The following is a 223291-nucleotide window of genomic DNA, read 5'->3' on the forward strand; positions in this document are numbered from 1 at the left end:
AGGCTACGAAGGGGAGGCAGAACCCATGTCGGACATACCCAATTTTCCGTCGATCCTCCTGCGCTACGGGCGCAACGGCCGGGCGCTTGACCCGCGCCACGCCGAGGCCGTGCGCGCCTTCGCGGCGTCAGAGGCACTCGATGATCTGCTTGTCTTGTCACATGGCTGGAACAACACCGACCGCGAGGCCATGGCGCTTTACGCCGGTCTTGCCGCGCATCTGGTGTTGCAGATCCCGAGTGTCGGCGGCCTTTCCGGACGCAGGATCGGGCTTCTGGGCGTCATCTGGCCGTCGAAAGCGTTCGCGAAACTTGAACGCAACCCCGCCGCATCAAACGGGGCCGCAAGTGCCGGTGTTCCTGGCGCGGATGACGACGACCTCCAGGCGCTTCTAGAGGAACTCGCCGACGAGGCGTCGCCGGAGGCGCGCGACTGGCTTCAAATTGCAGCCATCGCAGCGCGTTCAGACGAGGCCGCCTTTCCAAAGTTCATGCAGGCGCTTCCCGCCGCCTTGCCAGTCGACGACGTCGCCGAGGGAGCCGACCGGGCGCTCTTTGATCCGCCAGACCCGGAAGCGGCCATTCGGATGAGCGACACCAGCGCCGACACGGCAGAGGCGGACGATTGGGAGCTGGGCGGGGGCGGGGCCGCCGGGGCCTCGGGGCGTGGACTCGCCGGCGCGGTTGGCAATGTCGTGAATCTCGCCACGTTCTACATGATGAAGCGACGCGCCGGGCTGGTCGGAAACCATGGGCTTGCCAAGACGCTGGTCGGGCTGCGGCAGGCGCATCCGGGCCTGAGGCTGCACATGGCCGGGCACAGCTTCGGCGCGCGCCTCGTCACCTACGCGACCCTTGCGCTGAACGGCCATCCAGCCTCCGCGCCCCATAGCCTGTCGCTGCTACAGGCGGCCTTCTCGCATAACAGCTTCTCAGGAAGCTTTCCCGCGCCGCGGGGCGGTTTCTTCCGGGATGTCGTTGCGAAGCCCTGCGTTGAGGGGCCGATCCTCGTCACCCATACCCACAACGATTGGCCGGTGACCGTGGCCTACGCGCTGGCCTCCCGGCTCGCCGGTCAAAACTTTTCGGCCCTTCCGAGCTCCGAACCGAGCCAGTGGGGCGGTCTCGGCTCGAACGGCGCACAGAAGACCGAAGAGGCCGTCGCGAGCGAGTTGCTTCCGCCGGGCGGCCGTTACACGTTGGGCCCGGGACGGGTCTTCAACCTGCGCGCAGACCGCTTCATCAAGGGTCACTCGGACATTCTGAACGATGCCGTCGGGTATGCCATCGCGCATGCCATGGCCGCGAGCTAGCGGGTGCGTTTGCCCATGATGTACCGCTGTACCGCCTCGCTGACCGGCGGGGTCGGCGCAACGTTATCGCCTTCCGTGTAAAGCATGATCAAGTGCGAGCAACCGCGTTAGGGCAATGGCGCCTGCGGAAGCGATAGATTTGGTGCGGGGCGTCGCCGACCTCGGCCAAGACCACTCCGTCGCGGTTGCGATCGTGACTATAGCTTGGTTTGGAATCGACGAAAGCGAATGGGTTCAGTGCTTTTCCAAGTTGGACAGGCGCTTGAAATCTTCAAGCTTGTTCATGACGGTCAAACGGCGGCGTGTTTTGTCTGGAATGCCAATGAGCACTTCGTTGCGATGCTTGGCATGTCGAAGCGGTGGAGCGGATGGCGGTCATAGCCGGTCTCCTCAGCAGTGTGGTTCAACAAGACCACTGTCGAGACCTGAGACCCGGTTATGGCCACCCGCTGCGCGATGTGAGAGCCGCGCGGGTGACGATAAGCCATCGGCAACGCATTTTCCTGACGTGCTACGGCACTGAAATGACCAGCAACACGATGCTGAAATGGCAGGAAGATCGCAAAGTCGGTTGGCATGACATCGCACCGGGCAAGCCCATGCAGAACGGTCTGGTCGCAACCTTCAACAGGCGCATTCGCGAGGCTTGCCTGAATGAACACCTGGTCCCGTCTCTGCGCCATGCCTGCCGCATGATTGCGGCATGGCGCGTCGACGACAATCGCCACCGCCCGCATTCGAGCCTCGGCGGGCTCACATCGGGGGAATATCACCAATGGTCAGAAGAGGACCAAACCCCGAACAGAGCGAACCGATGAACGCGGACTCAACGGGGAACAGGTCAGCGGCAATGCTCGTCCACTTCTAGAACAACGCGTGTGCACGAGATGTCACCAGCGCGTCTATTCTGGCCTCCGCCATGCTGCGTCCCGGCGGTTGTTTGAGCGCAGCAAGAAGCAAGGTTCGACGGGCCGTGTTTCGAAATGTGAAATGACCTCCGATCCTCTAATGGGCTCGGAGCCGTCATTCGATGCAGCATGTGCCAATGTCGGCTCCGCGGACCTGGCAGCATTCGCCGTTGCCGGGACCCATGTCGGTTTTCTTGTTCCTTGCCTTCGATCACCTGACACCGAAGCTGTGCTCGGCCGCCCAAGCCTGATCCATCATGAAATCGACAAACAGATGCGCAAGCCCATCTTTGGGGCTGTTCGCTGGATAGATCGCGTAGACGTCGATCGGTCGTAGTTTTGCCCGCGGCACCAGATGGACCAGACGTCCGGCGCGAATGTCATCGGCAACGAGCGGGTAGGTTTCGATCATGAAGCCCAGCCCCTCATCAACGAACTTCCGGGCCATCGCAAAATTGTTGCAGGTCGCTACGATCCTCGGTGTCCCTTTGGGCGCTGTCCCATCGACCAAAGTCGCGAAATCGATCCATGATATCGGTGGGCTTTGGATCCAGTCCCAATCGGCAAGATCGTCAATCGACTGCGGTTCTGGCCGGCCCTGCACGTAGGACGGCGCGGCGAAGATACAGAACTGAACATTGCCCAGCTTGCATGCCTTGTAGCTGCTGTCGTCCAGGTCCTTGGTGCGACCGCGAATGGCAACATCGATGGTCGAGCCCTCGACAGGAACGGACAGATCATCAAGTTGGATTTTCAGATGCACGTCGGGGTATGTCTGCGCAAAGCGTGTGAAGGCTTCGACATACGGGCTTTGCGCAAACGGCGTCGCAGCCGCAATCGTCAGTGTTCCAGTGGGTTGCTCCGCACGCCGCCGTACAGCGGACAGACCATCGAGGGCGGCAGCGGTCATCCGTTGGCTGGCCGCCAGCAGCTCAAGACCCGCGTCGGTCAGCGACATGCGACGGGTGGATCGGTACAGCAGCGGTGTCCCCAGCTGTTCCTCGAGTTTTGAAATGTGATGGCTGATCACCGAGGGCGATAGGTTCAGCACCTTCGCAGCCTGCCGAAACGATCCAAGCTCAGCCACCGCTTGGAAGATCGCCATGGTCCTGAGCTGATCAATCATTGTTCGACCCGATGAAACTATAAAACCGATAATGCATGTATACCCGCACTAATCCGATCGTGTCATCCTTCAGCAAGCCGACCTGAGGGCCGGCCCAACCCAAGGTTTGAAGGGACACATCATGACCATGCTCGTATCTGTTTGCCGCGTTTCTCACATCCCCGTCGGGGCCGAGCTGGACGACTTCCATAAAGCCCACCGAGAGGTCTTCGGCGATGCCGTGGGCGAAATGACGTTTCTGCGCGACCCGCAGGACGCCAACCAGGCCGCTGTTGTCGGTCAGGTCCACGATCTCGACAAGATGCGCGAGATCAGCCGCACGCCGGCCGGCGATGCCATGATGCGAAAGTTCGGGTTTGTCGAGCAACTCAACTACTTCCTCGAAGAGGCGTAAACCCATGTGGTTCTGGCGCTCGCATTCATTGACCGACAATGAGAAAGCGGTGGTCCAATGCGGGGTTTCGGAACCCGAGATGTCACCTCAGAGTCGGTTCGATCTACGACTTGCGCAATGGACCTACGCGCGACAGCACCCCGGTGGATTTCTGCCCGGCCTCTCTTGATGGCCTTTGGGTGCAATCAATTTGCACGATCTGCAACGTCTTGCCGGTCGTGCATCTTTTGACTCCCCGGTGGACACGAACTTAGACGGTCGTCGAAATAAACGGTCGCATGCGCGGACGACCAAACTCCGGGCAGCATCGTGTACTTTCGGGCTCGACGCTAACCTTTGCTGCACCGATCACCGACGGCAAGGTAGGGCCGCGAGTGACCGAGTGATCCACGTCGGGCTGCCCTCGCTCAGCCCATGTATCAAGTCAGAATTTCGTTTCGGCGTCCGTCGTGCCCTCGGGAATGATCCCGCAACGCCCTCCCCAGCCCAGGGCAGGCCGGGCCGTGACAACGACCTCAAGATCAGCGAGTTTTATAGGCAAACCTCTGGGCAGGTGACCAACATGAGCGACACGATCACGCTTCGGCGCCTAAGTCCCGACGATCTGGAAACGCTTCTCGCGGTTCGGCATGGACTATTCGATAACGCTGTGCTGCCCGAACAGGCCAAGGCGTTTCTGGCCGATCCCCTGCACGAGATCATGCTGGCCTTTGATGGGGCGGAGGCTGTCGGCATGGCAACCGGTAAGATCATGCTGCATCCGGACAAGCAGCCTGCATTCTTTATCGCCGAAGTCGGTGTGCGAGACGAATACCAGCGGCAAGGCATCGCCAAGCGGCTTTTTGACGCGCTGATGCAGCATGCGCGCGACCGGGGCTGCAAGGGCATATGGCTGGCGACGGAGGCCGACAATCTACCTGCCCGGGCGCTCTACCGGTCGCTGGACGCGCGCGAGACCGGCGGAATCGTCGTCTATGACTGGGACGGCGCGATGGACGGGTAAGATGGTTTGGGTCCATTCCGCAACACGGCCCAATCAGTTGAAACGATCTCGTTTCGGCGCAGCGACAGTCGGCAATTCGGAATGCGCCCGAAGAATCCGACAGGCGGGTTGAGAATCCGCAATAGACCGAAAACCCCCATGCACACTCGAGTGTTCGGATCCGAATTTAATCCGAGGGCGCAATGATGACGCGCTTACTCACACGGTCCGACATCCGTGGACACGTCGACGTCAAGCGTATCGTCACCAATCTGCACTCTGATCGAGCTAAGTACGTCCCCGGATCGCAAGATGTAGCTTGTCTCGTCAGGACCGGTCGAAGGCGTCTTGCCGTCGATGGACCTGACCTGCTGTCCCGGCGATATGGCGATGGCCAGTTCCCGACTTGCAGTGCATCCGACCGTCAGGATCCGGCCTCCGGGCAGGTCCCGAAACAAGGCCTCCAACCCGGTCGCCGTCCAGTTCGCGGCGCGGCGCCAATCGTCCTGCACCGAACTTGGCGGAGGCGGGGCAGGCGAGGGGGAGGCGCCGTCATCCGGGCGAGGCTGCGCGGCTGAAGCGGTCGGCGTTTCGGAATTCGTCAGGGCCGCCAGGCGCGCCGGCCCCATGTTCCGGATTGCATCCTCGCAGGCGCTCTCCCCGGCGGCCCAACCGGTCATCGACGGCGCCGCCTCGTCATAGGACTTGCTGTCTGTGTTCGGGTTGTACCGTTCCGGCACACTGCGCCAGAACTGCACCAGTAAGACCGGCTGCCCTTCCGAAGACGGCGTCGCATGGACGATGCAGCTGGCGAGGTGATCGTCGGCGTTCCCCCGGAATGGTGCCTCGAGCGCCATGCCGTTCTGGACAAGCGGCAAGCTCTTGTCGCCTTGCGCCATCTTGGTGCCGCCAGCTCCGGAGAGGGCAACGGACCAGACCGAGAAATCGATCGTCGTCACGAAGGACGGATCGAACCCGCCAGCTTGCCCAGGCCCGTAAAAACCGCCCATGTAGCCCAGATCACTGTAATCGTGGAAATAGTAGATCTTGCCGATCTCGCGTGCGACAGGCGGCGGCAGGCCGCCTTCCTCCGCGACTTGCGGAACCAGCGCTTCGTTGATCTCGACACCCGCCGCCACCGCGGCCCGGAACGCATCGCCGATGGGCAGCACGGCCCCCGCGCCATTGCCGGCCCGCGCCACGATCCCCACGAGCCCGTTCACAGGGTGGGCCACCGGCGCGCCCGCGGTCAGAGCTGTGATCGCGGGATCGCGCAGGATCGCAAGTCCCGCGCTCTGGCCCGAGGGCGCAACGGGTGCGACCGGCATCTCCCAGCCGCCTAAGTCGTTCTGGGTCATGAAAGACAGAGCGTCGCCGCTGGCCGGGTCGTACTGGCTGACCAGCGGCATGCGCGTCATTTGCAAAGCGCCCGCCCTGGCCAACATGTCGTCCGAGCTGACCTGCGCATCGAGCAGGATCAGCATGTCATAACCGGGCAGACCCCTTGTGCGGGTGACCGCGTGACAAGGCCCTTCGGCCCAGATCCGAACGCAAGCCGCGTCGAGATCGCCAACGGAGGAAACAGTCAGGTAGGTCAGGTCGCCAGCCGCACCGCCCGTGACGGTCGCCGTGGCCACGGGCGTGCCCTCTGGCGCCTCGATCATCGCCGCGAAGATGCCCAACTCGTACTCGATTTGCGCCGCGGCAAGGCTCGGGAACAGGGCGCAAAGGAGGGGGAAGACGTATCTCATTTCAGCGGCTCCAGTTTCGAGCCGTTCCAGATCCAGATGACATCGCAGACCTGCGCCGGGCCGCCGCAGGTGGCGCCCTGCGTGGTCGTCTTCAGCGCCTTCACGCCGAAGGCCCGATCCACCAGTTCCGGGTTGACGCCCAGCACCTGCTGGCGGCTTTGCGTTTCGGTAAAGGCGATCTCGATCGTGCAGAGCGCGGCGCCACAAAAGCCGGCGCCGCGGCCCTTGGACCGGTCGTCGCAGGTCACACCACCCCAATCGAGTACGAAATCCGGGATATCGTCCCCATCCAGCCGACCCGTCATCTCGGCCTCGTCGGAGATGGAATAGCCGCCGGCGCACTGGGTCGCGATCAATTGGCCGAAATACACGATGCGGCCCGCCTCGGATGCACCCGTCGCGGCGGTCGCATCGCGCCCGCATCCATCGAGTACCTGGCTGATGGCGCGCGAGGAGCCGCGAAGAGGGACACCCACCTCGGCCTCTCCGGGCACTGCCACCACGGCGCGCGAGCCCGCCCGAAGCGCGGCGATCAACCCGTCCGATGGCGCACCGGTCCAGAGCCCATCTGCCGGCAGGTGCAGACCGGTCACGTAGAACCTTTGGCCGTCGACGATGACCGAAAAGGATTCCTCGCGGTCAGGCCCCGCCTTCGCAGCCGCCCAGCCCTGGGTCCACAGCAACGGCTCCCCCTCGCGACACATGACGGCCAGCGCTCCGAAGCCACGGTCGGTCACACCAAAGGCCGAGACGGTGCCTTCATAGAGTTCGGACCCTGGGCCGACCCGCCATTGCGCCAGTACCGAGTGAGGGGCCAACACGAGAAATATGATCAGAGCAAAAAAACGAGACATAAAATAATCTCCGCAATACCAATAATTCATCCTCGGCGATCGAGTTCATCGGTCAAGAAGATTTCGGTCGCCGTCAACGGGAGTCGGTTTGAACAAAAGTTTCGGTACCCAGCCCGGCGAGATGTCGCTCAGCTTGGATGGAGGCGCATTAATCTACGTTCTAGGATCGAAACGGACCTTGGGCGAGAGGTTCGCGAAGGCTCGCCAAATGCCGTTCGCGATGGCAGGGCCTGTATGGACAGTTAGGGCGTGGGTCGCTATCGGTTAAGCCTTCCCTCCAAATGTGTTCGCGGAAAATGCGGTCTGGCCGAGGCGCTACTGGGCCTTGACGTCTTGGTCGCGGGCTTCGAGAACGGTTTGACCTCGATCGCCGCAGCAAGGACAGGCCGATGAAGTTCCGCTTTCCCATTGTCATCATCGACGAGGACTTCCGGTCCGAGAACACGTCGGGTTTCGGCATCCGCGCACTTGCGCAGGCCTTCGAAAACGAGGGGTTCGAGGTGCTGGGCGCGACGAGCTACGGCGACCTGTCGCAGTTCGCCCAGCAGCAGAGCCGCGCCTCCGCTTTCGTCTTGTCGATCGACGATGAGGAGTTCAGCCCGGGCCCTGATCTCGATCCTGCGGTTCTGAATCTTCGCAGCTTCATCGAGGAAGTCCGGTCGAAAAACGAAGAAGTCCCGATCTACGTCTACGGCGAGACCAAGACCTCGCGACACCTGCCCAACGACGTTCTGCGCGAGCTGCACGGCTTCATCCATGCCTTCGAGGACACGCCCGAATTCGTTGCCCGCCACATCCTCCGGGAAGCGAAAAACTATCTTGAAGGGATCCAGCCGCCGTTCTTCAAGGCACTGCTCGACTACGCCGAGGACGGCTCGTATTCATGGCACTGCCCGGGCCATTCGGGCGGGGTCGCGTTCCTGAAATCCCCGATCGGACAGATGTATCACCAGTTCTACGGTGAGAACATGCTGCGCGCCGATGTCTGCAACTCGGTCGAGGAGCTGGGACAGCTTCTGGATCACAACGGCGCCATCGGTGCATCGGAGCGCAACGCGGCGCGGATCTTCAACGCCGATCATTGCTACTTCGTGACCAACGGGACCTCGACCTCGAACAAGATGGTCTGGCACCACAATGTGGCGCCCGGCGACGTGGTGATCGTGGATCGCAATTGCCACAAGTCGATCCTGCATTCGATCATCATGACAGGCGCGATCCCGGTCTTCCTGAAGCCCACGCGCAACCATTGGGGCATCATCGGTCCGATCCAGCGCTCGGAGTTCGAACCCGAGGCGATCCGAGCCAAGATCCGTGCCAACCCGCTGCTCGAAAATGTCGATCCCGACACGGTAAAGCCGCGCATCCTGTCGCTGACGCAATCGACCTATGACGGGGTTCTCTACAATACCGAGGTGGTGAAGGAACTGCTCGACGGCTATGTCGAGACTTTGCACTTCGACGAGGCCTGGCTGCCCCATGCCGCCTTCCACCCGTTCTACGGAAGCTATCACGCCATGGGGCGCAAGCGGCCGCGCACCAAGCACTCGGTGACCTACGCCACCCAATCGGTGCATAAGCTCCTGGCCGGAATCAGCCAAGCCAGCCACATCCTCGTGCAGGATTCGGAAACGACGAAGCTCGACCGTCACCTCTTCAACGAAGCTTATCTCATGCACACCTCGACGAGCCCGCAATACTCGATCATCGCGAGCTGCGATGTCGCGGCGGCGATGATGGAGCCGCCGGGCGGGACGGCTCTGGTCGAGGAAAGTCTCACCGAGGCGCTCGACTTCCGCCGTGCCATGCGCAAGGTCGACGAGGAATACGGCAACGACTGGTGGTTCCAGGTCTGGGGCCCGGACAGGCTGGCCGAAGACGGCATCGGCCGCGCCGCGGACTGGGAGCTGAAGAAGACCGACCGGGAGGCGGTCGACAGTTCGGGTGAGGATGCGTGGCACGGCTTTGGCGACATGGCGCGCGGCTTCAACATGCTGGACCCGATCAAGGCGACGATCATCACCCCGGGGCTGAACATCGACGGACATTTCGATGAGACGGGGATCCCGGCGTCCATCGTCTCGAAATACCTGGCCGAGCATGGTGTCGTAGTCGAGAAGACGGGTCTATACAGCTTCTTCATCATGTTCACCATCGGCATCACCAAAGGCCGCTGGAACACGCTTCTCGCCGCGCTCCAGCAGTGCAAGGACGATTACGACCGCAACCAGCCGCTCTGGCGGGTGATGCCCGAGTTCTGCGCCAAGCAGCCGCGTTACGAGCATATGGGGCTCAAGGATCTCTGCCAGCACGTCCATACGCTTTATGCGAAATACGACGTGGCGCGGCTGTCGACCGAGATCTATCTCGGCGATCACCGCCCGGCCATGTCGCCCGCCGAGGCGTTTTCACAGATCGCGCGGCGCAACACCGATCGGGTCGCCATCGACGACCTCGAAGGCCGCGTGACCACCAGCCTTGTCACGCCGTATCCACCGGGCATCCCTCTGCTCATACCCGGCGAGGTGTTCAGCGCGGAAATCGTGAAATACCTTCAATTCAACCGCGAATTCGCGCGCGAGTGCCCCGGTTTCGAGACCGATATCCACGGTCTGCTACACGAGCTCGGGGACAATGGCGAGGTCAGGTACTTCGCGGATTGCGTCGCCGAGTGAACGGCGAACCAGCATTTGCGTGGGGACGGACAGCCGCGAGGTCCCCTTCGGCGTGAAAGGCTACTGGAATGGAGACGCGTCTTCGCAATCGGCCCTGGTTTGGTCCGATAGTGCTGCCTCTGGGTCTTCGGAGTATTCAGCGCGAAGGTCCTGTCAGGGCCGAAAGGCGGCTTTTCTGATCTTTGGAAAGGGGCGGGTACCCGCTGTCTGTCGAGCTATTCCGGCAGATCCGCTTCCGCGAGCCCACTTGCATATGCGTTCTGGAACTCCGGGTCTTGCGGAAGTTGCGATCGTCTCAGCGGGCGAAGGTGTTCAGTCTGAAATACAGATCGGTGTCCGTGGCCTCATGGGCGCGCTCCAAATGAAAAATCTCCGCGAAAAGGTGCATCGCGGAATGTGTGGAAATATAAGAGAGAGCCTCAGTGCGGGTGACCTGCTCCCCTGAAAAGTCCTCGCTTTGAGGTTAGCCTGCTCTCCAACTGAGGAGACAGACGATGAAGAAAAGCCGTTTCAGCGAAGCGCAGATCATTGGCATCTTGAAGGAGCACCAGGCGGGCATGAGCGCGCCCGATCTGTGCCGGAAGCATGGGATCAGCGATGCGACGTTCTACAACTGGCGTCGGAAGTATAGCGGCATGGAAGTGGCCGACGCCAAGCGGCTAGACGCCGGACAGGTCGCGCGTCTCGCCCGGGTCCTTCGAAACGTCGAAGAGTTGCCACTGGTCCTTCCCGAAGGGCTTGGGCATCCAGACGGCCTTGTAGGAGCCCGAGCGCGCAAACTGCGCACCGAAATACTGCCCCGCGACGATCCCGCCGTCACTGCGCGGGTTCTTCGACTGGCCCGTCAGCAGCGGCACCCAGGAGCGCCCTTGCATTCCGCGACCATTGGCACCCGCGAGCGTCGCCGGAATGTCCTTGACGTGCATCAGCGCCCCCCGGTTGATCCGGCCGCCCTTCATGCCCTTGTGCCAGACGATCAGCGGCGACCGGATTCCACCCTCGAAGGCCGAGCCCTTGTAGCCGCTGAACGGCGTCGCCGAGACCTGCGCCCAGGGCGCGCCATAGGCCATGTAACTGTAGCTCCGACCCCATGAAGCGAACTGGGTGTCGTAGTTGTTCGGATACCAGGCAGACCCGGAAAGCGCCGGGCGCTGCTTGGCCTGCTGGATCGGGTCGTTGCCCTCGGGCCCGTTGTCCGAGAAGAAGAGGATATAGGTGTTGTCCAGCTGCCCGGACTTCTCGAGATACTTGATCAGCTCGCCGACCTGGAAATCCAGGTACTCGACCATCGAGGCGTAGACCTCCATCCGGCGCGACTGCTGCACCTGCGCCGCACCGAGCAAATCGTCGTAGGACGGGATGTACCAGAGCCTGGGTGCCAGCTGGGCCGAGTTCGAGACGATGCCCAACCGCTTCTGCCGTGCCAGCCGCTGGCGCCGCAGATCGTCCCAGCCCATGTCGTACTTGCCCTTGTACTTCCAGAGCCAGCGCTTCGGTACCTGAAGCGGATCGTGCGGCGCCTGGAAGGCGAGGTAGGCGAAGAAGGGTTGGCCCGACTTGCGGCCCTCGTCGATATAGGACTTGAGCTTGTCGGTGAAGGTCAGCGAGGAGTAGTAGCCGCGGGGAAGTTTTCTCAGGTAGGCGTTGTCCTCGACGAACTCGTTGATCGGGCTGTCCTGGTTTGCGCCCCGCAGGTCGAAGTGGCTTCCGGCTACGTTCAGAAGCGAGAAGCTGCGGTCAAAGCCTCGTGCAGCCGGAATGTGCCTCGGAGAATGGCCAAGGTGCCACTTCCCGGCCATGTAGGTGCGGTATCCGGCCGCCTTCAGCCGCTCGGCGATGGTGGGGACGCGGGTCGACAGGACGCCCTCGTACCCCTCGAGGCCCAATTGGTTGGGCGCGGTCCGTTCGTACATGTTGCCGAGCCCGACGCGGTGATTGTCGATGCCGGTCAAAAGCATCGAGCGCGTGGGCGAGCAGGTGGAGCCGACATAGAACTCGGTGAAGCGCATGCCGTTCTTCGCGAGCCGGTCGAGGTTGGGGGTCCTGATCTCGCCGCCGAACGAGCCGAGGTCCGAGAACCCGAGATCGTCAGCGACGATCACGACGAAATTCGGCTTTTTGCCTTGCGCGAGCGTCGGACCGCAGAGTGCGAGGGCGGAAATGACCGCTACCAGAATTCCGAGCGTCTGCCTGAAGAAAGTGCTGCATCGAATAGAGTGTGCGTGCCCGTCCATGTCGCCCCCGGCCAGCCGAAATCGCCTGCAGGCAGCGTGTGGAAGAAAAGCGAAGCTGACGACGCTGCCTGCACGAATGAACCGATGAATGCACGAACGGCGTTTCATGTTTCCCGACAGGCACGACTACTCGTGCGACACGTCACCTTGAACGAAGGCAAGCACGTCGGCCTGATGGCTGCGCGACACAGGCAGCGACTCGCCATTGGCGAGAACAACCTCCAACTTGCCCGACCGGCGGACGACACGGTCGAGGCCGGGTCTGTTGATCCAATGCGACCGGTGAAGCTGGACACCATCGAGATGGCGACATTGATCCATCGCATCGCTCAAGCGCATCAGCAACAGCTCCGAGCCGGTATCGGTTCGGACCCGGACATAGTGCCGCTCGGAGGAAAGCGCCCAAAGCGTTCCGGAGTTCTCGGGAGAGAGCCGCCTCAGGAATTCCGGCGGGCTCCAGGCATCTGCATGGCGCCGCATCTCATCCCGCGCACCTTCCGGCGCGGGCGTTGGAATTCTTGGGATGCCAGCGGCAGCTGTCTCGATTTTTTCATCCCACCAAGGGTAACTGAGCACCATCCAAAGCATCGAGCCGAGCGAGGCGTGCAGGATGACCGCCGCCGGATAGGTGCTCCGCATCCACGCGATGAAGTCGGCACGCGTCGCTTCGGCTCCACCTTCCAGTGACATAAGCCCGCTGATCCAGATCAGGATCATCGCAAGCGCCGTCGAAGGTATTGCTGCGAGGATGCACCCGATCAGCGACGCCGTCCTGGTCGTGCATCTTCCACCGCAATAGCGCGTGCCGAGCAGCGCTCCGGCAGTTTGCAGTGGCAGGGCAACCGCGATCATGATGGTCGACTGCAGCGCCAAAGTGCGGATGGACGCCAAATCGTCGAAGGCGCCGATGGCCCGCGAAAGTGTCAGGATGAGAAATGCCACGGCAAATACCGTTGCGTGATGCCGCCAGAATTCCTTTTCGTGAAACACAGCCACGCGCCTCACCTTGCTCCGAACAGGTGTCAAAGAACGTGCGATCCGTGGTAACATTTGGCCACCCGCACTGCACGAAATGACACGCTGACTACACGAGCGGTGCTTCATCGGCACCCTGGCGAGCTCAGAACTCAGGCCTCAGGACTCAATGAGATCGGACCAGGTCTCTCTCACGGCACCACTGAAACTCCGCGAAACCGGCAGTTCGGTGCCGTTCTCTAGGATAACCATCAGGCTGCTTCGCGCCGCCTTGACCTTGTCGACCGCATTCCGGCTCACCCAATGCGATCTGTGGATGCGCATACCGAGATCGTTCGGCAGCGAAGCTATGGCCTCCGAGAATGGCATCAGGACAAGATCCTCTCCGGCCTCGGTCCTGACGCGAACGTAGTGTTGCTCCGCAGACAGAGCGAGCAGGCGGCCGCGTTTCTGTACCGGCAACTTCCGCAGGAGGTGTGCCACATCCGCAGACGCTGCCTCTTCGTTTTGCCTGTCTTGTTCTGCAGTCCCGCGTGCTCCCTGCAGATGCTCGACCCACCAGCGGTAGTTCAACAGCATCCAGAACAGCGTTCCCAGAGTGGCGAACAGCAGGAACACGTAGTGCAGCCGTGACGAAACGTTCTGAAAGAACTCCTCCCGGGTTTCGACGATGGCCTCTCCGGTTGGCATCACACCGGCAACCCAACTGATCGTCGGGCTGAGCACCGATGCGGGAATAGCCGCGACGATACATCCGACGATCGCGCAAAGCCAAAGCGGCAACTTTGCGCCGAACATGGACATTGCGGTCGATGCAAAGAGCGTTTGGAAGGGATAGGAAACACCGACCAGGATGACCGAATGGACGAAGGTGTCGAAAGGGTCGCGCTCCTCGCCGACGGTTCCGATCGTACGCGAAGCCGTCAAAATCAGAACTGCCACGGTGCAGACCAATGCACTGTGGAGCCAAAGATTATCGGTCGATTTGCGGAGGTTTCCCACCCTCCCTCCGACGGAGAAATGCACCTGGTGGTCGAATGATGGGATTTATTGTCGCACAAGTTGCACTGCGGCCAAAGCGGGATTGGTTGCCGATCTGGTGCTGTTGGGCTGCGGAAACGTGTTCTCCAACTCCAAGTGAGTCATGGACTTCATTGGAGCGCGGGATAAAAGGGTTGCCGCATTCGGCACTCAAGCAATTTTTGTGACGGTCTTTGTGTCGCCGCACCTCTGCGCTTTGTGCGGCAATGATGCGACCAACGCCCTGGCATTGCGGGGCTGGTTGAGCGGGAAATTTGGATTTGGCTCCGGTTGCGGCGCTATTTGCGATGTAAGATGGGACGGTAAGGGGCTTTCACGCCGCAGCGATCAGAGTGTAGCCGTGCAGTTATCGAAGCAAAATCAATCACCTAGGCAGGCAGTGCCCCATCCCTAACATCTTGCGCTCTGATCAGGTGTGCTATCGGCGGCTTCTGACGAGGCGTCAGCTTTCCCCCTCGGCTGCACTCGCTACCCACCAAAGTCATGCAAGATAAAAGGGCTGGCACGGCCGCCAAGCTGGTGGTTGTCTTGGACCGCCTTTTTTCGTGCCAGCGCAAGACCATCCGTGCCGACCCTCGATGCAAGTCGCTTAATCGCGGCCTTTCCTACAGTGCCAGAGGGCTTTGGTCTCCGATCGAAGCCTCGCGAGCGACCGACGACCCACCGGCAACGCACCAAATCGGCTTCGCCGTGCGCCTTCCTCCCCGCGATGCGACCCTTCTACGCCGCGAAACGCCTTCGGGTGCTGGGTCGCACGCCGCATGCTCCCCTCATGTCGGGGGCAGGACACAGAGCTTCGGGAAGCAACGTACCTCCCGCCACCGCCGCGGGTCCTCCGGGCACGCGGGCGGGGCCCCGCCTAACTGCACCTGCCTCCTTGCGCGAACGTCCCGATCCGGCGACCTGAAACTGGCCCGAGCTCTGGCCCGACAGGCAGCGAGGGAAGATCATGCGCGCGACATCGAAGGCTGACAGCACACCGAAACGGCGGGCGGCGATCTATGCCCGATACTCGACGGACCTGCAGAGCGAACGATCCGCCGAGGACCAGATCGCACTGTGCCGGGACTTCGCCGAACGGGAGGGGCTAGCAGTCACCGATATCTACCGCGACGAGGCACGCTCCGGCGCCTCGGTACTTGTGCGCGACGGCCTACTCGACCTACTCGACGCTGCGCGCCACGGCCGGTTCGAGGTCGTACTGGTCGAGGCGCTCGACCGGCTGTCGCGCGACATGGAAGACCTGGCCGGGCTGCACAAGCGCCTCTCCTTTCTCGAGATCGAAATCCGCGCCGTCCACGAAGGCGTGGCGAGCACCGTGCTTGTCGGCCTGCGCGGCCTAGTCGGACAGCTCTACCGCGAGGAAAATGCCTTGAAGATCCGGCGCGGCATGTCCGGGCGGGCGAAGGAGGGACGCAGTCCGGGTGGCCTCGCTTATGGCTACGAACCCGTGTCGGGCGACATTGGCGCTCGGCGGATTGTCGAAGTGGAGGCCGATGTCGTGCGCCGCATATTCACCGAGTACCTTGCCGGCAAGTCGCCCCGCGAGATCGCCCACCGTCTGAACGCAGACCGTGTTCCGGCGCCAAGGGGCGCGAGATGGAACGCCTCTACCATCAACGGCAACGCCACGCGTGGGAACGGTATCCTGCAAAACCCACTCTACGCCGGGCGGCAGGTGTGGAACCGCGTGCGGATGGTGAAGGACCCAGACACCGGCCGCCTCGTCTCTCGCCCAAATCCGCCCACGGAGTGGGTGGTGACTGAGCTGCCCGATCTGGCCATCGTGACGACCGAAGTCTTCGAGGCGGCCGGAAAGAGGAAGGCGGCGCGCGCCATCGCGGCACCAGGGGACCGGCGCCGTCCGCGCCACCTCCTTTCCGGGCTTCTGCGGTGTGGGGCCTGTGGGGCGGGGATGTCGACAAATGGCAAGGACCGCAGCGGCCGCATCCGCTGCTCGGCGCATAGCGAGAGCGGCTCCTGCCCGAACCCACAGACTTTCTACCTCGATCGGATCGAGATAGCCGTCCTGTCCGGACTGAAGGCCGAACTGCGCCATCCTGAAGTTATGGCCGAATATGTCCGCACCTATCATGAGGAGCGTCGTCGCCTCACGGCAGACGCCATCAAGGGCCGCGCAAGGATCGAGCGGCGCCTGACCGAGATCGAGCGCGCGTTGAAGCGACTTGTCGATGCCATCTGCGACGGCTCGGACGTGATCCAGCAGCTAGAGCCGCAGTTCCTCGCATTGGAGAAAGAACAGGCGAAGCTACGCGCTAAGCTTCAGGAGGCGCCAGAGCCCCCGGAGGTCATCGGCCTGCACCCCGCCACACTGAAACGCTACGAAGGGCAACTCGCGCAACTCCAGGTCGCTCTCGCCAAAGGCATTCGCGCGGGCGACACCGAGACGGCTCAAGCCATGCGTGAGTTGATCGACACCGTGACCGTCTCACGGGATCCGTCACGCAAGGGCGGCGTCGAGGTAGAGATTGCCGGAAGACTGACCCACCTGCTCGGCCCGAAGGCCTTTCCGCAGGGCGTCAGGGCAGTGTGGGGTGCGATGGTAGCGGAGGAGGGACTTGAACCCCCGACACGCGGATTATGATTCCGCTGCTCTAACCAACTGAGCTACTCCGCCAGAGTGGCGGTTGATTAGAAGAGGCCTGCAGGCGGGTCAAGCGGGAATTTCCCGAAACTGCCCGCGACCCCGGGCTCACCTTTCGGGCGCGCCAGGGCACGCGGCCCCGCCGGCCATCCGCGCGACCCACGCTTGCGAAACAAGTGCTGCCCCCCTGGCACGGCCGGACCGAAAATACCTCTCGGGGGAGCGCGAGGGGGCAGACAGCCCCCTCGCTCCATGCGCGGGCCAGTTTTCACATAGAATGGCGATTGGCCCGATCGCCCGTCGCCCCACGGGCCAGCGCGTCAGGCACACCAAGGGTGGCGCGGCGGGCCCGAAGCCCTTACTTCACGATCACCTCGTCCTTCACGAACATGTTCGCCCAGGCGCGATCCACCAGTTCCGGCGTCATCTTGTAGGGCAGCCCCTCGAAGTCGCAGACCGAGATCATCTGGTCGATCAGGAAGACCGGCTGGTAATTCGCGAAGACGTTCTTGATCGTCGGGTACTTGGTCTTGAGCAGGTGCACGAGGCTCTTTTCGCAAAGCTGCATGCGCTTCTTGCGGGCGACGAGGGCGAAGATCTTCAGGAAGTCCTCCTGGCTTGGGCCGTCGATCTTGATCTTGAAGAAGATCCGGCGCAGCGCGGCCTGGTCGAAAATCTCGTTGGGGTGGAAGTTCGTCGAGAAGATCACCAGCGTGTCGAAGGGCACCTCGAACTTCTCGCCCGATTGCAGGGCGAGGATGTCCTTCGATTCCTCGAGCGGCACGATCCACCGGTTCACCAGCTTCTGCGGCGGTTCCGCCTGGCGGCCGAGGTCGTCGACGATGAAGATGCCGCCGGTGGACTTGAGCTGCAGCGGCGCCTGGTAGGTGCGCGCGGTCGGGTTGTAGACGAGATCGAGCATGTCGAGCGACAATTCACCCCCGGTGATCACCGTGGGGCGCTCGCAGAGCACGTACCGCGAATCGTAGAGCACCCGGCGGCGCAGCTGGGTCGGGTCCTCGCGCTGCTCCTCGGCCTCGGAATGCACGATCGGGTCGTAGACGGTGATGACCGAGCCCGCGTATTCGATGGCGCGCGGCACATAGATCTTGTCGCCCATCGCATCGCGGATGCCGTTCGAGATGGAGGATTTACCGTTGCCCGGCGGCCCGTACATCAGGATCGAGCGGCCCGAGGTCACGGCGGGGCCGAGATTGCCCAGAAGCTGCGGCGGCAGGATCAGGTGGCCCATCGCGTTCGACAGCTGCTCGCGGGTGATCTGGATGTTGCGGATCGACTGGCGCTGCACCTGGTCGCGGTAGACCTGCAGGGGCACCGGCATGGCGCCGTAATATTCCGACTGCGCCAGCGCATCCATCGCCCGCGCCTTGCCGCTGTCGGTCAGCTGGTAGCCCATCTCGGAGCTGCCGCCTTCGGAGCGGTTGCCCATCGCCTCGAGCAGGTTCTGCCCGCGCGCGTAATCGATCAGTTCCTGCGTGATCGGCACCGGCAGGCAGACGGCCTTGGCCAGTTCGCTCGCGCTGCCGGTGTTCTTGCGGAAGATCGTCTTGATCACGATGTCACGCATCATCACCATCGACAGCTGCATTTCCTGCAGCCGTTTCGGCGGCGGTGGCGCCATGACGCTCGACGATTGCATGTTCATTGCTCAGCGATCCTTTGCCCGTATCTATCGTGCAAAGATGACCAATTCTTTATGGCGAGAGCTTGGCCGCGGATTGGCGTTTTCGGCGAAATCGCACGGCTGCGGGGCGGCCTTGGCGCCGTCCGTCAGGCGCCGTAGACGGCCCCCATCCCGAGATAGAGCGCGAGGGCCCCGCCAAGCGCCAGACCCATGGGAAACTTGGCGCCCGAATGCCAGCTTGCCCAGTCCGGCGCGAGCCGGGTGAGGGGTGTCGCCCGCGCGGTGCGATGCGCCACGAAGGCTGCCAGAAGCACCGCCGCGAAGAGCAGCATCAGAAGCCGCAGATCGCCCAGATGGATGAACGGCGCGGCGGCGGCGGCGAATTTCGCATCGCCCGCGCCCATCACCCCCGCGGCATTGAGCGCGATGCCCGCGACCAGCACAACGGCGAAATGGGCATAGCGCCAAAGATAGGTCTCGACGGGCAGGGCGATCAGCCCGATGGCGGCGAAGACCGCGAACAGCGCGATCACGGTGGGATTGGTGATCTTCATCCGCGCCATGTCGGTATAGCAGGTATAGAGGCACAGCGGCACCACGAAGGGCAGGAACCACAGCGCGGCCGAGGCGTCGATGGACATGGGCACGGGTCCCTTCGGGCTAGTTCGTGCCTTCGAGCGCGTCGAGGCTCGTGGCGGCCGCTTCGAAATGCTGTGGATGGGTTTCCAGCGCATCGCGCAAAAGAGCCTTGCCGGTCTCGACATCGCCCTTCTTGATCGCCGCCAGCGCCAGCGTGTGCAGCAGCTGGGCACGTTCGATCTGGCTCATCGGGATCACGGGGATGCTGTATTCGCCGCGCGCGGCCCGGGCCAGCATCAGGTTGTTCTTGGCCGTGAACAGCGAGGTGTCCTGCCGGATGGCATCGGTGAAGAGCCGCTCGGCCGCGGAATATTCGCCGCGCGTCAGCTTGGAATATCCCCAATTGTTGAGGATGCCTGCAGGCTGCGTCGTCAGCCCCAGCGCCACCTCGTAGAAGCTGTCGGCGCGTTTCCAGTCCTCGCCGACATCGGCGACCATCGCTTCGAGCTTGTAGCGTTCGAAGGTCTCGTGGGTGGGCGGGATCGCGTCGAGCGTCTCTTCCGCGCGGTCCCACTCGCCCGAGCGGATCAGCGCATCGGCGAAGGCCACCCGGTCCTCGTTCCCGGCCTCGTCGTGATCGACCACGTTGGACCAGGCCGCGACGCCCTCGGGGACGCGCTTGGCGCGGATCAGCGATTTCGCGAGGCCGCGGCGATGTTCGATATTGTCAGGCGCGTCCTTGAGGGCCCGGCGGAAGTAATCCACCGCCTCGTTGGGATCGGCCACGGTCAGCATCACGTCGTTGAGACCCGTGCCGTCGATCGCGTTCACGCCCTGGAAGTTGCGATCCACGATCTCGGCCTCGCTCGCGGTGTCTCCGCAGGCCGACAAAACGAAAACCCCTGCGGTGCAGAGGGCGAAAATCCGGGAATGGCGCATTTGCTGCGTCCTTGTCCTGCTTCTGCCTCGTCACTCGGTCGATATGAGCAGGAAATCCCCCTGACCCCGTCGCACGAGCTTAAATTCTTGTTCTTGTTCCTCAGCATAGACCGTATTTTCGATTTTTGCGAGCGCCAAGCGAAGATTGTCGCGAATTGAGTCGTTTTGGCCATTGTCGAGCGCATAGGCCCGCCGGAAGGTCGCCGCCGCTTCGGCCTCCTTGCCGCGCTCCATCAGCACAACGCCGAGATTGTTCCACATCTCGGGGCTGGCCTCGTCCTCCTCAACTGCCTGGCGCAGCAACCGTTCGGCCTGGTTGAGCCGCCCGAGCGCGAGGTTGGCCGAGCCGAGCCCCGACAGCACGTCGACCGTCAGGCCGATCTCGGCGGCGGCGCGGGTATAGGCCTCGAGCGCCAATTCGGGCTCCTGCGCATCCATCAGGCGATGGCCGACGATGAGCCCGCCCACGCTTTGCCCCTCGGGATCGATCTCGGGGGCGAAAAGCTGGCCTTCGGGAATCTCGGGGCCGCCCGGAGAACAGGCGGCCGCGAGAATGGTGATGATGGCAAGGCATCCCGCGAGGGGCGTGCGCATATGGTCTAGTTCCCACCGGTCATGTTGGTGATGCCGACGACGGAAGGGCCCACGAGGATGATGAGCAGCGGCGGCACCGTGAACATCATTGTGACCAATGTCATCTTGGTGGGCAACTTGTTTGCCTTCTCCTCGGCGCGCATCACGCGCTTGTCGCGCATCTCGGCGGCATAGACCCGGAGCGCGTCGGCGACCGAGGTACCGAAGGTCTGGGACTGGTTCAGAACCGTCACGAAGGAGGACACGTCCTGCACGCCGCAGCGCTCGGACATGTCGTTCAGGACGGTGGATTTGTCCTTGCCCGCCTTCATCTCGTAGCTGACGAGCTGAAACTCGTCGGCGAGGTAGGGGAAGGAGGGGCGCAGTTCCCGCGCGATGCGGACGATGGACTGGTCCATGGACTGGCCTGCCTCGACGCAGACCAGCATCATGTCGAGCGCATCCGGAAAGCCGTCCTGGATCTGCTGCTGGCGTTCGCCCGCGCGCTTGTTGACCCAGTATTTCGGCAGGTAGTAGCCGCCGCCGCCGGGGCCCAGCACGTACATCACCATGTCCTGCGTCGTGGCCGCATCGCCCAGTGCCAGCGTGTAATAGGCGGTGCCGAGCGCGAGGCCCAGAAGACCCAGCGCGAATTGCGCGAAGTAGTAGATGCGCACCGCTTCCTTCGACGCGTAGCCCGCCTGCAGCAGCCGCATCCGGACCGTGCCCAGTTCCTTTTCATCCTGCGGTTCGAGGAATTGCGCGTAGCGGTTGAGCTTGTCGCTTTTCGCCTTCTCGCGGAGGACCTGCTTGGTCTCGGCCTGCTGGCCGCGCTTCTCCATCGCCTTGAGCTTGTCCATCGGGTCCGGCTTCTGCGCCAGCATGATGGGAATGCAGGCCAGCAGGAGCAACAGACCGATCCCGCCCACGAGGATCATCGGGGCGGCGGGACCGAGCAGGTCGGTCATCATGCCATTCAGTGCAGTGATGGTGTCCATGATGGCCCCCTCAGACCTTGATGTTGACGAGCATGCGCATGATGAACAGGTTCAGCGCGAGGAAGATGGCGACGATGAAACACGCCGGGATGAACCACGGGTGGTCGAGCACGTTGTCGTAGTAATCGGGCTTGGTGACCTGGATGAACACCAGCGCCATGACCGGAAAGCCCGACAGGAACTTGCCCGACCATTGCGCCTCGGCGGTGATCGCCTTCACCCGGCGGAAGAGCCGGAAGCGCGCGCGGATCACCTTGGCCAGACCTTCGAGGATCTCGGCGAGGTTGCCGCCCGATTGCTGCTGGATCGACACCGCCACGGCGAGGAAGCGCAAATCCTGCATGTCGAGCCGTTCGGCCATGTGCTTCAGCGCCTCGCCGATATCGCGGCCATAGGCGCTTTCGTCGGCGATCACGCCGAATTCGGTGGCCAGCGGGTCCTGGATTTCCTTCGAGACGATCGAAATCGCCGAGGAGAACGGGTGGCCCACGCGCAAGCTGCGGACCATCAGCTCGACCGCGTCGGGCAGCTGTTCCTCGATCAGCGCGAGACGCTTCTTGGCCTTCGAATTGACCCAGAAGAACACGCCGCCGACGCCGAAGCCGATGCCCATGGCGACGCGAATGGCGAGCCCGGCCTCGGTGGTGATGGTGAGGCCCACGAAGGCCACGACGGACACCCCGACCATCAGCATGATGAGCTGGTTGGGCGTGAACGCGATGGCGGCCTTTTGCGCGCGGTCGGCGAGCATGGAGTAGAGCGGCACGCCCCGGTTCTCCATGTGCTGGTCCATCTCCTTGCGGAGCTTGGCCAGCACCTCGTCGCGGCGCGCGCCCTTGTCGAGCATCTGCAGCCGGCGGTTCACCCGGCTGTTGAGGCTGATCGATTTGCCGAAGGCGACGAGATAGACGCCCTCGACCAGGATCAGCACGCCCGCGAAGATCGCGCCGTAGATGATGAATTCTGCACTCAGCATGGATCAGTCCCCCCGGAACGGTTCGTAGATCGAGGGCGGCAGATCGTAGCCCCACATCTTGAAGCGCTCTGAATAATGGCTGCGCACCCCGGTCGCGGTGAAATGACCGAGGATCTTGTTGTCGGGTGTCAGGCCCACCCGCTGGAAGCGGAAGAGCTCCTGCATGGAGATCACTTCGCCTTCCATGCCGGTGATCTCGGTGATCGAGGTCATCCGGCGCGAGCCGTCCTGCAGGCGCGAGGCCTGCACGATCAGGTTCACGGCCGAGGAGATCTGGCTGCGCATCGCCTTCAGCGGCATGTCGATGCCCGCCATGGCGATCATGTTCTCGAGACGCGCGACACCGTCGCGGGCGGAGTTGGCGTGGATCGTGGTCATCGAGCCGTCATGGCCGGTGTTCATGGCCTGCAGCATGTCGATCACTTCCTCGCCCCGCGTCTCGCCGACGATGATCCGGTCGGGACGCATACGCAGCGCGTTCTTGAGGCAGTCGCGCGGCGTGACCGCGCCCTTGCCCTCGACGTTGGGCGGGCGGCTTTCCATCCGGCCCACATGGGTCTGCTGCAGTTGAAGTTCGGCGGTGTCCTCGATGGTCAGGATCCGTTCGCTGTCGTCGATGAACGACGACAGCGCGTTGAGCGTCGTCGTCTTGCCCGAACCCGTACCGCCCGAGACGATGACGTTGAGGCGCGTGGCCACGGCGGCCTGCAGGTAGACCGCCATCTCTTCGGAGAAGGCACCGAAGGACACCAGGTCGTCGATGCCGAGCTTGTCCTTCTTGAACTTACGAATGGAGACGAGGCTGCCGTCGATGGCAATGGGCGGCACCATCGCGTTGAAACGCGAGCCGTCCTGCAGGCGGGCGTCCACGTAAGGGTTGGATTCATCGACACGCCGGCCCACGGCGGACACGATCTTGTCGATGATGCGCATCAGGTGGCGCTCATCCTTGAAGGTGATGTCCGACAGCGACAGCTTGCCGTTCTGTTCGATGAAGATCTGCTGCGGGCCGTTCACCAGGATATCCGAGACGGTGTCGTCCTTCAGAAGCGCCTCGAGGGGCCCGAGGCCCTTCACCTCGTCGTAGAGCTCCTGGTTGAGCTGCAGGCGTTCCTCGCGGTTCAGGACGATGGATTTTTCCTGCAGGCTCTCGACGGTGATCGCCTGGATCTCGGCGCGCAGATCGGCCTCGCTCGCCTGGTCGAGCGCAGCGAGGTTGAGGTTGTCGAGAAGCACGCGGTGCAGTTCGAGCTTGATCTCGCCCATCCGCTCCTTGCGCTTCTTCTCCTTGTCGCCCGCAACCGGTCGCGCCGCCGTGTTGGGCTGCACCTTGCGCATCGAAACCGGCTTTTCCACCGGTTTCTCGACAGGCTTTTCGGCGGCGGCCGCCGCCGCGGCGGCTGCGGCGGGCGGGGCTGCGGTGGCACCGGATTTCTTGTAACGGGAAAACATCTGCGGGCAGCTCCTTAGGCAGCGGCGGCGTCGGTCTGGCCGATCTCATGCAGCGAGAGGGCGAGTTTGGCGATTTCCTTGCGCAGCGGGTTTTTCGCCGCCTGCAAGGCCAGGGGCAGGCCGTGATCGCAGGCCTGCGCGATCTGCTTGCCGCCATCGGGCAGGAACAGATCCATCTTGATATCGAGGCTTTCGGCCATGCGCTTGGCGCGGCTCTTGCCCTGGAGATCGGTGAATTTCGGCGCCCGGTTCAGCACGAAGCGCAACTTCTCGAAGGGCAGATCCTCCGATTGCAGCGCGCGCTTCAGCCGCAGGGTGTTCTGCGCCGACCGCATGTCGAGTTCGATCATCGCGAAATAGACCTGCGCTGCTTGCAGCACGGTTTCCGACCATTGCGTGATGGCCGAGGGCATATCGACGATGACGTAATCGAAATGCTCGCGCGCGAGCCCGAGCAGCAGGGTGACATCCTCCTGGCTCAGCATGTCGAGCGGCAGCAGGTCCGATGGTGCGGTGAACACCTCGAGCCGGTCCTCGTAGGATTGCAGCGCCTGCGCGAAGGTTTCCTGGTCGAGCTTGCCGATATCGGCGAGGATCTCGATGATCGTCTCCTTTCGGGGCAGGTCGAGATAGGTCGCGACCGAGCCGAATTGCAGACCGAGATCGAGCAGGCAGACCCGCGGCGCCTTGTCCTTGTCCTTGGTGACGTTGGCGAGCTCCCAGGCGAGGTTGACCGCCATGGTGGTCGCACCGACGCCCCCGGCCATGCCCTGAACGGCCAGCAGCACGCCGTCGCCGTCGGAATTCAGCTTGGAGGCGCTGGCGCCGGGTTTCGCGCCCGAATCGGCCACGAGCTGCGGCGCTTGCGGCGCCTTGAGCCGCTCCACCGCCGCGGCAAGCTCGCCCTCGGGCAGCGGGTAGGGTACGAATTCGTCGGCGCCGTTCTTCAGCAGCCGGTGCAGCGTGGCCGGGGTCACATCCTCGGCGATCAGCACCACCTTGACGCCGCGGGCCTTCGCCGCAGCGATGATCGACATCAGCTGATCGGCGTTTTCCTCATCGGTGTCGTCGATGGCAAGTGCAACGAATTCAAGGGTTTCCGCCTCTGTCTGGCCAAGAAAGGCCAGGGCTTCGGCAAAGCCCAGATCCCCCCAGGCTTCGCCGAGAAGGGCTTCCATGTCCTCGATCAGAAGGTCGAAAATCTGCACGTCGCGGCTGATGGTGCAGGCCACAATAGGTGCGGTTTCTGCGAGTGCGTCTGCGTCTGTCCCCGTACTCATAAACTCATCGTCCTTTGCCTGTCTCGGATCGACACGGGGCAGGGACGCAGTTGTCCTGCGCGCGCCCACCTCGTCCGATCACAGGGACCGGCGGGAAAGATGCCCCGACGGTCCTGTCGCTATGATGAGAAGATCGCAGTCAAAGGCGGCAACATTTGGACGAAAAAACCGTAATTGTACGGTAATCGCAGACGGTGCCGGATCAGCCGCCGGTGGGGATCGTGATCCCGCCGCCATCGCCACCGCCGCCGACACTGCTTTCGGGCGCGGCGGACTGGACGTATTCGCGGTAGATAATCTGGGCGTATTTGCCGTCGAGCACGTTCTGATGCGACGTGACGAACCCCGACACCTCGGTCACGGTGCGGCGGTTGCGGCGCTCGCGGCCCTCGGTGACGATCAGCGGCTGCGTTTCGCCGTAGGAAACGACCGCTTCCAGCCGTTCGAGGCTGATGCCCTGCTGCGACAGGAAATGCACCACGGCGCGGGCCCGGGCGAGGCCCAAGCGCTTGTTGTAGGCATCGCTGCCCACGAGGTCGGTATGCCCGTAGACGCGGAAGCGCACTTCGGGGAATTGCCGGATCCAGGCCGCCTGTTCACGCAGCGTGTCGCGCGCGCCCGGGTCGAGCTGGGCCGAATTGAAGGCGAAATTGACGGTGGTCATCACCTCGGAGGCGAAACGCTGGGCCAGATCGAAGGTATAGCGCTTCTCGCCGGACATGACCGCGACATTGTTCGCCGTGGCCATGCCGAAATCGCCGGGATCGAGGATCGAGCCCGCTTCGGGGCGGAACGACGCCTGGCCCGACATGGTCCCCGCCTCGCGGGCGCAGCCCGACAGGACGCCGATCGCGCTGAGGGCCAAGAGGCTGGTTCTGATCGCGTGCGCCGTCATGCCCATTGTCTCAATCCATCACATAACCATAGGAACCGGTGAAGTCCTGCGTGGCAACCTCTCCGGCGGCACCGGAGCGCGGTTTGCGCCGCTCGCCCGCCTGCGTCTTGCCATAGAGGAAGAGGTCCCGCTCGGAGGGCGGGCGGACCTTGTCGGTGGGCAGCGCCAGCGCCTCGCCGCGGGTCGGCGTCACGAGATGCGGCGTCACGATGATGACCAGTTCGGACTGTTCGCGGGTATATTCGGCGCTGCGGAAGAGCGCGCCCAGGATCGGCACGTCGCCGAGCCACGGCACCTGGCCGTTCAGATCGCGGAAATCGTCCTGCAGGAGGCCCGCGATGGCGAAGCTCTCGCCGTCGCGCAGTTCCACGGTCGTGGTCGCTTCGCGGCGGGAAAAGCCGTTGATCCGCACGGTGTTGAGGTCGATGCCCGTGGAGCTGTCGAGCGCGGAGACCGCGGTCTTCAGCTCGAGATTGATGAGATCGCCGTTGATCACCCGAGGGATGAAGTCGAGCTCCACGCCGAAGGGCTTGAATTCGATCGTCACGTTGTCGTTCTGCGCCTGCACCGGGACCGGGTATTCCCCGCCCGCGAGGAACGACGCCTCCTGGCCCGACAGCGCGGTCAGGTTCGGTTCCGCCAGCATGCGCACGAGGCCCTTGGATTCCAGCGCTTCGAGCAGGATGCCCACTTCGAGGCCGCCGGCATCGAAGCCGATCACCGCGCCGCCCTCGGTATCGCCGGTGAAGGCCACCGGATCGCCGAGCGTATTGCCGTCGAGCCAGGTACCGGTTTCCGAGAAGAGCCCGACATCGCCGCCCAGAAGATCGCCGCCGATGGACATGGACGAGCGCAGCGCCTTGGAGACCGAGCGCTGCATCTCGGCGAAGCGGACTTTCAGCATGACCTGCTGGACGCCGCCCACCTGCATCAGGTTCGAGACCCGGTCGGGTGCGTAGCGTTCCGCAAGGCTGAGCGCCTTGTCGAGCGACTGGATCGACGAGAGCGTCCCCGACAGCACGATGCCGTCATTGGCGGTGCGCACCTCGATGGGTTCGCCGGGCAGGATCTGCCGCAGCCGCTCCTTGAATTCGGCGACATCGGCCGCGACGCGCACATCGACATTGGCGATCAGCATGCCCTCGGCATCGAAGATCGACAGCGTCGTGGTGCCGGGCGCCTTGCCCAGAACGTAGATGGAGCGATCCGACAGCGAGGAAATATCCGCGATGGCCGGGTTGGCGATGGACAATTCGGCGAAGGGCACGTCGCTTTCGACGACCAGCGCGCGGTTCATCGCAACGTCGATCTGCGAGCCCACATTGCCCCGCACGACGCGGAGGGTCTGCGCCTCGACAAGCGGAGCCGCCATGGGTGCAAGACCAAGGACGCACCCGATGAGGGACGCCCGCAGAATACCGTCGAATTTCATGTGACCTGCCTTTCCGATCACGCCTCAGGTGCAGATCTTTCGCCTGCATTTGGAAAAACCCTGCGCGAGAATTCGAATTATTGCAAGAATCAATAGCTTCAGGGGCGCAATTGATGTGGGTTACGGGCAACAGCCGTGACAAAAGCGCCGATAAACGACGAAAGGCGCCCACTGGGGGCGCCTTCGGAGGTTGCGTGTTCCGCGATCAGTTCGTGCAGGGGATCGGCATCTCGACGGTCTCGGAGCCGCGGCGCGTCCGGATCGTGCAGACCTCGCGGGCCTTCTGGATCGAGGGCGCCTCCTTCTTCTCGAGCCCGAGCAGCGAGCGCTGGTCGACCTCGATCGCCTCGGCGACGGTGGTGTCGTTGTTGGCCATCAGCGACAGGGTCAGGGCGCCGGTCGACTGCGCCTGGGCCAGCGATGCGATCTGCTGCGGCGTCGCGGCCACGGTCACGGTGCGCGCGATGGTGGCGTTGGTGCCGTCCACGTTGGCGGTCTGGTCGATGGCGATGAGTTCGACGCCGGTCTGGATGAGCTTCGTCACCTCGCCCTGGGGCAGGGACGGATCGCGCGATCCGATGCGGCCGGTCCAGTAGACGTCCACGCGGTCACCGGGGCGCAGGAAGCCCGACACGCCCGAGGCGACGTCGACCTTGATGGCGAAGGCGCGCATGCCGCGCTCAAGGCGCGATGTGAGGCCCGCATCGCCGCCCGGCTCGGAGACCTTGACGCCCATGAACACCTCGTTGGGCTCGATCTGGCGCAGCGCGACGCGCGGCTCCTCGCCCTCGACGAGAATGGGCTCTTCCTCGCTGAAATAGACCTCGGGCAGGGCCGGAACCGGCCAGGGCACGAGTTTCACATCCTCTTCGGTGATCACCTGTCCGTAGGTCAGCGGGTTGGCCGCGACGTAGACCATCGTGGTCTCCACGGATTGCGCCTGCTTGGCGCGCTCTTCCTGCAATGCGGATTCATACGCACCGATATAATTCTGAGCCATGTACACCGCGAAACCGGCCAAGCCGAGTCCGGCGATCAGAACAAGTCCGAACACGAGACGCATGGGGTTACCTCAATTCTTTGCTCGACCGCCGACGGGATTGCTGCGGTCCTCGATCCTGTTTGAAGCCTGACAGGAAACAATGGCGAAAAACGGGACCTGGTGTGACCAGTCTTTGGCGAAAGCCGCGATTGTTCGTTATTCGCCGCCCGGCAATTCGGTGACGCGCTCGCCGACGGCGGTGCCCGCCGCCCGGGCAAGGGTCAGCGATTCCTTCTCGAGAATGCTGTAGGCGATCAGGCACAGGCCGATCATGCCCGCGGTCAGGACGACCCAGTCGACCGTGACGGCCCCGTCTTCGGAGGAAAGGAATCGGGGTAATTTGACTACGACAAACGGCATAGTGCCACTCCAACCTGATGTTCCGGACGCGGTCCGGACAACTCAATGCTCCTGCGCCGTTTTGGCGCCTTCGAGCACACCTCAAGCTATCCATGTGCGCCGGGAACTCTTTGCGTGGCTCCTCTTGCGATTCAGCGTTGGCCGGACATGGAAAGAGCGCGCCAGCAGACTGGCCGGCGCGCCCTCGTGTATTCTGCGGTCAGAAGACTTCCCGCTCAAATCAGACGATCTATTACTCTTTCGCGAAGCCGTCGTTCTCGGTCGCGACAGCGCCGGCTGCGGCGTTGATCAGCGTCTTCGAGTTGGTTTCGATGGTGGAGTAGGCTGCGACTGCGAGGCCCACGACGGCTGCGGTCAGCACGACCCAGTCAACCGTGACAGCGCCGTCTTCGTCGTTGCGGAAGTTCTTGATGAAGTTAAGCATTGGAGTTCTCCGTAAGGTTCAGTTTGCTCTCGTTTCCACCGCGTCAGAGGGTACCGGGGTCTCTCATCTCCCGTCTCCGTTGCGGTATGGCCCTATATAGACGTTGGATTGGGGCACGATTTTGACCGCAATGGATCGATTTCCGCATAGTTCGGCGGATTCCCCGAAAATCGCCTATGTATATGAATATAAACGATATTTAATCAGAAAATTCGAATGAATCGGCGTTAAGGGCACGGTAATTTGTCAAAACGGCCGAGATTGAGACGCCATCTTGGGGATTTTCGCGGCGCGTGCGATGATCCGGACAAAGAACAAAGAAACGAGCAGTCCGATGTCCTTCATGCGACGCTGCGCGCTCTGCGCGGCATTCATGCTTGTGCTGCCCGGCGCCGAGCCGGCCGCCGCCAATCCCGACTTCTCCGCGCGGTTCGTGAAGCCGCCCGCGCCGGGCACGAAGAAACGCGTCACGGTGCAGATCGCGCCGCGCGCCAATCCCGCCGTGATGCCGCCGCCGGAGCGACGGGCCGAAGAGGCCGCACCCGACAGCGACAGCGCCGGGGCGGCGCCGGGCGCGGCGCCCGCGCCCACGGGCCGGTATGGCTGGTTCTGGCAGGCGGTCGCGGCCTCGGGGGATGCAGGCACCGGCCCCGGACGGCTGGAGCCTGCGCTTTCCGCACTGAAGTCCGGGCCCGGGGGCGCGCGGGTCGACGCGCCGCGGGTGCAGACCCTGCAGGACATCGCCGCGCGCTACGGCACGGCGCTGCTGCGCCATTCGGTGGGCACCGAGGTTTCGCCCGCGCTGGCGCTTGCAGTGATGGCGGTGGAATCGGGGGGGCGGGCCGATGCGGTCAGCCGCGTCGGCGCGGAGGGGCTGATGCAGCTCATGCCCGACACCGCCGAGAAGCTGGGCGTCGCCGACAGTTTCGATCCCGATCAGAACATCAAGGGCGGGATCAGCTTCCTGGATGCGCTGATGCAGGCCTATGGCGGCGATCCGGTGCTGGTGCTGGCGGGCTACAATGCCGGGCAGACCGCGGTGGCCGAGGCGGGCGGCGTGCCGCCCTTCGCCGAAACGCGCGATTACGTGCCCAAGGTGCTGGCGGCCTTCGAAGTGGCGCGGGCGCTCTGCAAGACGCCGCCGATGATGATCTCGGATGGCTGCGTGTTCCACGTCTCGCCCGGAAGCTGAACGGCGGTCACATCCGCAGCACCGCGCCCGGGTTCATGATGCCGCGCGGATCGAGGGCCGCCTTGATCGCCCGCATCGCGGCCAGCTTTGCGGGGTCCTGGTAGCGTTCGAGATCCGCGACCTTCAGCCGTCCGATGCCGTGCTCGGCGCTGACCGAGCCCTCCATCTCGTGCACGAGGTCGTGGATCGTGCGCTTGATGGCGTCGCGGTTGTGGTCGTGATCGGCGCGGCTTTCGCCCGGCATGGGGAAGACGTTGTAATGCAGGTTGCCGTCGCCCAGATGGCCGAAGCAGTTCACCCGGAAGGTGCCGATCGTCTTCAGCCGGGCGATGCCTTCGGGGATGAAATCGGGAATGGCCGAGATCGGCACGGAGATATCGTGGCTGGAGATCGCGCCGATATGGCGGTTGGCTTCGGGGATGCGTTCGCGGATCGCCCAGAAATCCTGCCGCTGGCTGTCCGATTGCGCGATGAGCCCGTCCGAGACGAGCCCCGCCTCGAGCGCCTCGGCGAACACGGCCTCGAGCGCCTCGGCGGGATCGAGGCCCTGGGGCAGCCCGACCTCGATCAGCACCGACCAGGCGGGGGCCGTCTCGAAGGGCTGGCGCAGATCCGGGATGGTCTCGGCGAGGAAATCGTAGCCCGTCCCGCTCATCAGCTCGAAGGCGGAGATGCCGTCGCCGAGCCGGCCCCGGGCAAGGGCTAGGAGATCGAGCGCGGCGCGCGGGCTGTCGACCACCAGAAGCGCGGTGCCGGTACGGGCCGGGATGGGGGCCAGTTTCAGAACCGCCGCGGTGATGATCCCGAGCGTGCCCTCGGCGCCAATGAGCAGGTTGCGCAGATCATAGCCGGTATTGTCCTTTCGGAGCCGCCGCAGCCCGTTCCAGATTGTGCCGTCGGGCAGCACCGCCTCGAGCCCGAGGCAGAGATCGCGGGCATTGCCGTAGCGCAGCACGTTCACGCCGCCCGCATTGGTCGCCAGAAGCCCGCCGATCCGGGCCGAGCCTTCGGAGGCGAGCGAGAGCGGGAACAGCCGGTCCGCATCGCGCGCGGCATTCTGCACGTCGAGCAGGATCGCGCCCGCCTCGGCGATGAGCACGTTTTCCTGCGGATGCACGGCGCGGATGGCGTTCATGCGCTCGAGGCTGACGAGAAGCGGGGCCGCGCCGCCTTCGGGGGCGATCTGTCCGCCGACGAGACCGGTGCCGCCGCCATAGGGGACCAGCGGCACGCGGGCGGCATGGGCCTGGGCGACGATCGTCGCGACCTCTTGGGTCGTGCGGGGGAGAGCCACATGGGTGGCCGCCCCCTTCCAGCGGTCGCGCGGCTCTTCGTGGAACCGCGCATCGGCGGGGCGGATCGTGTCGCCCGGAAGCGCCGCGGCGAGCGCGTCGAGAAAGGTTGGATCGGCAGAGGCGAGGGGCACGGGGGCGGTCTCCGGTCGCGGCGGGTCAATCGGGAGATAGCGCGGCGGGTCCGCGCGTGAAAGGGCCCCGATCCGGGGGGCTGATCCGCGGCCCCGATCCGGCGGTCGCATCCGGCCCATGGCCGAATGCGGCATGTCTTGTCATCGGCGCCTTCGGGCGCCGCTTCCGGTGCGCCTTCGGCGGGCATGTGCCCGACGGGTGAGCGAGGGGCGGCACGGCCCGTTCGCGCGCTCCGGCTATTCCGGATCGCGCAGCCAGCGCGGCTCGAGGATGGTGACGGTCGGCCGGTCGGGCAGGGTGGCGAGCGAGACCTCGAGATGGCTCTGCCCGGTGCGTTCCACGGCGAAGCTGGTGGAGATCTCGTCGAGGAAGGCCTCGAGCGCGAAGCCGGAGAACCAGTGCATGGGGATGATGACCCGGCTTTTCAGCCGTTCGAGCACGTTGATCATGTTGGTGCGCGCCATGGTATAGCCGCCATCCACCGGCACCATCACCACGTCGAGCCGCCCGAGGGCCGCGTATTGGGCATCGTTGGGTTCGTGGTGCAGATGGCCCAGATGGCCGATGCAGAGGCCTTCGACCTCGAAGACGAAGATCGAATTTCCGTTATCCTCGCGCCCGCCGAAATCGCTGCGGATATCGGTGGAGACGTTGCGCACCAGCATCTCGCCCAGATCGAGGCGGTGCTCGATCCCCTCGCCGAATTCCCCCCAGCCGGGCAGGACATGCGGGATCGCGGGGTCGGGATTGGCGGTCCAGTGGGTGGAATGGGCGTGGTTCATGGTGACCACATCGGGGATCATCGTGGTGTTGCCGATGAAGCCGGTGAAATCCGTGACCGCGCTGAGCCCGCCCTGGGTCTGGATCAGGAAGGAGGCATGCGCGATGTAGCTGATGCGCACCGAGTAATCGGGCACCGGCGCCTGCCAGCTGGCCTTGTGCAGGTACTCCAGTCCGGGCGCGGCTTCGGCCACGGCGATACAATGGGACGGGCGGCGGTCCTGCGCCGCGGCGGCGAGCGGCGCGAGCGTGAGCAGGAGGACTGTGAGAAGGCGGATCATCGGCGAGGCTCCTTGAGGGTCGCCGAAAGGTAGCGCGGGTGGGGCGGTCCGTCCTCTTCAAAGGCTCGTGAGAATGTGGCGGGGGCGGGAGCGAGGGGCCAGCCCCTCGCGCTCCCCGGAGGTATTTCCGGTCCGGTCGTGACAGGGGCGGTGCGCGCCGCCCCCGCTTGGGACGCGCCGATGGCTCGGGGGCTCAGCGCTCCTTGACGTAGGGCTCCCCGCCTGCCCGCGGCGGGATCGCGCGGCCGACGAAGCCTGCGAGGATCACGACCGTGAGGATATAGGGCAGCGCGTCCATGACCTGGACGGGGATGGTGATCCCGCCGAAGTCGATATTCTGGTAGCGCAGGGCGACCGCCTGCAGGAGGCCGAACAGGAGGCAGGCCATCAGCGCGTACCAGGGCCGCCATTTCGCGAAGATGAGCGCGGCGAGCGCGATGTATCCGCGCCCTGCGGTCATGTCCTTGACGAAGCCCGCCTGCAGGCCGGTCGCGAGATACGAGCCCGCGAGCCCGCAGAGGAGCCCGCAAATCACGATGGCCGCATAGCGCAGGCCGACGACCGAGACGCCCGCCGTGTCCACCGCTTCGGGGGCCTCGCCCACCGCGCGCAGGCGCAGGCCGAAGCGGGTGCGGAAGAGCACCCACCAGGTGGCGGGCACGCAGAGGAGGGCCACGTAGACGAGGATCGAATGGCCGGAGATGAGCTCATAGTAGATCGGGCCCAGCACGGGCACGGCGCGGAGCGTCTCGGCGAAGGGCAGGGTGATCGCCTCCCAGCGGCCCGCGCCCATGAGCGAGGGCGTGCGGCCGCCCTGGCTGAACCAGTCCTGCGCGATGAGCACGGTGAGGCCCGCGGCAAGGAAGTTGAGCGCGACGCCCGAGATGAGCTGGTTGCCGCGGAAGGTGATCGACGCCAGCCCGTGCAGGCCCGAGAGCAGCACCGAGGAGACGATGCCCGCGCCGAGGCCCATCCAGACCGAGCCCGTGAGCGCGGCGATGGCCGCCGAGAAGAAGGCGGCAATGAGCATCTTGCCTTCGAGCCCGATGTCGATCACGCCCGAGCGTTCGGAGAAAAGCCCCGCGAGGCAGGCGAGCAGGAGCGGCGTCGCGAGGCGGACGGTCGAATCGAGGACCTGCAGGAGGGTGGCGAAATCCATCAGGCGCGCTCCTTCCGACCGAAGGCGAGGAACAGCCGCTCGAGCGGCATCCGCACCATGTTGTCGAGCGCGCCGGTAAAGAGGATCACCAGCGCCTGGATCACCACGATCAGCTCGCGCGGGATATTGGTCCAGAGCGCAAGCTCGGCCCCGCCCTGGTAGAGAAAGCCGAAGAGAATGGCGGCGAGGAAGACGCCGATCGGGTGGTTGCGGCCCATTAGCGCCACGGCGATGCCGATGAAGCCCGCGCCTTCGGTGGCGTTCATCACCAGCCGTTCGGCCTCGCCCATCGCCGTGTTGACGGCCATCAGCCCGGCGAGCCCGCCCGAGATCAGCATCGCCACGACGACGATCTTCACGGGGGAGATGCCGGCATAGCGCGCAGCACTCTCGGAGTGGCCGAGCGCGCGGATCTCGTAGCCGAGCCGGGTGCGCCAGATCAGCACCCAGACGGCGAGACAGGCGGCAATGGCGACGAAGAAGGTGACGTTGCCGGGCGCGCCGCGAAAGAGCGGCATCGCCTCGGTGGCGAACATGTCCTGGAAGGTGGGCAGGTGCGTGGCCGCGGGAAAGACCGGCGAGGCCGGGTCCATCTGGCCTGCGGGCTTCAGCAGGTTCACCAGCACGTAGTTCAGAAGCGCCGCGGCGATGAAGTTGAACATGATCGTGGTGATGACGATATGGCTGCCGCGCCTGGCCTGCAGATAGGCCGGGATGAGCGCCCAGAGCGCGCCGAAGGCCGCGGCCCCGAGCGCGGCCCCGACAAGCGCCAGCGACCAGTGCGGCCAGGGGATATAGAGGCAGATGAGCGCCACGCCGAGGCCGCCCACGGTGGCTTGGCCCTCGCCGCCGATATTGAAGAGCTTCGCGTGGAAGGCCACCGAGACCGCGAGGCCGGTGAAGATGAAATTGGTCGCGTAATAGAGCGTGTAGCCCCAGCCCGAGGAGCGCATGAGCGCGCCGTCGACCATCAGCTTGAAGGCCTCGACCGGGCTTTCTCCGATGGCGAGGATCACCAGCGCCGAGAGCAGCGCGGCCAGCAGGAGCGAGAAGAGGGGGACGAGGACCGCGTCGGCCCAGGCGGGCATCTTATCCATGTCGGGGCTGCTTTCGGTTTTCCTTTTCCTCGAGGCGCGCATCGATCGCAGCGATGGCGTTCTCGCCGGGATCCTCGGTCACGCCCGCCATCAGCAGGCCCAGCTCGCGCTGGTCGGTCTGCGACGGGTCGCGTTCGCCCATGATCCGGCCGTCGAACATCACCGCGATGCGGTCCGAGAGCGCGAAGATCTCGTCGAGTTCCACGGAGACGAGGAGGATCGCCTTGCCCGCGTCGCGCAGGCGGATGATTTCCTGGTGGATGAACTCGATCGCGCCGATATCGACGCCGCGCGTGGGCTGGCCGATCAGAAGCACATCGGGGTTCCGCTCGATCTCGCGCGCCAGGACGATCTTCTGCTGGTTGCCGCCTGAAAAATTGGCGGCCTTGAGGTTCGGGTTGGGCGGGCGCACGTCGAAGCGCTCCATCTTGCCGGCGGCCTCGGACTTGATCGCGGCATTGTTCATCAGCGCGCCCGACTGGTTGCCGGGATCGCGGTGATAGCCGAAGACGCTGTTTTCCCACGCGGTATAGGCCATGATGAGACCCTCGCGCTGGCGATCCTCGGGGACGTGGCCGATGCCGGCGACGCGGCGCGCGCGCCCGTCGGAGCCCGGTCCCGACAGGGGCAGGGGCGTGCCGTTGAGGCGCACGTTACCCGTGGCCTCGCGGTAGCCGCCCAGCACTTCCAGCAGTTCGGACTGCCCGTTGCCGGCCACGCCCGCCACGCCAAGGATCTCGCCCGCACGCAGGTCGAAGGAGATGCCGCGCAGCCGTTCCACCCCGTCCGCATCCACGTGACGCAGGTTTTCGACCTCGAGCACGGTCGCGCCCGGCTGCGCGGGTGCCTTGTCGACCTGCAGCAGGACCTTGCGGCCGACCATCAGCTCGGCCAGCTGCTGCGGATCGGTCTCGGCGGTCTTCACGGTGGCGGTCATCTGCCCGCGCCGCATGACCGAGACGGTGTCGGTGATCTCCATGATCTCGCGCAACTTGTGGGTGATCAGGATGATCGTCTTTCCCTCGGCGCGCAGATTGTCGAGGATGCGAAAGAGGTGGTCGGCCTCGGCGGGGGTCAGGACGCCCGTGGGCTCGTCGAGGATCAGGATGTCGGCCTGGCGGTAGAGCGCCTTGAGGATCTCGACGCGCTGCTGGTGGCCCACCGACAGGGTCTCAACGGGTGCGTCGGGATCGACCGAGAGGCCGTATTCCTCGGCAAGCTGCTTCAGCACGCCGCGCGCCTTGGCGAGCGAGGGGCGCAACAGGCGGCCATCCTCGGCCCCGAGGATGACGTTTTCGAGGACGGTGAAATTCTGCACCAGCTTGAAATGCTGGAAGACCATGCCGATTCCCGCGGCGATGGCGGCCTGGCTGTCGGGGATCTCGGTCTTCTTGCCGGCGACGAAGATCTCGCCCGCATCGGCCTTGTAGAAGCCGTAGAGGATCGACATCAGCGTCGACTTGCCCGCGCCGTTCTCGCCGATGATGCCGTGGATCGTGCCGGGCATCACGCGGATCGAGATGTCCTTGTTGGCCTGCACGGGCCCGAATGCCTTGGAGATGCCTTTGAGCTCGATGGCGGGGGCGGTGTCGGTCATGAAGGGCTCCGGCGGGGGCGTCGGTAGAGATCAGGGGCCGCGCGCGGCAGCCCCTGACACAAGGTGTTGCGGATCGGGTGCTGTGCCCGGCCCTGTCGGATCAGAAGGTCAGTGCGGGGCAGCTGTCATCGGAGGTGTAGTCGTGCACCGCCAGATCGCCGGCGATGATCGCGGCCTTGGCTTCCTCGACCGCGGCCTGCATCTCTTCGGAGACGAGGGAGGCGTTGTTCTCGTCCATCGCGTAGCCGACGCCATCCTCGGCGAGGGTCAGCACCTCGACGCCGGTTTCCAGATCCGCACCGGCTTCCATGCTCTCGAAGACCGCCACGTCGACGCGCTTCAGCATCGAGGTCAGAACCGAGCCCGGGTGCAGGTAGTTCTGGTTGCTGTCGACGCCGATGGAGAGGATGCCCTCGTCCTCGGCGGTCTGCAGCACGCCGAGCCCGGTGCCGCCGGCGGCCGCGAAGACCACGTCGGAGCCCTGGGAGATCTGCGCCTTGGTCAGCTCGGAGCCTTTCACCGGGTCGTTCCAGGCGGCGGGCGTCGTGCCGGTCATGTTGGCGATGACGGTCGCGTCGGGGTTCACCGCCTTCACACCCTGGGCATAGCCGCAGGCGAACTTGCGGATGAGCGGAATGTCCATGCCGCCCACGAAGGAGACGGTGCCCGACTCGGAGGCCATCGCGGCCATCATGCCGACGAGGTAGGAGCCCTGATGCTCGGCGAAGAGGATGGACTTGACGTTCGGATGCGCCTCGGGATCGACGTAGCCGTCGATGGTGACGAACTTGGTGTCGGGGTAATCGGCGGCGACGTTGGTGATCGGCGTCGACATCGAGAAACCGGTGGTGACGACCGGGTTGAAGCCGGCTTCGGCGAAGCGGCGCAGCGCCTGTTCGCGCTGGGCTTCGGATTGCAGCTCGATATCGCGGAATTCGCCGCCGGTTTCCTCGGCCCAGCGGGTCGCGCCGTTGAAGGCCGCCTCGTTGAAGCTCTTGTCGAACTTGCCGCCGAGATCGTAGATCAGCGCGGGATCGGCCAGCGCTGCACCGGCGGTCAGCGCCAGCGCCGCGGCGGAGCCTGCGAGGGATTTCATGGTGGTCATCTGGGTCTCCCGTTGTGATGCGCCGCGCGATTGGCCCCGGCGGGCGGCGGCGGCGCTTGGATCGTTGAGATCAGGGGCAAGTAGGCAGAAGGCGCGCAGGGGCGTCAACCGCTTTTCGGGCCCGGGACGGGCCTCTCGCGCGACGTCAGCGCCGATTTTTCGTCAAGTGCCCGCTGCATGACGACGGCGTCGTCCCTGTGCCCATCCACGAGGCGATAATAGCGCGGGCGGCGCCCGATTTCGGCGTATCCCGCGGCCGTGTAGAGGGCCCGCGCCGGGGCATTGGCGGCGGCCACTTCGAGGAAGGCGCGGGTCGCGCCTTCGGACCGGGCGGCGACGTGGAAGGACTGCAGAAGCTGCATTGCCGCGCCCGTGCGCTGCCGCGCGGGATCGGTGGCGAGCGCCAGGATTTCCGCCTCCTCCGGCAGGAGGCGCGCGATCAGCACCGCGCCTTGCGTATGGAACAGCCGCGCGCCCGGCGTCTCGAGCGTCGCCGCGACCTCTTGGGCGGTCCAGGCGCGCTGGTGGCGATAGGCGGCGGCGAGGATCGCCGCGGCCGCGTCGGGGCTCATGGCAGGATCGCGGGTGCCGCGTCGCGCGCCGGGGCCGCATCGGCGGGCCGGATGTAAAGCGGCGCGGGGGCCGCGCCGGGCATGCCGTCCCGCGCGCGCCGTGCGATGTTGCGGGCCAGCGTGGCGGGGTCCGGCGGATATGTCAGCGGCTCGGCAATATCCGACAGGGCCGCGAGGATCGGCGCAGCACCCGGACGGTGGAGGTAGACCTGCTCGCGCGGGGCCGCGACGGCGGGCAGGCTGCCTGGCGCCGGATCGGTCGCCTCGAAGCTGGTGACGCCGATCGCGGGAATATCGAGGGCGAGGGCGAGGCCGCGCGCCGCCGAGACCGCGATGCGGATGCCGGTGAAGTTGCCCGGGCCGGTGCCCACGCCGATCCGCGACAGGTCGGCCCAGCCCGCACCCGCCTGCGCCAGCACCTGCTCGAGCATCGGCATCAGCCGCTCGGCCTGGCCCTGGCGCATCTCCTCGGCGGATATGCCCAGAACCCGGTCGCCGGACAGCAAAGCGGCCGCGCAATGCGCGGCCGATGTGTCGAAGCCCAGGATCAGGCGGTCAGACGCCAACCGGGCGGACCTCCGTCACCTCGGGTATATAGTGCCGCAGCAGGTTCTCGATCCCCATCTTCAACGTGAGGGTCGAGGACGGGCAGCCCGCGCAGGCGCCCTGCATGTGCAGGTAGACGATCCCGCGTTCGAAACCGTGGAAGGTGATGTCGCCGCCATCCTGCGCCACGGCGGGGCGCACGCGGGTGTCGAGCAGTTCCTTGATCTGGCCGACGATCTCGCCGTCCTCGCCGGTATGCTCGGCATGGCCCGATCCGGCCTGCGCGGCATCGTCCTTCATCACCGGCTGGCCGGACTGGAAATGCTCCATGATCGCGCCGAGGATGGCGGGTTTCACATGATCCCAATCGGTGGCGTCGGCCTTGGTGACGGTGACGAAATCATTGCCGAAGAACACGCCCTTGACGCCGTCGACCTCGAACAGGCGGGTGGCGAGGGGGCTGTCACCCGCGCCTTCGGGCGAGGGGAAATCCGCGGTGCCCATCTCGAGCACGGTCTGCCCGGGCAGGAATTTGAGCGTGGCGGGGTTGGGTGTCGATTCGGTCTGGATGAACATCGCGTCGGCTCCTGTCGGATGAAGCCTCTATATGCGGATTGCGCGGGCGCGGGTCAAGGTTTGGAACGATTCTAAGATGGAGGTGATCCGGCGCAATCGGGCGGCGCGCGGCGCGGTTCGGCGCGGTTTGCCGGATCGAATGCGAGGGGAGGTTCGAATGACAGTGCGTCACTTGAGGACTTTTGGCGCGACCGGGATCGCCTTGGTCCTGTCGGTGCAGGCATCCGGCGCGCAGCCGACCATGACGCGCGACGGATTGAACCGCGCGGATCTGACCGGCGTGGAGGGTATGGAGGTCTTGATCTCGCACAGGGAGAACCCGCCGGGCGCCACCCTCCCGCTGGACGTGCATCCCGGCGACGAGCACATGATCGTTGTGGAAGGCGCGAGCTTCGAGACGGTCACCGCAGAGGCCGCGGCCTTTCCCGCGGGCATCTCCCGCAGCTTCGCGCACGGCGTGGTTCTTGGCGGGATCACGGTCACCGGCGATGCGCCGCTTGTCCTGCATAACGTGCACATCGTCGACAAGGGCAAGCCGACGACAGTGCCGGTCGCGGCGGAATAGGGCCCGATCCGGGCCCCAAGGGTCACGCGGCCCGTATCCCGGACGCGTCCGCCTCGCCGAAGGTGAAATGCTCGGTCAGGCTGCGCATGCGCTCGGCGGCCTCGGTCAGCTTGCTGGAGGCCGCCGCGGTCTCCTCGAACATCGCGGCATTGTGCTGGGTGACGTTGTCGAGGCGGGTCACGGCGGTGTTGATCTCTCCGAGACCGTCGGCCTGTTCCTGCGCGGAATTGGCGATCTGCTGCACGCGTTCCGAGATCTCGCTGACCGCGGCGGTCACGCGGTTGAGCACATTCACCGTCTCGCCGACATGGCGCACCCCGTCGGTCACCTGGCGGTCGCTCTTGGAGATGAGGGTGTTGATCTCCTTGGCCGCCTCGGAGGAACGCTGCGCGAGCGCCCGGACTTCGGAGGCGACGACGGCGAAGCCGCGGCCCGCATCGCCCGCGCGGGCGGCCTCGACACCGGCATTCAGGGCCAGCAGGTTGGTCTGGAAGGCGATGTCGTCGATCACGCCGATGATCTTGGAGACCTCGCCGGCCGAATCGCTGATGGCGCGCATAGCCTCGGAAGCCTGCGCAACGACCTTGCCGCTTTCCTCCGCATCGCGCTTGGCATTGGTCGAGGAAGTGGCGGCCTGCGACGCGTTGCGCGCGGTCGACTGCACGAGTTCGGTCAGTTTCTCCATCGCCGCGGCCGTCTCTTCGAGCGTCGCGGCCTGTTGTTCGGTGCGGCGCGACAGCGCATTGGCCGAGCCGCTGATCCCGCTGGCTTCCTGCAACACCTGCGCGGCGTTCACCGCAACCTCGTTGATCGCGGTATCGAGCGCCTCTGTGGCGCGGTTGAAATCGTGGCGCAGCTCCTCGTATTCCGGCGGCAGCGCGTTCAGGATGCGCGCGGTCAGGTCGCCCCTGGAAAGCCGCGTCAGCCCGTCGACCAGCGTGACGACGATCTGTTCCTGTTGCTGGCGGCGCGTCTCCGCCGCCTCGCGCTCGCGGGCATCCCGGGCCTTGCCGGCCTCGTGCAGGGCGATGGTCTGGCGCTTCTCCTCCTCGAGCGCGACGAGCGCCCGTTCCGCGTTGCCTTTCGCCTCGACGGCGAGATTGCGCTGCTTTTCGGCATCGCGCTGGGCCTGTTTTGCCGCGTCGCGGGCGGCCTCGGCGGCCTGCGAGGCGGCGGTCACGGCCTCGACCCCTTCGCTGATTTCGGCGCGCAGGCGGTTCTGCCTCCGGATCGCGAAGCTGAGCGCGGCGGCTTCGACGAGGACCACGACGGCGTGGAACATCGTGCGGGCGAGGTTTTCCAGAAGCTCCGTCCCGGGATAGACGAGGCTTGGCACGGCAATGGAAAAGCCCAGGTGATGCAGGGCAATCGCCGCGGTTCCGGCGAGGATGGTGCGCACGTCGTTCAGCACCACGAGGACCGCGAGCGCCGCGAAGAAGGTCATGTGCGCGTCGATCTGCCAGGGCGTGCCGGACAGCGCCGCCGTCAGGGCAATGCATTGGCCCACGAGCGCCACGCCGGTGAGCGGCTTGGCCGCCTCGATGCCGAGGCGCGTCGCGAGAAAGCCGGCGCAGGCGAACAGCACCGAGATCGCCAGCGGCAGCCAGACCGCGTTTCCCGACAGCCACGCCGCGCCCAGCACGCAGGGGATGATCGCGACAATCGCCAGGTTGAAATACCCGACGATCGACATTTCCTTCGAAGCTTCATCCATTCTCAGACCCTTTTTGCGCCGCAAAGCGCTGCAACCCATTCCGCATCGAGCACCGCCCAGGCCCCCGCTTGCGCCAGCCGCGCGCGAAAGCCGTTGTCGCCCCGCGCCAGCACCGCGAAAGGCGCTTCGACCGGCCCGACAGGGCGCCCCTGCGCCTGCGCGATCACGCGGTCGGGCTGCCAGGCAATGACCAGCATCGGGCGCCCCGGCGCCGCAGGCGGCGCCATTGCAAGGGTCGCGACCGGCCCGGCAAGCAGTGTCGCGAGCAGAAAGAAGGACAGAACGGAGCGATCCATGCGAGACATGGAACCGGCATAGAGCCTTCGGATGAAGCAATGATTAAGCGCCGAAATTCAGTGCGTTATGGTTAATCGCCCGGGCAGCCGCCTCTCCGGACGCGTGAGGCGCGTCCCGGCGCCCTGGCCATGGGTGCCAGCGGCGCCGCTCAGGTGATCGCCTGCAGCTCTTCCTTGGACAGATCGCCCGGCACGATGGTGATCGGGATCGGCAGCGAGCCCGAGTTCTTGGTGAGGTTCGTCACCAGCGGCCCCGGCCCCTTCTTGCCGCTGCCTGCACCGAGGACCAGAACGCCGATCTCCTTGTCGTCGCGCACCTGCGCGATGATCTCGGGCACCGCGTCGCCCTCGCGGATCACCAGTTCGGGATCGACGCCCTGCCGGTCGCGCATCCATTTCGCGAAGACTTCGAAATGCGCCTCGATGCGCTCGCGCGCCTCCTCGCGCATGATGTCGCCGACGCCGATCCAGTGATTGAAATCGTCGGGCGGAATCACCGACAGGATCGTCACGCCGCCACCGGTATTGGCCGCGCGCATCGCCGCGAAGCGCATCGCGTTCAGGCATTCGCGGCTGTCGTCGAGCACGACGAGGAACTTGCGCATGAGGGGCCTCCTATCCGGCCCCGATCATGGCAGCGCGCCCGCGTCGCGGCAAGGTCAGGCGGCGGCGGAGGCGGCCCAGTCCCAGTAGAGGTCCCGCGCGCGGCGGGTGACCGGGCCGACCTGGTAGGAGGTGTCCTCGAAGGCGGTGACCGGCGTGACCTTGTTCAGATTGCCGGTCAGGAAGACCTCGTCGGCCTCCTCGAAATCGCGGAAGGTGAGCACCGTCTCGACCACCTCGACGCCGTCGGCGCGCAGGTTCTCGATATGGCGCGCGCGGGTGATGCCGGCGAGGAACGTGCCGTTGGGCACGGGCGTGAGCACCACGCCGTCGCGCACCATGAAGACGTTGGAGGTCGCCGTTTCGGCCACGTTGCCCATGGCATCGGCCACCAGCGCGTTGGTGAAGCCGCGGGCGTTCACCTCGGCCAGCATGCGCGAATTGTTGGGATAGAGGCAGCCCGCCTTGGCATTGACCACGTTGTCCTCGAGCACCGGACGGCGGAAGCGCGTGCGGCCGAGCGTGACCGTCTCCTCGGGCGCGAGCATGGGAAATTCCTCGAGACAGATCGCGAAGCCGGTCCGGCCTTCCTTGGCGAGGATGGCCGAGGGTTCGCTGTCGATCGACCAGTACATCGGGCGGATATAGACCTGTGCTTCGTCCGGATAGGCGGCGATGCCCTCGCGGGCGATCTCGAGGATCTGGGCGTCGGAATAGGTGGGCGTGATCATCAGCGCATGGGCGGAATGATTGAGCCGGGCGCAATGCCGGTCGAGATCGGGCGCCATCCCGTCGACGAAGCGCGCGCCGTCGAAGACCGTGGAGCCGAGCCACGACCCGTGATCGGCGGCTTTCATGATCGGCATGTCGCCGTCATACCATTCGCCTTCGAAATAGGTGCGGATGTTGCGTCCCACGGCCATGGCGCGTCCCTCGTCCTGAGCTGTCTGCGGCACCGCTCTAACGCGCCGGGACACGCTTGGCCACCCGCCTGGGGCGTCCGGGACGGCTCAGTCCGCCGGCGCCTCGGCCAGCAGCGCCTCGAGGTCGAGCGGGCGGTTGTCCATGGCGAGCGCGCCGCCGGCATCGCGCGGCCAGTCCTCGGGCGCGCGGTCGCGGTAGATCTCGATGCCGTTGCCGTCGGGATCGGAGAAATAGACCGCCTCGGAGACGCCGTGATCGGCCGCGCCCTCGATCTTGACGCCATGGTCCATCGCCCGGCGCAGCGCGGCACCGAGGCTTGCGCGGTCGGGAAACAGGAAGGCGGTGTGAAACAGGCCCGGCGCGCGTTTCGGGGCGGGGGCCGCGCCCTTGCTCGACCAAGTGTTGAGCCCGAGATGGTGGTGATAGCCGCCCGCCGACAGGAACGCGGCCTCCTCGCCGTAATATTGCGTGACCGTGAGGCCGATCACCGCCTCGTAGAAGGCGACGGCGCGCGGCAGGTCCGACACTTTCAGGTGGACATGGCCGATGGTCATCGTGTCGGGCGCCTTGGACATGGGGAAAGCCTCCGCTTGCGTGTCATGTCGGAGGATAGACCTCCGTCGCATTGTGCGGAATTGCCGATTTTCGGACAGGCCCTGTGCGGGCGCTATGCGTGCGCGGCCAGAAGCGGGCGCACGGGGACCTTCGCCCCGAGCCGGGCGCAAAGCAGGTAGAGCCCGCCCACCTTGCGTTGGAGAAACAGTGCATCGACCGGCGGGATCACCGCGAAGTCCCGATCCTCGGCGAAGTGCTGCCCGGCCTCGGCAAAGCGGGTGGCGAGGCCCGCGCGGGCGAAATCGAAGGGCGCGTCGTCCTGCAGGGGGGCGGCGGCGATCTCCATCATGTCGAGGATCTGTTCGCGGTGATGGGCGGCGGTGTCGCCGCGCAGGTAACCCACGGCGATGGCTGCCTCGTGCGTGGCCGCGCGGTCGGCCGAGAGCGTCGCGCGCATCAGATCGCGGAAGATCGCCACGCGGGCCGGTTCGAAACGCCGCACCGCGCCGAAATCGAGAAGCACGATGCGGCCCGTCTCGGCCTGGTAGCGGAAATTGGCGAAGTTCGGGTCGGTCTGCATGGCGCCGAGCGCGAAGAGCTCGCGCAGGGTGAGCGCGATCAGCTTTTCGGCCACGCGGTTGCGGGTTCCGGCATCGGCCTCGGTCAGGCTTTCGATGGGCTGGCTCGGAATGAAATCCATGGCGAGGATATCGCGGGTGGTCAGTGCCTCGGCGAGGCCCGGCACGATGAAATCCGGATCGTCGCCGAGATGCGCGCCGAATTCCGCAAGCGATTGCGCCTCGCGGGTATAATCGGCCTCTTCGTGCAGCTGCAGCCGCGCCTCTTCCAGAAGCGGGCCGAGGTCGAGGCCCTTGGGGAGCATCCCCGACCATTTCAGCAGCCCGCCGAGATTGCGGATGTCGCTGTCGATCGAGGCGCGGATGCCGGGATATTGCACCTTGATCGCCAGCTCGCGGCCGTCTTTCGTGACCGCGCGGTGGACCTGCCCGATCGAGGCGGCGGCGATGGGGCGGACATCGAACTTGCGGAACCGCTTGAGGAAATCCGCGCCCCAATTGTCGCTCAGCACGGTCTTGAGCTGCGCGGGCGGCATGCTATGCGCTTCCGAGCGCAGGCGCGCGAGGATCTGCGCAAGCTCGGGCGGCAGGACCTCGCCCGCCTCCATCGACAGCAGCTGGCCCATTTTCATCGCGGCGCCCCGCATCCGCGACAGCTCCTCGGCGAGGCGGGCGGCATTGGCGGGCGTCATCATCAGCTGGCCGAGCCCGGGCCGGTCGCCGCGCGCATAGGCGCGCATCCCGTCGTGCGCCGCGCGGCCCAGAACGCCGGTGGCGAAACGGCCCATGCGGCCGACGCGCGACAGACGGGAGGACGGGACGGGATAGGCGCGATCTTCGGTCTCGGACATGCGGCGGAAGGTAAGGCCCGAAGGCCGCGCGGCAACCGCGCGGGACGCGAGCGGCCGAGGAGGTCCCGCAGGGGGCCGAGGAGGTGCGCCACCGGCGCAAGCGCCGGGGCGGTGAGCGGGGCAGGGGGGGCTTTTTGCCGGAAAGATAAAGATCGTGCCGCGCTGCGCCCAGGGACGGGCCCGGAGTGCGGAACCGGCTGTTGCGGGAGCTGCGCGCGCGATTACCAGCCAGCCGGAGGGCCGGGTGCTGCGGCGCGTGAGGCGCCCGCCGCCGCGGCGTTCAGCCGACCATGCCGACGATCTCGTAGGTCTTCTTCAGGATCGGCGCGGCGATCTCGCGGGCGCGGGCGGAGCCCTGATGCAGGATCGCGTCGATCTCGTCGGGCTCTTCCATCAGCCGCGCCATCTCGGTCGAGATGGGCGCGAGCTTGGCCACGGCGAGGTCCGACAGCACCGGCTTGAACTCCGAAAATTGCTTCCCGCCCACCTCGGACAGCACCGCGTCGACGCTCATGTCCGCAAGGGCTGCGTAGATGTTGACGAGGTTGCGCGCCTCGGGCCGCTCCTCGAGCCCCTTGGCCTCCGACGGCAGCGCCTCGGGATCGGTGCGGGCCTTGCGAATCTTCGCGGCGATGGTGTCGGCATCGTCGGTCATGTTGATCCGGCTCATGTCCGAGGGGTCGGATTTCGACATCTTCTTCGAGCCGTCGCGCAGGGACATCACGCGCGTCGCAGCACCTTCGATCACGGGCTCGGTGAGCGGGAAGAAATCGACGCCGTAATCGTGGTTGAACTTGGCCGCGATGTCGCGCGTCAGCTCCAGGTGCTGCTTCTGGTCCTCGCCCACGGGCACGTGGGTCGCGTGATAGACGAGGATGTCCGCGGCCATCAGCGCCGGGTAGCCGAAAAGCCCGAGCGAGGCGTTCTCGGCATTCTTGCCTGCCTTGTCCTTGAACTGGGTCATGCGCTTCATCCAGCCCATGCGCGCCACGCAGTTGAAGATCCAGCCGAGCTGGGCGTGTTCGGGCACCTGGGACTGGTTGAAGAGGATGGATTTCCGCGGGTCGATGCCGCTGGCGATGAAGCCCGCGCAAAGCTCGCGCGTGGCGCGGCGCAGCTTCTCGGGGTCCTGCCAGACGGTGATCGCGTGCAGATCGACCATGCAGTAGATCGTCTCGTAGGCTTCTTCCTGCATCTCCACGAAACGCTTGAGCGCGCCGAGGTAATTCCCGAGCGTGAGGCCGCCCGAGGGCTGGATCCCCGAGAAGACGCGCGGGGCGAAGGGGCTGTCGGTCTGGGCCGCGTCGGACAAGGGGTGATGCTCCTGCTGGAAATTGGTGTCGCGGTGGCTTACCGATGGCCCCGAGAGGCGTCAAGAAGAGGGCCCGGGCAATGACAGGCACCGATCACAATGCAAGCCCGTTCAACGCGATCCCGCCGGTCACCACCGCGCTGGTGATCGTCATGGCCGGGGTGGAGCTGATCCTGTCGCTCGGGGCGCGCGGCCTCATGGGCGGGCCGGGCGCCGTGGGCTGGCGCATCCAGACCATCGAGCGCTACGCCTTTTCCGGCGACATCCTGGCCTGGATGGTCGAGACCGGGCGCTTCCCGCCCGAGCATCTCATGCGTTTTCTCACCTATCCCTTCGTGCACGGCACCTTCACCGCGGCGCTTTTCGCCGCCGTGATGATGCTGGCGCTGGGCAAGATCGTGGGCGAGGCGCTGGGCCCGTTGCGGATGCTGGCGATCTTCGTGGTGACCGCCATTGTGGGCGCGGTCGTCTTCGGCCTCTTCGCGGGCCGCGTGCCGCTGATCGGGGCCTTCCCGCCGATCTACGGGCTGATCGGCGCCTTCACCTACCTTCTGTGGCTGCGGCTGGGCCAGATGGGCGAGGCGCAGATCCGGGCCTTCTCGCTCATCGGTGTGCTCTTGGGGCTGCAGCTCGTCTTCGGGCTGCTTTTCGGCGGCGGGCCCTACTGGATCGCTGAGGTCGCGGGCTTCGTCGCGGGGTTCGCGATGGCGATCGTGCTGGTGCCGGGCGGGCTCACGCGGCTCGTGGCGCGGCTGCGCGAGCGCTGAGGCCGGCGCCCGGGCCGGTCGTCAGAACATGTCCGCGGGCAGGATCGGCAGGAAGCGCGAAAAGCGCTGCGCCCGGCCCAGCGGATAGGGCAGCACGAAGCCCGAGCGCTCGGCGGGGGCGCGATCGGCATTGGCCTGTGCCGTTTTGCGCCAGAGTGCCGCGCTGCGGATATCGCCCGTCTCGGCGGCGGCGCCCAGCCATTTCCCGGCCAGCCGCCTGCGCAGATCGTCGATCACGGCCTGGTCGCGGAACAGCACCGACGCCTCGGTATCCCAGCGCAGCGAACGTCCGTTCAGATTGGCCGAGCCCACGAGGCCGAACGCGTCGTCGATCAGCGTGACCTTGGCATGCACGTAGATCGATGCCGCGCCATGCAGATCGGCGCGCTTCGGCTCCTCCGAGGCGGTGCGCTGCGCCGGGGTCACCAGCGCGATCCGGTCGCCGAAGGCGTCCGTCAAATCGGTCAGCGCGCGGGTCTGGAGGGCGTGAGCATGGCGCGCATTCAGGCTGCGGTCGCCGTCATAGAGCACGCGCTCGGGCTCCACCGGCAGCAGCACGATCAGGTTGAGATCGGGCCGGTCCTGCGCCGCGGTGTTCAGCGCCTGCACGAGCGGGGCGTGGCGCAGGAACTGGGTCTCGATATAGATCGTGTCGCGGGCCGCCCCGAAGGCGCGGATCAGCGTCTCCTCGTGTTCGCGGTGATGGTGCCTCGGCCCGAAGGCCAGGGGGCCGCTGCGCGGCGCCGAGACCGTCCGCACCAGCCGCAGATCGGAGGTGCCCTGCGGGCGCGATTCCGCCGCCATCGGCCGCGCATTCGTGCCGAGATCGGCCGCGCCGCCATCGAAGGCCGCGTTCCAGGTCTCGATCAGATGTGCCCGCGCGATGCCGGCGAAGGGGCCGTCCACGGCCATGGAGACATCGTGCCAGGTCTCCTCGCCGGGGCGGTCATGGGCATTGTCGTCCCAGCGGCGTTCGTTCACGTCGAGCCCGCCGATCATGCAGGTCGTGCCGTCGACCACGGCGCATTTCTGGTGGATGGAGACCGGGCGCAGGCGCGGGCGCACCTTCAGCATGGCGCGCTGCACCGGGGTCAGCTTCTCGGGCGGCTCGGCGCGCAGAAGCCGCAGCTTCTCCGCGATCTTCATCCACAGCATCGACCGCCAGAGCCAGCCCACCTCCTGGCCATGGGGCGCGCAGAGCAGCTGCAGGTCGCCCTCGGCGTCGTCGGCGAGCCGCGAGGCGGCGGCCCAGGCGGCGCGGTGCAGGGGCGAGGCGAAGAGCGGGTCGAAATCGGTCAGCACGATCCGCACCCGGACGCCCCGCCGGACCAACTCGGTGATGAGATCGGCCCAGGTCTCGAGGCCCTGTTCGCGCAGTTCGGGTCGCCGCAACGCGGTTTCCGGATCGAAGATGCGGAAGGACAGGAGCACCTCCTCCTCGGCACCGGCGATCATGCGTTCCAGTTCGGGATAGACCTCGGAGGCGGTGATGAGCGGTTTCAGCGTCATGGCTCAGCGGGCCTTGCCGCGCCGGAAAGCATTGACGAAATCGCGCATGCGGAAGGCTCCCAGCATCTGTCCGAACATCCCGTAGGAGAGAATGCCGATCCCGATCAGCGCGGCAAGCGCCAGATACCGCCAGCCCGCCCGTGCGAGATACGGCCCGATCAGCAGCACCGTCAACCAGAGCGTCCCGCCCATCAGCACGGAGGCGCCGATGATGCGCCAGATCCGTCCGCGGAACCGGTCGTCGAGCCGCGCCACCGGCCCCATGCGCCGCACGCCGAGCGCCAGCAGCCAGATCATGCTCCAGGCGGCGAGGGTGGTGGCGATGGCGGGCGCGATCCAGCCGATGAAGGGCGCGAGCCCGATGGCGATGAGCGCGTTCACCACCATCGAGACCAGCGCGTAGCGGAACGGGCTGCGGGTGTCCTCGCGCGCAAAGAACAGCGGCTGCAGCGTCTTCTGCAGGACGAAGGCGGGCAGGCCGAGCCCGTAGATCGCCACGGCCACCGCGATGGCGGCGCTGTCGTCGGGCCCGGTCGCGCCGCGCTCGAACAGCACCGAGACGAGCGGCAGCGGGATCACCACCAGCGCGATCGCCGCGGGGATGGTGAGGGCGAGGGCGTATTCGCTGGCCCGGCTGAACGCCTCGCGCCCGCCCGCATCGTCGCCGGCCTTCAGCCGCCGCGAGAGGTCGGGCAGCAGCACGATGCCGACAGCGATGCCCACGACACCCAAGGGCAGCTGGTAGAGCCGGTCGGCGGCGTAAAGCCAGCCCACCGCCTTGTCGAATTGCGAGGCGACCTGCTGGCCGACCAGAAGGTTGATCTGCATGACCCCGCCCGCAAGGGCCGCGGGCACGGCGATCCGCACCAGCGTCTTCATCTCGTCCGACCAGACCGGGCGGCCGGGCCGCACGCGCAGGCCCGAGCGTTCCGCCGCGACCCAGACCAGCGCAAGCTGCACGACGCCTGCCACGGGCACCGCCCAGACCAGCCACAGCGCCACGTCGCCGCCCAGAAGGTGCCCGGTGAGCATCGCCGCCACGACGAGGATGTTCAGGAAGACCGGCGCGGCGGCTGCGGCGGCGAAATGCCCGCCCGCATTGAGCGCACCCGAGAAGAGCGCCGCGAGCGAGATCAGGAAGATATAGGGAAACACGATGCGCCCGTAGCCCACGGTCAGGTCGAACCGTTCATCGCCCGCAAAGCCCCCCGCCGTGGCATAGACCAGCGCGGGCATGAAGATCATCGCCACCGCGGTCAGAACGAGCAGCACCGTGGCGAGCCCCGACAGCGCGTCGCGCGCAAAGCCCACCGGGTCCTCGTCGGCCTCGAGGCGCTTGGAGAACATCGGCACGAAGGCCGCGTTGAACGCGCCCTCGGCGAAGAAGCGGCGGAACATGTTGGGCAGGCGGAAGGCCGCGACGAAGGCATCGAGCACCGGCCCCGGTCCGATCAGCGCGAGGATCACCACCTCGCGCACGACGCCGAGAACACGGCTGGCCAGCGTCCAGAAGCCCACGGTCATGATGCCGGATAACAGGCGGATCGGTTTCATGGCGCGCGGGGCCTTCTTCTTGCCGGACGGCCCGACCGGGCCCGTGCCAAACCCCTACCGGATCGCCCCGGGCGGTGGAAGGGGCCGCGCCGGAGCACGTGGCGGCAGGGCGCGCCCGGGCGTCATTCGGTGCCGTTCGAGGAAGGCCGCGCGCGGAAGCTCGCAGGCCGGGGCACGGAGACGTCATGTGCCGGCGCCCGCGTGGCAGGTCGCGCGAACGCGGCGCGCGCGTCAGTCCAGCCGGCGCACCAGAAGCTGGTTGCCGCTCGAGCGTTTGGTCTCGAACACCTTCAGATCGGCGATCAGGTCCGACAGCTTGCGCTTGCCATAGGTGCGGGTGTCGAAATCGGGGTTCGACGCGGTGAGGTACTGGCCGAGCTGGCCCAGCGTGTACCATTCGTCGTCCTGTTCGATGGCATCCATGGCCGTGAAGATGAGGTTGCGCGCCTCTTCGAGGTTGCCATGGGCCGGGGTCTCGCGCGCGCCGGACTTGGCGGCCTCCGCCGCGTTGCCGATATTCTCGAGAAAGATGAAGCGCTTGCAGGCCTTGCGGAAGGCATCGGGGGTCTTCTGCATGCCCATCCCGAAGACCTCGAGCCCCTGTTCGCGGATGCGCGAGGCGAGGCGCGTGAAATCGCTGTCCGACGAGACCAGGACGAAGCCGTCGAAACGGCCCGAATGCATGAGATCCATCGCGTCGATCACCAGCGCGATGTCGGAGGCGTTCTTGCCCACGGTGTTGGCGGGCTGGTGATGCGGCACGAGGCCGAACTCCGCCGAGACCTTGGACCAGCCCGACATGTGATGGCTGGAGAAGTCGCCGTAGCAGCGCCGGACCGCGGCCTCGCCGAAGGTGGCGATTTCCTCGAAGAGCGCGCGGGCATATTTCGGAGAGGTGTTGTCCGCGTCGATCAGGACCGCGAGAAGGGTCGTGCGGTCGGCATTGGCCATGGGTCTTGTCCTTCATCGGGAGAGGGTCGGGTTGCGACCGGGCCTTAGCGCATTCGCCGCCCTGCGGTAAGGGGCGATGTCGCCCGTCTTGGTCCGTCGGGGCCCGAGATGCCCGTCGGAGCCCGCGCAAGGCGCGGCGGAGCCGTCCCGGACAGGTGCCGCGGGACAACTCCGCCGCGGTGTCAGAACTGCACCACCGCGCGGATCGACTTGCCCGCATGCATCAGATCGAAGCCCTCGTTGATCTGGTCGAGGGTCAGCACATGGGTGATCATCGGGTCGATCTCGATCTTGCCGTCCATGTACCAGTCGACGATCTTCGGCACGTCGGTGCGGCCCTTGGCGCCGCCGAAGGCGGTGCCTTTCCAGACCCGGCCGGTGACCAGCTGGAAGGGGCGGGTGGAGATCTCGGCACCCGCGGGTGCCACGCCGATGATGATCGACTGGCCCCAGCCGCGATGGGTGCATTCCAGCGCATCGCGCATCACCTGCACGTTGCCGGTCGCGTCGAAGGAATAATCCACCCCGCCGATCTGGTCGAAATCGGTCTTGGTGAGGTTCACGATCTCCTCGACGACCGACCCCGAGATTTCCTTGGGATTAACGAAATGGGTCATGCCGAAATGCTCGGCCATGGCCTTCTTCTCGTTGTTGATGTCGACGCCGATGATCTTGTCCGCGCCCGCGAGCCGCAGGCCCTGGATGACGTTCAGACCGATGCCGCCCAAGCCGAAGACCGCGGCGGTCGAGCCGATCTCGACCTTGGCGGTGTTGATGACCGCGCCGATGCCGGTGGTCACGCCGCAGCCGATATAGCAGATCTTGTCGAAGGGCGCGTCCTCGCGGACCTTGGCGAGCGCGATCTCGGGCAGGACGGTGTGATTGGCGAAGGTCGAGCAGCCCATGTAATGATGGATCGGCGTGCCATCCAGCATCGAGAAGCGCGTCGTGCCGTCGGGCATCTTGCCCTGGCCCTGGGTGGCGCGGATCTTGGTGCAGAGATTGGTCTTGCCCGACAGGCAGGAGGCGCATTCGCGACATTCCGGGGTATAGAGCGGGATGACATGATCGCCGGGCTTCAGGGTGGTGACGCCTTCGCCGATCTCGACGACGACGCCCGCGCCTTCGTGGCCGAGGATCGCCGGGAACAGCCCTTCGGGATCGGCGCCCGAGCGGGTGAACTCGTCGGTGTGGCAGATGCCGGTCGCCTTGATCTCGACCAGAACCTCGCCCGTCTTGGGGCCGTCGAGGTTCACCTCCATCACTTCGAGCGGTTTGCCGGCCTCGAGCGCCACGGCTGCACGGGTTTTCATGTCTGTCCTCCGAATATTTGTTTCGCGCGAGGGTGGCCGAGGGGTCCGCCGGGCGCAATCGCTTTTGCGACGGGATGGCGGATGGACTCGACTCCCGCAGGCGTGCGGACTAGAACAAAAAGAGAACAAACCTGCGCTGCCCGCATGCCCAACCGACGTATCCTCTCCCTCTGGTTTCCGCGCCTCGGGGCCGAACGGCTGATCCGTCAGGATCCGGGCCTCGGCACGGCGCCGTTCGCCACCGTCCGCGACGCGGGCAATGCACAGGTGCTGGGCGCGCTGTCGGCCGCGGCCAGTGCGGCGGGGCTTTATCCCGGCCAGCCCCTGCGCGATGCCCATGCTGCCTGTGCCGATCTGCTGACGCGGCGGGCCAATCCCCACCGCGAGGCGGCGTTCCTGGGCGTGCTGCACCGCTGGGCGGCCAAGTTCTCGCCCTGGGTCGGGCGCAAGGAGCCCGACGCCCTGGTGATTGACCTCACCGGCTGCGCGCATCTCTTCGGGGGCGAGGCGGCGCTCTTGGCGCAGGTGATGCTGGATTGCACCGATCTGGGGCTCAGCGTCTCGCCGGGGATCGCCGACACCTATGGCGCGGCCTGGGCGCTGGCGCGCTACGGGGGGGCGGTGGCGGGATCGCACCGGAGCGGCGACGCCGTCGATCAGGAGGCGCGGGCGACCCGGTCCCGGGCCGGCAAGCGGCGGCATTGGGAACGCGGCGGCGCGGCGCCCGCCCTGCCGCCGGTCTCGACCGCGCTGCCCGAGACAGAAACAGAGGCAGAGACAGGGCAGGGATCGAAGGGCAGGGGGGACGCGGTCACCTCGCATCGGACTGGGCGGAGGACCGGGCAGAGGACCGGGCATCGGACCGGCAGAGAGGACGACGCCGGGCGCGGCGCGGCGGTATATCCCGGAGCGGGGACGGATGCCGGGACGGGCCGGGATGCGCGCATCGCGCCGCCCGGCAAGACCTATGGCGCGCTCTCCGCCCTGCCCATCGCCGCCCTGCGCCTGCCCGGGGAGACCGTCGCGCAGCTCTCGCGGCTCGGATTGCGGCGGATCGGCGACCTGGCGGGGCAGCCGCGGGCGAGCCTCGCGCGGCGCTTCGGCACCGGGCTGGTCTACCGGCTCGACCAGGCGATGGGGGCCGCCCCCGAGCCGATCAGCCCCGCCGCCCCGCCCGAGCGGTTCTCGATCCGGCTGAGTCTGCCCGACCCGATCGGGCTCGAGGCCGATCTGCTGGCGGCCCTCGACCGGATGCTGCCGCCCTTGTGCGACAAGCTGCGCCGCAAGGGGCGCGGCGCGCGGCAACTGCGATTCGAGGCCTATCGCGCCGATGGCTCGATGCAATGGCTGGGCGTGGGGCTGGCGCGCGCCAGCGCCGATCCCGAACGGCTGCGCCCGCTTCTGGCGATGAAGGTGGGCGAGGTCGATGCGGGCTTCGGCATCGACATGCTGCGGCTCGACGTGACCGTGCACGAGCCCGTCCATGCGCGCGACCCGGTGGGCCATGCGGAGGCCGGGCGCGTGGTGGCGGCGCGGCTTTCGGGGCAGACCGCGCTCGACGATCTGATGGGGCGCTTGGGCGCGCGGCTGGGGCTCGAGGCGATCACCCGGCGGCATCCCGCCTCGAGCCACATCCCCGAGAAATCCGCGCTGACGCTGGCCGCCGCCTGGTCGGAGCCCGCGACGGACTGGCCCGCCCCGGCCGCACCGCGCCCGCTGCTGCTGTGGCGGCCCGAACCGGTGCAGGCCACGGACCATCCCGATCCGCCCCGGCGCTTCCGCTGGCGGGGCCGAGACTTCACCGCGACCGGGCTCGAAGGGCCCGAACGGATCGCGCCGGAATGGTGGCTGGAAGAGCCCGACTGGCGCTCGGGTCAGCGCGATTACTGGCAGGTGGAGACCGATCGCGGCGACCGGCTGTGGCTCTATTATGCCTATGGCGGGGCGCTGTCCTCGGGCTGGTTCTGCCATGGAAGCTTCGGCTGACGCGGAAAAATCTTGGCCAAGATTTTTGTTGCCCGAAAGGCGGCCGAAAGCGCGGGCATCGTGCCGGGGCAGGCAGAAAATTAGATAAATTTCTGCCCGCGCCCGATCTACTGCGCCCGCGCGCGTTCGGCCCCCGCCTCGATCGCCGCGCGCAGGCGCCGTTCGATCACCCGCTGTTTCGAGGGCGTGTAGAACTTCAGGCCGAACATGTCCTTCACGTAGAAGCTGTCGACCACCTGTTCGCCGTAGGTCGCGATCACCGCGCTGGCGATGTAGATATTGGATTCCGACAGCGTCCGCGCGAGGTCGTGCAGGAGCCCCGGACGGTCGCGGGTATCGACCTCGATGATCGTGTAGATCTCCGAACCCTCGTTCTCGAAGGTGATCGAGGTCGGCACATTGAAGGCGCGCTCGCGCTTCTTGATCTTGTCGCGGGACTTGATGGCCTCGCGCGCGACGACCTCGCCCTTGAGCGTGCGTTCGATCATCGAGCGCAGCCGCGGCAGGCGGGACGGCTCGTAGGGCGCACCCTCGCCGTCCTGCACCCAGAAGGCCGCGGTGGCGAAGCCGTCCTTCGAGGTATAGGTGCGCGCATCCACGACGTTCGCGCCCACCAGCGCCAGCGCGCCCGCGAGCCGCGCGAAGATGCCGGGATGGTCGGCCAGCGCGAAACAGACGCGCGTGGCGTCGCGATCCTCGTCGGCATGGATGTCGATGCGGATCTCGTCGGTGCCGATATCGCGCAGCAGCTTGGCGAAGACCACATGCGCGGTGACGTGCAGGCCCTGCCAATAGGTTTCGTAATGGCGGCTGGTCTCGGCGCGCAGGTCCTTCTTGTCCCAGTCGGAGAGTTTCTCACGCAGCAGTTTCTTGGCCTCGGCGCCGCGGTTTTCGCGGTTGAGCGCCTCCATCCCGGATTCGAGCGCCCGACGGGTCTGGCGATAGAGCGCGCGCAGCAGCGCGGCCTTCCAGTTGTTCCACGTCCCCGGGCCTACGCCGCGGATGTCGCAGACGGTCAGAACGCAGAGCAGGTCGAGCCGTTCGCGCGTCTGCACCGCCTTGGCGAAGTCGCGCACGGTGCGGGGATCGGCGATGTCGCGCTTCTGCGCCATGTCGGACATCAGCAGGTGATGGCGGATCAACCATTCCACGGTGGCGCATTCGGCCTTCGTGAGCCCCAGCCGCGGCGCCACCCGCCGGGCGATACGGGCGCCCAGCACCGAGTGATCCTCGTCCCGGCCCTTGCCGATATCGTGGAGCAGCAGCGCCACGTAGAGCACGCGGCGGTTCACGCCCTCCTTGAGGATCGTGGAGGCCACGGGCAGTTCTTCGACGAGGTTGCCGTGCTCGATCTCCGACAGGTGCCAGATGCACTGGATAGTGTGTTCGTCGACCGTGTAATGGTGATACATGTTGAACTGCATCATCGCCACGATGGGCTCGAATTCCGGGATGAAGGCCGAAAGCACGCCCAGCTCGTTCATCCGCCGCAGTGCCCGGTCGGGATTGCCGTGTTTCAGCATCAGGTCGAGGAAGATGCGCTGGGCTTCCTTCGAGTTGCGCATCTCGTCGTCGATCAGGTGCAGGTTGGCCTGGATCAGGCGCATCGCGTCGGGATGGATCAGCAGCCCCGTGCGCAGCGCCTCCTCGTAGAGGCGCAGCATGTTCATCTTGTCGGCGAGAAAGTCCGCGTCGTCGGTGATGGCGAGGCGCCCGTTCAGCACCTCGTAGCCGTTCCGGGTCTTGGGCGGACGGTTGAAGATGCGCAGCAGGAGCGGCGCCTCCTTCTTCTGCTCCGCTTCGAGCGCGGTCAGGAAGATGCGGGTCAGATCGCCCACCGCGACGGCGTGCCGGAAATAGGCCTGCATGAAGATCTCGACCCCGCGCCGCCCGCCGCGGTCGACGAAGCCCATGCGCTCGGCGACCTCGACCTGCATGTCGAAGCTCAGCACCTCCATCGCGCGGCCCGCGATCAGGTGCAGATGGCAGCGCACCGCCCAGAGGAAGTTCTCCGCCTCGACGAAGGTGCGGAACTCCTCGGGACGGAACACGCCGCGTCCGACCAGCGTGCCGGCATCGTCGGTCCGGTGGACGTATTTCAGGATCCAGTAGAGCGATTGCAGGTCGCGCAGGCCGCCCTTGCCCTCCTTCACGTTGGGCTCGACCATGTAGCGCTGGCCGCCCTGTTTCTCGTGCCGGGTCTCGCGCTCCTGCAGCTTGGCGTCGACGAATTCCGTCTCGGTGCCCTGAAAGAGTTCCTGCCGCAGCCGCGCTTCCAGTTCCTCGGCGAGCGGGGCATCGCCGGTCACCAGCCGGGATTCGAGCATCGCCGTGCGGATGGTGAAATCGTCCCGCCCGAGCCGCAGGCAATCCTTGATCGTGCGCGAGGCATGGCCGACCTTCAGCTTCAGGTCCCACAGGATGTAGAGCATCGATTCGATGACGCTCTCGGCCCAGGCGGTGATCTTGTAGGGGTTGAGAAACAGCAGGTCGACGTCGGAATAGGGCGCCATCTCGCCACGCCCGTAGCCGCCCACGGCCATCACCGCGATGCGCTGGCCCTCGGTCGGGTTGGGCATCCGGTGCAGTTTCTGCGTCGCCACCTCGAAGGTCAGGCTGACGATCGCATCGGTGATGTAGGTATAGGCGTGGGTGACCGCATGGGCGCGGAACGGGGCCTCCGCAAAGGCCGTCGCGACCGCGTCGCGCCCGGCCGCGCGGGCGTCGCGCAGGATGCGCACGGTCGCCTCGCGGATCTCGCGTTCCTCGGTCGCCTCGCCGATCGCGTCCCACAGGCGATCCCGCACCGCGTCGCGGTCGAGGATCGCCTCGGGGGGAAGGATCAGGTCCGGGGCCGCGCCGGGCGGCCCCGAGCGATCAGAATCCGGCACCACCGAAGGCGCGAGGGGCGGGGTCAAGGATGGTCACCTGTTGATTGCGCACACTTGCCACGGCGAGACCGCGTTCGTTGGTCCCGTCGGGCAGGAACCGGAATACACCGCTCGCCCCCTGGAAGCCAGCGCCCTGGGTCAGGGCCGCGGGTCCGATGGCATCGGCCTTGCCCTGACCGACCAGCGCGCCCACCGCGGCGATGCCGTCGAAGGCCAGCGCGGCCAGCGGATGCGGCGGCGCGCCGTAGGCGGTGGCGTAGCGGCCCTCGAAGGCGGCGATGGCAGAGCGGTCGGGAAGCGCGAAGAAGGCGCCCTCGATGCCGGGCAGCTGGAAGCCGTCGGGCCGTGAATCCCAGCGCGTCAGGCCCATATATTGCGCGCTCTGCGGCGAGATGCCCTGCTCGGGCGCGAGTTGCAGCACGACCGAGAGGCCGCCTTCCCAGCTGTCGGTGAGAAAGAGCGCATCCGCGGTTCCCGCATCGACCAGGGGCTTCACCCGGCCGATCGCACCGGTCAGGCTTTCGGTATTGAGCGCGTAGGCCTCGGCCCCCACGACCTGGGCGCCGTTGCGCGCCGCCGCGGCCTGGATCGCGTTGCGCCCGATCTGGCCCGCGAGGTTGTCCTGGTAGAGCACCGCGATGTCGTCGCGGCCCTGGCGGACACCGTAGCTCACCAGCCGGTTCGCGGTGTTCTGGAAGGTCTGGCCCAGCACGAAGAGGTTGCCGCCCGCGATGGTCGGGTTGTTGGAGAAGCTGAGCACGCTGAGCCCGTCATCGGCCACCGCGATGGCCGCGGCATTGGCGGCCTCGGCATAGAGCGGCCCGATGATGATCGCCGCGCCTTCGTCGGCGGCCTGCTGGGCCACGGCGCTCGCGGTGGCGGGCTGCCCTGCCGTGTCGTAGACCCGCAGATCGACGGTGACGCCGCCCAGGTTCTGCATCGCGAGGCGCGCGGCGTTTTCGAGATCGCGCGGGATGTTGCCCGCATTGGGATCGGAGCGCGGCAGAAGCAGCGCCACGGGCACCGGACGCGAGGCATCCACGCGGGCCCCGCCGCTGCCCGGCAGCGAGGAGGAGATGGCGCCCACGTCGCAGGCGGCCAGCGCGAAGAGGCCCAGGGCGGCACCCGCGAGGCGCAGGCGGCGACGGGCGGTTTTGAATACGGCAAACATCGTGATACGGGGCTCCCTCGGTCCGACTTCTTGGGCGACCGGGCCGAGCCGGCCTGCGACGCCTGTGTGACCGGCAGACAGTAGAACAGCCAGGGGGCGGGTCCAACCATGATATCGGCAAAGAGCAAGGTTTCGCCCGGCCTGACGCTCGTCTCCACCCCGATCGGCAATGCCCGCGACATCACCCTGCGCGCGCTCGACGTGCTGGCTGGCGCCGATATCCTCGCCGCGGAGGACACCCGGGCGCTGCGGCGGCTGCTGGAAATCCACGGAATCGCCCTCGCGGGGCGGCCTTGCCTCTCCTATCACGAACATAACGGCGCCGAGATGCGGCCGCGGCTGCTGGCCGCGCTCGCCGAGGGCAAGACCGTGGCCTATGCCTCCGAGGCGGGCACGCCGATGATTTCCGACCCAGGTTTCGATCTGGCGCGTGCGGCGCGCGAGGCGGGCCACCCGGTCACCGCCGCGCCGGGGGCGGCTGCGGTGATCGCGGCGCTGACGGTGGCGGGGTTGCCGACAGACCGCTTCTTCTTCGCGGGTTTTCTGCCCAACGCGTCGGGCGCCCGCCGCGCGGCGCTGTCGGAATTGCGCGATATTCCGGCCACGCTGGTCTTCTACGAAAGCCCCAAGCGCCTTGGCGCGATGCTCGCTGCCGCGGCCGAGACGCTGGGCGCGGATCGACCGGCCGCAATCTGCCGCGAGCTGACCAAGAAATTCGAGGAGGTGCGGCAGGGCACGCTCGCTGACCTTGCGCAACATTACGACGAGACCCCGGCACGGGGTGAGATCGTGGTGCTTATTTCCCGGGGGGATAAGCCAAAAATTAGCGAATCGGATGTTACAACGGCGCTGGAAGAGGCGCTGCGGACGATGTCGGTGCGCGATGCGGCCGAAGCGGTTGCCGCGATGTTCGGTGTGAAGAAACGGCCGGTTTACCAGCAGGCCATGAAAATGAGCGAGGACAGGCGCGATGGGGATGATTGATCCGGCCGTGGGGCAGATGGCCTATCGCGGCGGGCTTGCCGCAGAAGCGGGGGTCGCCGAGGACTATCTCAGGCGCGGATACCGGCTGGCCGAAACGCGGTGGCGCGGCAAGGCCGGGGAGGTTGATCTGATCCTGCGCGACGCTGAGGCGCTGATCTTCGTCGAAGTGAAGAAAAGCCGCAGTTTCGCCCGGGCGGCGGAACGGGTCTCTCCGCGCCAGATGGCCCGGCTCTGCGCTGCGGCGGAGGAATTCGTGGCCGGGGAACCGCGCGGCGCGCTGACCGAGATGCGCTTCGACGTGGCCTTGCAGAACGCCCATGGCGAGATCCGCATCATCGAGAACGCCTTCGGCGCCTGAGAATGTACGCGGCCCGTGTGGGGCGGGTGTTCCGGGTGGCGGGAGGGGATTGTGCTGGGGTGAGGATGTGCCTGGTCTCTGGCACGGATCGGTTGCTCCTGGGAATGATTGCTTGGTCCGCGGAATGAGTGAGACGTCTCTGGTCTGGGGCGGGCTTTCTTCAGGGCGAGCACCATCCCGGGGGAAGGCGCCGCACAGTCCGGGGGAAGGTGCTGAATCGGTTTCGGGCGCGCGCTGTTCCGGCGCTGGCGCCGCATATTGCCATCCGGGCATCGATCATCCGGCCCTGACGCGAGCATCCCTGCACAGGCGGTTTGCAGCAGGCCGCTCAGCCGCTTGAAGGGTGCCGCGCTGCCCGCCGCCCATCGCACCCGGGCATCCGGCCATTGCCCTCGCCCCCTGCTTGCCGCATCTCTAGGTTCAAATCAGCCTTGCCGAGGAGCGCCCGCATGAAAGTCGCCATCCAGATGGACCCCATCGCGCCCATCAACATCGAGGCGGATTCCACCTTCCGCATCGCCGAGGAAGCGCAGGCGCGCGGCCACAGCCTGTTCTATTACCTGCCCGATGCGCTGGCCTACGAGGAAGGCCGCATCACCGCGCGGGGACGGTCCCTCAAGGTGCAACGCGAGGTCGGCAACCATGCCACGCTGGGCGAGATGGAGAGCGTCGATCTGGCGGATTTCGACGTCGTCTGGTTGCGCCAGGATCCGCCTTTCGACATGCATTACATCACCACGACGCATCTCTTGCAGCGGCTCTCGAAGACGACGCTGGTGGTCAACGATCCCTTCTGGGTGCGGAACTTTCCCGAAAAGCTGCTGGTGCTCGATTTTCCGGACCTGACCCCGCCCACGGCGGTCGCGCGTGATCTGGCGACCCTTAAGGCCTTCCGCGACCGGCATGGCGACATCATCCTCAAGCCGCTTTACGGCAATGGCGGCGCGGGCATCTTCAAGCTCGCCGCCGATGACCGCAACCTCACCTCGCTGCACGAATTGTTCACCGGCTTCTCGCGCGAGCCGCTGATCGTGCAGAAATACCTCCCCGCGGTGAGCAAGGGCGACAAGCGCGTCATCCTCGTCGACGGCGAGCCGGTGGGCGCCATCAACCGGGTGCCCGCGGAGGGCGAGGTGCGCTCCAACATGCATGTGGGCGGACGCCCCGAACAGGTCGCGCTCACCGACCGGGACCGCGAGATCTGCGCGAAGATCGGGCCGCTCTTGCGCGAAAAGGGCCAGATCTTCGTCGGCATCGACGTGATCGGCGACTGGCTGACCGAGATCAACGTGACCTCGCCGACCGGCATCCAGGAACTCGAACGCTTCGACGGGATCAACGTCGCCGCGCAGATCTGGGAGGCGATCGAGGCGCGCCGCGCCTAGTCCTCGCGGCGGCTGACCAGACGGTAGCCCAAGGCCTCGGCCACGTGCGGGCGCTCGACCGCTTCCGCGCCGTCGAGATCGGCGATGGTGCGGGCGACCCGCAGCACGCGGTGGTAGCCGCGCGCCGACAGGCCCATCCGCTCCGCCGCGCGCCCGATGAGGTCGCGGCTTTCGCGATCGAGCGGCGCGATCTCCTCGAGCATCCGGCCCTCTACATCGGCATTGGTGCGGAAGCGTCCACCCGCGCCGTAGCGCGCGCCTTGGCGGGCCCGGGCGGCGGCGACGCGGTCGGCCACGACCAAGGAGCTCTCCCCCGAGGACGGCGCGTCGAGGTCGCGCATCGAGACCGGCGGCACCTCCACGCGCAGGTCGAACCGGTCCATCAGCGGCCCGGAGATACGGCCGAGATACTCCTCGCCGCAGCCCGGCGCGCGGGCACAGGCCCGCGCCGCGTCGGGCAGGTAGCCGCAGCGGCAGGGATTGGCCGCCGCGACCAGCATGAACCGGCAGGGATAGGTCACATGGGCGTTGGCCCGCGCGACCATGACCTCGCCGGTCTCGACGGGCTGGCGCAGCGTTTCGAGAACCGTGCGCGGGAATTCCGGGAATTCGTCCATGAAGAGAACGCCGTTATGCGCGAGGCTGATCTCGCCGGGCGCGGCACGCCGCCCGCCGCCGACGATCGCCGCCATCGAGGCGGTGTGATGCGGTGCGCGGAACGGCCGGGCGCGGGAAATGCCGCCCTCGTCCAGAAGCCCCGCAAGCGAGTGGATCATCGAGGTCTCGAGCGCCTCGACCGGCGAGAGCGGCGGCAAAAGACCCGGCAGCCGGGCCGCCAGCATCGACTTGCCCGATCCGGGCGTGCCGACGAGCATCAGGTGGTGCCGCCCCGCCGCGGCGATCTCCAGCGCCCGTTTCGCGCGTTCCTGTCCCTTCACATCAGCGAGGTCGCGATGGGCTGGGGGCGTCTGCACCTCACCGGCGCGGCACGGCGAAAGCGGCGCCTGCCCGGTGAAATGCTGCAGCAATTGCAGCAGGGAATCCGCGCCGATCACCTGGCAGGCTTCGACCCAGGCCGCCTCGGCACCGCAGGCCCGCGGGCAGACGAGGCCGCGGGCGCCCTCGGCCGCGGCGAGCGCGGCGGGCAGGGCGCCCGCGACCGGAACAAGCGTGCCGTCGAGCGACAATTCCCCGAGCGCGACCGCCCCCGCGACCGCGTCGCGCGGCAGGATTTCCAGCGCCGCGAGCAGGCTCATGGCGATGGCGAGGTCGAAATGCGACCCCTCCTTCGGCAGATCGGCTGGCGACAGGTTCACTGTGATCCGCTTCGACGGCAGCGCGATGGAGAGCGAGGACAGCGCGGTGCGCACCCGTTCGCGCGCCTCCGAGACGGCCTTGTCGGGCAGCCCGACGATGGAAAAGGCCGGCAGGCCCGGCGTGACGGCGCATTGCACCTCCACCATGCGGGCGGAGACGCCTTCGAAGGCGACGGTATAGGCCTCGGCTACCAAGGTGCGATTCTCCCCCGTGACCCTGCAGCCTGCCGCGCGCGTGGTTAGCGAATGGTTAACGCGCGTCGAGCGCGCGAGGGCGGCCCCGGAGCGCGCCATCGCGGCATCGACACCGAAAGACCGACCGGAATTTCCCCGGACTCCGCCGGGGATCCGGCGGCGATCCGCCCGCGCCGCGAAAAAAAATTGCCCGAAGGCCGATACGCCCCATGCGGCTCGGCGCACACCGCCCATCTCTCTGCGTTGCGATGGAAATTCGCGGCCGGTCAGGCACCTAGCGCGGTCGACGATCGTACACATCGCGACGCTTCCGGCCCAGCATGCGGCGGTACACTTGACGATGATTGCGGAAACATCGGGTCTTAACGAATTTTTTGGAAACCGGAAGTGATCTGAGCGCGTTGCCTACCCGTAACAGGTCACACATTCGGATTGACCTGACACATTAATCGGCTGGGGAGTGAATATGGCGCTTGATGCATTCAACGATCAGACTTTGTCGCGGCGGGCAATGAAGGCAGAACTGCTGGACGCCGAAACGGAGCTGAAGCTGGCCTATGCCTGGCGGGACCAACGCTGCGAGGCCTCGCTGCACCGTCTGATCACGGCGTATATGCGCCTCGCGATCTCCATGGCGGCGAAGTTCAAGCGCTATGGCGCGCCGATGAACGACCTGATCCAGGAAGCCGGCCTCGGCCTGATGAAAGCCGCAGAGAAGTTCGATCCCGATCGCGGCGTGCGTTTCTCGACCTACGCGGTCTGGTGGATCAAGGCCTCGGTCCAGGACTACGTGATGCGCAACTGGTCGATGGTGCGCACCGGCTCCACCTCGTCGCAGAAATCTTTGTTCTTCAACATGCGCCGTGTGCAGGCACGGATCGAACGCGAAGCGGCGGCGAACGGCCAGAACCTCGACCGGCACCAGCTGCGCCAGATGATCTCCACCGAGATCGGCGTGCCGCTGCACGATGTCGAGATGATGGAAGGCCGCCTGTCGGGGTCCGATTATTCGCTGAACGCGACGCAGTCCGTCGAGGACGAGGGCCGCGAATGGATCGACGCGCTGGAGGATGACAGCGCTCAGGCCTCCGAACTGGTGGAAGAGAACCACGACAACGCCCAGCTGCGCGAATGGCTCGTCGTCGCCATGCAGCAGCTGAACGACCGCGAGCGGTTCATCGTGCGTGAGCGCAAACTGCGCGAGGATACCCGGACGCTGGAGAGCCTCGGCAACGAGCTGGGCCTGTCCAAGGAGCGCGTGCGCCAGCTCGAGGCGGCGGCGTTCCAGAAGATGCGCAAGACACTGGAGAGCCAGTCGCGCGAGGTGCACGCATTCCTCGCTTGATCGCCCCGGTCGCGGCAGTTCTCGCCTTCATCGCCTCCGCCGCATTTGCGGACGGGGGCGATTTCACATCTGCGGAGATCGTCTTTCTGGGCGAACAGCATGACAACCCGGCGCATCACGCGCGCCAGGCGGAGCTGGTGGCCGAGATCGCGCCGAAAGCGATGGTGTTCGAGATGCTGACCCCGGATCAGGCGGGCCGCATCACGCCCGAGCTGGTCGCCGACGCCGAGGCCATGCGCGCCGAGCTGGGCTGGGACGAAAGCGGCTGGCCCGATTTCGCCATGTATCATCCGATCTTCGCCGCCGCGGCCGAAGCCACGATCTTCGGCGCGGCCATTCCCCGCGACGAGGCGCGGCGCGCCATGGAGACCGGCATCGCCGACGCGTTCGGACGGGGGGCCGCGCGGTTCGGGCTGGACCGCGCCCTGCCGGACGAAATGCAGGCGACGCGGGAAGCGCTGCAGGCCGAGGCGCATTGCGATGCCCTGCCCGAAGAGATGCTGCCGGTGATGGTCGACATCCAGAGGCTACGCGATGCGAGCCTTGCCGAGGCCGCGCTGACCGCGCTGTCGGTGCATGGCGCGCCGGTCGTCGTCATCACCGGCAACGGCCATGCGCGGCCCGATTGGGGGGCGCCCGCGCTGGTGGCTTTGGCCGATGCCGGGGTTTCCATCGCCACGTTCGGACAGGGCGAAGAGGGCGGGCCGCCGCTCGACGGCGGTTTCGATGCGGTCGAGATCGCGCCGCCCGTCGATCGCGGCGATCCCTGCGCCGCCTTTCGCTGATCCGGGCGATTCTGGCCCGGGCACCCCGGCGCGCGCGGCGGGACGGGCCATGGCTTGTGCGCGACCACGCGCCTCTTTAGACCTGAGCGGGGCAGAACGGGCGGACGGCGCATGCTGGGCGGCAAACGCATTCTCTTGATCATCGGCGGCGGCATCGCCGCCTACAAGTCGCTGGACCTGATCCGGCGGCTGCGCGAACGCGGCGCGGCGGTCACGCCGGTGCTGACCAAGGCGGCCGAGCAGTTCGTGACGCCGCTCTCGGTCGCGGCGCTGGCCGGGCAGAACGTTCACCGTGACCTGTTCGATCTTACGCAGGAGGCCGAGATGGGCCACATCCAGCTGTCCCGCGTGGCGGATCTTCTGGTGGTGGCGCCCGCGACGGCGGACCTGATGGCGAAGATGGCGACCGGGCGGGCGGACGATCTGGCCTCGACGCTGCTTCTGGCGACGGACACGCCGGTTTTGATCGCGCCCGCCATGAACGTGCGGATGTGGGATCACCCCGCGACGCAACGCAACCTCGCGACGCTACGCGGCGACGGCGTGGCCGTCTGCGGTCCGAACGAGGGCGACATGGCCTGCGGCGAGTTCGGACCGGGCCGGATGTCGGAACCGCTGGAGATCGTCGACGCCATCGCCGCGCGGCTGGCGGACGGGCCGCTCAAGGGCCGGCGGATCGTCGTCACCTCGGGGCCGACGCACGAGCCCATCGACCCGGTGCGCTACATCGCCAACCGCTCTTCGGGGGCGCAGGGCACGGCCATCGCCCGGGCGCTCGCGGCGCTGGGCGCGGAGGTCGTCTTCGTGACCGGCCCCGCGCAGGTCGCACCGCCCGAGGGCGTGACGGTGCACAAGGTCGAAACCGCGCGCCAGATGCGCGACGCGGCGCTGGCGGCGCTGCCCGCCGATGTTGTGATCTGCGCCGCCGCCGTGGCCGATTGGCGGATGGCCGAGGAAGCCGCCTCGAAGATCAAGAAGACGAGGGACGGCCTGCCGACGCTGAGCTTCGCCGAGAACCCCGACATCCTCGCCGAGATATCGCAGATGGAAACCGGCCGCCCCGCGCTGGTCGTGGGCTTTGCCGCCGAGACCGACGACGTGGAGGCCAATGCCACCGCCAAACGCGCGCGGAAGGGCTGCGACTGGATCGTCGCCAACGACGTCTCGCCCGGGACCGGGATCATGGGGGGCGCGGAGAACGCGGTCACGCTGATCTCGGAGGAAGGGGCCGAGGCCTGGCCGCGAATGACGAAGGATCGCGTCGCACGGCGGATCGCGGAGAAGATCGCGGACGCGCTCCGGGCGGGCTGACGCCCGGTTTTCGCGTATTTGGAAAGAGGCAAGCTGTGGGCGTTTGCGCAATCAAGGTGATGTGGGACATGGGGGCGGACAGGTCCTTGGGTCTGCCCGTCTATGCGAGCGGGGGCGCGGCCGGCGCGGATCTGCGCGCGAATTTCGCCGATCGCGGCGCCGTGACGCTGGCGCCGGGCGCGCGGGCGCTGGTGCCGACGGGGCTGCGGCTCGCGATTCCCGCCGGATACGAGGTGCAGATCCGCCCGCGCTCGGGCCTTGCGCTCAAGCACGGGATCACGCTGCCCAACGCGCCGGGCACAATCGATGCGGACTATCGCGGACCGCTCGGCGTGATCGTGATGAACGCCGGCACCGAGCCCTTCACCATCGCCCATGGCGACCGGATCGCGCAGATGGTTGCCGCGCCGGTCCTGCGGGCCACATTCGCCGTCATGGACCGGCTCGATCCGACGGATCGCGGCACGGGCGGATTTGGATCGACGGGGATCGACTGATGGTGCTGTTTCTGGTGCTCGCCGGGGCGCTTTGGGGGCTCGGGCGCATGATGGGCACGCCGACACAGGCGCGGCTGATCATGATCGGGCTGTTGTACCTGGCGATCCTGGCCGGTCACGTGGTGCTGCCCCAGGGCCATCCGATCCGCGCGGCGACCGGCGATCACGCCGCGCCCTGGCTCGTGCTGGGGGCGATCGGGGTGTTCGTCCTGCTCTACCGGCGGCTGCTGGCCCGGGTGAAGGCACGCGCGGTGGAAAAGGAAGCCGCCGAGGAAGCTGCCGTTGCGGCCGCGCGGCCCAAGGGCACCTTCTCGGGCGCCGAGCTCGAGCGCTACGCGCGCCATATCGTCCTGCGCGAACTGGGCGGGCCGGGGCAGAAAGCGCTGAAAGAGGCGCGGGTGCTGGTCCTCGGGGCGGGCGGTCTGGGCGCGCCCGCGCTGCAATACCTGGCCGCGGCCGGGATCGGCACGATCGGGGTGATCGACGACGACCGGGTGGAGAATGCCAACCTGCAGCGCCAGGTGATCCACCGCGACGCCGATATCGGCCTGCCCAAGGTCTTCTCCGCGCAGGCGGCGATGGAGTCGCAGAACCCGAACGTGACCGTGCGCCCCTATCACCGCCGCCTGACCGGCGAGATCGCGGCGGAGCTGTTCGCCGATTACGACCTCGTGCTCGACGGGACGGACAATTTCGACACGCGCTACCTTGCCAATCGCGTCGCGGCCGCGGCGGGTCTGCCGCTGATCTCGGGCGCGCTCAGCCAGTGGGAGGGCCAGCTGTCGGTTTTCGACCCGGCCCGTGGCGCGCCCTGCTATCAATGCATCTTCCCCGAAGCGCCCGCGCCGGGCCTCGCGCCGTCCTGCGCCGAGGCCGGGGTGCTGGGGCCGCTGCCCGGCGTCGTGGGCGCGATGATGGCGGTCGAGGCGATCAAGCTCGTGTCGGGCGCGGGCGCGGTGCTTCGTGGCGAGATGCTGATCTACGATGCCCTCTGGGGTGAGACCCGCAAGATCGCGCTGAAGCGGCGGGCCGATTGCCCGGTCTGCGGGCAGGGGTAACGGCTGGTCCGAACCCGGCGGGGATTTTGCGGACGTGATGTTGCGCAACGGGAGGGATCCCGTTGTCGCCCTGCGCCTCGGGCGAAGGCCCGGTTCGCGTGGTTGATGCGATACGCCCACGTGCGGAACGGTTACGCCCCGACAATTGCGGACAGGCCTGTTCACGATTGGTGCCGATGCAGGCGGCGATCTCGGTTCCTGCGGGTCGCGGCGGGCGGGATCGGTGCGGCGCTGATCCTCTGGCCGCACTGGGCCGCGTCGCGGGACGATTTTTTCCTGTTCTCGATCCTGCCGAGCCTCAGGGTCTGGCTTGGCCTTGCCTCGGGACTGGCGGGGCTGGGGCTGCCCGCGCTGGCCGTGACACCGGCGCGGGCGCGCGTCCGCTGAGCGCCTGTGCGCCGAACCAAGCCCCGTCGCGAAAAGCGCCGCCCCAGGGCCTGCCGCGATCCAACCCCAGCCGGAAGGCCGGACCGGCAGAGGAGCGAGGCCCGGTTGGATCAGGAGCGCCGCGCCCGCAAGGCCCAGCCAGAGCGCGCCATAGATCCATGGCAGCCACCAGACCGGCAGCGCCCATTGCGCGATGCGCGCAAGCGCCAACAGGAACCCACCCACCCCCGCGATCTGCAGGACGAGACCCGTGGCAGAGGAAGCGGGCAAAAGCAGGATCCAGCCAAGCAATGCCAGCGGGATCGCGATCTGGACGAGTAGGATCGTGAGGGTCATCGGTCCGTCTTGGGGAAAGCGATGTCGGTCACGTCGGCGATGAAGAAGGGGAAATAATCGTCCGTTCCGAAATTGTTGCCCGCCTCCACATGCGTGGGCAGGCGGAAGCCGCCGAAGTCACGGAATTCCGAGAGGTAGCCGCCAAAGGGCTGGAGCCGGTGCACCTTCTCCGGGTTGGCGTTGCTCCAGCGCTGGAAGGCGACGTGAAGCGGCTGGCCATCCTCGGCCACCGTGACCTCCACCGCCTGCTCGAGCCCCGCGTGGCGCATGATCATGCGCGCGGTGTTCTGCGACACCGGCTCCCAGGTCACGTGCGGTCCGGGCAGCACCGCGGCGGGTGTCCAGAACACCGCCTCGGCGACGTAGCGCCCGAACGCCGAGCGCCTGTGATCGGGATCGCCGCCGAACCGGGCGACGGGCGCGCAGCCGAAAAGCCAGAAGCGGGTCCATGACCCGCTGTCCGAACCGGCCATGCGCGTTGTGCCGGTGCCCCCCGACATCGCCCAGACGAAGCCATGCGGCGCGGCCAGCACCTGCGTCGCGCTCATCGGCATGTAGCCGGGCGCGGCCTTGTCGCCCATGCCGAACTGCCCCGTCATCTCCAGCCGGGCCACCGTATGAAGCGGCGTGCCCTCCGCGATCGCGTAGGTGAAGAAGCGGCGCGCGGGTTCGGGCAGATCGGCGACCATCCCGGCGGTGAACGGGGCCGGATCGGCCGGTTGGGTCGCGAGCAATCGCTCCATCTCGGCCCGGTCGGCCCGGCGATCGAGCTGCCGCCAGCCGACGAGCCCGGCCAGACCGGCGCCGATGGCACTGAAGACCGGGATCAGGATCATGCCTTTTGTCCGCCTTTTCAGACTGCAGATCGGTGCATCGGATCGTCACGGGTGGCGTGGTCCCGGAGGGGGTTTCCCATGCCGACGCCCCGAATGTGCGCTTCTGAGGATGCACTAGGGATTTGGGGGCGGATTTCCTTGATCCAGATCAGGTCTGGAACGGTTGGACGCCATGCGGTGAGGGGCGCATGCGGGTATCGCAGGAGATGCAGCTGAGGGGCCGTCCTCGCCGTTGCAATCTTCGGGACCTGCTGGGCCTCCTGCGCCGTCTGGTCGGTCCTGGCCATGCCGGGTTTTTCGCGTGAGCGTTGAAATGGCGCTTTGCCACCTAGGGCCGGCTCGCAATGGCGTTGTGGCACTTCCTCGGCTCTGGCCGTAAGCGTCGCCGATGCGCCTCAAGCCCGCCGTAGCGAGATGCCTGCGTGCTCTCGGAAAGGACCCCAATCGAGTGCCATCGGCGCGCGGGCAAGGGGGCGCTGCCCCCTCTTGGCCTGCGGCCAATTCACCCCCGGCGGTATTTGGAAAGAGGCAAGCGCAAAGGGCGGGGCGCCCCGGTGCCGGCGGGGCGGGCGCGGATGGCTTCGGGGGCAAAGGGGTTCGCGATATTGCCGAAGGGCGGTTGCAGGCTTAGGTAGGCGGCAAAGGAGAGCCGCTTCATGAACAACCCCCTGCTTGAGGATTGGTCGACCCCGTTCGGCCTGCCGCCCTTCGCCGAGATCCGGGATGCGGATTTCGCACCGGCGCTCGAGACCGCGCTGATCGAGCACAATGCCGAGATCGCCGCCATCGCGGAGAACCCCGCGGCGCCGTCCTTCGAGAATACCGTGCTGGCGCTGGAAGGGGCGGGCGCCGCGCTTGACAAGGTGCTCTCGACCTTCTTTTCGGTGGCAGGCGCAGACACGAATCCCAAGCGGCAGGAATTGCAGCGCGAATTCTCGCCGAAGCTCGCCGAGCATTTCGCGGCGATCTATGCGAATGCGGCGCTCTTCGCGCGGATCGAGGCGTTGTGGGAGCGACGTGACGCGCTGGCGCTGAGCGGCGAGGAGGCGCGGCTTCTGATGCTGACGCGGCGCGGCTTCGTGCGCGCCGGGGCGGCCCTGCAGGGGGCGGAGGCCGAGCGGATGCGCGCGATCAAGTCGCGGCTATCGGTTCTGGGCACGGCCTTCACGCAGAACCTGCTGGCCGACGAGGCCGAGTGGCAGATGGGGCTGACCGAAGACGAGCTCGAGGGGCTGCCGGACTGGCTGCGGGCCTCGGCGCGCGCGGCGGGCGAGGAGCGCGGCGCGGAGGGGTCGGTCATCACGCTGTCGCGGTCGCTGATCGTGCCGTTCCTGCAATTCTCGTCCCGGCGCGACCTGCGCGAGCGGGCTTGGCGCGCCTGGGTCGCGCGCGGGGCCAATGGCGGTGAGACCGACAACCGCGCCATCGCGGCGGAAGTGCTGGCGCTGCGCGAGGAACGCGCCAAGCTTCTGGGATACGAGACCTTCGCGGCCTACAAGCTCGAGACCGAGATGGCGGGCGGGCCGGACCGGGTGCGGGAGCTGCTGCACGCGGTCTGGGCCCCGGCCAAGGCGCGGGCGGAGGAAGACGCCGCCGCGCTCGCTGCGCGCATGGCGGCGGACGGGGTGAACGGGCCGCTGCAGCCCTGGGACTGGCGCTATTATTCCGAGGCCCGGCGCCGTGAGGAGCATGACCTCGATGAGGCCGCGCTGAAGCCCTACCTGCAGCTCGACCGGATGATCGAGGCCGCGATGGATTGCGCGCAGCGCCTCTTCCGGCTGGAGTTCAAGCCGCTTGAGGCGGGGCTCTATCATCCCGATTGCCGCGTCTGGGAGGTCACCCGCAACGGCCGCCATTGCGCGGTCTTCGTGGGGGATTACTTCGCGCGGGCCTCGAAACGCTCGGGCGCATGGTGTTCGGCTATGCGGATGCAGGCCAAAGCGCCAGTCCAGAAAACGCCGATCGTCGTCAATGTGTGCAACTTCGCCAAGCCCGCGAAAGGCCAGCCCGCACTTTTGTCCTACGACGATGCGCGCACGCTCTTTCACGAGTTCGGCCATGCGCTGCACCAAATGCTGTCGGACGTGACCTTCGGGTCGATGGCGGGCACCTCGGTGGCGCGCGATTTCGTGGAATTGCCGAGCCAGCTTTACGAGCATTGGCTGGAAGTGCCCGAGGTGCTGCGCGATTTCGCGACCCATGCGGAGACCGGCGCGGCGATGCCGCAGGCGATGCTCGACAAGGTGCTGGAGGCCGCGACCTATGATGCGGGCTTCCAGACGGTGGAATACGTGGCCTCGGCGCTGGTGGATCTCGAGTTTCACGACGCGCCCGCGCCCGCCGATCCGATGGCGCGTCAGGCGGAGATCCTCGAGGGGCTCGGTATGCCCGAGGCCATCGCGATGCGCCATGCGACCCCGCATTTCGCCCATGTCTTCGCGGGTGACGGCTATTCCTCGGGCTATTACAGCTACATGTGGTCCGAGGTGATGGATGCGGATGCCTTCGCGGCCTTTGAGGAGGCGGGCGGCGCCTTCGATCCCGGGATGGCCGACAAGCTGGAGCGGTTCATCCTGTCCAAGGGCGGATCGGCGGAGGCGGACGAACTCTACATCGCCTTCCGCGGCAAGATGCCGGAGGTCGACGCGCTGCTGAAGGGCCGTGGCCTGGTCGCCTAGAAGGGCGCGCGGGTGAGGGTGAAGCCTTCCGCGCTCAGCAATTGAAGCAGCCCGGTTTCGCCGGGCAGATGCGCGGCCCCGGCGGCGACGACCACGGGGCCGCCGTCGTCCAGCGCGGTCAGGATCACCGACATCCAGGCGCGGTTGCGATCCGTCAGAAGCGCGCCCTCGGCCTGGTCCATCGCTTCGGTGACCGCACCGGCGCCCGCCGGGGACAGCTCCGCGGCGAGGGTGGTGGAGAGCACCCAGCTTTCGGCGGTCAGTTCCGCGAAATAGGCTTCGCGCAGGGTGGCGAACAGATCCTCCGCGCTTTCCGCGGGCATGATCGAGGGCAGGATCATCGCCGCCTGTTCCTCGAGCGGCGCGCCCTCGAAGGCCGCGAAAACGCTGCGCGGATCCTCGAGCGCCGCGGTGGGCGTGCCCGCCATGGCCGCCAGCGCCTCGAGCCGGGCATCGAGCCCGTTGGGCGTGCCCATCGCCGCCTGCATGCAGGGCGGCAGGGCGAGGATCAGCGACAGGTACCAGGGCTTCATCTTGGCGGCCATGAAGCCGGGAATGCCGCGCGCGGCGGTGGCTTCCGACAGGGCCTGCCAATCGGCCTCGCTCAAAAGCTCGGGCAGGGTCGTGTCCTGCAGCACGAAGAGCGAGGGATCGGTGGCGAGCTCGGCCATCAGCGCCTCCTGTTCCGCCTTCGTGACCTCGAGCAGGAGCAGCCGGGCGTCGGCGATCACGGGGGCCAGCCGGTCGGTGACGGCATCGAAGCGCGGATCGTCCGCATGCATCGTGCCGACGAGGTGGACCACATCGCCGTCGCGCCGGGCGATCCAGTGATTGCCCTCGGCAAAGGGCATCTGCGCGACCTGTGCGTCGACGGCCGCGCGCATGTCCTCGGTCAGGCCGGGGCGCATGTCGGTCCCGGCGCATTGGGCGCGGGCGGAAGGCGCTGGGCCGAGCCAGATCAGGGCAAGAACGAGGGTGGCGAATACGGCGCGCATGCATCATCTCCGTTGCGGTCTGCGCGAAGGCTAGGCGCCGCTCTTGCGCGGGGCAAGCGCAGGGGCGAGGTTTTGCGCGATGGGACGGGAACGTGATCTCTACCCGCCGGTGAAGCGGCTTCTGGAGGCGCAGGGCTACGTCGTGAAGGGCGAGGTCGGCGCGGCCGACGTGGTCGGCGTGAAGGACGGGGCGCCGCCGGTCATCGTGGAGCTGAAGCGCGCGGTCACGCTGGGCCTGATCCATCAGGCGGTGGCGCGGCTCGCCCTGACCGATCACGTCTATATCGCGGTCGCGCGGCCGACCGGGCCACGGGCCAGGCGCGGGCTCAAGGACAACCTCGCGCTGTGCCGTCGCCTCGGACTGGGCTTCATCACGGTGCGGGAGCGGGACGGCGTCGTGGAGGTGCTGTGCGATCCCGGGACGCCGGCGCCGCGCCGGAACACGCGCGGGGCGAAGCAGCTCCTCCGCGCTTTCGCGCGTCTTCGCGGCGACCCCAATGAGGGCGGCGCCACCCGGCACGGGCTGGTCACCGGCTACCGGCAGGATGCGCTGGCCTGCGCGGCTTACCTGGCGGGTGCCGGGGCGGAGAAGGGCGCGCTGGTCGCCCGCGCGACGGGCGTGCCCGAGGCGACGCGGATCATGCGCGACAACCATTACGGCTGGTTCGAGAAGGTCGAGACGGGCATCTACGCGCTGAGCGCGGAGGGTCGGAAGGGCCTGAAGGATTGGGGCGGTCCCGAAGACGGCTGAGGCACGATCCCGCCCCGGACGCGGCGCGGCGCGGCCCGCTGGCCGGGCCTGCGGCGGGACGTCGCGATTTTTTGCGGACGCGTTGTTGACACCTTCTCGGCACCTCCTTATCTCCGGCTCGTTAGCACTCGGCTACGGTGAGTGCTAACGTGTCTGCCTCAGGGGGGACACAACGGAACAAACTTTGAGCCAAGGAGACTCGAAGATGGCATTCAAACCGCTTCATGACCGCGTTCTGGTCCGTCGCGTCGAGAGCGACGACAAGACCAAGGGCGGCCTCATCATCCCCGAAACCGCCAAGGAAAAGCCTGCCGAAGGTGCCATCGTGGCCTGCGGCGAAGGTGCGCGCAAGGACAGCGGCGAGCTGATCCCGATGGCCGTGAGCGAGGGCGACAAGGTCCTGTTCGGCAAGTGGTCCGGCACCGAAGTGACGATCGACGGTGAAGAGCTGCTGATCATGAAGGAAAGCGACATCCTGGGCGTCATCGCGTAAGCGACGGACCCGGAGCCGCAATTCCTCAACATAATTCAAAGGAGCGAAGATTATGCCTGCTAAGGACGTGAAATTCGATACCGACGCCCGCAACCGGATGCTGAAGGGTGTCAACACCCTCGCCGATGCGGTCAAGGTCACCCTCGGCCCCAAGGGCCGCAACGTGGTTCTGGACAAGTCGTTCGGCGCCCCGCGCATCACCAAGGACGGCGTCTCCGTCGCCAAGGAAATCGAGCTTGAGGACAAGTTCGAGAACATGGGCGCGCAGATGGTGAAGGAAGTCGCTTCCCGCACCAACGACGAAGCCGGCGACGGCACCACCACCGCGACCGTGCTGGCCCAGGCCATCGTCAAGGAAGGCGTCAAGGCCGTTTCCGCCGGTATGAACCCGATGGACCTCAAGCGCGGCATCGACCTCGCCACCTCCAAGGTCGTCGAGCACATCAAGGCCGCCGCCCGCACCGTCGAGAATTCCGACGAGGTCGCACAGGTCGGCACCATCTCCGCCAACGGCGAAGAGTCGATCGGCCGCCAGATCGCGGACGCCATGCAGCGCGTCGGCAACGAGGGTGTCATCACCGTCGAAGAGAACAAGGGCATGGAGACCGAGGTCGAGGTCGTCGAAGGCATGCAGTTCGACCGCGGCTACCTGTCGCCCTACTTCGTGACCAACTCCGAGAAGATGGTCGCCGAGCTCGAGGATTGCATGATCCTCCTGCACGAGAAGAAGCTGTCCTCGCTGCAGCCGCTGGTGCCGCTCCTCGAGCAGGTCATCCAGAGCCAGAAGCCGCTTCTGATCATCGCCGAGGACGTGGAAGGCGAAGCGCTCGCCACGCTCGTCGTGAACAAGCTGCGCGGCGGCCTCAAGATCGCAGCCGTCAAGGCGCCGGGCTTCGGCGACCGCCGCAAGGCCATGCTGCAGGATATCGCGATCCTCACCGGCGGCCAGGTGATCTCGGAAGATCTCGGCATGAAGCTCGAGAACGTCACCATGGACATGCTGGGCTCGGCCAAGAAGGTCGACATCACCAAGGACGAGACCACCATCGTCGACGGTGCCGGCGACAAGGCCGAGATCGAGGCGCGTGTCGGCCAGATCCGCACCCAGATCGAGGAGACCTCCTCGGATTACGACCGTGAGAAGCTGCAGGAGCGTGTGGCCAAGCTCGCGGGCGGCGTCGCCGTCATCCGCGTCGGCGGCATGACCGAGGTCGAGGTGAAAGAGCGCAAGGACCGCGTCGACGACGCGCTGAACGCGACCCGCGCGGCCGTTCAGGAAGGCATCGTGGTCGGCGGCGGCGTCAGCCTCGTGCAGGGCGCGAAGTCGCTCGAAGGCCTGACCGGTGCGAACTCCGACCAGAATGCGGGAATCGCCATCGTGCGCCGCGCGCTGGAGGCACCGCTGCGCCAGATCGCCGAGAATGCGGGCGTCGACGGTTCCGTCGTCGCGGGCAAGATCCGCGAATCGGACGACCTGAAGTTCGGCTACAACGCCCAGACCGACGAATATGGCGACATGTTCAAGTTCGGCGTCATCGACCCCGCGAAGGTCGTGCGCACCGCGCTCGAGGATGCGTCCTCTATCGCCGGTCTGCTGATCACCACCGAGGCCATGGTTGCCGACAAGCCGTCGAAGGACGGCGGCTCCGGTGGCGGCATGCCCGACATGGGCGGCATGGGCGGCATGATGTAATCTGCCGGTCACCGACCGATCTCGGAAAGGGCTCGCTTCGGCGGGCCCTTTTCTTTGCGCGGACGGGATTTCGACGCGAAATCCCGGTCGAAATCCGGCGCGGATTTCGGGTCTGCCGTGCCGGCCGTCGGGCCCGCGCCTGCGGATGGCGCGTCCGCAATCCGGGCCGCGTTCCGCGCCGGAATGCGGGGCGCGCCATTGACGCGGCGCGGCGACCGGGGTCTCTTCCCGGCAAGGAAAGGGGGGTCTGATGGCGGATTTCATGCGCGAGATGCGCGCGGGCGAGGAGGGCGCGGTGGACGCGCTTCTGCGCGCGGCCTTCGGCGGCCCGGACGAGGCGCTGCTGGTCACGGCCCTGCGCAAATCGGGCGATATCGCGGGCGAACAGGTGGTGGCCGAGGGCGGCAGCATCGTCGGTTACCTGGCCCTGTCAGCGATGCCCGCGCCCAAGGGCTGGCTCTGCCTCGCGCCGGTCGCCGTCGCGCCGGATCGCCAGGGCGCCGGCATCGGCCGCCGCATGGTGCGTTTCGTCGCGGGCTGGGCCGAGGCCGCGGGCCAGACGCTGGTCGTTCTGGGTGATCCCACCTTCTACGGACGATGCGGCTTCCGCGCGGCCACTGGCCTGACCTCACCCTTTCCCATCGACCATACGCTGGTGGCCGGCCCCGCGAAGGCCAGGCCCGGCACCGCACTGGTCTATCCGAAGGCCTTCGGGGCAGGGTGATGCGGCTCTTCCTGCTGACCGCGCTCACCATGGTCGCCTTCGCGGCCAATTCCGTCCTCAATCGCATGGCGCTGGTCGGCGGCGAGATGGAGGCGAGCTGGTTCGGCACGATCCGGCTTGCCGCGGGCGCTTGCATGCTGGCCGCGATCTGCCTCATCCGGTCGCGGCATCTGCAATTGCGCGCGCCCCGGCGCTGGGTCGGGGTCGCGTCGCTTCTGGTCTATGTCTACGGGTTCTCGCTGGCCTATGCGGTGCTTGATGCGGGGCTCGGCGCGCTGGTGCTCTTCGGCTTTGTGCAGATCAGCATGTTCGCCGGCAGTCTCCGGGGCGGAGAGCGGCCGCCGCCGCGGCGCTGGGTGGGGGCGGCGCTCGCCTTTTCCGGGCTGGTCTGGCTGCTGGCTCCCGGGGTCGGGGCCGAGATCAGCGTCCCGCACGGCCTGCTGATGGCGGCGGCGGGCATCGGCTGGGGCGTCTATTCGCTGGCGGGCCGCGGCGCGGGCGATCCGGCGATGGGCACGGCGGCGAATTTCATCCTCGCCGCCCCGATCGGCCTTGCGCTGAGCCTTGTCGGCGCACCCGCGCCGGACCTGCCGGCGGCAGGCATCGTGCTGGCGGTGCTGTCGGGCGCGGTCACCTCCGCGCTCGGCTACATCCTTTGGTATTCCATCCTGCCGCGCCTCAGCGCGAGCGTCGCGGCCGTCGCCCAGCTGACCGTGCCGGTCATCGCCCTTGCGGGCGGGATGGTCTTTCTTGGCGAGACGCCGACCCTGACCTTCGCGCTGGCCAGCATTCTTGTCCTCGGCGGCGTCGCCGTGTCGGTTTTGCCGTTTCCGAAGCGCGGCTGAGTGCTTATGTGACGCGCATGCGCTGGATCCTTCTGTCCTGTTTGATGCTGCTCGCCGCGCCGGTGCGGGCCGATTGCGTCGTGCTCTTGCACGGGCTCGCGCGGAGCGAGGCGTCGTTCCTGCCGATGGCGGAAATCCTCGAGCTTGAGGGCTACCGCACCGTGGTCCCGGGCTATCCCTCGACAGAGAAGCGGATCGACACGCTGGTCGAGGAAACGCTGCCCGCCGCCTTCGAGGCCTGCGGCGATCAGACCGTCCACATCGTCAGCCATTCCATGGGCGGCATCCTCGCCCGGGTCTGGCTGGCCGAGAACCGGCCCGCGAAGCTTGGCCGCGTGGTGATGCTGGCGCCGCCCAATCACGGCAGCGAGCTTGTGGACGAGCTCGGTGGGCTTGAACTCTTCGAATGGCTGAACGGGCCCGCGGGCGCACAGCTCGGCACCGGCGCCGAGGATCTGCCCGCGCGCCTGCCGCCAGTGGATTTCGAACTGGGCGTGATCGCCGGGTCGCGATCGCTCAATCCGATCTATTCGGCGCTGATCCCCGGCACCGATGACGGCAAGGTCTCCATTGCCTCGACCCGCGTCGAGGGCATGAAGGAGCACCTGGTCCTGCCCGTCACCCATACCTTCATCATGCAAAGCCCCGAGGTGATGGCCCAGGTCCTGACCTTCCTGCGCGACGGGAAATTCACCCGGATCGGGCAATGGGGCAGCATCCTGCCGCTGGACGAACTGCCCTGCCTCATCGGGATCTGCGATGACTGATCTGCGGCTGAGCGGCGCGCATGTGCTGGATGCGGAGGGCTGGACCGCCCGCGATCTCGCGTGGTCCGGCGGGATCATCGGCGAGGCCGACGCGCCCGCGGTCGACCTTGAGGGCTACCGCGTCCTGCCGGGCATCGTCGATCCCCATGGCGACGGGTTCGAGCGGCACATGGCCCCGCGCCGGGGCGCCCTCCGCGCCGCCGAGGGCGGTGTCGTCGCCACCGCGGCGGAGCTTGCGGCGAACGGCATCACCACCGGGGTGATGGCGCAATTCTGGTCCTGGGAAGGCGGCATGCGCGGCCCGGACTTCGCCGAGCATGTCTTCGACAGCGTCGCCCGGACCCGCGACACGCTGGAAATCGACCTGCGCCTGCAATTGCGGCTGGAGACCCATTACCTCGAGAGTTTTGCCCGCGCCGAGGCGGCCGTGGCGCGCTATGGCATCGATTACGTCGTCTTCAACGACCATCTGCCGCATGACAGGCTGGCCGAGGGACGTCGCCCCCCGCGGCTGACCGGGCAGGCGCTGAAATCCGGGCGCAATCCGGACGCGCATTTCGCGCTGCTGCTGGAACTGCACGGCAACGGGGAAGCGGTCGAGGCGGCGCTGGACGGGCTCGCGGCGCGGCTGCGCGTGGCGGGCGTGCGTCTTGGCAGTCACGACGATGCGGATGCAGAGACCCGGGCGGCCTGGCGCGCGCGCGGCGTGGGGCTGTCGGAATTTCCCGAGACCGAAGCGGCGGCGCTGGCGGCCCGGGCGGCGGGCGAGGGCGTGATCCTCGGCGCGCCCAACGTGGTGCGGGGTGCCAGCCACAAGGGCAATGCATCGGCGGCCGAGCTGATCGCGGCGGGGCTCTGCGATGCGCTGGCCTCGGATTACCATTACCCGGCGCCGCTGGCGGCGGTGCTGCGGCTCGTGGAGACGGGGCTTTGCGACTGGCCGCGCGCCTGGGCGCTGGTCTCCTCGGGGCCCGCACGGCTTCTGGGGCTCGGCGACCGGGGCGATCTGGTGCCGGGGCGTCGCGCGGATCTGGTGATCCTCGACCGGACCGACCGGGTCGTGGCGACAATTGCTGGGGGCCGCGTGGCCTACATGACCGGCGCGGTGACGGAGCGGTTCCTCAGGGCCGGATGATCCGGTTGACGTGGCCCATCTTGCGCCCGGGCTTCACCTCGGCCTTGCCATAGAGATGCAGTGCGAGGTCGCGTTCCTGTGACAGCGCGGGCACGCGGTCCATATCGGCGCCGATCAGGTTCTCCATCACCACGTCCGCATAGCGGCTGCCATCGCCGAGAGGCCAGCCCGCCACCGCGCGGATATGCTGTTCGAACTGGTCGATGGCGCAGCCGTTCTGCGTCCAATGGCCGGAATTGTGCACGCGCGGGGCGATCTCGTTCACGATGAGACCAGCCTTGGTCACGAAAAGCTCCACCCCCATGACGCCCACGTAATCGAGCGCCGTGAGGATGCGGCCCGCCAGGAGCACCGCGTCCTGCCGCTGCGCCGAGGTCAGATCGGCGGGCACTGTGGTGGTGCGCAGGATGCCGCCCTCATGGACGTTCTGGCCGGGATCGAAACAGGCGACCTCGCCGGTGAGGCCGCGCGCGGCGATCACCGACACCTCGTGGGTGAAATCGACGAAGCCCTCGAGGATGGCGGGGGCGCCCGCCATGTCCGCCAGCGCCGCGTCGGCCTCGTCGGGCGTCATGATCCGGGCCTGACCCTTGCCGTCATAGCCGAAGCGCCGGGTCTTCAGGATCGCGGGCGTGCCGATCCTGCCGAGTGCTGCGGCGAGCGCCGCGGCGTTGGGGATATCGGCATAGGGCGCGACGGCGAGGCCAAGATCCGAGAGGAAGTCCTTTTCGGTCAGGCGGTCCTGGCTGACGCGCAGTGCCTCGCGCCCCGGGCGGATCGGACGCAGCGCCGACAGCGTGTCGAGCGCGGATGTGGGGATGTTCTCGAACTCGTAGGTGATGACGTCGACCCCGTGGGCGAAGGCGGTCAGCGCCGCGTCGTCCTCGTAGAGCGCGGTGGTCACACGGTGGGCGACCTGGCCCGCGGGCGGCGCGGCACCAGGCTCGAAGATATGGGTCTTGAAGCCGAGACGGCTCGCCGCGACCGACAGCATCCGGCCAAGCTGGCCGCCGCCGAGAATTCCGATGGTGGCACCTTGCGGCAGGGGCGTGTCGCTCATGTCGGGCCTCGTGCATCTGGAGGAGGAGGGAATGCGTATTTGCCCAAGAGGCAAGACGGTCAGTCGCGCACCGGTTCGTCGGGGATCGAGGCCGAGAGGTCGGCGCGCCACGCGTCGAGACGCTGGGCCAGCGCCGGGTCCTCGTTGGCGAGGATCGCCGCGGCCATCAGCCCGGCATTGGCGGCGCCCGCCGTCCCAATCGCCATGGTCGCCACCGGAAAGCCGCGCGGCATCTGCAGGATGGAATAAAGGCTGTCGACCCCCGAAAGCGCGCGGGTCTGGACCGGCACGCCGATCACCGGCACGCGGGTCTTCGACGCCATCATGCCGGGCAGATGTGCGGCGCCGCCGGCCCCCGCGATGATGACCTTGAGCCCGCGGTCCACGGCGGTCCGGCCGTAATCCCAGAGGCGATCCGGTGTGCGGTGCGCCGAGACGATGCGCGCCTCATAGGGGATGTCGAGGGCCTCCAGCATGGCGGCGGCTTCCTGCATCGTCGGCCAGTCCGACTGGCTGCCCATGATCAGGCCGACTTTCACCGCGCTCGCATCCATCATCTGTCCCTCGCATCTTGCGATGCCGGGTTAGCCCGGCGCGCGGGCTTACGCAATGATGTCGGGAAACAGCCGGTCCTCGATATAGGCGATCATGTCCTTGAGCTGCAGCTTGCGCTTCTTCAGCCGCTGGATGGTCAGGGCGTCCGAGGTCCCGCGATCCTGCAGGGCGCGGATCGCCTCGTCGAGGTCGCGATGCTCGCTTTTCAGGACCTGAAGCTCGACCTTGAGCACCTCGTCGGATTTCATCGAGATGTCGCTGAAGGCGTTCATTGGATATCCCCGGCCAGATTGCTGTGCGCGGCCCAAAAATAGCCAATTTGCGGTGATAGGCCTAGCCCCAATACGCGCGCGGGGCACTTGCAAGCGGCAGAATGTGCTCCCATATTTCGACCGAAGGCCGCCGTAACGGGGCCCGACCTTGACGATCGCTTGCGAAAAGGATGCGTCGATGACGAAGATGACCTTGGGGTCTCATCCCCACATGCTGGGCTTCGAACAGCTCGAGCGCCTTCTGGAACGGACCGCGAAGTCCTCAGAGGGCTATCCGCCCTACAATATCGAACGCACGGCGGACGATGCCTATCGCATCACGCTGGCCGTTGCGGGCTTCGCCGAGGCGGACCTGTCGATCACCGTGGAGGACCGGCAACTCGTGGTGCGCGGCCGCCAGTCCGAGGACGATCACGGGCGGGTCTACCTGCATCGCGGCATCGCCGCGCGGCAATTCCAGCGCAGCTTCGTGCTCGCGGATGGTGTCGAAGTTGGCGAGGCGGTGCTCGAAAACGGGCTCCTGCATGTCGATCTGACCGTCGCGCGGCCCGAGCCGGTGGTTCAAAATATCCAGATCAAACGGGGATGAGCAGATGAATACAGCTTTCGATTTCTCCAAGTTCGAACAAGGCCGCACGGTCTATATCCGGCCCGTGAAGGTGGCCGACCTGCCCGAGGACATGCGCCAGCATGCAGGCGGCAGCGAAGAGCTTTACGCGGTGCACGCCTCCGACGGAGAGCGGCTGGCGCTGGTGAAGGAACGCAACCTCGCCTTCATCCTGGCCCGTCAGAACGACATGAGCCCGGTCACGGTGCACTAAGGCTCCGATCGCGTCGGCGCAGAGCCGTCCCGCGGGGTGCAGCGACAGTTTCGTGGTCGACCGGACCAACGGGCCGTTGCGCGTCGTCTACACCAAGGGGCGCTTCAAGGGGCCGTCATGCCGTTTGCGTTGACGCTGGGGTCGATCCGTCTCTGCACGCGCCATCCTGAAGCACCGACAAAAAAGGCCCCCTGGCTTGGCAGGGGGCCTTCTTCGTTACCGGCGCCGGGGATCAATCCGCGGCGATCAGGCCCATCGATTCGAGCTTCAGCAGCACCTGGTGGGCGCAATTGTCCACGACGGTGCCTTCGGTCTCGACGCGCAGCTCGGGGTCCTTCGGCACGTCATAGGGATCGGAGATCCCGGTGAATTCCTTGATCTTGCCCTCGCGCGCGAGCTTGTAGAGGCCCTTGCGGTCGCGGCGCTCGCATTCCTCGAGCGAGGTTGCCACGTGCACCTCGACGAAGGCGCCGTATTGCTCGATCTCCTCGCGCACCGCGCGGCGGGTGGCCGCATAGGGCGCGATAGGCGCGCAGATGGCGATGCCGCCATTCTTGGTGATCTCGGAGGCGACATAGCCGATGCGGCGGATGTTCAGGTCGCGGTGCTCTTTCGAGAAACCCAGCTCGGAGCTGAGGTTCTTGCGGACGATATCGCCGTCCAGAAGCGTCACCGGACGCCCGCCCATCTCCATCAGCTTGACCATGAGCGCGTTGGCGATGGTCGATTTGCCGGAGCCGGAGAAGCCGGTGAAGAAGACCGTGAAGCCCTGTTCGGAACGCGGCGGCGAGGTACGGCGCAGCTGCTGGACCACCTCGGGGAAGGAGAACCAGTCGGGGATCTCGAGCCCTTCGCGCAGGCGGCGGCGCAGCTCGGTGCCCGAGATATTGAGGATGGTGACGTTGTCCTTGTCCTCGATCTCGTCGATCGCCTCGTACTGGGCGCGCTCCTGCACGTAGACCATGTGTTTGAAATCGACCATCTCGATGCCGATCTCGTCCTGGTGCTGGCGGAACAGGTCCTGCGCGTCATAGGGGCCGTAGAAATCCTCGCCCTGCGAGTTCTTGCCCGGGCCCGCATGGTCGCGGCCGACGATGAAATGCGTGCAGCCGTGATTGGCGCGGATCAGCCCGTGCCACACCGCCTCGCGGGGGCCCGCCATGCGCATGGCGAGGTTCAGAAGGCTCATCGTGGTGGTGGCGTTCGGGTACTTGTCGAGCACCGCCTCGTAGCAGCGCACGCGGGTGAAGTGATCGACATCGCCGGGCTTGGTCATGCCGACGACGGGGTGAATGAGCAGGTTGGCCTGCGCCTCGCGGGCGGCGCGGAAGGTCAGTTCCTGGTGCGCGCGGTGCAGCGGGTTGCGGGTCTGGAAGGCCACGACCTTGCGCCAGCCGAGTTTGCGGAAGCGCGCGCGCAGCTCGTTCGGCGTGTCGCGGGTGGCGCGGAAATCGTAATGGGTGGGGGGCTGGATGCCGGTGACCGGCCCGCCGAGATAGACCTTGCCCGCCTGGTTGTGCAGGTAGTTGACCGCCGGATGCGCGTCGTCATCGGCGCCGAAGACCTTCTCGGCCTCGCGGGCCTTGTTCGGCACCCATTTGTCGCTGACCGTCATGGTGGCGAGGATCACGCCTTCCTGGTCGCGCAGCGCAATGTCCTGGCCCTTCTCGATGGTCTCGGCGAATTCCTCTGAGACATCGAGCGTGATCGGAATGGGCCAGAGCGACCCGTCGGCGAGGCGCATGTTCTCCACGACGCTGTCGTAATCGGCCTCGCTCAGGAAGCCTTTCAGCGGCGAGAAGCCACCGTTCATCAGAAGCTCGAGGTCGCATATCTGGCGCGGGGTCAGGTCCCAGCTGACCAGATCGCCGGCCTCGACCTTCAGCTTCTGGGCGCTGTCATAGGAGACGTAGAGTTCGGGAAGGGGGGCAAGATTGTTCTGCATGAGACTGGTCCTGGTGACGATTGGAACGAATTGGCTGTGAGTGCCGGTCAACTCAGCGTGGAGCGCGTCGAACTCGGCGAACTTGCGCGCGAGGAAGCGGTCCGACAGGCGGGCCTTCTCGGACGCGCCGCGCAGGGTGAGGGAATAGGCGAAGCGCTGCCGCTTGTCGGGGCCGCTGCGCGCGGAGATGCTGACGAGCCCGGCCTCGGTGACCGCGCGGAGATAGGTGTTGAGCCGTCCCAGCGATATCCCGAGCGCCTCCGCGATGGCCCGCTGCGACGCCTCAGGCGCGCGGTCGAGCTGGCGGAGCAGGCGGAAGAGCTGATCCTCGTCCGGCAGGCTCGGTGTTGCGGGCAAAGCGGTCATTTTCGGGACCCGGGTCAAGGTGTGTTCAGCGCTGAACACATTTCACAGGATGCGGTTTCGGAAAACCCCAAATCGGGAGGCGACGCGGGATGTTGCCGATTTGCAGCGTTGCCCCGCGTAGCCGGCGCCGCACTCATCTGCGATGAACGGAGCCAGATCGGCGCGCGCTCAGACCGGACAGGGGTGAACGGCGCCCGGTTGCAGCACACCGCGCCAGGAAAACAGGACCGCGTTGCGGAGGTCGGGTCTGAGGCGGGGCGGGTAGAGGAACCCCGCATGGCCTTCGGCGCGCAGGCGGTCCGCAAGCGTCCAGGTCGGCGGCACGCGCCCTGTCATGCGATCGTGGTCCCAGCGGTGGCGGGTAACGCGATCCGTGATCTCTGGCAGGGATGGGCCGGACCAGAGAAGTTCGACCAGCACGCGCGGGGGATCGTCGGGCCGGCGGTACCGGGTGATCGATGCGCGTGCAGCCTCTGGCGAAAGCCCCGCATAGAGCGCGGGCTGGCCGTCGTGGTGGAACCGACCCTCGGGCGCCTGGACAGCTTCAAGCGCGGCCTCTGCGCGATCCGCGAACAGGATGCGGAAGAGGCGCAGCGGATCACTCCGCCGCGCTGTCGACCGGGGCACCATAGCCCAGGGGTTCGGTCTGGTCCTTGCCCTCGTCGAGGTCCTGTTCGGCGAGCCAGCGCTCGGCCTCGAGCGCGGCCATGCAGCCCATGCCCGCCGAGGTCACGGCCTGGCGGTACTTGTGATCGGTCAGATCGCCCGCGGCGAAGACGCCCGGGATCGAGGTCTCGGTCGAATCGGGCTTGGTCACCACGTAGCCGCCCATATGGGTCTCGAGCACGTCCTTCACCAATTCGTTCGCGGGCGCGTGGCCGATGGCGACGAAGACGCCCTTGGCCGGGATTTCGGTGATCTCGCCGGTCTCCACATGCTTGACGCGCACGCCCTCGACGCCGAGCGGGTTCTCGGTGCCCACGACCTCGTCGAGCTGGTGATGCCAGAGCGTTTCGATCTTGGGGTTCTTGAACAGCCGGTCCTGCAGGATTTTCTCCGCGCGCAACTCGTCGCGGCGGTGGATCAGCGTGACCTTGGAGGCGAAATTGGTCAGGAACAGCGCCTCTTCCACGGCGGTGTTGCCGCCGCCGATCACCACGATCTCCTGCCCGCGATAGAAAAAGCCGTCGCAGGTGGCGCAGGCCGACACGCCGAAGCCCTTGAACTTCTCTTCCGAGGGCAGGCCCAGCCACTTCGCGCGCGCGCCCGTCGCGAGGATCAGCGAATCCGCCAGATAGGTCGTGCCGCTGTCGGAATGGGCCACGAAGGGGCGCTGATCGAAGTCGATCTTCGTGATGATGTCGCCGATGATCTCGGTGCCCATGGCGCGCGCATGGGCCTCCATGCGGACCATGAGGTCGGGGCCCTGCACCTCGGTGTCGCCGGGCCAGTTCTCGACCTCGGTGGTGGTGGTGAGCTGTCCACCGGGCTCGATGCCCTGCACGAGGATCGGCTCCAGCATGGCGCGGCTGGCATAGACGCCGGCAGTGTACCCGGCCGGTCCCGAGCCGATGATGAGAACCTTGGTGTGCTTGGTCTCGGACATGGAAAAGGCCTCCGGCGCGCGCGTTGCTATCTGGGTCACAGCGCATATACGCATCCCGAAGGCCCGGTGCAAACCCCGCGCAGCCCTTCGCGCGACAGGCCTTGCGGCGCTTCCTTTTGCAAGATAATTGCCCGTGCGCGACATAATGTTGCGCTCGACGCGCTTGATGCTATAACAATCCCAAATTCAGCAGGGAGCACGATAATGCCCAGCCACAGGCTCGATCCGATCGACCGCAAAATTCTGGCCGAGTTGCAGGCGGATGGGCGCATGACCAATGTCGAGCTCGCGAAGCGCGTGGGCATCTCCGCGCCGCCCTGTCTGCGCCGGGTCCGCGCGCTGGAGGAGCAGGGCTTTATCCGGGGATATCATGCCGATGTCGATCCCCGGTCGCTGGGCTTCGAGGTGCAGGTCTTCGCCATGGTCGGGTTGCAGAGCCAGGCCGAGGGCGACCTGTCGGCCTTCGAGGCGCGCTGCCGCGACTGGCCGCTCGTGCGCGAATGCCACATGCTGAACGGCGAGGTCGACTTCATCCTGAAATGCGTCTCGCCGGATCTCTCGACCTTCCAGACCTTCCTCACGAGCGAGCTTCTGACCGCGCCCAATGTGGGCAGCGTGAAGACATCGCTGGTGATCCGGGGCGCCAAGGACGAACCGGGCGTGCCCTTCGAGGTGCTCGAGGAACGGCTGTCACGCAGCGCCTGAGCGGCGCTGCCGGACCCGGGTCAGGCGGTCAGGCGCAGAGCCGCTGCGCCGCATCGCGCGAGGTGCGCGGATAGCTCAGCTCACCAAGATCCGACAGGCGGGTGATGTTCGGGAAGAGCGACAGGAACGTCTCCATCCGGTCCGCGCCGAGGCTGCGGCGCAGCCCGGGGCCGGGGTGATAGCTTTCCAGTTCCATACCGCCGATCTTCAGCACGCCGTGGCGGCGCAGGCCGACATGGAACATCTGCACCGATCCGCCGGGCTGGATCGGGATGATCCGTTCGCCATCGGCGAAATCCGCCAGCGGTACGAAGACGGCATCGTGGCCGATCACGGACCGGAAGGCGTCGCGCCGGACGAGCACCCGGGCCGAGGGGCCAAAGATCATGTCGCTTGCGGGGGATTCGAGGCCGAACGCCGCGGCGGTGACGCGGTAAAGCGTGGTGAGGATGCTGTCGCTGTCCTCGACGCGGGGCACGTAATTGGTCGAGCCGATCCAGTGGATGGGTTCCGATCCGTTCGCGGTCTGGATGTAGTCGCCCGGCAGCAGGTCCTCCACCGCGACGGGGCCGCCGACGGTCTGGAACAGCGTGCCGCGCGCGAAGGCGGAGCCCGCCTCCTCGAAGATCGGGTCGGCGGGGGCTGTGCGGGAGATATTGTGAATTGAGAGGTCGGGCAGTAGCGCGGCGGCCTCGTATTTGCGCATGAGCGAGAGAGTGCGCCGAGGCCGCCCAGCCGGACGAGCAAACTGGTCCTGCGGGACCCGAAGTGAGCGTGGTGCGTCGGCGCCCGGGAGCGCCTGGTGGAGACTGGCCATGTGATCACCCCTTACCAGGTTGGTCACATCCGTGCTGGCCCCCACCAACAACGACGAACGGACGGTACAACTTCGTTCCATGCAATAACGCCACAATCGGCCTGCTGGGTCAAAAAAAGAAACGGATTGGAGGCGGTGCGCCGTCCAATCCGTCATGTCGGGGTAGTTTGTTCCCGGTCCGCGATCAGTCCTGCCACATTTGCCGGGCGGGGCGATCCGAATCGGCGGCTCAGGCGCGCTGCTGCATCGCGGGCTTGCCGTCGCGGCGGGCGATCATCGCCGCACGGGCGGCGCCGCGCTGCCAGGGCATCTGGGTCTCGCATTCTTTCGCGGCCTTGAGAACGGACTTGATGAAGCGGCGCTGGGGCTTGGCGGGAAGGGTCATGGTCTGTGTTCCTTTGGGCATCGTGTTTGTCTGCTCGGTATCCTGCGATCCGTTAACCTTAACATCACCGCGTATTGGGGCGGCGATTGGACCGGTTCGGGACAATTTGACGAAAACCGTCTTTTTCGCGCGGGGCCGCGCCCGGGCGGCGATTGTTCGCAAAGCAAGGACAATCCGCGTCCTGCGCCCCGGTTGATGCGGGCAATTGCGACGAAAAAGCGGCGGGTCAGAGGCGGATGGCGGACATCAGGCGTCCGTAATCGGCCTCTTTCGCATGGGTCGCGCGGCGGTAGGAAAAGAACCGGTCGGGATCGGCATAGGTGCAATGCCGCGTCCATTCGGCGCTCACCCCCGCCTGCCGCAGCCGGTGAAGGCCGAAGGCGGGCAGGTCGAAATGCATCCGGTCGCCCGCGCCGCCTGCGAAGAAGCGCACGTATTCGGGATCCTCGGCGACGAAGGCCTCGAGGAAGTCCGGCCCGACCTCGTAATTGCGCTGGCTGATCGTCGGGCCGATCACCGCGCGGATCGCGTCGCGCCGGGCGCCGAGGGCGATCATCGCATCGACCGTCGCTTCCAGCACGCCGGCCAGCGCCCCGCGCCAGCCCGCATGGGCGGCGCCGATCACGCCCGCTTCGGCATCGGCGAAGAGGATCGGCTGGCAATCGGCGGTCAGCACCCCGATCGCCACGCCCGGAGTTGCGCTGACCATGCCGTCGGCGCGCGGCAGCGGGCCGGAAAGTGGGCCTTTGACGGTCACCACCTCGGCGGAATGGCATTGATGGACCGTGGTCACGCCGGTCTCGGGCACCGCCATGGCGGCGGCGACGCGTTCGCGGTTGATGCGCACCATCTCGGATTGATCGGACGACCCGGTTCCGCAATTCAGCCCCGCGAACACCCCCGACGACGCGCCGCCGCGCCGCGAAAAGAAGCCGTGTCGCAGCGGCGAAAGCGTATCAGACGTGATGATATCGAGCGTCATGTGTCCAGTCCGGGCGGAAGCTTGGCCGCGCTATGTACGATTCCCATCACCTTGAAGAGTGAGCCCATTTCATCGGGGTGGGTCAACCGGCGATGCGCGGCGATGTGGCTCTCGAGGGCCGGGCCGGACAACCGGCGGGCCAGCGCCTGGGCGCGGGCGGTGATGCCCAGCCGCTCGAGGAACACGCCCTGCGGGACGGGGGTGCTGGCGCGGGCGGGCCGCGCGGCCCCGGCAAGGGCCGCGAAATCCACATGGGCGGTCAGGTCCGCCGCCCCCGGCGTATCGAGCGGGGACACCTTTTCGTGTCCGTGCACCGCCTGGAACGTATCGCCGAGGCTCGGCCCGTCGCCGTAATCGACCACGAGGCCCGCGCCGCCCCGGGCCTCGATCCGGTGGCCGAGCTCGGCCATCGCGCCTTGGGCGGCATGGCCGATTTCGACCAGATCGCCCTCTTCCGTGTCGTCCATCCGGTGGGCGAGGTCGGGTCGCGCCGCGCGCTCGCCCAGCCCGAAGGTCAGGTCGTCGCCGTCGAGCCCGATCACCCGCTCGCGCCAGCCCGGCCCGTTGCGCAGGAATTGCCGCACCGGCAGCGCGTCGAAGAATTCGTTTGCCACGAAAAACAGCGGCGCCTCGGGCAGATCGCCGATCGCGTTCACCCAGTCGGCAGGATGCGCGCGCAGCGTTTCGCGCTGGCGCAGGCGCAGGGTGGGCGAGGCCTCGACCAGCGTGACGTGCGCCGCGTCGTGAAAGCCCGGCACCGCCGCCGTCGCGCGCAAGAGATCGGCCATGAGGGTGCCGCGCCCGGGGCCGAGCTCGGCCAGAACGAAGTGGGCAGGCGCGCCCTGATCCTGCCAGCTCTGCGCGAGGGCGAGGCCCAAGAGCTCGCCGAACATCTGGCTGATCTCGGGCGCGGTGGTGAAATCCCCGCCCGCGCCCAGCGGATCGCGCGTGGCGTAATAGCCGAAGCGCGGATGGTGCAGGCAATGGGTCATGTATTCCGCGATGGACATCGGGCCCTCGGCGGCGATGCGCATGCGCAGAAGATCGGTGAGGCTCATGCCTGCGCGGTCGCGGGCTGGGGGCGGGCGCGCAGCACCAGCCAGAGCCCGAGCGCGATCATCGGCAGCGACAGGATCTGGCCCATGGTCAACCCGTATCCACCGAAGTGAAGCGCGAGGCCGAGGGGGTTCTCGGCGCTCACGAATTGTGCATCGGGCTGGCGGACGAACTCCACCAAGAAGCGTGCAAGGCCATAACCCGCCGCGAAGAGGCCGGTCGCGCGGCCGGGCGCGCGCAGGGCGCCGCGCCGGAAGGCGAGCCACAACAGGACCGCGCCGAGGAGCAGCCCCTCGAGGGCCGCCTCGTAGAGTTGCGACGGATGGCGCGCGCAGATCTCGCCCACGGGCTGCCCGCAGGCCTGCGCCAGATCGCCCGGGAAGATTACGCCCCAGGGCAGATCGGTCGGGCGGCCCCAAAGCTCGGCATTGATGAAATTCGCGATCCGGCCCAGCAGGAGGCCCGGTGCCGTCGCGATGGCCAGCATGTCGGCGGTGGACAGGACGCTGGCGCCGATCTTGCGGCAATAGAGCAGAAGCGCGCCCGCCACCCCCGCAAGCCCGCCATGGAAGGACATGCCGCCCTGCCAGACGAACAGGATCTCCACGGGGTTCGCGAGATAATAGGCGGGCTGGTAGAACATCACGAAGCCGAGCCGCCCGCCGATTATCACGCCGAGGATGATCCAGGTCAGAAAATCCTCGACCTGCAGCCGGGTCATGGGCGGCGTCGCGGCGGGCCAGAGCGCGGGGCGGTCGATGGCGGCCAGCGCGATGCGCCAGCCGATCAGGATGCCCGCGATATAGGCCAGCGCATACCAGCGCAGCGCGAATTCGAAGCTGCCCAGCGAGATCGAGAAGATCTCGGGCGAGATATCGGGAAAGGGAAGCGCGCCTGTCATGCCGCCCGAGAGGCCATGGCGCGGGCGCAGAGTCAACCTTGAGACATCCGGCCCGCGGCGCCATATAGAAGGCAACCCTGAAGGAGACAGCCATGCAGACCCGCAACAAGGTATTCGACGATCTGAGCCAGCTCATGACCAACGCCATGGGCGTGGCGCAGGGCGCGAAGACCGAGGCCGAGACCGCGATGAAGTCGATGATGGACCGCTGGCTCGCCGATCGCGACTTCGTGACCCGCGAGGAATTCGACGCCGTGCGGGCCATGGCCCAGAAGGCGCGCGAGGAGAACGAGGCGCTGAAGGCCCGGCTCGACGCGATGGAGGAGGGGCAGGGCTGAGCCTGCCCCGACGCTCTTGCCCCCTGACGGTCTGAGCCATTGAGAACCGGCGCGGCCGCCTGAACGGGGCCGCGGGCTCTCGGTCAACCGCCCTCAGACGAACTGTCCGACGATCCGCCCGGCGATCCATGCGGCGCCCGCGGCCACCGATCCGATGCCGAGCGTCTGCGCCCCGGCCCACCACCAGTGCGCGCGGGTGAAGATGCTCTTGAGCGCGCCGATCGCGAAGAACGCGCAGCCGGTGCCGAAGATCGACACCTCCCACGCGGCCTCCAGCCCGACGATGAACGGCAAAAGCGGAATCACCCCGGCGATCACGAAGGCCGCGAAGGTCATCGCGGCGGCGGCGCCCGGATCGACCGGATCGGCGGGCGCGGACGGGCCGCGTCCCCCGGCTTCGTTCTCGGCCTGGGTGCCGGTGAAATTCCCCAGCGCCATGGAGATGCCGTCCGCGATCAGGTTGGCGGTGCCGAGGATCAGGATCACCGACGTCGGCAGCCCCGCGCCCTGAACGCCGGCGACCACGGCAAAGGTGGTCACCGCCCCGTCGAAGCCGCCATAGACCATGTCGCGCAGGTGATACCGGAAAAAGCCGTGCAGACGCGCGTTCCGGGCCTTGTTCAATGTCCCCGGCTGGCCATGTTGCGCGCCTTGGCGGCGTGGGATTGCGCGCAGTCGCGGCATTCGGTGGTGGTCGGGACGGCCAGCAGCCGCTCGGGCGAGATATCGCCGCCGCAGACCCGGCAGATGCCATATTCGCCCGCCTTGATCCGTTCGAGCGCGGCGTCGATGGCGCGGATCTCGCGCAGGCCGACCGCGCCCAGCTTCTCGGCGACATCGCGGTGCTCGGTCTGGATAGCCTGATCCTCCATGTCCCGGTCGAGCACGCGGTCGAGTTCCCGGTCGATCTGCGTGGTGCGGGCCAGAAGCTCGGCCCGCCAGGTCTGCAGGCGTTCGATCTGCGGGGCCCAATCGTGTTGGCCGGTCTGTGTCATGGGATGCCTCCGTTGAAGGGCTAGTTGGGACGCAGACGAGCATAGGTGCGCGGTGGCAGGCTCGGCGTTGATCCACGTCAATCGGCGCTTTTGCGCGGACCGGGATCGCCCGGGGCGGGAAAGCCGCTCAGTCCCCGGCGCCGGGCCCCGCGTCGTATTCCAGCAGATCGCCCGGCTGACAGTCCAGCTCCCGGCAGATCGCCTCCAGCGTATTGAAGCGCACGCCCCGCACCTTGCCCGACCTCAGCAGCGACAGGTTCTGTTCGGAGATGCCGATCCGCGCGGACAGCTCGCGCGAGGTCATCTTCCGCCGCGCCAGCATGACGTCCAGCCGCACGATGATGGGCATCTCAGATCACCTCCCGATGATCTTGCCAAAGCTCCGCGCCGAGCGCGAAGGCATGCGCCATGAAGCTCGCCATGAGGGCCGCGAAGGCGACCGAGATCTGCGGCGTGCCGAAGGCCACGCTCAGGGTCCGTTCGCCCTCGGGCAATCCCCAGGTCGCGGTTGCGGATGCGATGGGCTGGGACACCAGCCCCCAGGCCAGCATGGCCCAGAGCAGGCGGGCCACCCGGCGGGCGCTCCGCGCCGCGGCTGCCGGATTGCCTGCGGCCAGCTGCCCGAACAGCCCGCGCGCGACGATCAGAAGCGCGATCCAGACGCCGACATGGATCGCCACGTGCGCGATCAGCAGCCAGGCCTGCCCATGGGTAAGCGCGACCCCGTCATAGCCGCCCTGCCAGGCGATGCCCCGCGCCATGTCGAGCGGGTTGGCGATGCCCGCCGCCAGCCCGATCAGGGCCAGCGCCACCAGCAGGAAGGTGGCCGCCAGCATCACGCGTTCGAGCCGCCGCGCGGCGGACAGGGTGTCTCGAGCGTCGATCATGTTTTCGCTTTCTTGACGTAATAATTAATGCAAAACATTAAATCATGATATCGAATCATTCAATAGGTGATCCAATGACCAAGGCCTTTTCCCTTCCCCTTCCGGCGCTTCTTGCGCTGGCATTATCGGCGTCGGCCTGTACGACGATGACGCCCGCGGGCCTGATCGCGGCGTCGCGGCTCGATCCGCTCAACACGCCCCCGTCCGAAATCGCCGTTGCCGTCGGTGTGCCCGAAACCCTGCGGCTCGCCGATGGCGACGCGGAATTCCGCATGGCGTTCCGGGGCGGCAGCGCGGCCTCGACGATCCTGCTGGAGGAGGTTGCGGAACTGCGGCTCGCCCCGGCGGGGCAGGCGGAGCCGCAACCGAATGCGACGGACGAGACCGTCTATGTCGCGCGGATCGCGCCCGAAGACACCGCGCGGATCGCCGCCCTGCAAGCGGAGATCCGCACGCTGCGCGAGGCCGGGACGGACGGCGCCGGAACGCTGAACATCCGGGTGGTCGGCGGGTGTTATGTCGGCGCCGCGCCCGCGTCGATCATGGTCAGCACATGGCTTCAGACCGCGCCCGCCGACGGCTTTGTTCCGCTGACCCGCCGGCAGGGCATGGTCCGGGCCCTCGGCGCGCGCGATGCCGCGATGCTGCTGGCGGAGCTTACGCCCTGCGACGCGGACGACTAGGCGGTCATTGCGCCCATGCGCTGGGCTCCGATCGCCGGAGATTGAAAAAATTTCGCCGCGCCTGTCCAATTCCGCGCGGCCCCTGCGTCATGGAGGTGAAAGCACCCGACGCTTTCGCAACCAAGGGGAAGACCGGACCGCGACACCGACGAAAAACCTAAGGGGGCAGCGGCCCCTTGGTGGCGGTGCGGGTCGCGACGGCCGGTGGGAGCCCCGAATCGAACAGGAGACCCTGATGAAGTACACATTTCTGCTCTACTCCGACCCGACCGGCTTTGCCGGGCTGACCGAAGAGGATTGGGCGCGCGAAAAGGAGGTCTACGGCGCCTATATCGGGGCGCTGAAGGCGGCCGGGATCTTCGTCTCGACCGACTGGCTGCAACCGGTCGCGACCGCCACCACGCTCAGCACCCGGGACGGCAAGACCCGGATCGAGGACGGGCCCTTCGCCGAGACCGTGGAGACGCTGGGCGGCTATTTCGTCGTCGATCTGCCCGATCTCGATGCGGCGATCGCCTGGGCCGAAAAATGCCCCGCGGCACAATACGGCAAGGTGGAAATCCGCGCGACCGCCATGGGCGATGGCTGATCTCGGGGCAGGGCCCGCGGCGATCCCGCGGGCCATTGCGGAAGCGCGCGTGGCCCAGGTCGCGCGCGCCAGCTACGGGCGGCTGGTGGGCATCCTGTCGGCCCCGGCGGGCGACATCGCCGGGGCGGAGGACGCGCTGTCCGAGGCGCTGCAGGCGGCGCTTGTCACCTGGCCCGGCTCCGGCGTGCCGGACAATCCCGAGGGCTGGCTTGTGCGCGTGGCGCGCAACCGGATGACCGACGCGCATCGCCGGGCGCTGAAACGCGATCCCCTGCCGGTGGAAGCGCACGCGCTGCCGGTGTCTGGGACCCCCCAAGCCCCGCAAGACGACCCGCGCCTCGCGCTGCTCTTCGTCTGCGCCCATCCCGGCATCGCCGAGGCCGCGCGCGGCCCGCTGATGCTGCAGGCGGTTCTGGGCTTCACCGCGGCGGAGATCGCGCGAGCCTTTGTCGCCTCTCCGGCGGCCATGTCGAAGCTTCTGGTGCGCGCCAAGACGCGGATCAAGGCCAATGCCATGCCCTTCCGGGTGCCCGAAGGGGCGCTCAGGACCGAGCGGCTGCGCGACGTGACCGAGGCGATCTACGGCTGCTACGCGCTGGTCTGGCGCGAGGGGCCGGAGGCGGACGAAATGCAGCGCGAAGCCGTCTTCCTCGCGGACCTGCTGGCCACGGACATGCCCGACGATTCCGAAGTCCTTGGGCTTTCGGCGCTTCTGGCCTTTCTGCATGCGCGCCGGTCCGCGCGGCTTGACGCGGGGCGCTACGTGCCGCTGCCGGACCAGCGGACGGAGCTATGGGATCACGCGCTTATCGCGGCGGCGGAGGCGCGGCTGAGACAGGCCTTCGAGCTTGGCCGTCCCGGGCGGTTCCAGATCGAGGCCGCCATTCAATCCGTCCATGCGGCGCGCGTCCGGACCGGCAAGACCGATCAGACGGCGCTTGCGGCGCTCTATGAGGGGCTCGTCCGCATCGCGCCCACGCTCGGCGCCCAAGTGAGCCGCGCGGCGGTCCTCGGCGCATTGCAGGGCGCGCAGGCCGGTCTGGCGGCGCTCGACATGATCGACGATGCGCGGCTTGCGAGGTTCCAGCCCTACTGGGCGGCCCGCGCCCATCTTCTCGCGCAGGCGGGCGCCGTGACCGAGGCGCGGGAGGCCTATGCCCGGGCCATCGCGCTGACCCACGCGCCGCCCGAGCGCGCCTTCCTCGCCTCGGCGCGCGCCGCTCTCATGCAATCCTGATCCGCACCGCGCGGCATTCTCGAAGGACACAGCCGATGCACGATCTCGCCGCCCGCCGAAGCGCGCTTTCCTTTCTCTGGCTCTCGGTGGCGCTCAACATCGCCTTTGCCGACATCCTCGGGCTCTTCACGCCGGGCGTGCTGGGTCAGGTCATGGACGGCGTGATCGAAGGCGTCGCGCTGTCCGAGCGCCTGATGCTGGTCGCGGCTGTGTTCATCGAGGTGCCCGTCGCGATGATCGTTGCCATGCAGGTGATGCCCCGGCGCGCATGGCGGCCGGTCAATTCTGCCGCCGCCGTCGTGACGGCGCTGTTTGTGCTGGGCGGCGGATCGCTGAAACCCCATTACGTGTTCTTCGCGACCTGCGAAATTCTGGCGCTGTGCGCGATTGTGTGGCTTGTCTGGCGGAGCCCCGCAGCCGAACCGGAACGCATGTGACGCGCAACCTTGGTGCGGGGCGGAACACGGACCGGATCGCGCCCAAGCCCGGCGAATCCCGATACTGAAAAGTCTGGAGATCAGTGGTGAGCCGTGCAGGATTCGAACCTGCGACCCACTGATTAAAAGTCAGTTGCTCTACCAACTGAGCTAACGGCCCACTGGCGCGGTACTTAGAAACAGCGCCTGACAGGGTCAACCCAAAAAATCCGGAAAACCGAAGGGTTGCGCCACGGCCTCTGGAAAGCGGGCGGGCAGGGGCGTATATGCGCGGCCATGATAGAGGCGCATGACAGTTTGGCTTTCATGAAGATGCACGGGCTCGGCAACGACTTCGTCGTGCTGGATGCGCGCGCGCGGGCCATCGAGGTCACGCCGGCCCTCGCGCGGGCGCTGGGGGACCGGCATCGCGGCGTGGGCTTCGACCAGCTCGCGCTCATTGAGGCCCGGGGCACGGGCGATGCGCATCTGACCTTCTACAATGCCGACGGCTCGACCTCGGCGGCCTGCGGCAATGCCACGCGCTGCATCGCCGATTTCCTGATGCGCGAAAGCGGCGCGCTGGCGCTGACGCTGACCACCGATCGCGGCGCCTTGCCGGCGCGGCGGGTCGAGGGCGGCGCGGTGTCGGTGAATATGGGGCCGCCGCAGCTCGATTGGGCCGAGGTGCCGCTGGCCGAAGCCATGGACACGCTGGAACTGCCCATCGAGGGCGCGCCCACCGCGACCGGCATGGGCAATCCGCATTGCACCTTCTTCGTCGAGGATGCCGAGGCCCTTCCGCTCGAGACCTTCGGGCCGCGCTACGAGCATCACCCGCTTTACCCCGAGCGCACCAACGTGCAGGTGGCCCAGATCGTCGGAGAGGATCACATCCGAATGCGTGTCTGGGAACGCGGCGTGGGCGTCACGCTGGCTTCGGGCTCGTCCTCCTGCGCGACCGCGGTGGCGGCGGCGCGGCGCGGCCTGACCGGACGCCGGGTGCGGATCGACCTCGATGGCGGCACGCTCGAGATCGACTGGCGCGAGGACGGCGTCTGGATGACCGGGGGCACCGCGCATGTCTTCGACGGGGTGCTGACACCCGCCTGGCTGGGTCTGAACGCATGACCGCCGCGCCGCCGAAATTCACCACGATGGGGTGCCGCCTCAACGCCTACGAGACCGAGGCGATGAAGCGCATGGCCGAGGATGCGGGCCTGTCGGGCGCGCATGTCATCAATACCTGCGCCGTGACCTCCGAGGCGGTGCGCAAGGCGCGTCAGGAAATCCGCCGCCTGCGCCGCGAGAACCCCGAGGCGCGCATCATCGTCACCGGCTGCGCCGCCCAGACCGAGCCCGAGACCTTCGCCGCGATGGAGGAGGTCGATCAGGTCATCGGCAATTCCGAGAAGATGACCCCCGGCGTCTGGCGCGACATGGCCGCCGATTTCGTGGGCGAGACGGAGCGCGTGCGCGTCAACGACATCATGTCGGTGACCGAGACCGCGACGCATCTCATCGACGGCTTCGGCACCCGCAGCCGCGCCTATGTGCAGGTCCAGAACGGCTGTGATCACCGCTGCACCTTCTGCATCATCCCCTACGGACGCGGCAATTCGCGTTCGGTGCCCGCGGGTGTCGTGGTCGATCAGATCAAGCGGCTGGTGCAGGAAGGCTTCAACGAGGTGGTCCTGACCGGCGTCGATCTGACCTCCTGGGGGGCGGATCTGCCCGCCGGGCCCAAGCTCGGCGATCTGGTCATGCGGATCCTGAAGCTGGTGCCGGATCTGCCGCGGCTACGGATCAGCAGCATCGATTCGATCGAGGTGGACGAAAACCTGATGCAGGCCATCGCCACCGAGAAGCGCCTGATGCCGCATCTGCACCTGTCGCTGCAGCATGGCGACGACCTGATCCTGAAGCGCATGAAGCGGCGGCATCTGCGCGACGACGCGATCCGCTTCTCCGAAGAGGCGCGGAAACTGCGCCCCGAGATGACCTTCGGCGCCGATATCATCGCGGGGTTCCCGACCGAGACCGAGGCGCATTTCGACAATTCGCTGCGGCTGGTGGAGGAATGCGGCCTGACCTGGCTGCATGTCTTTCCCTATTCCCCGCGTCCCGGGACGCCCGCCGCGCGCATGCCGCAGGTCGACGGCCGCGCGATCAAGGACCGGGCCCGCCGCCTGCGGGAAGCCGGTCAGCGCGCGGTGGCACGGCATCTCGCCGCGCAGTCGGGCCGGACCCACAACGTGCTGATGGAGGCCCCCGACATGGGGCGGACGGAGCAGTTCACCGAAGTGCGATTCGCCGTGGCCCGGACCGAGGGGCAGATCGTGCCTGCGACGATCCGCGGCAACGATGGGCAGACGCTGATCGCCTGAGCCATTGCAGCGATCCGCTGCATCCGGCATCAGGGGCGGATGAAACTCGCCACGCAAGCTCTGTTCGTGCACCTGCTGACCGCCACGGGTGCGGTCTTCGCCATGCTGGCTCTCCTCGCCGCGGCGGAGGAGAAATGGTCGATCATGTTCCTCTGGCTCGTCGTGGCCTTCGCGGTGGACGGGATCGACGGCCCGCTCGCGCGGCGCTACCAGGTGTCGGTGAACGCGGCGCGCTTCGACGGCGTGCTGCTGGATCTCATCATCGATTACCTGACTTACGTCTTCATCCCGGCCTTCGCGCTCTTCCAGTCGGGGCTGCTGCCGGGCTGGACGGGATGGTTCGCGATCATCGTCATCACCTACGCCTCGGCGATGTATTTCGCCGACACGCGCATGAAGACCGACGATTACTCGTTCGAGGGCTTTCCGGGCTGCTGGAACATGCTGGTGCTGGTCCTTTTCGCGGTGAAGCCCGCCCTGTGGGTGATCGTGGTGCTGGTGGCGTTGCTGGCGGTGGCGATGTTCCTGCCGCTCAAATTCGTGCACCCGGTGCGCACGGCGCGCTGGCGGGTGCTGACGCTGCCCATCGCGCTGTTCTGGACGGGCTGCGCGGGCTGGGCGGCGTGGTTCGATTTCTATCCCGACAGCTGGGCGATCTGGGGACTCGTGGGAAGCTCGGTCTATCTGCTCGGGGCAGGGATTGCGCAGCAGGTTTTCCTAGCGAAGGGATGAGTGCGGGGCGGGTTTTCCCCGCCCTGATGATCACGACCGCGCGGGGCAGCGGCTGAAGGCCGCCCCCCGGCATAGCGATTTGGTGGCGCCGGGCGCGTCGTGCCTATGACGCGCGGACCTCGGACGACACCGCGCGCCTGTCGGCGGTCCGGATCGCCGTACCGTGGCCCGCCGCTGTGCAGGCGACCGGCTGATCGGGGGCGCCACCCGCCTCAGGCTTTCAAACGATACCCCGTCCGGAACATCCGCCAGGCCACGAGGTTGATCGCCACCGTCGAGACGAGACCGATCGCCAGTCCGAGCGTGGGATCCGCGTCCGAGACCCCGATCATGCCGTAGCGCGCGCCGTCGATGAGGTAGAAGATCGGGTTGAAATAGGTGATCTCGCGCAGGCCCGTGGGCAGCGCCTCGACCGAGTAGAAGGTGCCCGACAGGAACGCCAGCGGGGTGACCACGAAATTGGTGATCGCGGCCATCTGGTCGAACTTGTCGGCGAAGATCGCGGCGACGATGCCGATCCCCGCGAGAAACGCCGCGCCGGTGACGATGAAGACGAGCGCCGTCAGCGGATGCGCGGGCCAGATGCCCAGGATCAGCCCCAGCGCCAGCGCGATCACCACCGCGACGATCAGCCCGCGCGCGATGCCGCCCGCAAGATAGCCCAGCACCATCTCGGCCCCCGAGAGGGGCGGCATCAGCGTGTCGACGATATTGCCCTGCACCTTGGCCACGACGATGGAGGAGGAGGTATTCGCGAAGGCGTTCTGGATCACCGTCATCATCAGGATGCCGGGGGCGATGAAGGTGGTGAAGGGCACGCCCATCACGTCGCCGCGCCGCGGGCCGATCGCGATCGAGAAGATCAGCATGAACAATCCCGCCGTCACCAAGGGCGCCAGCAGGGTCTGGGTCCAGACATTGACGAAGCGCAGAACCTCGCGCTCGGCCAGCGTATAGAGCCCCATCCAGTTGACGCGGCCGAAGCGGCGGGTCCCGTGGGCGGGCGATATCGTGTCGGGCATAAGCTCTCCGGGTTGTTATGTCGGGCGTTGATACTTAGAATAGGGGACGAAGACGAGATGTCAGGCGGCTCTGTCCCAGAGCCGCTTTATTCATTGAGGTGGCCATGTCCTGGACCGACGAACGCGTCGAAACTCTGAAGAAAATGTGGGCCGATGGCCAGTCGGCGAGCCAGATCGCCAAGGAACTGGGCGGCGTCACCCGCAATGCCGTGATCGGCAAGGTGCACAGGCTCGGCCTGTCGAACCGCGCCGGCGCCGAGCCCGCGGAGGCTGCGGCGCCCAAGGCCGAGGCACCGAAGCCCAAGGCCGAACCGAAGGCCGCCAAGCCCGCGCCCGCACCGGCGCCCGAGACCGAGGCGCCCGTGCTCGAGACCAAGTCGGCAAATCCCGGCGCCACCCCGCCGCGTCCCAAGATCATCCCGGCGGGCCAGCCCCTGCCGCCGCAACCCTCGGCCAACGAGATCAGCCCCGAGGCGCTCGCCAAGGTCAACGCGGTCGAGAAGAAGGCCAAGAAGATCACGCTGATGGAGCTGACCGAGCGGACCTGCAAATGGCCGGTGGGCGACCCCGCGACCGAGGATTTCTGGTTCTGCGGCCTGCCGGTGCAACAGGGCAAGCCCTATTGCGAAGCGCATGTGGGCGTGGCGTTTCAGCCGATGTCCTCGCGGCGCGACCGTCGGCGGTAACGTGCCGGACAGGGGCCGCGACCGGGCCGCTCCGGGCGATCGAGTTGAACCCGGACGCGGCGCTGCCATATTGCCCGCATGACCTCGCGTTTCTTGCCTTCCCTGATCTGCGTGGCGCTGCTGGCGCCCGGCGCCGCCTCGGCCCATCCGCATATCTTCATCGACACCGCCTTCGAGCTCCTGCGCGATGCCGAGGGGCGGGCTGTCGCCATTCGGATCGACTGGGCCTATGACGAGTTCTACTCGCTTCTGCTGATCGAGGAGAACGGCCTCGACCGGGACAGCGACGGGCTGCCGGAGCCCGGCCCGCTGGCCGAATATGCCGGACGGGATGTCGATTGGGAGGCCGGTTTCCCGGGCGATTTCGTTCTGGCCGCCGATGGCGTGGCCGTCGCGCTGGAGCGGCCGGTGGATCATGCGGCGCGGTTTGAGGCCGGGCGCATCGTCACCTCGCACACCCGTCCGCTGGCCGAGCCGCTCGATGTCGCTGCGCATCGCGTGACCGCGCAATCCTACGATCCCACCTATTTCGTGGCCTATGACGTGCCGCAGGTGCCGACCGTGTCGGGGCAGCCCGCCTGCGTCTTCACCCGCGAGGCGGCGGATCGCGCCGCGGCTCAGGCGGAATACGGCGACCAGCTGGCCCAGATCGACGCGGGCGACGATCCGTTCGAGGAAATCGAGCTTCCGGATATCGGGGTGATGTTCGCTGACACCTTCGTCCTGTCATGCGCCGCCTCGTCCTGATTTTGCCCGTCGCGCTGGCCGCGGCGCTGGTCTGGGGGCTTGCGACCGGGCAGGACGCGGCGCTGGCGCGCTGGGCCGCCGAGATGCAGCGCGAGTTCCAGAACGCGCTGGCGGGCAATCTGCGCGCCCAACGCAGCGGAACCGCCGGTGCCTTCGCGGCCTTCCTCGCGCTCTGCTTCGGCTACGGCTTCTTTCACGCGCTGGGACCGGGCCACGGCAAGGTGGTGGTCGGCGGTTATGGCGTGGCGCGGCAGGTGCCGGTGCTGCGGCTGTCCCTGATCGCGCTGCTCTCGGCCTTCGCGCAGGCGCTGAGCGCGATCCTGATCGTGCTGGCGGGGCTGTTCCTGCTGAACTGGAGCCGCACGCAGATGACCGACACGGCGACCGACATGATGGTCCCGGTCAGCGGGGCGGCGATCGGACTGGTCGGTCTGTGGCTGGCCTTCCGGGGCGCGCGCGGGGCCTGGCGTAGCTGGCGCCCGCAGGGTGCGGCGGCGGGGCACGATCACGCGGGCTGCGGCCACAGCCACGGCCCGTCCATGTCGGATCTGCGGCGGGCCACGAACCTGCGCGAAGCCGCGGCGCTGATCGTCAGCATCGGCATCCGGCCCTGTTCCGGCGCCATCCTGCTTCTGGTGCTGACCTGGTACATGGGCAATCTCGGCGCGGGCATCCTCGGCACGCTGGCGATGTCGGCGGGCACGGCCGGGCTGACCATCCTCGTCGCGGTGCTGAGCGTGACCGCGCGGGAAAGCACGGCGCTGTCGCTGGGCGAAACCCGCATGGCGCAGGTCGTGGCGCCCGCGCTGGAACTACTGGCCGGAGCGGCGATCATCGCCTTCGGCTGGCAGATGATCGGCTGAGCCTTCGCGGGCGCTGACCACTTCCCCCGGCATCGCCGCTCCGCTATAGCGCGGCCATGGTACAAAATCCGCCCGATCTGCGCCCCGACCTCGCGCGCGCCCGCATCAACGAGACCGCCCGCCCCGGCCAGCCGACCATCGGCATGGTCTCGCTCGGCTGTCCCAAGGCGCTCGTGGACAGCGAACGCATCCTGACGCGGCTCCGGGCCGAGGGCTACGGCATCTCGCCCGATTACCAGGGCGCGGACGCGGTCATCGTGAACACCTGCGGCTTTCTCGATTCGGCCAAGATGGAAAGCCTCGAGGCCATCGGCGAGGCGCTGCGCGAGAACGGGCAGGTGATCGTCACCGGCTGTCTCGGCGCGGAGCCCGATGTCATCACCGGCGCGCATCCGACCGTGCGGGCGGTGACCGGACCACACCAATACGAGCAGGTGCTCGACGCGGTGCATGGCGTCGTGCCGCCGTCGCCGGACCCGTTCGTGGATCTGCTGCCCGCGACGGGCGTGTCGCTCACGCCGCGGCATTACAGCTATCTCAAGATCGCCGAGGGCTGTAACCACAGCTGCAAGTTCTGCATCATCCCGGACATGCGCGGGCGGCTCGTCTCGCGGCCCCATCGCGCGGTGATGCGCGAGGCCGAGAAGCTGGTCGAGGCCGGCGTCCGCGAGCTTCTGGTCATCAGCCAGGACACCTCGGCCTACGGCACCGACTGGAAGGAGCGTGAGGCGAAGTTCCCGATCCTCGATCTCGCGCGCGATCTCGGCAGTCTCGGGGCATGGGTGCGGATGCATTACGTCTACCCTTACCCGCATGTGCGCGAGATGATCCCGCTGATGGCGGAAGGCGGCGTGCTGCCTTATCTCGACATCCCGTTCCAGCATGGGCATCCGGATGTGCTCAAACGCATGGCGCGGCCCGCGGCCTCGTCGCGGACGCTCGACGAGATCGCGGCCTGGCGCGCGGCCTGCCCCGACATCACGCTGCGCTCGACCTTCATCGTGGGCTATCCGGGCGAGACCGAGGCGGAGTTCGAATACCTGCTCGACTGGCTCGAGGAGGCGCAGCTCGACCGGGTGGGGTGTTTCCAGTACGAAAACGTCGCGGGCGCGCGGTCGAACGATCTGCCGGATCACGTCGCCCCCGAGGTCAAGGAGGCGCGCTGGGCGCGGTTCATGGAAAAGGCCCAGGCCATTTCGGAGGCGAAGCTTGCGGCCAAGGTGGGCCGCGAGATGGAGGTCATCGTCGATCTCGTCGAAGACGACGCCGCCACTTGCCGGACCAAGGCCGACGCGCCCGAGATCGACGGCAATCTCTTCATCGACGCGGGCCACGAGGGCCTGAGCCCTGGTGATATCGTCCGCGTCCGCGTGGACGAGGCGGGCGAATACGACCTCTGGGGACAACTTTCGTGAATCGATTCGGAGCGAATCGGCTTTTGTGTTAAGAGGTAGGTGTTTTCATCGGTAACCGGGCGCAAGACGGGATGCGCGCATCGGGATGGACCGGCCTCAGGACCCCTTGGTTCGCTGCCTCGAAAAGCTTGGTCGCCCCTCTCGAAGTCCCGCACGCGCCGCCTTTTCAAATGGACGTTTGAGCACCTTCAGGGCGCCTCCGTAACCGGGGGCGCCTTTTCGCGCGCGGGGGTCTTGTCAATGGCCGGCCCCGGCGGCAGGAGGAGGCATGGCCAAGCTCTATTTCATGTATTCCACGATGAACGCGGGCAAGTCGACGCTGCTGCTGCAGGCCGCGCATAACTACGAGGAGCGGGGCATGTCGGTCCTGCTGCTGACCGCGCATGTGGATGGCCGGGCGGGACCGGGACGGATCGGCAGCCGGATCGGGCTGGGGCGCGATGCGGAGACCTTCGCGCCCGAGGACGATCTTTTCGCGCGGCTCGGGGCGCGGCAGGCGGCGGGGGCGCTGGCATGCGTCTTCGTCGACGAGGCGCAGTTCCTGACCGAGCCCCAGGTTTGGCAATTGGCGCGCGCGGCGGATGACCTCGGTCTGCCGGTGATGTGCTACGGGCTCCGGGTGGATTTCCGGGGCCGGCTCTTTCCGGGCTCGGCCACGCTTCTGGCGCTGGCGGACGATCTGCGGGAGGTGCGCACGATCTGCCATTGCGGGCGCAAGGCGACTATGGTGGTGCGGCAGGATGCGGCGGGCGCGGTCCTGCGCGAGGGCGCGCAAGTGCAGATCGGCGGCAACGAGACCTATCTGAGCCTCTGCCGCCGGCATTGGCGCGAGGCGGTCGGCGCGGAGTGAGACGTGGGGCGCGGCGGAGAAGGCCGGATCGACGGCCTTGGGCCGCCGATCCGGCGAGAGGCCAGCCTCTCGCGCTCTCCGGAGGTATTTTCGGTCCGGCCGTGACAGCGGCGTGGCGCGGCTTACCGGGCGTGGGACACGCGGGGAATGCGCGGGTTCAGGCCCGCTCGACGAGCACCGATCCCACCGAATAGCCCGCCCCGAAGGAGCAGATCACGCCGCGATCGCCGGGGGCGAGATCGCCGGAATGCTTCGCGAAGGCGATGATCGAGCCCGCCGAGGAGGTGTTGGCGTAATCCTGCAGGATGTTCGGCTGTTCCTCGGGCGCCGGCGTGCGGCCCATCACCTTCTTGCCGATGAAATCGTTCATGGTCTTGTTGGCCTGGTGCAGCCAGACCCGCTTGAGATCCTCCGACGCCCAGCCCGCATCGGCCATATGCGCCGCGATATGGGCGGAGACCATGGGCAGCACTTCCTTGAAGACCTTGCGGCCGTTCTGCATGAACTGCATGTCGCGGCGATCCTCCATCGCGTCGCGGGTGCGGCGCAGAAAGCCGTTGTTGTTGCGGATATTGTTGGAGAACTCCGTCGCGCAGCGGGTGGACTGGACGAGGAAATGCGGCCCCGTCGCATCCTCGGCGCGTTCCAGCAGCACCGCGGTCGCCACGTCGCCGAAGATGAAATGGCAATCGCGGTCGCGCCATTCGAGGTGGCCCGAGGTGACTTCGGGCGAGATCACCAGCGCCTTGCGCACCGAGCCCGAGCGGATCATGTCGGCGGCCGCGTGGATGCCGAAGGTCGCCGAGGAACAGGCGACGTTCATGTCGAAGGCGAACCCGCCCGCGCCGAGCGCCTTCTGGATCTCGATGGCGATGGCGGGATAGGCGCGTTCGAAATTCGAGGCCGCGCAGATCACGAGGTCGACCTCCGCGCCGTCGCGCCCGGCCTGCGCCAATGCGGTGCGCGCCGCGTCGAGGCCGATCTCGGCCATCAGCGACAGCTCGTCATCGCTGCGTTCGCGCAGGCGCGGATACATCCGGTCGGGATCGAGCACACCCGCCTTGTCGATCACGTAGCGCTGTTCGATGCCCGAGGCGGACAGGATGAATTCCGAGGAGGAATAGGGCTTGGCCTCCACGTCCCCGGCGGCGATCGCATCGGCATTGGCGGCGTTGAAGCGGTCCGCATGGGCATTGAAGGCCGCGACCAGTTCGTCGTTGGTGACGACCTCATCGGGGGTGAAGACACCGGTGCCGGTGATCGCGGGGTGATGCATGGGAGCCTCCGTTTGCGTGGCGCAGGGCATATTGACTTGGGGTCAGGCCCGCAAGTCCGACGCGGCGTTCAATGCATGCGCGCGCCGTCCGGCACCGGGCGGTCGGGCGCCAGCAGAACGATGGCGCCGTCACCGTCCGCGCAGCCGAGGGTCAGCACCTCGGACATGAAGGGGCCGATCTGGCGGGGGGCGAAATTCACCACCGCCATGACCTGCCGCCCGATCAGCGCCTCGGGCGCGTAATGCTCGGTGATCTGGGCCGAGCTCTTCTTTTCGCCGATCGCGGGGCCGAAATCGATCCAGAGCTTGATCGCGGGTTTGCGGGCCTCGGGGAAGGGCTCGGCGCGGATGATCGTGCCCGCGCGGATGTCGACGCGCAGGAAATCGCCGAAGCTCGCCGCGGTCATTGGCCGAGTTCGCGCGACCGCGCCGCCGCGGCCTTCACCGTGGCGCGCATCAGCGGCGGAAGCCCGGTCTCGTCGTTCATCAGCACATCGAGCCCCGCCTGGGTCGTGCCGTTGGGCGAGGTCACGTTCTCGCGCAGCGTGCCCGGATCGGTGCCGGTCTGCTGGGCCAGCGCCCCGGCGCCCGCAACGGTCGCGCGCGCCAGCGCGAGCGCCAGGTCCGGGGCGAGGCCCTCGGCCTCGCCGGCGGCGGCGAGGCATTCGATCATGTGGAAGACATAGGCCGGGCCCGATCCCGAAACGCCGGTCACCGCATCCATCTGCGCCTCGTCCTCGAGCGTCACCACCTCGCCCACCGCCGAAAGCAGCAGATCGGCCTGCGCGTAGTGATCCTCGGTCGTGTGGGCATTGCCGATGATCGCGGTGATGCCCTGGCCCACCGCGGCGGGCGTGTTGGGCATGGCGCGGATGACCGGCGTCGCCTCGCCCATCAGCGCTTCGTATTTCGCGATGGGCACCCCGGCCGCGACTGACAGGAAGAGCGTGGTGCCGTTGCCCATGCCCTGCAGTCCGGGCAGCGCGTCGTTCATCATCTGCGGCTTGACTGCCACCAGCACGATGGCGGGGCTGTCGGGCAGGGCGGTGTTGAGATGCACGCCCGTGCCCTTGAGCCAGGCCGAGGGCGCGGGGTCCCGCACGGTCACGCTTTCGGGCGGCAATCCGCGATTGAGCCAGCCTTCCAGCATCGCCGAGCCCATCTTGCCGCAGCCCAGCAGGACGAGGCCGCGTTTCGCGATTTCGGTGTCTTTCATGCGCAAGCTCCTCTCATCAGCCGGGGCACGATGGCGGGCCGTCCGGCGCGGCGCAAGCGGTTCCTCGGCCGAACGCCCCGAGCCGGTGCCGGGGCCCGGGATTGTGACAGCCCGTCACAAGGCGGTGACGGCCATGGCGGTTCCGGCGGCGGGTCGCCATCTGACGGGCATCGCAGAGAAATAGAGGAGGAGACATCATGCAGATCAATCGTCGCCGGATCATCGCGTTCGGTGCGGCCCTGCCGGTCGCGGCGCTGGCGGGCGGCCTCGCCACCATGAGCCATGCGCAGAGCCTGGCCCCGGTCTATGCCGAGGGCGGTATTGCCATCGACGGGACCGACCCCGTCGCCTATTTCACCGAAGGCCGCCCCGTGCCGGGCGATCCCGCGATCGCGCTTGATTGGAATGGTGCGACCTGGCGTTTCGCGAGCGTCGCCAATCGCGACGCCTTCGCCGTCGATCCCGAGGCCTATGCCCCGCAATTCGGCGGCTATTGCGCCTGGGCGGTGAGCGAGGGCTACACCGCCTCGACGGTGCCCGAGGCCTGGAGCATCGTCGATGGCAAGCTTTACCTGAATTACTCGCGCCGAATCCAGAAGCGCTGGGAGCGCGACGTGCCGGGCAATATCAGCCGGGGCAACGTCAACTGGCCGACGCTTCTGGGCGCGTCCTGAGGCGCTGGTCGGCGCCGCGTGAAGATGGGGCCCCGGCGCATGGCCGGGGCGCCACATCCGCCGGCGATCAGCCGCCCGGTGCCTTGTAGGATTTCGCGATCCGGCCCGCTTTCTTCTGGATCTCGGTGAATTCCTCCGACGTGTAGGCGCGGATCGTCCTGAGATTGCTGACCGCGCCGCTGGCGCCGGTCACCATCAGACCGGCCATAAGGTCCGCGGCGTCGTCGATGGTGACCTTGATCGAGAAATCCTTGTCGCCCGTCGTCATGTAGAAGCTCTCGAGCTTGCCGCCTGCGGCTTCGACCACCGCCCGCGCCGCGGCCTCGCGGTCGCTCGGGCTGTCGATCATCGCCTTCATGGCGCCAGCCGTGTAGTTCCCGGTCACGATAAATCTCGGCATCACGTCCTCCCCCCGGAGCGCTGATGCGAACCGCCGTCGGACACCGCGCCCGTCAATCCGGCTCACGTGCTCCTGCGGGCACCATATCACGAAACCGTCAAATTGGGGATGCGGTCGTGCCGGGCGCTCTCATGCGTCGCCCGCGACCACGGCGTCGACCTCGATCTCGACCAGCCATTCGGGATTGACGAACCGGGTGACCGCCATGATCGTGTCGACCGGGCGGGCGTCCCGGCAATAGAGCTTGCGGGCCTCGATCGCGGGTCTCCAGTTCTCGATATCGGTCAGGATCACCCGGGTGCGGACGATGTCCTGCAGACCCGATCCGGCCTCGAGCAGCGCCGCCTCGATGATGTCGAAGCAGCGGCGGGTCTGGGCGAAGACGTCGCCGACGCCCACGGTCTTGCGATCCGCATCGACCGGGGCGGTGCCGCCGACGGCGATGACGTTGCCGACCCGCACGGCGCGGCTGAAGCCCACGATGGCCTCCATCGGGTTGCCGTTCGAGATCAATCTCCGTTCATGTGCCATGGCCGTCGCCTCCCTGCCGGATCGGGCACAAGTGTCGCATGAAATGCGTCCCGCGTCCTGCCACGCCCATGAAAAACGCGGCCGCTTGGGAGGAGTGCGGCCGCGCAGGTACTCTGACCGGGCGGGGAGAAGCGCCCGGTCAGGCCGTTCCGTAGGCTTCCGAGATGGCGATCTGCATCGCCTCGGCGGGGGTCTGGCCACCCCAGACCATCAGCTGGAAGGCGGGATAAAGGCGTTCGGAGGCCATGACTGCGGCGCCGATCATCGTGTCGATCTGCTCGGGCACGGCGATCTGGCCGCCCGACAGGACGAGGCCGTACTTGTAGACCATGAGCTTCTGATCGCCCCAATAGGAGAACCCGCCGGCCCAGCATTGATCGTTCGCGCGGTTCAGCCCCTCGTAAAGCGCGGGCAGCCGGTCGTCGGGCGGCTCCATCTCGAAGGTGCAGATCAGCCGGAGCGTCTCGTCGTAGCCCGACCAGGCGAGCGTGATGGAATAGGTGCGCCACTGGCCTTCGACGGCCATGGCAATCTGATCTTCGCCGATCCGGTCGAAATCCCAGTCGTGATGCTCGGCCAGGTGTTCGACGATGTCGATGGGGTGAAGATCTTCGGACAGAAACGCCTCGGACACTGCCATGGGCCACCTCATGTGTTGTAGCGGAGGGGGCTGGCAGCGCCCCCTAGCGCTTGGTGCCTGCTCTAGGAGAGGGAAAGATGTGCCCTGCTCCTACGAGATATGGTGCCTGCGTCCGAGCCGTCCTGTAAAGCGATATTTTCCCGTGGCCGACAATAAGTTGTGGATGATCTCACGGGGCGCTCAAGATGAGGACTGTGGATAAGTGCGCAGCAAGGCCGCCACGCCACCCGCCTGCGCGGCTTTTCGGCGCGGCGCGCACCCGCGGCAAAGGCTGCGGATTGGCTGGCATTCACCGCGCTTCTGCTCTATCTGCCGGGCACGCGCGACCGCGCCAAGTGCAGGAGATCCGATGACCGATTACGAAGCCCCGGGACCCGTCGAAGAAAACTGGCGCGACGCGATCTCGTCCACGGAGGAGATCATCGAGGAGGCGCGCAACGGGCGGATGTTCATCCTCGTCGATCACGAGGACCGCGAGAACGAGGGCGACCTGGTGATCCCGGCGCAGATGGCGACCCCCGATGCGATCAACTTCATGGCCACTCACGGGCGCGGGCTGATCTGCCTGTCGATGACCCGCGAGCGGATCGAGGATCTGGGGCTCGAACTCATGTCCTCGAACAATTCCTCGCGTCACGAGACGGCCTTCACCATCTCGATCGAGGCGCGCGAGGGCGTGACGACCGGCATCTCGGCGGCGGACCGGGCCCGCACCGTGGCGGTGGCCATCGACAGCGCCAAGGGGCCGCAGGATATCGCGACGCCCGGCCATGTGTTTCCGCTGCGCGCCAAGGATGGCGGCGTCCTCGTGCGCGCGGGCCATACCGAGGCGGCGGTCGATATCTCGCGGCTCGCGGGCCTCAATCCGTCGGGCGTGATCTGCGAGATCATGAACGAGGACGGCACCATGTCGCGGCTGCCGGAACTGGTGGCCTTCGGTCAGCGTCACAACATCAAGATCGGCACCATCTCGGACCTGATCGCCTACCGTCGGCGGCACGACAATCTCGTGCGGGTCGAGAAAGAGGAGAGCATCATCTCGGAATTCGGCGGCGAATGGCAGATGCGGGTCTTCGCCGACAGCACCCATGGCGACGAACATATCGCGCTGGTGAAGGGTGACATCACCAGCGACGCGCCCGTTCTGGTGCGGATGCACGCGCTCGATCCGATGCTCGACATCGTGGGCACGGGCCCGGAGCGGCGCGCGGATGAATTCCGCGACGCGATGCGGATCGTCGCCGAAGAGGGGCGCGGCGCCGTCATCCTGCTGCGCGACACCTCGATGAAGCTCGGCAATACGCAGGATGTGAGCCCCTCGACCCTCCGGCAATACGGGCTTGGCGCGCAGATCCTCTCCTCGCTCGGCCTGTCGAAGCTGATCCTCCTGACCAATTCGCCGACGCCCAAGGTCGTGGGCCTCGATGCCTACGGGCTCGAGATCGTCGGCACCCGCAAGATATCGGAGCTTGGCTGATGGCCACGAACGAGACGCATTACACCCTGCCGCGCGGACAGGTCGACAAGCCCACCAAGGTGCTGATCGTCGTGGCGCCCTATTACCGGGACGTGGCCGACCAGCTGATCGCCGGCGCCCGCGCCGAGATCGAGGCCTGGGGCGCCACCCATGAGCTGATTGAGGTGCCCGGCGCGCTGGAAGTGCCCACCGCCATCGGCATGGCCGAGCGGATGTCGGATTTCGACGCCTATGTGGCCTTGGGCTGCGTCATCCGCGGCGAGACCACCCATTACGAGACCGTGTGCAACGACAGCTCGCGCGGGATCACCCTGCTGGGGCTGCAGGGGCTGTGCGTCGGCAACGGCATCCTGACGGTCGAGACCAAGGCGCAGGCGGATGTGCGCGCCGAGGCGGAGGGCCAGAACAAGGGCGGCGGCGCGGCCGCGGCGGCCTTGCATCTTCTGACCCTCGCCCGTAAGTGGGGCGCCTCGCGCAAGGGCGTGGGCTTCGTGCCCCAGCGCGATGAAACGCAACTTGCAGGCGACACCAAGGGTACGCGCGACGCATGACCGCACCTGAGCAAAGCTCCGATCCCAAGCGCGACGCGCGCCAGGCCCGCAAGATGGCCCGGTCGGCGGCGCGGCTCTATGCCGTGCAGGCGCTGTTCCAGATGGAGCATTCGTCCCATTCCGCGGATCGCGTGCGGCAGGAATTCCTGAACTTCCGCTTCGGCGCCGAGATCGAAGAGGGCGAGGAGATGATCGACGGCGATGTCGATCTCTTCCGCAAGATCCTCGACGACGCGGTGAACTGGCAGGCCAAGATCGACCAGATGACCGACCGGGCGCTGGTGGCGAAATGGCCGATCACGCGGATCGACCCCACACTGCGCGCGCTCTTCCGCGCCGCAGGCTCCGAGCTGGTGGCCTCGGACGTGCCGCCGAAGATCGTCATCGTCGAATACGTGGAGATCGCGCGGGATTTCTATCCCGACGGCAAAGAGCCGAAATTCGTCAATGCCGTGCTCGATCACATCGCCCGCGAGGCCAAGCCGGACGCTTTCTGAGGCAGGTTGCCGCGGACCTGCCACGCGGGATTGCCCGACCGCGGCTTCGGGTTACCTTGTTTGCCGGATACGGTGCGACGCAAAGGAAGACCTGCATGCCCAGCCTCGTCAAATTCTACATCCGCCACGCGCTGATCGGTTTCGCGATCTCGGCGGTCTTCGTCGCCGGGCTCATTTGGCAGGACGTGATGGGGCTCGGGCATCTGATGACGCGGAACGCCGACGGCATCCTCGCGGCGGGGATGTTGTGGTTCTTCCTCGGCACGATCTTCGGCGGCGCCCAGACCGGCATCGCGCTTTTCCTGATGCACGAGGACGAGGATCGCGACGACGATGACGACGATCCCCATGGCGGGCAGCGCATCCCGGTGCATGTGCCCGTCGAGGCTCCGCGCCGCCGCCATCTCTGACGCCGCGACGCCGGCGCATATCTCCGACAAAAAGCCCCGGCCGCTTCGCAGCGGACCGGGGCTTTTGTCGAGGCGGCGGGACCACCATAACCGTGTGGTTATCTCATTCCCGAGGACCTGTATATACAGGTGGGCGCCAGGTAATCAGACCAGGGCCTGAACAGAGCCAGCTCCCTCGGAATTGCTTAAGGCCACCGGAATGCAACCGTTCACGAGAAAGGCAGAACCCGCCTACTCCCGGAGCTAAGCCGCCTGAGGGCCGGCGACAAGAGGCGCGGCGCGAAAATCGCTTATGTCGCAGGCTCCGCGATCTCGATCAGGTTCCCGTCCGGATCGCGCAGGTAGATCGAGCGGATCGGCCCGGTCGCACCGGTGCGCGGCACCGGCCCCTCGAACCACGAAAGCCCGGCCTGCCGCAGCGCGTCCATCACCTGCTCGAGCGGCCGGTCGGCGAGAAAGCACAGATCGAGCGCGCCGGGTGCGGGGATCGTCGCATGGGGCATGATTTCCCTTCCCGCGTGGTGGATGTTGATCTTCTGATCGCCGAAATGCAGCGCGCGGCGGCCATCGCCGAACCGCTCCTCCCGGCAGCCGAGCGCGGTGTAGAAGGCGATGCAGGCTTGCGCGTCGCGCGTCGTCAGCACGATATGGTCGATGGCGCGCAGCACGGGCTCACTCCGTCTCGAAGCCGTAGCGGTCGATCTCGTCGGGCAGGAGCACGTAGATCTCGTCGGGCGGCGTGCCGAGCGCGTGCTGCATGACCAGCAGATCGATTCCCATCTCGTCGAGATAGGTCATAACCTCGGCTTGGCCGCGCTGGATATCCTCGACCGCGATGAAGGCGGGCAGGATCGTGGACGTGCCGAAATAATGCTGGTGCACGCCCAGCGACGCGCCGTTCTCCAGCCGCCGGGTGGCGCCGCCCGCGAAAAGATAGGGGCAGGCGGAATAGCAATACTCGCCCGCCAGCATCTCCGTCGCGATGCCGGTGGCGCGCAGGTGCCGCCCGAGGCGCAGCGCTTCGGCCACCGATCCGCCCGGCGATTGCACGACGAGGGCCTCGGGCGCGGGCCGGACCTCTGCCAGCCGGTCCGCGATCCGCTCCGCGTCGCCGGGGGCGATGCCGCCTTCCAGCCGCCACCGGGACCCATCGATTTCAGTCAGGGTCAGCCGCTCGGGCAGGGCGCCGGGATCGCGCACGGGGTTGAGGTCGGGACGCACACGATCCGGATCGAAGGTGCGGCGCTGATCGCCGGGACGCACGGGTTCGGTCAGCGCGGGGGCGGAGGGGCCGAACCCGGGCAGGCGGACGCCTCCCGTGGCCATGTCGCCCGCCACCAGCGCGCCGCCGATCACGAGTTGGAAGGCCAGCACGCCCTTCAGCGCGCGCGAGATGGAGACGCCGCTCAAGACGCGCCCCGCCGGATGGCCGAGACGGGCGGGCTGCCTTCGGCGGGCGTTGGGGCGGCCTCATGCGCGGTGGCGGCGTCGGCATCCGCTTCCACCTCGCGGAAGGCGACCATCGCGGCGCGCAGTTCGGCCAATGTGAGCGTATCGGCCAGCTCGGCACCATCGCGGCCTTCGCGGATGGCGCCCTGCGTCACGGCGAGGATCAGCACCAGCACGCCCGGCAAAAGGTCGATGGCGATGGCGCCCGCCCAGGAGGGCACGAAATTGCGCGCATAGAGGATGACCGCATCGGCGGCGGAAATCGGCGTGTAGGTGACCTCGGAGGCGGGGGTCAGCGCGATCACGCTCTGCGCGGCGCGCTCCAGCGTTTCGGCGCGGCTGGCCAGCACTTCGAGGACCGAGGTGATCGTCGCGGCCTGGTCGCCGCGGTTCTCCTCGGTGCGGCCGTCAAGCTCGGGCAGCACCACCGAGGCGGCCAGATCCTGCGCCGCGCGCTCCACCAGCGTTGCGACGGAGAGCTGGCGCAGCTGGGTGATGAGGCCCTGCAGGTTCACCGCCGCTTCGGAAAATTCCACCGACCGCGCCTCGACCGGGCCGGGCTCCACGGTCAGGGCGCGCATGCGGCTCAGGATGCCGTTGCCCTCGGCGAAGGCCTGCTCCACCCGCGGGGTCTGTTCGGCGATCTGCGTCTCGAGGGCCTGCAATTCGGCGGCCTTCTGGCGCAGAACGCGGAACACCGCGCCGCGCCCGGCAAGGCCGGACAACGTGCCCTGGGCTTCCTGTTCCGACAGGTCCTCGAAGCTTTGCCGCACCCGCGCCACGTCCCGTTCGAGCGCTTGCGCCGACAGCGCGATCTCGTGCGCGCGCTCGAGGCTCGACTGGTAGTCCTGCACGGTCTTGGCGAGGTGCTGTTCGACCGCCGCGGACCCGGCAAGGGCCGCGGCATTCAGCCAGGACGACATCGCCACGATGGCGAGCGACCCGAGCCCCATCGCCCCCAGCAGCCCCGCCCGCGACCGCGCCGAGCGCATCACCGGGAAGAGCCGCAACAGGTAGGACCAGAAGACGAAGATGCCGACCGAGACCGCGACCGAATAGGCGATCGCCGCGAAGACCGACATCGCGCCGTTCTCGTCCAGAAGCGACGAGACGCCGAGATAGGTATAGATGCCCGACGCCACCGCCAGAACGCCGAGCGCGCTGCCCGAGAAGCTTTCGAGCCAGGCCACGTGGCCCTGCAATTCGCGCGCGTGACGGATCCCGCGCTGGTTCGAGGTCGCCGGGGGCGGCGGGTTCTGCGGGCGGTGCTCGGCCATGGGGCGGGGTCCTTGGGGATGATGTGTCGGCGGAACGGTACAGAGGGTTAACGGCCGCCGGAAGGGCTTGGCGAAAAAGTGAGACTTGGCATGTTCATGAATTGTTCGTATTTTGGAGGCATGAGTCTGATCGATCCGTCCAACCTGATGCCCGGCCAGCTTCTGGCGCGCGGGGTCGCGCGTCACCTGACCCACGGGCACGGCTTTTCCTGCATCGAGGAATTCGTGCCGGAGCGCGGACGCCGCGTCGATGTCATGGCGTTGGGCGCCAAAGGCGAGATCTGGGTGGTCGAATGCAAATCCTCCCGCGCCGATTTCATGTCGGACGGGAAATGGCAGGGCTATCTCGACTGGTGCGACCGCTATTTCTGGGCGGTGGATCAGGATTTCCCGACGGACCTGCTGCCCAAGGAGACGGGCCTCATCATCGCCGATGCCTATGACGCGGAGATCGTGCGCATGGCGCCCGAACACAAGCTCGCCGGGGCGCGGCGCAACGTGCTGATCCGCAAGTTCGCGCGCCACGCGGCCCTGCGGCTGCAGGCGCTGCGCGATCCCGAGGCGGGGCTCAGCGCGACTTTCGGGGGCTGATCTTCTGAGCCGCCTGCACCGCGGCGCGGATTTCCTCGGCGATGTCCTCGGCTTCCTCGGGCGAGAAATCCATCGGGATCTCCATGCCATCGGCGGTCACGAACAGACGCACCATGCCCTGATCGGTGGGCCCGATCTGCAGGTTCGCCTCGATGTCGCGTTCGTCGTTGATGCCCATGGTGCAATCCTCGCTGGTGGCGTCGTGCCGCGGTTCGGCCTTGGCATGCGGGGTACGAGGCCCGGAATTGAAAATCAAGGCGGCGTGTGATCCCCTCCGGCACCATGACGATTACGCTGCGTGCCTTCAATGCGGACGACCTCGACTGGCTGAGCGATCTGCATGGCGTGCTTTACGCCGAGGCGGAGGGCTTCGATGCCAGTTTCGGCGTCTTGGTGCGGCGGATCCTGACCGAGTTTCTTGCCGGTCACGACCCGACCTGTGAGCGGGGCTTTGTCGCCGTGGCGCCGGACGGAACGCGGCTGGGCTCGATCTTCTGCGTGCGGCAGGATGCGACGACCGCGAGGCTGCGGCTGTTCCTGCTGAGGCCCGAGATGCGGGGGCAAGGCATCGGGCGCCAGCTTCTGGAGGCTTGTACCGAGTTCGCGCGGGCCTGCGGATATGCGAAAATGACGCTGGCGACCCATGAAAGCCACCGTGCGGCCTGCGCGCTCTATGCCCGGTCGGGATGGTCGCTGCTGTCCTCGAAGGATGTGGTGAGCTTCGGTCAGAAGCTGGTGGAACAGCATTGGGAAAGGCCCCTCTGAGAGGCCAATCGGGGCTTGCAATGCTGCGGACGGGGCGATATTTCCCGCGCCAGTGCCGCCTTAGCTCAGTAGGTTAGAGCGCTAGATTGTGGATCTAGAGGTCCCCCGTTCGAGCCGGGGAGGCGGTACCATTTTCCCCCCGACAGAAATGCGATGCGCGGCACGGGATGCACCGGTTGCGTCAGGCTGGCGTTTTCGGCGCCGGTCCCAGCGAGTCGCGCCAGACGATATGCGTGGGCAGGGCAACGCTTTGCGGGGCCGCGTCGCCGTTGCGCAGCGCCAGCAGCAGCTCTGCCGCGCGGCGGCCCATCTCGCGATGCGGCACATGCACAGTGGTCAGCGAAGGCTGCACGATCTCGGCGATCTCGATATCGTCGAAGCCGGTGATCGACACCGATCCCGGCACGTCGATCCCCATCTTCCGCGCCGCGCCGAGCGCGCCCACCGCCAGCACGTCATTGCCGCAGAGGATCGCCGTCGGGCGCGGGTCGCGGGCCATCAGGCGGGTGAAGGCCTCCGCACCGTTGGGGATGGAATAGGGGGTCTCCTCGACGGCGAGGCTCGCGGGATCGAGGCCGCGTTCGGCCATCGCGTCGCAGATGCCCGCGAAGCGTTCGCGCGCCCGGTCGTTGCCCTCGCGCGCGGCGGTGATCACGCCCAGCCGGTCATGGCCGCGCGCCATCACCTCGTGCGCGAGCGCCTTCATCGCGGCGCGGTTGTCGAAGCCGATCGAGATGCGCGGGGAGGCGGGGTCGTGGACCCAGGCATGCACCACGGGGATTCGCCGCTGTTCGAGGAATGCATAGGATGCCGGCGTGCGGTCATGGCCGATCAGCAGAAGCGCATCGGCGCCGCGCGCCACGAGCTCGCGAATCTGGTCCTCTTCGAGATCGGGCCGGTAGGAGGAGGAGGCGACGAGCAGCGTGACCCCGTTTTGCCCCAGCGCCTCCTGGAAGGCCTGCAGACCCCGCGCGAAGATCGCGTTCTCCATCGTCGGAATGATCGCGCCGAAGGTGTTGGTGCGCTTGGCCGCCAGGGCCCGCGCGCCGAAATTGGGCGCATAGCCCAGCTCCCGCACCGCCGCCATCACCCGCTCGCGGGTCCGCTCCGACACCCGGTCGGGCGCGTTCAGGCACCGCGAGACGGTCGCCGTGGACACATCCGCCGCACGGGCCACGTCCTCCACCGTGGGCGCGGCCGGTGCCTTCTCCTCGCGACGTATCTGCATTTCGCGGCCCCCCCTGACTTCTGCGACCCCTTCTGGCCGACGTGACCCGGGCCGATCCGATCGCCCGATGTTCCTTCGCCGGATTCCTCCCGCGATGGCCAGATTGTTTATAGGGGCGGCGCGGAAAATATCCTGTCCCTACCATGTAAGCGCTTGCCTTGAAAAATGTAAGCGCTTACATTGATCCCGACTCGCTGGTTTCTTTGGGAGGAGAAAACCGTGGCTCTGATCATCTCGGCAATTCTGTTTGGCATTTTCGTCATCGATGTGGGCTTCGGCTCGCTCGGGGGCAGGGCTTTCCTGTCGGATGTCCAGGCAATGATCCTGCTTCTGGCCTCTTCGATCGCCTTCGTGACGGCGATCCTGAGGCGTGAGGCAGAGGCAAAGGCGAAGACCGCAACCAAAACCAAATGAATGCTCAATAGGGAGGAGCTTATGAGACCGACGGAGAACGGATTGGCGTCAGAGGAGCGCCGCAATTTCCTGAAACTGGCCGCCTCGGGCAGTTTCACGGCGGCAGTGGTCGCAGGCGCGGGGGGCATGCTCTGGTCGTCCGAGGCGGTGGCCCAGACCCAGCAGGAAGAGCGCGAGCGCGAGCAGGCCGCCGATCACGTCATGACGCTGGCCACGGCCTACGTCCTCGGCGCGTCGCGCAGCTATCCGATCATGCAGCTCGACCTGAAGGAAAACATCCAGAACGCCACCAACGGCAAGGTCTACGTGAAGCTTGCCCCCGGCGGCCAGCTTGGCGCGGGCGGCGCGCTGGCGCAGGCGGTGCAGACCGGCACGATCCAGTGCGCGCAGCATTCGCTGGCGAACTTCGCGCCCTTCGCGAGCACCGTTGACCTGATCAACCTGCCGTATTTCTGCGGCTCCAACCAGCGCTTCGTGAACCTCGTCAACTCGGATGCCTGGAAGTCCGAAGTGCACCCGAAGATCGAATCCTCCGGCTTCAAGGCGCTGTTCTACGTGGTCATCGACCCGCGCGTCGTCGCAGTGCGCGCCGGTGGTGCGGGCCCGGTGCTGGCGCCGTCCGATCTGGCGGGCGTCAAGTTCCGCGTGCCGGGCTCGGCGATGCTGCAGCAATATTACCGGATGGTCGGCGCCAACCCGACGCCGGTGGCCTGGGGCGAGACGCCCTCGGCGATCAAGCAGGGCGTGGCCGACGCGCTCGATCCCTCGGTGGGCGCGCTTTATGTCTTCGGCTTCTCGGATATCCTGTCCCACGTGACCTTCACGCAGGCGGTGCCGGACAGCCAAGTCTACTCGGTCAACCTCGAATGGTTCAATTCGCTGCCCGCCGACGTGCAGGAAGGCATCGAGTTCGCGGGCGAGATGACCGCGCACCAGAACCTCGCCAAGGTACCCTCGGCGCGGGCCTATGCCATGTCCGAGCTGACCAAGGCGGGCGTCGAGTTCCATACGCTGAGCGACGACCAGCTGGCCGTCTGGCAGGAAGCCGGCGGCTACCAGCGCGAGGAATGGAACGACTTCAAGGTCGAGCTCGCAGGGTCGATGGAGACCTTCGACAGGCTGGCCGAAGCGGCAGGCACGATGGGCCGCTACTACGTTCACGACGCCTGATCCGGCGACGATAGAGGATCGGCGCGCGGGCGCCGATCCCACCCCCTGAATACGTCAGATTGCGACATCATTTAATCCGGCGCGGTTCAGTCCGCCGCCCGGATACGGGAGGATTGCATGCAACGCATACTGGATGCGCTGAACCGGAACGCGGAGCGCTGGGCGCTTCTCGTCTTCTACGTGATGCTGGTCGCCACGATGTTCATCGAGGTGCTGCGGCGCGAAATCCTTTCCTATTCCTCGATCTGGGGTGAGGAGATCGTGCGCTATTCCTTCATCTACCTGGCCTGGATCGGGGCGGCGGCGGCGGTGCGCGAGCGCGGCCATATCCGGATCGACGTGATCCTCGAATATGTCGGGCCGCGGGTGAAGGCGCTGCTCTACATCTTCGGGGACCTGGTGATGTTCGCCGTGGCGGTCGTGGCGGTCATCTATTCCTTCGAGACGGTGCTCGTCTCCGCCAAGTTCGGCTCCGTGACCCACGGTCTGCGCATCAGCCAGGTTTGGTTCCTGCTGGCCGTGCCCATCGGGTTCAGCCTCGTCATCTTCCGCCTCATCCAGTCGTTCCTGCGCGACGTGAGCGATCTTCGGCACGGACGCCCCGTGTTCGAAGGCGACAAATTGTTCGACTGAGGGGAAAGCCAATGCTCTGGAATCAACTGGAAGCCCAAACGGTCGAGCTCGGCTGGGATTTCTACGGCCCCGTGCTACTGTTCGTGGTGCTGGTGGCGCTCGCGGTGCCGGTCTGGGCCGCGATCGGATCGGCGGCGATCCTCATGCTGGTCATCTCGGGCGCGCTGCCCCTGGGCCTCGTGGGCGAGAGCCTCTTTCACGGCATCGACCATTTCGCGCTGACCGCCGTGCCGCTCTTCATCCTGACCGGCGACGTGCTGGTGCGTACCGGGCTGTCGCGGAAGTTCCTCGACGTGGCCGAGGCGCTGACGCAATTCGCCAAGGGCGGGTTCGGATCGGCGACGGTGCTGGTCTGCGGCATGTTCGCGGCGATCTCGGGCTCGGACGCGGCGGGCGCTGCTGCCGTGGGCCGGATGACCATCGCCCGGCTGGTGGAATCGGGGTATCCGCGCCCCTATGCCTGCGCGCTGGTGGCCGCGGGCGCCTGTACCGGCATCCTGATCCCGCCCTCCATCGCCTATATCATCATTGGCCTCGTGCTTGGGATATCCGCCTCGACGCTGTTCCTCGCCGCCGTCATTCCCGGGGTCGCGATCCTGCTGTCGATCCTGGCCACCAACATCATCATGAACCGGCTTTACGGCTGGGAGGGGGGCGGCAATATCGGCTTCGGCGAGTACATGGTGCGGCTGGGCCGCGCGCTGAAATCGGGCTGGTACGCCTTCATCGTGCCCGGGATCATCTTCTACGGCATCTTCTCGGGCCGGCTGACCCCGACCGAGGCCGGCGCCACGGCGGTCGTCGTGACCATCATCATGGGTTTCATCCTTGGCACGCTGAAACTGTCGGATTTCCCGGCGATGCTGGTCAGCTCCGCCAAGGTCAACGGGGTGATCCTGCCGATCATCGCCTTCTCGCTGCCGCTGGCGCAGGCGCTCGCGATCCTCGGCGTGCCGCAGGGCTTCGTCACGGCGGCGACCTCGGTCAGCGACGAGCCCTGGGTGCTGATCCTGATGATGGTCTGCATCCTCATCGCGGCGGGCTGCGTGATGGAGACGACGCCCAATATTGTGATCCTGGCACCCATCCTGAAGCCGCTTGCCGACAATATCGGTATGAACGAGATTCAGTTCTGCATCATGATGATCACTGCCCTCGGCGTGGGCTTCATCACGCCGCCGCTGGGCCTGAACCTCTTCGTGGTCTCCGGCCTCACGGGCGAATCGATCCTCAAGATCGCCTACCGCGCCATCCCATTCGTTCTGTTCATGCTGATCGTGACGCTGTTCATCGCCTACGTCCCGGCGATTTCGACAGCCTTCCTTCCGGACATCTACAAGTAGGATTGATCCAATGCCGAGAGAATATCTCAAGAAAGCCACTTTGCATGCCCGCAGCGACGCAGGTGAGACCCGCGAGATCGTGCGCGGCATTCTCGACGACATCGAAGCCGGCGGAGATGCCGCGGCCCTCGAATACGCTAAGAAGTTCGACAAGTACGAAGGCGAGATCCTCCTGTCGGACGAGGCGATCGCGGCGGCCACGGCGCTGGTGCCCGAGAAGCTGCGCCGCGACATCGATTTCAGCCATGCCAACGTGAAAAAATTCGCCGAGGCCCAGAAAGGCACCGTGCAGGATTTCGAGATCGAGGTCGTGCCGGGCCTGACCGCCGGGCAGAAGGCCATCCCGGTCGACGCGGCGGGCTGCTACGTGCCGGGCGGGCGCTACAGCCACATCGCCTCGGCGATCATGACGGTGACCACGGCGAAGGTCGCGGGCTGCAAGAACATCGTCGCCTGCTCGCCGCCGCGCCCCGATGTGGGTATCGCCCCGGCGATCATCTACGCCGCGCATGTCTGCGGTGCCGACAAGATCCTCGCCATGGGCGGGGTGCAGGGCGTGGCCGCCATGACCTTCGGCCTTTTCGGCCTGCCCAAGGCGAACATCCTGGTGGGTCCGGGCAACCAGTTCGTGGCCGAGGCCAAGCGCATGCTTTTCGGCCGCGTCGGCATCGACATGATCGCGGGACCGACCGACAGCCTGATCCTCGCCGACAAGACCGCCGATCCCGAAGTGGTGGCGGCGGACCTCGTGGGGCAGGCGGAGCATGGCTACAACTCGCCCGTCTGGCTCGTCACCGATCACAAGCCCCTGGCCAAAGAGGTCATGCGCCTCGTGCCGAAACATATCGAGACGCTGCCCGAGGTGAACCGCGACAACGCCACCGCGGCGTGGCGCGACTACGCCGAGGTGATCGTCTGCGCCGACCGCGAGGAGATGGCGGCCTGTTCGGACGATTACGCGCCCGAGCACCTGACTGTGCAGGCCGAGGACCTCGATTGGTGGCTCAACCGCCTCTCCTGCTATGGCTCGCTCTTCCTCGGGGAAGAGACCACCGTGGCCTTCGGCGACAAGGCGGCGGGCACCAACCACGTGCTGCCGACCTCCGGGGCGGCGAGCTATACCGGCGGCCTTTCGGTGCACAAATACATGAAGATCGTGACCTGGCAGCGCGCCACCCGCGAAGGGGCCAAGCCCGTGGCCGAAGCCACCGCGCGGATCGCGCGGCTCGAGGGGATGGAGGGCCATGCGCGCACCGCGGATATCCGTCTGAAGAAGTACTTCCCCGACGAGACCTTCGATCTGACGGCCGATGAATGACGCAGGCGACATAACGGCGCTCTTCAGCGTCGCGGGCCGGGTGGCCTGCGTCACCGGGGCCTCTTCGGGCCTCGGGCGGCGCGCGGCGACGGCGCTGGCCGAGGCGGGGGCCAGGGTCGTGGGCGTCGCGCGGCGGCGCGAGGCGCTGGATGACTGGATGTCCGAGGGGCCGGACCATCGCGCGGCGGTTGCGGCGGATATCGCCGAGCGGGGCGGGCTGGAGACCGTGGTCGCGGAGATCGCGGACCCGTTCGGCCCGCCGGACATCCTGATCAACGCCGCCGGGCTCAACACCCGCGAGGCCGCCGATGACGTGACGGCGGAGGGCTGGGACGCGACGCTTGCCATCAACCTTTCGGCTCCGTTCTTCCTCGCGCAGGCGATGGTGCCCGCGATGAAGGCGAAGGGCTGGGGCCGGATCGTCAATTTCGCCTCGCTGCAAAGCTTCCGCGCCTTTCCGGGCGGGATCGCCTACGGGGCCACGAAGGGCGGCGTCGCGCAGATGACCCGCGCGATGGCCGAGGCCTGGTCGCCCCACGGCATCACCGCCAACGCCATCGGGCCGGGCTTCTTCCCGACGGAACTGACGGCGGCGGTCTTCAACGATGCCGAGCGCGCGGCGCGCAACGCGGCCCAGACCTGCCTCGGGCGCAACGGCGCACCCGAGGACATGGACGGGCCGGTGCTGTTTCTCTGCTCGGACGCGTCGTCATATGTCACCGGGCAGATCCTGATGGTGGACGGAGGGTTCACGGCGAAATGAAAGCGCTCGTCTATACCGCACCCGAAAGCTTCGACTTTCGCGACGTGCCGGACCCGGCGCCCGGCGCGGGCGAGGTGGCGGTCACGGTCGGTGCCGTGGGCATCTGTGGCTCGGACATGCACGCCTATCTCGGGCATGACGACCGCCGGCCCGCGCCGCTGATCCTGGGCCACGAGGTGGCGGGCACCGCGGCGACCGGACAGCGCGTCACGGTCAATCCGCTGGTGACCTGCGGGGAATGCGCGGCGTGCCTGCGCGGTCAGGACAATCTCTGCCCGATGCGGCAGATCATCTCGATGCAGCCGCGCGAGGGCGGTTTCGCCGAGGCCATCGCCATCCCCGAGCGCAATCTTGTGACGGTGCCGGATCACGTCAGCGACGACCAGGCGGCGCTGGCCGAACCCATCGCCTGCGGCTGGCACGCGGCGCGGGTGGCCCGCGCCCATCCCGCGGGTGCGGACGGCGCGCGGGCGCTGGTGATGGGGGGCGGGGCCATCGGCCTCGGCGCGGCCTTGTCGCTGAAGGCCCAAGGCGTCGAGGACGTGACGCTGGTGGAGCTCAACGAGATCCGCCGCGCATATCTGACGGGCCATTGCGGCCAGCGCGCCGTGCCCCCCGACGGGGTGGGCGACGCGCCCTTCGACATTGTCGTCGACGGCGTGGGCTATACCGACACCCGTGCGATGGCCTGCGCCGCCGTGCGGCCTGGCGGGATCATCGTGCATATCGGTCTCGGCAGCAGCGAAGGCGGGCTCGATATCCGCCGCATGACGCTGCAGGAGATCACCTTTACCGGAACCTACACCTACACGGCGCAGGATTTCCGGGATACCGCGCAGGCGATGTTCGAGGGCCGTCTCGGCCCCCTCGACTGGACCGAGACGCGGCCGCTGTCGGAGGGCAAGACCGCCTTCGACGATATCCGGTCCGGGCGCGTCGCCGCCCCGAAAATTTTACTGAAACCAAACGGTTGAGGAGACCTCACATGACCGAAATACCCCATCTTCTGGTGCACGAACACGACGACAACGTGGGCGTCGTCGTCGTCGAGGGGCTGACCGCGGGCACCGACATGCTGTGCTGCGTGACCCATGACAATTCCACCTTCCGCCTGACTGCCGGCGCGGACGTGCCGATCGGGCACAAGATCGCGCTGAAGGACCTCAAGGAGGGCGATACGGCGATCAAGTACGGCGAGGATATCGGCAAGGTCATCGCCGACATTCCGAAGGGCGCGCATGTCCACACCCACAATTGCAAGACCAAGCGCTGGTGATCCGCGCTTTGGCGGCGACGCAGTAGTGACATTACCCTTCGCTCAGGCAGCGCAGCGGTAGCGACAACAAAGGAACAAGTCAGATGGCTTCCAAATATTCCAACATGACGGTCAAGGGTTACCGGCGCGAGAACGGGCGCGTGGGTGTCCGCAACCACGTCGTCATCCTGCCCGTCGACGACATCTCGAACGCCGCCTGCGAGGCGGTGGCGAACAATGTGAAAGGCACGCTGGCGATCCCGCACGCCTATGGGCGTCTGCAATTCGGCGAGGATCTCGAGCTGCATTTCCGCACCATGATCGGCACCGGGTCCAACCCCAACGTCGCCGCCGTGGTGGTGATCGGGATCGAGCCCGGCTGGACCAAGCGCATCGCCGACGGAATCCGCAAGACCGGCAAGCAGGTCGCGGAATTCTCCATCGAGCAGAAGGGCGATTTCGAGACGATCCGCGCGGCCTCCTGGGCGGCCAAGGAATTCGTGCATTGGGCGACCGAGCTGCAGCGCGAGGAATGCTCGATCTCCGAGCTTTGGGTCTCGACGAAGTGCGGAGAGTCGGACACGACGACAGGCCTCGGCTCCTGCCCCACGGTGGGCAACATGTACGACAAGCTTCTGCCCGAAGGCATCACCGGCTTTTTCGGCGAGACCTCCGAGATCACCGGGGCCGAGCATATCTGCCAAAAGCGTGCCATCAACGAAGAGGTGGGCGAGCGCTGGTACAAGATGTGGAAGGCCTATCAGGACGACGTGATCTTCGCGCACCAGACCGACGACCTGTCCGACAGCCAGCCCACCAAGGGCAATATCGAAGGCGGCCTGACCACGATCGAGGAAAAGGCGCTGGGCAACCTCGAGAAGATCGGGCGCACCTCGCAGTTCATCGACATCCTCGAACCCGCCGAGGCCCCGGGGGCCGGCAACGGGCTTTACTTCATGGACAGTTCCTCGGCGGCGGCGGAATGCGTGACGCTGATGGCCGCGGGTGGCGCGGTGATCCACACCTTCCCCACGGGGCAGGGCAACGTGGTGGGCAACCCCATCGTGCCGGTCATCAAGATCACCGCGAACCCGCGCACCGTGCGCACCATGGCAGAGCATGTGGATGTCGACGTTTCCGGCATCCTGCGCCGCGAGATGACCATCGACGAGGCCGGTGACGCGCTGATCGAGATGATCTGCCGGACCGCCAATGGCCGCAACACCGCCGCGGAAGCGCTCGGGCATCGGGAATTCTCGATGACGAAGCTTTATCGCAGCGCGTAAACGCGGTAGCGGGCGGCCTGTCGTGCCGCCCGCGCCGGATATCATGACCGAAGACACAGAAATCATATCCATCGAGGCCGCAATCGCGCTGATCCGCGCGGCCTTCATTGCGTGCGGCGTGCCGGACGCCACCGCGCAATCGGTCGCGACGGCGCTCGTCGCCGCCGAGAGCGAGGGGCAGGTGGGGCACGGCTTCTCGCGGCTGGGCGATTACGCGGCGCAGGCGCGCTCGGGCAAGATTCGCGCCGACGCGGTGCCCGAGGCGCGCGCGACGGGGGCCTCGGCGCTTGTCGTCGATGCCGGGCATGGCTTTGCCTATCCGGCGCTCGATCTCGCCATCGAGCGGGGCAGCGCCATGGCGCAGGAGACCGGATGCGCCGCGATCTCGGTCACCCGGTCGAGCCATTGCGGCGCGCTCTCGGTGCAGGTGGAGCGGCTGGCGCGAAAGGGTCTCATCGGCCTGATGGTCGCCAACGCGCCTGCGGCCATCGCGCCCTGGGGATCGAACAAGGCGGTCTTCGGCACCAATCCCATCGCCTTCGCCGCGCCGCGCGACGGGGCCGATCCGCTGGTGATCGACCTGTCGCTGAGCCGCGTGGCGCGCGGCAAGGTGATGAATGCCCGCAAGACCGGCAAACCCATTCCCGAGGGCTGGGCACTCGACCGCGATGGCCAGCCCACGACCGACCCCGAGGCAGCGCTGGCCGGGACCATGGTGCCCATCGGCGAGGCCAAGGGCACGGCGCTGGCGCTGATGGTCGAGATCCTCTCTGCGGTGCTGGTCGAGGCGACGCTGAGCGCCGAGATGCCTTCCTATTTCACCGCCGACGGCCCGCCGCCCGGATCGGGGCAATTCCTGCTGGCGCTGAGGCCCGGGGATGCAAGCGGCTTCGCCGCGCGGCTCGAGCGGCTTCTGGGCTTCATCACCGGCGCGGAAGGCGCGCGGCTTCCGGGCATGCGCCGGGCGGCTGCGATTGCGGCGGCCAACCGCGACGGGTTGCGCGTGCCGTCGATGTATCTGGGCGCGGCGCGGGACATGGCAGGCGGCAATGGCTGATCCGAACGATACCACGGCAGAGGCCGGCATGATCGCCGGACTGCACGCCAAGGCGCGGCAGGTCTTCCCGGGCCTGCTGGTTGCCGCGATCATCGCGCTGGCCAGCCAGTTCGTGGCCGAGCATTACGGCGCGCCCGCCATGCTGCTGGCGCTGCTATTCGGCGTGGCGCTGAATTTCCTCGGCTCCGAGGCCCGCAGCCGTCCCGGCATCGATTTCGGATCGCGCACGGTGCTGCGGCTCGGCGTCGTGCTTCTGGGCGTGCGCATCAGCGCCGAGATGCTGACCGTGCTGGGCTGGGAGATCATCCTGCTGGTGATGGCGGGCACCGTCGTCACGATCTCGTTCGGGATGCTGGCAGCACCTCTTTTCGGCTTCCGGCACCGCTTTGCCTTCCTGTCGGCGGGCGCCGTGGCGATCTGCGGCGCCTCCGCGGCCATGGCCATCGCGGCGATCCTGCCGCGCGACGAGCGGTCCGAGGAACGGCTGATCTTCACCGTGGTGGGCGTGACGCTCCTGTCGACCGTGGCGATGATCCTCTACCCGATCCTCGCGGAAAGCCTCGGCCTCGACACCCGGACCACGGGCATCTTCATCGGCGCCACGGTGCACGATGTGGCGCAGGTCGTGGGCGCGGGCTTCTCGGTCAGCCAGGAGACGGGCGATGTGGCTACGCTGGTCAAGCTGTTGCGGGTCCTGATGCTCGCCCCGGTCGTGCTTGTGGCGACGCTGGTGATCCGTTCGGCCGTGGGCGCCGAGGAGACCGGCGGCAAGCGCCCGCCGCTGGTGCCGAGCTTCGTTCTGGGCTTCATCGCGCTGGCGACGCTCGGTTCGTTCAGCCTGCTGCCCGCCCCGGTGATCGCGGTCGCCTCGGAGGCCTCGCGCTGGCTCTTGCTGATGGCGATCGGATCGGTCGGCATGAAGACGCTGCCGAAGGACATACTCAACGTGGGCACCTCGGCGGCGGTCTTTCTTGTCGCGCAGACCGTGTTCCTTGCGCTTTTCATCCTGGCCGGCCTGTGGCTGCTGGCCGGATTTTCACCCGTATGACGCCTGAAAGGAGCCTGTCTTGCACCAGCATATCCTCATCCCCGTCGCGCTCGACCACGAGAAGATGATCCCCCGCAAGATCGAGATGGCGCGCCATCTCCTGGCCGAAGGCGGCAGGATCACGCTTTACACGGTGCTCGAGAACGTGCCGGGCTTCGTCGCGGAATTCGTCGACATGAAGCCCGAGAACCACCTGCGCGCGCAGATCACCAAGAAACTGGAAGAAAGCCATGACGGCGGGTCGGACATCACCTGCGTCGTGGAAACCGGCAAGGCGGGTGTGAAGATCGCACAATATGCCGAGGCCCATGCCGTCGATCTGATCATCGTCGCCTCGCACAGCCCCGGCCTGCAGGAATATTTCCTCGGCTCGACCGCCTCGCGGGTGGCGCGGCGCGCGCCCTGTTCGGTCTACATCATGCGCTAGCGCCGGGGCGCTATTCTGCTGTCCTGAGGGTCGCGCTCTGGCGCAGCGTGCCGCCTTTGTCGAAGACCAGCACGCGGTCCTGATCGGTCACCACGATGATGCGATCCGGCAAAGTGGTCACCGAAAGCGCGGTGGCGCCGGCGGGCAGCTCCAGCCTGTCCGGCAGCGCGAGCGGCGGCGCTTCGCGGAAGCGGATGACAAACAGCGCGATGATGACTAGAAGGCCCGCGATCATCGTCGTCGTCAGCGTCGTGACGAGTATCTTCAGAAACCGGACATCGCCGCCCGGCACCGGATCGGGTTGAGAGGGGCCATCCATGAGCGTCACCACCTATCGTTTCGCGATCGGGCCGAACCCGCCCTCCCGGCTTGATAAGGCGCTGGCGCGCGATGTGCCAGAGAGCGCGTCGCTGTCACGCACCCGGCTTGCGGCCCTGATGGGGGCGGGGGCGGTGCGGATCGACGGCGCGGTCGCCGCGGATCCGAAGGCCAAGGTGGCCGAAGGCGCCGCGGTCGAAATCGACGTGGCCGTGGCCGCTGAGGTCGATATCCGGCCCGAGGCAATCCCGCTCGATATCCTTTATGAGGATGACGACCTCATCGTGGTGAACAAGCCCGCGGGCATGGTCGTGCATCCCGCGCCGGGCACGCCCGGCGGTACGCTGGTCAATGCGCTGCTGCACCATTTCGGCGACGACCTTTCCGGCATCGGCGGCGAGAAGCGGCCGGGAATCGTGCACCGGATCGACAAGGACACGACCGGGCTCCTGGTGGTGGCGAAATCTGACCGCGCGCATCACGGGCTCGCAAAACAGTTCGAGGCCCATTCGGTAGAGCGGCGCTATCTCGCGCTTTGCTACGGCGTGCCCGACACCGGCGATCCGCGCCTGCGCGGCCTGCGCGGGGTCTCGTTTGAGCCCGGTGCGGTGCTGAAGATCACCACCGGGCTCGCGCGCCACAAGACCGACCGGCAGCGGCAGGCGGTCTATTTCGACGGGCAGGGCCGGCACGCGATCACCAGCGCCCGGCTGCTGGAGACATTCGGCACGCCGCCGGCGCTGGCGCTGGTAGAATGCCGCCTCGAAACCGGGCGCACGCATCAGATTCGCGTGCACATGGCGCATGCGGGATTCGGGCTCGTAGGCGATCCGGTCTATGGCGGGCGGCGCAAGATCAGCCCCAAGGCGGTGTCGGAGCGGGCCCTGGAGGCGGTGAACAACTTTCCGCGCCAGGCGCTGCATGCGGCGACGCTGGGCTTCGATCACCCGGTCAGCAAGGAACACATGTCCTTCGAAGCGCCCTTGCCCGAGGACATGAATGCACTTCTGGATGCGCTTTCTGTGCGCTGAAACACAGAGCACATGCGCTTGAGATCGCTGAAACAGGGACCCGAAGCGTCCCTGCTTGCGTTAATAAGATAACAAGACTTGGACTTTACGACGCTTGAAACCCCCAAGACTTCATCCCATATGGATGTTAAGTTGGTAAACATTGGAGGGATGGGAATGAGCAACTACGCAAATCTCCCGGCACCGTCACCCGAAGCGGGGCTGAGCCGGTATCTGCAGGAAATCCGGAAATTCCCGCTCCTGGAGCCGGAAGAAGAATACATGCTGGCCAAGCGCTGGGTCGAGAACGAGGATACTGAGGCCGCGCATCGCATGGTCACCTCGCATCTGCGGCTCGCCGCCAAGATCGCCATGGGCTACCGCGGTTACGGCCTGCCGCAGGCCGAAGTCATCTCCGAGGCCAATGTAGGCCTGATGCAGGCCGTCAAACGCTTCGACCCCGAGAAGGGCTTCCGCCTCGCGACCTACGCGATGTGGTGGATCCGCGCCGCGATCCAGGAATATATTCTGCGGTCCTGGAGCCTGGTGAAGCTGGGCACCACCTCGGCGCAGAAGAAGCTGTTCTTCAATCTCCGCAAGGCCAAGAGCCGGATCGGTGCGCTGGAAGACGGCGACCTGCGGCCCGAGCACGTGCAGCGCATCGCCACCGATCTCGGCGTGACCGAGGACGAGGTGATCTCGATGAACCGGCGCATGTCGGGCGGCGACGCCTCGCTGAACGCGCAGGTCGGTCAGGCCGATGAAGGTGCGATGCAATGGCAGGACTGGCTCGAGGATGAAGATGCGGATCAGGCCGGCGATTACGAGGCCAAGGACGAGCTCGACACGCGCCGCGCGCTGCTGACCGAAGCGATGGATGTGCTGAACGACCGCGAGAAGGACATCCTCGTGAAGCGGCGCCTTGCGGAGAAGCCGATGACACTGGAAGACCTGAGCGGCGAATACGATGTCAGCCGCGAACGGATCCGCCAGATTGAGGTGCGCGCCTTCGAGAAGCTGCAGAAGCGGATGACGGAGCTGGCCAAGGCGCAGGGCATTCTGCCCGCGGCCTGAGACCGCCGCTGCAATCGGAAAGACGAAAGCCGCCGGGGCGCCCGGCGGCTTTTTTCGTGTCTCGGGCGTGCGTTACGCCTCACGCACGATCATCACCGAGCAATCCGCGTGTTCGGCGACAGCACCTCCGTTGGACGACCAGAAGTAATCGGCGATGCTGGGCTTGTGGGAGGCCATGATGACCAGATCGGCGCCGATCACGCCCACCGCCTTCAGCAGCGCGTGATCCAGATCGACCGCCTGGTCATGCAGCACGAGCGCGTGCGAGCTGGCCTCGTAGGCGTTCTGCCGTCCCTGGGTTTCCGCGAAATCGGCCAGTTTCTGGCGGAACTCGTCAGGGGTATGGGCAATCGCGCCGGGCAGGGCGGTGGTTGCGGAGACGAAGGTGACCTTGGCGCCGTAATGACGCGCCGCGTCGGCGGTCACCTCCAGCGCGCGCTTCAGCGTGTCGATATGCGCGAGGTCCACGGGGGCCATGATGTGATTGAACATAAAGGGTCTCCTTGTTTTCGGCGCCGCCGGGCGAAGGGGGCGCGGGGCGGATGCCGGAAGACGCTACGGGTGCGCGCGCCGCGAAACATTGTTCCATGTCAAAGCGGTGATCGCGATTGCGGTGCGCCGCGTCCCCGCGCACTCTGTCGCGACAAGGCAAGGAGACCAGCATGGACGAGCACGTGAGATGGGGCATTCTGGGCGCGGCGAAATTCGCCCGTGAGCATATGGGGCCCGCGCTTCACGCCGCGCGCGGCGGCGCGGTCACGGCACTGGCCACCTCGTCCGAGACAAAGGCGCGCCCCTTCGCCGATTTCGCTCCGGGGCTGCGCGTCCATGACAGCTACGAGGCGCTTCTGGCCGATCCCGGCATCGACGCGGTCTACATCCCGCTGCCCAATGCGCTTCACGTGGAGTGGACGCTGCAGGCGCTCGATGCGGGCAAGCACGTCTTGTGCGAAAAGCCGCTGGCGATGCGGGCAGAGGAGTTCGACGCGGTGATCGCCAAGCGCGATGCGACCGGTCTGCTGGCCGCCGAGGCCTACATGATCGTGCATCATCCGCAATGGCAGCGGGCCAAGGCGCTTTACGAAGAGGGGGCGATCGGTGCGCTGCGCGAGGTGACGGCGCAGTTCTCGTTCTTCAACGACGATGCGGGCAATATCCGCAACCAGTCCGACATGGGCGGCGGTGCGCTGCCCGATATCGGGGTCTATATCTTCGGCGGCGCGCGGTTCGTCACCGGCGAGGAGCCCGAGGCGATCCTGTCGGCCGATATCGACTGGGATGCGGGCGTCGATACCCGCGCCCATATGACCGCGCGGTTCCCGTCCTTCCATTACTCGGGCTATGTCTCGACGCGGATGGCCCCATATCAGCGGGTCACCCTCCATGGCGATGCGGGCGTCATGACGCTGCAGACCCCGTTCAACGCGCAGGTTTTCGGCGAGGCGGTGATCGAGCTGGAACTGGGCGGTGGCGTGCGGCGGCTGGAACGTTTTCCCGCGGCCAATCACTACGTGCTGCAATGCGAGGCCTTCAATCGCGCGGTGCGGGAGGGCGGCGCCTACCCTTGTCCGCTGGAGTTCTCGCGCGGCACGCAGGCGATGATCGACATGGTCTACGCCAAGGCCCAATAGAAAACGCCCGGGCGCGGGCCCGGGCGTCGATGGTCTGTCCGCGTGACGGGCCGATCAGGCCGCCGCGGTGTCTTTCGGCGCGGCTTTCGCCGCCGATTTGGCAGCTGCCTTGGCCGAGGCGGTCTGCCGCGCGCCGGAATTGCTGTCGATGAAGTTCAGCACCAGCGGGCGGATGTTGTTGCGCCAGCTGCGGCCCGCGAAGATGCCGTAATGGCCCGCGCCGGGCTCCAGGTGGCTTGCCTTCATGCTGTCGGGAAGGCCGGTCAGCAGATCGAGCGCCGCGACGCATTGGCCGGGGGCCGAGATGTCGTCATTCGTGCCCTCGACGGTCTTCACCGCGACATTGGTGATCTTGCCGATATCGACATGCTTGCCGGCGACGGTGAATGCGTTGTTGGCGATCTCGCAGCGCTTGAAGATACGGTCCACGGTGGACAGGTAGAATTCCGCGGGCATGTCCATCACGGCGAGATATTCGTCGTAGAACTTGTTGTGCTTGTCGCGCTCGGACGCTTCGCCGCGCGCGACGCGCATGATCTGGTCGCGGAAGGCCCGGGCATGGGTGTCGGAATTCATCGCGATGAAGGACGACAGCTGCAGCAGGCCCGGATAGACCCGGCGGCCGACGCCCGCATAGCGGAAGCCCACTCGCTGGCACATCGATTCCTCGAGCTGGCCCATGGTCACGCGCGCGCCGAAATCGGTCACTTCCGTGGGGGCGGCTTCGGGGTCGATCGGGCCGCCGATCAGCGTCAGGGTGCGCGGCTGCGCATCGGGGTCTTCCGCGGCCAGGTAGGCGGTCGCGGCCAAGGTCAGCGGCGCGGGCTGGCACACGGCGATCACGTGGGTGTCGGGGCCCAGCTCGCGCATGAACTCGACGAGGTAGAGGGTGTAATCCTCCACATCGAATTTGCCCGCTGAGACCGGGATATCCCTCGCGTTGTGCCAATCGGTCACATAGACTTCGCAATTGGTGATGAGCGACTTCACCGTCGAACGGAGGAGCGTGGCGTAATGGCCCGACATCGGTGCGACCAGCAGGATGCGGCGCGGCTGGGTTTTCCGGCCTGCGACCTCGAAGTGGATCAGGTCGCCGAAGGGCTTGCTGACCACCGTCTTCGGGGTGACGATATGGTCCTTGCCGTCTTCGCAGGTGAAGCTGTCGATGCCCCAGTCGGGTTTCGCGACCATGCGTTCGAAGGTGCGTTCCGTGACCGTGCCCCAGGCTTCCATCCAGCGGATGCCGGGATGGGGAATCAGTGCGAGACCGGGATAGGAGGCCATCGTACGGGCGGTAGCGCCCAGCCACTGATTGGTGTTACGCACGGTCTCCATGAAGTCATAGGTGGCCATGTAGCGCATATGTGGTCTCCTTTCGCTCAGACGCAGGAGATGGGAGTTGTCCGATCCGATGCGCGCCCGGGCGATAAATTTCTGCGTAGCAGCAAAAGTAAGGGGGAACCCGCCAGATGACAACAGAGACCTTGGAACAAGAGCAAAATTTGGAGAAGTTCCAGCAGAACCTGTCGCGCGTCGAGGAACTTTCACAGCGTCTGATCGCGGCGATGACCAACCGCAAACCGCTGGGTACATCGCTGCAGGCGCCGGATCACGAAATCTACACGCAGGCCGTGCAGGGCTATTGGCAGACCTGGATGCAGAACCCCGCGCGGGTCATCGAGCATCAATTCGCCTATTGGCAGGACACGATGAAGCACCTGGTGGAGGCGCAGCAGGCGCTGGCCTCGGGGCAGTTGAAGGCGCCGGACAACCCGGGGCCCAGCGACAAGCGCTTCTCGAACCCGCTTTGGGACACGCATCCCTATTTCAACTTCATCAAGCAGCAATACCTCATCAATTCGCGCGCGCTGGAACAGGCCGTCGAAGGCATCGAGGACATGGACCCGAAGGAAAAGCGGCGCCTGACCTATTTCGCCCGCCAGATCGTGGACATGATGGCGCCGACGAACTTCATGACCACCAATCCCGACGTGCTGCAGAAGGCCATCGAGACCGAGGGCGAGAGCCTCGTGAAGGGGTTGGAGAACCTCATCTCCGATCTCGAGGCCAATAACGGCGAGCTTGTCGTGAAGCTCGCGGACGAGGACGCCTTCCGGATCGGCGAGAACATCGCCACGGCGAAAGGCGAGGTCGTCTACCGCAACCGGCTGATGGAGATCATCCAGTATTCGCCGACGACGGAGAAGGTGAAGGAGACGCCGATCATCCTCTTCCCGCCCTGGATCAACAAGTTCTACATCCTCGACCTGCGGGAAAGTAACAGCTTCATCCGCTGGGTGGTGGACCAGGGCTACACGCTCTTCGTGGTCAGCTGGGTCAACCCCGACCACGATCTGAGCGATGTCGGCCTCGACACCTATATCGAGGAAGGTTTCCTGACCGCGGTCGAGGAGGTGAAGGCGATCACCCGCCAGAAGCGCGTGAACGCAATCGGCTATTGTATCGCCGGCACCACGCTGTCGCTGACCCTGGCGCTTCTGAAGAAACGCGGCGACAACTCGATCAAGTCGGCGACCTTCTTCACCACGCTGACCGATTTCTCCGATCAGGGGGAATTCACGCCCTTCCTGCAGGACGATTTCATCGACGGGATCGAGGAGGAGGTCGAAAAGACCGGCGTGCTGCGGTCCTTCATCATGGCGCGGACCTTCTCGTTCCTGCGCTCGAACGACCTGATCTACCGCCCGGCGATCCAGAACTACATGATGGGCGAGACGCCGCCCGCCTTCGATCTGCTCTACTGGAACGGGGACGGCTCGAACCTGCCCGCGCGGATGGCGGTGCAATATCTGCGCGAGCTGTGTCAGTCGAACGCCTTCGCCGAGGAGGGCATCGAGCTGATGGGCGAGACGCTGTCGATCAAGGATGTCGACGTGCCGCTCATGTCCATCGCCTGCGAGACCGACCACATCGCCGCCGCCGCCGATTGCTACCGGGGGGTCAGCCTGATGGGTTCGAAGGACCGCACCTTCGTGCTGTCGGAATCGGGCCATATCGCGGGAATCGTGAACCCGCCCTCGAAGAACAAGTACGGCCATTACATCAACGACGAGTTCGACGGCAGCTTCGAGGATTGGAAAAGCAAGGCCGAGCACCACGCCGCGTCCTGGTGGCCGGTCTGGGAAAAGTGGATCTCCAAGCGGTCGGGCAAATGGGTCGCGGCCCGGGAGCCCGGCGACAAGGACCATCCCTCGCTCGGGCCCGCGCCCGGCACCTATGTGCTGGCCAAGGCCCGCGAGGTCGAGCCCTAAAAAGACCGGGCTTCCCGCGGCCCCGGTTGCGCCGGGGCCGCGTGGGAAACGGGCGGAATGTGCCGGTCCGCGACTGGCTGAAACCCGCCGGATTCGCCGGATTCCGGTGTTTTACAAGCCTCCGGCGGGTATGATATGCCCCTCACAGGCGGTGACAGGCATTTCAGACCACGACATCGCCGCAGGATTTTTCCTTGTCGTCAATGACCTAAGAAAAATCCGAAAATTTTTTGCTGCAGTGCAGCGAAAATCCTTGAAATGCCGCACTGCAGCATGCATATTCACATCAGCTTCAACGGACACGGCAGGGTGGGCCTGCCGGACACAAGCAAGCGAAAGGATTTAGAGATGGCTAAGCAACAAGACTTCACCGCGATGATGAAAGACATGATGGGTGCATTCCCCGTCGACACCAAAGCGATGGAAGACGCCTTCAAGACCCAGGCGACCCTGAACGAGAAGCTGTCGGGCGTTGCGCTCGAAGCGGCTGAGAAGTCGTCCGAGCTGTCCGCCAAGTGGACCCGCGACACTCTCACCAAGATGGGCGACCTGACCAAGGCGAAGGCCGAGCCGGCCGACTACGCCAAGGCGATGACCGACTTCGCATCCGCTCAGGCCGAAGTCAGCGCCGAGCACATGGCCGCATTCGCCGAGATCGCGAAGAAGGTCCAGATGGACACCGTCGAACTGATGATGGCCGCTGGCAAGGACATGACCGAGGACGCATCGGCTGCCATGAAGAAGGCAACCGCGGACATCACCGCGAACGCCAAGAAGGCATCCACTGCCGCAACCGCAGCCGCGAAGTAATCGCGACCGGTCGATCTAGATAGCGCTTCTTCCTCCTCCCTTAGAAGCGCCATCACTAGGGCGGACCTCCGGGTCCGCCCTTTTTCTTGCCGCACGACGGGGTGCGACAGAGGCGCGAACGGCCGTATGCGCATGACAAGACTTGCTCAATTGCTGGGCTGCAGCGTAGTGTTTCGGCACGGCGACACATGGGGAGACCGGACTTGGCCAAAAACGATAAGCCTCTGCTGATCAAGCGTTACGCTTCCCGCAGGCTCTACAATACCGAGACCAGCGACTACGTGACGCTCGAAGACATCGCGGGGTTCATTCGCGACGGCCGCGAAGTGCAGATCGTCGATCTGAAATCCGGTGACGACCTGACGCGGCAATACCTGCTGCAGATCATCGCGGAACACGAAAGCCGCGGCGAGAGCGTGCTGCCGGTGAACGTCCTCAACGACCTGGTGCGCAGCTACACGAGCCAGGCGACCTCGATGGTGCCGCAATTCCTCGCGCAGAGTTTCGAGATGTTCCGCGACAGCCAGTCGAAATGGGTCGAGAACATGAGCGCGATGAACCCGATATCCAAGATGCCGGGCTTCGAGGCGATGCAGGCCCAGCAAGAGGCCTTCATGAAGGCCATGACCGGCAGCAGCACCGTTCCCGGGGCATCGGGCAGCACCGAGGACGAGGTCGCCGAGGCCAAGAACGAGGCGGCCCAGAGCAAGGAAGAGCTGGACGCGCTCAAGAAGGAATTCGCCGAGCTTCAGAAGAAGATCGCGAAACTCGGCAATTGAGCCCGCGCCGCGCGCGCGCGGGCGTCATCCCGTCAGATCAAGGCCGATGAGGCCCCGCCCGATCAGGTGCCGTAGGTCCGGGTCGGGCCCATCACGCTGTCCGCCGCCTCCACGAGCGCACGGCCCACCGCCGCGCATTCCTCGAGCGTGAGGCGCGCGGGCAGGCGGGTATCGCAGGCCCGCATGAGCATCGCCCGGGTCCGGGGCAATTCCACCTTTTCGGGCAGGAATTCCCAGTTCCAGAAGGCGCGCGCGTTGTTGTCGCTCAACCCGAAGACCTGGACCTTCACGCCGATATCCGCGGCGCTTGCCGCGAAGGCCCGGACATCCGCGTCCGACATGCCGCAGAGATTGAATTGCAGCGAATCCGGCGCGCGCTCCTCGGGCGCGAGGGTGTTCGGGACGTGGAACCAGGCCGATTGGCGCAGCATGCCCGCCACGTAGTCGTGGTTGCGCCGCCCGTCGCGGACGCGGCGCGGGATCTCGGGCAATTGCGCGCGGATGATCGCCGCGGACAGGTTCGACAGCCGCATATTGTAAAGCGGCAGCTTGTTCTGCCAGCGCGCGACCGCGTCCTGCAGCAGATTGTGCTTCTTCCAGTTCGCTTCGTAGGCGCCCGACATGATGACGGCGCGCGCGATCAGGTCGGGATCGTCGGTCACGAGGATCCCGCCTTCGCCCGCATTCACGAGCTTGTAGCTCTGGAAACTGAAACAGCCGATGGCGCCGAGCGTGCCGATATGGCGCCCGGCCCATTTCGTCCCGAGGCTGTGCGCCGCATCCTCGATCACCGGCACGCCCTGTGCGCCGGCGATGCGCAGGATCGCGTCCATGTCGGAGGTGTGGCCCCGCATGTGGCTGATGATGACCGCGTCGACGCCCGCGATCTTCGCCTCGAAATCCGCCAGATCGATGCGGTAATTCGCGCCGACCTCGCAGAGGACGGGAATGCAGTCGGCGTGAATCACCGCGGAGGGCACGGCGGCGAAGGTGAAGCCCGGCAACAGCACCCGCGCGTCGCGGGGCAGGTTGAGCGCCTTCAGCGACAGGAACAGCGCGGCCGAGCAGCTCGAGACCGCCAGCGCGTAGCGGCTGCCGAGGAAGGCCGCGAATTCCCCCTCGAGCCGGGTGACAGGGTTGTCCTCGGCGGTGTGATAGCGGAACAGGTCGCCACTGGCGAAGAGCCGCTCCACCTCGGCGCGGGCCGCGTCGGGAATGGGCTCAGCATCGTGCATGTCGGGGATGCGCGTCATCGGTCTCTCCTGCCCTCACTCGGGGGAAAGTGTTAACGCGGCGCGGCCATGCCGCAAGCCCTAATGGCGCGAGAGGCCATGCCTGATGCTCAAAGACCGATCCGGTCGCGCAGGGCGTACCAGCTCATCGCCAGCACCAGAAGCGGTGTGCGCAGCGCGCCGCGTCCCGGAAAGCGCGGCGTGGGCAGCGCGGCCATGGCATCGAAGCCCGCCGTCTCGCCCCGGATCGCCAGCGCCATGAGCTTGCCCGCATGGGTCGCCGTGCCGACCCCGTGGCCGGAATAGCCCGAGGCCGACAGGATGCGCCGGCCGGGTCGGGCGATATAGGGCAGCCGCTTCATCGTGATGGCCAGCGTGCCGCCCCAGGCATAATCGAGCCGTACGTCCCGCAGATGCGGAAAGACCTGCAGCATGGGCTTGGAGACCAGCGCGCGGATATCCTCGGGGAAGCGATAGCCGTAGCTTTCGCCGCCGCCGAAGAGCAGCCGCTTGTCGTGGCTGAGCCGGAAATAATTCACCACGAAGCGGTCGTCGGCTACGGCCACGTCGCGGCCCAGCACCAGTGCCGCCGCATCGCCCAGCGGTTCGGTCGCCACGATGAAATTGTTGATCGGCATGACCCGCTGCGCGACATCGCCCGAAAGCCCGCCGAGATAGCCGTTGGCGGCGAGGATGACGTGATCCGCCGTGACCCGGCCGCCATCGGTCTGCACGATCACCGGGGCGCTGTCCTCGATGTGATGCACGCGGCTTGTCTCGAAAACGCGCACGCCGGCCTTGCGGCAGGCCTCGGCCAGCCCCAGCGCGAAGCGCAGCGGGTGCAGATGCGCCGCGTCCCGGTCGAGGATACCGCCGCGATAGGCGGGCGAGGGGCAGAGCGCGCGCCATTCCTCGGGCGCGAAGGTCTCGATATGTGGGTAATCGTAGCGCGTGGCCATATGCGCCGCGTAATGTTCGAGCTCGCGCACGCCCTTCGCGGAGGAGGCCGCTTCCGCCACGCCGGGGCGCAGATGGCAGTCGATGCGGTGCCTTGCGATCAGGTTCTTGACCAGCGCCTTGGCCTCTTCGCCGAGATCCCAGCAATGCCGGGCATTGTCGCGCCCGACCAGCGCCTCGAGCGACATCTGGTCGACCCGCTGGCCGGAGCCGAGCTGCCCGCCATTGCGCCCGGATGCGCCGAACCCCGCGCGATGCGCCTCGAGCAGCACCACGTCCATCCCGGCCTCGGCGAGATGCAGCGCCGCCGAGAGCCCGGTATAGCCGCCGCCCACGACGCAGACATCCGCGCGCGTCTCGCCCCTGAGCGGGGCCGCAGCCTCGGGCAGGTCGGCGGTCGCGGCGTACCAGCTGTCGGGGAATTCCCCGCGTTTGTCATTTGAGTAGAGCAGATCCAATGAAGCGCCTCTTTGTCACGATCGGACCAAAAATACCTCTCGGGGGGTCTGGGGGGCAGACAGCCCCCCAGCCTCGCCGCCCCGACGCGCCGTTTTACAAAGGCGCCCCTAGACGTTCAGCAGCAGATGTTCCCGCTCCCAGGGCGAGATCACCTGCAGGAATTCCTCGTATTCGGAACGTTTCACGATGCTGTAGACGCGTGCGAATTCAGGCCCCAGCACCTCGTGCAGCGCGGTCGAGGCCTCGAACATCTCGAGCGCCTGGCCCAGCACCCGGGGCAGGTCGCCCTCGCCGTCATAGGCGTCGCCCTTGTATTGCTTCGACGGCCAGCGCTCTTCCTTCATGCCGAGAAAACCGCAGGCGAGCGAGGCGGCGATGCCGAGATAGGGATTGCAATCCATGCCTGCGAGCCGGTTTTCCACGCGCCGCGCCTCGGGCCCCGAAAGCGGGATGCGGATGCCTGTCGTGCGGTTGTCGCGGCCCCATTCGAGGTTGATGGGCGCGGCGTGGTCGCGCACGTAGCGGCGGTAGGAATTCACGTAGGGCGCCATGATCGCGGTGGCTGCGGGCAGATAGGTCTGCATACCGCCGATGAAGTGGAAAAACGCGTCCGTCTCGCCGCCCTGCGGGCCCGAGAAAATGGATTTCCCGGTTTCGATATCGTTCACCGAATGGTGGATATGCATGGCCGATCCGGGCTCTTCGGCGATGGGCTTGGCCATGAAGGTCGCGAAACAATCGTGGCGCAGCGCGGCCTCGCGGATGAGCCGCTTGAAGTAGAACACCTCGTCGGCGAGCTTCACCGGATCGCCGTGGCGCAGGTTGATCTCAAGCTGACCGGCGCCGCCTTCCTGGGTGATGCCGTCGATCTCGAAGCCCTGCGCCTCGGCGAAATCGTAGATGTCGTCGATCACCGGGCCGAATTCGTCGACCGCGGTCATGGAATAGGCCTGGCGCGCGGCGGCGGGACGGCCCGAACGGCCGATCATCGGCTTGATGTCCTGCGCCGGATCGACGTTGCGCGCGACGAGGTAGAACTCCATCTCGGGCGCCACGACCGGCTGCCAGCCCTCGGCGCGGTAAAGCTCGACCACGCGTTTGAGAATGTTGCGCGGGGCGAAGGGGATCGGGCGGTCCTTGCGGTCATAGGCGTCGTGGATGACCTGCAGCGTCCAGTCCGCCGTCCAGGGCGCGGCGGTGGCCGTGCCCATGTCGGGCTTGAGGATCATGTCGCGTTCGATGAAGCCCTCGTCCTCGTCGGCGGCCTCGCCCCAATCGCCGGTGATCGTCTGGAAGAAGATCGAATCGGGCAGGTGGAAGGTCTTCTGCTTGGCGAATTTCGACGCGGGCACCGCCTTGCCGCGCGCGATGCCGGGGATGTCCGAGATGATGCACTCGACCTCGTCGAGGCGACGGTTTTCAAGGTAATCCTGCGCCGCCTTGGGCAGGTGCGCGGTCCAGTCGTCGCTCATGCGGATATCTCCTCGCCATGGAAGAAGCGGGTGAATTGATCGGCGATGCGCGCCCGGTCGAGGGACACGCCGAGGCTGGCGCGCGCCGCGTCCAGTTGCGCGTCGGGCACCACGCCGGGGCCGCGTTTCTCGATCAGGTCTGTGATGAAGGCGTCGTCGAATTCGGGATGGCCCTGCACCGAATAGGCCCGCTGGCCGTAGAGCAGCGCCGCGTAGCGGCAGAAGGGATTGCCCGCGACCACTTCGGCATCGTCGGGCGGGGTGATGACCTGATCCTGATGCCAGGCATGGATTCTCAGCGGCTCACCGGCGAAATCGTAGTCCGTCGCCCCCACTGCCCAGCCGCCGTCGAACTTCTCGACGCGGCCGCCAAGCGCCTGCGCGATGACCTGGTGGCCGAAACAGACGCCCACGAGGGGACGGCCATCGGCGTAGATGTCGCGGATGAGCGCCTCGAGCGGCGGCAGCCAGGCGTGATCCTCGTAGACCCCGTGCTTCGAGCCGGTGATGAGCCAGCCATCGGCGGCCTCGGGGCCCGGGGGAAACTGGCCGTCGACGACGCGCCATGTCTCGAAGGTGAAGCCGCGCCCGTCCAGAAGATCGCGGAAGAGCGCGTCGTATTCGCCCGTCCGCTCCGCGATTTCGGGCGGCAGGAGGCCGGTCAAAAGAATGCCGATTTTCATGGATCACCGGGTGTTGGTTTGCAGCAGAGGTAGGCGAGAGCCGCCCGGGGGACAAGCGTCAGACCGTGTCGAGATAGATTTCCACCTGCTCTTTCGGCGACAGCTCGGCCATGTAGTGCCGCTCCTGCTTCTTGGTCAGAAGGTAGTTGCGGATCAGCTCGGCGTGAAAGATGCGGGGCATGATCGTGCTTTCTTCGAACAGCGTGATGGCGTCCGACCAATTGTCGGGCATGTGGTCCATCTCGATCGCGTAGGCATTGCCGGTGATGGGCTCGGGCGGGGCGATGCCGTCCTCGATCCCGTTGAGCGCCGCGCCGAGGATCGCGGCCAGCGACAGATAGGGGTTCACGTCGCCGCCCGAGACGCGATGCTCGATCCGCCGCGCCGAGGGCGCGCCCGAGGGCACGCGCAGCGCCGCGGTGCGGTTCTCATAGGCCCAGCAGAGACCCGTGGGCGCATGGGCTTCGGGCACCAGCCGGTCGTAGGAATTGAGATGCGGCGCGAAGATCAGCGCGCTGTCCTTCATCGCGGCGAGGCAGCCCTGGATCGCGTGACGCAGGACATCGGTGCCCAGCGGGCCGCCATCGTCGAAGATGTTGTCGCCGTTCCGGTCGAGAACCGAGAAATGCGCGTGCATCCCCGAGCCCGAGTAATCCTCGTAGGGTTTGGCCATGAAGGAGGCCGCGAAGCCGTGGCTGCGCGCGAGCCCCTTCACCAGCATCTTGAAGAGCCAGGCATCGTCGGCGGCGCGCAGCGCGTCGTCGCAATGCATCAGGTTGATCTCGAACTGGCCGAGCCCGGCTTCGGAGATCGCGGTATCGGCGGGAATATCCATCGCCTCGCAGGCATCGTAGAGATCGGTGAAGAACGTGTCGAAGGCGTCGAGCGCGCGGATCGACATGGTCTCGGCGGCCTTGCGGCGCTTGCCGGAGCGCGGCGAGATCGGCACCTCCAGCGTGCGGCCCGAATCGTCGATCAGGAAAAACTCGAGCTCGACCGCGACGACCGGGGTCAGCCCGCGCGCGGTGTAGCCGTCGAGCACGGTGCGCAGCGCATGGCGGGGATCGCCCTCATAGGGGCGGCCATCCTCGCGGAACATCCAGATCGGCAGGAGCGCGGTCGGCGCCTCGAGCCAGGGCATGGGCAGGAAGCCGCGTTCGGTCGGGCGCAGCACGCCGTCGCGGTCGCCGGTCTCGAAGACCAGCGGGCTGTCGTCGATATCCTCGCCCCAGATGTCGAGATTGAGCACCGACATCGGGAAGCGGGTGCCGTCCTCGACGATCTTGTCGCCGAACCGCGAGGGCACGCGCTTGCCGCGCGGCTGGCCGTTGAGGTCGCAGGCGGCAACCCGGAAGGTGCGGATCTCGGGGTGCTTCCGCAGGTAGTTCTTCATCGTGAGCGAGGACATGGGACGACCTTCATGGAATTTGATCAAATTTGTCACGGGCCGGGACGGCTGGCAAGGGGAAGGTTCCGGGGCGGTTGGCGCTTCGGTGGCGCGGGATCGGGTCCGGGGCAGGATGGTGCCGTGTGTCTGAGCGTGGATTTCGGTGTCTCAAAGCCTGGGCGGCTATAGGCTGCAGAGACCTCGAAGCGCGCACCAAGGCTGCCGTCCGCCATCGGCGCTCCGGCCTCGAAGGATCGGCTCTCAGGTGCCGCGTGAACCAATCCACCGGCCCGGGGCTGTCTCTCTCAGAAGCCTGCGAGACCGATCATGCCTTATCGGATCACGTTCATCCGCATCTTGAGCCGCTGCCGCCGGTCGCTTGGCAGGTGACGGTTCAGTCGGCGATTGATGAGCCCGAAGATCGAGATGATGACCAGCGTCAGCATGATGAAATACCCCGCCAGGATCGGGTAGGGCACGAAGGGGTTGAAGGTCTTGTCGGCGAAATAGCTCGCGTAATAGAGGGCATCGCCGCGCTGCTGCCAGGCCGGAAACCCCGAGAAGAACACCAGCGTCGTGGATTGGAAGAGGAAGATCGCCTCGTTGGTGTAGGCGGGCCAGGCCAGCCGTAGCATGGTGGGCCAGGTGATCCGCCGGAAGCGCGGCCAGCCCGAGAGACCGTAGGCGTCGGCGGCCTCCATGTCGCCCTTGGGCACCGATTGCAGCGCGCCGTAGAAGATCTCGCCCGAATAGGCGGCGGTGTTCAGGAACAGCACGATCAGCGCGCCGAGCCAGGCCGAGGACAGCACGTCGAAGAACGGCGCCACGGGTTTCAGCGCGAGGAAGCAGAAATAGGCGAAGAAGAACTGGATGAAGAGCGGCGAGCCCCGGAAGACGAAGATGAACCATTCCGAGGATTTGCGGATCAGCCGGTTATGCGACGCCTTGCCCATCGCGACCGCCGTGGCGAGGAAGAAGCCGAAGGACAGGGCGACAACGCCGAAATAGATGTTCCAGATCATGCCGGAGCCGATCAGCGTGAATTGCTGGCAGAGCGTGAAGTCGGTGCGCGGCAACAGCCGTTCGCCGATGCCCACGGAGCGCAGGCCGTAATCCATGATCGTCTGGGTGCAGCTCATGCCGCCGCCTTCCGCTGCGCTTCGCCCGCAAGCGTGGCCTGGCCCCGGGTCAGCCGCCCCATGATCCGGTCGAGCACGATCTCGGAGACCCGGGTGAAGGCGAGGTAGAAGATCAGCAGCGCCAGGAAATACCACATGCGCCAGTCGCCATGGGGATAATCGGTGAAGCGCGGGGTCTTGGCGGACCCCAGCTCGCGCGCCCAGTAGACGATATCCTCGATCCCGAGCAGGAACAGCAGGGGCGTGGCCTTGATCAGCACCATCCAGAGGTTCGAGAGGCCGGGCAGCGCGAAGACCCACATCTGCGGCACGAGGATGCGCCAGAAGGTCTGGCGCGGCGACAGGCCATAGGCCTCGGCAGTCTCGATCTGCGCGCGTGGCACGGCGCGCATGGCGCCATAGAGCACGTTCGCCGCAAAGGCCCCGAAGACGATGGCGAAGGTCAGAACGGCGACGAAGAAGCCGTAGGTCTCATGCACCCATTGCGGCGCTGTGCCGAGGGGCAGCTTGGCCTCGGCGCAGACGATGAAATCCGATCCCTGCCGGATCGGTTCGGACCAGTCGGGGCATTTCCACTTGTGACGCAGCCATTCGAAGGCCTGGTCGAGGGCAATGACGAAGAACAGGAAGAAGGCGATGTCGGGCACGCCGCGGACGACGGCGATGTAGCCCTTGCCGATCCAGCGCAGCGGCGGGATGCGCGAGCGCGCGGCCGACGCGCCGCCGAAGCCGAACAGAAGCGCTGTGGGCGCGGTGATCGCCAGCAGCAACAGGACCGTGCCGACCGAGATATAGAGCGACAGGTGCTTGCCCGTCGTCAGGTAGCACATCAGCCAGGAGAGGCCGGAAAGCTGGCTCGGATCGGTGCAATCGAACATCGTCGCTCAGTCTTGTGAGGGCAGGACGGCGTAATTGGAAAGAGGCAGGGCCGGAGGGGGCCACACGGCTCCCTCCGGGATCGGGTCGGATCAGAAGCGCGGGCTGTCTTCGCCCAGCCACTTCACGATCATCTCGTTCAGCGTGCCGTCATCCTTCATGGTCTGGATGGCCGAGTCGAAGGCTTCGCGCATCTCGGGGTCGCTTTCGCGGAAGGCCATGCCGATGCCGCCGCCAAGCGGCACGTCGTCACCGACGAAGACCATGCCGGAATTCTCCTCGACCAGCGGGATGAGGAAGTCCTTGTCGGCCATGACCGCGTCGGCCTCACCGGACATCACCGCCGCGATGGTCTCGTCGGGGGTGGGGTATTCCAGCAGCGTCGCACCCGATTCGGCCACGTGGGCGGCCTGGATCGTGCCCGTTTGCGCGGCGATCACGCCACCCGCGATATCCGCATCCTCGGACATGGCCACGTAGGCTGACGGCGAGGGCGGCGTGTAGTTCTGGGTGAAGTCCACGACCTCTTCGCGCTCGTCGGTGATCGACATGCCCGCGATGATCGCGTCGTAGTTGCCCGAGACGAGGTTCGGAATGATCGAATCCCAGTCGTTGGTGACCCATTCGCAGGTCATCTCGGCGCGCGCGCAAAGCTCGTCGCCGAGTTCCCGCTCGAAGCCCGCGACCTCGCCCGCATCGTCGAGGTAGTTGTACGGAGGGTAGGCGCCCTCGGTGCCGAGGCGAACCACCGAATGGCCCGCGGCGAAGGCCGTGGAGGCCGTCACGGCCAGGACGGCGGTTCCCATCAGAAGCGTTTTCATGTCTGGTCTCTCCCTGAGTTTGACATTTTTTTGGTTACGGCCCGGTGCCTTCTCACTCCGCCATGGTGGAGCTGAGGAAGCCTCGCAGCCGTTCCGATTTCGGAGCGCGGAACAGCGTCTCCGGCGGGCCCTCTTCTTCGATGAGGCCCTGATGCAGGAACACGACGTGTTTCGAGACGTCGCGTGCCATTTTCATGTCATGCGTGACGATCAGCATGGTCCGGCCCTCCGAGGCCAGGTCCTTGATCACGCGCACGACTTCCTGCTCCAGTTCGGGATCCAGCGCGGATGTCGGCTCGTCGAACAGGAGCGCCTCGGGTTCCATGCAGAGCGCGCGCGCGATGGCCGCGCGCTGCTGCTGGCCGCCTGAAAGCTGTGCGGGATAATTGTCGGCCTTGTCGCCGATGCCGACCTTGTCGAGATAGCCGCGCGCGGCATGCTCCACCTCGGCGCGGTCGCGGCCGAGCACGGTCAGCGGCGCTTCCATGACGTTCTGCAGGATCGTCATGTGCGCCCAGAGATTGAATTGCTGGAACACCATCGACAGGTTCGTGCGGATGCGCAGCACCTGTTTGGGATCGGCGGGGCGGCGGTTATGGCCCGCGCCCTTCCAGCGCACCGGCTCGCCCTTGAACAGGATATCGCCCTGCTGGCTGTCCTCCAGAAGGTTGGCGCAGCGCAGAACCGTGGACTTGCCCGAGCCCGAGGAGCCGATCAGTGAGACCACGTCGCCACGATGGGCGCTGAAGCTCACGCCCTTGATGACCTCGAGCGCGCCATAGGCCTTGTGCAGATCGCGGATGTCGAGAACGGGCGTTTCGCTGGTCAAGGTGAACTCTCACTGGCAAACGGCACGGGGCCGACACCCAAAGATGAGAGGATTTGCAAAGATATTGCAATGCGAAAGCCCGATTTACGTCCGCTTCCGGCCCTGATGACCCGTGGTCAGCCGCAGATCCGGTCAGCCATCGCGCGCAGCGACGCGCTGTCGCGCGCGGGCGCTGTCCTGGTCGGTGACGCCCAGAAAGTTCGTCACGAGGCGCAGAAGCGAATCCTCCGCCGGGTCCCGGTCGCCATCGGCCAGTGCCACGGACCACAGCGCCTCGATCACCGCGATGCGATGTTCGTAGGCCACCGCATCCTTGATCGCGCGGGTGAAGCGCACGGTATCGGGGGCCTCGGCCTCCAGCGCCTCGGCCTCGCGGCGCAGGTCGGTCGCGGCGGCGTCGCTCAGGTCGTAGCGGGTGGCGAGAATGCGGTCGATGCGCGCCAGCTCGTTCTGGTCGGCATGGCCGTCGGCCCGCGCCACCCGCACCAGAAGCGCGGAAAGCGCAAGGCGGGCATCGTCATCGGGCAATCGTGTCGGGCCGGGCGCCGTGAGGCGGTCTAGGAAATCCTTGAACATGCAACGCAGATAATCGCCTTCGCCGCGCTGTCAAAGCCTCAGCTGACGTGCAGGTCGCCCTTACGCTGTCGGCGCAGTCCGAAACGGGCGGACAGGGTGCGTTCCAGCCGGGTGGCGTCGGGATGCCGCCCGCGCAGTTCGGCATTCATGCAATCGGCCAGCGACCGGCGCTCATCCTCGGGGACATGGCTCATCACCAGCCGGGCCAGTTCCTCGCCCGAGCGGACGGCACGGGCCAGCGCCTCGCAGGAGGCCCGCATCTCGGACGCCTCGGTCCGGGTCAGATCGAAGCGCCGCGCGAGGATGCGGTCGAGCTCGGTCGGGCCGATCAGGGCGTCGGGAAGGTCGCGTTCGGCGGCGTGCACGGCCAGGGTGGCCAGGGCCATCGGCGTGTCGGCGGGGTCGAGCCAGCCGGCATGGGGCGCGTTGATCCACATGAGCAGACGTTTGGACATTCCGGCCCTCCCGGCCTGTGCCCGGCCATCTGGTCGCGGGGCGATCACGCAAAGACCCGCGCCGTGGCACGTCTCCGCGTTTTAGAGTGTCCGAGGGCGGGGCGCTTGTCTACAAAGTTTACGCAAGCACGTCTTTGCGTCAATCGCCGCCGATCAGGGCCGACAGGTCGCGAGCGGCCTCGGCAAGCCCCCAGGGCGGGGAAACCACGAACATCCCCGAGCCGGTCATGCCATGGCCCTCGCGCGCGGGCGGAAAGCGCAGCTCGGACGTCAGCGCGTCCGGGAAACGCTCCTGCAGCGCCGCCAGCATCGGGCGATGGCGCGCGTCGCGCAGGATCGGATACCACAAGACGAGGATGCCGACGTTCCACGCCCGCGCGAGCTTGGTGAAATGCTGCGGGATCGCGGCGTAATCCGCCTTCACCTCGTAGGAGGGATCGCAGAGCAGAAGCCCCCGGCGCGGCTCGGGCGGCACGAGGCTGTGGGCCAGCGCGAAACCGTCCTGCCGGTAGGTCTGCGCGCGGGTGACGCTGCGGGTGAGGGCGGCGTATTCGCCCGGATGCAGCTCGGCGAGATGCAGGCTGTCGCTGCCCCGCAGCAGCGCCTCGGCGATGAGCGGCGAGCCGGGATAGGCGCGGGGGCCGTGGGCGGCGCGCACGGCACCGAGCGCGCGGGTCAGGGGATGGCCTTCGGGCAGGGCGATCCGGTCCACGCCCGCCGCCGCCTCGCCGGTCTTTTGCGCCTCGGCGCTGTCGAGATCGTAGAGGCCGCGGCCCGCATGGGTCTCGATATAGCTCAGCGGCTTGTCCTTCCGCGTCAGGTAGTCGAGCATCCAGGCCAGGAGCCCGTGCTTGTGCAGATCGGCGGCGTTGCCCGCGTGATAGGCGTGTTGATAGGACAGCATGCCCGCGCTTTACCCCGCAGCACAGCTCTCATCCACCCATTTCAGGAAGCTTTCGCTGCCCCGCTCCACCGGCAGCGCCCAGAGCGCCGGTTCGTCATAGGGGTGCGCGGCGAGGATGAGTGCTGCGAGCGCGTCGTAGCCCCGGGCGGGCACCTTGAAGAGCAAGCGGAATTCCCGGTCCTCCTGCACCGCGCCCTCCCAGAGATAGACCGAGGCGATCTCCTCGATCTGCACGCAGGCGGCGCGGCCGTCGGTCACGGCCCGGCGGGCGAGGGCCTCGGCCCCGTCGCGGCTGTCGATCGTGGTGAAAACGTTGAGGATCTCGGTCATCGGCGGGCCTCCCATCTGAGATAGAGTTCGAGGGCTGCGAGGAAGGGCAGATAGAAGCCCACGAACATCAGCTGATCGAAGAGCCCGGTGAATGCTTCGTTCGAGGCCAGCCCGTCCGTCGCCCAGTACCACAGCCCGTAGAGCAGCCGGTAGAGGAACGAGCCCACCGCGAGCACCGTGAGCCTGAGCGCCCAGGCGCGGTGGCGCAGGGTGGCCTTGTCGATGGCGTGATAGACGGTGTTGGCCGCGGCAACGAGCAGCAGCACGCCGTAAAGCGCAAAGCCCGCCGACATGAGCGGGCCGCCGATGGTGCCGCGGAGCGCGATGTAGATCAGGCCGGTGAGGCCGGTCAGCGCGGCGGCGGTCAGGAGCGTGTAGCCGAGCCTGCGATGGAGCTGCGGGTATCTGGCGCGAAGGCTCGGGATGAGTTGCAGCGGGGCGAGCGCGGTGATGAGCGCACCCGCGATCATGTGGGTGAAGATGGCGAGGTTCGGCCCGGGCGTGGTGTAGAGCCGCGTTTCGGCGGCGAGGTCGGAGGTGAGCCCGCGCAGCCCGAAGGCCGCCGAATAGAGCGCGAAGGGCGCGGCGATCAGGACGAGAAGCAGGGCTGTGACGGTGATCGGGCGGGGCATGGCGGGGGATATGGGGCGGGGTGGTGGGGTGTCACCCACCCTACAGCGGGTTGGCGGAATGTCATCCTCGGGCAAAGCGCGCCGCCGTCCGCATGGGGGTCGTCATCCTCGGGCTCGACCCGAGGATCTCCGGTCACTTGACGCGCGAGGAGGGGAAAGGTCCTCGGGTCAAGCCCGAGGATGACGTCTCATCGCGCGCAACGCTGGGGGTGCCGGGTCTGCGCCGGACCGGGGGGCTGGCGCTGCTCGGGTCGTGGTGGGCGCTTTATGGCTGTGGTGTCATTGCTCTGGTCGAGCGGGGCGCTGGCTGAGAGGATGCGCCAGACCGGCGGGACCGGGTCATGCCAGAGGCATGCTTCCAGCTTGGCGCAGTTCCGGCGCCTTTGGTTTTATTCGATGCTGCCAAAATAGCTCCACATTTCAACGCTTTAAATAGCTTGCTGACTGAGACTCTTCAAATCAATCGGGAATATATAATTCTTTCTCATTTTTCGTGTGAGTTTTTCCAGATTTATATATTCCAGTGGAGATATATCGATAATGAGCGTTGTTAAGTTGAGACCAGCGGCTTCTCTTTAGGTGAGTATTTTGGCATCTGCGCCTTGATATATATAAAGCTGAACCCTGGTCATTCTCGCGGATTGCGTAGGCATGATCTGAAGGCCTGCCAGTGATCGTTTCAAGTCTGGCATGACTTTTTTCTATCTCGACTGATGCTTTCTCCATAAGGCTTTCTGTGTTTCGCCTTACTTCTGAGTGCGCTGTATACATGCAGCTAATATATCTTCTCACAAGTATCTTGAGGTCTATTTTTTCAAATCCTTGCTCTTCAATCTCGCGTATTATTTTTTTGTTTATCTTTTTACTGTTAGTAATCTTTTCGGCTCTTAAGTACGGACTCAGCGAGTTTCTTTGGCGCTTCGGGTCCGCCTCTGTTATGCGGGTCGAACCGGACTCAATTCGATATCCGACAGAATATCCTGATAACGGCATGGAGTCATGGGCAGCAAAGTTTCGCAGTGCATCAGCCAGTCTATATTCGAAGAAACTGTCGAACTTGTTTGAGAATATACTTTTGAATTCAACAAGCACCTCCTTACTATTGGGAAGAAGTTTTGCAAGTCGATAAACCCGCTCCTCGTAACTCTTTGCTGCCATTAAGACAGAAAAAACTCTGAGGCTAATTCGCGACCGGCCTTCCGAAAATGCGTTTTCATGATCGTCTAGTGAAGATATATCAGAGAAAAAGTGCTCAAGAGACAGGCTAAATAAATCAGTTTCAAACTCCAAGAAAGATTTAGCTAGAACATCAAAGCTGTCTTCAATCTGCTCACAGAAAGCTATCCATGATACACAAGATTCTAATACACTAAATTCTTCTTCGCCAATATCATTTTTTGTATAACCTCGTATAAGCAGCGATTCGACAAGTTTTGGCATTCAAACCAACCTCGACACATCCTTAGCCGCCCGCACAAAATCCTTGAACAAGGGATGCGGATCGAACGGCTTCGATTTCAGCTCCGGGTGGAATTGCACGCCGATGAACCACGGATGGTCGGACCATTCCACGATCTCCGGCAGCCGCCCGTCCGGGGACATGCCCGAGAAGCAGAGCCCCGCCTTCTCCAGCGCCTCCTTGTAGGTGATGTCGACCTCATAGCGGTGGCGGTGGCGCTCGTCGATGGTCAAGGTCCCGTAGGCCTCGGCCACGCGGCTGCCCGGCGTCAGCACCGCGTCATAAGCGCCGAGGCGCATCGTGCCGCCCTTGTCGTCGTCGGGGCGGCGGTTGACCTTCTCGTTGCCCTGCACCCATTCCTTGAGGTGATAGACCACCGGCTCGAAGCGCTTCTTGCCGGCCTCGTGGTCGAATTCCTCGGAGCCCGCGCGCTTGACCCCGGCCACGTTCCGCGCGGCCTCGATCACCGCCATCTGCATGCCGAGGCAGATGCCCAGATAGGGCACCTTGTGTTCGCGGGCGAATTGCGCGGCCTTGATCTTGCCTTCCGTGCCGCGCTCTCCGAAGCCGCCGGGCACGAGGATCGCGTGGAAGCCTTCGAGATGCGGTGCGGGGTCCTCGCGTTCGAAGATCTCCGCATCGACCCAGTCGACGTTGACCTTCACCCGATTCCAGAGCCCGCCATGGGTGAGCGCCTCGGCGATGGATTTGTAGGCGTCCTCGAGCTGGGTGTATTTGCCGACGATGGCGATATTCACCTCGCCTTCCGGATTGGCGATGCGGTCGGCCACGTCCTCCCAGACCGAGAGGTTCGGCTTCGGCGCGGGGGTGATCTGGAAGGCGTCGAGCACCGCCTGATCGAGCCCTTCGTAATGGTAGGCGAGCGGGGCCTCGTAGATCGACTTGAGGTCCTGCGCGGCGATCACCGCGTCCGGGCGCACGTTGCAGAACAGCGCGAGCTTCTCGCGTTCCTTCTGCGGGATCGGGCCTTCGGAGCGGCAGACGAGGATATCCGGCGCAAGGCCGATGGAGCGCAATTCCTTGACCGAGTGCTGGGTGGGCTTGGTCTTCAGCTCACCTGAGGCCTTGATGAAGGGCAGCAGCGTGAGGTGCATGAAGATGCACTGGCCGCGGGGTTTTTCCTGGCTGAACTGGCGGATCGCCTCGAAGAAGGGCAGGCCCTCGATATCGCCCACCGTGCCGCCGATCTCGCAGAGCATGAAATCGACCTCGTCCTCGCCGATCGAGATGAAGTCCTTGATCTCGTTGGTGACGTGCGGAATGACCTGGATCGTCTTGCCGAGGTAATCGCCGCGGCGCTCCTTCTCGAGCACGTTCATGTAGATGCGGCCCGAGGAGATCGAGTCGGTCTTGCGCGCGGGCACCCCGGTGAAGCGTTCGTAATGCCCCAGGTCGAGATCGGTCTCGGCCCCGTCATCGGTGACGAAGACCTCGCCATGCTCGAAGGGCGACATCGTGCCCGGATCGACGTTGAGATAGGGGTCGAGCTTGCGCAGGCGGACCGAGAAGCCGCGCGCCTGCAGAAGGGCGCCAAGCGCGGCGGAGGCCAGCCCCTTGCCCAGAGAAGACACAACACCGCCCGTGATAAAGATAAAGCGTGCCATATGGCGCGAACCCCGTGATTTGCCTCAATACAGTCGAGCGATGAAGGGCGGATCGCGCCCCACCCACGGCCCGCTCGGACCGCAGCATCACGGGATTTGGATCGTAGGGGATTCGCATGAACATGGCAAGCCAACCGCAAGATGCTGTTGCGGGGCTCTGCGTATCCGCAAAGGGTGGTGGGCCGGCCGGCCCCGAATTATTCGGCTTGCGGGATCAGCGGACCGTCGCCGGTATCGCCCGCGGAGGGCGGCGGCAGAAGTCCGTCCGTGTCGAGCCCCGGCACCCCGGTGCCATCGTCGTCCGTGGCCGCCCCCGGCACGCCCAGCCGGTCGAGCACCGAGCCCGTGGCCGAGTTCTGCGCGGCGAAGATCGTCAGCGTCAGCGATGTCGCGATGAAGGCCGCGGCGAGCCCCCAGGTCAGCTTGCCGAGCGCCGTACCGGCCGAGCGTGCGGACATCGCACCGCCCCCGCCGCCCGAGCCCATGCCCAGCCCGCCCCCTTCGGAGCGCTGCAGGAGCACGACGCCGATAAGCGCGAGTGCGAGGAGAAGATGCACGATCAGGATGACGTTCTGCATGTCGGTCCGCTTGTGGCTGGGCTGCGATCCGTTGCGAGATAGGGGATTTGCGCGGCGCCCGCAACCCGGCGCGCTTGCCTTGCGCGGGGTTTGTCGTGTCTCCTCGCGGCAGGGGCGCCCGCGACCGGCCGCCGCCCGTCCCGCGCCGTCCGAAAGGAGCCCGACCATGACCGAGAAGCCTGTGCATCTGCCTGCCGCCGAGATCGCCGCCATGGCGGGGCTGCAGAAGACCCATTTCCTGAACCCGCGCGCGCGGCGACTGAACAAGTCGCTGGGCGATGCCTGCGGGTTGACGGGGCTTGGCGTGCACCTGATCGAAGTGGCGCCGGGGGATCTCAGCACCGAATATCACCGCCATTACGTCGAGGACGAATGCGTCTATGTCCTCGAGGGGACAGGCATGGCGCGTCATGGCGAGACGCGGCAGGCCATCGGGCCCGGCGATTTCCTGGGCTATGCCGCGGGCGGCCTCGCGCATGACATCGAGAATACCGGCACAAGCGTGCTGCGGATGCTGGTGATCGGGCAGCGGCTCGACCACGACGTGGGCGATTATCCCGAACAGGGAAAGCGCATCTTCCGCAACGCGGGCCTGCCCTGGGCGGTGGCGGATCTGGACAGGCTGGATTTCCCGCAGGCGGGCGCGAAAAAGTAGGGCGGGCGCGGTCATCGCGCCTTTCGGCGCTTTTCCCGGTTTCCCCCCGCGCGCCCGCCCGATAAGAGGACACCGTTTGAACTGCCGGGGCGAGGGATCGAAATGGCAAACGTGGTCGTCGTGGGTGCCCAGTGGGGCGATGAGGGCAAGGGCAAGATCGTGGACTGGCTCAGCGAGCGCGCCGACGTGATCGCGCGCTTCCAGGGCGGGCACAATGCGGGCCATACGCTGGTGATCGACGGCAAGGTCTACAAGCTGCACGCGCTGCCGTCGGGCGTCGTGCGCGGCGGCAAGCTGTCGGTGATCGGCAACGGTGTCGTGCTCGATCCCTGGCATCTCGTGCAGGAGATCGCGACGGTGCGCGAACAGGGCGTCGAGATCAATCCCGAGACGCTGATGATCGCCGAGAACACGCCGCTGATCCTGCCCATTCACGGCGAACTGGACCGCGCGCGCGAGGAGGCCGCCAATCCCGGCGCCAAGATCGGCACGACGGGCCGCGGCATCGGGCCCGCCTACGAGGACAAGGTCGGGCGGCGCTCCGTGCGCGTGGCCGATTTGGGGGACCGCGCGACGCTGGAGGCGCGGGTCGACCGGGCGCTCACGCATCACAACGCGCTGCGCAAGGGTCTGGGCATCGCCGCGGTCGACCGCGACGCGCTCCTGGAAAAGCTGGTGGCGATCGCGGATGAAATCCTGCCCTTCGCCGCCCCGGTCTGGAAGGTGCTTCAGGAAAAGCGCAAGGCGGGCAAGCGCATCCTCTTCGAAGGGGCGCAGGGCGCGCTTCTCGACATCGATTTCGGCACCTATCCCTTTGTCACCTCGTCGAACGTGATCGCGGGGCAGGCGGCGACGGGCGTGGGGCTCGGCCCTTCGGCCATCGATTACACGCTCGGTATCGTGAAGGCCTACACGACCCGCGTGGGCGAAGGGCCGTTCCCGACCGAGCTAAAGGACGAGGATGGCAACCGTCTGGGCGAACGCGGTCACGAATTCGGCACGACCACCGGGCGCAAGCGGCGCTGCGGCTGGTTCGATGCCTGCCTCGTCAAGCAGACCTGCGCCACCTCGGGCGTGAACGGCATCGCGCTGACGAAGCTCGACGTGCTCGACGGGTTCGAGACGCTGAAGATCTGCGTGGGCTACGATCTGGACGGTCAGCGCTACGACTACCTGCCGACCGCCGCCGACCAACAGGCGCGCTGCACGCCGATCTACGAGGAGATGCCGGGCTGGTCCGCCTCAACCGAGGGCGCGCGCAGCTGGGCCGATCTGCCCGCCGAGGCCATCAAGTATGTCCGCCGGGTCGAGGAATTGATCGAATGCCCGGTCGCCCTACTCTCCACCTCGCCCGAGCGGGAAGACACGATACTCGTGACCGATCCCTTCGCCGATTGAGGAGAGAGACGCTGCCCTACAAGACCAAGAAACGCCTCGCGCTGCTGATTTTGCTGGTGGGTCTGCCGATCTACGGGGTGGTCGCCGTTTCGATCATGACGTGGCTGGAGCGGCCGTCGATCCTCGTGGAACTGCTGATCTACGCGGCGCTGGGCATTCTCTGGGCGCTGCCGTTCAAATGGGTGTTCATGGGGGTCGGCCAGCCCGATCCCGATGCCGGGGACGACCAGCCCTGACCGAGCCTGCGGACCGGAATTGGAAACAATCTGGTTCGCCAAGCTTAATATTCCCCTAAATTGCCGCAATTCCGCGCGGTTCCTGCCGCTTGGCGCGCGCATGCTCGCCGGGAGATGTCAGGAGAGATGCGGCATGACGCGGCAGGCAGAGATCGCCGGGAACGAGCTTCAGACGGGCAGCAAGGCCGTCGGGATGCTGCCGTTCATCCCCGTGCGGGTATGCGCAAAGCGTGCGCTGCCGGGCGAAAGGGCCAATCCGACATCGGAAATTCGCAAATGCCTTTGCAATTTCAAATGTATGGAGGCTCGAAATGCCTGATGGTGGTGCAGTTTACGGGGGGTCACGCTCGATCCTGACCTTCGGTCGGCGCGCGCTGGAGATCGCCGTGATCGAGGATTACGCGGATTTCCGGGCGCTGAAACGCGGCTGGCAGGCGCTCGAGGCAGCCGATCCGCATCATACCGTCTTTCTCGGCTGGTCCTGGCTCGATCGCGTTTTCCGCGACAATCCCGGCGCATGGCGCGTGCTGATCGTGCGCGATCCGGCCCGCGGCTCCGACCCGGTCTGCATCCTGCCGCTGCGGGTCAAGACGCATTGGAGCGCGCGGCGCGGCGAATTCCGCACGATCTTGGGGCCGGCGGGGCGGCTGATCTGGTCGGAATATGTGGGATGGCTCTGCCACCCCGATTACGATTCCGACGCGATCCGCATGACCGGCGCGGCGATCAAGCAGATGCCCTGGGTGCAGTTCGAGATGCGCTACGAGGCGACCGACAGCCGTCTGCGCAGTTTCGCCGCGGCCTTCAAGGAAGATGCGGCCTTCAAGGTCGAGTTCCCGGAATACCGGATCAACCAAGGCAGCGTCGACAACCTCGCCTGTCCGCGGGTCGATCTGCCGGACAATTTCGAGGCCTTCCGGGACGGGATCGCCTCGAAGAACACGCGCCAGAAGCTGCGGCGCATGTGGAAGCGCCACTTCCGGAACGGCGATTGGCGGGTGACCTTCTCCGATGCGGAGACCGTCCGGCGCGACGTCGATATCCTCGTCGGTCACTGGCTGGAGAAATGGACACCGGTGAAGGGCGAGGAACAGGCCCGACGCGTCGCGCGCAACTACCGTGCCATCCTGACCAACGCCTTCAAGACCGATTGCCTGTGTCTCGCGGTGCTCTGGGAAGGCGACACGCCGCTGGCGGCGCTGGGCCACGTGGTCGATCACGACATGGACCGGGTGCATTTCATCGTCGCGGGCCGCAACGAGGATGCCGCCGACAAGCCCGTCGGGCTGCTGCTGCACGCCCGGTCGATCGCCTGGGCCATCGAGCACGGCTTCAGCGAATACGATTTCTGTCACGGCGACGAGGCCTACAAGTTCCATTTCGGCGCAGAGGTCACTCGGGTCGGAAACCTGCGGATTTCGCGGCGCAGCCGGGGAGCGCGGGGCTATTTCGATCCCGCCTGCCGCCCGGAAGCGGAGGAGCAGGCCGCGCGCCTTCTGCGCAAGGGCCGCGATGACGAGGCGCAGGCGGCGCGGCTTTTTCTGGACGCGACCGGCGCCTAGCGGGCGGCCATCAGGCGCGCCATGTCGATCATGCGCGCCGAGAAGCCCCATTCATTGTCGTACCAGCCGAAGATGCGCAGGTGATCCGGCGCGCTGGCCTGCGTCTCGGGCAGCGCGATGACGAGGCTTTCGGGCCGGGCGCGCATATCCATCGACACGCAGGGATCGCGGGTGGCGCCGATCACGGCCGAGCGCGCGGCGATCTGCGACAAGAGCGCATCCGCGCCCTCGGGCGGGGCTTTTTCCAGTTGCACGACCAGATCGACCGCGGAGACGCTGATCGTCGGCACCCGCACCGCCGCACCGGTGATGCGGCCCGCGAGGCCGGGCAGGACATGGTCGATCAGGGTCGCGGCGCTGGTCGTCGTCGGCACCATCGAGACCGCCGCGGCGCGGGATCGTTCGAACGGGCCGCGCGGCTTGTCCACGGTGGGCTGGCTGCCCGTGTAGCAATGCACCGTCGTCATGTGTCCGTGCCGGATGCCGACCGCTTGATCAAGCGCCTTCAGGAGCGGCGCCAGCGCGTTGGTGGTGCAAGACGCGTTCGAGACGATCCGCGCATCGCCCATCGTCTCCTCGTTGGCGCCAAGAACGATGGTCCGCTCGGCTTCGAGGCAGGGGCCCGAGATGAGCACGTTTGTCGCCCCCGCCGCGAGACCGCGCGCGGCTTCTTCGCGGGTCGAGACGATGCCCGTGCATTCCAGAAGCACGTCGATATCGGCAAGATCGAGCGTGGCGAGGTCGGATTTCCGCGTGAAGGGGATCGACGCGCCGTCGATCACCAGCGCGTCGTCGGTGGCGGAGATGTCGCCGGGAAAGGGGCCGTAGACGCTGTCATACTTGAAGAGATACGCGCAATCGGCCCGCGGCGCGATATCGTTCAGAAGCGCCACGTCGATGTCGGCGTGATCTGCGATGGTCAGACATTGGCGCAGCACCGTGCGCCCGATCCGTCCGAACCCATTGACGGCAACGCGCATTCCGGCCTCCCGCGACGTGATTGGCACAGGGATGCGCGGTGCCCGGGCCGCTCGCAAGCGGAATATTGTACCGATCAGTGGGTCGTTTCACGCGTGGTCCGCGTCAGTCGCTCACAGCCCGCGGCCGCGAATAGCCGGAGGTGACGGCGCGCCGACTTTGCCGACGCGGCCTTTGTCAGGCGACGTTTTCCAACCGCGTCTCGGGCGTCACGCCGAGGGCGAAGCAGACGTCGCGGGTCAGTTCGGGCCGGTTCAGCGTGTAAAAATGCAGCTTGTCCACGCCGCCATCGATCAGGTCCGAGCAAAGCTCGGCGCAAAGCGCGGTGGCCAGCAGGTCCTCGCGGCTGTCTCGGGTCGCGGTCTCGAAGGCGTCGATCACCCATTGCGGGATCTTCGTGCCGCACTTCTCGGCGAAGCGGCGTGCGCCCTTCCAGTTCTCGATCGGGAAGATGCCGGGCACGATGGGCTTGTCGATGCCCGCCTTCTCGCAGGCATCGCGGAAGCGGAAGAAGGTCTCGGCCTCGAAGAAGAACTGGGTCAGTGCTTCGTCGGCACCCGCATCGAACTTGCGCTTGAGGTATTCGACATCCGCCGTTTCGGTCGGCGCCTCGGGATGGGTGTCGGGATAGGCGCCCACGCGGATGGTGAAATCGCCGGTCTCCTTCAGCGCCGAGATCAACTCGCAGCTGTCGCGGAAGCCGCCCTCGGTCGGCACGAAGCGGTCCTGCCCCTTGGGCGGATCGCCCCGCAGCGCGACGATATCGGTCACACCGACCTCGGCGAAGCCCCGCGCGATGCCCAGCGTCTCTTCGCGCGTGGCGTTCACGCAGGTCAGGTGCGCGGCGGTGCGCAGGCCGGAATGCTTGTGGATGGTGCCCACGGCTTCGCGGGTCAATTCGCGGGTGGTGCCGCCCGCGCCGTAGGTGACCGAGACGAAGCGCGGACCGAGCGGCGCAAGCGTCTGCACCGTGTCCCAGAGCCGGAACGAAGCCTCCAGCGATTGCGGGGGGAAAAATTCGAACGAAACGTCGGGGCGGAGGGTCATCTGTGCGGATCCTTCTTGGCGATGAAGATCTTGTCGCATGTCACGGACTGTGAAACAAACTCATAATACTCAAGAACAACATGAACGAGACTGCGAATGCACATCGAATTCCGTCATCTACGGACGATCAAGGCGATCCATGATGCGGGCGGCGTGGCCCGGGCGGCGGATCAGCTCAACATCACGCAGAGCGCTTTGTCGCATCAGATCAAGGGGCTTGAGGATCAGGCGGGCGTGGAGCTGTTCGTGCGCCGCTCGAAACCCATGAAACTGTCGCCCGCGGGTCTGCGGCTCTTGCGGCTGGCGGAGCAGATCCTGCCGCAGGTCGAGGCCTTGACGGCGGAATTCGAAGGGCTGCGCAGCGGCGTGACCGGGCGCATGCATATCGCCATCGAATGCCATGCCTGTTTCGAATGGCTCTTCCCGGTGCTCGAGGCCTTCCGCAAGACCTGGCCCGACGTCGACGTGGATATCCGGCCCGGGCTTGCCTTCGATGCGCTGCCGGCGCTTCTGAAGGAGGAGGTGGACCTCGTCGTCTCCTCGGATCCGGAGGATCTGCCGGGCGTCACCTTCACCGAATTGTTCGATTACAGCCCGGTCTTCGTTGCCTCCGCGGCGCATCCGCTGGCGCAGAAACCCTTTGTCATCGCCGAGGATTTCCGCACCGAGACGCTGATCTCATACCCGGTGGAGCGGTCGCGGCTCGACGTGTTCAGCCAGCTTCTGACGCCCGCCAAGGTGGAGCCCGCGGCGATCCGGCAGGTGGAACTGACGGCGATGATCCTGATGCTCGTGGCCTCCAATCGCGGGGTGGCGGTGCTGCCGGACTGGGTGGTGCGGGAAGTGAAATACAGCTCCGACTACATCACGCGGCCGCTGACGGAGACCGGGATCACCCGGCGGCTTTACGCCGCGACCCGCATCGCCGACGAGGACAAGGGATTCGTCCGGGACCTCATCGCGCTGGCGCGCGTTGAGGCAACGAAGCTGCAGGCGGCGTGAGGCGCGGCCTGCCGCCGACCCGGAGTAAAGGAGCCCGCCCCCATGAAGATCTACGGCATCAAGACCTGTGACACCTGTCGCAAGGCGCGCAAGGCGCTGCCCGATGCGGAATTTGTCGATATCCGCGAGGACGCGTTGCCCGGCGCGGTCCTGACCGCGGCGCTGGAGCGGTTCGGCGACCGTGTTCTGAACACCCGTTCGACCACCTGGCGCGACCTGCCCGAGAGCGAGCGGAAGAAGGAGCCGGTCTGGCTGATCGGCGCCTATCCCACGCTGATGAAGCGACCGCTGATCGAGGCGGGCGACGAGATGTATCTGGGCTTCGATGCGCAGACGCGCGCGGCGCTGGGCGTCTGATCACTGCGCCGGAACGACGGCGTCGCGCCGCTGCGCGGCGCCCCCGGCCAGGACCCCGTCGACCGACAGGGCACCCGCCCCCTTCACCGCGATCACCCCGAGCAGCAGCATCCAGAAAGCACGCTGATCGAGGATGACGCCGTCGGGGACGCGGTCGAACCAGGCGCCCAGCGTCTCGGCATGGGCGATGCCGCCATGGCCGAAGAGATCCGTCAGGCTTTGCACGACGATGAAGCCCATCATGCCGAGCGCTGCGGGGCGCGCGAGAAGCCCCAGCACCAGAAGCGCCGGCAGCACGAACTCCGCATAGGTGCCGGCCATGACCACGGCCCAGTGATAGATACCGAACTGGCTGACGTCGTAGCCCACCGCCTCGAAGGCCTTGGGGAAGATCTGCGCATAGGCGCCGGTGGACAGCGAGAACGGCCCGCCATCGAGCTTCGTCAGCGCGGATTTCCAGAAATAGACCAGCAGCGTCGCAGCGAAGACGAAGCGTGCCAGAAGCGGCAGCCATCGGTCGTTGCGGTCGGTCGGTGCGAAGAGAAGCGCGCGGAGCATCGGGATCATCCTTTGGGCTGGGGCGTGGCGAGCGCATTGTGCGACAGAAGCAGGGTCAGCGTGGCCGCGACATCGAAGCCGTCGCCAGCCGCCGCGATCGCATCGCCGAGCGTCGCGTCGGCCCGCAGGGCGTCGAGAAAGCGCTGGCCGCCGGTCGGCAGGACCACTGGCACGGGGTCGAACTCCGCGCGCAGGATGGCCACATCCTCGGCCTCCCCTGCGGGCTTGTCGGCGGTCCGGCCCATGGCGTAGCGCCAGATGCTGCAGGCGGGCCAGCGCGACGACACCGTTTCGAGCGAGGGAGCGCGGCTGAGCCGGGTCGCCATGAGCGTGGCCTCGTCCGGTTGTGCGAGGATCGCGGGGTTGAGCGGGGTGTGATCCGCGGCGTGATAGGAAAGGCGCATGGCCAGGTCGATCCGGGCGACATCGGCGAGATAAGGCAGGTGGGACAGCTGGTCCTGTTCCGCGAGGAAGGCCGGAAAGCCCGCGCCGTATTGCGACAGGATCGGGGTCCGGGGCTGTTCTTGCCGGATGAAGGCGCCGGCGACGCGCTGCATGTTGTCGGCGCCGAGAAGCGAGGCGATGGCGGGAAAGCCGGTGATGATGGCCTCCGTGAGGGTGACCGCGACGTTGTTGCGATAGACCGCGTACCTTCGGCCAGCGGGGCGCCCCTGGCCGTCGGTCAGGCCCGGCGGCACGGGCAGGCGGGCATCGAGCAGGCCCGCGCGGAATTGGGCGGCGTGGGTCATGCGGACACCTCGAGGCGGGACAGCACCTCTTCGGCCCTGCGGGCCTCCTCGGCCAGAACCGGCCAGTCGGGCACGTCGGTGTCCCATTCGATCAGCACCGGTTTCGGCCCGGTGCGCATGAGCACCGCGTCCAGAAGCGTCCAGACCGGATCGGCGACTGCGCGGCAGTGGCTGTCGATGAGCAGCGGCGCGCCGTGATCGTCGGTATCCTCGTCATGCCCGCCGAGATGGATTTCGCCCACCGCGTCGAGCGGAAAGGCGTCGATGTAATCGAGGGGCGCGAAGCCGAGATTGGTGGCCGACACGAAGACGTTGTTCACGTCGAGCAGCAGACCGCACCCGGTGCGCCGGGTCAGCGCGCGCAGGAAGTCCGGTTCGGACAGGGTGGAGGCCTCGAAGGCGAGGTAGGAGGACGGATTCTCGAGCAGCATCTGCCGGCCGAGACGATCCTGCACCTCGTCGATATGGGCCGCGACCCGGTCCAGCGTCGCCTCGGTATAGGGCAGCGGCAGCAGATCGTTGAGATAGCCGGTGTCGTGGCTCGACCAGGCGAGATGTTCGGAGAAGCTGGCGGGCTGCACCCGGTCGATCAGGCGTTTCAGCCGGGCGAGGTGATCCGCATCAAGCGGGCCTTCGCCGCCGATCGACAGGCCGACGCCATGCACCGAGATCGGGAAGCGTTCGCCGAGGGCGGAGAGCTGCGCCATGGGCCGCCCGCCCGCACCCATGTAGTTCTCGGCGTGGATTTCGACCCAGCGGACCGGGCCGGAATCGGCGGTCAGCGCGGCGAAATGGCTTGCCTTGAAGCCGACGCCCGGGGCGGCGGGCAGGGTGGAATGGCTGTGATCGAACATGATCGGCTCCGGTTGCGGCAGCTTGGGTGGGGCGGGCGGTCACCCGCCCCGTGGGCGATCAGCCGGTGGGCAGGTCGCGGTCGAGTTCTTCGAGCGAGCCCTGGCGCGGCGTGCCGTCAGCCATTTGCGGCAGCTCGATCTCGGTGCAGGTGCCCGCTTCGACGAGCGTCCAGGCATTGCCCTGGTAATCGACGGTCGAGGTGCCCGCGCAGGTCGTGCCGGGACCGGCGGCGCAGTCGTTTTCGCCCGCGAGCGAAACGCCGAAGCACTTTTCCTGGGCCTGTGCGTGCACGCCGGTGGCGGCGAAGCTGGCGGCGACGGCGCCGATCAGGGCGGCGGTCTTCATGGTGGTGGACATCGTGTCGAACCTCATTGGCTGTGTGTCACAAGGCCCGGCAGGTGGGCCGCCGGGTCCCGGTCAGCTTGGCCTGCGGCACCGGGTCGCGCCACTCACAGGGCCGTGCATCACGCCGCGCTTATCCTTCTGCGCCTGCAAAGGACGGTGGCGTGAACAGGTTTCGCATTGGTTTTATTGGAGATTTTTTCCGCCTAGGTCGCCCCGCGGGGGCGTTTCTGTAACAATTGGAAAGCCTCCCGCGCTTGAATGTTGCAGGGGGGCCCAATGAAGAAGCGCGCGCCGGAGGGATGCTCACGGCGCGCGCCAGAATTGTTACAGCTTTTCGCGAGCCTCAGTCGCGGCGGTCGGGCGGCGTGGCCTCTGCCGAAAGCGCGCCGACGATCGCATCGAGCGTCTGCACCTCGGTCTGCTTCTCGCCGAGGCGCCGGACCGTCACGGTCCGCTCCTCGACCTCGCGATGACCGATGGCGAGGATCACCGGCACCTTGCCCACGGAATGCTCGCGGACCTTGTAGTTGATCTTCTCGTTGCGGGTATCCGCCTCGGCCCGGACGCCTGCCTTTTGCAGCTTGGCGACGACCTCGTGCACATACTCGTCCGCCTCGGAGACGATGGAGGCGACGACGACCTGGCGGGGTGCGAGCCAGAAGGGCAGTTTGCCCGCATGTTCCTCGATCAGGATCCCGATGAAGCGCTCGAACGAGCCGAGAACGGCTCGGTGCAGCATGACGGGGCGGTGCTTTGCCCCGTCCGCGCCGATATAGGTCGCATCAAGCCGTTCGGGCAGAACGAAATCGACCTGATGCGTGCCGCATTGCCAATCGCGTCCGATGGCGTCGGTCAGAACAAATTCCAGCTTCGGCCCGTAGAACGCGCCTTCGCCCGAATTCAGCTCGAACTCACTACCTGCGGCAATCGTGGCGTTCTTGAGGGCGGCTTCGGCTTTGTCCCAGGTTTCGTCCGAGCCTGCCCGAACTTCTGGGCGGTCGGAAAACTTGACCCGGAAGTTTTCGAAGCCGAGGTCGCGGTAGATTTCTGATAGGAAGTCGATAAAGCGTTTGGTTTCATCTTCGATCTGGTCCTCTCTACAGAAAATATGAGCGTCATCCTGCGTAAAGCCGCGGACACGCATTATACCGTGCAAGGCGCCGGATGGTTCATATCTATTGCACGAACCGAATTCGGCCATACGCAAGGGAAGATCGCGGTAAGACTTTAATCCTTGGTTAAAGATTTGGACGTGACAGGGGCAGTTCATCGGCTTGAGCGCGTTGACCGCCTTTTCGCGCGCGTGTTCCTCGTCCACTTCGACGATGAACATGTGCTCCTGGTATTTGTCCCAGTGGCCCGAGGCTTCCCAGAGCTTGCGATCGACGACCTGCGGGGTGTTCACCTCGACATAGCCGCCTGCGCGCTGCTGGCGGCGCATGTAATCCTGCAGCGTGGTGTAGATCGACCAGCCGTTCGGGTGCCAGAAGATCTGGCCCGGGGCCTCTTCCTGCATGTGGTAGAGATCCATCTCGCGGCCGAGCTTGCGGTGGTCGCGCTTGGCGGCCTCCTCGAGCATGTGCAGATGCGCCTTGAGGTCGTCGCGGTTCTTGAAGGCCACGCCGTAGATCCGCTGGAGCATCGCGCGGCTGCTGTCGCCGCGCCAATAGGCCCCGGCCACGGACATGAGCTTGAAGGCATCGCCGGGCACCTGACCGGTGTGCTGCAGATGCGGGCCGCGGCAGAGATCCTGCCAGTCGCCGTGCCAGTACATGCGTAGCGGCTCGTCGCCCGGAATGGCGTCGATCAGTTCGACCTTGTAGGGCTCGCCATTGGCCTCGTAATGCGCCACGGCCTTCTCGCGCGGCCAGACCTCGGTGCGGACGGGCTCGCGGGCGGCGATGATCTGCTTCATGCGCTTCTCGATCTCGCCCAGATCCTCGGGCGTGAAGGGCTCGGCGCGGTCGAAATCGTAATACCAGCCGTTCTCGATGACGGGGCCGATGGTGACCTTAACGTCGGGCCAGATCTCCTGCACGGCGCGGGCCATGATATGCGCGAGGTCGTGGCGGATCAGCTCGAGCGCGGGGCCATCGTCGGCAAGCGTGTGGATCGCGATGGCGGCATCGCGGTCGATGGGCCATTGCAGGTCCCAATGCGCGCCGTCCACGCTGGCGGAAATGGCCTTCTTCTCCAGCGATTTGGAGATCGACGCGGCCACTTCGGCCGGCGTCACGCCAGCCGCGTAATCGCGTGCATTGCCATCGGGAAAGGTCAGGGAAATCTGGGCCATCGGCCAGCACTCCTCGTCGGTTTGGCGCCCACGGAACGCCCGGTTGCGGGTTATGTCGTACTGCGACTGAATGGCCCGGGGGGGAACCGGCTGTCAAGCCGGGCGTTTGATAGGGTGATTGCTGGCAAGGACGGACCATGGTCGACGTGACGGATACCGACGCGAAAGATATCTACGGCACGCTGACCGACGATGGCGGCGCGGCCACGGCCCGCGAGGCTCGCGACGGGTTGCGGCACATGCTGTCGCTGTCGATGACCAAGGTGTCGGACGGGCTGATCTCTCCGAAACTGGTGCTGGCCTGGATCATGCAATCCATCGGTGCGCCCGCCGCCCTCGTGGGCCTGCTGGTGCCGATCCGCGAGGCCGGGGCGCTGCTGCCGCAGGTCCTGCTGGCCGGTCCGGTCGAGGCGATGCGGCACCGCAAGTGGATCTGGGTCGCGGGATCGCTGGGGCAGGGCGTGTCGGCGGCGGGCATCGCGCTGGTGGCGATGACGCTGCAGGGCTGGGTCGGCGGGATCGCGATCTGCGGGCTTCTGGCGCTGCTGGCGGTGTCCCGCGCCGCCTGTTCGGTGAGTTACAAGGACATCCTCGGCAAGACCGTCAAGAAGACCCGCCGCGGCGCGGTCAAGGGCGTGGCCGGATCGGCCTCTTCCGCCGCGGTGCTGATCTTTGCGCTTCTGCTCCTGTCGGGGCTGATGCGGGATATCACGCCGCTGGCCATCGCGGTGGGCATCGCTGCCGTGCTCTGGATCGTCGCGGCGGCGATCTTCGCGCGGCTCGAGGAACAACCCTCGGAGCCGGGCGAGGGCGGCGGCCTCGATTTCTCGCCGCTGCGGGAAGACGCGCAGTTCCGCCGTTTCATCGCCGCGCGGGGCTTTCTGACCGCGACGGCGCTGGCGCCGCCCTATCTCGTGCTGCTCGATGACGGCGGCGGCGCGCTGCAGAAGTTGGGCGCGCTTCTTCTGGCCTCGGCTGCGGCGGCGTTCGTCTCTTCCTATATCTGGGGTCGGATGTCCGACCGGTCCTCGCGCAGGGTTCTGATCCTTGCGGGCCTGTCCGGGGCCGCAGCGATGATCGTGGCCGTGGTCGCGGCGCTTTTCGGCGTCACGTCGAACCTGTGGGTGACGCCGGCGATCCTGTTCGCCCTGCAGATCGCCTATCAGGGCGTGAGATCCGGGCGCTCCACCTACCTGGTGGACATGGCGCCCGAGGATCAGCGGGCTTCCTACGCGGCATTGGCAAACACCGCGATCGGCATATTGCTTCTGGCAGCAGGTGCGCTGGGTGGCGTTCTGGCGACGCTGAGCCCGGAGACGGCGCTCGCGGGCTTCGCGGTCCTGTCGATCCTGGGCGCGATCACGGCCATCGGCCTCGACGAGGTGGAAGCGCTGCAGGACTGAGGAAGGCGGCAGGGTCCCCCTCGCGCAGGTCTGGCGCCGCGCCTGCCGCTTGGGCATAGTCTGCGGGATTTTCCGGCATGCAGGCAGCGGCAATGAGCGATATCCAACGACTGGCCAGCCCCGAGGGGCGTGACCTTGCCTATTGCAGGACCGACGGGGCTGGGCCCTGCATCGTGTTCCTGTCGGGCTACAAATCCGACATGGAAGGCACCAAGGCCGTTCATCTCGAGGCCTGGGCGCGGGCTACGGGGCGGGCTTTCCTGCGGCTCGACTATTCGGGCCACGGGCAGTCGGGAGGGCGTTTCGAGGACGGCTGTATCGGGGATTGGGCCGCCGATGCCGAGGCGGTGATCCGCCACGCTGTCCCCGGTCCGGTGCTTCTGGTCGGCTCGTCCATGGGCGGCTGGATCGCGGCGCTGATGACGCAGCGGTTGCCGGAGGTCGTGGGCCTCGTGGGCATCGCCGCCGCCCCCGATTTCACCGAGGACGGTTTCTGGGCGAGTTTCAGCGCCGCCGAGCGCGCGCGCCTGATGGACGAGGGGGTGATCGAACTGCCCTCGGAATACGACGACCCCTATATCGTGACACGCCGCCTGATCGAGGATGGCCGCCGGCATCTCGTGCTGCGCGCGCCCCTGCCGATGCCCTTTCCGGTGCGGCTGATGCAGGGCACTGAGGATGCGTCGGTCCGGCGTGAGACCGCGTTGCGGCTGCTCGATCACATCGACGGGCCGGATGTGCGGCTGAGCCTCGTGAAGGGTGCCGATCACCGCTTTTCGGAGCCTGCGAACCTGCGCCAGATCGAGGCGGCCATCGAGGACGTGCTGCGGGCAAGCGCGGCATGAAATGGGCCGCGTCACTTCTGTGCGGAATGGCGGCGGTCATCGCGGTCCCCCTGTGGATGGCGCCGGATGAACCTTCGGATCTTTCGGCCACATTCGATGCCAGCCTGCTTGAGAACGGTGTCGATCCCTATCTCGACGCGCGCGAAGTGGATGTCGCCAATCTTCGGGACGCGGCGCGCAAACGCGTGGTCTGGGCGGGGCCGCCCGAGGCCCGGACCGAATGGGCGGTGGTCTATCTGCACGGTTTCTCCGCCAGTTCCGAAGAGATCCGCCCGGTTCCCGACCGGGTTGCGGCGGCGCTGGGGGCGAACCTCTATTTCGCGCGGCTGAGCGGCCATGGACGCGACGGCGCCGCCATGACCGAGCCGCGCCTGCCGGACTGGATGGCGGACGTGGCCGAGGCGCTGGCCATCGGGCGGACCATCGGCGAGCGGGTGCTGGTGATGGGCACCTCGACGGGCGGAACGCTGGCCGTGCTGGCCGCGCATGATCCGGGCCTGTCCGAAGGCGTCGCGGGCATCGCGCTGGTCTCGCCGAATTTTCGCGTCAATAGCCCGGCGGCGACGATCCTGACCTGGCCGGGCGTGCGCTATTGGGGGCCTTACGTCGCGGGCGAGACGCGGCGTTTCACGCCGCAGAACGACGGTCATGGGACGTATTGGACCACGGAATACCCGACCGTCGCCCTTCTGCCGATGGCCGAAAGCGTGAAGGCCGCGCGTGCGCTGCCCCATCGCGACATCGCATTGCCCGCGCTGTTCATCTTCGCGGATACCGATGCCGTGGTCGATGCGGGCGTCACCCGGCAGGTGGCCGCGTCCTGGGGCGGGCCGGTGGAGATCATGCGCGTCGATCCGGCCATGACCGAGCCCTCGGCGCATTTGATCGCCGGAGACATCCTGTCACCCGCGATGACCGCGCCCGTCGCGGAGCGGATCGCGGACTGGGCTTCGGGATTGCCGGAGCGCCCCGGCGCCGATTAAGCCGCGATTAACCAATCCTGCGCTACACCCGTCCGGCAATAGCTGAGGCGAGGCGGGACGGCGTGAAAGACTGGGGCGATCAAAGCGTTGATTTCACGGACACTCTGCGGGGTGTGACCGACGCGATCTGGGGCCGGGCGGAGTTCGGCCACCTCTTCGAGGCGCATCTGCATCCCGATGCGATCCTGCGGGGGCCCGACCACCTTCTGCAGGGGCGGCTCGCCATCGCCACGGCGGCCCTGCAGCCCATGGCGGCCTTTCCGGGCCGCAGGCTCTTCACCGAGGATGCGGGCTGGACCGCGATTGCGGGCGGCACGCGGGCCGGGGCGCTCAGGCTCTACAGCGAGGGCGTCCATGACGGCGCCGGGCTTTACGGTCCGGCGACCGGGCGCGCGGTGGGCTACCGCGTTCTGATGGATGTGGCCGCCAAGGGCGCGGTGATCGGCGAGATCTGGCGCCTGCGCGACACCGCGGCCATCTTCACGGCGCTCGGCCTCGACCCCGAACGCTGGGCGGCGGAGCGATTGGCCTGGGGCGACCGCGACAGCGCGCCTTTCCGTCCGGGCATCGACGAGCCGGGGGCCTACACCGCGGCGGGCAACGGCAGCGAATGGGGCCGAGCCTGGGCCGCGCTGCTGGAGCGCGCGATGGATGGCGGCTTCGACCTGTTCGACGGCCAGACCGACCCCGCCGCCGAGATCACGCTGCCGGGCGGCGTCATCCGACGAGGCGGCGCCGGGGCGCGGAACTTCTGGCTCGGCCTCCGGGCGGCCTTTCCCTCGGCGCAATTCAAGATCCGCCACCGCTTCGGGCTGGAGACGCCGCTCCTGCCGCCGCGCGCCTTCCTGCGCTGGTCGCTCGACGGACGCCATGACGGGCCGGGGCTGTTCGGCGCACCGACCGGCGCCGAGGTGCACGTGATGGGGATGAGCCAGGCGGAGTTCGGCCCGGGCGGGTTGCGCCGCGAATGGACCCTGATCGACCCCGGTGCGATCTGGATGCAGATCAAGGCGCAGACCGGCTGAGGCAACACCCAGAGGCCGACCGCGCGGCGCGTTCGAGGCTTGGCCGCGCCGGGGCCTGCAAGACCGACCGAGCGGCGCTTGAGCCCGCGCGTTTTGCCCGCCATCTCGGCCCTTGCCCCGACCCGATGCACCCCGCTCGGGCCGGACCGGTGACTCCGCGCAGGCAGGCGTTGTTTTTCTGGCAATGGCACAATGAATTGGCTAGACTCCGCGACAGACCCGGACAACCGGGCATTCGAGGCAGTTATTCAGGCGGTTTTCATGACCGAGATGGTGTACGGCACGGTCCGGGTGCGCGACAGCGAACCGGTATTGCCGAAATGGTGGCGGACGATCGACAAGTGGTCGCTGTCCTGCATTCTCATTCTCTTCGCGATCGGCATTCTTCTGGGCCTTGCCGCCTCGCCGCCCTTGGCCGAGCGGAACGGCTTCGAGGCCTTCCACTACGTCCAGCGGCAGGCGATCTTCGGCACCGTGGCGCTGATCGCGCTGGTGGTCACGTCGCTGATGTCGCCGGTTCTGGTGCGCAGGCTCGCGGTAGTGGCCTTCCTCGTCGCCTTCGTGGCGCTGGCCTTCCTGCCGATCTTCGGAACCGATTTCGGCAAGGGCGCGGTGCGGTGGTACTCGCTCGGCTTCGCGTCGCTGCAACCCTCGGAATTCCTCAAGCCCGCCTTCATCATCGTGGCCGCCTGGATGATGGCCGCCAGCCAGGAGATCGGCGGCCCCCCGGGGCGGCTCTGGTCCTTCTTCCTGGTGATGGCGATCGTGCTGATGCTGGCGATGCAGCCCGATTTCGGTCAGGCCTGCCTGATCCTGTTCGGCTGGGGCGTGATGTATTTCGTCGCTGGCGCGCCGATGTTCCTGCTGCTGGGCATGGCCGGGATGGTCGTGCTGGCGGGCATGTTCGCCTATAACAATTCCGAGCATTTCGCCCGCCGCATCGACGGTTACCTGAACCCCGACATCGACCCGACCACGCAGATCGGCTACGCCACCAACGCCATCCAGGAAGGCGGCTTCTTCGGGGTGGGTGTCGGTGAGGGGCAGGTGAAATGGTCGCTGCCCGACGCGCATACGGACTTCATCATCGCCGTTGCCGCCGAGGAATACGGCCTCGTCCTTGTCCTCTTCATCATCTGCCTCTATGCGAGCGTCGTCGTCCGGTCGCTGCTGCGCCTGATGAAGGAACGCGATCCCTTCATACGGCTCGCGGGCACCGGGCTCGCCTGCATGTTCGGCGTTCAGGCGATGATCAACATGGGGGTCGCGGTGCGGCTCCTGCCCGCCAAGGGCATGACCCTGCCCTTCGTGAGCTACGGCGGATCTTCGCTGATCGCGATGGGGATTTCCGTCGGCATGCTTTTGGCCTTCACGCGGACCCGCCCGCAGGGCGAGATTGGCGATATCCTGCGCGGACGGCTGCGGTAGAGATGCCGCGGCCCACGCGCCAACGGGACGAAGGAGCGCGCAGATGGCACAGCAAGACCGCCCCCTTCTCGTGATCGCGGCCGGAGGCACCGGCGGGCATATGTTCCCCGCCCAGAGCCTCGCGGAAGTGATGCTGCGCCGCGGCTGGCGGGTGAAGCTGTCGACCGATGCGCGCGGCGCGCGCTATACGGGCGGCTTTCCGCATTCGGTGGAAATCGAGCAGGTCTCAAGCGCGACCTTCGCGCGCGGCGGGCTGCTGTCGAAGGCGCTGGTGCCCTTCCGGGTGGCGGGCGGCATCCTCGGCATGGCCGTCGGCATGCTGCGCGACCGCCCCGACGTGGTGGTGGGCTTCGGCGGATATCCCTCGATCCCGGCGCTCGGGGCCGCGACGCTGCTGCGCCTGCCGCGCATGATCCACGAACAGAACGGCGTTCTGGGCCGCGTGAACCAGATCTTCGCGCGCCGCGTCGACGCGGTGGCCTGCGGCACCTGGCCGACCGCGCTGCCCGAGGGGGTCGAGGCGGTGCATACCGGAAATCCCGTCCGTCTTGCCGTGCAGGACCGGCAGGGCGCGGCCTATATCGCGCCCGGCGATTACCCGATGTCGCTGCTGGTGATCGGCGGCAGCCAGGGCGCGCGCATCCTGTCGGACGTGGTCCCGCCGGCGATCGCGGCGCTGCCGATGGAGATGCTGCGCCACCTGCGGGTCAGCCACCAGGCCCGCGAGGAGGACGGCGAGCGCGTCGCGACCTTCTATGCCGAGAACGGCATCGATGCGGATGTGCGCCCCTTTTTCCACGACATTCCGGCGCGGATGAGCGAGGCGCAACTGGTGATCTCGCGCTCCGGCGCTTCGTCGGTCGCGGATCTGTCGGTCATCGGCCGGCCCGCGATCCTGATCCCCTTCGCCGCCGCGACCGGCGACCACCAATCGGCCAATGCGCGCGCCCTGACCGAGGCGGGCGCGGCCATCCGCATGCCGGAATCGAAACTGACCGTCGAGGCCATGACGGACGCCATCCGAAGCGTGCTCGATCATCCCGAGGGCGCCTTGCAGATGTCGCAGGCGGCGCTGAGCGTCGGCAGACCCGACGCCGCCGAGGCGCTGGCCGCCATGGTCGAGACACTCGCTGACAAGGACACTTCCAGATGAATGCTGCCGCCGCCACGAAACTGCCGACCGATGTGGGCCCCATCCATTTCGTGGGGATCGGCGGCATCGGCATGTCGGGCATCGCCGAGGTTCTGCTGAACCTCGGCTACACCGTGCAAGGCTCGGACCTGAAGGCCTCGAAGATCACCGAACGGCTCGAGGGCTTGGGCGCGCGGGTCTATGTGGGCCAGAACGCCAAGAACCTCGAGAATGCGGAGGTCGTGGTGATCTCCTCGGCGATCAAACCGGGCAATCCCGAGCTTGATGCCGCGCGGCTCGCGGGACTGCCCATCGTCCGCCGCGCCGAGATGCTGGCGGAGCTGATGCGGCTCAAGTCGAACATCGCCGTGGCGGGCACCCACGGCAAGACCACCACGACGACGCTGGTGGCCGAACTTCTGGTCGCGGGCGGGATCGACCCTACGGTCATCAATGGCGGCATCATCCACGCCTACGGCTCGAACGCGCGGATGGGGCAGGGCGAGTGGATGGTGGTCGAGGCTGACGAGAGCGACGGCACCTTCAACCGCCTGCCTGCTACAATCGCCATCGTCACCAATATCGACCCCGAGCACATGGAGCATTGGGGCGATTTCGAGCGGCTGAAGCAGGGCTTCACCGATTTCGTCTCCAACATCCCCTTCTACGGTCTCGCGGTCTGCTGCACCGATCACGAAGAGGTCCAGCGCCTCGTGGGCCGGGTCACCGACCGGCGTGTCGTGACCTACGGCTTCAACACCCAGGCCGATGTGCGCGCGATCAACCTGCGCTACGAGGATGGCGTGGCGCATTTCGACATCGCGCTGCAGGCCGAGGGCCGCGTGATCGAGGATTGCGCCCTGCCGATGCCCGGCGATCACAACGTCTCGAACGCGCTCTCGGCGGTGGCGGTGGCGCGGCATCTGGGCATGAAGCCCGCCGAGATCCGCACCGCGCTGGCGGCTTTCGGCGGCGTTAACAGAAGATTTACCCGCGTGGGCGAGGTTGGAGGCGTGACCGTGATCGACGATTACGGCCATCACCCGGTGGAGATACAGGCCGTGCTGAAGGCCGCGCGCCAGGCAACCAAGGGCCGCGTGATCGCGGTGCACCAGCCGCATCGGTTCTCGCGGCTGCATGCGCTCTTCGACGATTTCTGCGGCTGCTTCAACGAGGCGGATGTCGTGGCCATCGCCGATGTCTACGCCGCGGGCGAAGACCCGATCGAGGGCGCCACGCGGGACGATCTGGTCGCGGGTCTTGTCCGGCACGGGCATCGCAGCGCGCATGCGATCGACAACGAAGACGACCTCGAGGCGCTGGTCCGGGCGGAGACGGGTCCGGGCGACATGGTCGTCTGCCTGGGCGCGGGCACGATCTCGGCCTGGGCCAACAACTTGCCCAAGCGGCTGGAGGGCTGAGCCATGGCGCCGGCATTGCTGACGGGATGCGTCTGGGTGATCGCGGCGACGATCACCGCCTGCCTGCCGATGAAGCATCAATACATCCCCGGGATCGCGCTGCTGATCGCGGCGCCGCTTCTGCTGATCTGGATCGGGTTCTCGATCGGCCCGCTCTGGGCGGTCGCGGGTCTTGCCGCCTTCCTGTCGATGTTCCGCAATCCGCTGAAGTATTTCTGGGCGCGTCTGCGCGGCCGCAAACCGGAGGTTCCGGAATGACCACGTCGCTTGTCCTTGCGCTGCTCTGGGCGCTGTCGGCCAATATCCTCGCCATGATCCCGTCGCGGGACAATCACTGGAAGCGCGCCTATGTGCTGATCGCCGTGGGCATCCCGCTTCTGGGTTATGTCACCTACGAGAACGGACCGTGGATCGGGCTTCTGGTCTTCGCGGCGGGCGCCAGCGTCCTGCGCTGGCCGATGCTTTATCTCGGGCGGTGGCTGCGGCGGTGCTTCGGCGCGGAGACCTGAGCGGGCGGTCGCGGCTGGATCGCGTATTTTTCCAAGAGGCAAGACAGGGTGCGCGGACTTGTAACCCGGGCCGGTTCGCGCGATAGGGACCGCATGATTGCAATGCCGCAACCCCGTGGAAAACTGACCGCCGGCCGCGCGCTGGCCGACCTGACCTGGCTGCGCGTGGGCGGGCCTGCGGAGTGGTTCTTCCAGCCCGCGGATATCGACGATCTGGCCGATTTCATGAAGGCGCTGCCAAAGGACATGCCGGTTTTCCCGATGGGGGTCGGATCGAACCTGATCGTGCGCGATGGCGGGCTGCGGGCGGTGGTGATCCGCATGGGCCGGGGGTTCAACGGCATCGCGGTCGAGGGCAACCGCGTGCGCGCGGGCGCCGCCGCGCTCGATGCGCATGTGGCGCGCAAGGCCGCCGAGGCCGGCATCGACCTGACCTTCCTGCGCACCATCCCCGGTGCCATTGGCGGCGCGGTACGGATGAACGCGGGCTGTTACGGCGCCTATGTCGCGGATGTCTTCGTCGAGGCGAAAGCCGTCACGCGCGCGGGCGATATCGTGACGCTGACCGCGAAGGATCTGAATTTCCGCTATCGCCAGACCGATCTGCTCGCGGGCATGGTGATCGTCGAGGCGGTGTTCGAGGGGCCGCGCGGCGCGCCCGAGGCGCTGACGCAGCGCATGGAGGCGCAGCTTGCCAAGCGCGACGCGACGCAGCCCACGAAGGACCGCACGGCGGGCTCGACCTTTCGCAATCCGGCCGGGCATTCCTCCACCGGGCGGGCGGATGACGTGCATGACCTCAAGGCCTGGAAGGTCATCGACGAGGCGGGCATGCGCGGCGCGCGGCGCGGGGCGGCGCAGATGAGCGAGATGCATTCCAACTTCCTCGTCAATACCGGCGGCGCCACGGCGGCCGACCTCGAAGGATTGGGCGAGGATGTCCGAAAAAAGGTTTTCCAAACCAGTGGAATAGAGCTAGAATGGGAAATCATGCGCGTCGGAGATCCGGCGCCTGAGACAGAGGGCGAAAAGCCCCGCTGAACAGGTCCGCGCCGCAGGCAGGCGGCAGGGCCGGGAAAAAGGGGCCAAGCCCCGCACAGAGGCAGTTTTGGGGATGTCGAGCAGGGCACACCCCAAAGTGGCGGTCATCATGGGTGGACCTTCCGCGGAGCGGGAGGTGTCGCTGAGTTCCGGCAAGGAATGTGCCGCCGCTTTGCGGACAGAAGGTTTTGACGTGGTCGAGGTCGATGCGGGCCCCGACCTCGTTTCGCGTCTGTCCGAGATTTCTCCCGATGTCGTGTTCAATGCCCTTCATGGCCGCTGGGGCGAGGATGGCTGCGTGCAGGGTCTGCTGGAATGGCAGGGTCTGCCCTATACCCATTCCGGTGTCCTGGCCTCCGCGCTGGCCATGGACAAGGAGCGCACCAAAGACGTCTATCGCGCCCACGGATTGCCCGTCGTGCAGAGCCGCCTTGCGTCGAAGGCCGAGGTGATGGCCGGGCATGTGATGCCGCCGCCCTACGTGGTGAAGCCCTATAACGAGGGCTCCTCGGTGGGGGTCTACCTGGTGGAGGCGGGCGCCGCGCCGCCGCAACTGGCGCCCGAGATGCCGCAGACCGTGATGGTCGAGGCCTTCGCGCCGGGCCGCGAGCTGACCACGACCGTGATGGGCGACCGGGCGCTGGGGGTGACCGACATCATCACCGAGGGCTGGTACGATTACGACGCCAAGTACAAGCCCGGCGGGTCGCGCCATGAATGCCCCGCCAACGTGCCCGACGAGATCACCGCGGCCTGCTGCGATTTCGCGATCCGCGCGCATGCCGCGCTGGGCTGCCGGGGCGTCAGCCGCACCGATTTCCGCTGGGACGAGGACAAGGGCCTCGCAGGGCTCGTGCTGCTCGAGACCAACACCCAGCCGGGCATGACGCCGACCTCGCTGTCGCCCGAACAGGCGCAGATGGCCGGGCTCACCTTCGGGCAGTTCTGCCGCTGGATGGTGGAGGATGCCTCATGTCAGAGGTGACGCGTTTCGATCCGGCGCCCTCGCGGCTGAAATACCGCGTCGAGCGGATGATGCTGACGCCGTTCTACCGGCTCTTGCTGCGCGTCGGTCTGCCCTTCGCGCTGACCTTCGGTGCGGCCAGCTGGTGGCTCTCCTACGAGGAAAACCGCGAATGGATCGTGCTGGCCTATGTGGATGCGCGCGCGGCCATTCAGGAACGGCCGGAATTCATGGTCGAGCTGATGGCGATCGACGGCGCCGACCCGTCCATCGACGCGGATATCCGCGAGATCGTGCCGCTGGATTTCCCGGTCTCCTCCTTCGATCTCGATCTCGACCAGATGCGGCGGACGATCACTGGGCTCGACGCGGTGAAATCCGCGAGCCTGTTCGTGCGCCAGGGCGGCGTGCTGCAGGTCAATGTGCGCAAGCGCGAACCGGTCGTCCTGTGGCGGACCGAGGCAGGGCTCGAATTGTTGGACCGCGAGGGCGTCATGACCGGCCCGGTTGCCGAGCGTGCCGAGCATCCCGACCTGCCGGTGATCGCGGGGGCGGGCGCCGACCAGCACGTGAACGAAGCGCTGCGGCTCGTGGCGGCGGCGGGTCCGCTGATGCACCGGCTGCGCGGGCTCGAGCGGATGGGCGAACGGCGCTGGGACGTCGTGCTGGACCGTGGACAGCGGATCCTGCTTCCCGAAACGGGCGCGGTGCGCGCGCTGGAACGCGCCATCGCCATGGACCAAGCCGTCGACATGCTGGCGCGCGACATCGTCGCCGTCGACCTGCGGCTGAGAGAGCGGCCAACGCTCCGGATGACACAAAGCGCGCTGGAGGACCTCTGGCGCATCAGGCAAATCGAGGCAGGGGGCAACTGACGCCATGATCGAGCTCTATGAATCCCAACGGGCCATGCGGAACATGCGCAAGGCGGCGATGCAGCGGGGTATGGTCGCGGTGCTGGATGTGGGCTCGTCCAAGATCGCCTGCCTGATCCTGCGGTTCGACGGCACCGGCCGGGAGCTGGAGGCGGAGGGCGTGGGCTCGCTCGCCGGGCAATCCGGGTTCCGGGTGATCGGGGCGGCGACGACGCGGTCGCGCGGCGTCCGCTTCGGCGAGATCGCCGCGATGAACGAGACCGAGCGCGCGATTCGCACCGCCGTGCAGGCCGCGCAGAAGATGGCGCAGATCCGGGTCGACCATGTCATCGCCTGTTTCTCGGGCGCCGATCCGCGCTCCTACGGTCTGGCGGGGCAGGTGGAGCTGGAAGGCACCCAGGTCAGCGAGCAGGACGTGGCGCGGGTGCTTTCGGCCTGCGATGTGCCGGATTTCGGCGATGGCCGCGAAGTGCTGCATGCCCAGCCGGTGAACTTCGCGCTCGATCACCGCTCGGGTCTCAGCGATCCGCGTGGACAGATCGGGCAGGACCTTGCCTGCGACATGCACATGCTGACGGTCGACGGCATGGCGATCCAGAACCTCGCCCATTGCGTGAAGCGCTGCGACCTCGAGCTCGCGGGCCTCGCGTCCTCGGCCTATACCAGCGGTATCGCGTCGCTGGTCGAGGACGAGCAGGAGCTGGGCGCGGCCTCGATCGATCTGGGCGGCGGGGCGACGGGCCTGTCGATCTTCATCAAGAAACACATGATCTACGCCGATGCGGTGCGCATGGGCGGCGATCACATCACCTCCGACATCTCGATGGGCCTGCAGGTGCCGATGGCCACGGCCGAGCGGATCAAGACCTTCTACGGCGGCGTCGTCGCCACCGGCATGGACGACCGCGAGATGATCGAGATCGGCGGCGAGACCGGCGATTGGGAACATGACCGGCGCACCGTGAGCCGCGCCGAGCTGATCGGCATCATGCGCCCGCGCGTCGAGGAGATCCTCGAGGAGGTGCGCGCGCGGCTCGATGCGGCGGGGTTCGATCATCTGCCCTCCCAGCAGATCGTGCTGACGGGCGCGGGCAGCCAGATCCCCGGGCTCGACGGGCTCGCGGCGAAGATCCTCGGCCAGCAGGTGCGGCTCGGGCGCCCGATGCGGGTGCACGGCTTGCCGCAGGCCGCGACGGGGCCGGGTTTCTCCAGCGCGGTGGGTCTCTGCCTCTTTGCCGCCCATCCGCAGGACGAATGGTGGGACTTCGAGATTCCGGTCGACCGGCTGCCCGCGAAATCCTTTCAGCGGGCGGTAAAATGGTTCCGGGACAACTGGTAGACGCAACATGTCGACAGATCGGCGAAATGCCGCGAAAAACCGGCTAGAAAATGCCACATTTGGTGGAAAATCGCTGTTTTTATGGTGACGAAACGTGCCGTCGGCGTTAATACTGGGCGGGAACAGGCGAAAAAGGGCCCGAACGGTCCACAACAAGCAGGCGGATTAGCGATGACTTTGAACCTTTCCGTGCCCGGGCACGACGAGCTGAAGCCGCGCATCACCGTGTTCGGTGTGGGCGGGGCAGGCGGCAACGCCGTGAACAACATGATCGAGAAATCGCTCGACGGGTGCGATTTCGTGGTGGCCAACACCGACGCGCAGGCCCTGCAGCAGAGCCGGGCGCATACCTCGATCCAGCTGGGCGTGAAGGTCACCGAGGGCCTGGGCGCCGGGGCGCGCGCCAGCGTCGGCGCGGCGGCGGCCGAGGAAAGCATCGAGCAGATCGTCGATCACCTCGCCGGTGCACATATGTGCTTTATCACCGCCGGCATGGGCGGCGGCACCGGCACCGGTGCGGCGCCGATCATCGCGCAGGCCGCGCGTGAGCTGGGCGTCCTGACCGTGGGTGTCGTCACCAAGCCCTTCCAGTTCGAAGGCGCCAAGCGCATGAAGCAGGCCGAGGAGGGCGTCGAGGCCCTGCAGAAGGTCGTCGACACGCTGATCATCATCCCCAACCAGAACCTGTTCCGGCTGGCGAACGAGCGCACCACCTTCACCGAGGCCTTCTCGATGGCCGATGACGTGCTCTACCAGGGCGTGAAGGGCGTGACCGACCTGATGGTCCGTCCGGGCCTCATCAACCTCGATTTCGCCGACGTGCGCGCAGTGATGGACGAGATGGGCAAGGCGATGATGGGTACCGGCGAGGCCGACGGCGAAGATCGTGCCATCCAGGCCGCCGAGAAGGCCATCGCCAACCCGCTGCTGGACGAAATCAGCCTGCGCGGCGCCAAGGGCGTCCTGATCAACATCACCGGCGGGCACGACCTGACCCTGTTCGAGCTGGACGAGGCCGCCAACCGCATCCGCGAAGAGGTCGACCCGGACGCGAACATCATCGTGGGCTCCACGCTTGACGACAGCCTCGAGGGGCAGATGCGGGTCAGCGTCGTGGCGACCGGCATCGACGCCACCGAGGGCGCTTCCGAAATGGCAGTGCCGCGCCGAAAGCTTTCCGAGCCGCTGAAGCAGGCCGTCGAGGCGGAAGCCCCGGTCGCCGCCGAAGCCCCTGCCGCACCGGCCCCCGTCGCCGCGCGGACCGCGGTGGATGCGGGCTATGAAGAGGACGAGCCGTCGCTCTTCTCCGAACTCGACACCCAGCGCGCCGCCGCCGAGGACGAGATGGAGCACATCTTCGAGGAAGAGCGCGCCGTGGAGGATGACGGCCTGCCGCCGCCGGCCTACCAGCCGCGCCCGGCGGCCGCGCAGCCCCGCGCCGCCAGCTTCGACAAAAAACCCGAAGCCTTCGTGGCGCCGCGAGCCCATTCGCCGGGCACGCCGTCGGCCGACACTCTGGCCCGGCTTCAGGCTGCCGCCGAGCGCGCCCGCGCCGAAACGCCCGCGCGTCCGGCACCGCGTCCGCAGGCCCGTCAGCCCGAAGGTGAAAAGCCCCGTTTCGGGATCAATTCGCTGATCAACCGGATGACCGGTCACGGCGCCGAGAGCGCGGCGCCCGCGCGGCGGACGCAGCCGCCGATGCACGCCCAGCATCCCGATCCGGTCTCCGACCGGCAGGACGAGGAAGATCAGGACCGCATCGAAATTCCCGCTTTCCTGCGCCGTCAGGCCAACTGAATCCGGTCACAATCCGGCCTGAACGCCCCCGCCAAGCGGGGGCGTTTCTCGTTAAAAAACAACGACTTGCAGGGTGTAAGCGGTGATTCGCCCATCGATCACGGGGCATGTTTCAGCCCGTTGTAATACTTGATTTGAGACCGTGATGTGCTGGCGTTAACTCCATCCCCAACGGGTGCAGTGTGCCCGAACGGATTTGGAGAAAAGTGTGCAGACCACGCTCAAGACGCCAGTGACATTCGACGGCTTCGGCCTGCATTCGGGCCGCAAGGCGCGGATGGTCGTACGTCCTGCCGTGGCCGAGCACGGCATCTGGTTCAAGCGCGTCGACATCGAGGTCGGCGACACGCTGGTCCCCGCGCGCTGGGACGCCGCGGAGCGCACGCCGCTCTGCACCCGCATTGTCAATCGTGCGGGCGTGTCGGTCTCCACCATCGAACATGTCATGGCGGGGCTCGCCGGTTGCGGCATCCATAACGCCCTCATCGAAATCGACGGACCGGAAGTGCCGATCCTCGACGGCAGCGCGGCACCCTTCGTGAAGGCCTTCCTCGAGCGGGGGCTGCGGAGCCTGAACGCGCCGGTGCGCGCGATCGAGGTGACCCGCACCGTCAGTGTCGAGACGCCGAACGGCTGGGCCCGGCTGGAGCCCGCGCGGACGCCCTCCATGGAATTCCACATCGACTTCGAGGATGCCGCCATCGGCGCGCAGACCAAGTCGCTCACGCTCACGAACGGCGCCTTCGTACGCGAACTCTGCGACAGCCGCACCTTCTGCCGCCTGAGCGATGTCGAGGCGATGCAGGCGCAGGGCCTCGCCTTGGGCGGCACCTACGAGAACGCCGTGGTCGTCGATGGCGACCGGGTGCTGAGCCCGGGCGGCTTGCGCCACGCGGACGAAGCGGTGCGTCACAAGATGCTCGACGCGCTTGGCGACCTCGCGCTCGCCGGTGCGCCGATCCTCGGCCACTACACCGGCGTGCGCGCGGGCCACTCGATGACGAACATGCTGCTCGAGGCGCTGTTCACCACCGATGGCGCTTACCGCATGGGGATGTGCGACCCCGTCACTCGCAGCTATCTGCCGGGTGCGGGCGTGGCCCTCGCGGAGATGCCGGCGGTCGCCTGATCCGGGCGCCGACCGGGACGTGATGTGCCCCTTCGCCGATTTGCCGTTAAGGCGTTTTGCACCGGAATTTTCTGTGCTAGGACCGTGGCTGAACCGGGCGGTACAGCCCGCCGAGACGGACGAAGGTGATCGGGCATGGCAGGGGGCAGGACAGTGAAGACCGCACTCGTTGCAGGGTGTCTCTTACTTTCGCTGTCGGGATGCGGCGCGGTCAATTCGGTGGGATCGAGCGTTGGCAACTTCTTCCGCGCCGCCGAGCCGAACCCCGCCAACCAGCCGCTGGAAAATTTCACCGCGCAGCAAATCTTCGAGCGCGGCGAGTTCGAGCTTGATCGCGGGCGCCCCGAGGACGCGGCGGAATTCTTCGCCGAGGTCGAACGGCTCTATCCCTATTCCGAATTCGCCAAGCGCGCGCTGATCATGCAGGCCTTCGCCTATCATCAGGATCGCGATTACGAGAACAGCCGCTCCGCCGCGCAGCGTTACATCGATTTCTATCCGCTCGACGACGACGCGGCCTATGCGCAATACCTCCTCGCGCTCAGCTATTACGACCAGATCGAGGAAGTGGGCCGCGACCAGGGCCTGACCTTCCAGGCGTTGCAGGCCCTGCGCACGGTGATCGAACGCTACCCGGAAAGCGAATATGCCCGCTCGTCGATCCTGAAATTTGACCTCGCCTTCGACCATCTCGCGGGCAAGGAAATGGAGATCGGGCGCTACTACCTGAAGCGCCAGCATTACGCGGCGGCGGTCAACCGCTTCCGCGTGGTGGTCGAGGATTTCCAGACCACGACCCACACGCCCGAGGCGCTGCACCGGCTGGTGGAGGCCTATCTGTCGCTCGGCCTCACCGACGAGGCGCAGACGGCGGGCGCGATCCTGGGCTACAATTACCAATCGACAGAATGGTACGAGGACAGCTTCGCGCTCCTGACGGGGCAGGGGCTGGAGATGCGGGCGCGCGGGGACAACTGGCTCGCGCGCATCTACCGCCAGACCGTCAAGGGCGAATGGCTGTAAGGTGCGCCTGACCGCGCATCCTTCGGGGTGAACGAATGCTACGCGCACTCGAAATCCGTGACATGCTGATCATCGACCGGCTGGACCTGGCCTTCCAGCCCGGTCTCAACGTGCTGACCGGCGAAACCGGCGCGGGCAAGTCGATCTTGCTGGATGCATTGGGTTTCGTGCTGGGATGGCGCGGGAGGGCGGAGCTGGTGCGCTGCGGCGCGGATCAGGGCGAGGTGCTGGCGGAATTCGATCTTGGTCCCGATCATCCGGCGCGCGCCGTTCTCGCCGACGCGGGTCTGCCGGTGGAGGACAGCCTGCTTCTGCGGCGGGTCAATGCGCGGGACGGCCGCAAAACGGCCTGGGTCAATGATCGCCGCTGTTCGGGCGAGGTGCTGCGCCGTCTGTCGGAGACGCTGGTGGAACTGCATGGCCAGCATGACGACCGCGGGCTTCTGAACCCGCGCGGGCATCGGCATCTGCTGGATGATTTCGCCGAGGCGTCCGAGGCACTGGGCGCGACGCGCGCGGCCTGGCGGGCCCGGGCGGAGGCGGCGCGCGCCTTGCAGAAGGCCGAGGCGGAGTTTGCGGAGATGCGCGCGGAGGAGGATTTCCTGCGCCACGCGGTCGGGGAACTCGATGCGCTGGCACCGGCGCCCGGCGAGGATGCCGAGCTTGATGCCGCGCGCCGCCGGATGCAGGGCGCCGAGAAGATCCGCGCGGATATCCAGCGCGCGGGCGAGGCGCTCTCGGACGGCGCCGAACGCGCCATGGGCGATGCGCTGCGCTGGCTCGAAGGCGTGGCGGACCGGGCCGAGGGCGGCGTCGATGCGCCGGTCGCGGCGCTGGAACGGGCCATGGTGGAACTCGGCGAGGCGGTGTCGGGGGTCGAGGCCTGCCTTGACGGCCTGCGCTTCGATCCGGGCGAGCTCGAGGCGACGGAGGAACGACTCTTCGCGATCCGGGGGCTCGCGCGCAAGCACAACGTCCAGCCCGATGCGCTGCCCGAGCTTGCGGAGAGCCTGCGCGGACGGCTCGGGCGTCTGGATCGGGGAGCCGACGACATCTCGGCCCTGCGCAGTGCGCTGAATGATGCGGACGCGGCCTATGATGCCGCGGCCGGTGCGCTGACGGCCCTGCGGCGCGACGCGGCTTCGCGGCTCGACCGGGCGGTGACCACCGAGCTTGCGCCCCTGAAGATGGAGCGCGCCGTGTTCGCCACACAGATCGCCGAGGCGGATCCGGGTCCCGAGGGCCGCGACGACGTGGTCTTCACGGTGGCCACCAATCCCGGAGCGCCGGCGGGGCCGCTCAACAAGATCGCCTCGGGCGGGGAACTCAGCCGCTTCCTGCTGGCGCTGAAGGTCTGCCTTGCGGAAGGCGAGGCGGGCCGCACGATGATTTTCGACGAGATCGACCGCGGCGTGGGCGGCGCCACGGCGGATGCGGTGGGCCGGCGCCTTGCGCAATTGTCCGAAGGCGGGCAGGTCCTCGTGGTGACGCATTCGCCGCAGGTCGCGGCGCTTGGCGCACACCATTGGCAGGTGGCGAAAAGCGTGCGCGACGATGAGACGACCTCGACCGTCGTGCCGCTCGATCCCGCGGCGCGGGAGGATGAAATCGCGCGGATGCTGGCGGGCGACACGGTCACCGACGAGGCCCGCGCGGCAGCCCGGGCGTTGCTTTACGGCTGAAGGCGCATCACCCGGTGCCCGGGTTTTGCGCCGGATCGACCTGAACGCGTGCCGGTGCGCCGCAAGTCGGCGTGAAATGCACCGCGAGCCCTTTCATCCAATCTCCAGAATGGCTTATTGAGAGGGCACGCCCTCAGCCCGATGCGGTGGATATGACGGAGCAAGCCTTCTTCGCGCGGCATATGAAGAGCCTGACGACCTCCTGCGGTCGCGGCTGGGATTTGCTGCGGCACGAAGGTCCCGGGCAGATTCAATTCTGGTTCATCGCGCTGGCGGTCGGCATCGCGGCGGGCTTTGCCGCGATCCTGTTCCGGCTCGCCATCGAGGAATTGCAGACCGCCCTCTACGGCATCGAGGATCCCAACACGCTGGCGAGCTTCGCCGAGACGCTGCCGTGGTACTTCGTCATGGCGATCCCGGTGCTGGGCGGCGTGACGGTGGGTGTGATCGTGCATTACTTCACGCCCGATGGCCGCGTGCGCAGCGTCGCCGACGTGATCGAGGGGGCGGCGCTGAACGACGGGCGGGTGGAGAAGAAGGCCGGCATCGCCTCGGCACTCTGTTCGTGGATCACGCTGTCGACCGGCGGCTCGTCGGGACGGGAAGGGCCGGTCGTGCATATCGCGGCGATGATCGCGAGCTGGGTCTCGAACGTGCTTCGGGTGGACGGCATCACCGGCCGCGACCTTCTGGGCTGCGCCGTGGCGGCGGCGGTCTCGGCGAGCTTCAATGCGCCCATCGCCGGCGCGCTCTTCGCGCTCGAGGTCGTGCTGCGGCATTTCGCGCTGCACGCCTTCGCCCCCATCGTGGTGGCGAGCGCGGCGGGCACGGTCATCAACCGGCTGACCTTCGGCGACGTGACCGAGTTCCGCCTGCCCGGCACCACCACCGTGGAATTCTACCTCGAACTGCCCGCCTTCCTGATCCTCGGCCTGCTCGCGGGGCTGATCGCGGTCATCACCATGCGCGCGATCTTCGTGGCCGACGATTGGGGCACGGAGTTGCAACGCAAGCTCGGCCTGCCGCTGTTCCTGCGGCCCGCCGTGGCGGGTGTGCTGCTTGGCGCGCTCGCGATCTTCTACCCCCATATCATCGGGGTTGGGTACGAGACGACCTCGCTGGCGCTGACCGGCAACCTGCTGACGCATGAGGCGATCATCTTCGCGGTGCTGAAGGTGGTCGCGCTGGCGATCACGATGGCGGGTCGGATGGGCGGCGGGGTCTTCTCGCCGTCGCTGATGATCGGGGCGCTGACCGGGCTGGCCTTCGGGCTGATCGCGACGGGCGTCTTCCCGAACCAGTCCGGCTCGTCGACGCTCTATGCGCTGGCGGGCATGGGGGCCGTGGCCGCGGCGGTGCTGGGCGCGCCCATCTCGACCACGCTCATCGTCTTCGAACTGACGGGCGACTGGCAGACGGGCCTCGCGGTGATGGTGTCGGTGTCGATGTCGACCGCCGTCGCCTCGCGGCTAGTGCACCGGTCGTTCTTTCTCAGCCAGCTCGAACGGCGCAACGTGCATCTGGCGGCGGGGCCGCAAGCCTACCTGCTCGCGATGTTCGGCGTCTCGGGCGTCATGCGCAAACCCACCGACCTGAAGGCGGCGGATGAGCAGGCCTGTCACGAGATGATCGAACAGGAGCTTTACGTGAACACGACCTCGACGCTGGAGACCGCGCTGCCGCTGTTCGAGAAGTCCGGCGTGGCCTTCCTGCCGGTCATCAAGCGCGCGCCGGAAAGCGACACGCCCATCCTGCAGGGCGCGCTGTTCCATGTCGATGCGTTGAAGGCCTATAACCGCGCGCTGGCCGCAACGGCGGCGGAAGAGCACAGCTGATCAGGTCGCCGGGCAAGCGCCGAATTGCTGCGCCCGGGTCGCCGCAGCGCATCCCGAGCACCGGGTTTCAGAGCTGTTCGACCGTCACCCCGTCCTGGACGTGAAACGCGAGGTGGTCCTTGATCTTGGCGACCGCGTCTTTCGGTTCCTCGTAGGTCCAGACCGCGTCGTCATAGGTTCTCGATTTCGACATGATCGAATAATAGGATGCGACACCCTTCTCGGGGCAGGTCGTCGTGGTATCGGTGCGGTCGAGAAAGGCCATGCCGATATCTTCCCTCGGGAAGTAGATCACCGGATCGTGGTTTCCCTCGGTCAGTTCGAGTGCGGCGTTGCTTTCGCCGATCACGGCGCCGCCTGCGCGGACCACCCACGTGCCGTCTGCCGGGCGGATCATGATATCGTCGGCCATCCCTGTCTCCTTGATTCGATTTTTTCCTACCCTGCGGTCTGCAGGGTCGTCTTGTCACGCACCCAGCGGGGCTGTCGCCGCCTCGAGCCAGAGACGGGTTTCGGGATCGAGCCCTTCCGCGAGGCGCGTCCGGCACTCCGCATGATACTCGTCGATCCAGTCGCGTTCGTCGCGCGTCAGCATCTCCTGCACGATCAGCCTGCGGTCGAGAGGGACATAGGTCAGCGTCTCGAAGGACAACATCTCTGCGACCGTCTGCCCCGGAAGCTCTGCCGCCTTCTGCACCACGACGAGGTTCTCGATGCGGATGCCATAGGCGCCTTCGCGGTAGAAGCCGGGCTCGTTGGACAGGATCATGCCGGGTTTCAGCGGCACCTGCCCGGTGCGCGCAATGCGTTGCGGGCCCTCATGCACCGAAAGGTAGGCGCCGACGCCGTGCCCGGTGCCGTGCCCGTAATCGAGCCCGGCTTGCCAAAGCGCCTGGCGCGCGAAGGGGTCGATGTCGCGCCCGGCAAGGCCCGCGGGCCAGCGCAACCGGCTGACCGCGATCATCCCCTTGAGAACGCGGGTATAGTTGCGGCATTCCTCATCCCCGACCGCGCCGATCGCGATGGTCCGGGTGACGTCGGTGGTGCCGTCGCGATACTGCCCACCGGAATCGACCAGCAGCAGCTGACCCGCCTCGATCGGCGCATCGGTTTTCTCGGTGACGCGGTAATGCACGATGGCGCCGTGCGGCCCGGCGCCCGAGATCGTCTCGAAGGCAATGTCGAGGAGCGCGCCGGTCTCGCGCCGGAACGTCTCGAGGCGGCGGGCGACATCGGTTTCGTGCAGATCGCCGGGCGCGGTGCGGTCGAGCCAGGCGAGAAAGCGGCACATCGCCTGACCGTCCCGGTGATGGGCGGCGCGGGCGCCGGCGATCTCGGTCGGGTTCTTGCAGGCCTTGGGCAGCAGGCAGGGATCGTCGGCGCGGTGCACCTCGATCTCGGCGGCCTCGAGCGCGTCGAGCACCGCCAGCGGGCAGGTTGCCGGATCGATCCCGACGACGCCTTCGAGCCCCGCGAGGGCCGCGAGGAAATCCTCGGGCCCATGCAGCGTCACCGCATCGCCCAGATGCTCGCCGAGGGCGGTCAGCTTGGCGGCGGCCATGAACAGGCTGACCCTGCCCGTCGCGTGCAGGACCGCGAAACCGTGCGGCACCGGATTGCGCGGAATGTCCGAGCCGCGGATGTTCAAGAGCCAGGCGAGGCTGTCGGGCTGGGTGATCACCGCGTGATCGGCGGGCGCGAGCGTTTGCGCGAGGCGCGCGATCTTGTCGCCATGCGCCTCGCCTGCAAGCTGCACGGGATGGGCGGTCACGGGGCCCATCGGCGGGGCGGGCTGGTTCGGCCAGACCCGGTCCACGAGGTTGTCCGTGCGCACCAGCCGCGCATTGTCGAGATCGCCTTCAAGCCGCTCCGCCTGGTCCACGCTGAGCAGCCAGGGATCAATGCCGATCCGTGCGCCCTGCGCGGCCTGCGCATTGATCCACTCGGCCAGCGAGATCTCGGGCCAATCGACGGGCGTATAGTCTTCGGCGACCTGGTTGCGGACCTGCAGCCGGTAGCGGCCATCGACGAAGACGCCCGCCTTCTCGGCCAGAACCACGCAATGACCGGCGGAACCGGTAAAGCCCGTCAGCCAGGCCAGCCGGTCGTCATGCGGCGCCACGTATTCACCCTGAAAGGCATCGGCGCGCGGCACAATGAAGCCGTCGAGGCCCATATCGGCCATCTCCGCGCGCAAGGCGGCCAGGCGGGGCGGACCCTGTTCGGGCCGCGCGGTTTCGACGAAGGTCTGGAAATACGCGGGATCACTCACGGGAGACGACACCTTTTCTGCTTTGCCTCTTGCCAAATACGTGGCGCCCGAGCCGGGCTATTGCCGCAGGGCTGATCGACCGGGGTGTTGCCATCCATGCGCGTCATCGCGCGGAGTCGGTCAGGACGCTTTCTTGATCCCCTTGAACCGGGCGCGCGCGCGCGGGTCGCTGTCGAAGAGCGAGGCCAGCTGTTCGGTCATGGCACCGGCCAGCTGTTCGACATCGGTGATGGTGACTGCACGATCGTAATACCGCGTCACGTCATGGCCGATGCCGATGGCCAGAAGCTCCACCTGGCGGCGGCGCTCGACCATGGCGATCACGTCGCGCAGGTGCTTTTCGAGGTAATTGGCGGGGTTCACCGATAGGGTGGAATCGTCCACCGGCGCGCCGTCCGAGATCACCATGAGGATCTTGCGCGCCTCGGGGCGCCCGGCCATGCGCCGATGCGCCCATTCCAGCGCCTCGCCGTCGATATTCTCCTTCAGAAGCCCCTCTTTCATCATCAGGCCCAGATTGGCGCGTGCACGCCGCCATGGCGCGTCGGCCCCCTTGTAGATGATGTGGCGCAGATCGTTGAGGCGGCCGGGCTGCTGTTCGCGGCCCGAATTCAGCCATTTCTCGCGGCTCTGCCCGCCTTTCCAGGCGCGGGTGGTGAAGCCCAGGATCTCGACCTTCACGTCGCAGCGCTCCAACGTGCGGGCGAGCACGTCGGCGCAAATGGCCGCGATGGAAATGGGCCGGCCCCGCATCGAGCCCGAATTGTCGAGCAGGAGCGTCACGACGGTGTCGCGGAACTCCATGTCCTTCTCGACCTTGAAGCTGAGCGGCGTCGTGGGGTTGGCGACGACGCGCGCGAGGCGGCCCGCATCGAGGATGCCTTCCTCGCGGTCGAACTCCCATGACCGGTTCTGCTGGGCCTGAAGGCGGCGCTGCAGCTTGTTGGCAAGCCGCGACACGGCCCCCTTCAGCGGATCGAGCTGCTGGTCGAGATAGGCGCGCAGGCGTTCGAGCTCGGCGGGTTCGGCCAATTCCTCGGCGCGGATCTCCTCGTCGAATTCGGCGGTGTAGACGCGGTAATTCGGATCGGCATCCGAGACGGGCTGCGGCGCGGGCGGCTCGAGCGGGGCCTCGCCCTCGGGCATCTCGATCTCGTCGGTGTCGTCCTGCTCGCCCACATCCTCCATCGAGACCTGGGCCTGGCTGGCATCCTGGGTCTGTTCCTGGCTCTGCTCGGGCGAGGCCTCGGCGTCGTCCTCGCCGGAATCATCGTCGCCTTCGTTCTGTTCTTCCTGCTCCTCGCCGCCCTCGTCGGCGGCCTCCTCGGACTCGTCGTCGAGATCGTCGGGGTCGTCGCCAAGCTGGTCGCCATAGCCCAGATCGGTGATCATCTTCCGGGTGAAGCGCGAGAATTCCGACTGGTCGGTCAGTTTGCCCTCGAGGTTCTCGAGCGTGGTGCCGGCCTTGTCCTCGATATGGTTGCGCCAGAGCTCCATCACGTTCTGCGCGGCGGGCGGCAGGTCGCGGCCCGTGGCGAGGTGGCGGACGAGGTAGTTGAGCGCCTGCGGCAACGGCACGTCCGAGGCGTCCTTGACCTGGTCATACCCCTTGCGCAGCGCGTCGTGACCGATCCTGGCGTCGATATTGCCCGCCGTGCCGGGCATGTCCCGCGCGCCCACCGCCTCGCAGCGGGCGGTTTCCATCGCCTCGTAGATCTCGCGCGCCATGTCGCCCTGGGGGGCGTATTTCGAATGGGTGCCGGCATCGTGGTAGCGCCGGTACAGCGCCAGCGCATCCGCGGTGCCGCGCGCCAGCAACACCTCGTCGCGGCCCATCCGGCGCGAGACCTGCGGCAGGCGCATCGCATCGCCCGACACGCCGGACGGATCGACCGTGTAGCTGACCGTCAGGTCGGGATCGTGCGCCATCACCTTGGTCGCTTCGGCGAGCGCCTTCTTGAAAGGATCGGCGGGATTGTCGGAGCTTTTGGACATGGCATCTTTCTCCTCCGTGATGCGGCGAAAGGCAAGGGGCGGGCTCGGTGATGGCCGGGGCCGTTTCCCGGGAGATAAAGCGGGGCGGGATCGCTGCAAGCGTGCATGCGGGCTGTGAGGGCGGCGCCGAGGCTCCGGCCGGATGCCAGGCGGGGTGCCGGTGGCGGTGTCGCGCGATGGGGGGGCGTTCGGGCGGTTTTTGCGCGCGGGGCAAGCGCCCGCGCGCGGGCGACGAGAGGCGCTGCCTCTCGTGCTCTCCGGAGGTATTTTTGGTCCGATCGTGAGAGGGGCGTCGGAGGAAGAGCCGCAGGGCGGGTCATAGCGGGGGCCGTGTTGGGCCGCGGCAGGAGGCGGGGCGCGGGTCCGCGCGCGCCCGCGAAAGAGACTTGCAAAAGCGGCGCGGCTCACTCACTCCGGTTTCCATGAAACTGCTATTTCTCGGAGATGTCATGGGGCGCGCCGGCCGGCAGGCCGTGCAGGACCGCCTGCCCGCCTTGCGGCAGGACTGGGGCCTCGATTTCGTGGTGGTCAATGGCGAGAACGCCTCGAACGGGGCCGGGCTGACCGCGGCGCATGCGCAGCTTCTGTTCGATGCCGGCGCCGATTGCGTGACGCTGGGCGATCACGCCTTCGACCAGAAGGACATGCTGCAGGCGGCCGAGAGCGAGACGCGCATCATCCGGCCGCTGAATTACGCCAAGGTCGCGCCGGGGCGGGGCTTCCGGCTCTTCGAGGATCGCCGCGGCCGCAAGGTTCTGGTGCTGCAGGTGCTGGGGCAGGTCTTCATGAAGCGGCCCTTCGACGATCCGTTCAGCCATGTCGAGCGGGTGCTGAAAGCCCATCCGCTGGGCGGACGCGCGCAGGCCATCGTGGTGGATGTCCATTGCGAGGCGACGTCCGAGAAGATGGCCATGGGGCAATTCTGCGCGGGCAAGGCGAGCCTCGTTGTCGGCACCCATACCCACGTGCCCACGGCGGATGCGCAGATCCTGCCGGGCGGCACCGCCTATCTCAGCGATGCGGGCATGTGCGGCGATTACGATTCGGTCATCGGCATGGACAAGGAAGAGCCGCTGCGGCGCTTCATCACCGGCATGCCGAAAGCGCGGTTCCAGCCGGCGCTCGGCGAGGCGACGCTGTCGGGCGTCTACGTGCAGACCGACGACCGCACCGGCCGCGCCACGGAGATCGCGATGGTCCGGCAGGGCGGTCGGCTCAGCCCTGCGGGGCCCGAACCCGCGCGATGACGCAACGCCTTGTCGGGCGGGATCGCAATCGTCACAATGGCGCTTCAGCGACGCCGGGATAGCGCAGAGATGGAGCTTTTTCAGTTCGGCCAGGAGACAGCCGCATATATCACCATGGGCGTGATCCTGGTGATGCTGGTGCTGTTCGTCTCCGAGCTCTACCCGGTGGAAGTGGTGGCCATGGGCGGTGTCGCGGCACTTCTGGTGCTGGGCATCCTGCCCTATGACAGCGCGCTGGCCGTGCTGTCGAACCCCGCGCCCTGGACCATCGCGGCGATGTTCATCGTCATGGGGGCGCTGGTGCGCACGGGGGCGCTCGATGCGTTCACCAGCTACGCGCAGGCCCGGGCGGAGCGGCACCCGAAGACCGCCATGCTCGGGATCATGGCGGTGGTGGTGCTGGCATCGGCCTTCATGAACAACACGCCCGTCGTGGTCGTCATGCTGCCCATCTTCGTGCAATTGTCGCGCACGCTGGGCGTCGCGCCGTCGAAGCTGCTGATCCCGCTCAGCTATGCGGCGATCCTGGGCGGCACCCTCACGCTGATCGGCACGTCCACGAACCTGCTCGTCGACGGTGTCGCGCGGGCCCGGGGCATGGAGCCCTTCACCATCTTCGAGATCACGCCGCTCGCCTTCGTGCTCGTGCTGGTGGGCATGGCCTACCTGTTCCTGCTGGGGCCGATCCTGCTGCCCGACCGCAAGAGCATGGCGGGCATGCTGTCGGACCGGTCGCGGATGAAATTCTTCACCGAGGTCGTGCTGCCGCCCGATTCCAACCTGATCGGGCGCGACGTGCTCAGCGTGCAGCTCTTCAAGCGCGACGGCGTGCGGCTGGTGGACGTGATCCGCGGTGACGAGTCGCTCCGGCGCAACCTCAAGGATGTCAAACTGGCGGTCGGTGACCGGATCGTGCTGCGCACCCAGATGACCGAAATCCTGAGCCTGCAGCGCAACAAGTCGCTGAAGCGCGTCGATCAGGTCTCGTCGGTCGAGACCACGACGGTGGAGGCGCTCATTTCGCCGGGCTGCAAGATGGTGGGGCGGTCGCTGGGCGCGCTGCGCCTGCGGCGCCGGTTCGGGGTCTATCCGCTGGCCGTGCATCGCCGGAACCAGAATATCGGCCGCCAGCTCGACGATCTGGTGGTGCGGGTGGGGGACACCCTGCTGCTGGAAGGTGCGCCCGACGACATCAAACGGCTGGCGGACGAAATGGCGCTCGTCGATGTCGCGCGGCCCTCGGCGCGGGCGTTCCGGCGGGGACATGCGCCGCTGGCGCTGGGCGCGCTGGCGGGCATCGTGGTGCTTTCGGCCCTCGGCGTCGCGCCGATCCTGGCGCTTGCGGTCGTGGCGGTGGCGGTGGTGCTGCTGACCCGCTGCATCGATGCGGACGAGGCGTTCTCTTTCGTCGAGGGCCAGCTTCTGGCGCTGATCTTCGCCATGCTCGCCATCGGCGCAGCGCTGGACGAGACCGGCGCGGTCGAGATGATCGCTGGCTGGGTGGCGCCCTGGATGGCGGGTCTCGACGGGATGTTCGTGGTTCTTGCGGTCTTCGGCCTGACGAGCCTTCTGACCGAGCTGGTCTCAAACAACGCGGTGGCGGTGGTGATGACGCCCATCGCCATATCGCTCGCCGAGGCGCTGGGCATCGATCCGCGCCCGCTGGTGATCGCGGTGATGGTCGCCGCGTCCTGCGCCTTCGCCACGCCCATCGGCTACCAGACCAACACGCTGGTCTACGGGCCGGGCGGCTACAGCTTCACCGATTTCCTGCGGGTGGGTGTTCCGATGAACATCCTGATCGGTGTCGTGGCCTCGGCCCTCATCCCGCTGATCTGGCCGCTGACCCCCTGATCGCCCGGGATTTCTAGCACTTGTCCAACCGCGCCGCGCGCGCCTGTAAGATATTCCGGACCCTTATTTCGTAGAACAGCATGGACATCGTGCGAACGGTGCCTGCGCCCCGACGGCAACGCCCTTGCCGCGCCGCCGTGTGCGCATCGACCCCTTAACAAGGACCGAGCGGAAATGAGTCTGATTACCCCCGAAACACGAGCTTCGGCGCTGGAAGAGGAACGGCAAGAATTCCTCGAAACGCTGAAGGAATTGCGGGCGGCACTGAACGATCTCAAGACCAAGGTGCGCGCTGAACAGATGACGAGGGAGGATAAGGCCGAGGCCAAGCGGCTGCTCGAGGAAGCACGCTACTGGCTGCGGCAAGTGCGGGAAACGGAGGCGGAACTTGTCAAAATCGAACGGGAAAAAGCCGGTATCCAGGGGTCCTGGGGACTCGATCTCGAAAAGTCCCGCGCCGAGATCCAGTGCCGCCTCGCGCGCCTGCCAAAATGCGGCTGCACGGGTGGCCTTGTTGACTGAACTGGGTCTCGGCACGCAGATCGCGCTGCCCTACCTCTTCGAAATCTGGGCGATGGAGCACCAGTTGCCGCCCGAGGGCCCCTGGAAGACCTGGGTCATCATGGGCGGGCGGGGCGCGGGCAAGACCCGCGCGGGCGCCGAATGGGTGCGCCGCCAGGTCGAGGGGGCACGCCCCCTCGATGCCGGTCGCTGCCGCCGCATCGCCCTTCTGGGCGAGACGCGCGATCAGGTCCGCGAGGTCATGATCTTCGGGGATAGCGGCATCCTCGCCTGCTGCCCGCCCGACCGGCGCCCGGTCTGGCAGGCGACGCGGCATTGCCTCGTCTGGCCCAACGGCGCCGAGGCGATGGCGTTCTCCGCGCATGAGCCCGAAGCGCTGCGCGGCCCGCAATTCGACGGCGCCTGGGCAGACGAACTGGCGAAGTGGAAAAAGGGCCAAGCGGTCTGGGACATGCTGCAATTCAGTCTCAGGCTGGGGCAGGATCCGCGGGTCTGCGTGACCACGACGCCGCGCAACGCGTCCGTCCTGAAGGAGCTTCTGACCCGCAAGAGCACCGTGGTCACCCATGCCGCGACCGAGGCGAACCGCGCCAACCTTGCGCCGTCGTTCCTCGAGGAGGTGCGCGCGCGATACGGCGACACGCGGCTCGGCCGGCAGGAGCTGGACGGTCTGCTGATCGAAGAGGCGGAGGGCGCGCTGTGGACGGCGGCGATGATCGAGTCGGGACACATCGCCAAGGTGCCGCCGCTGGTGCGTATCGTCGTGGCGGTCGATCCGCCGACCACGGCGCATGTGGGGTCGGATGCCTGCGGGATCGTGGTGGCCGGGCTGACGCATGAGGGCAACGCGGTCGTGCTCGAGGATGCCACGGTTCAGGGCGTCCGCCCGGCCGCCTGGGCGGAGGCGGCCATCGCGGCGATGGCGCGCTGGGACGCGGACAGGCTCGTGGCCGAGGTCAATCAGGGCGGCGACATGGTCGAGGAAGTTCTGCGCACCGTCGATCCGAACGTGGCGGTGACCAAGGTGCACGCGGCGCGCGGCAAGACCGCCCGGGCCGAACCGGTGGCCGCGCTTTACGAACGCGGGCGCGTGCAGCATCTACGCGGCCTCGGCATCCTCGAAGAGCAGATGTGCCGCATGACGCAGGCGGGATACGACGGCGCAGGCTCGCCCGACAGGGTCGATGCGCTGGTCTGGGCGCTGACCGATCTGATGCTGCGCAACACCAGAACGGCGCGTCCGGGCCTGCGGGGGCTGTAGAAAACGCCTCGCCGTTGCGTGCGGCCCCCCTCGGGCGGTCGCACGCCTCAAGGGCCATTAAGACCCCGTCGTTACACCTTCATTCAACGGCAGACGGGCCTCCCCGACGCCACGACACGAACCGGCTTCGGGCTCAGGCCCGCTGCCAGCAACCAGGAGTGCGCCCGCATGGTGTTTCAGCTTTTTCGTGGCCCGGCCCAGCCCGCGATCCCCGAGACCAAGGCATCCGCCACCGGTCCTGTCATCGCCTATGCCAGCTCGGGCCGCGTCGCCTGGAGCCCGCGGGATACCGTGTCGCTGACCAAGACCGGCTTTTCCGGAAACCCGGTGGGCTTTCGCGCGGTCAAGCTGATCGCCGAGGCCGCCGCCGCGCTGCCGCTGGTCCTGCAGGACGCGGAGCGGCGCTATGACATGCACCCCGCGCTGAGCCTGCTGACCAATCCCAATCCCGGCCAGGGGCGGGCGGAGCTGCTGGAGGCGCTTTACGGCCAGCTTCTTCTCTCCGGCGATGGATATCTCGAGGCGGTCAATGGCGGCACGACCGGCCTGCCTTTCGAGCTGCATGTCCTGCGTTCGGACCGGATGCGGCTGATCCCGGGCAATGACGGCTGGCCCGTCGCCTACGAATACAGCGTCGGCGCGCGCAAGCACCGCTTCGACATGACCGGTGAGACAGCGCCCATCTGCCACATCAAGTCATTCAACCCGCAGGACGACCATTACGGCCTGTCGCCGATGCAGGCGGCGGCGCAGGCGCTCGACGTGCACAATTCCGCGTCGCGCTGGTCGAAGGGGCTTCTGGACAACGCGGCGCGACCATCGGGGGCGATCGTCTATAGCGGCGGGGACGGTTACGGCACGCTCTCGCCCGAGCAATACGACCGGCTCGTGGGCGAGATGGAGGCCCATCACATGGGCGCGCGCAATGCGGGCCGTCCGATGCTGCTCGAAGGCGGGCTCGACTGGAAACCGATGGGCTTTTCGCCTTCGGACATGGAATTCCACAAGTCCAAGGAGGCCGCCGCGCGCGAAATCGCGGTCGCGTTCGGGGTGCCGCCGATGCTGCTCGGCATTCCCGGCGAGGCGACCTTCGCCAATTACCAGGAAGCGCACCGGGCCTTTTACCGCCTGACGGTGCTGCCCTTGGCCACCCGTGTCGCGGCGACGCTCGGCACCTGGCTTTCGGCGCAATCGGGCGAGGCGTTCGAGCTGAAGCCCGATCTCGATCAGGTCTCGGCGCTTGCCGCCGAGCGGGACCAGCAATGGGCCCGGGTCGCAGGCGCCGATTTCCTGAGCGCGGAGGAAAAGCGCCGCATCCTAGGTCTGCCTCCGCTGGCGGAGCCCGGGAATGAATGAGCCGCGCATCACCCCCGAACGGTTCGAATGCGCGCCGGGCCTAAGGCTCGAGGCCCATGAGCGGCTGTCGGACCTGCAATTCCGCAACCTCGCGGCGCGGCTCGACCGGATCGAGGCGTTGATGGAGCGGCTCGAACGCCGGCTCTGGCTCGCCGTCTACGGGGTCATGGCCACCATCGCCGCGCAAGGCGTGCAGGGTCTGATGAGTGTCACGCCCTGACGGGCCAAGGAAGCTGGAGAGAGACATGGAACTGGAACACAAGCTCTGCCGCTTCGAGGCGGAAGTGACGGTCAGGGACGGCATGCAGCTCGAGGGTTATGCCTCGCGCTTCGGCGCCTGCGACCAGGGCGGCGACGTCGTGGCCAAGGGCGCCTATGCCGCCTCGCTGAAGCGTCTGGGTGCGGAGGGCCGCGCGGTCAAGATGCTCTGGCAGCACGATCCCGCCCAGCCCATCGGCATCTGGGACGAGGTGCGCGAGGACGCCACCGGCCTCTGGGTCAAGGGACGCCTCCTCGAGGGCGTCGCGCGGGCCAAGGAGGCCGCCGCCTTGATCGAGGCGGGCGCCATCGACGGGTTGTCCATCGGCTACCGCACCTTGCGGGCCACCAAGAATGACAAGGGCCAGCGGGTCCTTACGGAACTGGAGCTTTGGGAAGTGTCCCTCGTGACCTTCCCGATGCTGCCCAGTGCGCGGGTCGCGGGGAAGGGGGACCACCCCGACGACGCGGCCTGGCGCGAACTGGCACGGACCATCGAAGGTCTGCGCCTTGACATGGCGGGCGGCTGACGCGCGCCGGGACGAAAACGGGACCGAACAGCACATGACACAAGCCGAGAACACGTCTCGGACCGGGGAAGATGCGTCTCCGGTCGTCCAGGTTGGCACCGCGATGGCGGGGTTCGCCCAGGACATCAAGGCCATGCGGGCCGACCTCTATGGACAACTCAAAGCACAGGAAGAGCGACTGACCATGCTTGATCGTAAATCCGCCATCAAGGCGGCCCGGCCCGCGCTTGCCAGCGCCGGCGACACCGAAGCCCCCCACCAGAAGGCGTTCAACGCCTATCTGCGCACCGGCGATGACGACGGCCTGCGCGGCCTCGAACTCGAGGGCAAGGCGATGTCCACTGCGGTGAATTCCGACGGTGGCTACCTCGTCGACCCGCAGACCTCCGAGACCATCGCCTCGGTTCTGGCGGGCGCGGGTTCGATCCGGGCCGTGGCCAGCGTCGTCAACGTGGAGGCCACCTCCTACGACGTGCTGATCGACCGTAACGATGCGGGCGCGGGCTGGGCCAACGAGACCGCGGGCAGCATCGAAACCGGTACGCCCACGATCGAGCGGATCTCGATCCCGCTTTATGAGCTGAACGCGATGCCCAAGGCCTCGCAGCGCCTGCTCGACGACAGCGCCTTCGACGTGGAAGCCTGGCTCGCCGGTCGGATCGCCGACAAGTTCTCGCGCGCCGAGGCCGCGGCCTTCATCTCGGGCGACGGGGCGGACAAGCCCAAGGGCATCCTGACCCACCCGCAGGTCGACAACGATCTCTGGGCCTGGGGGTCCATCGGCACCGTGGCCACGGGCGCGGCCGCCGATATCGGCGACGGCGATGCGCTGATCGGCCTCGTCTACGCGCTGGGTGCCGAATACCGCGCCAATGCGGCCTTCGTGATGAACTCGAAGACCGCGGGCGCGCTGCGCAAGCTCAAGGATGCCGACGGCCGCCACCTGTGGTCCGACGGTTTCGCCAGCGGCGAGCCCGCGCGCCTTCTGGGCTACCGCGTGGTGATCGCCGAGGACATGCCCGACATCGGCGCCGGTGCCACGCCCATCGCCTTCGGCGATTTCGGCGCGGGCTACACCATCGCCGAGCGGCCCGACCTGCGCATCCTGCGCGATCCGTTCAGCGCCAAGCCGCATGTGCTGTTCTACGCCACCAAGCGCGTGGGCGGAGACGTGTCGGATTTCGCCGCGATCAAGCTTCTGGTCTGCGCGGTCTGAACGACGCCGTGAGCGGGCGGCGGACATCGTGCCGCCGCCTGTTGGGAAAGCCGGTCATCCGGCGGGGATGCAGAGCGGAGACGAAGACCCATGATGCTGACCGAAGAGACACTCGTGCCGGATACGGCCCTTCCCGTGGATGGCCTGAAGCGGCATCTCAGGATGGGGTCGGGCTTCGCCGAGGACGACGTGCAGGACGCGGTCCTGACGGGGTTCCTGCGCGCCGCCATGGCCGTGATCGAGGGCCGCACCGCCAAGACGCTGCTGGCCCGCGACTTTCTGCTCAGCGTGTCGCGCTGGGCCGCGCCCGACGCGCAGCCGCTCGGCACCGCACCGGTGCAGACGCTGGGCAGCGTGACGCTGATCGACCGGCACGGCACGTCGAGCCTTGTCGCCCCCACCGCCTACCGGCTGGAACGGGACGCGCAGGTGCCGCGGCTGCGTTCCATCGCCAGCTGCCTGCCGGGCATTCCCGCAGGCGGCAGCGCCGAGGTTCGCTTCACCGCCGGGTATGTCGCCGAGTTCGGCGATCTGCCCGCGGACCTGGCGCAGGCGGTGCTTCTGCTGGCCGCACATTACTACGAATACCGCGACGAGACCGCGCTGGGCGAGGGCTGCATGCCCTTCGGTGTGACCGCGCTTCTGGCGCGCTACCGCCCCGTGCGGATCGGATTCGGCGCATGAGCGGCGTGCGGCTGAACCGCCGTCTGACGCTGGAGCGCGAGGCGGCCGTGCCGGATGGCGCGGGCGGACGCAGCGCGGCCTGGGCGGCGCTCGGCACGATCTGGGGCGAGATGACGCCGCGCTCGGGCCGGGAGACGGCGATCGAGACCGGCACGCTGTCGCGCGCGGGCTACCGGGTGAAGGTGCGGGCGCTGCCCGAGGGCCATGGCGCCCGGCCCCGCGCGGGCGACCGGTTTCGCACCGGCACGCGGCTTTTCGATATCCGCGCGGTCCAGGAGGCCGGCCCCGCCGCGCGATACCTGATCTGCACCGTCGAGGAAGAGGTGACGCCATGAGCTATGCCCTGTCCGACGCGCTGCAGGAGGCGCTTTACACCGCGCTTTCCAGCGATCCGGGTCTCGCCCTCGAGGTGGGGGGGCATGTCTATGACGCCCTGCCCACCGGGCCGTTGCCGGAGCTGTACGTCGCGCTTGGCCCCGAGAAGGTGCGCGATGCCTCCGACATGGGCGCCCACGGCGCCTGGCATGACCTTTCGGTGATCGTATCGACCGATGCGGCGGGCTTTCGCAGCGCCAAGCGCGCCGCGGCGGCGATCTGCGACGTGCTCGACGACGCGGCGCTGCCGATGACGCGCGGACGGCTCGTCAGCCTGCGCTTCCTCAAGGCCGACGCCAAGCGCCGGTCCGGCGATACCCGCCGCATCGAGATGATCTTCCGCGCCCGCGTGGACGACGAGTGAACCCTTAGAACGGAGTGACGGACATGGTTGCCCAGAATGGCAAGGACCTACTGATCAAGGTGGATCTGACCGGCGACGGACAGTTCCACACCATGGCGGGCCTGCGCGCGACGCGGATCAGCTTCAACGCCGAGCAGGTCGACGTGACCTCGCTCGAAAGCCAGGGCGGCTGGCGCGAGCTGCTGAGCGGGGCGGGCGTGCGCACCGCGGCGATCTCGGGCTCGGGCATCTTCCGCGATGCCGATACCGACGAGCGCGCGCGGCAGATCTTCTTCGCGGGCGAGACGCCGCAATTCCAGGTGGTGATCCCGGATTTCGGCACCGTGACGGGACCGTTCCAGGTCACCGGGCTCGAATATGCGGGCACCCATGACGGCGAGGCCACCTACGAGGTCTCGATGGCCTCGGCCGGTGTCGTGAACTTCGTCGCGGCGGCGAGCTGAGCGCATGGAGAACCCCTGGCGCGGTGAGGTCGAGATTGTGATCGACGGCGAGGCGCGGCGCATGCGCCTGACCCTCGGCGCGCTGGCGGAGCTCGAGGCGACGCTCGGCGCGGACAGTCTCGTGGCGCTGGTGGAGCGGTTCGAGACCAGCCGCTTCGCCAGCCGCGACGTACTCGCCCTGATCGTGGCGGGGCTGCGTGGCGGGGGCTGGGACATCCGCCCCGACGCCATCGCCCGCGCCACGATCGAGGGCGGACCGCTCGCGGCGGCGGAGGCGGCGGCCCAGCTTCTGGCCCGCGCCTTCGCCGCCCCGGGGCCGGCATGAGCCCGGGGCATTTCGACTGGCCGCAGCTGATGCGGGCGGGCCTGACGCGGCTGGGACTCAAACCCGCCGAGTTCTGGGCGCTCACGCCCGCCGAATTGCGCCTCATGCTGGGCGAGGGCGCGGGGCCGCAACCCCTGGGGCGCGCGCGGCTGGACGCGCTGATGGCGGCCTTTCCCGATGACATGGACAGGAGCGAGACATGACAAGCGATATCGACGGACTGGAGGCGGAGCTGGACGCGCTTGATGCCTCGCTGTCGGGAGCGGCCACCATGGCGGCGGGCTTCAATGCCGAGATGCAGCGCATCCACGAGACCTTCGCTCAGACCGGCGGCGGCGTGCGGCGGCTGCAATCGGCGCTGTCATCGGGGCTCTCCTCGGCGATCGACGGGGTGGTGCTGGACGGGATGAGCCTGACCGCGGCGCTGAACGAGGTGGCGCAGGCGATGATCAACACCGCCTACAAGGCCGCCGTCGACCCTGTCGCGGATCACCTGGGCGGGCTTCTGTCGACCGGCGTGAACAGCGTTTTCGGACAATATTCGCCCTTCGCCAAGGGCGCCTCCTTCGCGCAGGGCCGGGTGATGCCCTTTGCCAATGGCGGCGTCGTCTCGGGGCCGACGACCTTCCCGATGCGGGGCGGCACCGGCCTGATGGGCGAGGCGGGCCCCGAGGCGATCATGCCATTGGCGCGCGGCCCCGACGGCAAGCTCGGCGTGCGGGCAGGCGGCGGCGGGGGCGGCGGTGCGGTGCATGTGACGATGAACATCTCCACGCCCGACGTGCAGGGCTTCCAGCGCAGCCAGAGCCAGATCGCCGCGCAGATGAGCCGCGCGCTGTCGCGGGGCGGGCGCAACCGCTGAGACCGCCGCAACCGGCGAGACCAACGACAACGAAAGGGACGGGGCCATGGAGTTCCACGACGTCAGATTTCCCGCGCGGCTGAGCTTCGGCTCCATGGGCGGGCCCGAACGCAAGACCGAGATCGCCATCCTCGCCAACGGCTATGAGGAGCGCAACACGCCCTGGTCGCAATCGCGCCGGCGGTATGATGCGGGCGTGGGGTTGCGCTCGCTCGACGATGTGGCCGAGGTCGTGGCCTTCTTCGAGGCGCGGCGCGGGCAGCTCTACGCGTTCCGCTGGAAGGACTGGTCGGATTTCAAGTCCTGCCGGCCCTCGCGCGAAGTGCGGTTCGAGGGCCAGATCATCGGCTACGGCGATGGCGCGACGACCGAATTCCAGCTCATCAAGACCTATCGCTCCGGCGCCAATACCTATGCCCGGCCCATCGACAAGCCGGTGCCGGGCAGCGTCCGGGTCGGCATGCACGACACCGAACTGCGCCAGGGCGTGGCCTTCACGGTCGATTACGCGCGGGGCCGCGTCACCTTCGCCGAGCCGCCGATCACCGGCATCGCCGTGACCGCCGGGTACGAGTTCGACGTGCCGGTGCGCTTCGACGCCGCCGCGATCCAGACCAGCGTGGCGAATTTCCAGGCCGGCGAAGTGCCCTCGATCGCGGTCGTGGAGGTGCGGGTATGACCGGCGACGCGGCGGCGCTTTATGCCCATCTCGGCACCGGGACGACCCATGTCGTGCGCTGCTGGGAGGTGATCCGCAGCGATGGCGTGCGGCTGGGCTTCACCGATCACGACCTCGATCTCGCCTTCGACGATCTGGTCTTCAAGGCTGAAAGCGGGCTCACCGCGCGTGCCCTCGAACAGGGCACGGGGCTTTCGGTCGACAATTCCGAGGCGATGGGCGCGCTGTCCGATGCCGCCCTGTCCGAGGCCGATATCGAGGCCGGGCGCTACGATTCCGCCGAGGTGGTCGCGTGGCTCGTGAACTGGCAGGATGTCAGTGCGCGGCAGGTGCTGTTTCGCGGCCATATCGGCGAGATACGCCGTGCGGGCGGTGCGTTCCAGGCCGAGTTGCGCGGCCTTTCGGACAAGCTCAACCGGCTCGTGGGGCGCATCTACCAGCGGCCCTGCACCGCCGTTCTGGGTGATGCGACCTGCACCTTCGATCTGACGCAGAGCGGGTTTTCCTGGGAAGGCGCCGTGACCGGCGTCGCCGAGAACCGCAAGCTCGTCCTGCCCGCGCTGCCGCAATTCCTGCCCGGCTGGTTCGAACGGGGCCGCGCCGAGATGCTGACCGGCGCCGCGGCGGGCCTGACGCGCTGGATCAAGCGCGACGCGGTCGAAGAGGCGGGCCGGCGCATCGACCTCTGGGAGCCCTTCCGCGCCGATTTGGCGCCGGGTGACCGGGTGCGGATCGCGGCGGGCTGCGACAAGCGCTTCGGCACCTGCCGCAAGAAGTTCGATAACCTCGTCAACTTCCGAGGCTTCCCGGACATCCCCGGCGACGATTTCCTCGTCGTGCATCCAGCCAATGCCTCGAACAAGGCGGGGGGCAGCCGCAGATGAGCATCGAGGATGACATCGTCGCCGCCGCGCGCGGCTGGATCGGCACACCCTACCGGCACCAGGCGTCGCGCGCGGGCGTGGGCAGCGATTGCCTCGGGCTCGTGCGCGGCGTCTGGCGCGAGGTGATGGGCTGCGAGCCCGAGGCCGTGCCCGCCTACAGCAACGACTGGTCCGAGCCGCAGGGCATCGAGACGCTCTGGGCGGCCGGGCGGCGCAACCTGCAACCTGCCGCCCCGGGCGCGCCCGGACCGGGCGAGGTGATCCTGTTCCGCATGCGCGAAGGTGCGGTGGCCAAGCATCTCGGCATCGTCTCGGCGGGGGCGCCGCAGCCGCGCTTCATCCATGCCTATTCCGGCCATGGCGTCGTCGAATCGGCCCTGACCCGTCCCTGGGCGCGGCGCATCGTGGCGCGCTTTACCTTTCCCGACAGACCGTAAGGACAGATCCCATGGCGACGATACTCCTCTCGGCGGCGGGTGCCGCGTTCGGCGGCTCGGTGGGCGGCTCCTTCCTGGGGCTGTCGATGGTGGCTTGGGGGCGCTTCGCCGGGGCCACGCTCGGCCGAGCGATCGACCAGAGCCTGATGGGCCAGGGATCGGAAAGCATCGAGACCGGGCGCGTCGAACGCTTCCACCTCGCCAATTCCGGCGAGGGCCGCGCGATTCCGCAGGCCTACGGGCGCGTGCGCGTCGGCGGGCAGGTCATCTGGACCACGCATTTCACCGAAAAGACCAGGACCGAGGGCGGCGACAGCGGCAAGGGCGCCCCCGCCACGCCCGAGATCACCACCTATCACTACTCGATCAGCATGGCGCTCGCGCTCTGCGAGGGCGAGATCGCGGGCGTGTCGCGGATCTGGGCGGACGGGGTCGAGATCTCGGCCGAGGATCTGAACATGCGGGTCTATCCCGGCACGCGCGACCAGCTGCCCGACCCGAAGATGGAGGCGGTCGAAGGCGTGGGCGAAGTGCCCGCCTATCGCGGCACGGCTTATGTCGTGCTGGAGGATTTCAAGCTGGAGGATTTCGGCAACCGCGTGCCCCAGCTTTCCTTCGAGGTTTTGCGCCCGAACCAGGCCGCCGACGACATGCCGGCGCTGCTGCAGGGCGTCGCGCTTCTGCCCGGCACCGGCGAATACGTGCTGGCCACCACCAAGCAGTATTTCGAGGGCGCGAGCGGCGGCTCCTCGGCGGCGATCAACGTCAACACGCCCGCCGAAGTGCCCGACATCGTCCAGTCGCTGGGCACGCTCGCCGACCAGGCCGAGAACTGCAACGCGATCTCGCTCGTCGTGAGCTGGTTCGGTGACGATCTGCGCGCGGGGCAATGCCAGATCAAGCCGAAGGTCGAGCAGAAGCAATACGAGGCCAAGGACATGAAGTGGAAAGTCTCCGGACTTTCCCGCGGCGCCGCCGAAGAGGTCGCGAGGATCGACGACACGCCGGTCTATGGCGGCACGCCCGCCGACAAGTCCGTCGTCACCGCGATCGAACGGATGAACGCGGAGGGCCGCGCGGTCATGTTCTATCCCTTCATCCTGATGGAGCAGCTCGAGGGCAACAACCTGCCCAATCCCTATGGCGGGCTCGGCCAGCCGCCCCTGCCGTGGCGGGGCCGGATCACCACCGCGCGCGCGCCCGGGCAGGACGGCTCGACGGACGGGACGATCCTTGCGCGCGCCGAGGTCGAGGCGTTCATCGGCACGGCGCGGGCATCGGATTTTCGGGTCGAGGGACGCGGCGTGGTCTATACGGGCCCCGATGAGTGGTCTTTTTCGCGCTTCATCCTGCATTACGCGACGCTGACCAAGGCCGCGGGCGGGGTCGACGCCTTCTGCATCGGCTCCGAGCTGCGCGGGCTCACGCAGATCCGTGATCATCAGGGGTTTCCCTTCGTCGAAGCGCTGCGCGATCTGGTCACCGAGGTGCGCAGCATCGTCGGCCCCGACGTCAAGCTCAGCTATGCCGCCGACTGGTCGGAATATTTCGGCTACCGGCCCAATGATGGCTCGGGCGACGTGCTGTTCCATCTCGATCCGCTCTGGTCGCATCCGCAAATCGATTTCGTCGGCATCGACAATTATACATGCCGATCAGCGACTGGCGCGACGGGCGCGACCATGCCGATGCGGCCTTCGGACGGATCCACAACCTCGAATATCTGGATGCCAATATCGAGGGCGGCGAGGGCTTCGACTGGTATTATTCGAGCCCCGAGGCCGTGGCCGCGCAGCGCCGCACGCCCATCGTCGACACCGCCCATGGCGAGGACTGGATCTTCCGCTACAAGGATATCCGCTCCTGGTGGGAGAACAGCCATCACGACCGGATCGGCGGCGTGCGCCAGAGCGCCCCCACCGACTGGATCGCGCAGTCGAAGCCCATCTGGTTCACCGAGCTCGGCTGTCCCGCGGTCGACAAGGGCACCAACCAGCCCAATGTCTTTCTCGATCCGAAATCGTCGGAAAGCGCGCTGCCCCGGGCCTCGAACGGGCAACCGGACGAGGATATCCAGCGCCAGTACCTGCGCGCGATGCACCTGCACTGGACCGATCCCGCCAACAATCCCGTCTCGGGCGTCTACGAGGCGCCGATGCTGGACATGTCGCGCGCCTTCGTCTGGGCCTGGGACGCGCGGCCCTATCCGTGGTTCCCCGCCCTGACCGAGCTTTGGGCCGATGGCGACAATTACCGCCGGGGGCACTGGATCACCGGGCGGCTCTCGTCGCAGCGGCTGGCGGATGTGGTCGCGGCGATCTGCGAACGGGTGGGCGTCACCGACTACGACGTGTCGGACCTCGTGGGCATGGTGCGCGGCTATCTGGTGCCCGACGTGGCAGATGGGCGGCGCGCGCTGCGGCCCCTGATGCTGACCTACGGGTTCGACGCGGTGGAACGCGACGGCCTGCTGGTCTTCCGGATGCGGCAGGGGCGCGACGTGATCGCGCTTGATCCCGCGCGCATCGCCGAACATGGCGATCTGGCCGAGGGCGACCTTATCCAGACCCGCGCGAGCGAGGTGGACCTCTCGGGTCGCGTGCGCCTGCATTTCCACGAGGCCGAAGGCGATTACGACACCGTCGCCGAAGAGGCAGTGCTGCCCGACGACCGCACCCATGCGGTGGCCGACAGCGAGGTCGCGCTGACGCTGACCCGCGCCGAAGGCCGCCAGATCGTCGAGCGGTGGCTCGCCGAGGCGCGCATCTCCCGCGACAGCCTCAAATTCGCGCTGCCGCCCTCGCGGCTGCAGGTGCGGGCGGGCGACGTGGTGGCGCTGCCCGGGCCCGGCGGTCCGATCCACGCGCGCGTCGACCGGGTGGAGGTCACCGACCGCCAGCTCATAGAGGCGGTGCGCATGGAGGACGACGTCTACCAGCCCGCCGTGACCGCCGATGTGCCGCCGGGCCTGACCCGCTACGTGCCGGCGGTGCCGGTGACTCCGGTCTTTCTGGACCTGCCGCTGCTGACCGGGGACGAGGTGCCGCATGCGCCGCATTTCGCAGCCCACGCCAATCCCTGGCCCGGGCCCGTCGCGCTCTATGCCTCCCCGAGCGACGCGCAATACCGACTGAATGGCGTCTTTCCGGGCCGCGCGATCATGGGCGAGACCGAAACCGATCTCGCCGCCGCGCCTTCGGGCCGGATCGACCGGGGCGCGCCCTTGCGGCTGCGGCTCTATTCCGGCGCGATGCAATCGGTGACCGATGCCGCGCTTCTGGGCGGGGCCAATGCGCTGGCCATCGGCGACGGGTCGAGCGGGCGCTGGGAGGTGCTGCAATTCCGCGACGCCGAGATGCTGTCGGCGGATGTCTGGCAGATCGCGCACCGGCTGCGGGGGCAGGCGGGCAGCGACGGTGTGATGCCCGATATCTGGCCTGCGGGATCGCTGGTCGTGCGGCTGAACGGCGCGCCCGAGCAGATCGACCTTGCCTCGAGCCAGCGGCGCCAGGAGCTGCATTTCCGCATCGGCCCGGCCAGCCGCCCCCTCACCGATCCGAGCTACATCTACCGGATCGACAGCTTCGAGGGGATCGGCCTCAGACCCTACAGCCCGGTGCATCTCGGCGCGACGCTCGACGGCGCCGATCTCCGCGTCAGCTGGATCCGCCGCAGCCGCATCGACGGCGACGACTGGACGCTGGCGCAAGTGCCCCTAGGCGAGGAGAGCGAGGCCTACCTCGTGCAGATCTGGCGCGATGGTCTCTTGCTGCGCGAGGCGGAGACGAGCCTGCCGGTCTGGACCTATCCCGCGGCTCTGCGCGCGGCGGATCTCGCGGGTGGGCCGGTGGAGCTGCGCGTGGCGCAGGTCTCTGCCCGGTTCGGGCCGGGGCCCTCGGCGGCGATGATGATCGCGGCCTGATCTGGCCGAATGCCGGGGCGTCTTCGATGCTGTTCGCGATATCGAAGGCACCCCGGCGGAGGTGCTGCGCGCATCGACACGCTGGCAAAGACGCTTTCGCGAGGTGGGCGCGACCGGGGCGAAGCGGAATGCGGAACGTCCGTTATCCCGCGCAGTCCACGCAGCGCCGTGCGGTTGGATCAAGCTCCAGCCGCGCGACCGCGATCTCGTCGCCGCATTCCTCGCAATAGCCGAATTCGCCCTCGGCGATGCGCCCGAGCGCCAGCTGCAGCGCCCGCCGCATCCGGTCCCGGCGCCCCTGCGTCGCCTTGGCCATGGCCTGGCTTTGCAGCGCGTCCATACGGCTCAGCCGACCCACCGATTGCTGATCCAGCGCCACCACCGACTGCCCGTCGCGCCCCAGCCGGTCCTCTTCGTCGAGTGCCGCGAGGCGCGCCTCGATCAGCGATGTCCACCGTTTCTCGCGGGTCGCACCCATGGGCCCAAATCCATCACAAGGCTTTGCGTTTCACGACAGGCAGCCTATCTGGTAAGCTCGTCGCGTCAAAGGAGACGGATATGGCCGAGACGAAAACGAACCTCGCGATCCTGGACCCGGTCTGGGCCCGCATCATGGACGAGGCGCAGGAGGCCGTGGATGCCGAGCCGCTACTGGGCGGCATGATCCACTACTCGGTCCTGCATCACCCCACGATCGAGCGCGCGCTCAGCTACCGCACGGCGGTGAAACTGGCCTCGGGCGAGATTTCCGAACAGATCCTGCGCGAGATCTGCGACGAGGCTTATGCCTCGGACCCCGAACTCGCGCTCGCCGCGCGGGCCGATATCGTTGCGGTCTACGAACGCGATCCGGCCTGCCACCGCTTCCTGCAGCCGCTGCTGTTCTTCAAGGGCTTCCAGGCGATCCAGGCCTACCGTGTGGCCAACTGGCTTTATCGGCAAGGCCGCCGTGATCTGGCCTATCTGTTCCAGATGCGCTGCTCCGAGGTTTTCGGCGTGGACATCCATCCCAATGCCCGGATCGGCCGCGGCATCATGATCGACCACGCCCATTCCATCGTGATCGGCGAAACCGCCGTTGTAGGCGACAACGTCTCGATGCTGCATTCCGTCACGCTGGGCGGCACCGGCAAGGAAGAGGAAGACCGCCACCCGAAGATCGGTGACGGCGTTCTGATCGGCGCGGGCGCGAAGGTGCTCGGCAATATCCGTGTCGGGGATTGTTCCCGAATCGCGGCGGGCTCCGTGGTCCTCGAAGAGGTGCCCAGCTGCAAAACCGTGGCCGGTGTGCCTGCCCGCATCGTCGGCGAGGCGGGCTGCGCGCAGCCCTCGATCTCCATGGACCAGATCCTGCGCTCGGGCGCCTGAGCGTCAGTCCTTGAGCGCGGCGACCAGCCGCGTCAGCAGATGCGAGCCGTCCTCCAGCGCGAGGCGGCGCGTATCCACGCTCAGCGTCAGGCTGACGCGACCCTCGCGCCCGGCAAGACCGAGCGCGGCATCCACACCCTCCGCCGGAACCGGATCGACGCCGTCGAGGCCCGCACCGCGCAAATCCGTCACGGAGATCGTGTGGCCGGGGGCGATGGCCGCGACCAGCGGCGCGATCTCCGTTCCGCTGTCCGGTGCTTGGTCGAGGACGCGCCGCAGGATGACGAAGCGCGGAGCCGCCGCTGCGGCGAGCTTGGGCTGTGCGGCCTCGCTCGGCTGCGCGTCGGCGCCTCCCTCGGGAATATCGCGCGCCACGACCCGCCCGCCCGGGCCGCTGCCGGTCACCTCTTCCAGCACCACGCCGCGCGTCCGGGCCAGGTGCCGCGCATAGGGAGAGGCGGGCCGACGCGCGCGCATCACCCGGTCCCGACGAGGCTGACAATGTCATAAGGCGCCTTCGGCACCGCGCCGCGCGCCAGTGCCGCGACCGCCGCATCCAGGTCCCGGCGATGCGCCGCGATCCATTCATAGGCGTCCTGGTGCGAGGGCCGATCGCCGGGCCGCAAGCCGCCCATGAGGCATTCCGGCACGAAGGCCTCGCCCGAGGCGGTGCGCACGCGATAGGCCTCGCGGGCGACGTCGCGGCCCAGCACCTCGACCCGGCTCATCTGTAGAGAACCGCGCGCGCCGCGGCCACGACCTCTGCCGCGTCGGGCAGCGCCGCCGCTTCGAGCCCGTCGGCATAGGGCCGCGCGACATCCGCCGCAGCAAGGCAGGTGACCGGCGCGTCGAGCATGTCGAACGCCTCGCGCATCAGCACCGCGCTGACCTGCTGGCCGATGCCGCCGCGCGGCCAGCCGTGATCGACCACGACGCAGCGATGCGTCTCGCGCAGGCTGGCTGTGAGTGCATCCGTGTCGAGCGGCGCGAGGCTGCGCAGGTCGATCACGTCGGCGGCGACGCCCTCCGCCGCCAGCAAATCCGCGGCCTCCAGCGTCGCACTCATGCCAGCACCGTAGCTCACCAGCGTCACGTCGCCCCCCGCGCGCCAGCGCCGGGCGCGGCCGAACGGCACGAGGTGATCCACGCCTTCGGGCACCGCGAAGGGCTGCCCGTAAAGCGCGTCGTTCTCGAGGAAGATCACCGGGCCCGCATCGCGGATCGCGGTCTTCAGCAGGCCCTTGGCATCCGCCGCGCCGTAGGGCGCCGCCACCTTCAGCCCCGGGATCTGCGCCGCCCATGCGGCCATGTCGTGGCTCAGTTGCCCGCCCATCTGACCGACCGCGCCATGGGGCCCGCGAAAGACCACCGGCACCGAGAGCGCGCCGCCGGTCATCGCCGCCGTCTTGGCCGCCGATTGCACGATCTGGCTCGCGGCCTGCAGCGCGAAGGCGAGGTTCCGGAACGCCACGACCGGACGCAGCCCCGCCATCGCGGCCCCGACGGCCAGCCCCGCGCCCCCCTGCCAGAGCGGCGGCGCCGCGACCACGCGGGTCCCGCCGAAGCGCTCGATCAACCCTTGCGTGACGCTGTAGCCGCCTTCGGCCGCGCCCATATCCTCGCCGATCAGGAAGACGCTGTCGTCGCGCGCCATTTCTTCGGCCAGCGCGTCGCGCAGGGCGTCGCGCAGGGTGGTCTGGACGGTCCTCACACCCTCCGGCCAATCCGGATCGACCGCCCGGGCCGGGCTGCGCATCGGCGCCGGATCGCGGGTTGGCGCCACGGGTTGCGGGCGCGCCGCCGGTGCCTCTACATCCGTCTGCTCATCGGCCAGCCGCGCGATGGCCGAGCCGACGGCCACGCCAGCGGTGCCGTTACCGACCAGCAGCTCCGCGATCCGGCCCGCCTCCGGCGCCTCGATCTCCAGCGTCGCCTTCTCGGTCTCGATTTCGGCCAGAAGATCGCCTTCCTCCACCAGATCGCCGGGCCGCACCATCCATTGCCGCAGCGTCGCGACCTCGAGCCCGGGCGAGACCTCGGGCATGGGGATCCACCGCGTCATCGCGTCGGCCCTCCGGCATCGCGCATCTCGCGCAGGGCGGCGGGATCGGGCAGCGGCGCGTTGCCCGCCTCTTCGGCGGCGGCGGCCATCTCCGCCTTGATCTCGCGGTCGAGCACCTTCAGCCCGGCGGCGTCTTCGCCTGCCGCGATGAGCCTCTGGCGCAGGTTCTCGACCGGGTCCCGCTCCGCCCTTACGCGGCGCATCTCGGCGTCGGTCATCGCCTTGTCGGCTGCGGCCAGCGCGTGGCCCCGGTAGCGATAGGTCATTATTTCGAGGCAGACCGGCCCCTTGCCCGCGCGGATATCGAGGACCGCGCGGTCGGCGGCCTCGGCCACCGCCAGCACGTCCATGCCGTCGACCATCCGGGCGGGCAGGCCATGGGCCTCGGCGCGGGCGCGCAGCGACGTCGCCTTGGGCGTGCGGTCCTGGCCTGGCGCCGCGGCGTTATTCTCGATCACGAAGAGGATCGGCAGCGCCATCTGCGCGGCGAGGCTGTAGGCCTCGGCCACCTGGCCCTGCCGTGCCGCCCCGTCGCCATAGCTGCAGACCGTCAGCCCGCGCGCCTTGCGGTAGGCCTGCGCGAAGGCGAGCCCGGTGCCGATGGGCACCTGTTGGCCGGGGATCGCGTGGCCGCCATAGAAACCCGCGCCCGGATCGGCCATGTGCATCGACCCGCCCCAGCCACCGCAATAGCCGGTGGCGCGGCCCATCAGCTCGGCGAAGAGGCGCACGGGGTCCATTCCCGCGGCGATCATCTGCCCGTGGCAGCGATAGGAGGCGATGCGCGCATCGCCAGGGCGCAGCGCGGTCTCGAGGCCCACGGCCACCGCTTCCTGTCCGATCGAGAGGTGACAATAGCCGCCGATCCGCCCCATGCCGTAAAGCTGGCCCGCCTTCTCCTCGAAGCGGCGGATGCGCAGCATCGCGCGCAGGTGATCCCGCCAGGTTTGAAGCGTGTCGCTGTCCGGGGCAGAGGGCATGTCGGTCGGGCCTTGCGGTCATATTGTTGCGCGAAACCTAGGCCCTCGCGCAGCAATCGGCAATCAGCAATTGGGCACGTTCACCGCGAGCCCGCCAAGCGCGGTCTCCTTGTACTTCTCGGACATGTCCGCGCCCACCTGCCGCATGGTCTCGATACAGGCATCGAGCGGGACGAAATGCTGCCCGTCGCCTCTCAGCGCCAGCGAGGCCGCCGAGATGGCCTTGATCGCGCCCAGCCCGTTGCGCTCGATGCAGGGCACCTGGACGAGGCCGCGCACCGGGTCGCAGGTCATGCCGAGATGATGCTCGAGCGCGATCTCCGCGGCGTTCTCCACCTGTTCGGGCGTGCCGCCCAGCACCGCGCAGAAGCCCGCCGCCGCCATCGCCGAGGCCGCGCCCACCTCCGCCTGGCAGCCCGCCTCCGCGCCCGAGATCGAGGCGTTGTACTTCACCAGCCCGCCGATCGCCGCCGCGGTCAGCAGGAAGTCGGGCAGGCGCGTGCGGCTGGCCCCCGGCACATGATCGAGCCAGTAGCGGATGGTCGCGGGCACCACGCCCGCCGCGCCGTTGGTGGGCGCCGTGACGACCTGCCCGCCGGCGGCGTTCTCCTCGTTCACCGCCATCGCATAGGTCGAGATCCAGTCGTTGATGGTATGCGGCGCGCTCAGGTTGCGCCCGTGCTCGGCCTCGAGCGCCTGCCGGATGGCGCGCGCGCGGCGGCGCACGTTCAGCCCGCCGGGCAGATGGCCCCCCGCCTCGAGCCCGCGGTTCATGCAATCCTCCATCACCTCCCAAAGCCGCGCGATCCCGGCCTCGAGGGCGGCGGGTTTGTGGCGGGTCAGCTCGTTGGCGCGCTTCATCCCGGCGATGCTCAGCCCCGATGCGCGCGCCATCTCCAGCATCTCGGCGGCGCTCTTGAACGGGTAGGGGACGGGCGGGCCGTCGTCGGTGTCGCGCCCCGCCTCCAGCTCCGCCGCGGTCAGCACGAAGCCGCCGCCGACGGAATAATAGACCTCCTGCAGCAGCACGTCGCCCTGGGCGTCGAGCGCCTCGATCCGCATGCCGTTGGCGTGCCCGGGCAGCGCGGTGTCGTAATCGAAGCGCAGGTCGCGGGCCGGATCGAAGGCCAGCGGATCGAGCCCGCCGGGGCGCAGCGACTTCTCCGCGCCGATCCGGGCCAGCTCCGCCTCCGCGGCGTCTGCGTCGTAGCTTTCCGGCACGAACCCCGCGAGGCCGAGGATGACCGCGCGGTCGCTCGCATGGCCAACGCCGGTGAAGGCCAGCGAGCCATGCAGCGAGGCGCGCACGCCATGAAACGCGTAATCCGCCCCGCGCATCGCCTCCAGGAACCGCGCCGCCGCCACCATCGGGCCCATCGTGTGCGACGAGGACGGGCCGATGCCGATTTTGAACATCTCGAAGACGGACAGGAACATGCGATCTCTCCGGGGTTGGCGAATCGAGCCGACCCTAACAGGCCAGCGGTGGACCCGCGTCCGGAATGCGGCACCGGCGCGCCGATTGCGCCACCCGGAGCAGCGAATGCGTGGTATTTGGCTCTCGCCCCCGCGCCCTCTTGGTCCTATAAGGGCCGCGCTGCAAAAGGAGCCCCGCATGTCCGGAGAACTCTCGCCCATCGACAAGGCCAAATACGTCGCCGCCAAGACCGCCGCCGATCTCGTCGAGGACGGCATGCGGGTGGGCCTCGGCACCGGCTCGACCGCGGCCTGGCTGGTGCGCTGCCTCGGCGAGATGGTGCGCGAGGACGGGCTGAAGATCCGCGGCGTGCCGACCTCGACCCGCACCGCGGAACTCGCCCGCGAGGTCGGCATCGAGGTGATCTCGCTCGACGAGGCGCGCTGGCTCGACCTCACCATCGACGGCGCCGACGAGTTCGACGCGGAGCTGAACCTCATCAAGGGCGGCGGCGGCGCGCTCCTGCAGGAGAAGATCGTCGCCACCGCCTCCGACCAGATGGCGGTGATCGCCGATGCCGCCAAGGAGGTCTCCGCGCTGGGGCATTTCCCGCTGCCCGTCGAGGTCGTGCCCTTCGGCTGGCAGACCACCCAGACCCTGATCGAGGAGCTCCTGATCTCGATGGACGTGATGGGGCGCAAATCCTCGCTGCGGATGACCGGCCAGCGGCCCTTCATCACCGACGAGGGCAATTACATCATCGACCTGCATCTGGGCCGCATCGGCGATCCGCGCCAGATGGCGCTGGTGCTGAACCAGATGCCCGGCGTGGTCGAGAACGGGCTCTTCATCGACATCTGCGACAAGGTCATCATCGGCTACGGCGACGGCCGCTGCGAGATGCGCGACATCAACGAAGGCACGGTCAGCGAGACGCGGCTCGATTTCGTCGAGGACGACAACCTCTTCTCGGACATCTGATCCATCTGATTCATCCGCGCGTCCCACCGCGGGACGCGGGCGCCGCGCCCCTCACGATCGGACCCCAAATACCTCCGGAGAGCGCGAGAGGCAGCGCCTCTCGCCGGCTCCGGGCGGGTCTTCATGGCCCGCCCGGGGCCGCGACGCGCGCCGCAGGTCGGCCCGGGCCAAGACGTCTGGCCATCGCCCGGCCCATGTGGTCTACACCCTCGGAACGACGAATGAGGAGGCCCATGAGCGATTTTGACTATGATCTGTTCGTGATCGGCGGCGGCTCCGGCGGTGTGCGCGCCGCGCGGGTGGCCGCGGGCGAGGCGGGCGCGAAGGTGGCGCTTGCCGAAGACAGCCGCTACGGCGGCACCTGCGTGATCCGCGGCTGCGTTCCGAAAAAGCTCATGGTCTTCGCCTCCGACTTCTGCCACGCGGCCGAGAATGCCCGCGGCTACGGCTGGCAGATGGAACAGGGCGGTTTCGACTGGTCCGTCTTCTCGGGCCATCTGCGCAAGGAACTCGACCGGCTCGAAGGCGTTTACAAGAAGCTCCTCGACGGCTCGAATGTCGACCGGTTCGACCGGCGCGCCCGGATCAAGGATCCGCATACGGTGGTGCTGGACGACGGCACCGAGAAGACCGCCAAGCACATCCTCGTGGCGACCGGCGGGCACCCCGTTCGGCCCGATCTGCCCAATGCCGGGCTCGGAATGGTCTCCGACGACATCTTCCTCATGGAGAAGCTGCCGAAATCCATCCTGATCGTCGGCGGCGGTTATATCGCCTGCGAGATGGCCAATATCCTCGCGGGCCTCGGCGTCGACGTCACCCTCTACGTGCGCGGCGCGCAGGTCCTGAACGGCTTCGATGACGAGGCGCGCGGCCTCATCGCCGAGGCGATGGAGACCCGCGGCATCGACATCCACACCGGCTCCAACATCGTCGAGATGCGCTGCGCCGAGCCCGAGGATTACGACAGCGCCGAGGGCGAAGGCATGGGCGCACCGGTGGAGGATCGCGGCGCGATCGTGGGCGACAGCGGCATGGGCGGCGCGGATTCGGACGAGGCGAGCGAGCGCAAGGGCCCGATCTGGGTCAAGGCCACCAATGGCCGCGAGAAGATCTTCGACGCGGTGCTCTTCGCCACCGGGCGCAAGCCCAACACCGCCGATATGGGCCTCGAGGAGGTCGGCGTGACGCTCGGCCGCGGCGGCCAGATCGAGGTGGACGAATACAGCCAGACCTCGGTGCCCTCGATCTACGCCATCGGCGACGTGACCGACCGGGTCAACCTGACGCCGGTGGCGATCCGCGAGGGCATGGCCTTCGTCGAGACCGTCTTCAAGGGCAACCCGACGCCGGTGGATCACGCGCTGATCCCCTCGGCGGTCTTCACCCAGCCCGAACTGGGCTCGGTGGGCATGACCGAGGCCCAGGCGGCCGAGCAGGAGGAGGTCGAGATCTACTGCACCTCGTTCCGCCCCATGCACACGGCCTTCATCGGCAAGCCCGACCGGGTGCTGATGAAGCTGATCGTCTCCAAGGAAAATCGGAAGATCCTGGGCTGTCACATCGTCGCACCCTCCGCGGGCGAGATGATCCAGCTCGCCGGCATCGCGGTCAAGATGGGCGCGACCAAAGAGGATTTCGATCGCACCTGCGCGGTGCATCCGACCATGTCGGAGGAAATCGTCACGATGCGGAACCCGGTGCGCAGCGCTTGAATTGCGCACCGGGCCTCCCAGTTTTACAGCAATGAATTCTGCTAGAATTGAAGGGAAGACACCACATGGCAGGCAATAGCGGCGGCCCATGGGGCGGCGGCGGGCAATCCGGCGGGGATAAGGGTCCCCAGCGTCCGCAAGGCGGCGGCGGCGGCGGCGGACGACGCCCCGACAACAACCAGATGCCCGAAATCGACGAGCTGGTGCGCAAGGGCCAGGAACGCCTGCGCGTCCTGATGGGCGGCAAGGGCGATGGCCGCAACGGCACCGGCGGGTCCAGCGGCGATGGCGGTCCGCAATTCGGACGCGGCACGGTCATCCTCGGCCTTCTCGCGGTCGTCGGGCTCTGGCTCTGGTCCAGCGTCTACACGGTGCGCCCCGAAGAGCAGTCGGTCGAGCTGTTGCTCGGCGAGTATTCCTCCACCGGCAGCCCGGGTCTGAATATTGCGCCCTGGCCGGTCGTCTCCTACGAGGTCATCAACGTCACCTCCGAGCGGACCGAGAATATCGGCATGCGCCGTGGCCGCGACGGCGACGGGCTGATGCTGACCACCGATGCCAACATCGTGGACATCGAGTTTCAGGTCGTCTGGAACATCAAGGATCCGGCGCAGCTTCTGTTCAACATCCGCGACCCGCAGCTGACTGTGCAGGCGGTATCCGAATCGGTCATGCGCGAGATCATCGCGGCCTCGAACCTCGCACCGATCCTCAACCGGGACCGGGGTCTCATCGCCGACACCGCGCTGGCCAACATCCAGGAGACGCTCGACGAGTACGAATCGGGCATCAACGTGGTGCGTGTGAACCTCGACCAGGCCGACCCGCCCGCCGAGGTGATCGACGCCTTCCGCGAGGTCCAGGCGGCCGAACAGGAACGCGACCGCCTGCAGCGCCAGGCCGATGCCTATGCCAACCGCGTCCTCGCCGAGGCGCGCGGTGAAGCCGCCCAGACGCTGGAGCAGGCCGAAGGGTACCGCGCCCGCGTGGTGAACGAAGCCATCGGTGAGGCCTCGCGCTTCATCTCCGTGGCCCAAGAGTTCAACCAGGCACCGGAAGTGACCCAGCGCCGTCTCTACCTCGAGACGATCGAGCGGACGCTCGGCAGCATCGACAAGATCATCCTCGACGAGGCCGGCGGCGACGGCGGGCAGGGCGTGCTGCCCTATCTTCCGCTGAACGAGCTGAACCGGGGCCGCACCCAATCCGGAGGGTCGAACTGATGAGTAAACTCAACATACTGATCGGCGCGGCTGTCCTGGTCGTGGTCGGTATCCTGTCGGCGATCTTCATCGTCGACGAACGGGAAAAGGCCCTGGTCCTGCAATTCGGCCAGATCAAGCAGGTCCGCGAGGAACCGGGCATTGGCTTCAAGGTGCCCTTCATCCAGGAAGTTGTGAAATACGACGACCGCATCCTGTCCCTCGACACCGACACGATCGAGGTCACGCCGTCCGATGACCGCCGCCTCGTCGTGGACGCCTTCGCGCGCTACCGCATCGCCGACGTGGTGCAGTTCCGCCAGGCCGTGGGCGTGGGCGGTATCCGCGCCGCCGAGGATCGTCTTTCGTCGATCCTGAACGCGCAGATCCGCGAAGTCCTCGGTGCCGATCAGGTCACTTCGGACACGATCCTGTCGGAAGAACGCCGCGGTCTCGCGGTGCGCATCCTGAACCAGGCGCGCTCTGAAGCCATGAGCCTCGGCCTGCAGATCGTCGACGTCCGGCTGAAGCAGACCAACCTGCCGCAACAGAACCTCGATGCGACCTTCGCCCGGATGCGGGCGGAACGGGAACGGGAAGCGGCCGACGAGATCGCCCGCGGCAACGAGGCGGCCCAGCGCGTGCGCGCCGCCGCCGACCGAACCGTGGTCGAGACCACCTCGCAGGCCAACCGGGAAGCCGACATCGTCCGCGGTGAAGCGGATGCGGAGCGGAACCGGGTCTTCGCCGAAGCCTTCGGTGACAACCCCGAATTCTTCTCGTTCTACCGCTCGCTCGCGGCGCTCGAACGCTCCCTCCAGCAGGACAATTCCACGCTGGTGGTCTCGCCGAACAGCGAATTCGTCGGCCCGCTCTTCGAGGCGATCCGTGCGGAGGGCCTCTCGGCGGTGGCGATCTCGAACACCGATATCGAGCGCCTGCGCCAACTGGCGCCCGAGGTGCAGATTTCGCCGGACCTGCCGGACAGCGCGCGTGACCAGCTGACGCCGCCGACGGATTCGGATGCGGACACCACCACCGAGGTGCCGCTCGGGGCCACGCCCGACGACGAGGGTGCGGCCACGCCGGAGGCGTCGCCCACGACCGAGCCCGAGGCATCGGAAGCGACGAACTGATTCCATGTCGGGCGACACCATCCTGGTGATGCTCGCAGGAGCACTGATCGTGGAGGGGCTGGCCTATGCGCTGGCCCCTTCGCTTGTCGAGCGCCTGCTCGAGGCGCTTTCGGCCATGCCGCTCGACCAGCGCCGGACGCTGGGCCTCGTGACGGTCGCGACGGGCATCGTGATCCTGTGGTTCGCGGTCTGACCGTGCCCACGCTGCTTTCCGACGCAAGGACGCCCGGGGGCGGTGCCCGGCGCCGGGCGATATCGGGACCCGTCCAGCCAAGAGACCCCGCCGAACCGTTCCGGCAGGCGGCTGGACATCCCGCTTCCGGCCCCAAACCAGCGGCCCCCGCATCAGAAAAGCGCGTCACAAGCCGGTGACCGGCATCATCGACCTTTGAGACCCGGACGAAAGCGCCTATCTTGAGGGCAAGCGATGCAATGCGGCCTGCCGCATGCCCCAGTGTTCACGAAAGGAAGTCTCGATTTGACCGCACATGTCTCCGTCCGGACCCGCGACATGCGTCCCGCATTCCGCATGTTCTGGCTCGCCAGCCTCTCGATGATCCTCATCCTCGCGCAATCGGTCTTCGCGAGCGCCCAGGGCAATGCGCCGCGCAGCTTTGCCGACCTCGCGGAGCGCATCAGCCCCGCAGTCGTCAACATCACCACCGAGACCACGGTCGCGGGCCGCACCGGGCCGCAGGGCATCGTGCCGGAGGGATCGCCCTTCGAGGATTTCTTCCGGGAATTCCAGGACCGCAACGGCGAGGGCGACCGCCCGCGCCGGTCTTCCGCGCTGGGTTCGGGCTTCGTGATCTCCGAGGACGGCTTCGTGGTCACGAATAACCACGTGATCGAGGGCGCGGACGAGATCCTGATCGAGTTCTTCTCGGGGCAGGAACTGCCCGCGACGGTCGTGGGCACCGATCCCAACACCGACATCGCGCTTCTGAAGGTCGAGGCGCCCGAAGCGCTGCCCTTCGTAAGCTTCGGCGACAGCGACACCGCGCGCGTGGGCGACTGGGTCATGGCGATGGGCAACCCGCTCGGACAGGGCTTCTCGGTCTCGGCGGGCATCGTCTCGGCGCGCAACCGGGCGCTGTCGGGCACCTATGACGACTACATCCAGACCGACGCCGCCATCAACCGCGGCAATTCGGGCGGGCCGCTCTTCAACATGGACGGCGACGTGATCGGCGTGAACACCGCGATCCTGTCGCCCACCGGCGGCTCCATCGGCATCGGCTTCTCCATGGCCTCGAACGTGGTCACCCGCGTGGTCGACCAGCTGAAGGAATTCGGCGAGACCCGGCGCGGCTGGCTCGGCGTGCGCATCCAGGACGTCACCGAGGACGTGGCCGAGGCGATGGGCCTCGCCTCCACCAACGGCGCGCTCGTGACCGATGTGCCCGAGGGCCCCGCGATGGAAGCGGGCATGAAGTCCGGCGATGTCATCGTGAAGTTCGACGGGCGCGACGTGATCGACACCCGCGGCCTCGTCCGGCAGGTCGGCAACACCGCTGTGGGCAAAGCGGTCCGCGTGGTGGTCAACCGCGACGGCGCCACCGAGACGCTGATGGTGACGCTCGGCCGCCGCGAGGAAGCCGAAAGCGCAGAGGCGCAGACCTCCGGCCCGGAAGACGCGCCCGAAGCGCCCGCCACGGCGGATATCCTCGGCCTCACGCTCGCGCTGCCCACCGAGGAACTGGCCCAGGAGTTCAACTTCGACGCCGACACGCAAGGACTGGTCGTCACCTCCGTCGACGAGACCAGCGAGGCTTTCGAGAAGGGTCTGCGCCCGGGCGACGTCATCACCGAGGCCGGCCGCGCCTCCGTGGCCGAGATCGCCGAGCTCGAGGCGCAGATCTCCGCGGCGCGGGATGCGGGCCGCAAGTCGATCCTCCTGCTCGTCCGCCGGGCCGGCGATCCGCGTTTCGTCGCGCTGAGCCTCGAAGACGAATGATCCCGGCATGGGATCGGATGAAAGGGCGCCTCCGGGCGCCCTTTTTCGTTTCGGGGCAGGGCGGTTGCAGCTTCACTCTGATCGCGACGGAACACGCGGCACCAAGCCCGCGCCTCGTTGGCCGCCGACACCCGATGACGTTGAACCGGTCCCCGCGCAATGCCGGGCGCGCCGGCGTTGCCCGTGGCCGATCAGGGACCCCCCGGGCGGAGCCCCCGCGCCGTCAGGCCGGCGGACGCGGCACCGCGATGAGACCCAGGTCCCGCGCGGTCTCGAGCGCGAGCTTGTCGCTGTCGAGTCCGCGGTCGCGCTGGAACGCCGCGACGGCGGCCCGGGTCTGCGGATCGAGCCGTTCGGTGATCGCGCCGCCATAATACCCCCGCGCGGTCAGGGCGCGCTGCAGCGTGGCGATGAATTCGGGCGTGTAGGCGGGCGGGCAGGGCGCCGGGAAACGCACCTCTTCGCGCGGGCGCACCAGACGCGGCACGGGCGCGTTGCGATAGATCGGCGCGCGCACCAGCGTGCCGTCCTCCGCACGTACCTCGGGTTCGACCAGCACCTGACCCGGCACCTGTTCGTAGACTGCGGGCGTGCGTTCGGTGGCGTAACAGCCGCCCGCAGGATCGGGCCGCGAATCGTCGTCGCCAAGCCCCATCGTGTTGAAATCGGGCCGCGGGGCCGCATCCTGCGGGGGCGCCATGGGCGTGCAGGCGACGGCAAGCACGAGGCCGCCCAGGCAGACGGAAGTGACCGCGATGCGGGTCATGGATGGACGGGGCCTCTGCTCTGCCTCTCTTGCGCGCGAGCCTAGCCTGTTTCGCCCCTTTGCGAAAGCGCCTCGGGCGCGGCCAGAAGCCGGTCGAGCAGGGGCGAGATATCCTCGATCTCCTCGGCGATGACATGGGTCACGCTGTTGTCGCGCTGCAGCCGCCCGGTGACCCGCAACATGCGCCCCGCAATGACCGCGCGGCGGAAGCGTTCGTAGATGCCGCGCCACACGATGACGTTCACCACGCCGGTCTCGTCCTCCAGCGTGACGAAGATCACCCCCTTGGCGGTGCCGGGCCGCTGGCGCAGGATGACCAGCCCGGCCACCGCCACGCGCGCGCCCTGCGGCGGCCGGTCCAGCCGGTCCGCGGTCAGGCAGGAGGGCGGGCGCGGCCAGTCCGCCTGGTCCGGCGGCACGGTATGGGAGGGCAGGATCTGCATTGGAACATTTATAGAACATTCGTGACGGAAGGCAATCCGCGGCCTCAAAGCCCTTTATCCCGTCGAAACCCTCGCCTATGTCCCACGGGAATGCATTCCGAGGGAGACCCGTCCATGGCGAAAATCACCTATATCGAGCATAACGGCACCGAACACGTGGTCGATGTCAGGAACGGCCTGACCGTCATGGAAGGCGCGCGCGACAACGGCATTCCCGGCATCGAGGCCGATTGCGGCGGCGCCTGCGCCTGTTCGACCTGCCATGTCTACGTGGACCCCGCCTGGGTCGACAAGCTTCCCCCGAAGGAGGACATGGAAGAGGACATGCTCGATTTCGCCTTCGCGCCGGATCCCGACCGCTCGCGCCTGACCTGCCAGCTCAAGGTTTCCGACGCGCTCGACGGTCTCGTGGTGCAAATGCCCGAAAAGCAGATCTGAGCGATGCGCGGCGCGGTCTTCGCGGCGCTGCTCACGGGGGTGGCCGGTGGCGCCGGTGCGGCGGAGATTGCCGCGGCGCGCTATGACGGGCCGACCACGCGCTACACCCACGGCGTGCTCGGCGACGCCGTCGAATACGAAGACCTCGTGGTGACGCTGTCGGACGGGCGGACGGTCACCGCGCATTGGGACGCACCGATGCTCTTCGAGGATACCGCGCCGCGGCTCGCGGATGTGGATGGCGACGGCAAGGCCGAGGTGATCGCGGTCGAAACCCACGAAGCGCGCGGCGCGCGGCTGGCGATCTGGCACTGGGACGGCGCGGCGCTCACCCATCTCGCGACCGGGGATTTC

The 223291-nt window shown here is 67.0% G+C and carries 229 protein-coding genes, 3 tRNA genes, 1 other RNA gene and 3 pseudogenes (1 of these 236 only partly in view); 123 read left to right on the forward strand and 113 right to left on the reverse strand.

Going from position 1 to position 223291, the window contains the following annotated elements; translation table 11 throughout:
- The first annotated feature begins 25 nt into the window (after positions 1–25).
- The gene (locus tag BW990_RS04350) at positions 26–1312 is read left to right on the forward strand and encodes a hypothetical protein (protein WP_076445424.1); all 1287 of its coding nucleotides are present in this window, start codon (positions 26–28) and stop codon (positions 1310–1312) included.
- A 515-nt stretch (positions 1313–1827) separates the two neighbouring features.
- A pseudogene (locus tag BW990_RS04355) lies at positions 1828–2130 on the forward strand (integrase core domain-containing protein); the annotation flags it as partial.
- Between the two features lie 301 nt (positions 2131–2431).
- On the opposite strand, the gene BW990_RS04360 reads toward BW990_RS04355, so the two are convergent.
- Positions 2432–3325 (reverse strand): LysR family transcriptional regulator, encoded by an 894-nt coding sequence (locus BW990_RS04360; protein WP_159441605.1) that lies wholly within the window; start codon positions 3323–3325, stop codon positions 2432–2434.
- 142 nt (positions 3326–3467) lie between these two features.
- Here BW990_RS04360 and BW990_RS04365 point away from each other — a divergent pair, with 142 nt between their 5' ends.
- Positions 3468–3740, forward strand: a complete 273-nt coding sequence (locus BW990_RS04365) for a hypothetical protein (RefSeq protein ID WP_076445426.1) — start codon at positions 3468–3470, stop codon at positions 3738–3740.
- A gap of 562 nt (positions 3741–4302) precedes the next feature.
- Positions 4303–4743, forward strand: coding sequence for a GNAT family N-acetyltransferase (locus BW990_RS04370; protein ID WP_076446332.1), 441 nt, complete (start codon positions 4303–4305; stop codon positions 4741–4743).
- Between the two features lie 194 nt (positions 4744–4937).
- On the opposite strand, the gene BW990_RS21760 is transcribed toward BW990_RS04370, so the two are convergent.
- The gene (locus BW990_RS21760) at positions 4938–6404 is read right to left on the reverse strand and encodes a hypothetical protein (RefSeq protein WP_159441606.1); all 1467 of its coding nucleotides are present in this window, start codon (positions 6402–6404) and stop codon (positions 4938–4940) included.
- 65 nt (positions 6405–6469) lie between these two features.
- Complete coding sequence (locus tag BW990_RS04380) at positions 6470–7294, reverse strand: hypothetical protein (protein ID WP_159441607.1); 825 nt, start codon at positions 7292–7294, stop codon at positions 6470–6472.
- Between the two features lie 422 nt (positions 7295–7716).
- Between BW990_RS04380 and BW990_RS04385 the strand changes: the two genes are divergently transcribed.
- A complete protein-coding gene (locus tag BW990_RS04385) occupies positions 7717–10002 on the forward strand; it encodes an arginine/lysine/ornithine decarboxylase (protein ID WP_076445435.1) in 2286 nt (761 codons plus the stop codon).
- 494 nt (positions 10003–10496) lie between these two features.
- Positions 10497–10670, forward strand: a pseudogene (gene tnpA, locus BW990_RS04390) (IS66 family insertion sequence element accessory protein TnpA); the annotation flags it as partial.
- On the opposite strand, the gene BW990_RS04395 reads toward tnpA, so the two are convergent.
- The 3 genes from BW990_RS04395 to BW990_RS04405 form a co-directional block, all read right to left on the reverse strand.
- Complete coding sequence (locus BW990_RS04395; protein WP_083950476.1) at positions 10662–12344, reverse strand: arylsulfatase; 1683 nt, start codon at positions 12342–12344, stop codon at positions 10662–10664. The pseudogene tnpA and the gene BW990_RS04395 sit on opposite strands and share 9 nt — an antisense overlap.
- An 18-nt stretch (positions 12345–12362) precedes the next feature.
- Complete coding sequence (locus BW990_RS04400; RefSeq protein ID WP_159441608.1) at positions 12363–13232, reverse strand: LytTR family DNA-binding domain-containing protein; 870 nt, start codon at positions 13230–13232, stop codon at positions 12363–12365.
- A 138-nt stretch (positions 13233–13370) separates the two neighbouring features.
- Complete coding sequence (locus BW990_RS04405) at positions 13371–14153, reverse strand: LytTR family DNA-binding domain-containing protein (RefSeq protein ID WP_143526078.1); 783 nt, start codon at positions 14151–14153, stop codon at positions 13371–13373.
- Positions 14154–15201: 1048 nt separating this feature from the next.
- On the opposite strand from BW990_RS04405, the gene BW990_RS22530 reads away from it, so the two are divergent.
- Positions 15202–16857 (forward strand): recombinase family protein, encoded by a 1656-nt coding sequence (locus BW990_RS22530; protein ID WP_076446334.1) that lies wholly within the window; start codon positions 15202–15204, stop codon positions 16855–16857.
- On the opposite strand, the gene BW990_RS04415 is transcribed toward BW990_RS22530, so the two are convergent.
- The 14 genes from BW990_RS04415 to BW990_RS04480 all read right to left on the reverse strand — a co-directional run bounded on the left by BW990_RS04415 (position 16814) and on the right by BW990_RS04480 (position 29452).
- Positions 16814–16890: transfer RNA gene (locus tag BW990_RS04415), tRNA-Met, on the reverse strand. The two genes, BW990_RS22530 and BW990_RS04415, sit on opposite strands and share 44 nt — an antisense overlap.
- Before the next feature lie 325 nt (positions 16891–17215).
- Complete coding sequence (locus tag BW990_RS04420; RefSeq protein WP_076445442.1) at positions 17216–18523, reverse strand: P-loop NTPase family protein; 1308 nt, start codon at positions 18521–18523, stop codon at positions 17216–17218.
- 125 nt (positions 18524–18648) lie between these two features.
- Positions 18649–19143: a prepilin peptidase gene (locus BW990_RS04425; RefSeq protein ID WP_076445443.1), complete on the reverse strand. Its 495-nt coding sequence runs from the start codon at positions 19141–19143 to the stop codon at positions 18649–18651.
- 19 nt (positions 19144–19162) lie between these two features.
- Entirely contained in the window at positions 19163–20020 is an 858-nt protein-coding gene (locus BW990_RS04430) for a tetratricopeptide repeat protein (RefSeq protein ID WP_076445444.1), read from the reverse strand.
- A 30-nt stretch (positions 20021–20050) separates the two neighbouring features.
- Entirely contained in the window at positions 20051–20614 is a 564-nt protein-coding gene (locus BW990_RS04435) for a tetratricopeptide repeat protein (RefSeq protein ID WP_076445445.1), read from the reverse strand.
- A gap of 5 nt (positions 20615–20619) precedes the next feature.
- Positions 20620–21591, reverse strand: coding sequence for a type II secretion system F family protein (locus tag BW990_RS04440; RefSeq protein ID WP_076445446.1), 972 nt, complete (start codon positions 21589–21591; stop codon positions 20620–20622).
- A gap of 10 nt (positions 21592–21601) precedes the next feature.
- Positions 21602–22567 (reverse strand): type II secretion system F family protein, encoded by a 966-nt coding sequence (locus BW990_RS04445; protein WP_076445448.1) that lies wholly within the window; start codon positions 22565–22567, stop codon positions 21602–21604.
- A gap of 3 nt (positions 22568–22570) precedes the next feature.
- Positions 22571–24019, reverse strand: a complete 1449-nt coding sequence (locus tag BW990_RS04450) for a CpaF family protein (protein ID WP_076445449.1) — start codon at positions 24017–24019, stop codon at positions 22571–22573.
- Positions 24020–24033: 14 nt separating this feature from the next.
- A complete protein-coding gene (locus BW990_RS04455) occupies positions 24034–25299 on the reverse strand; it encodes an AAA family ATPase (RefSeq protein WP_076445450.1) in 1266 nt (421 codons plus the stop codon).
- A gap of 202 nt (positions 25300–25501) precedes the next feature.
- Complete coding sequence (locus tag BW990_RS04460; RefSeq protein WP_076446336.1) at positions 25502–26194, reverse strand: OmpA family protein; 693 nt, start codon at positions 26192–26194, stop codon at positions 25502–25504.
- 10 nt (positions 26195–26204) lie between these two features.
- The gene (locus BW990_RS04465; RefSeq protein ID WP_076445452.1) at positions 26205–27626 is read right to left on the reverse strand and encodes a type II and III secretion system protein family protein; all 1422 of its coding nucleotides are present in this window, start codon (positions 27624–27626) and stop codon (positions 26205–26207) included.
- Positions 27627–27831: 205 nt separating this feature from the next.
- Positions 27832–28689 carry a Flp pilus assembly protein CpaB gene (gene cpaB, locus BW990_RS04470; RefSeq protein ID WP_076445454.1) on the reverse strand — a complete coding sequence of 286 codons (858 nt, stop codon included), beginning with the start codon at positions 28687–28689 and terminating at the stop codon, positions 27832–27834.
- 135 nt (positions 28690–28824) lie between these two features.
- Complete coding sequence (locus BW990_RS04475; RefSeq protein WP_076445456.1) at positions 28825–29028, reverse strand: hypothetical protein; 204 nt, start codon at positions 29026–29028, stop codon at positions 28825–28827.
- 232 nt (positions 29029–29260) lie between these two features.
- Positions 29261–29452 (reverse strand): hypothetical protein, encoded by a 192-nt coding sequence (locus BW990_RS04480; RefSeq protein ID WP_076445458.1) that lies wholly within the window; start codon positions 29450–29452, stop codon positions 29261–29263.
- Positions 29453–29786: 334 nt separating this feature from the next.
- Here BW990_RS04480 and BW990_RS04485 point away from each other — a divergent pair, with 334 nt between their 5' ends.
- Entirely contained in the window at positions 29787–30644 is an 858-nt protein-coding gene (locus BW990_RS04485) for a lytic transglycosylase domain-containing protein (RefSeq protein ID WP_076445460.1), read from the forward strand.
- Between the two features lie 7 nt (positions 30645–30651).
- On the opposite strand, the gene BW990_RS04490 is transcribed toward BW990_RS04485, so the two are convergent.
- From BW990_RS04490 to BW990_RS04530, 9 genes are all read right to left on the reverse strand, one after another.
- A complete protein-coding gene (locus BW990_RS04490) occupies positions 30652–32070 on the reverse strand; it encodes an FAD-binding oxidoreductase (RefSeq protein ID WP_076445462.1) in 1419 nt (472 codons plus the stop codon).
- Positions 32071–32307: 237 nt separating this feature from the next.
- Complete coding sequence (locus BW990_RS04495; RefSeq protein ID WP_076445464.1) at positions 32308–33132, reverse strand: MBL fold metallo-hydrolase; 825 nt, start codon at positions 33130–33132, stop codon at positions 32308–32310.
- 193 nt (positions 33133–33325) lie between these two features.
- The gene (locus BW990_RS04500; RefSeq protein WP_076445466.1) at positions 33326–34291 is read right to left on the reverse strand and encodes an ABC transporter permease; all 966 of its coding nucleotides are present in this window, start codon (positions 34289–34291) and stop codon (positions 33326–33328) included.
- A complete protein-coding gene (locus tag BW990_RS04505) occupies positions 34291–35388 on the reverse strand; it encodes an ABC transporter permease (protein WP_076445468.1) in 1098 nt (365 codons plus the stop codon). Before BW990_RS04505 ends, BW990_RS04500 begins: the two co-directional genes overlap by 1 nt.
- On the reverse strand, positions 35381–36985 hold the full coding sequence (locus tag BW990_RS04510; protein WP_076445470.1) for an ABC transporter ATP-binding protein: 1605 nt from the start codon (positions 36983–36985) through the stop codon (positions 35381–35383). Before BW990_RS04510 ends, BW990_RS04505 begins: the two co-directional genes overlap by 8 nt.
- 100 nt (positions 36986–37085) lie before the next feature.
- Positions 37086–38090 carry a BMP family lipoprotein gene (locus BW990_RS04515; protein ID WP_076445472.1) on the reverse strand — a complete coding sequence of 335 codons (1005 nt, stop codon included), beginning with the start codon at positions 38088–38090 and terminating at the stop codon, positions 37086–37088.
- A 104-nt stretch (positions 38091–38194) separates the two neighbouring features.
- Positions 38195–38662, reverse strand: a complete 468-nt coding sequence (locus tag BW990_RS04520; RefSeq protein ID WP_076445474.1) for a GNAT family N-acetyltransferase — start codon at positions 38660–38662, stop codon at positions 38195–38197.
- Entirely contained in the window at positions 38659–39228 is a 570-nt protein-coding gene (tsaB, locus tag BW990_RS04525; protein ID WP_076445476.1) for a tRNA (adenosine(37)-N6)-threonylcarbamoyltransferase complex dimerization subunit type 1 TsaB, read from the reverse strand. Before tsaB ends, BW990_RS04520 begins: the two co-directional genes overlap by 4 nt.
- Positions 39218–39784: a NifU family protein gene (locus tag BW990_RS04530; RefSeq protein ID WP_076445478.1), complete on the reverse strand. Its 567-nt coding sequence runs from the start codon at positions 39782–39784 to the stop codon at positions 39218–39220. The genes tsaB and BW990_RS04530 overlap by 11 nt, the downstream gene beginning before the upstream one ends.
- A 76-nt stretch (positions 39785–39860) precedes the next feature.
- On the opposite strand from BW990_RS04530, the gene BW990_RS04535 reads away from it, so the two are divergent.
- Positions 39861–40349, forward strand: coding sequence for a cupin domain-containing protein (locus BW990_RS04535; protein WP_143526079.1), 489 nt, complete (start codon positions 39861–39863; stop codon positions 40347–40349).
- 22 nt (positions 40350–40371) lie between these two features.
- Here BW990_RS04535 and BW990_RS04540 read toward each other — a convergent pair whose 3' ends face one another.
- The 7 genes from BW990_RS04540 to trpS all read right to left on the reverse strand — a co-directional run bounded on the left by BW990_RS04540 (position 40372) and on the right by trpS (position 47182).
- On the reverse strand, positions 40372–42063 hold the full coding sequence (locus tag BW990_RS04540) for a methyl-accepting chemotaxis protein (protein WP_076445480.1): 1692 nt from the start codon (positions 42061–42063) through the stop codon (positions 40372–40374).
- Between the two features lie 2 nt (positions 42064–42065).
- Entirely contained in the window at positions 42066–42359 is a 294-nt protein-coding gene (locus BW990_RS21240; RefSeq protein WP_159441609.1) for a hypothetical protein, read from the reverse strand.
- A gap of 149 nt (positions 42360–42508) precedes the next feature.
- Positions 42509–42964, reverse strand: a complete 456-nt coding sequence (locus BW990_RS04550) for a universal stress protein (RefSeq protein WP_076445484.1) — start codon at positions 42962–42964, stop codon at positions 42509–42511.
- Between the two features lie 54 nt (positions 42965–43018).
- Complete coding sequence (locus BW990_RS04555; protein ID WP_076445486.1) at positions 43019–43885, reverse strand: branched-chain amino acid aminotransferase; 867 nt, start codon at positions 43883–43885, stop codon at positions 43019–43021.
- Positions 43886–43972: 87 nt separating this feature from the next.
- A complete protein-coding gene (locus tag BW990_RS04560) occupies positions 43973–44461 on the reverse strand; it encodes a VOC family protein (protein ID WP_076445488.1) in 489 nt (162 codons plus the stop codon).
- A 92-nt stretch (positions 44462–44553) separates the two neighbouring features.
- On the reverse strand, positions 44554–45870 hold the full coding sequence (locus tag BW990_RS04565; protein WP_076445490.1) for an ABC1 kinase family protein: 1317 nt from the start codon (positions 45868–45870) through the stop codon (positions 44554–44556).
- A 280-nt stretch (positions 45871–46150) separates the two neighbouring features.
- Positions 46151–47182: a tryptophan--tRNA ligase gene (gene trpS, locus BW990_RS04570; protein WP_076445492.1), complete on the reverse strand. Its 1032-nt coding sequence runs from the start codon at positions 47180–47182 to the stop codon at positions 46151–46153.
- Between the two features lie 80 nt (positions 47183–47262).
- Here trpS and BW990_RS04575 point away from each other — a divergent pair, with 80 nt between their 5' ends.
- Positions 47263–47949, forward strand: a complete 687-nt coding sequence (locus BW990_RS04575; RefSeq protein WP_076445493.1) for a rhomboid family intramembrane serine protease — start codon at positions 47263–47265, stop codon at positions 47947–47949.
- Between the two features lie 21 nt (positions 47950–47970).
- On the opposite strand, the gene BW990_RS04580 is transcribed toward BW990_RS04575, so the two are convergent.
- The 4 genes from BW990_RS04580 to BW990_RS04595 all read right to left on the reverse strand — a co-directional run bounded on the left by BW990_RS04580 (position 47971) and on the right by BW990_RS04595 (position 53276).
- Positions 47971–49458: a phospholipase D-like domain-containing protein gene (locus tag BW990_RS04580; protein WP_076445495.1), complete on the reverse strand. Its 1488-nt coding sequence runs from the start codon at positions 49456–49458 to the stop codon at positions 47971–47973.
- Positions 49459–49461: 3 nt separating this feature from the next.
- On the reverse strand, positions 49462–51012 hold the full coding sequence (gene murJ, locus BW990_RS04585) for a murein biosynthesis integral membrane protein MurJ (RefSeq protein ID WP_076445497.1): 1551 nt from the start codon (positions 51010–51012) through the stop codon (positions 49462–49464).
- Positions 51013–51243: 231 nt separating this feature from the next.
- On the reverse strand, positions 51244–51963 hold the full coding sequence (locus BW990_RS04590; RefSeq protein ID WP_076445499.1) for an NYN domain-containing protein: 720 nt from the start codon (positions 51961–51963) through the stop codon (positions 51244–51246).
- 182 nt (positions 51964–52145) lie between these two features.
- Entirely contained in the window at positions 52146–53276 is a 1131-nt protein-coding gene (locus tag BW990_RS04595) for an S-(hydroxymethyl)glutathione dehydrogenase/class III alcohol dehydrogenase (protein WP_076445501.1), read from the reverse strand.
- A 144-nt stretch (positions 53277–53420) separates the two neighbouring features.
- On the opposite strand from BW990_RS04595, the gene BW990_RS04600 reads away from it, so the two are divergent.
- Positions 53421–55262 carry a Y-family DNA polymerase gene (locus tag BW990_RS04600; protein WP_076445502.1) on the forward strand — a complete coding sequence of 614 codons (1842 nt, stop codon included), beginning with the start codon at positions 53421–53423 and terminating at the stop codon, positions 55260–55262.
- A gap of 107 nt (positions 55263–55369) precedes the next feature.
- Here the strand turns inward: BW990_RS04600 and BW990_RS04605 are convergent, their stop codons facing one another.
- Together BW990_RS04605 and BW990_RS04610 are read right to left on the reverse strand one after the other, a co-directional pair.
- On the reverse strand, positions 55370–58180 hold the full coding sequence (locus BW990_RS04605) for a [protein-PII] uridylyltransferase (protein WP_083950480.1): 2811 nt from the start codon (positions 58178–58180) through the stop codon (positions 55370–55372).
- Positions 58140–59324: a penicillin-binding protein activator gene (locus tag BW990_RS04610; RefSeq protein ID WP_076445504.1), complete on the reverse strand. Its 1185-nt coding sequence runs from the start codon at positions 59322–59324 to the stop codon at positions 58140–58142. Before BW990_RS04610 ends, BW990_RS04605 begins: the two co-directional genes overlap by 41 nt.
- A gap of 108 nt (positions 59325–59432) precedes the next feature.
- On the opposite strand from BW990_RS04610, the gene rsmI reads away from it, so the two are divergent.
- The 3 genes from rsmI (at position 59433) to gshB (ending at position 62051) form a co-directional block, all read left to right on the forward strand.
- Positions 59433–60308: a 16S rRNA (cytidine(1402)-2'-O)-methyltransferase gene (gene rsmI, locus BW990_RS04615; protein ID WP_076445506.1), complete on the forward strand. Its 876-nt coding sequence runs from the start codon at positions 59433–59435 to the stop codon at positions 60306–60308.
- The gene (locus BW990_RS04620) at positions 60301–60666 is read left to right on the forward strand and encodes a YraN family protein (RefSeq protein WP_143526081.1); all 366 of its coding nucleotides are present in this window, start codon (positions 60301–60303) and stop codon (positions 60664–60666) included. Before rsmI ends, BW990_RS04620 begins: the two co-directional genes overlap by 8 nt.
- Positions 60667–61115: 449 nt before the next feature.
- Positions 61116–62051 (forward strand): glutathione synthase, encoded by a 936-nt coding sequence (gene gshB / locus BW990_RS04625; protein WP_076445509.1) that lies wholly within the window; start codon positions 61116–61118, stop codon positions 62049–62051.
- Here the strand turns inward: gshB and BW990_RS04630 are convergent.
- The gene (locus BW990_RS04630; RefSeq protein ID WP_076445510.1) at positions 62048–63562 is read right to left on the reverse strand and encodes a YifB family Mg chelatase-like AAA ATPase; all 1515 of its coding nucleotides are present in this window, start codon (positions 63560–63562) and stop codon (positions 62048–62050) included. The genes gshB and BW990_RS04630 overlap by 4 nt on opposite strands.
- Before the next feature lie 466 nt (positions 63563–64028).
- Here BW990_RS04630 and BW990_RS04635 point away from each other — a divergent pair, with 466 nt between their 5' ends.
- From BW990_RS04635 to BW990_RS04660, 6 genes are all read left to right on the forward strand, one after another.
- The gene (locus BW990_RS04635) at positions 64029–64907 is read left to right on the forward strand and encodes an RNA polymerase factor sigma-32 (protein WP_076445511.1); all 879 of its coding nucleotides are present in this window, start codon (positions 64029–64031) and stop codon (positions 64905–64907) included.
- Complete coding sequence (locus BW990_RS04640) at positions 64904–65692, forward strand: ChaN family lipoprotein (protein WP_234990163.1); 789 nt, start codon at positions 64904–64906, stop codon at positions 65690–65692. Before BW990_RS04635 ends, BW990_RS04640 begins: the two co-directional genes overlap by 4 nt.
- A gap of 111 nt (positions 65693–65803) precedes the next feature.
- Entirely contained in the window at positions 65804–67003 is a 1200-nt protein-coding gene (gene coaBC / locus BW990_RS04645) for a bifunctional phosphopantothenoylcysteine decarboxylase/phosphopantothenate--cysteine ligase CoaBC (RefSeq protein ID WP_076445513.1), read from the forward strand.
- A 59-nt stretch (positions 67004–67062) separates the two neighbouring features.
- Positions 67063–67500 carry a dUTP diphosphatase gene (gene dut, locus BW990_RS04650; RefSeq protein ID WP_076445514.1) on the forward strand — a complete coding sequence of 146 codons (438 nt, stop codon included), beginning with the start codon at positions 67063–67065 and terminating at the stop codon, positions 67498–67500.
- The gene (locus BW990_RS04655; RefSeq protein WP_076445516.1) at positions 67500–68558 is read left to right on the forward strand and encodes a HesA/MoeB/ThiF family protein; all 1059 of its coding nucleotides are present in this window, start codon (positions 67500–67502) and stop codon (positions 68556–68558) included. The genes dut and BW990_RS04655 overlap by 1 nt, the downstream gene beginning before the upstream one ends.
- 105 nt (positions 68559–68663) lie before the next feature.
- Positions 68664–68945 (forward strand): hypothetical protein, encoded by a 282-nt coding sequence (locus BW990_RS04660; protein WP_076445518.1) that lies wholly within the window; start codon positions 68664–68666, stop codon positions 68943–68945.
- A 332-nt stretch (positions 68946–69277) separates the two neighbouring features.
- Here BW990_RS04660 and BW990_RS04665 read toward each other — a convergent pair whose 3' ends face one another.
- Entirely contained in the window at positions 69278–70117 is an 840-nt protein-coding gene (locus BW990_RS04665; protein ID WP_076445520.1) for a DUF6544 family protein, read from the reverse strand.
- A 502-nt stretch (positions 70118–70619) separates the two neighbouring features.
- Entirely contained in the window at positions 70620–70775 is a 156-nt protein-coding gene (locus BW990_RS21765; protein WP_159441610.1) for a hypothetical protein, read from the reverse strand.
- On the opposite strand from BW990_RS21765, the gene BW990_RS04670 reads away from it, so the two are divergent.
- Positions 70774–72795: a M3 family metallopeptidase gene (locus tag BW990_RS04670; protein WP_076445521.1), complete on the forward strand. Its 2022-nt coding sequence runs from the start codon at positions 70774–70776 to the stop codon at positions 72793–72795. The two genes, BW990_RS21765 and BW990_RS04670, sit on opposite strands and share 2 nt — an antisense overlap.
- Here the strand turns inward: BW990_RS04670 and BW990_RS04675 are convergent.
- Positions 72792–73790 (reverse strand): TraB/GumN family protein, encoded by a 999-nt coding sequence (locus BW990_RS04675; protein ID WP_076445523.1) that lies wholly within the window; start codon positions 73788–73790, stop codon positions 72792–72794. The two genes, BW990_RS04670 and BW990_RS04675, sit on opposite strands and share 4 nt — an antisense overlap.
- 79 nt (positions 73791–73869) lie before the next feature.
- On the opposite strand from BW990_RS04675, the gene BW990_RS04680 reads away from it, so the two are divergent.
- The 7 genes from BW990_RS04680 (at position 73870) to BW990_RS04710 (ending at position 80198) form a co-directional block, all read left to right on the forward strand.
- Complete coding sequence (locus tag BW990_RS04680) at positions 73870–74541, forward strand: DUF2161 domain-containing phosphodiesterase (RefSeq protein ID WP_076445525.1); 672 nt, start codon at positions 73870–73872, stop codon at positions 74539–74541.
- Between the two features lie 205 nt (positions 74542–74746).
- Positions 74747–75034 carry a co-chaperone GroES gene (locus BW990_RS04685; RefSeq protein ID WP_076445526.1) on the forward strand — a complete coding sequence of 96 codons (288 nt, stop codon included), beginning with the start codon at positions 74747–74749 and terminating at the stop codon, positions 75032–75034.
- Positions 75035–75086: 52 nt separating this feature from the next.
- Positions 75087–76727: a chaperonin GroEL gene (gene groL, locus BW990_RS04690; protein ID WP_076445528.1), complete on the forward strand. Its 1641-nt coding sequence runs from the start codon at positions 75087–75089 to the stop codon at positions 76725–76727.
- A 250-nt stretch (positions 76728–76977) separates the two neighbouring features.
- Positions 76978–77451: a GNAT family N-acetyltransferase gene (locus tag BW990_RS04695; protein WP_076445529.1), complete on the forward strand. Its 474-nt coding sequence runs from the start codon at positions 76978–76980 to the stop codon at positions 77449–77451.
- Positions 77451–78296, forward strand: coding sequence for a DMT family transporter (locus BW990_RS04700; RefSeq protein ID WP_076445531.1), 846 nt, complete (start codon positions 77451–77453; stop codon positions 78294–78296). Before BW990_RS04695 ends, BW990_RS04700 begins: the two co-directional genes overlap by 1 nt.
- A gap of 17 nt (positions 78297–78313) precedes the next feature.
- Entirely contained in the window at positions 78314–79063 is a 750-nt protein-coding gene (locus BW990_RS04705) for an alpha/beta fold hydrolase (protein WP_076445533.1), read from the forward strand.
- Positions 79056–80198, forward strand: a complete 1143-nt coding sequence (locus BW990_RS04710) for an alpha-D-ribose 1-methylphosphonate 5-triphosphate diphosphatase (RefSeq protein WP_076445535.1) — start codon at positions 79056–79058, stop codon at positions 80196–80198. The genes BW990_RS04705 and BW990_RS04710 overlap by 8 nt, the downstream gene beginning before the upstream one ends.
- Here the strand turns inward: BW990_RS04710 and BW990_RS04715 are convergent.
- Genes BW990_RS04715 through BW990_RS04725 form a run of 3 tightly spaced genes read right to left on the reverse strand, consistent with a single transcriptional unit; the run spans position 80185 to position 82085 of the window.
- Positions 80185–81258, reverse strand: a complete 1074-nt coding sequence (locus BW990_RS04715; RefSeq protein ID WP_076445536.1) for a 5-(carboxyamino)imidazole ribonucleotide synthase — start codon at positions 81256–81258, stop codon at positions 80185–80187. The two genes, BW990_RS04710 and BW990_RS04715, sit on opposite strands and share 14 nt — an antisense overlap.
- A 59-nt stretch (positions 81259–81317) precedes the next feature.
- Entirely contained in the window at positions 81318–81812 is a 495-nt protein-coding gene (gene purE / locus BW990_RS04720; protein ID WP_076445538.1) for a 5-(carboxyamino)imidazole ribonucleotide mutase, read from the reverse strand.
- A gap of 48 nt (positions 81813–81860) precedes the next feature.
- Entirely contained in the window at positions 81861–82085 is a 225-nt protein-coding gene (locus BW990_RS04725; RefSeq protein ID WP_076445539.1) for a YdcH family protein, read from the reverse strand.
- A gap of 178 nt (positions 82086–82263) precedes the next feature.
- Between BW990_RS04725 and BW990_RS04730 the strand changes: the two genes are divergently transcribed.
- Both BW990_RS04730 and BW990_RS04735 read left to right on the forward strand, forming a co-directional pair.
- Complete coding sequence (locus BW990_RS04730) at positions 82264–82674, forward strand: Hsp20 family protein (RefSeq protein WP_076445541.1); 411 nt, start codon at positions 82264–82266, stop codon at positions 82672–82674.
- Between the two features lie 4 nt (positions 82675–82678).
- Complete coding sequence (locus tag BW990_RS04735; RefSeq protein ID WP_076445543.1) at positions 82679–82906, forward strand: DUF1150 family protein; 228 nt, start codon at positions 82679–82681, stop codon at positions 82904–82906.
- Positions 82907–83138: 232 nt separating this feature from the next.
- On the opposite strand, the gene BW990_RS04740 is transcribed toward BW990_RS04735, so the two are convergent.
- From BW990_RS04740 to trxB, 3 genes are all read right to left on the reverse strand, one after another.
- Positions 83139–85217, reverse strand: coding sequence for a bifunctional sulfate adenylyltransferase/adenylylsulfate kinase (locus BW990_RS04740; RefSeq protein WP_076445545.1), 2079 nt, complete (start codon positions 85215–85217; stop codon positions 83139–83141).
- A 168-nt stretch (positions 85218–85385) separates the two neighbouring features.
- Positions 85386–85847: an RES family NAD+ phosphorylase gene (locus BW990_RS04745; protein WP_076445547.1), complete on the reverse strand. Its 462-nt coding sequence runs from the start codon at positions 85845–85847 to the stop codon at positions 85386–85388.
- Positions 85816–86823, reverse strand: coding sequence for a thioredoxin-disulfide reductase (gene trxB, locus BW990_RS04750; RefSeq protein ID WP_076445548.1), 1008 nt, complete (start codon positions 86821–86823; stop codon positions 85816–85818). The genes BW990_RS04745 and trxB overlap by 32 nt, the downstream gene beginning before the upstream one ends.
- Positions 86824–87027: 204 nt before the next feature.
- On the opposite strand from trxB, the gene BW990_RS04755 reads away from it, so the two are divergent.
- Positions 87028–87528 (forward strand): Lrp/AsnC family transcriptional regulator, encoded by a 501-nt coding sequence (locus BW990_RS04755; RefSeq protein ID WP_076445550.1) that lies wholly within the window; start codon positions 87028–87030, stop codon positions 87526–87528.
- Between the two features lie 28 nt (positions 87529–87556).
- Here BW990_RS04755 and BW990_RS04760 read toward each other — a convergent pair whose 3' ends face one another.
- From BW990_RS04760 to lgt, 5 genes are all read right to left on the reverse strand, one after another.
- On the reverse strand, positions 87557–88234 hold the full coding sequence (locus BW990_RS04760; protein ID WP_076445551.1) for a Hint domain-containing protein: 678 nt from the start codon (positions 88232–88234) through the stop codon (positions 87557–87559).
- Between the two features lie 340 nt (positions 88235–88574).
- On the reverse strand, positions 88575–88730 hold the full coding sequence (locus BW990_RS22050) for a hypothetical protein (RefSeq protein WP_200798014.1): 156 nt from the start codon (positions 88728–88730) through the stop codon (positions 88575–88577).
- Between the two features lie 226 nt (positions 88731–88956).
- On the reverse strand, positions 88957–89712 hold the full coding sequence (pgeF, locus tag BW990_RS04765) for a peptidoglycan editing factor PgeF (RefSeq protein ID WP_076445553.1): 756 nt from the start codon (positions 89710–89712) through the stop codon (positions 88957–88959).
- Positions 89709–90770 carry a class I SAM-dependent methyltransferase gene (locus BW990_RS04770; RefSeq protein WP_076445554.1) on the reverse strand — a complete coding sequence of 354 codons (1062 nt, stop codon included), beginning with the start codon at positions 90768–90770 and terminating at the stop codon, positions 89709–89711. The genes pgeF and BW990_RS04770 overlap by 4 nt, the downstream gene beginning before the upstream one ends.
- Complete coding sequence (gene lgt / locus BW990_RS04775) at positions 90767–91669, reverse strand: prolipoprotein diacylglyceryl transferase (RefSeq protein WP_076446344.1); 903 nt, start codon at positions 91667–91669, stop codon at positions 90767–90769. The genes BW990_RS04770 and lgt overlap by 4 nt, the downstream gene beginning before the upstream one ends.
- Before the next feature lie 92 nt (positions 91670–91761).
- Between lgt and BW990_RS04780 the strand changes: the two genes are divergently transcribed.
- Positions 91762–92007, forward strand: a complete 246-nt coding sequence (locus BW990_RS04780; RefSeq protein ID WP_076445556.1) for an accessory factor UbiK family protein — start codon at positions 91762–91764, stop codon at positions 92005–92007.
- A gap of 93 nt (positions 92008–92100) precedes the next feature.
- On the opposite strand, the gene BW990_RS04785 is transcribed toward BW990_RS04780, so the two are convergent.
- The 4 genes from BW990_RS04785 to BW990_RS04800 form a co-directional block, all read right to left on the reverse strand.
- The gene (locus BW990_RS04785; RefSeq protein ID WP_234990164.1) at positions 92101–92631 is read right to left on the reverse strand and encodes a VIT1/CCC1 transporter family protein; all 531 of its coding nucleotides are present in this window, start codon (positions 92629–92631) and stop codon (positions 92101–92103) included.
- Positions 92628–93002, reverse strand: a complete 375-nt coding sequence (locus BW990_RS04790) for a TraR/DksA family transcriptional regulator (protein WP_076445557.1) — start codon at positions 93000–93002, stop codon at positions 92628–92630. The genes BW990_RS04785 and BW990_RS04790 overlap by 4 nt, the downstream gene beginning before the upstream one ends.
- A gap of 127 nt (positions 93003–93129) precedes the next feature.
- Positions 93130–93351, reverse strand: a complete 222-nt coding sequence (locus BW990_RS04795) for a helix-turn-helix domain-containing protein (RefSeq protein ID WP_076445559.1) — start codon at positions 93349–93351, stop codon at positions 93130–93132.
- A 1-nt stretch (position 93352) separates the two neighbouring features.
- Complete coding sequence (locus BW990_RS04800) at positions 93353–93889, reverse strand: hypothetical protein (protein WP_076445560.1); 537 nt, start codon at positions 93887–93889, stop codon at positions 93353–93355.
- A 146-nt stretch (positions 93890–94035) separates the two neighbouring features.
- Here BW990_RS04800 and BW990_RS04805 point away from each other — a divergent pair, with 146 nt between their 5' ends.
- From BW990_RS04805 to BW990_RS04820, 4 genes are all read left to right on the forward strand, one after another.
- A complete protein-coding gene (locus BW990_RS04805; protein ID WP_143526082.1) occupies positions 94036–94572 on the forward strand; it encodes a hypothetical protein in 537 nt (178 codons plus the stop codon).
- A gap of 235 nt (positions 94573–94807) precedes the next feature.
- Entirely contained in the window at positions 94808–95161 is a 354-nt protein-coding gene (locus BW990_RS04810) for a YciI family protein (protein WP_076445564.1), read from the forward strand.
- Between the two features lie 49 nt (positions 95162–95210).
- On the forward strand, positions 95211–96398 hold the full coding sequence (locus BW990_RS04815) for an RNA polymerase sigma factor (protein ID WP_200798015.1): 1188 nt from the start codon (positions 95211–95213) through the stop codon (positions 96396–96398).
- Positions 96399–96433: 35 nt separating this feature from the next.
- Positions 96434–96835: a DUF6326 family protein gene (locus BW990_RS04820; protein ID WP_076445569.1), complete on the forward strand. Its 402-nt coding sequence runs from the start codon at positions 96434–96436 to the stop codon at positions 96833–96835.
- An 84-nt stretch (positions 96836–96919) separates the two neighbouring features.
- Here the strand turns inward: BW990_RS04820 and BW990_RS04825 are convergent.
- A tRNA-Lys gene (locus tag BW990_RS04825) sits at positions 96920–96995 on the reverse strand.
- A gap of 146 nt (positions 96996–97141) precedes the next feature.
- Here BW990_RS04825 and dapF point away from each other — a divergent pair.
- Genes dapF through BW990_RS04840 form a run of 3 tightly spaced genes read left to right on the forward strand, consistent with a single transcriptional unit; the run spans position 97142 to position 99933 of the window.
- Positions 97142–97945 (forward strand): diaminopimelate epimerase, encoded by an 804-nt coding sequence (gene dapF / locus BW990_RS04830; RefSeq protein WP_407690124.1) that lies wholly within the window; start codon positions 97142–97144, stop codon positions 97943–97945.
- Entirely contained in the window at positions 97942–99201 is a 1260-nt protein-coding gene (gene mtaB / locus BW990_RS04835; protein ID WP_076445574.1) for a tRNA (N(6)-L-threonylcarbamoyladenosine(37)-C(2))-methylthiotransferase MtaB, read from the forward strand. Before dapF ends, mtaB begins: the two co-directional genes overlap by 4 nt.
- Before the next feature lie 39 nt (positions 99202–99240).
- Positions 99241–99933, forward strand: a complete 693-nt coding sequence (locus tag BW990_RS04840; protein ID WP_076445576.1) for a CDP-alcohol phosphatidyltransferase family protein — start codon at positions 99241–99243, stop codon at positions 99931–99933.
- A gap of 212 nt (positions 99934–100145) precedes the next feature.
- Here the strand turns inward: BW990_RS04840 and BW990_RS04845 are convergent, their stop codons facing one another.
- Positions 100146–100955 (reverse strand): ABC transporter permease, encoded by an 810-nt coding sequence (locus BW990_RS04845; protein ID WP_076445578.1) that lies wholly within the window; start codon positions 100953–100955, stop codon positions 100146–100148.
- 104 nt (positions 100956–101059) lie between these two features.
- Between BW990_RS04845 and BW990_RS04850 the strand changes: the two genes are divergently transcribed.
- From BW990_RS04850 to BW990_RS04870, 5 genes are all read left to right on the forward strand, one after another.
- Positions 101060–101641: a GcrA family cell cycle regulator gene (locus tag BW990_RS04850; RefSeq protein WP_076445580.1), complete on the forward strand. Its 582-nt coding sequence runs from the start codon at positions 101060–101062 to the stop codon at positions 101639–101641.
- A gap of 78 nt (positions 101642–101719) precedes the next feature.
- Positions 101720–102388 carry a DUF1007 family protein gene (locus tag BW990_RS04855; protein ID WP_076445581.1) on the forward strand — a complete coding sequence of 223 codons (669 nt, stop codon included), beginning with the start codon at positions 101720–101722 and terminating at the stop codon, positions 102386–102388.
- Positions 102370–103251, forward strand: coding sequence for a nickel/cobalt transporter (locus BW990_RS04860; protein WP_076445583.1), 882 nt, complete (start codon positions 102370–102372; stop codon positions 103249–103251). The genes BW990_RS04855 and BW990_RS04860 overlap by 19 nt, the downstream gene beginning before the upstream one ends.
- 56 nt (positions 103252–103307) lie before the next feature.
- Positions 103308–104666 carry a 30S ribosomal protein S12 methylthiotransferase RimO gene (gene rimO, locus BW990_RS04865; RefSeq protein WP_076445585.1) on the forward strand — a complete coding sequence of 453 codons (1359 nt, stop codon included), beginning with the start codon at positions 103308–103310 and terminating at the stop codon, positions 104664–104666.
- A gap of 268 nt (positions 104667–104934) precedes the next feature.
- Positions 104935–105516 carry a thymidine kinase gene (locus BW990_RS04870; protein ID WP_076445586.1) on the forward strand — a complete coding sequence of 194 codons (582 nt, stop codon included), beginning with the start codon at positions 104935–104937 and terminating at the stop codon, positions 105514–105516.
- 157 nt (positions 105517–105673) lie between these two features.
- Here the strand turns inward: BW990_RS04870 and BW990_RS04875 are convergent, their stop codons facing one another.
- The 3 genes from BW990_RS04875 to proC form a co-directional block, all read right to left on the reverse strand.
- Positions 105674–106792, reverse strand: coding sequence for a beta-ketoacyl-ACP synthase III (locus tag BW990_RS04875; protein WP_076445588.1), 1119 nt, complete (start codon positions 106790–106792; stop codon positions 105674–105676).
- A 68-nt stretch (positions 106793–106860) separates the two neighbouring features.
- The gene (locus tag BW990_RS04880) at positions 106861–107199 is read right to left on the reverse strand and encodes a tRNA-binding protein (protein ID WP_076445590.1); all 339 of its coding nucleotides are present in this window, start codon (positions 107197–107199) and stop codon (positions 106861–106863) included.
- The gene (gene proC / locus BW990_RS04885; RefSeq protein ID WP_076445592.1) at positions 107196–108008 is read right to left on the reverse strand and encodes a pyrroline-5-carboxylate reductase; all 813 of its coding nucleotides are present in this window, start codon (positions 108006–108008) and stop codon (positions 107196–107198) included. Before proC ends, BW990_RS04880 begins: the two co-directional genes overlap by 4 nt.
- A gap of 197 nt (positions 108009–108205) precedes the next feature.
- Between proC and BW990_RS04890 the strand changes: the two genes are divergently transcribed.
- Positions 108206–108682 carry a YHS domain-containing (seleno)protein gene (locus tag BW990_RS04890; RefSeq protein ID WP_076445594.1) on the forward strand — a complete coding sequence of 159 codons (477 nt, stop codon included), beginning with the start codon at positions 108206–108208 and terminating at the stop codon, positions 108680–108682.
- A gap of 67 nt (positions 108683–108749) precedes the next feature.
- On the opposite strand, the gene BW990_RS04895 is transcribed toward BW990_RS04890, so the two are convergent.
- The 3 genes from BW990_RS04895 to BW990_RS04905 form a co-directional block, all read right to left on the reverse strand.
- Positions 108750–109082: a GYD domain-containing protein gene (locus BW990_RS04895; protein WP_076445596.1), complete on the reverse strand. Its 333-nt coding sequence runs from the start codon at positions 109080–109082 to the stop codon at positions 108750–108752.
- A 129-nt stretch (positions 109083–109211) separates the two neighbouring features.
- Positions 109212–109613 (reverse strand): RidA family protein, encoded by a 402-nt coding sequence (locus BW990_RS04900; RefSeq protein WP_076445598.1) that lies wholly within the window; start codon positions 109611–109613, stop codon positions 109212–109214.
- A 139-nt stretch (positions 109614–109752) separates the two neighbouring features.
- Positions 109753–110253 (reverse strand): type III secretion system chaperone family protein, encoded by a 501-nt coding sequence (locus BW990_RS04905; RefSeq protein WP_076445600.1) that lies wholly within the window; start codon positions 110251–110253, stop codon positions 109753–109755.
- A 349-nt stretch (positions 110254–110602) separates the two neighbouring features.
- Between BW990_RS04905 and ribB the strand changes: the two genes are divergently transcribed.
- The 4 genes from ribB (at position 110603) to BW990_RS04925 (ending at position 113188) form a co-directional block, all read left to right on the forward strand.
- On the forward strand, positions 110603–111730 hold the full coding sequence (gene ribB, locus BW990_RS04910; RefSeq protein WP_076445602.1) for a 3,4-dihydroxy-2-butanone-4-phosphate synthase: 1128 nt from the start codon (positions 110603–110605) through the stop codon (positions 111728–111730).
- Positions 111730–112281 carry a 6,7-dimethyl-8-ribityllumazine synthase gene (locus BW990_RS04915; RefSeq protein WP_076445604.1) on the forward strand — a complete coding sequence of 184 codons (552 nt, stop codon included), beginning with the start codon at positions 111730–111732 and terminating at the stop codon, positions 112279–112281. The genes ribB and BW990_RS04915 overlap by 1 nt, the downstream gene beginning before the upstream one ends.
- On the forward strand, positions 112278–112778 hold the full coding sequence (gene nusB, locus BW990_RS04920) for a transcription antitermination factor NusB (protein WP_076445605.1): 501 nt from the start codon (positions 112278–112280) through the stop codon (positions 112776–112778). The genes BW990_RS04915 and nusB overlap by 4 nt, the downstream gene beginning before the upstream one ends.
- A 95-nt stretch (positions 112779–112873) precedes the next feature.
- Positions 112874–113188 (forward strand): hypothetical protein, encoded by a 315-nt coding sequence (locus BW990_RS04925; RefSeq protein ID WP_076445607.1) that lies wholly within the window; start codon positions 112874–112876, stop codon positions 113186–113188.
- 74 nt (positions 113189–113262) lie between these two features.
- Here BW990_RS04925 and ssrS read toward each other — a convergent pair.
- The 4 genes from ssrS to BW990_RS04940 all read right to left on the reverse strand — a co-directional run bounded on the left by ssrS (position 113263) and on the right by BW990_RS04940 (position 115914).
- Positions 113263–113418: non-coding RNA, 6S RNA (ssrS, locus tag BW990_RS22610), on the reverse strand.
- Positions 113419–113478: 60 nt separating this feature from the next.
- On the reverse strand, positions 113479–113856 hold the full coding sequence (locus BW990_RS04930; RefSeq protein ID WP_076445609.1) for a VOC family protein: 378 nt from the start codon (positions 113854–113856) through the stop codon (positions 113479–113481).
- 4 nt (positions 113857–113860) lie between these two features.
- A complete protein-coding gene (locus tag BW990_RS04935; protein WP_076445611.1) occupies positions 113861–114598 on the reverse strand; it encodes a COG3904 family protein in 738 nt (245 codons plus the stop codon).
- A complete protein-coding gene (locus BW990_RS04940; protein WP_076445612.1) occupies positions 114595–115914 on the reverse strand; it encodes a hypothetical protein in 1320 nt (439 codons plus the stop codon). The genes BW990_RS04935 and BW990_RS04940 overlap by 4 nt, the downstream gene beginning before the upstream one ends.
- Before the next feature lie 120 nt (positions 115915–116034).
- Here BW990_RS04940 and BW990_RS04945 point away from each other — a divergent pair, with 120 nt between their 5' ends.
- Complete coding sequence (locus tag BW990_RS04945; RefSeq protein ID WP_076446348.1) at positions 116035–116505, forward strand: MmcB family DNA repair protein; 471 nt, start codon at positions 116035–116037, stop codon at positions 116503–116505.
- On the opposite strand, the gene BW990_RS04950 is transcribed toward BW990_RS04945, so the two are convergent.
- Positions 116483–116683: a DUF6324 family protein gene (locus tag BW990_RS04950; RefSeq protein WP_076445614.1), complete on the reverse strand. Its 201-nt coding sequence runs from the start codon at positions 116681–116683 to the stop codon at positions 116483–116485. The genes BW990_RS04945 and BW990_RS04950 overlap by 23 nt on opposite strands.
- A gap of 104 nt (positions 116684–116787) precedes the next feature.
- On the opposite strand from BW990_RS04950, the gene BW990_RS04955 reads away from it, so the two are divergent.
- Positions 116788–117270, forward strand: coding sequence for a GNAT family N-acetyltransferase (locus tag BW990_RS04955; protein WP_076446350.1), 483 nt, complete (start codon positions 116788–116790; stop codon positions 117268–117270).
- A gap of 54 nt (positions 117271–117324) precedes the next feature.
- Positions 117325–117401: transfer RNA gene (locus BW990_RS04960), tRNA-His, on the forward strand.
- Between the two features lie 50 nt (positions 117402–117451).
- Here the strand turns inward: BW990_RS04960 and BW990_RS04965 are convergent.
- Positions 117452–118498: a LacI family DNA-binding transcriptional regulator gene (locus BW990_RS04965; protein ID WP_076445616.1), complete on the reverse strand. Its 1047-nt coding sequence runs from the start codon at positions 118496–118498 to the stop codon at positions 117452–117454.
- 219 nt (positions 118499–118717) lie between these two features.
- Here BW990_RS04965 and BW990_RS04970 point away from each other — a divergent pair, with 219 nt between their 5' ends.
- The 12 genes from BW990_RS04970 (at position 118718) to BW990_RS05025 (ending at position 129212) form a co-directional block, all read left to right on the forward strand.
- Positions 118718–118912 carry a hypothetical protein gene (locus tag BW990_RS04970; RefSeq protein WP_076445617.1) on the forward strand — a complete coding sequence of 65 codons (195 nt, stop codon included), beginning with the start codon at positions 118718–118720 and terminating at the stop codon, positions 118910–118912.
- Between the two features lie 21 nt (positions 118913–118933).
- Positions 118934–120082 (forward strand): TRAP transporter substrate-binding protein, encoded by a 1149-nt coding sequence (locus tag BW990_RS04975; RefSeq protein WP_076445619.1) that lies wholly within the window; start codon positions 118934–118936, stop codon positions 120080–120082.
- A 117-nt stretch (positions 120083–120199) separates the two neighbouring features.
- On the forward strand, positions 120200–120715 hold the full coding sequence (locus BW990_RS04980) for a TRAP transporter small permease (RefSeq protein WP_076445621.1): 516 nt from the start codon (positions 120200–120202) through the stop codon (positions 120713–120715).
- An 11-nt stretch (positions 120716–120726) separates the two neighbouring features.
- Positions 120727–122058 carry a TRAP transporter large permease gene (locus tag BW990_RS04985; protein ID WP_076445623.1) on the forward strand — a complete coding sequence of 444 codons (1332 nt, stop codon included), beginning with the start codon at positions 120727–120729 and terminating at the stop codon, positions 122056–122058.
- 10 nt (positions 122059–122068) lie between these two features.
- On the forward strand, positions 122069–123376 hold the full coding sequence (hisD, locus tag BW990_RS04990; RefSeq protein WP_076445625.1) for a histidinol dehydrogenase: 1308 nt from the start codon (positions 122069–122071) through the stop codon (positions 123374–123376).
- Positions 123369–124139, forward strand: coding sequence for an SDR family NAD(P)-dependent oxidoreductase (locus tag BW990_RS04995; protein ID WP_076445627.1), 771 nt, complete (start codon positions 123369–123371; stop codon positions 124137–124139). Before hisD ends, BW990_RS04995 begins: the two co-directional genes overlap by 8 nt.
- Positions 124136–125113, forward strand: coding sequence for an alcohol dehydrogenase catalytic domain-containing protein (locus tag BW990_RS05000; RefSeq protein ID WP_076445629.1), 978 nt, complete (start codon positions 124136–124138; stop codon positions 125111–125113). The genes BW990_RS04995 and BW990_RS05000 overlap by 4 nt, the downstream gene beginning before the upstream one ends.
- An 11-nt stretch (positions 125114–125124) precedes the next feature.
- Positions 125125–125415: a UxaA family hydrolase gene (locus BW990_RS05005; RefSeq protein ID WP_076445631.1), complete on the forward strand. Its 291-nt coding sequence runs from the start codon at positions 125125–125127 to the stop codon at positions 125413–125415.
- Positions 125416–125498: 83 nt separating this feature from the next.
- Positions 125499–126680 (forward strand): UxaA family hydrolase, encoded by a 1182-nt coding sequence (locus BW990_RS05010; protein ID WP_076445633.1) that lies wholly within the window; start codon positions 125499–125501, stop codon positions 126678–126680.
- 43 nt (positions 126681–126723) lie between these two features.
- A complete protein-coding gene (locus BW990_RS05015) occupies positions 126724–127737 on the forward strand; it encodes an Ldh family oxidoreductase (RefSeq protein WP_076446352.1) in 1014 nt (337 codons plus the stop codon).
- Positions 127730–128785, forward strand: a complete 1056-nt coding sequence (locus tag BW990_RS05020; protein WP_076445635.1) for a YeiH family protein — start codon at positions 127730–127732, stop codon at positions 128783–128785. The genes BW990_RS05015 and BW990_RS05020 overlap by 8 nt, the downstream gene beginning before the upstream one ends.
- Positions 128786–128804: 19 nt before the next feature.
- Positions 128805–129212 carry a universal stress protein gene (locus BW990_RS05025; RefSeq protein ID WP_076445637.1) on the forward strand — a complete coding sequence of 136 codons (408 nt, stop codon included), beginning with the start codon at positions 128805–128807 and terminating at the stop codon, positions 129210–129212.
- Between the two features lie 10 nt (positions 129213–129222).
- Here the strand turns inward: BW990_RS05025 and BW990_RS05030 are convergent, their stop codons facing one another.
- A complete protein-coding gene (locus BW990_RS05030; RefSeq protein WP_076445639.1) occupies positions 129223–129531 on the reverse strand; it encodes a DUF6476 family protein in 309 nt (102 codons plus the stop codon).
- On the opposite strand from BW990_RS05030, the gene BW990_RS05035 reads away from it, so the two are divergent.
- Positions 129530–130561: an RluA family pseudouridine synthase gene (locus tag BW990_RS05035; protein WP_076445641.1), complete on the forward strand. Its 1032-nt coding sequence runs from the start codon at positions 129530–129532 to the stop codon at positions 130559–130561. The two genes, BW990_RS05030 and BW990_RS05035, sit on opposite strands and share 2 nt — an antisense overlap.
- A 156-nt stretch (positions 130562–130717) precedes the next feature.
- Complete coding sequence (gene rpoH, locus BW990_RS05040) at positions 130718–131614, forward strand: RNA polymerase sigma factor RpoH (RefSeq protein ID WP_076445643.1); 897 nt, start codon at positions 130718–130720, stop codon at positions 131612–131614.
- A 72-nt stretch (positions 131615–131686) separates the two neighbouring features.
- On the opposite strand, the gene BW990_RS05045 is transcribed toward rpoH, so the two are convergent.
- On the reverse strand, positions 131687–132106 hold the full coding sequence (locus tag BW990_RS05045; RefSeq protein WP_076445645.1) for a universal stress protein: 420 nt from the start codon (positions 132104–132106) through the stop codon (positions 131687–131689).
- Positions 132107–132276: 170 nt separating this feature from the next.
- On the opposite strand from BW990_RS05045, the gene BW990_RS05050 reads away from it, so the two are divergent.
- Entirely contained in the window at positions 132277–133245 is a 969-nt protein-coding gene (locus tag BW990_RS05050) for a Gfo/Idh/MocA family protein (RefSeq protein WP_076445647.1), read from the forward strand.
- A 54-nt stretch (positions 133246–133299) separates the two neighbouring features.
- On the opposite strand, the gene phaZ is transcribed toward BW990_RS05050, so the two are convergent.
- A complete protein-coding gene (gene phaZ, locus BW990_RS05055; RefSeq protein WP_076445649.1) occupies positions 133300–134607 on the reverse strand; it encodes a polyhydroxyalkanoate depolymerase in 1308 nt (435 codons plus the stop codon).
- A 107-nt stretch (positions 134608–134714) separates the two neighbouring features.
- On the opposite strand from phaZ, the gene BW990_RS05060 reads away from it, so the two are divergent.
- From BW990_RS05060 to phaR, 3 genes are all read left to right on the forward strand, one after another.
- Positions 134715–136517 (forward strand): PHA/PHB synthase family protein, encoded by a 1803-nt coding sequence (locus tag BW990_RS05060; RefSeq protein WP_076445651.1) that lies wholly within the window; start codon positions 134715–134717, stop codon positions 136515–136517.
- Positions 136518–136865: 348 nt separating this feature from the next.
- The gene (locus BW990_RS05065) at positions 136866–137327 is read left to right on the forward strand and encodes a phasin, PhaP (RefSeq protein WP_076445653.1); all 462 of its coding nucleotides are present in this window, start codon (positions 136866–136868) and stop codon (positions 137325–137327) included.
- A gap of 203 nt (positions 137328–137530) precedes the next feature.
- Positions 137531–138106: a polyhydroxyalkanoate synthesis repressor PhaR gene (gene phaR / locus BW990_RS05070; RefSeq protein WP_076445655.1), complete on the forward strand. Its 576-nt coding sequence runs from the start codon at positions 137531–137533 to the stop codon at positions 138104–138106.
- Positions 138107–138168: 62 nt separating this feature from the next.
- Here the strand turns inward: phaR and BW990_RS05075 are convergent, their stop codons facing one another.
- The 17 genes from BW990_RS05075 to secG form a co-directional block, all read right to left on the reverse strand.
- Positions 138169–139359, reverse strand: a complete 1191-nt coding sequence (locus BW990_RS05075) for a DegT/DnrJ/EryC1/StrS family aminotransferase (RefSeq protein WP_076445657.1) — start codon at positions 139357–139359, stop codon at positions 138169–138171.
- An 89-nt stretch (positions 139360–139448) separates the two neighbouring features.
- Entirely contained in the window at positions 139449–140753 is a 1305-nt protein-coding gene (locus BW990_RS05080) for an NAD(P)/FAD-dependent oxidoreductase (protein WP_076445659.1), read from the reverse strand.
- A gap of 108 nt (positions 140754–140861) precedes the next feature.
- Positions 140862–142226: a glutamine synthetase family protein gene (locus BW990_RS05085; RefSeq protein ID WP_076445661.1), complete on the reverse strand. Its 1365-nt coding sequence runs from the start codon at positions 142224–142226 to the stop codon at positions 140862–140864.
- Positions 142223–142909 carry a type 1 glutamine amidotransferase gene (locus BW990_RS05090; RefSeq protein WP_076445663.1) on the reverse strand — a complete coding sequence of 229 codons (687 nt, stop codon included), beginning with the start codon at positions 142907–142909 and terminating at the stop codon, positions 142223–142225. The genes BW990_RS05085 and BW990_RS05090 overlap by 4 nt, the downstream gene beginning before the upstream one ends.
- Before the next feature lie 58 nt (positions 142910–142967).
- Positions 142968–144302: a glutamine synthetase family protein gene (locus tag BW990_RS05095; RefSeq protein WP_076446354.1), complete on the reverse strand. Its 1335-nt coding sequence runs from the start codon at positions 144300–144302 to the stop codon at positions 142968–142970.
- 326 nt (positions 144303–144628) lie between these two features.
- Positions 144629–145435: an ABC transporter permease gene (locus tag BW990_RS05100; protein ID WP_076445665.1), complete on the reverse strand. Its 807-nt coding sequence runs from the start codon at positions 145433–145435 to the stop codon at positions 144629–144631.
- Entirely contained in the window at positions 145432–146313 is an 882-nt protein-coding gene (locus BW990_RS05105; protein ID WP_076445666.1) for an ABC transporter permease, read from the reverse strand. Before BW990_RS05105 ends, BW990_RS05100 begins: the two co-directional genes overlap by 4 nt.
- A 90-nt stretch (positions 146314–146403) precedes the next feature.
- Positions 146404–147132: a transporter substrate-binding domain-containing protein gene (locus tag BW990_RS05110; RefSeq protein WP_076445668.1), complete on the reverse strand. Its 729-nt coding sequence runs from the start codon at positions 147130–147132 to the stop codon at positions 146404–146406.
- Positions 147133–147184: 52 nt separating this feature from the next.
- Positions 147185–147961 (reverse strand): ABC transporter ATP-binding protein, encoded by a 777-nt coding sequence (locus BW990_RS05115; RefSeq protein WP_076445669.1) that lies wholly within the window; start codon positions 147959–147961, stop codon positions 147185–147187.
- A gap of 132 nt (positions 147962–148093) precedes the next feature.
- Positions 148094–148537: a tellurite resistance TerB family protein gene (locus BW990_RS05120; protein WP_076445671.1), complete on the reverse strand. Its 444-nt coding sequence runs from the start codon at positions 148535–148537 to the stop codon at positions 148094–148096.
- Between the two features lie 38 nt (positions 148538–148575).
- Positions 148576–148992, reverse strand: coding sequence for a tellurite resistance TerB family protein (locus BW990_RS05125; RefSeq protein WP_076445672.1), 417 nt, complete (start codon positions 148990–148992; stop codon positions 148576–148578).
- 139 nt (positions 148993–149131) lie between these two features.
- Complete coding sequence (locus BW990_RS05130) at positions 149132–149896, reverse strand: 23S rRNA (adenine(2030)-N(6))-methyltransferase RlmJ (protein ID WP_076445674.1); 765 nt, start codon at positions 149894–149896, stop codon at positions 149132–149134.
- 9 nt (positions 149897–149905) lie between these two features.
- Positions 149906–150226 (reverse strand): divalent-cation tolerance protein CutA, encoded by a 321-nt coding sequence (gene cutA, locus BW990_RS05135; RefSeq protein WP_143526083.1) that lies wholly within the window; start codon positions 150224–150226, stop codon positions 149906–149908.
- On the reverse strand, positions 150223–150858 hold the full coding sequence (locus BW990_RS05140; RefSeq protein ID WP_076445677.1) for a DUF2306 domain-containing protein: 636 nt from the start codon (positions 150856–150858) through the stop codon (positions 150223–150225). The genes cutA and BW990_RS05140 overlap by 4 nt, the downstream gene beginning before the upstream one ends.
- A 459-nt stretch (positions 150859–151317) precedes the next feature.
- Entirely contained in the window at positions 151318–152298 is a 981-nt protein-coding gene (locus BW990_RS21245; RefSeq protein WP_143526084.1) for a hypothetical protein, read from the reverse strand.
- Positions 152299–153942: a CTP synthase gene (locus BW990_RS05150; RefSeq protein WP_076445680.1), complete on the reverse strand. Its 1644-nt coding sequence runs from the start codon at positions 153940–153942 to the stop codon at positions 152299–152301. It lies immediately after the preceding gene.
- Between the two features lie 197 nt (positions 153943–154139).
- Positions 154140–154520 (reverse strand): preprotein translocase subunit SecG, encoded by a 381-nt coding sequence (secG, locus tag BW990_RS05155; RefSeq protein WP_076445682.1) that lies wholly within the window; start codon positions 154518–154520, stop codon positions 154140–154142.
- Between the two features lie 166 nt (positions 154521–154686).
- Here secG and BW990_RS05160 point away from each other — a divergent pair, with 166 nt between their 5' ends.
- The 5 genes from BW990_RS05160 (at position 154687) to BW990_RS05180 (ending at position 158371) form a co-directional block, all read left to right on the forward strand.
- Positions 154687–155175, forward strand: a complete 489-nt coding sequence (locus BW990_RS05160) for a cupin domain-containing protein (RefSeq protein ID WP_076445683.1) — start codon at positions 154687–154689, stop codon at positions 155173–155175.
- 102 nt (positions 155176–155277) lie between these two features.
- Entirely contained in the window at positions 155278–156573 is a 1296-nt protein-coding gene (locus BW990_RS05165) for an adenylosuccinate synthase (protein ID WP_076445685.1), read from the forward strand.
- Positions 156570–156809, forward strand: a complete 240-nt coding sequence (locus tag BW990_RS05170; RefSeq protein ID WP_076445686.1) for a DUF2842 domain-containing protein — start codon at positions 156570–156572, stop codon at positions 156807–156809. Before BW990_RS05165 ends, BW990_RS05170 begins: the two co-directional genes overlap by 4 nt.
- A gap of 133 nt (positions 156810–156942) precedes the next feature.
- Positions 156943–157128: a hypothetical protein gene (locus BW990_RS05175; protein ID WP_076445688.1), complete on the forward strand. Its 186-nt coding sequence runs from the start codon at positions 156943–156945 to the stop codon at positions 157126–157128.
- Positions 157121–158371, forward strand: coding sequence for a GNAT family N-acetyltransferase (locus BW990_RS05180; protein WP_076445690.1), 1251 nt, complete (start codon positions 157121–157123; stop codon positions 158369–158371). The genes BW990_RS05175 and BW990_RS05180 overlap by 8 nt, the downstream gene beginning before the upstream one ends.
- Here BW990_RS05180 and BW990_RS05185 read toward each other — a convergent pair.
- Entirely contained in the window at positions 158368–159351 is a 984-nt protein-coding gene (locus tag BW990_RS05185) for a type I glyceraldehyde-3-phosphate dehydrogenase (RefSeq protein ID WP_076445692.1), read from the reverse strand. The genes BW990_RS05180 and BW990_RS05185 overlap by 4 nt on opposite strands.
- Positions 159352–159526: 175 nt before the next feature.
- Positions 159527–160396 carry a methylenetetrahydrofolate reductase [NAD(P)H] gene (gene metF, locus BW990_RS05190; protein WP_076445693.1) on the reverse strand — a complete coding sequence of 290 codons (870 nt, stop codon included), beginning with the start codon at positions 160394–160396 and terminating at the stop codon, positions 159527–159529.
- Between the two features lie 96 nt (positions 160397–160492).
- On the opposite strand from metF, the gene BW990_RS05195 reads away from it, so the two are divergent.
- Together BW990_RS05195 and BW990_RS05200 are read left to right on the forward strand one after the other, a co-directional pair.
- Positions 160493–161398, forward strand: coding sequence for a LysR family transcriptional regulator (locus tag BW990_RS05195; protein WP_076445695.1), 906 nt, complete (start codon positions 160493–160495; stop codon positions 161396–161398).
- Between the two features lie 42 nt (positions 161399–161440).
- Entirely contained in the window at positions 161441–161755 is a 315-nt protein-coding gene (locus BW990_RS05200; RefSeq protein ID WP_076445696.1) for an ArsC/Spx/MgsR family protein, read from the forward strand.
- Here the strand turns inward: BW990_RS05200 and BW990_RS05205 are convergent, their stop codons facing one another.
- The 5 genes from BW990_RS05205 to thrS form a co-directional block, all read right to left on the reverse strand.
- Positions 161756–162322 (reverse strand): DoxX family membrane protein, encoded by a 567-nt coding sequence (locus BW990_RS05205; RefSeq protein WP_076445698.1) that lies wholly within the window; start codon positions 162320–162322, stop codon positions 161756–161758. It lies immediately after the preceding gene.
- A complete protein-coding gene (locus tag BW990_RS05210; protein WP_076445700.1) occupies positions 162319–163062 on the reverse strand; it encodes an HvfC/BufC N-terminal domain-containing protein in 744 nt (247 codons plus the stop codon). The genes BW990_RS05205 and BW990_RS05210 overlap by 4 nt, the downstream gene beginning before the upstream one ends.
- Positions 163059–163916: an MNIO family bufferin maturase gene (gene bufB / locus BW990_RS05215; RefSeq protein ID WP_076445702.1), complete on the reverse strand. Its 858-nt coding sequence runs from the start codon at positions 163914–163916 to the stop codon at positions 163059–163061. Before bufB ends, BW990_RS05210 begins: the two co-directional genes overlap by 4 nt.
- A 58-nt stretch (positions 163917–163974) precedes the next feature.
- Positions 163975–164274, reverse strand: coding sequence for a BufA1 family periplasmic bufferin-type metallophore (locus BW990_RS05220; protein ID WP_076445704.1), 300 nt, complete (start codon positions 164272–164274; stop codon positions 163975–163977).
- A 331-nt stretch (positions 164275–164605) separates the two neighbouring features.
- The gene (gene thrS, locus BW990_RS05225) at positions 164606–166555 is read right to left on the reverse strand and encodes a threonine--tRNA ligase (RefSeq protein ID WP_076445706.1); all 1950 of its coding nucleotides are present in this window, start codon (positions 166553–166555) and stop codon (positions 164606–164608) included.
- Between the two features lie 137 nt (positions 166556–166692).
- Here thrS and BW990_RS05230 point away from each other — a divergent pair, with 137 nt between their 5' ends.
- The 18 genes from BW990_RS05230 to BW990_RS05315 all read left to right on the forward strand — a co-directional run bounded on the left by BW990_RS05230 (position 166693) and on the right by BW990_RS05315 (position 186986).
- Positions 166693–167958 carry an MFS transporter gene (locus BW990_RS05230; RefSeq protein ID WP_076445708.1) on the forward strand — a complete coding sequence of 422 codons (1266 nt, stop codon included), beginning with the start codon at positions 166693–166695 and terminating at the stop codon, positions 167956–167958.
- Positions 167959–168050: 92 nt separating this feature from the next.
- Positions 168051–168803, forward strand: coding sequence for an alpha/beta hydrolase (locus tag BW990_RS05235; RefSeq protein ID WP_076445710.1), 753 nt, complete (start codon positions 168051–168053; stop codon positions 168801–168803).
- A 26-nt stretch (positions 168804–168829) separates the two neighbouring features.
- Positions 168830–169786, forward strand: a complete 957-nt coding sequence (locus tag BW990_RS05240) for an alpha/beta hydrolase (RefSeq protein ID WP_234990165.1) — start codon at positions 168830–168832, stop codon at positions 169784–169786.
- Positions 169787–169899: 113 nt separating this feature from the next.
- Complete coding sequence (locus tag BW990_RS05245) at positions 169900–170811, forward strand: ester cyclase (RefSeq protein ID WP_234990166.1); 912 nt, start codon at positions 169900–169902, stop codon at positions 170809–170811.
- Positions 170812–171072: 261 nt separating this feature from the next.
- The gene (gene ftsW, locus BW990_RS05250) at positions 171073–172239 is read left to right on the forward strand and encodes a putative lipid II flippase FtsW (RefSeq protein WP_076445716.1); all 1167 of its coding nucleotides are present in this window, start codon (positions 171073–171075) and stop codon (positions 172237–172239) included.
- 43 nt (positions 172240–172282) lie between these two features.
- Positions 172283–173392: a UDP-N-acetylglucosamine--N-acetylmuramyl-(pentapeptide) pyrophosphoryl-undecaprenol N-acetylglucosamine transferase gene (locus BW990_RS05255; protein ID WP_076445718.1), complete on the forward strand. Its 1110-nt coding sequence runs from the start codon at positions 172283–172285 to the stop codon at positions 173390–173392.
- On the forward strand, positions 173389–174792 hold the full coding sequence (murC, locus tag BW990_RS05260; protein ID WP_076445720.1) for a UDP-N-acetylmuramate--L-alanine ligase: 1404 nt from the start codon (positions 173389–173391) through the stop codon (positions 174790–174792). Before BW990_RS05255 ends, murC begins: the two co-directional genes overlap by 4 nt.
- 3 nt (positions 174793–174795) lie before the next feature.
- On the forward strand, positions 174796–175050 hold the full coding sequence (locus BW990_RS05265; RefSeq protein ID WP_076445722.1) for a DUF2484 family protein: 255 nt from the start codon (positions 174796–174798) through the stop codon (positions 175048–175050).
- Positions 175047–175301 (forward strand): DUF2484 family protein, encoded by a 255-nt coding sequence (locus tag BW990_RS05270; RefSeq protein ID WP_076445724.1) that lies wholly within the window; start codon positions 175047–175049, stop codon positions 175299–175301. Before BW990_RS05265 ends, BW990_RS05270 begins: the two co-directional genes overlap by 4 nt.
- A 93-nt stretch (positions 175302–175394) precedes the next feature.
- A complete protein-coding gene (murB, locus tag BW990_RS05275; protein WP_076445726.1) occupies positions 175395–176342 on the forward strand; it encodes a UDP-N-acetylmuramate dehydrogenase in 948 nt (315 codons plus the stop codon).
- Positions 176343–176415: 73 nt separating this feature from the next.
- Entirely contained in the window at positions 176416–177327 is a 912-nt protein-coding gene (locus BW990_RS05280; protein WP_200798017.1) for a D-alanine--D-alanine ligase, read from the forward strand.
- Entirely contained in the window at positions 177315–178181 is an 867-nt protein-coding gene (locus tag BW990_RS05285) for a cell division protein FtsQ/DivIB (RefSeq protein ID WP_076445730.1), read from the forward strand. Before BW990_RS05280 ends, BW990_RS05285 begins: the two co-directional genes overlap by 13 nt.
- 4 nt (positions 178182–178185) lie before the next feature.
- A complete protein-coding gene (gene ftsA, locus BW990_RS05290; RefSeq protein ID WP_076445732.1) occupies positions 178186–179520 on the forward strand; it encodes a cell division protein FtsA in 1335 nt (444 codons plus the stop codon).
- 171 nt (positions 179521–179691) lie between these two features.
- Positions 179692–181317, forward strand: a complete 1626-nt coding sequence (ftsZ, locus tag BW990_RS05295) for a cell division protein FtsZ (RefSeq protein WP_076445733.1) — start codon at positions 179692–179694, stop codon at positions 181315–181317.
- A 208-nt stretch (positions 181318–181525) separates the two neighbouring features.
- A complete protein-coding gene (gene lpxC, locus BW990_RS05300; RefSeq protein ID WP_076446356.1) occupies positions 181526–182446 on the forward strand; it encodes a UDP-3-O-acyl-N-acetylglucosamine deacetylase in 921 nt (306 codons plus the stop codon).
- A gap of 135 nt (positions 182447–182581) precedes the next feature.
- Positions 182582–183469 carry an outer membrane protein assembly factor BamD gene (locus BW990_RS05305; RefSeq protein WP_076445735.1) on the forward strand — a complete coding sequence of 296 codons (888 nt, stop codon included), beginning with the start codon at positions 182582–182584 and terminating at the stop codon, positions 183467–183469.
- Between the two features lie 35 nt (positions 183470–183504).
- Positions 183505–185151, forward strand: a complete 1647-nt coding sequence (gene recN / locus BW990_RS05310; RefSeq protein ID WP_076445736.1) for a DNA repair protein RecN — start codon at positions 183505–183507, stop codon at positions 185149–185151.
- Positions 185152–185297: 146 nt separating this feature from the next.
- Positions 185298–186986 carry a chloride channel protein gene (locus BW990_RS05315; protein ID WP_407690125.1) on the forward strand — a complete coding sequence of 563 codons (1689 nt, stop codon included), beginning with the start codon at positions 185298–185300 and terminating at the stop codon, positions 186984–186986.
- A gap of 67 nt (positions 186987–187053) precedes the next feature.
- Here the strand turns inward: BW990_RS05315 and BW990_RS05320 are convergent, their stop codons facing one another.
- The 3 genes from BW990_RS05320 to cobT all read right to left on the reverse strand — a co-directional run bounded on the left by BW990_RS05320 (position 187054) and on the right by cobT (position 191253).
- Entirely contained in the window at positions 187054–187398 is a 345-nt protein-coding gene (locus BW990_RS05320) for a DUF427 domain-containing protein (RefSeq protein ID WP_076445739.1), read from the reverse strand.
- Positions 187399–187452: 54 nt separating this feature from the next.
- On the reverse strand, positions 187453–189258 hold the full coding sequence (locus BW990_RS05325) for an aminopeptidase P family protein (RefSeq protein WP_076445741.1): 1806 nt from the start codon (positions 189256–189258) through the stop codon (positions 187453–187455).
- A gap of 120 nt (positions 189259–189378) precedes the next feature.
- Entirely contained in the window at positions 189379–191253 is a 1875-nt protein-coding gene (gene cobT, locus BW990_RS05330; protein ID WP_076445743.1) for a cobaltochelatase subunit CobT, read from the reverse strand.
- A 422-nt stretch (positions 191254–191675) separates the two neighbouring features.
- On the opposite strand from cobT, the gene BW990_RS05335 reads away from it, so the two are divergent.
- The 19 genes and pseudogenes from BW990_RS05335 (at position 191676) to BW990_RS05425 (ending at position 208472) form a co-directional block, all read left to right on the forward strand.
- On the forward strand, positions 191676–192500 hold the full coding sequence (locus BW990_RS05335) for a TIGR00282 family metallophosphoesterase (RefSeq protein WP_076445745.1): 825 nt from the start codon (positions 191676–191678) through the stop codon (positions 192498–192500).
- Between the two features lie 69 nt (positions 192501–192569).
- Positions 192570–194354, forward strand: a complete 1785-nt coding sequence (locus tag BW990_RS05340; RefSeq protein ID WP_076445747.1) for an SLC13 family permease — start codon at positions 192570–192572, stop codon at positions 194352–194354.
- Between the two features lie 174 nt (positions 194355–194528).
- Positions 194529–194876: a hypothetical protein gene (locus BW990_RS05345; protein WP_076445749.1), complete on the forward strand. Its 348-nt coding sequence runs from the start codon at positions 194529–194531 to the stop codon at positions 194874–194876.
- On the forward strand, positions 194869–196137 hold the full coding sequence (locus BW990_RS05350) for a DNA-packaging protein (protein ID WP_456114803.1): 1269 nt from the start codon (positions 194869–194871) through the stop codon (positions 196135–196137). Before BW990_RS05345 ends, BW990_RS05350 begins: the two co-directional genes overlap by 8 nt.
- Before the next feature lie 168 nt (positions 196138–196305).
- Positions 196306–197493 carry a phage portal protein gene (locus BW990_RS05355; protein ID WP_076445751.1) on the forward strand — a complete coding sequence of 396 codons (1188 nt, stop codon included), beginning with the start codon at positions 196306–196308 and terminating at the stop codon, positions 197491–197493.
- Complete coding sequence (locus BW990_RS05360; protein WP_076445753.1) at positions 197486–197713, forward strand: GTA head formation protein, RCAP_rcc01685 family; 228 nt, start codon at positions 197486–197488, stop codon at positions 197711–197713. The genes BW990_RS05355 and BW990_RS05360 overlap by 8 nt, the downstream gene beginning before the upstream one ends.
- A gap of 25 nt (positions 197714–197738) precedes the next feature.
- Positions 197739–198281, forward strand: a complete 543-nt coding sequence (locus BW990_RS05365; protein ID WP_200798018.1) for an HK97 family phage prohead protease — start codon at positions 197739–197741, stop codon at positions 198279–198281.
- 34 nt (positions 198282–198315) lie between these two features.
- Positions 198316–199497, forward strand: coding sequence for a phage major capsid protein (locus BW990_RS05370; RefSeq protein WP_076445755.1), 1182 nt, complete (start codon positions 198316–198318; stop codon positions 199495–199497).
- A 90-nt stretch (positions 199498–199587) separates the two neighbouring features.
- Positions 199588–200181 carry a head-tail connector protein gene (locus BW990_RS05375; RefSeq protein WP_076445757.1) on the forward strand — a complete coding sequence of 198 codons (594 nt, stop codon included), beginning with the start codon at positions 199588–199590 and terminating at the stop codon, positions 200179–200181.
- Complete coding sequence (locus BW990_RS05380) at positions 200178–200516, forward strand: head-tail adaptor protein (protein WP_076445759.1); 339 nt, start codon at positions 200178–200180, stop codon at positions 200514–200516. Before BW990_RS05375 ends, BW990_RS05380 begins: the two co-directional genes overlap by 4 nt.
- Positions 200513–200920 carry a DUF3168 domain-containing protein gene (locus tag BW990_RS05385; protein ID WP_076445761.1) on the forward strand — a complete coding sequence of 136 codons (408 nt, stop codon included), beginning with the start codon at positions 200513–200515 and terminating at the stop codon, positions 200918–200920. Before BW990_RS05380 ends, BW990_RS05385 begins: the two co-directional genes overlap by 4 nt.
- A gap of 23 nt (positions 200921–200943) precedes the next feature.
- A complete protein-coding gene (locus BW990_RS05390) occupies positions 200944–201363 on the forward strand; it encodes a phage major tail protein, TP901-1 family (RefSeq protein ID WP_076445763.1) in 420 nt (139 codons plus the stop codon).
- A 4-nt stretch (positions 201364–201367) separates the two neighbouring features.
- A complete protein-coding gene (locus BW990_RS05395; protein ID WP_076445765.1) occupies positions 201368–201688 on the forward strand; it encodes a gene transfer agent family protein in 321 nt (106 codons plus the stop codon).
- A complete protein-coding gene (locus BW990_RS05400; protein WP_076445767.1) occupies positions 201685–201891 on the forward strand; it encodes a rcc01693 family protein in 207 nt (68 codons plus the stop codon). Before BW990_RS05395 ends, BW990_RS05400 begins: the two co-directional genes overlap by 4 nt.
- Positions 201888–202550 carry a phage tail tape measure protein gene (locus BW990_RS05405; protein ID WP_076445769.1) on the forward strand — a complete coding sequence of 221 codons (663 nt, stop codon included), beginning with the start codon at positions 201888–201890 and terminating at the stop codon, positions 202548–202550. Before BW990_RS05400 ends, BW990_RS05405 begins: the two co-directional genes overlap by 4 nt.
- A gap of 46 nt (positions 202551–202596) precedes the next feature.
- A complete protein-coding gene (locus BW990_RS05410) occupies positions 202597–203229 on the forward strand; it encodes a DUF2460 domain-containing protein (protein WP_076445771.1) in 633 nt (210 codons plus the stop codon).
- Entirely contained in the window at positions 203226–204113 is an 888-nt protein-coding gene (locus tag BW990_RS05415; protein ID WP_076445773.1) for a DUF2163 domain-containing protein, read from the forward strand. The genes BW990_RS05410 and BW990_RS05415 overlap by 4 nt, the downstream gene beginning before the upstream one ends.
- Positions 204110–204550, forward strand: a complete 441-nt coding sequence (locus BW990_RS05420; protein ID WP_076445775.1) for an NlpC/P60 family protein — start codon at positions 204110–204112, stop codon at positions 204548–204550. The genes BW990_RS05415 and BW990_RS05420 overlap by 4 nt, the downstream gene beginning before the upstream one ends.
- An 11-nt stretch (positions 204551–204561) precedes the next feature.
- Positions 204562–208472 (forward strand): annotated as a pseudogene (locus BW990_RS05425) (baseplate multidomain protein megatron).
- 142 nt (positions 208473–208614) lie between these two features.
- Here BW990_RS05425 and BW990_RS05430 read toward each other — a convergent pair.
- Positions 208615–208950 carry a TraR/DksA family transcriptional regulator gene (locus tag BW990_RS05430; protein ID WP_076445777.1) on the reverse strand — a complete coding sequence of 112 codons (336 nt, stop codon included), beginning with the start codon at positions 208948–208950 and terminating at the stop codon, positions 208615–208617.
- 80 nt (positions 208951–209030) lie between these two features.
- Between BW990_RS05430 and cysE the strand changes: the two genes are divergently transcribed.
- Positions 209031–209840 (forward strand): serine O-acetyltransferase, encoded by an 810-nt coding sequence (cysE, locus tag BW990_RS05435; protein ID WP_076445779.1) that lies wholly within the window; start codon positions 209031–209033, stop codon positions 209838–209840.
- 3 nt (positions 209841–209843) lie between these two features.
- On the opposite strand, the gene BW990_RS05440 is transcribed toward cysE, so the two are convergent.
- From BW990_RS05440 to BW990_RS05460, 5 genes are all read right to left on the reverse strand, one after another.
- A complete protein-coding gene (locus BW990_RS05440; RefSeq protein ID WP_076445781.1) occupies positions 209844–210317 on the reverse strand; it encodes an E3 binding domain-containing protein in 474 nt (157 codons plus the stop codon).
- Positions 210317–210568, reverse strand: a complete 252-nt coding sequence (locus BW990_RS05445) for a hypothetical protein (protein ID WP_076445783.1) — start codon at positions 210566–210568, stop codon at positions 210317–210319. Before BW990_RS05445 ends, BW990_RS05440 begins: the two co-directional genes overlap by 1 nt.
- Positions 210565–211902 (reverse strand): pyruvate dehydrogenase complex E1 component subunit beta, encoded by a 1338-nt coding sequence (locus BW990_RS05450; RefSeq protein WP_076445785.1) that lies wholly within the window; start codon positions 211900–211902, stop codon positions 210565–210567. The genes BW990_RS05445 and BW990_RS05450 overlap by 4 nt, the downstream gene beginning before the upstream one ends.
- On the reverse strand, positions 211899–212882 hold the full coding sequence (locus BW990_RS05455; protein ID WP_076445787.1) for a thiamine pyrophosphate-dependent enzyme: 984 nt from the start codon (positions 212880–212882) through the stop codon (positions 211899–211901). Before BW990_RS05455 ends, BW990_RS05450 begins: the two co-directional genes overlap by 4 nt.
- A gap of 63 nt (positions 212883–212945) precedes the next feature.
- Positions 212946–214319 carry an L-serine ammonia-lyase gene (locus BW990_RS05460; RefSeq protein ID WP_076445789.1) on the reverse strand — a complete coding sequence of 458 codons (1374 nt, stop codon included), beginning with the start codon at positions 214317–214319 and terminating at the stop codon, positions 212946–212948.
- A 178-nt stretch (positions 214320–214497) separates the two neighbouring features.
- Here BW990_RS05460 and rpiA point away from each other — a divergent pair, with 178 nt between their 5' ends.
- The 6 genes from rpiA to BW990_RS05490 all read left to right on the forward strand — a co-directional run bounded on the left by rpiA (position 214498) and on the right by BW990_RS05490 (position 221290).
- On the forward strand, positions 214498–215280 hold the full coding sequence (gene rpiA, locus BW990_RS05465; protein ID WP_076445790.1) for a ribose-5-phosphate isomerase RpiA: 783 nt from the start codon (positions 214498–214500) through the stop codon (positions 215278–215280).
- A 233-nt stretch (positions 215281–215513) separates the two neighbouring features.
- Positions 215514–216995 (forward strand): FAD-dependent oxidoreductase, encoded by a 1482-nt coding sequence (locus tag BW990_RS05470; protein WP_076445792.1) that lies wholly within the window; start codon positions 215514–215516, stop codon positions 216993–216995.
- Positions 216996–217060: 65 nt separating this feature from the next.
- Positions 217061–218218: an FtsH protease activity modulator HflK gene (gene hflK, locus BW990_RS05475; RefSeq protein ID WP_076445794.1), complete on the forward strand. Its 1158-nt coding sequence runs from the start codon at positions 217061–217063 to the stop codon at positions 218216–218218.
- Positions 218218–219333, forward strand: coding sequence for a protease modulator HflC (gene hflC, locus BW990_RS05480; protein WP_076445795.1), 1116 nt, complete (start codon positions 218218–218220; stop codon positions 219331–219333). The genes hflK and hflC overlap by 1 nt, the downstream gene beginning before the upstream one ends.
- Positions 219334–219337: 4 nt before the next feature.
- A complete protein-coding gene (locus BW990_RS05485; protein WP_076445797.1) occupies positions 219338–219526 on the forward strand; it encodes a DUF2065 domain-containing protein in 189 nt (62 codons plus the stop codon).
- 318 nt (positions 219527–219844) lie between these two features.
- A complete protein-coding gene (locus BW990_RS05490; RefSeq protein ID WP_076446362.1) occupies positions 219845–221290 on the forward strand; it encodes a DegQ family serine endoprotease in 1446 nt (481 codons plus the stop codon).
- 223 nt (positions 221291–221513) lie between these two features.
- On the opposite strand, the gene BW990_RS05495 is transcribed toward BW990_RS05490, so the two are convergent.
- Both BW990_RS05495 and BW990_RS05500 read right to left on the reverse strand, forming a co-directional pair.
- Positions 221514–222056 carry a peptidoglycan-binding domain-containing protein gene (locus BW990_RS05495; protein ID WP_076445799.1) on the reverse strand — a complete coding sequence of 181 codons (543 nt, stop codon included), beginning with the start codon at positions 222054–222056 and terminating at the stop codon, positions 221514–221516.
- Between the two features lie 41 nt (positions 222057–222097).
- Entirely contained in the window at positions 222098–222499 is a 402-nt protein-coding gene (locus BW990_RS05500) for an OB-fold nucleic acid binding domain-containing protein (RefSeq protein ID WP_076445800.1), read from the reverse strand.
- A gap of 114 nt (positions 222500–222613) precedes the next feature.
- On the opposite strand from BW990_RS05500, the gene BW990_RS05505 reads away from it, so the two are divergent.
- Positions 222614–222937 carry a 2Fe-2S iron-sulfur cluster-binding protein gene (locus BW990_RS05505; RefSeq protein WP_076445802.1) on the forward strand — a complete coding sequence of 108 codons (324 nt, stop codon included), beginning with the start codon at positions 222614–222616 and terminating at the stop codon, positions 222935–222937.
- Between the two features lie 3 nt (positions 222938–222940).
- On the forward strand, positions 222941–223291 hold the 5' end (the start) of the coding sequence (locus tag BW990_RS05510) for an FG-GAP repeat domain-containing protein (RefSeq protein WP_076445804.1). Its footprint extends 357 nt past the window's final position; the window shows 351 of its 708 coding nt (coding positions 1–351); it begins with the start codon at positions 222941–222943; the stop codon falls past the right edge of the window.

The organism is Roseivivax lentus, from assembly GCF_900156805.1.
Classification (GTDB): domain Bacteria; phylum Pseudomonadota; class Alphaproteobacteria; order Rhodobacterales; family Rhodobacteraceae; genus Roseivivax; species Roseivivax lentus.

Coding starts and splice junctions, on each gene's coding strand:
- BW990_RS04350 (WP_076445424.1), top strand. CDS start 26: ATGTCGGACATACCCAATTTTCCGTCGATCCTCCTGCGCTACGGGCGC.
- BW990_RS04360 (WP_159441605.1), bottom strand. CDS start 3,325: ATGGCGATCTTCCAAGCGGTGGCTGAGCTTGGATCGTTTCGGCAGGCT.
- BW990_RS04365 (WP_076445426.1), top strand. CDS start 3,468: ATGACCATGCTCGTATCTGTTTGCCGCGTTTCTCACATCCCCGTCGGG.
- BW990_RS04370 (WP_076446332.1), top strand. CDS start 4,303: ATGAGCGACACGATCACGCTTCGGCGCCTAAGTCCCGACGATCTGGAA.
- BW990_RS04385 (WP_076445435.1), top strand. CDS start 7,717: ATGAAGTTCCGCTTTCCCATTGTCATCATCGACGAGGACTTCCGGTCC.
- BW990_RS04395 (WP_083950476.1), bottom strand. CDS start 12,344: ATGAAACGCCGTTCGTGCATTCATCGGTTCATTCGTGCAGGCAGCGTC.
- BW990_RS22530 (WP_076446334.1), top strand. CDS start 15,202: ATGCGCGCGACATCGAAGGCTGACAGCACACCGAAACGGCGGGCGGCG.
- BW990_RS04420 (WP_076445442.1), bottom strand. CDS start 18,523: ATGAACATGCAATCGTCGAGCGTCATGGCGCCACCGCCGCCGAAACGG.
- BW990_RS04425 (WP_076445443.1), bottom strand. CDS start 19,143: ATGTCCATCGACGCCTCGGCCGCGCTGTGGTTCCTGCCCTTCGTGGTG.
- BW990_RS04430 (WP_076445444.1), bottom strand. CDS start 20,020: ATGCGCCATTCCCGGATTTTCGCCCTCTGCACCGCAGGGGTTTTCGTT.
- BW990_RS04435 (WP_076445445.1), bottom strand. CDS start 20,614: ATGCGCACGCCCCTCGCGGGATGCCTTGCCATCATCACCATTCTCGCG.
- BW990_RS04440 (WP_076445446.1), bottom strand. CDS start 21,591: ATGGACACCATCACTGCACTGAATGGCATGATGACCGACCTGCTCGGT.
- BW990_RS04445 (WP_076445448.1), bottom strand. CDS start 22,567: ATGCTGAGTGCAGAATTCATCATCTACGGCGCGATCTTCGCGGGCGTG.
- BW990_RS04450 (WP_076445449.1), bottom strand. CDS start 24,019: ATGTTTTCCCGTTACAAGAAATCCGGTGCCACCGCAGCCCCGCCCGCC.
- BW990_RS04455 (WP_076445450.1), bottom strand. CDS start 25,299: ATGAGTACGGGGACAGACGCAGACGCACTCGCAGAAACCGCACCTATT.
- BW990_RS04460 (WP_076446336.1), bottom strand. CDS start 26,194: ATGACGGCGCACGCGATCAGAACCAGCCTCTTGGCCCTCAGCGCGATC.
- BW990_RS04465 (WP_076445452.1), bottom strand. CDS start 27,626: ATGAAATTCGACGGTATTCTGCGGGCGTCCCTCATCGGGTGCGTCCTT.
- cpaB (WP_076445454.1), bottom strand. CDS start 28,689: ATGCGTCTCGTGTTCGGACTTGTTCTGATCGCCGGACTCGGCTTGGCC.
- BW990_RS04475 (WP_076445456.1), bottom strand. CDS start 29,028: ATGCCGTTTGTCGTAGTCAAATTACCCCGATTCCTTTCCTCCGAAGAC.
- BW990_RS04480 (WP_076445458.1), bottom strand. CDS start 29,452: ATGCTTAACTTCATCAAGAACTTCCGCAACGACGAAGACGGCGCTGTC.
- BW990_RS04485 (WP_076445460.1), top strand. CDS start 29,787: ATGTCCTTCATGCGACGCTGCGCGCTCTGCGCGGCATTCATGCTTGTG.
- BW990_RS04495 (WP_076445464.1), bottom strand. CDS start 33,132: ATGATCCGCCTTCTCACAGTCCTCCTGCTCACGCTCGCGCCGCTCGCC.
- BW990_RS04500 (WP_076445466.1), bottom strand. CDS start 34,291: ATGGATTTCGCCACCCTCCTGCAGGTCCTCGATTCGACCGTCCGCCTC.
- BW990_RS04505 (WP_076445468.1), bottom strand. CDS start 35,388: ATGGATAAGATGCCCGCCTGGGCCGACGCGGTCCTCGTCCCCCTCTTC.
- BW990_RS04510 (WP_076445470.1), bottom strand. CDS start 36,985: ATGACCGACACCGCCCCCGCCATCGAGCTCAAAGGCATCTCCAAGGCA.
- BW990_RS04515 (WP_076445472.1), bottom strand. CDS start 38,090: ATGACCACCATGAAATCCCTCGCAGGCTCCGCCGCGGCGCTGGCGCTG.
- BW990_RS04520 (WP_076445474.1), bottom strand. CDS start 38,662: ATGAGCCCCGACGCGGCCGCGGCGATCCTCGCCGCCGCCTATCGCCAC.
- BW990_RS04530 (WP_076445478.1), bottom strand. CDS start 39,784: ATGTTCATCCAGACCGAATCGACACCCAACCCCGCCACGCTCAAATTC.
- BW990_RS04535 (WP_143526079.1), top strand. CDS start 39,861: ATGGAGGTGATCCGGCGCAATCGGGCGGCGCGCGGCGCGGTTCGGCGC.
- BW990_RS04540 (WP_076445480.1), bottom strand. CDS start 42,063: ATGGATGAAGCTTCGAAGGAAATGTCGATCGTCGGGTATTTCAACCTG.
- BW990_RS21240 (WP_159441609.1), bottom strand. CDS start 42,359: ATGGATCGCTCCGTTCTGTCCTTCTTTCTGCTCGCGACACTGCTTGCC.
- BW990_RS04550 (WP_076445484.1), bottom strand. CDS start 42,964: ATGCGCAAGTTCCTCGTCGTGCTCGACGACAGCCGCGAATGCCTGAAC.
- BW990_RS04555 (WP_076445486.1), bottom strand. CDS start 43,885: ATGGCCGTGGGACGCAACATCCGCACCTATTTCGAAGGCGAATGGTAT.
- BW990_RS04560 (WP_076445488.1), bottom strand. CDS start 44,461: ATGTCCAAGGCGCCCGACACGATGACCATCGGCCATGTCCACCTGAAA.
- BW990_RS04565 (WP_076445490.1), bottom strand. CDS start 45,870: ATGTCCGAGACCGAAGATCGCGCCTATCCCGTCCCGTCCTCCCGTCTG.
- BW990_RS04575 (WP_076445493.1), top strand. CDS start 47,263: ATGACAGGCACCGATCACAATGCAAGCCCGTTCAACGCGATCCCGCCG.
- BW990_RS04580 (WP_076445495.1), bottom strand. CDS start 49,458: ATGACGCTGAAACCGCTCATCACCGCCTCCGAGGTCTATCCCGAACTG.
- murJ (WP_076445497.1), bottom strand. CDS start 51,012: ATGAAACCGATCCGCCTGTTATCCGGCATCATGACCGTGGGCTTCTGG.
- BW990_RS04590 (WP_076445499.1), bottom strand. CDS start 51,963: ATGGCCAATGCCGACCGCACGACCCTTCTCGCGGTCCTGATCGACGCG.
- BW990_RS04595 (WP_076445501.1), bottom strand. CDS start 53,276: ATGAAAACCCGTGCAGCCGTGGCGCTCGAGGCCGGCAAACCGCTCGAA.
- BW990_RS04600 (WP_076445502.1), top strand. CDS start 53,421: ATGCCCAACCGACGTATCCTCTCCCTCTGGTTTCCGCGCCTCGGGGCC.
- BW990_RS04610 (WP_076445504.1), bottom strand. CDS start 59,324: ATGTTTGCCGTATTCAAAACCGCCCGTCGCCGCCTGCGCCTCGCGGGT.
- rsmI (WP_076445506.1), top strand. CDS start 59,433: ATGATATCGGCAAAGAGCAAGGTTTCGCCCGGCCTGACGCTCGTCTCC.
- BW990_RS04620 (WP_143526081.1), top strand. CDS start 60,301: ATGATTGATCCGGCCGTGGGGCAGATGGCCTATCGCGGCGGGCTTGCC.
- gshB (WP_076445509.1), top strand. CDS start 61,116: ATGAAAGTCGCCATCCAGATGGACCCCATCGCGCCCATCAACATCGAG.
- BW990_RS04635 (WP_076445511.1), top strand. CDS start 64,029: ATGGCGCTTGATGCATTCAACGATCAGACTTTGTCGCGGCGGGCAATG.
- coaBC (WP_076445513.1), top strand. CDS start 65,804: ATGCTGGGCGGCAAACGCATTCTCTTGATCATCGGCGGCGGCATCGCC.
- dut (WP_076445514.1), top strand. CDS start 67,063: ATGTGGGACATGGGGGCGGACAGGTCCTTGGGTCTGCCCGTCTATGCG.
- BW990_RS04655 (WP_076445516.1), top strand. CDS start 67,500: ATGGTGCTGTTTCTGGTGCTCGCCGGGGCGCTTTGGGGGCTCGGGCGC.
- BW990_RS04660 (WP_076445518.1), top strand. CDS start 68,664: ATGCGATACGCCCACGTGCGGAACGGTTACGCCCCGACAATTGCGGAC.
- BW990_RS04665 (WP_076445520.1), bottom strand. CDS start 70,117: ATGATCCTGATCCCGGTCTTCAGTGCCATCGGCGCCGGTCTGGCCGGG.
- BW990_RS04670 (WP_076445521.1), top strand. CDS start 70,774: ATGAACAACCCCCTGCTTGAGGATTGGTCGACCCCGTTCGGCCTGCCG.
- BW990_RS21765 (WP_159441610.1), bottom strand. CDS start 70,775: ATGAAGCGGCTCTCCTTTGCCGCCTACCTAAGCCTGCAACCGCCCTTC.
- BW990_RS04675 (WP_076445523.1), bottom strand. CDS start 73,790: ATGCGCGCCGTATTCGCCACCCTCGTTCTTGCCCTGATCTGGCTCGGC.
- BW990_RS04680 (WP_076445525.1), top strand. CDS start 73,870: ATGGGACGGGAACGTGATCTCTACCCGCCGGTGAAGCGGCTTCTGGAG.
- BW990_RS04685 (WP_076445526.1), top strand. CDS start 74,747: ATGGCATTCAAACCGCTTCATGACCGCGTTCTGGTCCGTCGCGTCGAG.
- groL (WP_076445528.1), top strand. CDS start 75,087: ATGCCTGCTAAGGACGTGAAATTCGATACCGACGCCCGCAACCGGATG.
- BW990_RS04695 (WP_076445529.1), top strand. CDS start 76,978: ATGGCGGATTTCATGCGCGAGATGCGCGCGGGCGAGGAGGGCGCGGTG.
- BW990_RS04700 (WP_076445531.1), top strand. CDS start 77,451: ATGCGGCTCTTCCTGCTGACCGCGCTCACCATGGTCGCCTTCGCGGCC.
- BW990_RS04705 (WP_076445533.1), top strand. CDS start 78,314: ATGCGCTGGATCCTTCTGTCCTGTTTGATGCTGCTCGCCGCGCCGGTG.
- BW990_RS04710 (WP_076445535.1), top strand. CDS start 79,056: ATGACTGATCTGCGGCTGAGCGGCGCGCATGTGCTGGATGCGGAGGGC.
- BW990_RS04715 (WP_076445536.1), bottom strand. CDS start 81,258: ATGAGCGACACGCCCCTGCCGCAAGGTGCCACCATCGGAATTCTCGGC.
- purE (WP_076445538.1), bottom strand. CDS start 81,812: ATGGATGCGAGCGCGGTGAAAGTCGGCCTGATCATGGGCAGCCAGTCG.
- BW990_RS04725 (WP_076445539.1), bottom strand. CDS start 82,085: ATGAACGCCTTCAGCGACATCTCGATGAAATCCGACGAGGTGCTCAAG.
- BW990_RS04730 (WP_076445541.1), top strand. CDS start 82,264: ATGACGAAGATGACCTTGGGGTCTCATCCCCACATGCTGGGCTTCGAA.
- BW990_RS04735 (WP_076445543.1), top strand. CDS start 82,679: ATGAATACAGCTTTCGATTTCTCCAAGTTCGAACAAGGCCGCACGGTC.
- BW990_RS04740 (WP_076445545.1), bottom strand. CDS start 85,217: ATGACCGCTTTGCCCGCAACACCGAGCCTGCCGGACGAGGATCAGCTC.
- BW990_RS04745 (WP_076445547.1), bottom strand. CDS start 85,847: ATGGTGCCCCGGTCGACAGCGCGGCGGAGTGATCCGCTGCGCCTCTTC.
- trxB (WP_076445548.1), bottom strand. CDS start 86,823: ATGTCCGAGACCAAGCACACCAAGGTTCTCATCATCGGCTCGGGACCG.
- BW990_RS04755 (WP_076445550.1), top strand. CDS start 87,028: ATGCCCAGCCACAGGCTCGATCCGATCGACCGCAAAATTCTGGCCGAG.
- BW990_RS04760 (WP_076445551.1), bottom strand. CDS start 88,234: ATGCGCAAATACGAGGCCGCCGCGCTACTGCCCGACCTCTCAATTCAC.
- BW990_RS22050 (WP_200798014.1), bottom strand. CDS start 88,730: ATGACCCTTCCCGCCAAGCCCCAGCGCCGCTTCATCAAGTCCGTTCTC.
- pgeF (WP_076445553.1), bottom strand. CDS start 89,712: ATGACGCTCGATATCATCACGTCTGATACGCTTTCGCCGCTGCGACAC.
- BW990_RS04770 (WP_076445554.1), bottom strand. CDS start 90,770: ATGAGCCTCACCGATCTTCTGCGCATGCGCATCGCCGCCGAGGGCCCG.
- lgt (WP_076446344.1), bottom strand. CDS start 91,669: ATGACAGGCGCGCTTCCCTTTCCCGATATCTCGCCCGAGATCTTCTCG.
- BW990_RS04780 (WP_076445556.1), top strand. CDS start 91,762: ATGCAGACCCGCAACAAGGTATTCGACGATCTGAGCCAGCTCATGACC.
- BW990_RS04790 (WP_076445557.1), bottom strand. CDS start 93,002: ATGACACAGACCGGCCAACACGATTGGGCCCCGCAGATCGAACGCCTG.
- BW990_RS04795 (WP_076445559.1), bottom strand. CDS start 93,351: ATGCCCATCATCGTGCGGCTGGACGTCATGCTGGCGCGGCGGAAGATG.
- BW990_RS04800 (WP_076445560.1), bottom strand. CDS start 93,889: ATGATCGACGCTCGAGACACCCTGTCCGCCGCGCGGCGGCTCGAACGC.
- BW990_RS04805 (WP_143526082.1), top strand. CDS start 94,036: ATGACGCCCGCGGGCCTGATCGCGGCGTCGCGGCTCGATCCGCTCAAC.
- BW990_RS04810 (WP_076445564.1), top strand. CDS start 94,808: ATGAAGTACACATTTCTGCTCTACTCCGACCCGACCGGCTTTGCCGGG.
- BW990_RS04820 (WP_076445569.1), top strand. CDS start 96,434: ATGCACGATCTCGCCGCCCGCCGAAGCGCGCTTTCCTTTCTCTGGCTC.
- dapF (WP_407690124.1), top strand. CDS start 97,142: ATGAAGATGCACGGGCTCGGCAACGACTTCGTCGTGCTGGATGCGCGC.
- mtaB (WP_076445574.1), top strand. CDS start 97,942: ATGACCGCCGCGCCGCCGAAATTCACCACGATGGGGTGCCGCCTCAAC.
- BW990_RS04840 (WP_076445576.1), top strand. CDS start 99,241: ATGAAACTCGCCACGCAAGCTCTGTTCGTGCACCTGCTGACCGCCACG.
- BW990_RS04845 (WP_076445578.1), bottom strand. CDS start 100,955: ATGCCCGACACGATATCGCCCGCCCACGGGACCCGCCGCTTCGGCCGC.
- BW990_RS04850 (WP_076445580.1), top strand. CDS start 101,060: ATGTCCTGGACCGACGAACGCGTCGAAACTCTGAAGAAAATGTGGGCC.
- BW990_RS04855 (WP_076445581.1), top strand. CDS start 101,720: ATGACCTCGCGTTTCTTGCCTTCCCTGATCTGCGTGGCGCTGCTGGCG.
- BW990_RS04860 (WP_076445583.1), top strand. CDS start 102,370: ATGCGCCGCCTCGTCCTGATTTTGCCCGTCGCGCTGGCCGCGGCGCTG.
- rimO (WP_076445585.1), top strand. CDS start 103,308: ATGGTACAAAATCCGCCCGATCTGCGCCCCGACCTCGCGCGCGCCCGC.
- BW990_RS04870 (WP_076445586.1), top strand. CDS start 104,935: ATGGCCAAGCTCTATTTCATGTATTCCACGATGAACGCGGGCAAGTCG.
- BW990_RS04875 (WP_076445588.1), bottom strand. CDS start 106,792: ATGCATCACCCCGCGATCACCGGCACCGGTGTCTTCACCCCCGATGAG.
- BW990_RS04880 (WP_076445590.1), bottom strand. CDS start 107,199: ATGACCGCGGCGAGCTTCGGCGATTTCCTGCGCGTCGACATCCGCGCG.
- proC (WP_076445592.1), bottom strand. CDS start 108,008: ATGAAAGACACCGAAATCGCGAAACGCGGCCTCGTCCTGCTGGGCTGC.
- BW990_RS04890 (WP_076445594.1), top strand. CDS start 108,206: ATGCAGATCAATCGTCGCCGGATCATCGCGTTCGGTGCGGCCCTGCCG.
- BW990_RS04895 (WP_076445596.1), bottom strand. CDS start 109,082: ATGCCGAGATTTATCGTGACCGGGAACTACACGGCTGGCGCCATGAAG.
- BW990_RS04900 (WP_076445598.1), bottom strand. CDS start 109,613: ATGGCACATGAACGGAGATTGATCTCGAACGGCAACCCGATGGAGGCC.
- BW990_RS04905 (WP_076445600.1), bottom strand. CDS start 110,253: ATGGCAGTGTCCGAGGCGTTTCTGTCCGAAGATCTTCACCCCATCGAC.
- ribB (WP_076445602.1), top strand. CDS start 110,603: ATGACCGATTACGAAGCCCCGGGACCCGTCGAAGAAAACTGGCGCGAC.
- BW990_RS04915 (WP_076445604.1), top strand. CDS start 111,730: ATGGCCACGAACGAGACGCATTACACCCTGCCGCGCGGACAGGTCGAC.
- nusB (WP_076445605.1), top strand. CDS start 112,278: ATGACCGCACCTGAGCAAAGCTCCGATCCCAAGCGCGACGCGCGCCAG.
- BW990_RS04925 (WP_076445607.1), top strand. CDS start 112,874: ATGCCCAGCCTCGTCAAATTCTACATCCGCCACGCGCTGATCGGTTTC.
- BW990_RS04940 (WP_076445612.1), bottom strand. CDS start 115,914: ATGGCCGAGCACCGCCCGCAGAACCCGCCGCCCCCGGCGACCTCGAAC.
- BW990_RS04945 (WP_076446348.1), top strand. CDS start 116,035: ATGAGTCTGATCGATCCGTCCAACCTGATGCCCGGCCAGCTTCTGGCG.
- BW990_RS04950 (WP_076445614.1), bottom strand. CDS start 116,683: ATGGGCATCAACGACGAACGCGACATCGAGGCGAACCTGCAGATCGGG.
- BW990_RS04955 (WP_076446350.1), top strand. CDS start 116,788: ATGACGATTACGCTGCGTGCCTTCAATGCGGACGACCTCGACTGGCTG.
- BW990_RS04965 (WP_076445616.1), bottom strand. CDS start 118,498: ATGCAGATACGTCGCGAGGAGAAGGCACCGGCCGCGCCCACGGTGGAG.
- BW990_RS04975 (WP_076445619.1), top strand. CDS start 118,934: ATGAGACCGACGGAGAACGGATTGGCGTCAGAGGAGCGCCGCAATTTC.
- BW990_RS04980 (WP_076445621.1), top strand. CDS start 120,200: ATGCAACGCATACTGGATGCGCTGAACCGGAACGCGGAGCGCTGGGCG.
- BW990_RS04985 (WP_076445623.1), top strand. CDS start 120,727: ATGCTCTGGAATCAACTGGAAGCCCAAACGGTCGAGCTCGGCTGGGAT.
- hisD (WP_076445625.1), top strand. CDS start 122,069: ATGCCGAGAGAATATCTCAAGAAAGCCACTTTGCATGCCCGCAGCGAC.
- BW990_RS04995 (WP_076445627.1), top strand. CDS start 123,369: ATGAATGACGCAGGCGACATAACGGCGCTCTTCAGCGTCGCGGGCCGG.
- BW990_RS05000 (WP_076445629.1), top strand. CDS start 124,136: ATGAAAGCGCTCGTCTATACCGCACCCGAAAGCTTCGACTTTCGCGAC.
- BW990_RS05005 (WP_076445631.1), top strand. CDS start 125,125: ATGACCGAAATACCCCATCTTCTGGTGCACGAACACGACGACAACGTG.
- BW990_RS05010 (WP_076445633.1), top strand. CDS start 125,499: ATGGCTTCCAAATATTCCAACATGACGGTCAAGGGTTACCGGCGCGAG.
- BW990_RS05015 (WP_076446352.1), top strand. CDS start 126,724: ATGACCGAAGACACAGAAATCATATCCATCGAGGCCGCAATCGCGCTG.
- BW990_RS05020 (WP_076445635.1), top strand. CDS start 127,730: ATGGCTGATCCGAACGATACCACGGCAGAGGCCGGCATGATCGCCGGA.
- BW990_RS05035 (WP_076445641.1), top strand. CDS start 129,530: ATGAGCGTCACCACCTATCGTTTCGCGATCGGGCCGAACCCGCCCTCC.
- BW990_RS05030 (WP_076445639.1), bottom strand. CDS start 129,531: ATGGATGGCCCCTCTCAACCCGATCCGGTGCCGGGCGGCGATGTCCGG.
- rpoH (WP_076445643.1), top strand. CDS start 130,718: ATGAGCAACTACGCAAATCTCCCGGCACCGTCACCCGAAGCGGGGCTG.
- BW990_RS05045 (WP_076445645.1), bottom strand. CDS start 132,106: ATGTTCAATCACATCATGGCCCCCGTGGACCTCGCGCATATCGACACG.
- BW990_RS05050 (WP_076445647.1), top strand. CDS start 132,277: ATGGACGAGCACGTGAGATGGGGCATTCTGGGCGCGGCGAAATTCGCC.
- phaZ (WP_076445649.1), bottom strand. CDS start 134,607: ATGCGCTACATGGCCACCTATGACTTCATGGAGACCGTGCGTAACACC.
- BW990_RS05060 (WP_076445651.1), top strand. CDS start 134,715: ATGACAACAGAGACCTTGGAACAAGAGCAAAATTTGGAGAAGTTCCAG.
- BW990_RS05065 (WP_076445653.1), top strand. CDS start 136,866: ATGGCTAAGCAACAAGACTTCACCGCGATGATGAAAGACATGATGGGT.
- BW990_RS05075 (WP_076445657.1), bottom strand. CDS start 139,359: ATGACGCGCATCCCCGACATGCACGATGCTGAGCCCATTCCCGACGCG.
- BW990_RS05085 (WP_076445661.1), bottom strand. CDS start 142,226: ATGAGCGACGACTGGACCGCGCACCTGCCCAAGGCGGCGCAGGATTAC.
- BW990_RS05090 (WP_076445663.1), bottom strand. CDS start 142,909: ATGAAAATCGGCATTCTTTTGACCGGCCTCCTGCCGCCCGAAATCGCG.
- BW990_RS05095 (WP_076446354.1), bottom strand. CDS start 144,302: ATGAAGAACTACCTGCGGAAGCACCCCGAGATCCGCACCTTCCGGGTT.
- BW990_RS05100 (WP_076445665.1), bottom strand. CDS start 145,435: ATGAGCTGCACCCAGACGATCATGGATTACGGCCTGCGCTCCGTGGGC.
- BW990_RS05105 (WP_076445666.1), bottom strand. CDS start 146,313: ATGTTCGATTGCACCGATCCGAGCCAGCTTTCCGGCCTCTCCTGGCTG.
- BW990_RS05110 (WP_076445668.1), bottom strand. CDS start 147,132: ATGAAAACGCTTCTGATGGGAACCGCCGTCCTGGCCGTGACGGCCTCC.
- BW990_RS05120 (WP_076445671.1), bottom strand. CDS start 148,537: ATGTTCAAGGATTTCCTAGACCGCCTCACGGCGCCCGGCCCGACACGA.
- BW990_RS05125 (WP_076445672.1), bottom strand. CDS start 148,992: ATGTCCAAACGTCTGCTCATGTGGATCAACGCGCCCCATGCCGGCTGG.
- BW990_RS05130 (WP_076445674.1), bottom strand. CDS start 149,896: ATGCTGTCCTATCAACACGCCTATCACGCGGGCAACGCCGCCGATCTG.
- cutA (WP_143526083.1), bottom strand. CDS start 150,226: ATGACCGAGATCCTCAACGTTTTCACCACGATCGACAGCCGCGACGGG.
- BW990_RS05140 (WP_076445677.1), bottom strand. CDS start 150,858: ATGCCCCGCCCGATCACCGTCACAGCCCTGCTTCTCGTCCTGATCGCC.
- BW990_RS21245 (WP_143526084.1), bottom strand. CDS start 152,298: ATGCCAAAACTTGTCGAATCGCTGCTTATACGAGGTTATACAAAAAAT.
- BW990_RS05150 (WP_076445680.1), bottom strand. CDS start 153,942: ATGGCACGCTTTATCTTTATCACGGGCGGTGTTGTGTCTTCTCTGGGC.
- secG (WP_076445682.1), bottom strand. CDS start 154,520: ATGCAGAACGTCATCCTGATCGTGCATCTTCTCCTCGCACTCGCGCTT.
- BW990_RS05160 (WP_076445683.1), top strand. CDS start 154,687: ATGACCGAGAAGCCTGTGCATCTGCCTGCCGCCGAGATCGCCGCCATG.
- BW990_RS05165 (WP_076445685.1), top strand. CDS start 155,278: ATGGCAAACGTGGTCGTCGTGGGTGCCCAGTGGGGCGATGAGGGCAAG.
- BW990_RS05175 (WP_076445688.1), top strand. CDS start 156,943: ATGACGCGGCAGGCAGAGATCGCCGGGAACGAGCTTCAGACGGGCAGC.
- BW990_RS05180 (WP_076445690.1), top strand. CDS start 157,121: ATGCCTGATGGTGGTGCAGTTTACGGGGGGTCACGCTCGATCCTGACC.
- BW990_RS05185 (WP_076445692.1), bottom strand. CDS start 159,351: ATGCGCGTTGCCGTCAATGGGTTCGGACGGATCGGGCGCACGGTGCTG.
- metF (WP_076445693.1), bottom strand. CDS start 160,396: ATGACCCTCCGCCCCGACGTTTCGTTCGAATTTTTCCCCCCGCAATCG.
- BW990_RS05195 (WP_076445695.1), top strand. CDS start 160,493: ATGCACATCGAATTCCGTCATCTACGGACGATCAAGGCGATCCATGAT.
- BW990_RS05200 (WP_076445696.1), top strand. CDS start 161,441: ATGAAGATCTACGGCATCAAGACCTGTGACACCTGTCGCAAGGCGCGC.
- BW990_RS05205 (WP_076445698.1), bottom strand. CDS start 162,322: ATGATCCCGATGCTCCGCGCGCTTCTCTTCGCACCGACCGACCGCAAC.
- BW990_RS05210 (WP_076445700.1), bottom strand. CDS start 163,062: ATGACCCACGCCGCCCAATTCCGCGCGGGCCTGCTCGATGCCCGCCTG.
- bufB (WP_076445702.1), bottom strand. CDS start 163,916: ATGTTCGATCACAGCCATTCCACCCTGCCCGCCGCCCCGGGCGTCGGC.
- BW990_RS05220 (WP_076445704.1), bottom strand. CDS start 164,274: ATGTCCACCACCATGAAGACCGCCGCCCTGATCGGCGCCGTCGCCGCC.
- thrS (WP_076445706.1), bottom strand. CDS start 166,555: ATGGCCCAGATTTCCCTGACCTTTCCCGATGGCAATGCACGCGATTAC.
- BW990_RS05230 (WP_076445708.1), top strand. CDS start 166,693: ATGGTCGACGTGACGGATACCGACGCGAAAGATATCTACGGCACGCTG.
- BW990_RS05235 (WP_076445710.1), top strand. CDS start 168,051: ATGAGCGATATCCAACGACTGGCCAGCCCCGAGGGGCGTGACCTTGCC.
- BW990_RS05240 (WP_234990165.1), top strand. CDS start 168,830: ATGGCGGCGGTCATCGCGGTCCCCCTGTGGATGGCGCCGGATGAACCT.
- ftsW (WP_076445716.1), top strand. CDS start 171,073: ATGACCGAGATGGTGTACGGCACGGTCCGGGTGCGCGACAGCGAACCG.
- BW990_RS05255 (WP_076445718.1), top strand. CDS start 172,283: ATGGCACAGCAAGACCGCCCCCTTCTCGTGATCGCGGCCGGAGGCACC.
- murC (WP_076445720.1), top strand. CDS start 173,389: ATGAATGCTGCCGCCGCCACGAAACTGCCGACCGATGTGGGCCCCATC.
- BW990_RS05265 (WP_076445722.1), top strand. CDS start 174,796: ATGGCGCCGGCATTGCTGACGGGATGCGTCTGGGTGATCGCGGCGACG.
- BW990_RS05270 (WP_076445724.1), top strand. CDS start 175,047: ATGACCACGTCGCTTGTCCTTGCGCTGCTCTGGGCGCTGTCGGCCAAT.
- murB (WP_076445726.1), top strand. CDS start 175,395: ATGATTGCAATGCCGCAACCCCGTGGAAAACTGACCGCCGGCCGCGCG.
- BW990_RS05280 (WP_200798017.1), top strand. CDS start 176,416: ATGTCGAGCAGGGCACACCCCAAAGTGGCGGTCATCATGGGTGGACCT.
- BW990_RS05285 (WP_076445730.1), top strand. CDS start 177,315: ATGTCAGAGGTGACGCGTTTCGATCCGGCGCCCTCGCGGCTGAAATAC.
- ftsA (WP_076445732.1), top strand. CDS start 178,186: ATGATCGAGCTCTATGAATCCCAACGGGCCATGCGGAACATGCGCAAG.
- ftsZ (WP_076445733.1), top strand. CDS start 179,692: ATGACTTTGAACCTTTCCGTGCCCGGGCACGACGAGCTGAAGCCGCGC.
- BW990_RS05305 (WP_076445735.1), top strand. CDS start 182,582: ATGGCAGGGGGCAGGACAGTGAAGACCGCACTCGTTGCAGGGTGTCTC.
- recN (WP_076445736.1), top strand. CDS start 183,505: ATGCTACGCGCACTCGAAATCCGTGACATGCTGATCATCGACCGGCTG.
- BW990_RS05320 (WP_076445739.1), bottom strand. CDS start 187,398: ATGGCCGACGATATCATGATCCGCCCGGCAGACGGCACGTGGGTGGTC.
- cobT (WP_076445743.1), bottom strand. CDS start 191,253: ATGTCCAAAAGCTCCGACAATCCCGCCGATCCTTTCAAGAAGGCGCTC.
- BW990_RS05335 (WP_076445745.1), top strand. CDS start 191,676: ATGAAACTGCTATTTCTCGGAGATGTCATGGGGCGCGCCGGCCGGCAG.
- BW990_RS05340 (WP_076445747.1), top strand. CDS start 192,570: ATGGAGCTTTTTCAGTTCGGCCAGGAGACAGCCGCATATATCACCATG.
- BW990_RS05345 (WP_076445749.1), top strand. CDS start 194,529: ATGAGTCTGATTACCCCCGAAACACGAGCTTCGGCGCTGGAAGAGGAA.
- BW990_RS05355 (WP_076445751.1), top strand. CDS start 196,306: ATGGTGTTTCAGCTTTTTCGTGGCCCGGCCCAGCCCGCGATCCCCGAG.
- BW990_RS05360 (WP_076445753.1), top strand. CDS start 197,486: ATGAATGAGCCGCGCATCACCCCCGAACGGTTCGAATGCGCGCCGGGC.
- BW990_RS05365 (WP_200798018.1), top strand. CDS start 197,739: ATGGAACTGGAACACAAGCTCTGCCGCTTCGAGGCGGAAGTGACGGTC.
- BW990_RS05370 (WP_076445755.1), top strand. CDS start 198,316: ATGACACAAGCCGAGAACACGTCTCGGACCGGGGAAGATGCGTCTCCG.
- BW990_RS05375 (WP_076445757.1), top strand. CDS start 199,588: ATGATGCTGACCGAAGAGACACTCGTGCCGGATACGGCCCTTCCCGTG.
- BW990_RS05380 (WP_076445759.1), top strand. CDS start 200,178: ATGAGCGGCGTGCGGCTGAACCGCCGTCTGACGCTGGAGCGCGAGGCG.
- BW990_RS05385 (WP_076445761.1), top strand. CDS start 200,513: ATGAGCTATGCCCTGTCCGACGCGCTGCAGGAGGCGCTTTACACCGCG.
- BW990_RS05390 (WP_076445763.1), top strand. CDS start 200,944: ATGGTTGCCCAGAATGGCAAGGACCTACTGATCAAGGTGGATCTGACC.
- BW990_RS05395 (WP_076445765.1), top strand. CDS start 201,368: ATGGAGAACCCCTGGCGCGGTGAGGTCGAGATTGTGATCGACGGCGAG.
- BW990_RS05400 (WP_076445767.1), top strand. CDS start 201,685: ATGAGCCCGGGGCATTTCGACTGGCCGCAGCTGATGCGGGCGGGCCTG.
- BW990_RS05405 (WP_076445769.1), top strand. CDS start 201,888: ATGACAAGCGATATCGACGGACTGGAGGCGGAGCTGGACGCGCTTGAT.
- BW990_RS05410 (WP_076445771.1), top strand. CDS start 202,597: ATGGAGTTCCACGACGTCAGATTTCCCGCGCGGCTGAGCTTCGGCTCC.
- BW990_RS05415 (WP_076445773.1), top strand. CDS start 203,226: ATGACCGGCGACGCGGCGGCGCTTTATGCCCATCTCGGCACCGGGACG.
- BW990_RS05420 (WP_076445775.1), top strand. CDS start 204,110: ATGAGCATCGAGGATGACATCGTCGCCGCCGCGCGCGGCTGGATCGGC.
- BW990_RS05430 (WP_076445777.1), bottom strand. CDS start 208,950: ATGGGTGCGACCCGCGAGAAACGGTGGACATCGCTGATCGAGGCGCGC.
- cysE (WP_076445779.1), top strand. CDS start 209,031: ATGGCCGAGACGAAAACGAACCTCGCGATCCTGGACCCGGTCTGGGCC.
- BW990_RS05440 (WP_076445781.1), bottom strand. CDS start 210,317: ATGCGCGCGCGTCGGCCCGCCTCTCCCTATGCGCGGCACCTGGCCCGG.
- BW990_RS05445 (WP_076445783.1), bottom strand. CDS start 210,568: ATGAGCCGGGTCGAGGTGCTGGGCCGCGACGTCGCCCGCGAGGCCTAT.
- BW990_RS05450 (WP_076445785.1), bottom strand. CDS start 211,902: ATGACGCGGTGGATCCCCATGCCCGAGGTCTCGCCCGGGCTCGAGGTC.
- BW990_RS05455 (WP_076445787.1), bottom strand. CDS start 212,882: ATGCCCTCTGCCCCGGACAGCGACACGCTTCAAACCTGGCGGGATCAC.
- BW990_RS05460 (WP_076445789.1), bottom strand. CDS start 214,319: ATGTTCCTGTCCGTCTTCGAGATGTTCAAAATCGGCATCGGCCCGTCC.
- rpiA (WP_076445790.1), top strand. CDS start 214,498: ATGTCCGGAGAACTCTCGCCCATCGACAAGGCCAAATACGTCGCCGCC.
- BW990_RS05470 (WP_076445792.1), top strand. CDS start 215,514: ATGAGCGATTTTGACTATGATCTGTTCGTGATCGGCGGCGGCTCCGGC.
- hflK (WP_076445794.1), top strand. CDS start 217,061: ATGGCAGGCAATAGCGGCGGCCCATGGGGCGGCGGCGGGCAATCCGGC.
- hflC (WP_076445795.1), top strand. CDS start 218,218: ATGAGTAAACTCAACATACTGATCGGCGCGGCTGTCCTGGTCGTGGTC.
- BW990_RS05485 (WP_076445797.1), top strand. CDS start 219,338: ATGTCGGGCGACACCATCCTGGTGATGCTCGCAGGAGCACTGATCGTG.
- BW990_RS05490 (WP_076446362.1), top strand. CDS start 219,845: ATGCGTCCCGCATTCCGCATGTTCTGGCTCGCCAGCCTCTCGATGATC.
- BW990_RS05495 (WP_076445799.1), bottom strand. CDS start 222,056: ATGACCCGCATCGCGGTCACTTCCGTCTGCCTGGGCGGCCTCGTGCTT.
- BW990_RS05500 (WP_076445800.1), bottom strand. CDS start 222,499: ATGCAGATCCTGCCCTCCCATACCGTGCCGCCGGACCAGGCGGACTGG.
- BW990_RS05505 (WP_076445802.1), top strand. CDS start 222,614: ATGGCGAAAATCACCTATATCGAGCATAACGGCACCGAACACGTGGTC.